219 protein-coding genes, 8 tRNA genes, 2 other RNA genes and 3 other annotated features are annotated in these 229,250 nt (G+C 38.3%); of the genes, 194 read left to right on the forward strand and 35 right to left on the reverse strand.

Annotation, left to right across the window (positions count from 1 at the left end; translation table 11 throughout):
* Nucleotides 1–4 precede the first annotated feature (4 nt).
* The 4 genes from AC6UDA_RS04835 to glnA all read left to right on the forward strand — a co-directional run bounded on the left by AC6UDA_RS04835 (nucleotide 5) and on the right by glnA (nucleotide 2,187).
* Nucleotides 5–77 (forward strand) — tRNA-Asn (locus tag AC6UDA_RS04835).
* Between the two features lie 56 nt (nucleotides 78–133).
* Nucleotides 134–206, forward strand: a tRNA-Thr gene (locus tag AC6UDA_RS04840).
* Nucleotides 207–451: 245 nt separating this feature from the next.
* Nucleotides 452–835 (forward strand): MerR family transcriptional regulator, encoded by a 384-nt coding sequence (locus tag AC6UDA_RS04845; RefSeq protein ID WP_500694500.1) that lies wholly within the window; start codon nucleotides 452–454, stop codon nucleotides 833–835.
* Nucleotides 836–846: 11 nt separating this feature from the next.
* Complete coding sequence (glnA, locus tag AC6UDA_RS04850) at nucleotides 847–2,187, forward strand: type I glutamate--ammonia ligase (RefSeq protein WP_500694499.1); 1,341 nt, start codon at nucleotides 847–849, stop codon at nucleotides 2,185–2,187.
* A gap of 35 nt (nucleotides 2,188–2,222) precedes the next feature.
* On the opposite strand, the gene mscL is transcribed toward glnA, so the two are convergent.
* A complete protein-coding gene (gene mscL, locus AC6UDA_RS04855; protein ID WP_500694498.1) occupies nucleotides 2,223–2,597 on the reverse strand; it encodes a large-conductance mechanosensitive channel protein MscL in 375 nt (124 codons plus the stop codon).
* A 130-nt stretch (nucleotides 2,598–2,727) separates the two neighbouring features.
* Between mscL and AC6UDA_RS04860 the strand changes: the two genes are divergently transcribed.
* The 4 genes from AC6UDA_RS04860 to AC6UDA_RS04875 all read left to right on the forward strand — a co-directional run bounded on the left by AC6UDA_RS04860 (nucleotide 2,728) and on the right by AC6UDA_RS04875 (nucleotide 5,274).
* Nucleotides 2,728–4,212, forward strand: coding sequence for a peptide MFS transporter (locus AC6UDA_RS04860; protein WP_500694497.1), 1,485 nt, complete (start codon nucleotides 2,728–2,730; stop codon nucleotides 4,210–4,212).
* 128 nt (nucleotides 4,213–4,340) lie between these two features.
* Nucleotides 4,341–4,423 (forward strand) — tRNA-Tyr (locus AC6UDA_RS04865).
* An 8-nt stretch (nucleotides 4,424–4,431) separates the two neighbouring features.
* Nucleotides 4,432–4,503, forward strand: a tRNA-Gln gene (locus tag AC6UDA_RS04870).
* A 69-nt stretch (nucleotides 4,504–4,572) separates the two neighbouring features.
* Entirely contained in the window at nucleotides 4,573–5,274 is a 702-nt protein-coding gene (locus tag AC6UDA_RS04875; RefSeq protein WP_500694496.1) for a GntR family transcriptional regulator, read from the forward strand.
* A 41-nt stretch (nucleotides 5,275–5,315) separates the two neighbouring features.
* Here AC6UDA_RS04875 and AC6UDA_RS04880 read toward each other — a convergent pair whose 3' ends face one another.
* Nucleotides 5,316–6,050 carry a WecB/TagA/CpsF family glycosyltransferase gene (locus tag AC6UDA_RS04880; RefSeq protein WP_500711142.1) on the reverse strand — a complete coding sequence of 245 codons (735 nt, stop codon included), beginning with the start codon at nucleotides 6,048–6,050 and terminating at the stop codon, nucleotides 5,316–5,318.
* A gap of 89 nt (nucleotides 6,051–6,139) precedes the next feature.
* On the opposite strand from AC6UDA_RS04880, the gene AC6UDA_RS04885 reads away from it, so the two are divergent.
* From AC6UDA_RS04885 to AC6UDA_RS04915, 7 genes are all read left to right on the forward strand, one after another.
* Complete coding sequence (locus tag AC6UDA_RS04885; protein ID WP_500701475.1) at nucleotides 6,140–7,606, forward strand: nicotinate phosphoribosyltransferase; 1,467 nt, start codon at nucleotides 6,140–6,142, stop codon at nucleotides 7,604–7,606.
* Between the two features lie 9 nt (nucleotides 7,607–7,615).
* Nucleotides 7,616–8,455 (forward strand): NAD(+) synthase, encoded by an 840-nt coding sequence (gene nadE / locus AC6UDA_RS04890; protein ID WP_500711144.1) that lies wholly within the window; start codon nucleotides 7,616–7,618, stop codon nucleotides 8,453–8,455.
* Between the two features lie 65 nt (nucleotides 8,456–8,520).
* Nucleotides 8,521–10,689: a Tex family protein gene (locus AC6UDA_RS04895; protein WP_500711322.1), complete on the forward strand. Its 2,169-nt coding sequence runs from the start codon at nucleotides 8,521–8,523 to the stop codon at nucleotides 10,687–10,689.
* A 12-nt stretch (nucleotides 10,690–10,701) separates the two neighbouring features.
* Nucleotides 10,702–11,151 carry a SprT family protein gene (locus tag AC6UDA_RS04900; protein WP_500701478.1) on the forward strand — a complete coding sequence of 150 codons (450 nt, stop codon included), beginning with the start codon at nucleotides 10,702–10,704 and terminating at the stop codon, nucleotides 11,149–11,151.
* 6 nt (nucleotides 11,152–11,157) lie between these two features.
* Nucleotides 11,158–12,045: a homoserine kinase gene (gene thrB / locus AC6UDA_RS04905; protein ID WP_500701479.1), complete on the forward strand. Its 888-nt coding sequence runs from the start codon at nucleotides 11,158–11,160 to the stop codon at nucleotides 12,043–12,045.
* A gap of 56 nt (nucleotides 12,046–12,101) precedes the next feature.
* Nucleotides 12,102–12,187, forward strand: a tRNA-Leu gene (locus AC6UDA_RS04910).
* A 135-nt stretch (nucleotides 12,188–12,322) separates the two neighbouring features.
* Nucleotides 12,323–13,765, forward strand: coding sequence for a catalase (locus tag AC6UDA_RS04915; protein WP_500696788.1), 1,443 nt, complete (start codon nucleotides 12,323–12,325; stop codon nucleotides 13,763–13,765).
* Nucleotides 13,766–13,829: 64 nt separating this feature from the next.
* On the opposite strand, the gene AC6UDA_RS04920 is transcribed toward AC6UDA_RS04915, so the two are convergent.
* Nucleotides 13,830–14,990, reverse strand: coding sequence for an LCP family protein (locus tag AC6UDA_RS04920; RefSeq protein WP_500711146.1), 1,161 nt, complete (start codon nucleotides 14,988–14,990; stop codon nucleotides 13,830–13,832).
* A 189-nt stretch (nucleotides 14,991–15,179) separates the two neighbouring features.
* On the opposite strand from AC6UDA_RS04920, the gene AC6UDA_RS04925 reads away from it, so the two are divergent.
* From AC6UDA_RS04925 to AC6UDA_RS04935, 3 genes are read left to right on the forward strand one after another with little or no spacing between them, the layout of a single operon-like run.
* On the forward strand, nucleotides 15,180–16,127 hold the full coding sequence (locus AC6UDA_RS04925; protein WP_500696790.1) for an AEC family transporter: 948 nt from the start codon (nucleotides 15,180–15,182) through the stop codon (nucleotides 16,125–16,127).
* A gap of 51 nt (nucleotides 16,128–16,178) precedes the next feature.
* Nucleotides 16,179–17,156: a DMT family transporter gene (locus AC6UDA_RS04930; protein WP_500711148.1), complete on the forward strand. Its 978-nt coding sequence runs from the start codon at nucleotides 16,179–16,181 to the stop codon at nucleotides 17,154–17,156.
* Nucleotides 17,157–17,179: 23 nt separating this feature from the next.
* Nucleotides 17,180–17,851: a 2,3-bisphosphoglycerate-dependent phosphoglycerate mutase gene (locus AC6UDA_RS04935; RefSeq protein WP_500701483.1), complete on the forward strand. Its 672-nt coding sequence runs from the start codon at nucleotides 17,180–17,182 to the stop codon at nucleotides 17,849–17,851.
* A gap of 91 nt (nucleotides 17,852–17,942) precedes the next feature.
* On the opposite strand, the gene rpiA is transcribed toward AC6UDA_RS04935, so the two are convergent.
* The gene (rpiA, locus tag AC6UDA_RS04940; protein ID WP_500711150.1) at nucleotides 17,943–18,632 is read right to left on the reverse strand and encodes a ribose-5-phosphate isomerase RpiA; all 690 of its coding nucleotides are present in this window, start codon (nucleotides 18,630–18,632) and stop codon (nucleotides 17,943–17,945) included.
* A gap of 157 nt (nucleotides 18,633–18,789) precedes the next feature.
* Between rpiA and AC6UDA_RS04945 the strand changes: the two genes are divergently transcribed.
* From AC6UDA_RS04945 to mprF, 14 genes are all read left to right on the forward strand, one after another.
* The gene (locus tag AC6UDA_RS04945) at nucleotides 18,790–19,326 is read left to right on the forward strand and encodes a dCTP deaminase/dUTPase family protein (RefSeq protein ID WP_500699879.1); all 537 of its coding nucleotides are present in this window, start codon (nucleotides 18,790–18,792) and stop codon (nucleotides 19,324–19,326) included.
* A 15-nt stretch (nucleotides 19,327–19,341) separates the two neighbouring features.
* Nucleotides 19,342–20,724: a DNA repair protein RadA gene (radA, locus tag AC6UDA_RS04950; protein ID WP_500696154.1), complete on the forward strand. Its 1,383-nt coding sequence runs from the start codon at nucleotides 19,342–19,344 to the stop codon at nucleotides 20,722–20,724.
* 75 nt (nucleotides 20,725–20,799) lie between these two features.
* Nucleotides 20,800–22,209: a cysteine--tRNA ligase gene (cysS, locus tag AC6UDA_RS04955; protein WP_500711152.1), complete on the forward strand. Its 1,410-nt coding sequence runs from the start codon at nucleotides 20,800–20,802 to the stop codon at nucleotides 22,207–22,209.
* A gap of 4 nt (nucleotides 22,210–22,213) precedes the next feature.
* Nucleotides 22,214–22,639, forward strand: a complete 426-nt coding sequence (locus tag AC6UDA_RS04960; protein ID WP_500711154.1) for a Mini-ribonuclease 3 — start codon at nucleotides 22,214–22,216, stop codon at nucleotides 22,637–22,639.
* Nucleotides 22,629–23,381 (forward strand): 23S rRNA (guanosine(2251)-2'-O)-methyltransferase RlmB, encoded by a 753-nt coding sequence (rlmB, locus tag AC6UDA_RS04965; protein ID WP_500711156.1) that lies wholly within the window; start codon nucleotides 22,629–22,631, stop codon nucleotides 23,379–23,381. Before AC6UDA_RS04960 ends, rlmB begins: the two co-directional genes overlap by 11 nt.
* A gap of 192 nt (nucleotides 23,382–23,573) precedes the next feature.
* On the forward strand, nucleotides 23,574–24,155 hold the full coding sequence (locus AC6UDA_RS04970) for a sigma-70 family RNA polymerase sigma factor (RefSeq protein WP_500711158.1): 582 nt from the start codon (nucleotides 23,574–23,576) through the stop codon (nucleotides 24,153–24,155).
* A 48-nt stretch (nucleotides 24,156–24,203) separates the two neighbouring features.
* The gene (gene rpmG, locus AC6UDA_RS04975; RefSeq protein WP_500694478.1) at nucleotides 24,204–24,353 is read left to right on the forward strand and encodes a 50S ribosomal protein L33; all 150 of its coding nucleotides are present in this window, start codon (nucleotides 24,204–24,206) and stop codon (nucleotides 24,351–24,353) included.
* 14 nt (nucleotides 24,354–24,367) lie between these two features.
* Complete coding sequence (gene secE, locus AC6UDA_RS04980; RefSeq protein ID WP_500694477.1) at nucleotides 24,368–24,547, forward strand: preprotein translocase subunit SecE; 180 nt, start codon at nucleotides 24,368–24,370, stop codon at nucleotides 24,545–24,547.
* 102 nt (nucleotides 24,548–24,649) lie between these two features.
* Complete coding sequence (nusG, locus tag AC6UDA_RS04985) at nucleotides 24,650–25,210, forward strand: transcription termination/antitermination protein NusG (RefSeq protein ID WP_500711160.1); 561 nt, start codon at nucleotides 24,650–24,652, stop codon at nucleotides 25,208–25,210.
* Between the two features lie 124 nt (nucleotides 25,211–25,334).
* The gene (gene rplK / locus AC6UDA_RS04990) at nucleotides 25,335–25,760 is read left to right on the forward strand and encodes a 50S ribosomal protein L11 (protein ID WP_010021774.1); all 426 of its coding nucleotides are present in this window, start codon (nucleotides 25,335–25,337) and stop codon (nucleotides 25,758–25,760) included.
* Nucleotides 25,761–25,851: 91 nt separating this feature from the next.
* On the forward strand, nucleotides 25,852–26,544 hold the full coding sequence (rplA, locus tag AC6UDA_RS04995; RefSeq protein WP_500696148.1) for a 50S ribosomal protein L1: 693 nt from the start codon (nucleotides 25,852–25,854) through the stop codon (nucleotides 26,542–26,544).
* Nucleotides 26,545–26,600: 56 nt separating this feature from the next.
* Nucleotides 26,601–26,717, forward strand: a sequence feature (ribosomal protein L10 leader region).
* Between the two features lie 26 nt (nucleotides 26,718–26,743).
* Nucleotides 26,744–27,262 (forward strand): 50S ribosomal protein L10, encoded by a 519-nt coding sequence (gene rplJ, locus AC6UDA_RS05000; protein WP_500694474.1) that lies wholly within the window; start codon nucleotides 26,744–26,746, stop codon nucleotides 27,260–27,262.
* A gap of 38 nt (nucleotides 27,263–27,300) precedes the next feature.
* A complete protein-coding gene (gene rplL / locus AC6UDA_RS05005) occupies nucleotides 27,301–27,666 on the forward strand; it encodes a 50S ribosomal protein L7/L12 (protein WP_500694473.1) in 366 nt (121 codons plus the stop codon).
* Between the two features lie 148 nt (nucleotides 27,667–27,814).
* Nucleotides 27,815–30,376 (forward strand): bifunctional lysylphosphatidylglycerol flippase/synthetase MprF, encoded by a 2,562-nt coding sequence (mprF, locus tag AC6UDA_RS05010; protein WP_500711324.1) that lies wholly within the window; start codon nucleotides 27,815–27,817, stop codon nucleotides 30,374–30,376.
* A gap of 48 nt (nucleotides 30,377–30,424) precedes the next feature.
* Here mprF and nrdF read toward each other — a convergent pair whose 3' ends face one another.
* The 3 genes from nrdF to nrdH form a co-directional block, all read right to left on the reverse strand.
* The gene (gene nrdF, locus AC6UDA_RS05015; RefSeq protein WP_500694471.1) at nucleotides 30,425–31,432 is read right to left on the reverse strand and encodes a class 1b ribonucleoside-diphosphate reductase subunit beta; all 1,008 of its coding nucleotides are present in this window, start codon (nucleotides 31,430–31,432) and stop codon (nucleotides 30,425–30,427) included.
* A gap of 17 nt (nucleotides 31,433–31,449) precedes the next feature.
* Entirely contained in the window at nucleotides 31,450–33,615 is a 2,166-nt protein-coding gene (gene nrdE / locus AC6UDA_RS05020; RefSeq protein WP_500711162.1) for a class 1b ribonucleoside-diphosphate reductase subunit alpha, read from the reverse strand.
* A 79-nt stretch (nucleotides 33,616–33,694) separates the two neighbouring features.
* Nucleotides 33,695–33,925, reverse strand: a complete 231-nt coding sequence (gene nrdH / locus AC6UDA_RS05025) for a glutaredoxin-like protein NrdH (RefSeq protein ID WP_500694469.1) — start codon at nucleotides 33,923–33,925, stop codon at nucleotides 33,695–33,697.
* A 159-nt stretch (nucleotides 33,926–34,084) separates the two neighbouring features.
* Between nrdH and AC6UDA_RS05030 the strand changes: the two genes are divergently transcribed.
* The 20 genes from AC6UDA_RS05030 to kimA all read left to right on the forward strand — a co-directional run bounded on the left by AC6UDA_RS05030 (nucleotide 34,085) and on the right by kimA (nucleotide 49,771).
* Entirely contained in the window at nucleotides 34,085–34,699 is a 615-nt protein-coding gene (locus tag AC6UDA_RS05030) for a class I SAM-dependent methyltransferase (protein WP_500696804.1), read from the forward strand.
* Nucleotides 34,692–35,153, forward strand: coding sequence for a tRNA adenosine(34) deaminase TadA (gene tadA / locus AC6UDA_RS05035; protein WP_500711164.1), 462 nt, complete (start codon nucleotides 34,692–34,694; stop codon nucleotides 35,151–35,153). The genes AC6UDA_RS05030 and tadA overlap by 8 nt, the downstream gene beginning before the upstream one ends.
* 50 nt (nucleotides 35,154–35,203) lie before the next feature.
* Nucleotides 35,204–35,290: signal recognition particle sRNA small type (gene ffs, locus AC6UDA_RS05040), an RNA gene on the forward strand.
* Nucleotides 35,291–35,422: 132 nt separating this feature from the next.
* Nucleotides 35,423–37,219: a DNA polymerase III subunit gamma/tau gene (gene dnaX, locus AC6UDA_RS05045; RefSeq protein WP_500711166.1), complete on the forward strand. Its 1,797-nt coding sequence runs from the start codon at nucleotides 35,423–35,425 to the stop codon at nucleotides 37,217–37,219.
* 14 nt (nucleotides 37,220–37,233) lie between these two features.
* Entirely contained in the window at nucleotides 37,234–37,551 is a 318-nt protein-coding gene (locus tag AC6UDA_RS05050) for a YbaB/EbfC family nucleoid-associated protein (RefSeq protein WP_500696169.1), read from the forward strand.
* Nucleotides 37,552–37,565: 14 nt separating this feature from the next.
* The gene (gene recR, locus AC6UDA_RS05055) at nucleotides 37,566–38,165 is read left to right on the forward strand and encodes a recombination mediator RecR (RefSeq protein ID WP_500694465.1); all 600 of its coding nucleotides are present in this window, start codon (nucleotides 37,566–37,568) and stop codon (nucleotides 38,163–38,165) included.
* Nucleotides 38,166–38,175: 10 nt separating this feature from the next.
* Entirely contained in the window at nucleotides 38,176–38,421 is a 246-nt protein-coding gene (locus AC6UDA_RS05060) for a YaaL family protein (protein WP_500696139.1), read from the forward strand.
* Nucleotides 38,422–38,518: 97 nt separating this feature from the next.
* On the forward strand, nucleotides 38,519–39,169 hold the full coding sequence (tmk, locus tag AC6UDA_RS05065; protein ID WP_500696138.1) for a dTMP kinase: 651 nt from the start codon (nucleotides 38,519–38,521) through the stop codon (nucleotides 39,167–39,169).
* Nucleotides 39,170–39,180: 11 nt separating this feature from the next.
* Nucleotides 39,181–39,507 (forward strand): cyclic di-AMP receptor DarA, encoded by a 327-nt coding sequence (darA, locus tag AC6UDA_RS05070; RefSeq protein WP_500696137.1) that lies wholly within the window; start codon nucleotides 39,181–39,183, stop codon nucleotides 39,505–39,507.
* Nucleotides 39,508–39,519: 12 nt separating this feature from the next.
* A complete protein-coding gene (gene holB / locus AC6UDA_RS05075; RefSeq protein WP_500696136.1) occupies nucleotides 39,520–40,560 on the forward strand; it encodes a DNA polymerase III subunit delta' in 1,041 nt (346 codons plus the stop codon).
* Nucleotides 40,557–40,883, forward strand: a complete 327-nt coding sequence (locus AC6UDA_RS05080; protein ID WP_500694460.1) for a DNA replication initiation control protein YabA — start codon at nucleotides 40,557–40,559, stop codon at nucleotides 40,881–40,883. Before holB ends, AC6UDA_RS05080 begins: the two co-directional genes overlap by 4 nt.
* A gap of 5 nt (nucleotides 40,884–40,888) precedes the next feature.
* The gene (rsmI, locus tag AC6UDA_RS05085; RefSeq protein WP_500696809.1) at nucleotides 40,889–41,770 is read left to right on the forward strand and encodes a 16S rRNA (cytidine(1402)-2'-O)-methyltransferase; all 882 of its coding nucleotides are present in this window, start codon (nucleotides 40,889–40,891) and stop codon (nucleotides 41,768–41,770) included.
* Between the two features lie 16 nt (nucleotides 41,771–41,786).
* On the forward strand, nucleotides 41,787–42,554 hold the full coding sequence (locus tag AC6UDA_RS05090) for an acyl-[acyl-carrier-protein] thioesterase (RefSeq protein WP_500696134.1): 768 nt from the start codon (nucleotides 41,787–41,789) through the stop codon (nucleotides 42,552–42,554).
* A 1-nt stretch (nucleotide 42,555) separates the two neighbouring features.
* Nucleotides 42,556–43,281, forward strand: a complete 726-nt coding sequence (gene tsaB / locus AC6UDA_RS05095) for a tRNA (adenosine(37)-N6)-threonylcarbamoyltransferase complex dimerization subunit type 1 TsaB (protein WP_500696810.1) — start codon at nucleotides 42,556–42,558, stop codon at nucleotides 43,279–43,281.
* Nucleotides 43,265–43,861: a ribosomal protein S18-alanine N-acetyltransferase gene (gene rimI, locus AC6UDA_RS05100; RefSeq protein WP_500696132.1), complete on the forward strand. Its 597-nt coding sequence runs from the start codon at nucleotides 43,265–43,267 to the stop codon at nucleotides 43,859–43,861. Before tsaB ends, rimI begins: the two co-directional genes overlap by 17 nt.
* Before the next feature lie 20 nt (nucleotides 43,862–43,881).
* Complete coding sequence (gene tsaD, locus AC6UDA_RS05105) at nucleotides 43,882–44,910, forward strand: tRNA (adenosine(37)-N6)-threonylcarbamoyltransferase complex transferase subunit TsaD (RefSeq protein ID WP_500711169.1); 1,029 nt, start codon at nucleotides 43,882–43,884, stop codon at nucleotides 44,908–44,910.
* 151 nt (nucleotides 44,911–45,061) lie between these two features.
* Complete coding sequence (locus AC6UDA_RS05110) at nucleotides 45,062–45,697, forward strand: redox-sensing transcriptional repressor Rex (protein WP_010021811.1); 636 nt, start codon at nucleotides 45,062–45,064, stop codon at nucleotides 45,695–45,697.
* Between the two features lie 144 nt (nucleotides 45,698–45,841).
* The gene (groES, locus tag AC6UDA_RS05115) at nucleotides 45,842–46,126 is read left to right on the forward strand and encodes a co-chaperone GroES (protein WP_500694454.1); all 285 of its coding nucleotides are present in this window, start codon (nucleotides 45,842–45,844) and stop codon (nucleotides 46,124–46,126) included.
* A gap of 34 nt (nucleotides 46,127–46,160) precedes the next feature.
* The gene (gene groL / locus AC6UDA_RS05120; protein ID WP_500696130.1) at nucleotides 46,161–47,786 is read left to right on the forward strand and encodes a chaperonin GroEL; all 1,626 of its coding nucleotides are present in this window, start codon (nucleotides 46,161–46,163) and stop codon (nucleotides 47,784–47,786) included.
* 149 nt (nucleotides 47,787–47,935) lie between these two features.
* Entirely contained in the window at nucleotides 47,936–49,771 is a 1,836-nt protein-coding gene (gene kimA / locus AC6UDA_RS05125; RefSeq protein WP_500696129.1) for a potassium transporter KimA, read from the forward strand.
* A gap of 53 nt (nucleotides 49,772–49,824) precedes the next feature.
* Here the strand turns inward: kimA and lrgB are convergent, their stop codons facing one another.
* Nucleotides 49,825–50,562 carry an antiholin-like protein LrgB gene (lrgB, locus tag AC6UDA_RS05130; protein WP_500711171.1) on the reverse strand — a complete coding sequence of 246 codons (738 nt, stop codon included), beginning with the start codon at nucleotides 50,560–50,562 and terminating at the stop codon, nucleotides 49,825–49,827.
* Nucleotides 50,563–50,568: 6 nt separating this feature from the next.
* Nucleotides 50,569–50,991 carry a CidA/LrgA family protein gene (locus AC6UDA_RS05135; protein WP_500711173.1) on the reverse strand — a complete coding sequence of 141 codons (423 nt, stop codon included), beginning with the start codon at nucleotides 50,989–50,991 and terminating at the stop codon, nucleotides 50,569–50,571.
* Between the two features lie 203 nt (nucleotides 50,992–51,194).
* Here AC6UDA_RS05135 and AC6UDA_RS05140 point away from each other — a divergent pair, with 203 nt between their 5' ends.
* Nucleotides 51,195–52,346, forward strand: a complete 1,152-nt coding sequence (locus AC6UDA_RS05140; protein ID WP_500696127.1) for a glycosyltransferase family 4 protein — start codon at nucleotides 51,195–51,197, stop codon at nucleotides 52,344–52,346.
* Between the two features lie 29 nt (nucleotides 52,347–52,375).
* Here the strand turns inward: AC6UDA_RS05140 and AC6UDA_RS05145 are convergent, their stop codons facing one another.
* Entirely contained in the window at nucleotides 52,376–53,008 is a 633-nt protein-coding gene (locus AC6UDA_RS05145) for a YigZ family protein (RefSeq protein WP_500694448.1), read from the reverse strand.
* 46 nt (nucleotides 53,009–53,054) lie between these two features.
* On the opposite strand from AC6UDA_RS05145, the gene AC6UDA_RS05150 reads away from it, so the two are divergent.
* From AC6UDA_RS05150 to AC6UDA_RS05230, 17 genes are all read left to right on the forward strand, one after another.
* Nucleotides 53,055–54,395, forward strand: a complete 1,341-nt coding sequence (locus tag AC6UDA_RS05150) for an ATP-dependent helicase ComFA (protein ID WP_500711175.1) — start codon at nucleotides 53,055–53,057, stop codon at nucleotides 54,393–54,395.
* Nucleotides 54,388–55,077, forward strand: coding sequence for a ComF family protein (locus AC6UDA_RS05155; RefSeq protein ID WP_500711177.1), 690 nt, complete (start codon nucleotides 54,388–54,390; stop codon nucleotides 55,075–55,077). Before AC6UDA_RS05150 ends, AC6UDA_RS05155 begins: the two co-directional genes overlap by 8 nt.
* A gap of 110 nt (nucleotides 55,078–55,187) precedes the next feature.
* Nucleotides 55,188–55,721 carry a ribosome hibernation-promoting factor, HPF/YfiA family gene (hpf, locus tag AC6UDA_RS05160; protein ID WP_500696817.1) on the forward strand — a complete coding sequence of 178 codons (534 nt, stop codon included), beginning with the start codon at nucleotides 55,188–55,190 and terminating at the stop codon, nucleotides 55,719–55,721.
* A gap of 133 nt (nucleotides 55,722–55,854) precedes the next feature.
* A complete protein-coding gene (gene secA, locus AC6UDA_RS05165; protein ID WP_500711179.1) occupies nucleotides 55,855–58,221 on the forward strand; it encodes a preprotein translocase subunit SecA in 2,367 nt (788 codons plus the stop codon).
* A gap of 52 nt (nucleotides 58,222–58,273) precedes the next feature.
* Nucleotides 58,274–59,390 (forward strand): peptide chain release factor 2 gene (prfB, locus tag AC6UDA_RS05170; protein ID WP_500711181.1). Its coding sequence is split into 2 segments (ribosomal slippage): nucleotides 58,274–58,345 and nucleotides 58,347–59,390, totalling 1,116 coding nucleotides; the frame shifts between segments, so codons are not numbered across the junction.
* A gap of 18 nt (nucleotides 59,391–59,408) precedes the next feature.
* Nucleotides 59,409–60,566, forward strand: a complete 1,158-nt coding sequence (locus AC6UDA_RS05175) for a PDZ domain-containing protein (protein ID WP_500711183.1) — start codon at nucleotides 59,409–59,411, stop codon at nucleotides 60,564–60,566.
* Nucleotides 60,567–60,682: 116 nt separating this feature from the next.
* Entirely contained in the window at nucleotides 60,683–61,699 is a 1,017-nt protein-coding gene (gene hprK / locus AC6UDA_RS05180; RefSeq protein ID WP_500694441.1) for an HPr(Ser) kinase/phosphatase, read from the forward strand.
* 2 nt (nucleotides 61,700–61,701) lie between these two features.
* Nucleotides 61,702–62,523, forward strand: a complete 822-nt coding sequence (lgt, locus tag AC6UDA_RS05185) for a prolipoprotein diacylglyceryl transferase (RefSeq protein ID WP_500711185.1) — start codon at nucleotides 61,702–61,704, stop codon at nucleotides 62,521–62,523.
* Nucleotides 62,524–62,549: 26 nt separating this feature from the next.
* Nucleotides 62,550–63,566, forward strand: coding sequence for an NAD(P)H-dependent glycerol-3-phosphate dehydrogenase (locus AC6UDA_RS05190; protein WP_500711187.1), 1,017 nt, complete (start codon nucleotides 62,550–62,552; stop codon nucleotides 63,564–63,566).
* A gap of 23 nt (nucleotides 63,567–63,589) precedes the next feature.
* Nucleotides 63,590–64,489: a UTP--glucose-1-phosphate uridylyltransferase GalU gene (gene galU / locus AC6UDA_RS05195; protein WP_500694438.1), complete on the forward strand. Its 900-nt coding sequence runs from the start codon at nucleotides 63,590–63,592 to the stop codon at nucleotides 64,487–64,489.
* A gap of 118 nt (nucleotides 64,490–64,607) precedes the next feature.
* Nucleotides 64,608–65,117, forward strand: coding sequence for a thiol peroxidase (locus AC6UDA_RS05200; RefSeq protein WP_500694437.1), 510 nt, complete (start codon nucleotides 64,608–64,610; stop codon nucleotides 65,115–65,117).
* A 16-nt stretch (nucleotides 65,118–65,133) separates the two neighbouring features.
* On the forward strand, nucleotides 65,134–66,066 hold the full coding sequence (trxB, locus tag AC6UDA_RS05205) for a thioredoxin-disulfide reductase (protein WP_500699851.1): 933 nt from the start codon (nucleotides 65,134–65,136) through the stop codon (nucleotides 66,064–66,066).
* Nucleotides 66,067–66,218: 152 nt separating this feature from the next.
* Nucleotides 66,219–68,234 (forward strand): excinuclease ABC subunit UvrB, encoded by a 2,016-nt coding sequence (gene uvrB / locus AC6UDA_RS05210; protein WP_500711189.1) that lies wholly within the window; start codon nucleotides 66,219–66,221, stop codon nucleotides 68,232–68,234.
* 9 nt (nucleotides 68,235–68,243) lie between these two features.
* The gene (uvrA, locus tag AC6UDA_RS05215) at nucleotides 68,244–71,111 is read left to right on the forward strand and encodes an excinuclease ABC subunit UvrA (RefSeq protein WP_500707321.1); all 2,868 of its coding nucleotides are present in this window, start codon (nucleotides 68,244–68,246) and stop codon (nucleotides 71,109–71,111) included.
* Between the two features lie 44 nt (nucleotides 71,112–71,155).
* Nucleotides 71,156–71,695, forward strand: a complete 540-nt coding sequence (locus AC6UDA_RS05220) for an HdeD family acid-resistance protein (RefSeq protein WP_500696117.1) — start codon at nucleotides 71,156–71,158, stop codon at nucleotides 71,693–71,695.
* Nucleotides 71,696–71,842: 147 nt separating this feature from the next.
* Nucleotides 71,843–72,112, forward strand: a complete 270-nt coding sequence (locus AC6UDA_RS05225; protein WP_500694432.1) for a CsbD family protein — start codon at nucleotides 71,843–71,845, stop codon at nucleotides 72,110–72,112.
* 773 nt (nucleotides 72,113–72,885) lie between these two features.
* Nucleotides 72,886–79,623: a mucin-binding protein gene (locus tag AC6UDA_RS05230; protein ID WP_500711191.1), complete on the forward strand. Its 6,738-nt coding sequence runs from the start codon at nucleotides 72,886–72,888 to the stop codon at nucleotides 79,621–79,623.
* Between the two features lie 326 nt (nucleotides 79,624–79,949).
* Here AC6UDA_RS05230 and AC6UDA_RS05235 read toward each other — a convergent pair whose 3' ends face one another.
* Entirely contained in the window at nucleotides 79,950–81,002 is a 1,053-nt protein-coding gene (locus tag AC6UDA_RS05235) for a lactonase family protein (protein ID WP_500707323.1), read from the reverse strand.
* Between the two features lie 240 nt (nucleotides 81,003–81,242).
* Here AC6UDA_RS05235 and AC6UDA_RS05240 point away from each other — a divergent pair, with 240 nt between their 5' ends.
* From AC6UDA_RS05240 to AC6UDA_RS05265, 6 genes are all read left to right on the forward strand, one after another.
* Nucleotides 81,243–82,586 carry a glutamate--cysteine ligase gene (locus tag AC6UDA_RS05240; protein ID WP_500707324.1) on the forward strand — a complete coding sequence of 448 codons (1,344 nt, stop codon included), beginning with the start codon at nucleotides 81,243–81,245 and terminating at the stop codon, nucleotides 82,584–82,586.
* 94 nt (nucleotides 82,587–82,680) lie between these two features.
* Nucleotides 82,681–83,562, forward strand: a complete 882-nt coding sequence (rapZ, locus tag AC6UDA_RS05245) for an RNase adapter RapZ (protein WP_500707325.1) — start codon at nucleotides 82,681–82,683, stop codon at nucleotides 83,560–83,562.
* Nucleotides 83,563–84,570, forward strand: coding sequence for a gluconeogenesis morphogenetic factor MgfK (gene mgfK / locus AC6UDA_RS05250; protein WP_500699770.1), 1,008 nt, complete (start codon nucleotides 83,563–83,565; stop codon nucleotides 84,568–84,570).
* Nucleotides 84,571–84,581: 11 nt separating this feature from the next.
* The gene (gene whiA, locus AC6UDA_RS05255) at nucleotides 84,582–85,514 is read left to right on the forward strand and encodes a DNA-binding protein WhiA (protein ID WP_500707326.1); all 933 of its coding nucleotides are present in this window, start codon (nucleotides 84,582–84,584) and stop codon (nucleotides 85,512–85,514) included.
* Nucleotides 85,515–85,650: 136 nt separating this feature from the next.
* Entirely contained in the window at nucleotides 85,651–90,042 is a 4,392-nt protein-coding gene (locus AC6UDA_RS05260) for an Eco57I restriction-modification methylase domain-containing protein (RefSeq protein ID WP_500711193.1), read from the forward strand.
* A gap of 8 nt (nucleotides 90,043–90,050) precedes the next feature.
* Nucleotides 90,051–90,764: an N-6 DNA methylase gene (locus tag AC6UDA_RS05265; RefSeq protein ID WP_500707328.1), complete on the forward strand. Its 714-nt coding sequence runs from the start codon at nucleotides 90,051–90,053 to the stop codon at nucleotides 90,762–90,764.
* Nucleotides 90,765–90,830: 66 nt separating this feature from the next.
* Here the strand turns inward: AC6UDA_RS05265 and clpP are convergent, their stop codons facing one another.
* From clpP to AC6UDA_RS05285, 4 genes are all read right to left on the reverse strand, one after another.
* Nucleotides 90,831–91,424: an ATP-dependent Clp endopeptidase proteolytic subunit ClpP gene (gene clpP / locus AC6UDA_RS05270; RefSeq protein WP_500711195.1), complete on the reverse strand. Its 594-nt coding sequence runs from the start codon at nucleotides 91,422–91,424 to the stop codon at nucleotides 90,831–90,833.
* A 98-nt stretch (nucleotides 91,425–91,522) separates the two neighbouring features.
* Nucleotides 91,523–93,439: an asparagine synthase (glutamine-hydrolyzing) gene (gene asnB / locus AC6UDA_RS05275; protein WP_500707329.1), complete on the reverse strand. Its 1,917-nt coding sequence runs from the start codon at nucleotides 93,437–93,439 to the stop codon at nucleotides 91,523–91,525.
* 201 nt (nucleotides 93,440–93,640) lie between these two features.
* Nucleotides 93,641–94,297 (reverse strand): helix-turn-helix domain-containing protein, encoded by a 657-nt coding sequence (locus tag AC6UDA_RS05280; protein WP_500707330.1) that lies wholly within the window; start codon nucleotides 94,295–94,297, stop codon nucleotides 93,641–93,643.
* Nucleotides 94,298–94,393: 96 nt separating this feature from the next.
* A tRNA-Arg gene (locus AC6UDA_RS05285) sits at nucleotides 94,394–94,465 on the reverse strand.
* A 236-nt stretch (nucleotides 94,466–94,701) separates the two neighbouring features.
* On the opposite strand from AC6UDA_RS05285, the gene gap reads away from it, so the two are divergent.
* The 12 genes from gap to AC6UDA_RS05345 all read left to right on the forward strand — a co-directional run bounded on the left by gap (nucleotide 94,702) and on the right by AC6UDA_RS05345 (nucleotide 106,352).
* Nucleotides 94,702–95,706, forward strand: a complete 1,005-nt coding sequence (gap, locus tag AC6UDA_RS05290; protein ID WP_500696018.1) for a type I glyceraldehyde-3-phosphate dehydrogenase — start codon at nucleotides 94,702–94,704, stop codon at nucleotides 95,704–95,706.
* Between the two features lie 89 nt (nucleotides 95,707–95,795).
* Nucleotides 95,796–97,013, forward strand: a complete 1,218-nt coding sequence (locus AC6UDA_RS05295) for a phosphoglycerate kinase (RefSeq protein ID WP_500694296.1) — start codon at nucleotides 95,796–95,798, stop codon at nucleotides 97,011–97,013.
* A 114-nt stretch (nucleotides 97,014–97,127) separates the two neighbouring features.
* Nucleotides 97,128–97,895, forward strand: a complete 768-nt coding sequence (tpiA, locus tag AC6UDA_RS05300; protein WP_500694419.1) for a triose-phosphate isomerase — start codon at nucleotides 97,128–97,130, stop codon at nucleotides 97,893–97,895.
* A gap of 86 nt (nucleotides 97,896–97,981) precedes the next feature.
* Nucleotides 97,982–99,301: a phosphopyruvate hydratase gene (gene eno / locus AC6UDA_RS05305; RefSeq protein ID WP_500694297.1), complete on the forward strand. Its 1,320-nt coding sequence runs from the start codon at nucleotides 97,982–97,984 to the stop codon at nucleotides 99,299–99,301.
* A gap of 102 nt (nucleotides 99,302–99,403) precedes the next feature.
* Entirely contained in the window at nucleotides 99,404–100,357 is a 954-nt protein-coding gene (locus tag AC6UDA_RS05310; RefSeq protein ID WP_500707331.1) for an LPXTG cell wall anchor domain-containing protein, read from the forward strand.
* A gap of 86 nt (nucleotides 100,358–100,443) precedes the next feature.
* Entirely contained in the window at nucleotides 100,444–100,680 is a 237-nt protein-coding gene (gene secG, locus AC6UDA_RS05315) for a preprotein translocase subunit SecG (protein ID WP_500694299.1), read from the forward strand.
* Nucleotides 100,681–100,796: 116 nt separating this feature from the next.
* The gene (rnr, locus tag AC6UDA_RS05320; RefSeq protein ID WP_500694300.1) at nucleotides 100,797–103,136 is read left to right on the forward strand and encodes a ribonuclease R; all 2,340 of its coding nucleotides are present in this window, start codon (nucleotides 100,797–100,799) and stop codon (nucleotides 103,134–103,136) included.
* An 11-nt stretch (nucleotides 103,137–103,147) separates the two neighbouring features.
* The gene (gene smpB / locus AC6UDA_RS05325) at nucleotides 103,148–103,621 is read left to right on the forward strand and encodes an SsrA-binding protein SmpB (protein ID WP_500694301.1); all 474 of its coding nucleotides are present in this window, start codon (nucleotides 103,148–103,150) and stop codon (nucleotides 103,619–103,621) included.
* An 82-nt stretch (nucleotides 103,622–103,703) separates the two neighbouring features.
* Nucleotides 103,704–104,405, forward strand: a complete 702-nt coding sequence (locus tag AC6UDA_RS05330; RefSeq protein WP_500694302.1) for a uracil-DNA glycosylase — start codon at nucleotides 103,704–103,706, stop codon at nucleotides 104,403–104,405.
* Nucleotides 104,406–104,407: 2 nt separating this feature from the next.
* The gene (gene pta / locus AC6UDA_RS05335) at nucleotides 104,408–105,382 is read left to right on the forward strand and encodes a phosphate acetyltransferase (RefSeq protein WP_500711197.1); all 975 of its coding nucleotides are present in this window, start codon (nucleotides 104,408–104,410) and stop codon (nucleotides 105,380–105,382) included.
* 15 nt (nucleotides 105,383–105,397) lie between these two features.
* A complete protein-coding gene (tsaE, locus tag AC6UDA_RS05340) occupies nucleotides 105,398–105,877 on the forward strand; it encodes a tRNA (adenosine(37)-N6)-threonylcarbamoyltransferase complex ATPase subunit type 1 TsaE (RefSeq protein WP_500694304.1) in 480 nt (159 codons plus the stop codon).
* On the forward strand, nucleotides 105,864–106,352 hold the full coding sequence (locus tag AC6UDA_RS05345; RefSeq protein ID WP_500711199.1) for a GNAT family N-acetyltransferase: 489 nt from the start codon (nucleotides 105,864–105,866) through the stop codon (nucleotides 106,350–106,352). The genes tsaE and AC6UDA_RS05345 overlap by 14 nt, the downstream gene beginning before the upstream one ends.
* A gap of 19 nt (nucleotides 106,353–106,371) precedes the next feature.
* Here AC6UDA_RS05345 and AC6UDA_RS05350 read toward each other — a convergent pair whose 3' ends face one another.
* Both AC6UDA_RS05350 and AC6UDA_RS05355 read right to left on the reverse strand, forming a co-directional pair.
* Nucleotides 106,372–106,905, reverse strand: coding sequence for a 3'-5' exonuclease (locus tag AC6UDA_RS05350; RefSeq protein ID WP_500694306.1), 534 nt, complete (start codon nucleotides 106,903–106,905; stop codon nucleotides 106,372–106,374).
* Between the two features lie 14 nt (nucleotides 106,906–106,919).
* Entirely contained in the window at nucleotides 106,920–107,690 is a 771-nt protein-coding gene (locus AC6UDA_RS05355) for an exodeoxyribonuclease III (RefSeq protein ID WP_500711201.1), read from the reverse strand.
* A gap of 100 nt (nucleotides 107,691–107,790) precedes the next feature.
* On the opposite strand from AC6UDA_RS05355, the gene murB reads away from it, so the two are divergent.
* Nucleotides 107,791–108,690 (forward strand): UDP-N-acetylmuramate dehydrogenase, encoded by a 900-nt coding sequence (murB, locus tag AC6UDA_RS05360; RefSeq protein ID WP_500711203.1) that lies wholly within the window; start codon nucleotides 107,791–107,793, stop codon nucleotides 108,688–108,690.
* A gap of 15 nt (nucleotides 108,691–108,705) precedes the next feature.
* The gene (locus tag AC6UDA_RS05365) at nucleotides 108,706–110,817 is read left to right on the forward strand and encodes a cation:proton antiporter (protein ID WP_500699778.1); all 2,112 of its coding nucleotides are present in this window, start codon (nucleotides 108,706–108,708) and stop codon (nucleotides 110,815–110,817) included.
* A gap of 37 nt (nucleotides 110,818–110,854) precedes the next feature.
* Here the strand turns inward: AC6UDA_RS05365 and AC6UDA_RS05370 are convergent, their stop codons facing one another.
* A complete protein-coding gene (locus AC6UDA_RS05370) occupies nucleotides 110,855–111,505 on the reverse strand; it encodes a DUF1361 domain-containing protein (RefSeq protein ID WP_500694310.1) in 651 nt (216 codons plus the stop codon).
* 167 nt (nucleotides 111,506–111,672) lie between these two features.
* Here AC6UDA_RS05370 and cdaA point away from each other — a divergent pair, with 167 nt between their 5' ends.
* The 12 genes from cdaA (at nucleotide 111,673) to AC6UDA_RS05430 (ending at nucleotide 123,337) form a co-directional block, all read left to right on the forward strand.
* Nucleotides 111,673–112,521: a diadenylate cyclase CdaA gene (gene cdaA / locus AC6UDA_RS05375; RefSeq protein WP_500694311.1), complete on the forward strand. Its 849-nt coding sequence runs from the start codon at nucleotides 111,673–111,675 to the stop codon at nucleotides 112,519–112,521.
* Nucleotides 112,522–112,523: 2 nt separating this feature from the next.
* On the forward strand, nucleotides 112,524–113,495 hold the full coding sequence (locus tag AC6UDA_RS05380) for a CdaR family protein (RefSeq protein WP_500694312.1): 972 nt from the start codon (nucleotides 112,524–112,526) through the stop codon (nucleotides 113,493–113,495).
* A gap of 17 nt (nucleotides 113,496–113,512) precedes the next feature.
* Nucleotides 113,513–114,865, forward strand: a complete 1,353-nt coding sequence (glmM, locus tag AC6UDA_RS05385; protein ID WP_500694313.1) for a phosphoglucosamine mutase — start codon at nucleotides 113,513–113,515, stop codon at nucleotides 114,863–114,865.
* A 201-nt stretch (nucleotides 114,866–115,066) separates the two neighbouring features.
* On the forward strand, nucleotides 115,067–116,884 hold the full coding sequence (glmS, locus tag AC6UDA_RS05390; RefSeq protein ID WP_500711205.1) for a glutamine--fructose-6-phosphate transaminase (isomerizing): 1,818 nt from the start codon (nucleotides 115,067–115,069) through the stop codon (nucleotides 116,882–116,884).
* Nucleotides 116,885–117,029: 145 nt separating this feature from the next.
* Entirely contained in the window at nucleotides 117,030–118,175 is a 1,146-nt protein-coding gene (locus AC6UDA_RS05395; protein WP_500711207.1) for an ABC transporter ATP-binding protein, read from the forward strand.
* Between the two features lie 57 nt (nucleotides 118,176–118,232).
* A complete protein-coding gene (locus tag AC6UDA_RS05400) occupies nucleotides 118,233–118,547 on the forward strand; it encodes a hypothetical protein (RefSeq protein ID WP_500696028.1) in 315 nt (104 codons plus the stop codon).
* A gap of 102 nt (nucleotides 118,548–118,649) precedes the next feature.
* On the forward strand, nucleotides 118,650–119,693 hold the full coding sequence (locus tag AC6UDA_RS05405) for a lactonase family protein (RefSeq protein WP_500711209.1): 1,044 nt from the start codon (nucleotides 118,650–118,652) through the stop codon (nucleotides 119,691–119,693).
* A gap of 95 nt (nucleotides 119,694–119,788) precedes the next feature.
* On the forward strand, nucleotides 119,789–120,616 hold the full coding sequence (locus AC6UDA_RS05410; RefSeq protein WP_500711211.1) for an HAD-IIB family hydrolase: 828 nt from the start codon (nucleotides 119,789–119,791) through the stop codon (nucleotides 120,614–120,616).
* A gap of 50 nt (nucleotides 120,617–120,666) precedes the next feature.
* Nucleotides 120,667–120,915, forward strand: a complete 249-nt coding sequence (locus AC6UDA_RS05415; RefSeq protein WP_500694319.1) for a hypothetical protein — start codon at nucleotides 120,667–120,669, stop codon at nucleotides 120,913–120,915.
* Between the two features lie 87 nt (nucleotides 120,916–121,002).
* A complete protein-coding gene (locus AC6UDA_RS05420; RefSeq protein WP_500711213.1) occupies nucleotides 121,003–121,323 on the forward strand; it encodes an ArsR/SmtB family transcription factor in 321 nt (106 codons plus the stop codon).
* Complete coding sequence (locus AC6UDA_RS05425; protein ID WP_500696844.1) at nucleotides 121,313–121,915, forward strand: cation efflux transmembrane domain-containing protein; 603 nt, start codon at nucleotides 121,313–121,315, stop codon at nucleotides 121,913–121,915. Before AC6UDA_RS05420 ends, AC6UDA_RS05425 begins: the two co-directional genes overlap by 11 nt.
* A gap of 81 nt (nucleotides 121,916–121,996) precedes the next feature.
* Nucleotides 121,997–123,337, forward strand: coding sequence for a dihydrolipoyl dehydrogenase family protein (locus AC6UDA_RS05430; protein ID WP_500706784.1), 1,341 nt, complete (start codon nucleotides 121,997–121,999; stop codon nucleotides 123,335–123,337).
* A 59-nt stretch (nucleotides 123,338–123,396) separates the two neighbouring features.
* Here AC6UDA_RS05430 and AC6UDA_RS05435 read toward each other — a convergent pair whose 3' ends face one another.
* A complete protein-coding gene (locus tag AC6UDA_RS05435) occupies nucleotides 123,397–124,278 on the reverse strand; it encodes a 3-hydroxyacyl-CoA dehydrogenase (protein ID WP_500711215.1) in 882 nt (293 codons plus the stop codon).
* Nucleotides 124,279–124,435: 157 nt separating this feature from the next.
* On the opposite strand from AC6UDA_RS05435, the gene AC6UDA_RS05440 reads away from it, so the two are divergent.
* From AC6UDA_RS05440 to AC6UDA_RS05475, 8 genes are all read left to right on the forward strand, one after another.
* Nucleotides 124,436–124,963: a GNAT family N-acetyltransferase gene (locus AC6UDA_RS05440; protein WP_500711217.1), complete on the forward strand. Its 528-nt coding sequence runs from the start codon at nucleotides 124,436–124,438 to the stop codon at nucleotides 124,961–124,963.
* Nucleotides 124,964–124,980: 17 nt separating this feature from the next.
* Nucleotides 124,981–125,754 (forward strand): sulfite exporter TauE/SafE family protein, encoded by a 774-nt coding sequence (locus AC6UDA_RS05445; protein WP_500711219.1) that lies wholly within the window; start codon nucleotides 124,981–124,983, stop codon nucleotides 125,752–125,754.
* 25 nt (nucleotides 125,755–125,779) lie between these two features.
* A complete protein-coding gene (locus AC6UDA_RS05450) occupies nucleotides 125,780–126,526 on the forward strand; it encodes a sulfite exporter TauE/SafE family protein (RefSeq protein WP_500696847.1) in 747 nt (248 codons plus the stop codon).
* A 23-nt stretch (nucleotides 126,527–126,549) separates the two neighbouring features.
* Entirely contained in the window at nucleotides 126,550–127,299 is a 750-nt protein-coding gene (locus AC6UDA_RS05455) for a sulfite exporter TauE/SafE family protein (RefSeq protein ID WP_500711221.1), read from the forward strand.
* A 46-nt stretch (nucleotides 127,300–127,345) separates the two neighbouring features.
* Nucleotides 127,346–127,554: a binding site (T-box leader), on the forward strand.
* A 43-nt stretch (nucleotides 127,555–127,597) separates the two neighbouring features.
* Nucleotides 127,598–128,995, forward strand: a complete 1,398-nt coding sequence (gene asnS / locus AC6UDA_RS05460) for an asparagine--tRNA ligase (RefSeq protein WP_500711223.1) — start codon at nucleotides 127,598–127,600, stop codon at nucleotides 128,993–128,995.
* Between the two features lie 120 nt (nucleotides 128,996–129,115).
* Nucleotides 129,116–130,516, forward strand: a complete 1,401-nt coding sequence (locus AC6UDA_RS05465; RefSeq protein WP_500701357.1) for a DHA2 family efflux MFS transporter permease subunit — start codon at nucleotides 129,116–129,118, stop codon at nucleotides 130,514–130,516.
* Nucleotides 130,517–130,720: 204 nt separating this feature from the next.
* Nucleotides 130,721–131,224, forward strand: a complete 504-nt coding sequence (locus tag AC6UDA_RS05470; protein ID WP_500711225.1) for a C40 family peptidase — start codon at nucleotides 130,721–130,723, stop codon at nucleotides 131,222–131,224.
* A 77-nt stretch (nucleotides 131,225–131,301) separates the two neighbouring features.
* The gene (locus tag AC6UDA_RS05475) at nucleotides 131,302–131,886 is read left to right on the forward strand and encodes a YdeI/OmpD-associated family protein (RefSeq protein WP_500711227.1); all 585 of its coding nucleotides are present in this window, start codon (nucleotides 131,302–131,304) and stop codon (nucleotides 131,884–131,886) included.
* 4 nt (nucleotides 131,887–131,890) lie between these two features.
* On the opposite strand, the gene AC6UDA_RS05480 is transcribed toward AC6UDA_RS05475, so the two are convergent.
* The gene (locus AC6UDA_RS05480) at nucleotides 131,891–132,367 is read right to left on the reverse strand and encodes an isochorismatase family protein (protein WP_500711229.1); all 477 of its coding nucleotides are present in this window, start codon (nucleotides 132,365–132,367) and stop codon (nucleotides 131,891–131,893) included.
* 136 nt (nucleotides 132,368–132,503) lie between these two features.
* Here AC6UDA_RS05480 and AC6UDA_RS05485 point away from each other — a divergent pair, with 136 nt between their 5' ends.
* Nucleotides 132,504–133,163, forward strand: a complete 660-nt coding sequence (locus tag AC6UDA_RS05485; protein ID WP_500694332.1) for a hypothetical protein — start codon at nucleotides 132,504–132,506, stop codon at nucleotides 133,161–133,163.
* Nucleotides 133,164–133,218: 55 nt separating this feature from the next.
* Here AC6UDA_RS05485 and ssrA read toward each other — a convergent pair.
* Together ssrA and AC6UDA_RS05495 are read right to left on the reverse strand one after the other, a co-directional pair.
* Nucleotides 133,219–133,585: a transfer-messenger RNA gene (gene ssrA / locus AC6UDA_RS05490) on the reverse strand.
* A 49-nt stretch (nucleotides 133,586–133,634) separates the two neighbouring features.
* Complete coding sequence (locus AC6UDA_RS05495; RefSeq protein WP_500711231.1) at nucleotides 133,635–134,408, reverse strand: Cof-type HAD-IIB family hydrolase; 774 nt, start codon at nucleotides 134,406–134,408, stop codon at nucleotides 133,635–133,637.
* 117 nt (nucleotides 134,409–134,525) lie between these two features.
* Here AC6UDA_RS05495 and AC6UDA_RS05500 point away from each other — a divergent pair, with 117 nt between their 5' ends.
* Together AC6UDA_RS05500 and AC6UDA_RS05505 are read left to right on the forward strand one after the other, a co-directional pair.
* The gene (locus tag AC6UDA_RS05500; RefSeq protein WP_500711233.1) at nucleotides 134,526–135,695 is read left to right on the forward strand and encodes a class I SAM-dependent methyltransferase; all 1,170 of its coding nucleotides are present in this window, start codon (nucleotides 134,526–134,528) and stop codon (nucleotides 135,693–135,695) included.
* 97 nt (nucleotides 135,696–135,792) lie between these two features.
* Nucleotides 135,793–137,157 carry a glucose-6-phosphate isomerase gene (locus tag AC6UDA_RS05505; RefSeq protein ID WP_500694335.1) on the forward strand — a complete coding sequence of 455 codons (1,365 nt, stop codon included), beginning with the start codon at nucleotides 135,793–135,795 and terminating at the stop codon, nucleotides 137,155–137,157.
* Between the two features lie 72 nt (nucleotides 137,158–137,229).
* Here AC6UDA_RS05505 and AC6UDA_RS05510 read toward each other — a convergent pair whose 3' ends face one another.
* A complete protein-coding gene (locus AC6UDA_RS05510) occupies nucleotides 137,230–137,544 on the reverse strand; it encodes a hypothetical protein (RefSeq protein ID WP_500694336.1) in 315 nt (104 codons plus the stop codon).
* Nucleotides 137,545–137,659: 115 nt separating this feature from the next.
* A complete protein-coding gene (locus AC6UDA_RS05515; protein WP_500711235.1) occupies nucleotides 137,660–139,714 on the reverse strand; it encodes an NlpC/P60 family protein in 2,055 nt (684 codons plus the stop codon).
* Between the two features lie 318 nt (nucleotides 139,715–140,032).
* Between AC6UDA_RS05515 and AC6UDA_RS05520 the strand changes: the two genes are divergently transcribed.
* The 3 genes from AC6UDA_RS05520 (at nucleotide 140,033) to AC6UDA_RS05530 (ending at nucleotide 141,608) form a co-directional block, all read left to right on the forward strand.
* Nucleotides 140,033–140,230: a MerR family transcriptional regulator gene (locus AC6UDA_RS05520; protein ID WP_500711237.1), complete on the forward strand. Its 198-nt coding sequence runs from the start codon at nucleotides 140,033–140,035 to the stop codon at nucleotides 140,228–140,230.
* A gap of 283 nt (nucleotides 140,231–140,513) precedes the next feature.
* Entirely contained in the window at nucleotides 140,514–141,008 is a 495-nt protein-coding gene (locus AC6UDA_RS05525; RefSeq protein WP_500711239.1) for a DnaJ domain-containing protein, read from the forward strand.
* 132 nt (nucleotides 141,009–141,140) lie between these two features.
* Nucleotides 141,141–141,608, forward strand: coding sequence for a DUF2798 domain-containing protein (locus AC6UDA_RS05530; RefSeq protein WP_500711241.1), 468 nt, complete (start codon nucleotides 141,141–141,143; stop codon nucleotides 141,606–141,608).
* 63 nt (nucleotides 141,609–141,671) lie between these two features.
* Here AC6UDA_RS05530 and AC6UDA_RS05535 read toward each other — a convergent pair.
* Nucleotides 141,672–141,744 (reverse strand) — tRNA-Gln (locus tag AC6UDA_RS05535).
* Between the two features lie 117 nt (nucleotides 141,745–141,861).
* Between AC6UDA_RS05535 and AC6UDA_RS05540 the strand changes: the two genes are divergently transcribed.
* The 3 genes from AC6UDA_RS05540 to AC6UDA_RS05550 all read left to right on the forward strand — a co-directional run bounded on the left by AC6UDA_RS05540 (nucleotide 141,862) and on the right by AC6UDA_RS05550 (nucleotide 144,105).
* A tRNA-Glu gene (locus AC6UDA_RS05540) sits at nucleotides 141,862–141,935 on the forward strand.
* 122 nt (nucleotides 141,936–142,057) lie between these two features.
* Complete coding sequence (locus tag AC6UDA_RS05545; RefSeq protein ID WP_500711243.1) at nucleotides 142,058–143,026, forward strand: linear amide C-N hydrolase; 969 nt, start codon at nucleotides 142,058–142,060, stop codon at nucleotides 143,024–143,026.
* A 74-nt stretch (nucleotides 143,027–143,100) separates the two neighbouring features.
* Nucleotides 143,101–144,105 (forward strand): serine hydrolase domain-containing protein, encoded by a 1,005-nt coding sequence (locus tag AC6UDA_RS05550; protein ID WP_500711245.1) that lies wholly within the window; start codon nucleotides 143,101–143,103, stop codon nucleotides 144,103–144,105.
* 43 nt (nucleotides 144,106–144,148) lie between these two features.
* Here the strand turns inward: AC6UDA_RS05550 and AC6UDA_RS05555 are convergent, their stop codons facing one another.
* On the reverse strand, nucleotides 144,149–146,539 hold the full coding sequence (locus AC6UDA_RS05555) for a Xaa-Pro dipeptidyl-peptidase (protein ID WP_500711247.1): 2,391 nt from the start codon (nucleotides 146,537–146,539) through the stop codon (nucleotides 144,149–144,151).
* A 123-nt stretch (nucleotides 146,540–146,662) separates the two neighbouring features.
* On the opposite strand from AC6UDA_RS05555, the gene AC6UDA_RS05560 reads away from it, so the two are divergent.
* Entirely contained in the window at nucleotides 146,663–147,019 is a 357-nt protein-coding gene (locus AC6UDA_RS05560) for a DUF1516 family protein (protein WP_500694343.1), read from the forward strand.
* Nucleotides 147,020–147,059: 40 nt separating this feature from the next.
* On the opposite strand, the gene AC6UDA_RS05565 is transcribed toward AC6UDA_RS05560, so the two are convergent.
* Complete coding sequence (locus AC6UDA_RS05565) at nucleotides 147,060–147,764, reverse strand: type 1 glutamine amidotransferase (RefSeq protein ID WP_500709431.1); 705 nt, start codon at nucleotides 147,762–147,764, stop codon at nucleotides 147,060–147,062.
* Nucleotides 147,764–149,116, reverse strand: a complete 1,353-nt coding sequence (locus tag AC6UDA_RS05570; protein WP_500706831.1) for a MurT ligase domain-containing protein — start codon at nucleotides 149,114–149,116, stop codon at nucleotides 147,764–147,766. Before AC6UDA_RS05570 ends, AC6UDA_RS05565 begins: the two co-directional genes overlap by 1 nt.
* 230 nt (nucleotides 149,117–149,346) lie before the next feature.
* Between AC6UDA_RS05570 and AC6UDA_RS05575 the strand changes: the two genes are divergently transcribed.
* From AC6UDA_RS05575 to AC6UDA_RS05685, 23 genes are all read left to right on the forward strand, one after another.
* Nucleotides 149,347–149,919: a thymidine kinase gene (locus AC6UDA_RS05575; RefSeq protein WP_500701383.1), complete on the forward strand. Its 573-nt coding sequence runs from the start codon at nucleotides 149,347–149,349 to the stop codon at nucleotides 149,917–149,919.
* A gap of 20 nt (nucleotides 149,920–149,939) precedes the next feature.
* Nucleotides 149,940–151,028 carry a peptide chain release factor 1 gene (gene prfA, locus AC6UDA_RS05580; protein WP_500694425.1) on the forward strand — a complete coding sequence of 363 codons (1,089 nt, stop codon included), beginning with the start codon at nucleotides 149,940–149,942 and terminating at the stop codon, nucleotides 151,026–151,028.
* A complete protein-coding gene (prmC, locus tag AC6UDA_RS05585; protein ID WP_500711249.1) occupies nucleotides 151,012–151,863 on the forward strand; it encodes a peptide chain release factor N(5)-glutamine methyltransferase in 852 nt (283 codons plus the stop codon). The genes prfA and prmC overlap by 17 nt, the downstream gene beginning before the upstream one ends.
* A 15-nt stretch (nucleotides 151,864–151,878) precedes the next feature.
* Complete coding sequence (locus AC6UDA_RS05590) at nucleotides 151,879–152,892, forward strand: L-threonylcarbamoyladenylate synthase (protein ID WP_500711251.1); 1,014 nt, start codon at nucleotides 151,879–151,881, stop codon at nucleotides 152,890–152,892.
* 36 nt (nucleotides 152,893–152,928) lie between these two features.
* Nucleotides 152,929–154,173: a serine hydroxymethyltransferase gene (gene glyA, locus AC6UDA_RS05595; RefSeq protein ID WP_500711253.1), complete on the forward strand. Its 1,245-nt coding sequence runs from the start codon at nucleotides 152,929–152,931 to the stop codon at nucleotides 154,171–154,173.
* A 71-nt stretch (nucleotides 154,174–154,244) separates the two neighbouring features.
* On the forward strand, nucleotides 154,245–154,877 hold the full coding sequence (gene upp / locus AC6UDA_RS05600; RefSeq protein WP_500694349.1) for a uracil phosphoribosyltransferase: 633 nt from the start codon (nucleotides 154,245–154,247) through the stop codon (nucleotides 154,875–154,877).
* Nucleotides 154,878–155,175: 298 nt separating this feature from the next.
* Nucleotides 155,176–155,886 carry a F0F1 ATP synthase subunit A gene (atpB, locus tag AC6UDA_RS05605; protein ID WP_500694350.1) on the forward strand — a complete coding sequence of 237 codons (711 nt, stop codon included), beginning with the start codon at nucleotides 155,176–155,178 and terminating at the stop codon, nucleotides 155,884–155,886.
* Nucleotides 155,887–155,906: 20 nt separating this feature from the next.
* Nucleotides 155,907–156,119, forward strand: coding sequence for a F0F1 ATP synthase subunit C (atpE, locus tag AC6UDA_RS05610; RefSeq protein ID WP_010021947.1), 213 nt, complete (start codon nucleotides 155,907–155,909; stop codon nucleotides 156,117–156,119).
* Nucleotides 156,120–156,160: 41 nt separating this feature from the next.
* Nucleotides 156,161–156,679: a F0F1 ATP synthase subunit B gene (atpF, locus tag AC6UDA_RS05615; RefSeq protein ID WP_500694351.1), complete on the forward strand. Its 519-nt coding sequence runs from the start codon at nucleotides 156,161–156,163 to the stop codon at nucleotides 156,677–156,679.
* A complete protein-coding gene (gene atpH, locus AC6UDA_RS05620; RefSeq protein ID WP_500694352.1) occupies nucleotides 156,666–157,208 on the forward strand; it encodes an ATP synthase F1 subunit delta in 543 nt (180 codons plus the stop codon). The genes atpF and atpH overlap by 14 nt, the downstream gene beginning before the upstream one ends.
* Before the next feature lie 36 nt (nucleotides 157,209–157,244).
* The gene (gene atpA / locus AC6UDA_RS05625) at nucleotides 157,245–158,780 is read left to right on the forward strand and encodes a F0F1 ATP synthase subunit alpha (RefSeq protein WP_500694353.1); all 1,536 of its coding nucleotides are present in this window, start codon (nucleotides 157,245–157,247) and stop codon (nucleotides 158,778–158,780) included.
* 22 nt (nucleotides 158,781–158,802) lie between these two features.
* Nucleotides 158,803–159,729, forward strand: a complete 927-nt coding sequence (locus tag AC6UDA_RS05630; RefSeq protein ID WP_500711255.1) for a F0F1 ATP synthase subunit gamma — start codon at nucleotides 158,803–158,805, stop codon at nucleotides 159,727–159,729.
* 23 nt (nucleotides 159,730–159,752) lie between these two features.
* On the forward strand, nucleotides 159,753–161,177 hold the full coding sequence (gene atpD, locus AC6UDA_RS05635) for a F0F1 ATP synthase subunit beta (RefSeq protein WP_500694355.1): 1,425 nt from the start codon (nucleotides 159,753–159,755) through the stop codon (nucleotides 161,175–161,177).
* A gap of 13 nt (nucleotides 161,178–161,190) precedes the next feature.
* Nucleotides 161,191–161,619, forward strand: a complete 429-nt coding sequence (locus AC6UDA_RS05640; protein ID WP_500694356.1) for a F0F1 ATP synthase subunit epsilon — start codon at nucleotides 161,191–161,193, stop codon at nucleotides 161,617–161,619.
* Nucleotides 161,620–161,744: 125 nt separating this feature from the next.
* Complete coding sequence (locus tag AC6UDA_RS05645; protein WP_500694357.1) at nucleotides 161,745–161,975, forward strand: DUF1146 family protein; 231 nt, start codon at nucleotides 161,745–161,747, stop codon at nucleotides 161,973–161,975.
* A gap of 21 nt (nucleotides 161,976–161,996) precedes the next feature.
* Entirely contained in the window at nucleotides 161,997–163,289 is a 1,293-nt protein-coding gene (gene murA, locus AC6UDA_RS05650) for a UDP-N-acetylglucosamine 1-carboxyvinyltransferase (RefSeq protein WP_500709436.1), read from the forward strand.
* Nucleotides 163,290–163,395: 106 nt separating this feature from the next.
* Nucleotides 163,396–164,409 (forward strand): rod shape-determining protein, encoded by a 1,014-nt coding sequence (locus AC6UDA_RS05655; protein ID WP_500694359.1) that lies wholly within the window; start codon nucleotides 163,396–163,398, stop codon nucleotides 164,407–164,409.
* Nucleotides 164,410–164,422: 13 nt separating this feature from the next.
* Complete coding sequence (gene yidD, locus AC6UDA_RS05660) at nucleotides 164,423–164,698, forward strand: membrane protein insertion efficiency factor YidD (RefSeq protein WP_500711257.1); 276 nt, start codon at nucleotides 164,423–164,425, stop codon at nucleotides 164,696–164,698.
* Between the two features lie 42 nt (nucleotides 164,699–164,740).
* Nucleotides 164,741–164,956 carry a DUF2969 family protein gene (locus AC6UDA_RS05665; protein WP_500711259.1) on the forward strand — a complete coding sequence of 72 codons (216 nt, stop codon included), beginning with the start codon at nucleotides 164,741–164,743 and terminating at the stop codon, nucleotides 164,954–164,956.
* A gap of 31 nt (nucleotides 164,957–164,987) precedes the next feature.
* Complete coding sequence (locus AC6UDA_RS05670) at nucleotides 164,988–166,184, forward strand: FtsW/RodA/SpoVE family cell cycle protein (RefSeq protein WP_500694362.1); 1,197 nt, start codon at nucleotides 164,988–164,990, stop codon at nucleotides 166,182–166,184.
* Nucleotides 166,185–166,278: 94 nt separating this feature from the next.
* Nucleotides 166,279–167,415: a D-alanine--D-alanine ligase family protein gene (locus AC6UDA_RS05675; protein ID WP_500711261.1), complete on the forward strand. Its 1,137-nt coding sequence runs from the start codon at nucleotides 166,279–166,281 to the stop codon at nucleotides 167,413–167,415.
* An 80-nt stretch (nucleotides 167,416–167,495) separates the two neighbouring features.
* A complete protein-coding gene (locus AC6UDA_RS05680; protein WP_500711263.1) occupies nucleotides 167,496–168,074 on the forward strand; it encodes a DNA-3-methyladenine glycosylase I in 579 nt (192 codons plus the stop codon).
* 37 nt (nucleotides 168,075–168,111) lie between these two features.
* The gene (locus AC6UDA_RS05685) at nucleotides 168,112–168,981 is read left to right on the forward strand and encodes a helix-turn-helix domain-containing protein (RefSeq protein WP_500711264.1); all 870 of its coding nucleotides are present in this window, start codon (nucleotides 168,112–168,114) and stop codon (nucleotides 168,979–168,981) included.
* Nucleotides 168,982–169,001: 20 nt separating this feature from the next.
* Here the strand turns inward: AC6UDA_RS05685 and AC6UDA_RS05690 are convergent, their stop codons facing one another.
* The 4 genes from AC6UDA_RS05690 to rpsD form a co-directional block, all read right to left on the reverse strand.
* Nucleotides 169,002–169,493: a universal stress protein gene (locus AC6UDA_RS05690; protein WP_500694366.1), complete on the reverse strand. Its 492-nt coding sequence runs from the start codon at nucleotides 169,491–169,493 to the stop codon at nucleotides 169,002–169,004.
* A 359-nt stretch (nucleotides 169,494–169,852) separates the two neighbouring features.
* Nucleotides 169,853–171,136 carry a replication-associated recombination protein A gene (locus AC6UDA_RS05695; RefSeq protein WP_500711266.1) on the reverse strand — a complete coding sequence of 428 codons (1,284 nt, stop codon included), beginning with the start codon at nucleotides 171,134–171,136 and terminating at the stop codon, nucleotides 169,853–169,855.
* 14 nt (nucleotides 171,137–171,150) lie between these two features.
* Entirely contained in the window at nucleotides 171,151–171,609 is a 459-nt protein-coding gene (locus tag AC6UDA_RS05700) for a YueI family protein (protein ID WP_500711268.1), read from the reverse strand.
* Between the two features lie 108 nt (nucleotides 171,610–171,717).
* Nucleotides 171,718–172,323 carry a 30S ribosomal protein S4 gene (rpsD, locus tag AC6UDA_RS05705; protein ID WP_039144319.1) on the reverse strand — a complete coding sequence of 202 codons (606 nt, stop codon included), beginning with the start codon at nucleotides 172,321–172,323 and terminating at the stop codon, nucleotides 171,718–171,720.
* 329 nt (nucleotides 172,324–172,652) lie between these two features.
* Between rpsD and ezrA the strand changes: the two genes are divergently transcribed.
* From ezrA to trxA, 33 genes are all read left to right on the forward strand, one after another.
* Nucleotides 172,653–174,371, forward strand: coding sequence for a septation ring formation regulator EzrA (gene ezrA, locus AC6UDA_RS05710; RefSeq protein ID WP_500711270.1), 1,719 nt, complete (start codon nucleotides 172,653–172,655; stop codon nucleotides 174,369–174,371).
* Between the two features lie 113 nt (nucleotides 174,372–174,484).
* A complete protein-coding gene (locus AC6UDA_RS05715; RefSeq protein ID WP_500694370.1) occupies nucleotides 174,485–175,630 on the forward strand; it encodes a cysteine desulfurase family protein in 1,146 nt (381 codons plus the stop codon).
* 33 nt (nucleotides 175,631–175,663) lie between these two features.
* Nucleotides 175,664–176,887, forward strand: a complete 1,224-nt coding sequence (gene thiI, locus AC6UDA_RS05720; protein ID WP_500711272.1) for a tRNA uracil 4-sulfurtransferase ThiI — start codon at nucleotides 175,664–175,666, stop codon at nucleotides 176,885–176,887.
* A 42-nt stretch (nucleotides 176,888–176,929) separates the two neighbouring features.
* Nucleotides 176,930–177,133, forward strand: a binding site (T-box leader).
* 38 nt (nucleotides 177,134–177,171) lie between these two features.
* Entirely contained in the window at nucleotides 177,172–179,838 is a 2,667-nt protein-coding gene (locus tag AC6UDA_RS05725; RefSeq protein WP_500711274.1) for a valine--tRNA ligase, read from the forward strand.
* Between the two features lie 48 nt (nucleotides 179,839–179,886).
* A complete protein-coding gene (locus AC6UDA_RS05730) occupies nucleotides 179,887–181,230 on the forward strand; it encodes a bifunctional folylpolyglutamate synthase/dihydrofolate synthase (protein ID WP_500711276.1) in 1,344 nt (447 codons plus the stop codon).
* 107 nt (nucleotides 181,231–181,337) lie between these two features.
* Entirely contained in the window at nucleotides 181,338–182,342 is a 1,005-nt protein-coding gene (locus tag AC6UDA_RS05735; RefSeq protein WP_500694426.1) for a rod shape-determining protein, read from the forward strand.
* Nucleotides 182,343–182,401: 59 nt separating this feature from the next.
* On the forward strand, nucleotides 182,402–183,250 hold the full coding sequence (gene mreC / locus AC6UDA_RS05740; protein WP_500694374.1) for a rod shape-determining protein MreC: 849 nt from the start codon (nucleotides 182,402–182,404) through the stop codon (nucleotides 183,248–183,250).
* A complete protein-coding gene (mreD, locus tag AC6UDA_RS05745; RefSeq protein WP_500701328.1) occupies nucleotides 183,234–183,782 on the forward strand; it encodes a rod shape-determining protein MreD in 549 nt (182 codons plus the stop codon). The genes mreC and mreD overlap by 17 nt, the downstream gene beginning before the upstream one ends.
* A gap of 18 nt (nucleotides 183,783–183,800) precedes the next feature.
* Nucleotides 183,801–184,481: a septum site-determining protein MinC gene (locus AC6UDA_RS05750; RefSeq protein WP_500694376.1), complete on the forward strand. Its 681-nt coding sequence runs from the start codon at nucleotides 183,801–183,803 to the stop codon at nucleotides 184,479–184,481.
* Nucleotides 184,481–185,284, forward strand: a complete 804-nt coding sequence (gene minD / locus AC6UDA_RS05755; protein ID WP_500711278.1) for a septum site-determining protein MinD — start codon at nucleotides 184,481–184,483, stop codon at nucleotides 185,282–185,284. Before AC6UDA_RS05750 ends, minD begins: the two co-directional genes overlap by 1 nt.
* Before the next feature lie 67 nt (nucleotides 185,285–185,351).
* Nucleotides 185,352–186,614 (forward strand): EF-P 5-aminopentanol modification-associated protein YfmF, encoded by a 1,263-nt coding sequence (gene yfmF, locus AC6UDA_RS05760; RefSeq protein ID WP_500711280.1) that lies wholly within the window; start codon nucleotides 185,352–185,354, stop codon nucleotides 186,612–186,614.
* Complete coding sequence (yfmH, locus tag AC6UDA_RS05765) at nucleotides 186,607–187,893, forward strand: EF-P 5-aminopentanol modification-associated protein YfmH (protein WP_500711282.1); 1,287 nt, start codon at nucleotides 186,607–186,609, stop codon at nucleotides 187,891–187,893. Before yfmF ends, yfmH begins: the two co-directional genes overlap by 8 nt.
* Before the next feature lie 71 nt (nucleotides 187,894–187,964).
* Nucleotides 187,965–188,930 carry a helix-turn-helix domain-containing protein gene (locus AC6UDA_RS05770; RefSeq protein WP_500694380.1) on the forward strand — a complete coding sequence of 322 codons (966 nt, stop codon included), beginning with the start codon at nucleotides 187,965–187,967 and terminating at the stop codon, nucleotides 188,928–188,930.
* A 73-nt stretch (nucleotides 188,931–189,003) separates the two neighbouring features.
* Nucleotides 189,004–189,585: a CDP-diacylglycerol--glycerol-3-phosphate 3-phosphatidyltransferase gene (gene pgsA, locus AC6UDA_RS05775; RefSeq protein ID WP_500694381.1), complete on the forward strand. Its 582-nt coding sequence runs from the start codon at nucleotides 189,004–189,006 to the stop codon at nucleotides 189,583–189,585.
* A gap of 23 nt (nucleotides 189,586–189,608) precedes the next feature.
* The gene (locus AC6UDA_RS05780) at nucleotides 189,609–190,847 is read left to right on the forward strand and encodes a competence/damage-inducible protein A (RefSeq protein ID WP_500711284.1); all 1,239 of its coding nucleotides are present in this window, start codon (nucleotides 189,609–189,611) and stop codon (nucleotides 190,845–190,847) included.
* Between the two features lie 139 nt (nucleotides 190,848–190,986).
* Nucleotides 190,987–192,543, forward strand: a complete 1,557-nt coding sequence (rny, locus tag AC6UDA_RS05785) for a ribonuclease Y (RefSeq protein ID WP_500696083.1) — start codon at nucleotides 190,987–190,989, stop codon at nucleotides 192,541–192,543.
* Nucleotides 192,544–192,626: 83 nt separating this feature from the next.
* Nucleotides 192,627–193,436, forward strand: coding sequence for a TIGR00282 family metallophosphoesterase (locus AC6UDA_RS05790; protein ID WP_500694384.1), 810 nt, complete (start codon nucleotides 192,627–192,629; stop codon nucleotides 193,434–193,436).
* A gap of 15 nt (nucleotides 193,437–193,451) precedes the next feature.
* Nucleotides 193,452–196,100 (forward strand): DNA mismatch repair protein MutS, encoded by a 2,649-nt coding sequence (mutS, locus tag AC6UDA_RS05795; RefSeq protein WP_500711286.1) that lies wholly within the window; start codon nucleotides 193,452–193,454, stop codon nucleotides 196,098–196,100.
* 12 nt (nucleotides 196,101–196,112) lie between these two features.
* Nucleotides 196,113–198,029, forward strand: a complete 1,917-nt coding sequence (mutL, locus tag AC6UDA_RS05800) for a DNA mismatch repair endonuclease MutL (RefSeq protein WP_500711288.1) — start codon at nucleotides 196,113–196,115, stop codon at nucleotides 198,027–198,029.
* 24 nt (nucleotides 198,030–198,053) lie between these two features.
* On the forward strand, nucleotides 198,054–198,650 hold the full coding sequence (gene ruvA, locus AC6UDA_RS05805) for a Holliday junction branch migration protein RuvA (RefSeq protein WP_500711290.1): 597 nt from the start codon (nucleotides 198,054–198,056) through the stop codon (nucleotides 198,648–198,650).
* A gap of 15 nt (nucleotides 198,651–198,665) precedes the next feature.
* Nucleotides 198,666–199,679 (forward strand): Holliday junction branch migration DNA helicase RuvB, encoded by a 1,014-nt coding sequence (gene ruvB, locus AC6UDA_RS05810; protein WP_500711292.1) that lies wholly within the window; start codon nucleotides 198,666–198,668, stop codon nucleotides 199,677–199,679.
* A gap of 63 nt (nucleotides 199,680–199,742) precedes the next feature.
* Nucleotides 199,743–200,120 (forward strand): preprotein translocase subunit YajC, encoded by a 378-nt coding sequence (gene yajC, locus AC6UDA_RS05815; protein WP_500706850.1) that lies wholly within the window; start codon nucleotides 199,743–199,745, stop codon nucleotides 200,118–200,120.
* A gap of 73 nt (nucleotides 200,121–200,193) precedes the next feature.
* Nucleotides 200,194–201,315, forward strand: coding sequence for a DNA polymerase IV (gene dinB, locus AC6UDA_RS05820; protein WP_500711326.1), 1,122 nt, complete (start codon nucleotides 200,194–200,196; stop codon nucleotides 201,313–201,315).
* A 55-nt stretch (nucleotides 201,316–201,370) separates the two neighbouring features.
* A complete protein-coding gene (locus AC6UDA_RS05825) occupies nucleotides 201,371–202,327 on the forward strand; it encodes a DHH family phosphoesterase (protein ID WP_500711294.1) in 957 nt (318 codons plus the stop codon).
* On the forward strand, nucleotides 202,327–203,688 hold the full coding sequence (locus tag AC6UDA_RS05830; RefSeq protein ID WP_500711296.1) for a DEAD/DEAH box helicase: 1,362 nt from the start codon (nucleotides 202,327–202,329) through the stop codon (nucleotides 203,686–203,688). The genes AC6UDA_RS05825 and AC6UDA_RS05830 overlap by 1 nt, the downstream gene beginning before the upstream one ends.
* 260 nt (nucleotides 203,689–203,948) lie before the next feature.
* On the forward strand, nucleotides 203,949–206,600 hold the full coding sequence (alaS, locus tag AC6UDA_RS05835; RefSeq protein ID WP_500711298.1) for an alanine--tRNA ligase: 2,652 nt from the start codon (nucleotides 203,949–203,951) through the stop codon (nucleotides 206,598–206,600).
* A 54-nt stretch (nucleotides 206,601–206,654) separates the two neighbouring features.
* On the forward strand, nucleotides 206,655–206,936 hold the full coding sequence (locus AC6UDA_RS05840; protein ID WP_500711300.1) for an IreB family regulatory phosphoprotein: 282 nt from the start codon (nucleotides 206,655–206,657) through the stop codon (nucleotides 206,934–206,936).
* A gap of 8 nt (nucleotides 206,937–206,944) precedes the next feature.
* Nucleotides 206,945–207,370: a Holliday junction resolvase RuvX gene (gene ruvX / locus AC6UDA_RS05845; RefSeq protein ID WP_500696091.1), complete on the forward strand. Its 426-nt coding sequence runs from the start codon at nucleotides 206,945–206,947 to the stop codon at nucleotides 207,368–207,370.
* 19 nt (nucleotides 207,371–207,389) lie between these two features.
* Nucleotides 207,390–207,698, forward strand: coding sequence for a DUF1292 domain-containing protein (locus AC6UDA_RS05850; RefSeq protein ID WP_500694395.1), 309 nt, complete (start codon nucleotides 207,390–207,392; stop codon nucleotides 207,696–207,698).
* Between the two features lie 96 nt (nucleotides 207,699–207,794).
* Nucleotides 207,795–208,049 (forward strand): cell division protein ZapA, encoded by a 255-nt coding sequence (locus AC6UDA_RS05855; protein ID WP_500694396.1) that lies wholly within the window; start codon nucleotides 207,795–207,797, stop codon nucleotides 208,047–208,049.
* A complete protein-coding gene (locus AC6UDA_RS05860; RefSeq protein WP_500696092.1) occupies nucleotides 208,049–208,543 on the forward strand; it encodes a CvpA family protein in 495 nt (164 codons plus the stop codon). The genes AC6UDA_RS05855 and AC6UDA_RS05860 overlap by 1 nt, the downstream gene beginning before the upstream one ends.
* A 14-nt stretch (nucleotides 208,544–208,557) precedes the next feature.
* Nucleotides 208,558–210,918, forward strand: a complete 2,361-nt coding sequence (locus AC6UDA_RS05865) for an endonuclease MutS2 (protein ID WP_500694398.1) — start codon at nucleotides 208,558–208,560, stop codon at nucleotides 210,916–210,918.
* A gap of 78 nt (nucleotides 210,919–210,996) precedes the next feature.
* The gene (gene trxA / locus AC6UDA_RS05870) at nucleotides 210,997–211,317 is read left to right on the forward strand and encodes a thioredoxin (protein WP_500694399.1); all 321 of its coding nucleotides are present in this window, start codon (nucleotides 210,997–210,999) and stop codon (nucleotides 211,315–211,317) included.
* Nucleotides 211,318–211,340: 23 nt separating this feature from the next.
* On the opposite strand, the gene AC6UDA_RS05875 is transcribed toward trxA, so the two are convergent.
* Nucleotides 211,341–211,811, reverse strand: a complete 471-nt coding sequence (locus tag AC6UDA_RS05875) for a YslB family protein (protein ID WP_500694400.1) — start codon at nucleotides 211,809–211,811, stop codon at nucleotides 211,341–211,343.
* Nucleotides 211,812–211,947: 136 nt separating this feature from the next.
* Here AC6UDA_RS05875 and murI point away from each other — a divergent pair, with 136 nt between their 5' ends.
* Together murI and AC6UDA_RS05885 are read left to right on the forward strand one after the other, a co-directional pair.
* Nucleotides 211,948–212,757 carry a glutamate racemase gene (gene murI, locus AC6UDA_RS05880; protein WP_500708176.1) on the forward strand — a complete coding sequence of 270 codons (810 nt, stop codon included), beginning with the start codon at nucleotides 211,948–211,950 and terminating at the stop codon, nucleotides 212,755–212,757.
* Nucleotides 212,757–213,347 carry an XTP/dITP diphosphatase gene (locus AC6UDA_RS05885; RefSeq protein WP_500696095.1) on the forward strand — a complete coding sequence of 197 codons (591 nt, stop codon included), beginning with the start codon at nucleotides 212,757–212,759 and terminating at the stop codon, nucleotides 213,345–213,347. The genes murI and AC6UDA_RS05885 overlap by 1 nt, the downstream gene beginning before the upstream one ends.
* Before the next feature lie 35 nt (nucleotides 213,348–213,382).
* Here AC6UDA_RS05885 and AC6UDA_RS05890 read toward each other — a convergent pair whose 3' ends face one another.
* Entirely contained in the window at nucleotides 213,383–214,366 is a 984-nt protein-coding gene (locus AC6UDA_RS05890) for a mechanosensitive ion channel family protein (RefSeq protein ID WP_500711302.1), read from the reverse strand.
* Between the two features lie 139 nt (nucleotides 214,367–214,505).
* Here AC6UDA_RS05890 and AC6UDA_RS05895 point away from each other — a divergent pair, with 139 nt between their 5' ends.
* The 16 genes from AC6UDA_RS05895 to AC6UDA_RS05970 all read left to right on the forward strand — a co-directional run bounded on the left by AC6UDA_RS05895 (nucleotide 214,506) and on the right by AC6UDA_RS05970 (nucleotide 228,159).
* Nucleotides 214,506–214,922: a DUF948 domain-containing protein gene (locus AC6UDA_RS05895; protein WP_500711304.1), complete on the forward strand. Its 417-nt coding sequence runs from the start codon at nucleotides 214,506–214,508 to the stop codon at nucleotides 214,920–214,922.
* 14 nt (nucleotides 214,923–214,936) lie between these two features.
* Complete coding sequence (locus AC6UDA_RS05900) at nucleotides 214,937–215,389, forward strand: YtxH domain-containing protein (RefSeq protein ID WP_500711306.1); 453 nt, start codon at nucleotides 214,937–214,939, stop codon at nucleotides 215,387–215,389.
* A gap of 136 nt (nucleotides 215,390–215,525) precedes the next feature.
* A complete protein-coding gene (ccpA, locus tag AC6UDA_RS05905; RefSeq protein ID WP_500694406.1) occupies nucleotides 215,526–216,527 on the forward strand; it encodes a catabolite control protein A in 1,002 nt (333 codons plus the stop codon).
* Nucleotides 216,528–216,603: 76 nt separating this feature from the next.
* On the forward strand, nucleotides 216,604–217,338 hold the full coding sequence (locus tag AC6UDA_RS05910; protein ID WP_500711308.1) for a YebC/PmpR family DNA-binding transcriptional regulator: 735 nt from the start codon (nucleotides 216,604–216,606) through the stop codon (nucleotides 217,336–217,338).
* A gap of 62 nt (nucleotides 217,339–217,400) precedes the next feature.
* On the forward strand, nucleotides 217,401–218,390 hold the full coding sequence (gene comGA / locus AC6UDA_RS05915) for a competence type IV pilus ATPase ComGA (protein ID WP_500711310.1): 990 nt from the start codon (nucleotides 217,401–217,403) through the stop codon (nucleotides 218,388–218,390).
* The gene (comGB, locus tag AC6UDA_RS05920) at nucleotides 218,371–219,378 is read left to right on the forward strand and encodes a competence type IV pilus assembly protein ComGB (RefSeq protein ID WP_500711328.1); all 1,008 of its coding nucleotides are present in this window, start codon (nucleotides 218,371–218,373) and stop codon (nucleotides 219,376–219,378) included. Before comGA ends, comGB begins: the two co-directional genes overlap by 20 nt.
* On the forward strand, nucleotides 219,378–219,674 hold the full coding sequence (gene comGC, locus AC6UDA_RS05925; RefSeq protein WP_500696102.1) for a competence type IV pilus major pilin ComGC: 297 nt from the start codon (nucleotides 219,378–219,380) through the stop codon (nucleotides 219,672–219,674). The genes comGB and comGC overlap by 1 nt, the downstream gene beginning before the upstream one ends.
* Nucleotides 219,658–220,104, forward strand: a complete 447-nt coding sequence (locus AC6UDA_RS05930) for a prepilin-type N-terminal cleavage/methylation domain-containing protein (RefSeq protein WP_500711312.1) — start codon at nucleotides 219,658–219,660, stop codon at nucleotides 220,102–220,104. Before comGC ends, AC6UDA_RS05930 begins: the two co-directional genes overlap by 17 nt.
* A 146-nt stretch (nucleotides 220,105–220,250) precedes the next feature.
* Nucleotides 220,251–220,679 carry a competence type IV pilus minor pilin ComGF gene (locus AC6UDA_RS05935; protein ID WP_500696895.1) on the forward strand — a complete coding sequence of 143 codons (429 nt, stop codon included), beginning with the start codon at nucleotides 220,251–220,253 and terminating at the stop codon, nucleotides 220,677–220,679.
* Between the two features lie 261 nt (nucleotides 220,680–220,940).
* Nucleotides 220,941–221,933 carry a class I SAM-dependent methyltransferase gene (locus AC6UDA_RS05940; protein ID WP_500711330.1) on the forward strand — a complete coding sequence of 331 codons (993 nt, stop codon included), beginning with the start codon at nucleotides 220,941–220,943 and terminating at the stop codon, nucleotides 221,931–221,933.
* Between the two features lie 21 nt (nucleotides 221,934–221,954).
* Nucleotides 221,955–223,163, forward strand: a complete 1,209-nt coding sequence (locus AC6UDA_RS05945) for an acetate/propionate family kinase (RefSeq protein WP_500696104.1) — start codon at nucleotides 221,955–221,957, stop codon at nucleotides 223,161–223,163.
* Between the two features lie 164 nt (nucleotides 223,164–223,327).
* Nucleotides 223,328–224,725 (forward strand): amino acid permease, encoded by a 1,398-nt coding sequence (locus AC6UDA_RS05950; protein WP_500696105.1) that lies wholly within the window; start codon nucleotides 223,328–223,330, stop codon nucleotides 224,723–224,725.
* Between the two features lie 88 nt (nucleotides 224,726–224,813).
* The gene (locus tag AC6UDA_RS05955) at nucleotides 224,814–226,202 is read left to right on the forward strand and encodes a bifunctional metallophosphatase/5'-nucleotidase (RefSeq protein ID WP_500711314.1); all 1,389 of its coding nucleotides are present in this window, start codon (nucleotides 224,814–224,816) and stop codon (nucleotides 226,200–226,202) included.
* A 1-nt stretch (nucleotide 226,203) separates the two neighbouring features.
* Complete coding sequence (locus tag AC6UDA_RS05960) at nucleotides 226,204–226,734, forward strand: YutD family protein (protein ID WP_500711316.1); 531 nt, start codon at nucleotides 226,204–226,206, stop codon at nucleotides 226,732–226,734.
* An 11-nt stretch (nucleotides 226,735–226,745) separates the two neighbouring features.
* Nucleotides 226,746–227,531, forward strand: coding sequence for a TIGR01457 family HAD-type hydrolase (locus AC6UDA_RS05965; RefSeq protein WP_500711318.1), 786 nt, complete (start codon nucleotides 226,746–226,748; stop codon nucleotides 227,529–227,531).
* A gap of 1 nt (nucleotide 227,532) precedes the next feature.
* Nucleotides 227,533–228,159 (forward strand): TIGR01906 family membrane protein, encoded by a 627-nt coding sequence (locus AC6UDA_RS05970; protein WP_500711320.1) that lies wholly within the window; start codon nucleotides 227,533–227,535, stop codon nucleotides 228,157–228,159.
* A gap of 40 nt (nucleotides 228,160–228,199) precedes the next feature.
* Here AC6UDA_RS05970 and AC6UDA_RS05975 read toward each other — a convergent pair whose 3' ends face one another.
* Nucleotides 228,200–228,853 (reverse strand): VTT domain-containing protein, encoded by a 654-nt coding sequence (locus AC6UDA_RS05975; RefSeq protein WP_500694417.1) that lies wholly within the window; start codon nucleotides 228,851–228,853, stop codon nucleotides 228,200–228,202.
* Nucleotides 228,854–229,250 lie beyond the last annotated feature (397 nt).

Below are 229,250 nucleotides of genomic sequence, written 5' to 3' on the forward strand. Positions count from 1 at the left end.
TTATTCCGGCATAGCTCAGTTGGTAGAGCACCTGACTGTTAATCAGGTTGTCGACGGTTCGAGCCCGCCTGCCGGAGCTATGTCTGAGTGCTAACAACAATTGCCGTTAGCACTTTTAATTTATCGTCATTTTGCCGGCTTAGCTCAGCTGGTAGAGCATCGGTATCGTAAACCGAGGGTCACAGGTTCAAGTCCTGCAGCCGGCATAAATTTTTTATTCATTCTTAATGATGATTAAATTTTTGGCATAGCAAATAACGGGTGAATAGAATCTAATGGTGTGCTTGAATATGCACATACATACATGAAGACACAAGAATTTATTTCTTGTGTCTTTTTTTATATTGCAAGTTTTATGTTAAACTTGGATCAGTGTTACATTTCATAACATAGGTTATTGACGCTTATATCAATAACGAATAGAATGGTGTCATATCAAGGAGATATGCGTATGAGTGAAAAAGTACTGAGGAAATCTTTAGCGGTTCTGCCAATGGGAACGGTTATGAAGCTTACTTCCTTATCATCCAGACAAATAAGGTATTACGATGATCATGGTCTTGTTCATTCTAAACGAACATCAGGAAACCGACGTTTGTATTCATTAGATAATGTGGACCAAATTCTTGAGATTCACAACTATCTTATTGAAGGAATGACAATTGCTCAGGTTAAAAGAGTATTTGAGAAACAACGTCGTCGAAAACTTTTACATAGTGGTGATAAATCACTTAGTGATGAAGATGTCCGCGAATACTTGAAAGACGATATTTTAAAAGCTGGACGCTTGTATGATGATTCTGATTTAAAGCAACAGGGTAAGTATTTAAAATAAGGAGACTACTTATGGTACATGATTATACAAAAGACGACATTCGCCAAATGGTAAAAGATGAAGACGTCCGATTTATTCGACTAATGTTTACTGACTTGATGGGCAGCATCAAAAATGTTGAGGTACCCGTTAACCAACTAAACAAGGTTTTAGATGGTAAGATTATGTTTGATGGATCTTCAATTGATGGTTTCGTACGCATTGAGGAAAGTGATATGTACCTGATCCCTGATCTTTCAACGTGGATGGTCTTCCCATGGGGTGACGAACACGGTAAGGTTGCTCGTCTGACATGTAGTGTTCATACATCAGATGGCGAGGTGTTCGTTGGTGATCCAAGAAATAATTTAATGCGTGTTCTGGATGAAATGAAAGAAATGGGCTTTTCTAACTTTAACATTGGCCCAGAACCTGAATTCTTCTTGTTCAAAATGGACGATAAGGGTAATCCAACCACTGAATTGAATGATCACGGAAGTTACTTTGATTTGGCACCAATGGATTTGGCAGCCAATATTCGTCGTGATATGGTTCTTGAATTAGAAAATATGGGCTTTCGAGTTGAGGCTTCTCACCATGAAGTAGCATCTGGACAACATGAAATTGATTTTCAGTACGACAACGCCGTGGTTACGGCAGATCATATTCAAACCTTTAAGTTAGTTGTAAAAACAGTTGCTAGAAAGTACGGATTATACGCCACTTTCATGCCAAAGCCACTGAATGGTATCAATGGATCTGGGATGCACATCAACATGTCATTGTTTGATAAAGATGGTGACAACGTCTTTTATGATAAAGATGGTGACCTGGAATTATCACAAACGGCATACTACTTCTTAGGTGGACTTTTGAAGCACGCTAAAGCATTAACTGCTGTATGTAACCCAATCGTTAACTCCTACAAGCGACTAGTTCCTGGCTTTGAGGCACCGGTCTATGTGGCATGGTCGGCATCTAACCGTTCACCATTAGTTAGAGTTCCAGCTAGTCGTGGTCTTAGCACTCGCCTTGAACTTCGAAGTGTTGATCCTTCAGCTAACCCATACTTAGCAATTGCATCAATTCTTGAAGCTGGTTTAGATGGTATTAAAAACAAAATCGAACCAGGTGAACCAATTGACCGTAATATCTATCATATGGATGGCAAGGAACGAAAATTAGATCATATTGAAAACTTACCTTCCACTCTTCATAATGCGCTTAAAGCATATGAAGCTGATCCACTTATGAAGAAAGCCATGGGACCTCACATGTATCAAAATTACTTGGATGCAAAGAACATGGAATGGAATGCTTACAGACAAAACGTTTCTCAATGGGAACGCGACAGATACCTAGATATGCTATAAAAAAACACCAACAGAGCGTTAGTGTGATTAAGGAATTACTTTTTAAGCAGTTTAACAATTTCAGCTAGATATTGATCAGTAAGGCTCGGTTCTTGAGCCTTCTTTTCTTGCTTTTTTTGATTTTTATTAGTTAATTTGTTGATAAATTTGACCAATAAAAAGACGATGAAAGCAATCAGCAGGAAATTGATGACTGAGTTTAGAAATAAGCCATATTTTATCTTTGCTTTTCCAACGGTGATGGCAAGTGATGAAAGATCGATTTTTCCTAAAAACAGTCCAATAAACGGGTTGAAAATGTTATTAACCAATGAAGTCACGATCGAAGTGAATGCAGACCCGATGATAATTCCAACGGCCATGTCAACCACATTCCCTCGTGATATAAATTCTTTAAATTCCTTGAACAATGTATTATTCACTTCCTTTTCCTTGATAATCACTATTCTAACAAATTTTTTGTCGAGATATGATTGTAAATGAAAATCAAGAATGGTATTATTTCTGATAATTGTTAAAAGATTGACAGGAGGAGATTTTATGAACGGACAAGGCGAGAAGAGTCTCGACCATGCGTTCTTTGGGCAGCCAAAAGGGTTGCAAACACTGTTCTTCACTGAAATGTGGGAACGATTCAGTTACTACGGGATGCGTGCAATTCTTTTATACTACATGTATTTCTCAGTCGCCAAGGGTGGATTAGGATTTTCTCCAACCACAGCAGCTTCAGTTATGGCAATTTACGGTTCACTGGTATTTCTAACTTCAGTGTTAGGTGGTTATTTAAGTGACCGAGTTTGGGGGAGTCGAAAGACCGTTCTGTATGGTGGAATTTTAATTATGTTTGGGCACGTGGTACTTTCATTACCATTTGGTGCCGGAGCGTTGTTTATTTCCATTGTCTTAATCACCGTTGGTACTGGACTGTTAAAACCAAATGTTTCAGAAATGGTTGGTGCCTTATATGGTGAAAATGATCCAAGACGTGATACTGGATTTACTATTTTTGTTTTTGGGATTAACTTAGGGTCCTTCATTGCTCCAATCTTAGTTGGGACCGTCGGAATGGACTTTAATTTCCATGCTGGATTCTCACTTGCTGCGATCGGAATGTTCTTTGCTTTAATTTACTACTACTTTAGCGGTAAAAAGACTTTGAGTATCGATGGCTTATATCCAAGTGATCCCTTAGAACCAGATGATTTGAATCGTTTAGTTCTTGAAATTATTGGTGGCTTAGCTGTATTTGCCGTTATTATCGCGGGGATGTGGTACTTTAAAGTTTTGAGTATTGATAACTTTGTTTTGTTATTGAGTATCATTGCAATTTTAACCCCAATTATTTACTTCGTTGTTATTTTGAGAAGTAAGAAAGTTACTAAGACAGAACATTCACGGGTTCTTGCCTATATTCCATTATTTATCGCTGCTGCGGTATTCTGGGCCATTGAGGAACAGGGCTCCGTTGTTTTGGCTTTGTTTGCTGAAAATCAAACTAACAATAACCTTGGATTTTTGCACATTAATGCTACTTGGTATCAGTCACTTAACCCGTTGTTCATTATGCTGTACACACCACTGTTCGCATTCTTATGGACATATCTGGCTAAAAGAAAAGAAGAGCCCAGCTCTCCAGTTAAGTTTACGTGGGGAATGTTTTTCGCTGGATTTTCGTACTTATTTATGATGATTCCAATTTTCCTATTTGGTTCATCAGCTAAAGTTAGCCCACTATGGCTAATTGGTAGTTGGGCCATTGTTGAAATTGCCGAAATGTTGATTTCACCAATTGGGCTTTCCGTTACTACCAAACTTGCTCCGAAAGCATTTGAATCACAGATGATGAGTATGTGGTTCTTAGCGGATGCTGCTGGTCAGGCGGTTAACTCACAAATCGTTAAGTTCTACACCCCGGGACACGAAATCGCGTACTTTGGAATCGTTGGACTTGTAGCCATCTTGTTTGGAATTGTCTTATTATTGATGATCAAACCAGTTAAAAAACTGATGGATGGAGTAAATTAAAATCACTATAATGAAAGGCGCTGTAAAGTTAGCGCCTTTTATTTTTTGAAAAAAAGTATTGACTAACATCATGATCCCGTGTAATATAATAAACGTTGATTCGTTACTACGAATTACTTATTTATTATGGAGGGGTAGCGAAGTCTGGCTAAACGCGGCGGACTGTAAATCCGCTCCTTCGGGTTCGGTGGTTCGAATCCACTCCCCTCCATTGATTCTTGGGCTATAGCCAAGTGGTAAGGCAACAGGTTTTGATCCTGTGATGCGCTGGTTCGAACCCAGCTAGCCCAATACTAATTATTGGTGTAAAATCGACTAACAAATGTTAGTCGATTTTTTTATGCCAAGGTAGGAGTAATTATGACAGTACCTGTTTATATTAAAATTCATGATGATATTAAAAGTAAGATCGAAGACGGAAGCTGGAAAGTGGGAACCCGGATTCCATCTGAAAGAAAACTATCCGAACAGTACGGAGTAAGTCGGATGACGTTCAGGCAAGCTGTTCAAGCGCTCGTTGAGGATGGAATATTAAAACGGATTGCCGGCTCAGGAACGTACGTTACTAACCAAAAGGTTCAAGAAAAGATGTCCGGAGTAACCAGCTTTACTAACATTATGCTGGCTCAAGGAAAAAAGCCATCCACCAAAACCTTGTCATATAAGATTGTTGAGCCCACCTTTAAGGAAGCCTCTGTCTTGGGGCTGAGTCAGGATGATCGGGTTTTGCGGATGAATCGGATTCGCTATGGGGACGACATTCCGATTTGCTATGAAGTGGCAGCTGTTAATGCATCGATGGTCGAAGGGTTAAGTGAAGAAGACGTTTCTAGCTCCCTGTATCGTTCTTTAGAGGACAAGAAGGGACTTCGTCCAAGAAGCGCGAAGCAATTTATTTCGGCGATTTTAGCGACTGATCGGATTGCTGATTTACTGGATATTGAGGTTAAGGCACCCATTCTTAAGCTAAAACAGATATCTTATCTTCAAAATCAGCAACCATTTGAGTTTGTTCAGGCTCAGTACGCTGCTGAGCGATTTGAGTTTTACCTAAATAAATAAAAAAGAGCCCTACTAACGAGGGCTCGTAAAGTTGGATGAGATCACTTCTCATCCTTTTTTTGTTTTCTAACTAAATTTAAAAATTCAGGAATGGCTAGCATTCGTTTAAAACGGGTGGGTTCTTTAAAAAGGCGATAGAGCCATTCGATGTGATGATTAATCCAGAACTTAGGAGCTCTCTTGACGTGTCCAGCTAAAACGTCAAAGCTGCCTCCAACCCCAATCCACAGCCCGTTATTTTTGGCTCGATATTTTGCTATGAATTCTTCTTGGCTAGGGAAACCGGTCGCAACAAAAATCATGTCAATGTCGTTGTTTTCGATGTTGTTAATGATGGGAGAGTCGTTTTTAAAATAGCCGTCCTGCATCCCCACAATTTTTAAATGTGGATAGTTAACGGTTAAGACTTTTCGTAAATCAAATACGACATCGGGTTTGGCTCCCAGAAAATAAGCTGACTTGTTATTTTGGTTTCCCCAAGCTAATAGTGTTTTAAAAATGTCATAGCCGGTAATTCGTTCTGGCATCGAGTCATTTAACATTTTGGCGCCCTTGATAATACCAATCCCATCCGGAACGACGTAAGTAGCCGTTTTTAAAATTTTTTGGTAGTGAGGGTGACGATTAGCATAAACGACGATTTCTGGATTTGCGGTTACCACGAACGTGTTTTGGTGGCCGTCTATTTGGGATTCAATTACTTGCATAAATTCGGTGAAAGTCGTGTTAACAAAGGGGATGGAAGCGATGTCGGTGGTCGGAAATTTGTGCGTCATTTGTTAGCCTTCTTTTTGGTTATTATGTGATATAATGTGCAACGAGTAACAACAATAGTTTAGCCTGAAAGGGCTAGAGGAGATTAAAGATGTCAACATTACAAAGTCCTGATAATTTAACTTTACACACTGACTATTATGAAATCAATATGATGGCAACTTATTTTGAAAAACATATGCAAAATCGTCATGCTGTATTTGAAGTTTTTTTTAGAGACATGCCCTTTGGAAATGGATATGCCGTCTTTGCAGGATTAAAACACATTATTGAATATATCAACAACCTTCACTTCACTGATGAGGACATTAAGTATTTAAAGTCAATTAGCGATTATTCCGATGAATTTTTAGATTATCTTCGTAACTTCAAGTTTACTGGAACAATTCGTTCTGCTGTTGAGGGTGATTTAGTTTATAACAACGAGCCCATTGTTCAAGTTGAAGGAACGATTGCGGAATGTCAATTAGTTGAGACCGCTATTTTGAACATGGTGAACTATCAGACTTTAATCGCTACTAAAGCGGCTCGAATTCGAATGGTAGCTGGAAATAATCCTTTAATGGAGTTTGGTAGTCGTCGAGCCCAAGAAGTTGATGCAGCACTGTGGGGAACCAGAGCGGCATACATTGGTGGGTTTAACGCGACTTCCAATGTGTTAGCTGGTAAGGAATTTGGCATTCCTGTCAGCGGAACGATGGCGCACTCTTTGATTGAATCATTTGGAAATGACTATGATGCATTTATGGCGTATGCCCAAACCCATAAGAACTGTACTTTTCTGTTAGATACCTTTGATACCATTAAAAGTGGGGTCCCAAATGCAATTCGAGTTGCAAAAGAAATGGGCGACAAGATTAACTTTCAAGGTGTCAGAATTGATTCCGGTGATATGGCGTACTTATCAAAAAGAGTTAGAGAAATGCTGGATGAAGCTGGCTTTAAGGATGTTCAAATTGTGGCTTCCAACGACCTTGATGAATACACCATTAGTAGTTTGAAGATGCAAAATGCCAAAATCGACTCTTGGGGAGTTGGGACCAAGCTAATTACGGCTTTTGACCAACCCGCACTTGGTGCGGTTTACAAGTTGGTCTCAGTTGAAGATGAACAGGGGCACATGGTCGATACCATTAAACTTTCCAATAATGCTGAGAAGGTTTCCACTCCAGGTAAGAAGCAAGTTTGGCGGATTACTGAAAAAGACGACGGTAAGTCTGAGGGAGATTACATCACACTTGATGGTGAAGATCCACGTGAACAGTCTTCCGTGTACATGTTCCATCCGCATTTCACGTACATTAACAAGACTATTACCAACTTTAATGCTCAACCGCTCTTACAGGATATCTTTAAAGATGGAAAGCAGGTATATCAAATGCCGACGTTAGAGGCTACTAAGCAGCATGCGACTGACTCTTTGAAGGCACTCTGGCCAGAGTACAAGCGTCAGTTAAATCCACAAGATTACCCAGTTGATCTTTCTAAGAAATTATGGGACCACAAGATGAGTTTGATTAATGAAATTCATAATGGGGTTGAGCAAAAATTAGAGTAGGTGATAGTAATGGATGAGAAACAAAAACGACTGCAAAAACAGATTATTAATGCTTTAAGGGTTCAGCCAAAGATCGATCCTGAAACAGAAATTAGACGTAGTGTTGATTTTATTAAGGATTACGTTAAAAAGAATTCGTTCATTAAATCAGTAGTACTGGGAATTTCTGGTGGTCAAGATTCCACTTTGACGGGAAAATTGGCATCGATGGCAATGAATGAATTAAGGGAAGAAACGGGTGATACTGAATATCAGTTTATTGCGGTTCGCCTTCCTTATGGTGAACAAGCTGATGAATCGGATGCTATGGAAGCTATTGATTTTATGGATGCTGATCGGGTTGAACGCGTCAATATCAAGGATTCAGTCGATGCGATGGTAAAAGCGGTTGAAGCTAACGGTGATGCTGTCTCTGATTTTAATAAGGGCAACGTTAAAGCTCGGACGCGGATGATCGCACAGTTCACCATTGCTGGTGCCAATCAAGGGATTGTACTTGGCACTGATCATGCCGCCGAGGCGGTGACTGGTTTTTACACTAAATTTGGTGACGGTGCCTCTGATATTGTTCCAATTTGGCGACTGGATAAACGACAAGGTCGTGCGCTTCTTGAGTACATTGACGCACCTAAAAACCTTTACGAGAAAACCCCAACGGCGGATCTTGAAGATGATCGTCCAGCTCTTCCAGATGAAAAAGCACTTGGGGTTAGTTATAAAAATATTGATGACTTTTTAGAAGGCCAGGACATTAGTTCTAGTGCAGCTAATGTGATTGAAAATTGGTATTTGAAAACTCAACATAAGCGACACCTTCCCATTAATGTTTATGATACGTTTTGGAAATAAATTTGATTACAATAACTCCGTTAATTATTTAATGGAGTTTTTATTTGAAAGATTATGGTGAAAAAATGGAAAAAACTTTAATTGATCAAACTGCAAAAGCGTTACCACACATTTCGAAACGACAAATTCAACAAACCTTAGAAATGCTTGAGGATGGTAATACCGTTCCGTTTATTGCACGATACCGCAAAGAGAGAACCGGTAATTTGGATGAGGTTTCCATTCGGGAACTTGAGGATACTTACCAGCGTCTAGCAAAGCTGAGCCACCGAAAGGAAGAAGTGGTAAAAAAGATTGACGAAGAAGGCCAATTAACCAAGCAGTTAAAACAAGACATCTTAAATGCTGACAGTATTCAGATTGTGGAAGACTTGTATTTGCCATATAAGCAAAAACGAAAAACAAAGGCGATGGTTGCAAGGGAACAGGGATTAGAGCCACTTGCAACTGCAATTTTAAAGTTTCAAAATGAGCCATTAAAACAACTGGCAAAGTCCTTTATAGATGATGATCACGACGTTAGTTCCGTTAATGACGCTTTAGATGGAGCCCGTGAAATCATTACGGATGCCATTGGAAACAACGCTAAGTTTCGGGAATGGATTCGAAACTATACCTTAAAAAACGCTATGCTGGCGGCAAAGGTTAAACCTAAAGGAAAGGTCAATGACGAAGGTGGCGTTTATGATGATTACTACGATTTTAGTGAGCGAGCCAAAACGGTTCCGAGTTATCGGGTTTTAGCAATCAATCGTGGTGAAAAAGCAAAGGTATTGACCGTGAAACTAGATGTTGATGTTAATGCCATTATGCATTACATTGATTTTCATGTGGTTAGTAATCATAATGGTCCCGCAGTTGACTTTGTTAAAGACGCTTCAAAAGATGCTTATAAGCGCTTCATCGGTCCTGCCATCGAACGTGAAATTCGTTCCACTATGACTGAAGCCGCAGAAAATCATGCCATTGAAGTGTTTGGAAGAAATCTGTATCACCTGTTAATGCAGGCGCCAATCAAGGGTAAGGTGGTTCTTGGTTTTGACCCAGCGTACCGAACGGGATGCAAACTAGCGGTCATTGATGCAAACGGTAAATTCTTGGCAAAGGAAATTATTAAAGCCACTAAACCGGCAACGGAATCACAACAAGCGCGTGCTAAAGAACAGTTGATTGACCTGATTAAGAAGTATCACGTTCAAATGATTGCAATTGGTAACGGAACGGCGTCACGCGAATCGGAACAATTTGTCGCTGATGCAATTAAATCCATTGATTATCTGGTTCATTACGTAATTGTTAGTGAAGCTGGGGCATCGGTATATTCTGCTAGTAACAATGCGCGAAAAGAGTTTCCTAACCTTCACGTTGAGGAACGTTCAGCCATTAGTATTGGAAGACGACTACAGGATCCACTTTCTGAGTTGATTAAGATTGACCCCAAAGCGGTTGGGGTTGGTCAGTACCAGCATGATGTCTCTGAAAGTAACCTTGATGCACAGTTGGATCGGGTGATTGAGACCGCCGTTAACCAAGTCGGGGTCAACTTGAACACCGCTAGTCCAAATCTACTTGAACACATCTCGGGATTAACTAAATCCACTTCACAAAATATTGTTGAATATCGAGATGAAAACGGTGCTTTTTCTAACCGTAATCAATTAAAAAAAGTTAAACGATTAGGACCAAAGGCTTTTGAACAATCAGTTGGATTTTTACGTATCATTAATGGCAAGAATCCATTGGACAATACTGATATTCACCCAGAAAGTTATCGGCAAGCTAAACAAATCTTGTCAGCAATGGGACTTACAATTGATAATTTTAGTTCTGATGAAGGTCGAAAAAAGCTTGAAAAAGCAAATGAAGTTGATTTATCACAATCACTATCAATTGATCAGCAGTTGGTCAAAGATATTTTAGCTAGTTTGAAAAATCCCGGACGTGACCAACGTGATACGATGCCGAAGCCGTTGCTTAAATCGGATGTCATGAAGATTGAAAACTTGAAATTGGGAATGAAATTACAGGGAACCGTTCGCAATGTTACTGATTTTGGTGCGTTTGTCGACATTGGAGTAAAACAGGATGGTCTCGTTCATATTTCAAAAATGAGTGATCGGTTTATATCGGATCCAGCAAAGCTTGTTTCTGTTGGTGACATTGTCGACGTGTGGGTGTTAAGTGTTGATTTAGATCGAAAACGAATTAAACTTTCCATGGTTGGTCCAGAATAGGAGCGAACTTATTTGCATGACGATGAACTACAGAAACTTGTGGAACAAATCTCGTTAGAGTCATTTGGGAAACCATTTAAGCACCGCGCATATTTTAATGGTCGATTGAAAACCACGGGTGGTAGATACCACCTTAAAGACCATAATATTGATATTAATCAGACGATGGCGAAGAGGATCTCTAGAGAAGAATTAGTGGGAATCATTAAACATGAACTCGTTCATTATCATCTTCATTTAGCAGGGTATTCCGCTAATCATCGTTCAAAAGAATTTAAGCAGTTGTTAAGAGCTGTAGGTGGTAGTCGTTATGCTCCAATTTTGAAAGCACAATCAGCTTATCATTATCTTTATGAGTGTACTAAGTGTGGCCAATTATATCGACGAAAGCGACGGGTTAATATCTCACGTTTTGTATGTAGTAAGTGTCGTGGTAAGCTAAAACTAGTTAAGAAGGAGTGAAGTATCATGGAAAAAATTATTGTGAGGGTCCCAGCAACTTCTGGTAATGTTGGTAATGGCTATAATTCGGTTGGGCTCGCTCTTCACATGTATTACACGGTGATCGTTGAAGAAGAAACTGAGAAGTGGCGGGTCAATCATGCGTTTGGCGATTCAGTTCCTCACGATGACAAAAATTTGGTGGTTCAAACGATTTTAAAGGTTAACCCTAAAATCATGCCCCATCAACTAACGGTAATGTCAGATGTTCCACTGGAAAAAGGACTTGGATCTAGTACCACAGCGATTGCTGCGGGAATTAAAATTGCTAACAAGCTTGAAAATATGAATTTATCAGTTAATGACCAAATTAATATTGGGAGTCGAATGGAGGGACATCCCGACAACATTGCATCAGCCATTCTGGGAGACATAACAATTTCTCACTATGAGGATGGAAAGACGGACGTTGTCAAAGCTCATATGCCCGATGAGATGCAAGCCTTGGTTTTCATTCGAAATGAAAAGATTACCCAACAGAAGGGAATGGAACGTTTCCCAAAGGAAATTACGTTTGGTCAAGAGGTACAGACTAGTAGCGCTTCGAACGTTTTTGTCGCTGCATTAATGCAAAATGATTGGAATAAAGCGGCCCGAATGATTGAAGCTGATAGTTTGGTTCGCACTGGACAGGGTAATGATTTTAAAGACTTCAAAGTAATTAAACAGACTGCTCATGAACTAGGAATCTACGGAACTTACATTAGTGGAGTGGGTTCATCGATTATTACGCTAGGAGATTATGACCAACTCACCAAGTTACAACAGAAGATTGAAAGTAACGATCAATTGGATGGAGTATGTAAGTTAGTTGACCTTGATAGGGATGGTGCCACGATTCGTGGTGAAGAATAATTAAAAAATTCATTGCGCTATCTCGTTAAATTTGCTATGATGTTTATTGTAGCAATGCGGCCATGGCGGAATTGGCAGACGCGCAAGATTAAGGATCTTGTCGGGATTTATCCCGGTGGAAGTTCGAGTCTTCTTGGCCGCATCATTTAATTCAAGAACACCATATCATTTTAAGATATGGTGTTCTTTTTAATTCTAAGTCTCTTTTGTTGACATTAAGTTGTGCACGATTAATCTAAGAAGTGAACGATTAATTAACAAGGATGGTGTGATAATTATGTCAGATAAATTAACAACCGAAGCTGGTCAACCGTGGGCTAATAACGAACATTCTCAAACAGCTGGTGTTCGTGGTCCTGTTTTGATGCAGGATTATCAATTACTAGAAAAGTTAGCTCATTTTAATCGTGAGAGGATTCCAGAGCGAGTCGTTCATGCTAAAGGTGCTGGCGCCAAGGGCGTTTTTAAACTTACACATGACATGAGTAAGTACACTAAAGCTGATTTATTCAATGGTGTGGGCAAAGAAACCCCAATGACCATTAGAATCTCGCAGGTTGCGGGTGAAGCTGGTTATCCTGACACCGTTCGTGATGTTCGTGGATTTGCGTTGAAATTCTACACGCAAGAAGGCAATTACGACATTGTTGGTAATAATACTCCGGTGTTCTTTGTTAACGATCCACTTAAGTTTCCTGACTTTATTCATTCCCAGAAGCGTGATCCTAAGACTCATTTACGTTCACAAGAGATGCAGTGGGATTTCTGGTCTCACTCACCAGAATCAGTTCACCAGGTCACCTACCTGATGGGTGATCGTGGTAATCCGGCTAGTTATCGAACAATGAATGGTTATGGAAGTCACACGTATAAGTGGGTTAATAAAGAAGGGACTCCATTTTGGGTTAAGTATCACTTCATTAGTCAACAAGGGGTTAAGAACATGACTAATGAACAAGCTTCAAAAGCAGCAACTGAAGATACCGATTATTTAATTCATGATTTATACGATGCAATTGAACAAAAGAACTATCCAACATGGAAAGTTTACGTTCAGATTATCCCTTATCAAGCAGGAATTGATTACAAACCAGATATTTTTGATGTAACTAAGGTGGTTTCTCATAAGGATTACCCACTACAAGAAGTTGGGGAATTTACCTTAAACCAAAATCCAACTAACTATTTTGACGATGTGGAAGAATTAGCTTTCTCACCCGCTAACCTAGTCCCTGGGATTGAAGCAAGTCCTGATAAGTTACTTCAAGGACGGTTGTTTGCGTATAAGGACGCGGAAAGATATCGTTTAGGCGCTAATTATGAACAATTAAAGGTCAACCGTCCATTAGACAAGGTTGAAAATTACGAACGTGATGGTCAAATGGCACAAGGACAAGACGGATCGGTCAACTATGAACCAAACGGTAAGGGTGGTCCAGTTGAAGATTTGAGTGCTTCAATCAGTCCCGATAAAGTGGAAGGTGAAACCGGAGCCTTTAAACCCTATGACACTGACTACTATAGTGCCGCCGGAAAGTTGTATCATGTAATGAAACCAGAGGAACGTGATCGCCTGATTAATACGATCAAAGAAACGCTTGGTTCCGTTGATAATCATGAGATCCAAATCCTAGAAACCAGACAATTTTATAAGGCTGACCCAGAGTATGGGACTCGAGTAACAAAGGCTCTTGGTCTTGATTTAAATGAAATTAGATAAAAGATCCCATAAATAAAAATAGACTTGCAAGATAGGTTATTAGCCCTATTCTTACAAGTCTATTTTAATATGCTGGTGCCGTTGAGTTTTGATCGGTGATACTCCCTGATGAATCATTGGTAGCAGTATTGTTGTTGAATGGATCACCATTACTAGGGGAATTGGTTTCTTGTTGTTTAGGAGTTAAACCCTTAGCTTGCGGTAAATTCAAGGTGGTTCGAATATGGTTTGAGACGTTCATCAATTCGTCTGGTTGGGCGACTTGATAACTGACTCCGTTAATCATTGCTTCATTCCCCTGAAGGGTCTCAGACTTGATGTGATGAGTGGCTGGACCATACTTAGATCTAATGGCAATCATGTCATCAAAGGATAAATCGGTTTTGAGGTTTCCATTTAATGATTCAAGAATTTGTTGGTACCTGGGAATGGAAGAAATTCCCATTCCTTTCATCACTAATTTTTCTAAGACTTGCCGTTGTCGCTGTTGGCGACCGTAGTCACCTTTCGGGTCATCATCCCTCATTCGAGAATAATCAAGGGCTTGATCACCATCTAGATGGGTCATTTTGCCCTTAACTACATTGGCATTCCCATACTTAAACGTCAATGGTGGCTTCACTTCGACACCCCCAACGGAGTCAACCATCTGTTTTAAACCACCCATGTTAACGATCGCAAAGTAGTCGATGGGAACGTTTAAGAGATGCTGGACAGTTGAAATGGCAGTCTTTGGACCACCGATGGTGTAAGCAGCGTTGATTTTTTCGTATGGCTGTGAGTCACCGTCGACCACGACCTTGGTATCGCGGGGGATACTGGTTAAGTAAGTGGTCTGCTTTTGCGGGTTAACGGTAGCAACGATAATGGTGTCGGTGCGGCCAACGTCGTGTCTACCAAGGGCGCCCGTGTCGGTTCCCATTAGTAAGATTGAAAACGGCTTTCGTTTCTTTAGAAGGTTTGAGACGTTTCTTGATTTTCCAATTCCATCGTCTTGAAACGTTCCTCCAAAGGAATGACGAGCCTGGGTGTAAGCACGGAAACCAAAAGCAAGGGCAATGATGACAATCAATAAGATGATACCCATAAAAGTCCAGGCAACTGGATGGTGCGGTTCGTTATCATAGTCGACGGCTGGCTCTGATTTTGGTTCGGAAAAATGTGGATTACCAGCTCTCCGGTTATATTCGCGATTGTCGTCATTATTATTATCGTAGTTTGACATTATTATTCCCCGCTTATTTATTAATACTGCCCCAAATTATATAGCAGTTATGGCAGCTAACGCTAGTTATTTCTCAACTTTTTAGTAGATTTTAATATAACCGTATTATTCTTATTGGGGCAATTTCTAGTGGTGTAAAATCGTGTGGTACAATAACTTAAGTAAAACTTACAAGAATAGGATGATCAAATGGGTATTTTTTTTAAGAGTATATCAGGGATATTAATTGTACTGATCATGATCGTGCTCGGTTTTGTTTTGGCTAAACGGCACTGGTTTAATGATGATTCAACTAACTTAATTGTTAAACTGGTTATTGACGTAGCCTTGCCGTGTTACATGATCTATACGATTGGTCGCGATTTTACGACCGACACGTTACTTTCAACGTTGCCAGACTTAAGATTTCCGGTCGTTAGTATGTTAATCATGTTTGGGATTTCGGTGGCAATTGCGCGGGTGATTCGAATTAAAAAGTATCATCGGGGGGTGTTTGAATCGATGTTTTTAAATTCAAACACCGTCTTTGTCGGATTGCCGGTTAATATGGCTCTGTTTGGGGCCAAAAGTTTACCGTACGTGTTAGTTTACTACATGGCTAATACGACCTTTTTTTGGACCATTGGTGTTTACTTAATCCAACGTGATGGGGACGCTAATTCCAAGTTTGACTGGAAAAAGACCGTGAGTAAAATTTTGTCACCACCACTGCTGGGATTTATCTTTGGGGTGATTTTGGTTTTACTGCGAATTAAAATTCCTGATTTTTTAATGAGTGATTTTCAATATATTGGTGGGTTAACCATCCCACTTTCAATGATGTTCATTGGAATTTCGATGGCAAATATCAACTTTAACAAATTTGACTTTAGTGCCTCTAATTGGGGAATTTTACTGGGTCGATTCATTATTTCACCAATTTTAATGGCACTGTTGGTTATTCCAACCGGGATGCCAGTTTTGATGAAACAGGTCTTCATTATGCAGGCTGCCATGCCGGTTATGACTAACGCACCGGTGGTAGCCAGAAAGTATGGTGCGGACGCAGATTATGCTTCACTGATGGTCGCTGAAACCACGATCATCAGTTTAGTTGTTTTGCCCATTTTAATGGTGATTGTGCAACAAATCCATTAAGACGAGTCAATTGAAAAATAGACAAGTAAAGAATGGGAGTAGTAGCTTAAAGTGAAAAAATCAGTGATTTATGTGTTAATTTCGACGTTAATGTTTAGTTCAATGGAGATTGCCCTAAAGGTGGCAGGAAGTGAGTTTAATCCAATTCAATTGAATTTACTTCGTTTCTTCATTGGTGGGATTGTTTTATTGCCGTTCGCTTTCTATGAATTACATAAACGACGACGCAAAATCAACTTAAAGGATTGGAAGACGTTTGCGTTTACCGGTTTTGCGTGCGTGGTAATTAGTATGACCCTGTACCAGTTAGCGATTGTGTACGATAAGCCAGCTATTGTGGCCGTCCTGTTTAGTTGTAATCCGGTCTTTGCCGTAATCTTTGCGTACTTCATTTTGCATGAACGAATTGGACGGGCCAACTTAATCTCATTAATCATTTCGGTCATTGGCTTAATTGTGATTGTTAATCCATTTAACTTAACTAATCCAGTTGGAATTATTCTGTCACTCTTATCGGCTGTTACTTTTGGCTTTTACAGTATTTTGTCGCAGTATTGCTCGGTCAAAAGAGAATTAGATGGAGTTACCATCACTTGTTTCACTTTTATTGCTGGTTCTTTGGAGTTATTTGTTTTATCATTGATTACCAATATCCCGTTTGTTTCAAGTGGGATGAAATCGGTGGGATGGTTGAGTCAATTTGCATCCATTCCGATCTTAAAGGACGTTAATTTACAAAATTTCTGGATTTTATTCTTTATCGGAGTCTGTGTAACCGGCGGCGGTTTTGCGTTTTATTTTTTAGCAATGCAAGAATCAGGGGTCTCAATTGCGTCCTTGGTATTCTTTATTAAACCTGGTTTAGCTCCAGTCTTAGCAATGATTTTTGTGGGTGAGAAGATTAATCTGCCTACCATTGTAGGAATTGTGATTATCCTGATTGGTTCGGTGGTTACGTTTGTAGGTGAGCGTTATAAAGAGACCGATTCAACCATGTTAGACGATCAGACGATTGAAGAAGGTAAATAAATTTAGTTTATTGAGGCGGTTGTATGAGTAAGTTAGTAATTATGAGACATGGTGAAAGTGTCGCAAATCACACTAATACCTTTACTGGATGGAGTGATGTTCCACTGACTAAGAAGGGCGTAGAAGAGGCAATTAAGGCCGGCAAACGCTTAGGTCAGACCGGGATTCAGTTTGGTGATGTTCATACATCAGTCTTAAAACGGGCGATTGTCACCGCTGACATTGTTTTGGACGTGATCAACCAGGATTTTATTCCTGAACATAAGACGTGGCGCTTAAATGAGCGACACTATGGTGCTCTTAGGGGCCAAAATAAAGAGGAAGTTAGAAAGCGGGTCGGAGACGAACAGTTTATGAAGTGGCGCAGGAGTTTTTACGCTGTTCCCCCTAAATTAGATCAGGTGTCCCCGATTCGAAAATATCGGCGCTTAGGTGTAATTGAGCCACCAGCTGAAAGCCTTAAAATGGCTTATGACCGGATGATTCCGTACTGGCAGGATTCGATTGCCCCCAAATTGCTGGATGGTAAAAATCAACTGATAGTTGCTCACGGAAGCACACTGCGAGCTTTAATTAAATATTTAGAAAATATCAGTGATAAAGGAATTGATGGCGTGGAAGTTAAAAACGGGAAGCCGATCATTTATACCTTTGACCCAGATTTAGATATTTTAGATAAGACCTACCTTAAATAACAAAAGGACGAAAACTCAATCAAAGTTTTCGTCCTTTTGTTATTTAGATTTTGATGATAGTTGCGTAGTTATTTTTGGGTCGGTTAAATCATTAGCGAGCTTTAATTGTTTCCGGTCCGTCGGGATGTTCTACGATAATGGTATTTACGATGTTCAAGAACAGCCCATGTTCCACAATTCCTGTCATACTATCAAGTTTTTTGCCCAGTTGAACGGGAGTCGTGATTTCAGGTAAGCCTAAGTCAATAATGTAGTCACCAGAATCGGTTGTTAATTTCCCTCCATTCGTGCTTTGACGAAATTTCGGATGAAGTCCCATCCGATTGAGACGACGATATAGTTGTCCACTGCCATAAGGGATTACTTCAAGCGGAAGTGGAAAATTGAGTTTTTTAACCATCTTACTTTCGTCAACAATCCACATGTTACGATCAGAATTAATGGCAACGATTTTTTCCATCAGGTGAGCGGCTCCACCGCCTTTAATTCCCTGAAAATTTTTGTCAATTTGATCGGCCCCATCAATGGTTAAATCAATGTGGTCGACTTCGTCAACATCCTTAGTAGTGATGCCTAAGCTTTCCGCGTGACGCTTAGTTTTACTGGAAGTGGGCACACCGATAATACCTAGATGTTCATTTTTGATGCGCTCTCCCAGTGCGTCTACCATGTACTTGATGGTGGTACCAGATCCAAGACCCAGTACCATCCCATCCTTAACGTGCTTAACAGCTTCTTTTCCAACGTGTTTCTTTAATTCTCGCTGATCTGCTGAATTCATTTGATTGTTCCCCTTCAAATTAAGTCGTTACTTTTAGTAACTTGACCACTATTATTAATTTTCAATGGTCTTTATGATTTTGTCAAGCAATGTCAAAATTTAAGAAATACTGGTAAAATAATAGTAGGAATTTTTGAGAATAAAGGGGTATTAGAAGATGCAAAGAGGCTTTGAGATTGTTTCAAAATATCAGAATGACGGCTTGACTTTGCCAAAACGAGCAACTGAAAAGGCTGCCGGATATGACTTTGCCAGTGCCGTTGACATGGTTATTCCGTCAATCTGGAAAACTGGTTTAATTCGGTCATTTGGTATCATTAAGGCTAGAAGAAAGTTAGATCAACAAGACATCATGGATTCAGAGAATGCTTTAAAGCCCTTTTTGGTTCCAACGGGAATTAAGGCTTACATGCAGCCAAATGAAGTGTTGATAATCGCGAATCGCTCAAGTAATCCTTTGAAACGAAACTTAGTAATTCCGAATGGGATCGGTGTTATTGACGCTGATTATTACAATAATGAAAGTAATGAGGGTGAAATTTTTGTCCAGATTCTAAACTTTGGAATCGTCGACCGTAAGATTAAAAAAGGTGATCGAATTGGACAAGGAATCTTTATGCCTTATTTACTTGCGGATCAAGATGAGGGACCAAAGCTGACTCGAAATGGGGGATTTGGTTCTTCTGGCAAATAGTTAGGAAATGATTTAATGGCTAAAGCAAAAACGCAATATGTTTGTTCCAACTGTGGATATATATCACCACGATATCTAGGTCGTTGTCCTAACTGTGGTGAATGGAACACGATGGTTGAACAAACGGTCCAAAAAAATGATACCAAAAAGGCGAACGTGAGTCGGGTTTCACTGAGCGGGACTAAGTCGCAACCCCAGCTAATTAGACAAGTTAGCGCTGAAAGTGCCCCGAGGATTCAGGTTGATTCAAATGAATTGAATCGGGTGCTTGGCGGAGGTGTGGTTCCAGGTTCACTGGTCCTAATCGGTGGTGATCCGGGGATTGGTAAGTCAACGTTACTTCTCCAAGTCTCCGGTCAATTAGCAGCCTCAGGACAAAAGGTACTGTATGTCTCAGGAGAAGAGAGTGCCGATCAAATTAAGATGAGAGCGGATCGCCTCAATGTTTCTGAAAAAGGAAACTTATACCTTTATCCAGAAACGGATATGACTTCAATCAGGAAGGCAATTGAAGAAGTGAAGCCGGACACCGTTATCATTGACTCCGTTCAAACCATGCAAGAAGATGAGATCCCGTCTGCGATTGGTTCCGTTACGCAGGTTCGAGGTGTTACCTCGGATTTAATGAACATCGCAAAAACCAACGGTATCACCATTTTCTTGGTGGGACACGTTACTAAGGGTGGTACGCTTGCCGGCCCGAAGACTTTAGAGCATATGGTTGACACCGTTCTTTATTTTGAGGGAGACAAGCATCATTCTTATCGGTTACTACGCGCCGTTAAAAACCGATTTGGATCTACGAATGAGCTCGGAATTTTTCAAATGGATGAAGATGGGCTAAAAGAAGTCAAGAATCCATCTGAGATTTTTTTAGAGGAGCGTTTGAAGAACGCTACCGGATCAGCAATTGTGGTAGCAATGGAAGGAACTCGTCCGATTCTGGTTGAACTTCAAGCCTTAATTGTTCCCTCGGTTTTTGGGAATGCGCAAAGAACTGCGTCTGGACTGGATCGAAATCGTGTTTCACTGATTATGGCGGTTCTTGAAAAGCGAGCCGGAATGATGTTACAAAACCAGGATGCTTATTTAAAAGCTGCTGGTGGGGTCAAACTTAATGAACCAGCCATTGATTTGGCAATGGCAATTAGCATTGCGTCAAGTTATGAGAATATTGGAACCGATCCAAAAGAGTGTTACATTGGTGAACTTGGTTTGACTGGTGAGATTAGAAGGGTCAATCGAATTGAGCAACGCGTTATTGAGGCCCAGAAACTAGGCTTTAAGCGCGTATTGGTTCCTAAATATAATCTAAAGGGATGGACTCCACCTAAAAATATTCAGGTCATAGGAGTTTCAACCATTACCGAAGCTCTTAAAACAGCATTAAAAAAGTAAAATATTTTCATTTCAATTGGTCTAGTTCATAATGAACTGAAGGGTTAATATTGAACAATCATTAGGAGGTTGGACATGTTAAAAGTTTATAATTCACTTACAAATGAAAAAGAAAAGTTTGAACCAATCACACCCGGTGTGGTTAACATGTATGTCTGTGGTCCAACTGTTTATAACTATATTCACATTGGCAATGCGCGAAGTGTGGTGGCATTTGATACCATTCGTCGTTATCTTGAATATTGTGGTTATAAGGTGAATTACGTGTCTAATTTTACCGATGTTGATGATAAAATGATTAACGAAGCCAAAAAAGAGGGAACCACGGTTTCTAAATTAGCCGATAAATACATTAAGGCTTTTATGGAAGATACGAAGGCGTTAAACGTGCAACCTGCGACCGTTAATCCTCGTGCCACGGATAACATTAAGGAAATTATTGCCTTTGTTTCTGACTTAATTGAAAAAGGGTATGCTTATAATGTTGACGGGACGGTTTACTATCGGGCTCGTAGGTTTAAATCTTATGGCTTACTAGGACACGAAAACATCGATGACCTTGAGAGTGGTGCAAGTGAGCACGTTTCAAGTGAAGAATTAGCCCAAAAAGAAGACCCGATTGATTTTGCACTTTGGAAAAAAGCTAAACCAGACGAAATTTCCTGGGATTCTCCGTGGGGAAAAGGCCGTCCCGGTTGGCACATTGAGTGCTCGGTAATGTCAACTAAGTACCTTGGTAACACCTTTGACATTCACGGTGGTGGGATTGATTTAGAGTTCCCTCATCATGAAAATGAACGGGCACAGAGCGAGGCCAAAACGGGTCAAAAGTTTGTTAATTACTGGCTTCACAATGGTTTTGTGACCGTCGGTGATGAAGACGAGAAGATGAGCAAATCTAAAGGGAACTTTGTTACGGTTCATGATTTGCTTAAGAAAGATAATCCTCAAGCCCTGCGTTTTCTCATTTCGACCACTCAGTATCGCCGTCCAATTCGTTTTAGCCAGCAGGGAGTTGATGAAGCTGCTACTAATCTGCAAAAAATACAGACGGCTTACGATAATTTGAACTATCGGTTAAAAGACGCTGATCCTTATAACGATCCGAAATTAGATCAAGAGATTCGTCAAATTCAGGCTGATTTTCAAGATGCCATGGATGATGACTTTAACGTTCAAAATGGGATTGCCAAGGTCTATGAGTTGGCTAAGCTTGGAAACGTTTATGCGGAACGACCAGTGGTTTTTAAGGATTCGATCAAGTTACTTATGAAACGGTTAGAACAGTTATCTGCTATCTTTGGGATTAAACTACAAAGTAGTGAGTTAAATGACGACAAAGTTAAGAAATTAATTAAGCAAAGAAACGATGCGCGAGCTAACAAGCAGTTTGCTAGAAGTGATGAAATTCGGGATGAATTAAAAAATAAGGGCATTATTTTAGAAGACACACCACAGGGAACCCGATTCAGAAGGGAAAATTAGTTTAATGAGTGAAGCGGACGATAATATCCAATATCGACAGTTAAATGGTATTGTACTAGCTTATTTAGGTGATGCGGTTTATGAGGTATACGTAAGACGGCATTTGATTGATGAGGGTATCGCTAGGCCAAATCAATTGCAGCATTTTGCTACTAAGTATGTGTCAGCCAAGGCTCAGGCTGGATTGATCGCTTTGATGAGTCAGGATGCAATCTTAAGTGATGAAGAAGAGTACTTTTTTAAACGGGGACGTAACGCCAAGAGCTACACTCACGCTAAGAATACGAGTGTTGTTACTTATCGGATTTCCACTGGCTTTGAAGCCCTCTTTGGTTTCCTGTCTCTTAGTGGCCAAAGTAAAAGACTTGATGAATTGGCGCAGTGGTGCATTGATCAAGTTGATTCTGGGAGGGTTAAGTATGAGAGATAATGAAGATTTTATTATTGGAAGACACCCAGCAGTCTCAGCACTGCGAAGTGAAAATCAAGAAATTAACAAGGTGTTTTTACAAAATGGAGTCAGTCAAGAAGATGACACCATTAAGGCGGTTATTCGTTTGGCCAAGGGTCGTCATTTAGTAATTTCTAAGGTACCAAAGCAAAAGTTAGACTTGATGTCAGACCACCAGAATCATCAGGGAGTCATGTTATCAATTGCATCCTTTAATTATGCATCGATTGATGATTTATTTAAAAATGCTGAATCAAAGGGTGAACCACCATACTTCATTGTTCTGGATAACATTGCCGATCCTCATAATTTGGGGTCAATTATTAGAACCGCAGATGCTGCCGGCGTCCATGGGGTGATCATTCCCAAGCGTCGTGCTGTTGGATTAACATCAACGGTAGCGAAAACCTCTGCGGGGGCAATTGAACGTGTTCCGGTCGCCAGAGTAACTAACTTGGTCAACACCGTTAAAGAATTAAAAGAACGTGGGTTGTGGGTCTTTGGTACTGATATGAAAGGAACTGATTATCGGCGCTGGGATGCTAAAAGTCCGAGTGCTCTTATCGTTGGCAGTGAAGGCAAGGGGATTTCGCCTTTACTTAAAAAACAGGTTGATGAAACACTTACCATTCCAATGGTGGGGGATATTCAGAGCTTGAATGCTTCGGTTGCTGCCGGATTAGTTATGTATCAAGGTTTTAACTCGCGCCATCCTTTATAATGAAATGACTGAACTAAAGAACAATGCCAGCACATTGTTCTTTTTTATTGGGCCGTTTAATATCGTAAATTCGATATTAAAAATTGGTTAGCAGATAATATCACATATCGAACGTTTGTTCGCTTGTTTGAGCTCAACTCGTTTCGATACGATACTAAGTGTTAATTAATTGATTAAGAGGAGGGCCAATTGATGAATAAAGAAGAGAAACGGGCTAAAGAATTAGAAATGGTTGAGGATGCAAAAAAGAACGACGTCGGTTTCATCAAATTGTTTAAAAAATATGCGCCAATTTATCTAAAGTTGTGGAACGATTTCTACTTATCAGGTATGGAACTCTCAGATTGGAAACAGGAAGCGGCCATTGTGCTTAGTCGAACAATTATTAGGTATGATGCCAGTCGTAAGGTTACCTTTGGCAGTTACTATAAAGTTAACTTAAAAAACCGCTTATATGATATTTTAAGAAAAAAGCGAGCTCAAAAGCGCGTGCCCGATTCTAAAAAAGCTTCTCTTAGTGCGTATTTTCAATTTTATTCTGATACCATTGCCGATATTCATGCTGCCAGTCCAGAACGAGTTCTTTCAACGTATGAGAATTTACAAGGCTTAATGAAAAGGAGTTCGGTAGTGGAGAGAATGGTGATTATTCGTTCGCTTGAGAATTATTCGTTTGAAAAAATGGCCCAGGTTTCTGATATGAATGTTGTGAAGTTGAAAAATGCGATCGCACGTTGTCGGCAGAAGTACTATAGATTTAATAAAATTGACTAACGTTGAAATTGATGATACGATTAGTTAGTTATTAAGGAGGTGCAGCTTATGGCACAGAAAAAGGTAGCATTAGCTTGTTCTGTATGTGGTTCAAGAAACTACACCATTTCCAGCAATCCGAATCGCGTCAAACGATTGGAAGTAAAGAAATTTTGTAAGCATTGTGGAAAATATACGTTGCACCGAGAAACTCGTTAAGAGGGGAATTTTACATGAAACGATTATGGAACTTTTTTAAGAGCGTTATTGCAGAGATGAAGGTGGTTGTTTGGCCGAACGCTAAGCAAACGAGAACCGATACTTCAATCGTTATCTGGACGACCATCTTTTTTGCAATCTTTCTTGGTGTAATTGATTGGGCAATTCAAACCATTTTGAAGTTACTAGCCTAAACTAGATTAGTGTGATAATTTCTGTTATAGTTAACTTGATGATAAGAACTTCGTTTACGCGAGGTTTTTTTATTTTGCTTTAAGTTAAAGGAGATAATCATTGTGGTAGAGACTGCAGAAAAGCAATGGTATGTACTACATACGTACTCTGGCTATGAAAACAAAGTTAAAATGAATCTTGAATCTAGAAAAGAATCCATGGGAATGGAAGACTATATTTTTGACATCGTTGTTCCAGAAACTGAAGAACACGAAGTTAAAAACGGTAAAGAAAAAGTGGTTATGAACAAGACTTTTCCAGGATACGTGCTGGTTCAAATGGTAATGACTGATAGAGCTTGGTACGTCGTTAGAAATACTCCCGGAGTGACCGGATTTATTGGTTCTCACGGTCAAGGTTCAAAGCCGAACCCGTTATTACCTGAAGAGGTTGAAAATGTTATGTCAACAATTGGAGTAAAGAAGCGAGTTAAGCCATTGAATAGCCACGTTGGTGATACGGTAACCATCGTTGAAGGGGCCTTTAAGGGACTTTCTGGCAAGATCACTGAGATTGACAACACTAAGGGTAAACTCAAGGTTAATATTGACATGTTTGGTAGAGAGACTAGTACTGAACTGGAATTTGACCAAGTTAAGCCCCTAGAAGCCGATTCTGAGTAAAATATTCATTGTCACGTTTCAATAAACGTGGTATATTTAACTAGTATGCGTATTGCATAAATTAACGTGGGAGAAGAAATTTTGATCTTCATTTACCACACACGGACTTAAGGAGGTATGTCTCGTGGCTAAAAAAGTAGCTAATGTAGTTAAACTACAAATACCTGCGGGTAAAGCAACACCCGCTCCTCCAGTTGGACCTGCTTTAGGTCAAGCTGGAATTAATATTATGGGATTCACTAAGGAATTTAATGCACGTACTGCTGATCAAGCAGGAATGCTGATTCCAGTTGTGATTACTGTTTACGAAGATCGTTCATTTGACTTTGTAACCAAGACCCCTCCAGCTGCTGTCCTATTAAAGAAAGCCGCTGGTGTTGAACACGGTTCCGGTGAACCTAACACTAACAAGGTCGCAAAAGTTACCAAAGACCAAGTTAAGCAAATTGCCGAAACTAAAATGCAAGATCTAAACGCAGCTGATGTAGAAGCAGCTATGCGCATGGTTGAAGGTACGGCACGTAGTATGGGATTCACTGTTGAAGGTTAATTTCACTATGCCCGGACAGCACAATGTCGAAAGATAATGTGCTAGTGGGAGGAAATTCCGTTATAACCACAATTGCAAGGAGGAAGACACAATGGCTCGTAAGAGAGGTAAGAAGTACGAAGATGCTTCAAAGCAAATTGACAAGAGTAAAAAATACGCTGCTCAAGATGCTGTAGAATTAGTTCAAAAATTAGATTCAGTAAACTTTGATGACACTATCAGAGTTGTTTATAAATTAAACGTTGATACTAAACAAGCTGATCAACAATTACGTGGTGCCGTGGTTTTACCTAATGGTACTGGTAAGGATCAGACAGTTGTAGTATTTGCCAAGGGTGAAAAGGCTCAAGACGCTAAGAACGCTGGTGCCGATTTTGTCGGTGATGACGACTTAGCTCAAAAAATTCAAGACGGATGGCTCGACTTTGATGTCGCAATTGCTACTCCTGACATGATGGCTCAAGTTGGTCGTTTAGGTCGTGTTCTTGGACCTAAGGGATTAATGCCAAACCCTAAGACTGGAACTGTTACCATGGATGTTTCAAAAGCGGTTTCTGATGCTAAGGCCGGTAAGGTTACTTACAGAACTGATCGTGATGGAAATGTCGCAGTTTCAATCGGTAAAGATTCATTTGACGCAGACAAGTTGGCCGAAAACCTTAACACCATCAACGATGTGATTGTTAAGAATCGTCCAGCATCTGTTCGTGGAACTTACATTAGTAACATTTCAGTTTCATCAACAATGGGACCTGGTGTCTCAGTTGATCCTGAATCATTTTAGTTACTGACTAATTAAATAATCCCTGATTGACTAATTTTTATCATTATGATAGATTATTAGTTGAATATGATTCGCCTAAGACTCAGGTGGTTTTTGACCTTAATGATGCCTGCCGAGGAGTAATACACTCTTTCTCTATGTTTTGGCGAACATAGGGATTTTTTATTAAGTCCCAAAATACATTGGGAGGTGAAATAATATGCCAAAAAAAGAAGTTATTGATACTAAAGCCAAAAAGGTTGATGAAGTTGCTGACCAATTTCAAAAAGCTGTATCAGCAATTGTTGTTGATTACCGAGGCTTAAGTGTTGCTCAAGATACTGATTTACGTAAACAATTGCGTGATAATGATGTCTCAATGAGTGTTATTAAAAATAAAATTTTAGAGCGTGCTGCTGATAAAGCAGACGTTAAGGATTTGAAAGATACTTTTGTTGGACCTACTGCTATTGCATTTTCTGATGAAGACCCAGTTGCTCCAGCCAAGATTTTGAAGAACTTCGCTGATGATAATCCTGAACTTGAAATCAAGGGTGGAATTATCGAAGGGAAGATCGCTTCACTTGATGAAATCAATGAATTTGCTGCTCTACCAAGCCGTGAAGAATTGCTTTCAACTCTTGCTAACATCTTGAAAGATCCTATCCGTAAGGTTGCTTATGCTGTTAATGCCGTTGTTGATAAAGATGACAATGGTGACGATAGTGATGCAGCTTAATAAAAATAGATTAAATGTCCTAATAGGAGGAAATTAAAATGGCTTTTGATAAAGATAATATTATTGCTCAATTAAAAGAAGCTTCAATCACTGATTTAAACGACTTGGTTAAGTCAATCGAAGATGAATTTGATGTTTCTGCTGCTGCTCCAGTTGCAGCTGCAGGTGCTGCTGGTGGTGAAGGTGCTGCTAAGGATTCATACGACGTTGAACTTACTGAAGCAGGTCAAGAAAAGATTAAGGTTATCAAGGCAGTTAGAGATATCACTGGTCTTGGTTTGAAAGACGCTAAGGACTTAGTTGATGGCGCTCCTAAAGCTATTAAAGAAGGCGCTTCAGAATCAGATGCTAACGACATCAAGGACAAGCTTGAAGCCGTTGGTGCTACTGTAACTCTTAAGTAGTCGATGACTAAAAAGAACGTGCAAAAGCACGTTCTTTTTTTTGCCTTAATATTGTTTAAATAAAGTTGTTTTATGTCATAAAAATTGAGAGAATGAAGTTAGCCGATTTTTTGGGGGTTAACAATTGAAAAAAGCGTTTAATAAAGTTATGGATTTCTATAACAAATATTCTGCCTGGATTAAGGGGATTTTTGTCACCCTGGTCCTTGTGTTTGTTGTTTACGAGGCGACCCACGTGCTTTCTGAGATTAATGGAAAGGAAATGCGAGCGAGCCTTGCCTCACAGTCACCAACGACGTTAATTATTTTAACGATTTTAGGATTTGTGGCTGTGTTACCAATGTTAATATATGATTTTACCATTACGGAGTTTCTGCCAGGCAAGTTTAAACCGTCCTACATCGTCAAGAGCGGGTGGATTGTTAACACATTTACCAATATTGCTGGGTTTGGTGGCTTTCTTGGGGCCAGTTTGAGAGCGATGTTTTACAGTAAAAATGCTAGTAAGAAACAGGTATTATATGCCATTTCTAAGATTGCCTTGTTCTTACTGGCAGGACTTTCCACCTATTGTTTGGTTTCGTTAGTTTTGATCTTTGGATTTGGAATTGGATCTCAGTACGCAAAGGATTGGATTTGGTTAGTAGGTGGGGGAGTTTATTTTCCAGTGATTTTCCTATTTACCAGATTCAGTAATTCTGAGTTTTTTAGTGATTTAACCTTAAAACGGGAGTTTCAACTGATCCTCGGTTCCTGCCTCGAATGGGGGAGCTGTGCCATGTTGTTTTTAATTATTGGATACTTCATGAAGATTAATGTTAATCTTTGGGACGTTTTTCCCATTTTTATTATTGCCAACGTATTTGGGGTTGTCTCAATGCTGCCAGGTGGTCTTGGGTCATTTGATACGATGATGATTGGTAGCCTGAGTTTACTTGGGGTGTCACCGACAATTGCTGCCGTATGGGTGCTGTTGTACCGAATTTTCTACTATTTTCTCCCGTTTTTCGTGGGGGCCTTTCTCTTTTTCCACGAAATGGGAGCACGAATTAACAATTTTCTGGATGATATTCCGAAAACGATTGTTCATAGGTCGGCCCAGCTGATCATTACGATTTTTATGTACTTTTCGGGAATCATGATGATTTTGTATGCGACTATTCCTAATTTGGCTCTTGTTAATCCACTCTATTTATCACTGGCACCATACACGCTGTTCTTTTTAGGACAGTTGTCGAACGTGATTATTGGGATTTTATTGATTGGATTAGCACGTGGGGTAGGATCAAGAGTCCACAAAGCTTTTTGGCCGACCGTTATCATTTTGTTGTTTGCCATTGCTAACACCCTGTGGAAAGAGGACTTTCCACTAAAATTAACGTTACTGTTAGGATTTATCATTATTTGTTTGTGGTTATCAAGAAAGGGCATGTATCGGCAAAAACTCACGTACTCGTGGGGAAATGCAATTTTTGACGGCATCATTTTCATTGGTACTTTCTTAATGTATTCCATCATCGGAATCTACATGAGTAATCATAACTTGTCTAGTAGTCACGCTCCCGTCAAAATGATGAATGTGTATCTTTTGCCATCTGAACAGGTCTGGTTAACCGGATTTGTGGGCATTATCATTGCCTTTATTATCCTGTTTATGTTGTACAAGTACTTAACATACGCTCGCATCCCATGGTTGAATCAATCCTTTGATGAAGTTAGAATTCGCAATGTTATTCGCAAATTTGGTGGAAACGAAGTTAGTCACTTAGTCTTCTTGCGTGATAAAAAGGTTTACTTCTATGCTGAAGATAGTGAAGACGAAGTCATTTTCATGTATAAACAGAAGGCAAATAAGTTAATTGTGATGGGTGAACCAATTGGAAATCAGGATAAATTAGATCCAGCGATTGACCAATTCATGAGTGATGCTGACAAAGCTGATTTCTCACTGGTATTTTACGAAGTTGGAGAATCACTAACAATGTTACTTCACGAAAAAGGCTTTGATTTTATTAAAGCTGGAGAGGAAGGTCACGTTGATTTAACGGACTTTTCCCTTACCGGTAAGCGACATCGAGGTGAACGGGCGTTAATGCACAAGTTCGATCGGGAAGGCTATCGTTTTGAGGTTTTAGATCCACCATTTTCTAAAGAACAGATGGGTGAATTTAAACGAATTTCTGATGAGTGGCTCAATGGACGTGATGAAAAGGGCTTCTCTCTGGGCTTCTTTGATCCATATTACTTAAACCAGGCTCCAATTGCGGTCATTCGCGATAAAAATGATGCGATTGTAGCTTTTGCTAACATCATGCCAACGGGTGATCGAGTGATGACTTCGGTTGACTTAATGCGGTCGGGAAATGATGCTCCGTCTGGAATTATGGATGGAATCTTCATTCATCTCTTCAGGTATTCAAAGGATGAGGGTTACAAGTGGTTTAACTTAGGAATGGCACCCCTAGCTAATGTGGGTGAATCAAAATTTAGTTTTATTAACGAAAAAATTGCTCACTTAATTTATCAGTATGGTGATGCGTTCTATAGCTTTCAAGGATTGCGGTCTTATAAGCAGAAATACGTCGATAACTGGGTGTCTAAGTACTTCGTATACCGTAAGGATAATTCATTGGTATTCACGATGCTACAGCTCTTATCGGTGGTTAGTGAACGTCCCACGATTGAAAATGTTGAAGAAAATATGCCATAAAAAAGAGGTTTCAGAATTAATTCTGAAACCTCTTTTTTAGTTGAACAATTATTTTGGGTTCTTTTTATTACCAATATCGTAGTCGGAATCGCTCATTGCTTCAACGTTACCAAGTCGATAACCGTTACCGACTTGGGAGAAGAAGTCATGATTGACCGTAGCGGTGGAGATTCCGTTCATAACGATTGGGTTAACGTCTGCTTCAGTATCAGGGAACATTGGATCTTGTCCTAGATTCATGAGGGCCTTATTGGCGTTATATCTAATGAAAGTTAAAACATCTTCAGACCATCCCACTTGGTCGTAAAGCAAATGGGTGTACTTTTCCTCATTTTGATAAAGGTCGTACAAGAAGTTATACATCCAATCCTTTAAATCATTTTGTTCATTTTCACCTAATTGGTTGAACTGAACTTGGAATTTATAGCCAATGTATGTTCCGTGGACCGATTCGTCACGAATAATTAATTTAATGATTTCAGCAACGTTTGGAAGCTCGTTATGACCGAGGTACCAGATGGGAGTATAGAATCCAGAGTAAAAAAGAAAAGTTTCAAGGAACACACTAGAAATTTTCTTTTTTAATGGATGACCATCGTCATGGTATAACGAATAGATCTTTTTCGTTTTGTTTTGGAGGAATTCTTCTGTATCACTCCAATGAAAGATTTCATCAATTTCATCAGGGGTGTTTAAAGTTGAAAAAATGGATGAATAGCTTTTGGCGTGAACGGATTCCATAAACTGAATGTTATTTAAAACCGCAATTTCATGTTGGGTAACAGCATCATTTCTAAGGGCGGCCATTCCGTCTTGAGACTGTAAGGTATCCAGTAAAGTTAAGCCACCAAAAACGTGACCAACAATCCATTTATGATCATCGTCAAGCGAACGCCAATCCTTTAAATCATTTGACAAAGGAATTCTGGTATCAAGCCAGAACTGTTCGGTTAGTTTTTCCCAGGTGGCTTTATCAATCTCGTCGCCAATGGAATTCCAATTAATGGCCTTGTAGTTTCCCTGTAACTTTCCGGTTAAAACTTTATTAATGTCCATAAATTCCCTCCTAAAGATTAAATTACACAGCTTTCACACTCGTTAGCACCAACTTCAGTGTTGTCGTCGGTAAATGTCCGAACATAATAGAGCGATTTAATTCCCTTTTTGTAGGCGTAATTACGAAGGATCGTTAAATCTCTGGTGGACATTTTGTTACTTCGACCGTCTTTCCATTCGTATAGCCTTTCAGGAATGGTTGAGCGCATGAAGAGAGTCAAACTCATTCCCTGATCGACGTGTTTTTGAGCGGCGGCGTAAACGTCAATCACCCTTCGCATGTCCGTGTCGTAAGCTGACTCGTAGTAAGGAATGGTGTCATTAGAAAGGTAGGGGGCCGGATAGTAAATTGTCCCGATTTTGGACTCTTGTCTGGCTTCAATTTTTTGAACAATCGGATGCAGACTAGCGGTAGCATCACCGATGTAAGCAGTGGAACCGTTTGGAGCAACTGCCATTCGGTTTTGATGGTACAAACCATATTCCATGATTGACTTCTTTAAATCTTCCCAATCTTTTTCAGTTGGAATAAAGACGCCATCAAACAATGACTTGACTTTTTTGGAAGTTGGCGCCCAACTTTTATTTACGTATTGATCAAAATAAGAACCGTCAGCGTACTTACTCTTGTCGAAGTTATGAAAGACCTTACCGCGATCCTTGGCCATTTGATTTGAGGCCTTTAAGGTCCAGTAATTTAATAACATGAAATAGGTGCTGGTAAATTCAATGGATTCTTTTGAACCATAATACATATGATTTTTAGCAAAATAAGAGTGAAGACCCATAGCTCCTAAACCAATTGAGTGACTTAATTCATTGCCACGTCTGACTGATGGAACAACGTTAATTGATGAATGATCGGTCACAAAAGTTAGAGCTTTGACCATGGCTTCGACTGATTTACCGAAGTCAGGAGAAGCCATCAAATTGACAACGTTCGTTGACCCTAAATTACAAGAAACATCGGTTCCAAGCTGTTCGTAATTTTGTTCATCATCAACAATTGATGGGGTTTGGACTTGCATAATTTCAGTACATAAGTTACTCATGACGATTTTGCCATCAACTGGATTGTCACGATTGGCGGTGTCGATATTGATAATGTATGGGTAGCCGGACTCTTGTTGTAACTTACCAATTTCTGTCTCTAGTTCACGTGCCCTGATCTTCTTTTTGCGAATATTCTTGTTGTTGACCATGTTGTCGTATTCTTTAGTGATATCGACGTAAGAAAAGGGAACGCCATACTCACGTTCAACGTCGTACGGACTAAATAAGTACATATCTTCATTGTTTTTAGCTAGTTCATAGAATTTATCTGGGACAACTACTCCCAGGGAAAGAGTGTTAACCCGAATTTTTTCGTCGGCATTTTCCTTTTTAACCCCTAAGAACTCGATGATGTCGGGATGGAAGACACTTAAATAAACAACCCCAGCACCGTTTCTTTGGCCTAATTGATTAGAATAGGTAAAACTATCCTCTAGTAACTTCATTACTGGAAGAACGCCGCTGGCTGCTCCTTGAATGTGTTTAATAGGGTCGCCGGCCGCTCTAAGGTTAGAAAGGTTGATCCCAACTCCACCACCGATTTTGGATAATTGAAGGGCCGAATTAATGGTACGACCGATGGTATTCATGTTATCGGTGGTTTGAAGTAGAAAACACGAAATCAACTCACCCCTGCGTTTCTTTCCAGCATTTAAAAAAGTTGGAGTGGCTGGTTGAAAGCGTTGATGAATTAATTCATCAGCAAGATCCATGGCAAGCTTTTGATCGCCATCAGCAAGAAACAAGGCGTTCATTGCGGTTCTGTCTATGTAGCTTTCTAAGTACATGGAATTGTCATCAGTTTTCATGGCGTATTGAGCATAAAACTTGTATGCAGCCATAAATGATTTGAAGTGAAAATCTTGTTTTTCCAAATACTTGTATAATTTTTCAATGAATGAAAAGGGATATTTATTTACAAAATCCTCTTCAATGTAATTATGCTTAATTAGATAATCAAAACGATCTTTTAAAGAATCAAACTTAACGGTATTTGGATTAACGTTTTCTTTGAAAAAGGCTTTTAAAGCCTCCTGATCTTTTTCCAATTGGATTCTGCCATCGACAGGGATATTAATTTCATTATTTAGTTCGTAATACGTAACATCGTGCAAATCTTTTAAAGACATATTGGATTACTCTCCCTTAATCGTGTCGTACGAAATATCTGAAACGTTGGTTTTGTATTATACTATAAATATGAAAAATTTAACCAACTAGTTTCTTTAATTGGTCAGGTTGAAACCCACTAAATGCTTCAAGTGCTTGACTCTCAACAACTGGAACAGCTTGAAAGCCTTCACCCTTCAGGTAAGCGACGTATTCCGGATTTTCGGATGTGTTTTTTTCAACGAAGTCAACGTTGTGTTCGCTAAGGAAACGTTTTGTCATCTTGCATTGGATACAATTGTTCTTGGTAAATACAGTAATTTTTTTCATTTTGTTTCATCTCCTTGATATCTTTCACTTGATGAGTTTACTCTCAAAAAGTGAAATTTTCAACAGAAAAAAACACCATATATAGTGAAATTGATAGGAATTAGACGCTATATATAGTGTTTATGGTTTAAATATTATTTTTTTAGGATGTGATTAATTTTGAACGACTTTTATTATACCGCAAATCCTGATGTTAAACATGAGGAAAAACATTGGAACTTTTCTTTACTTAAAACCACGCTAAGTTTTGTGACAGACAACGGTGTGTTTTCTAAAAATACCGTGGATTATGGTTCGCGGGTTTTGATTAATAATGTCGATGTTAATGAAATGCCTCAGGGAGCAATCTTAGACATGGGATGTGGTTACGGCCCGATTGGTCTGTTTTTGGCCAAGACAAATCCAGAACGGCATTTTACTATGGTAGACGTCAATAATTTAGCATTAAAACTGGCTAAACAGAATGCAGATCTCAATCAGATTGATAACGTAGATATTTTTGCTTCTGATGGGTACCAGAATATTTCCCAAAAGTATGCGGGCATTATAACTAATCCGCCCGTTCGTGCCGGAAAAAAAGTTGTCGATGAAATGATTACAGGTTCTTACAATCACTTAATTAATGATGGAACATTAACGGTTGTTTTACAAAAGAAACAGGGAGCGCCTTCGGCTAAAAAGTTAATGAATAAGGTTTTTGGTAACGTGCAAATCGTTAAACGGGATAAGGGATATTACATTTTAAAGAGCAGAAAGGAAGTCGTAAATGAATGAAAATGATGCGTATTTTATGGACCAAGCTTTAAATGAAGCTAATCATGCTTACGTCATTGGGGAGGTGCCGATTGGAGCAGTGATCGTTAAGGACGGTCAAATTGTTGGAAGGGGACATAATCTGCGTGAACACACGGAGATTGGAACCGAGCATGCTGAAATCATTGCGATTGAAGAAGCGTGTATCAATTTAAAAAGTTGGCGTTTAAATGATTGTGAGATGTACGTGACGGTTGAACCCTGTTTAATGTGTGCTGGTGCGATTATTAATACTAGGATTAAAAGATTAGTATATGGAGCAAAAAATGAAAAAGCAGGAGCCGTTGAAAGTCTTTATCATACCCTGAATGATTCAAGACAAAACCATCAGGTTCAAGTGACAAGTGGATTGAAAGCCACCCAATCTGGTAATATGATGAAGAAATTCTTTAAAGATAAACGCAAATCACGGTAATATTCCTAGACATTTGTGGATTTTTCGGTTATGATAATTAATGCCGTAAGGCCCTGAAGCAAGGGCAGACTTACGAACCGTGTCAGGTCCGGAAGGAAGCAGCACTAAGTATCTTTTGCCTTGTGCTTCTCGTTTTTAGAAATTAAACTCCTAGTCGTTTGACTGGGAGATTTTTTTTGGACAAATTGTCGTTTAAAGTTATTAGCATTTCGTCAATTTTCAAGATATAATAATTAATGGTACCAATTTTTGGCGAAAGGGAGCATTTCATGAGTTATCAAGCATTGTATCGGACCTGGCGTCCACAAAGATTTGATGAAATTGTTGGGCAGCCGGTCATTACTCAGACTTTAAAAAACGCATTGATAACTAACCAGATTAGTCATGCGTATTTATTTACGGGTCCCCGTGGAACGGGAAAAACTTCCGCCGCTAAAATTTTGGCTAAGGCGGTTAACTGTCCTAATTTAAAGGATGGCGAGCCCTGTAATGAGTGTGCAACGTGTCTAGCGATTAATAAGGGTGCGTTTAATGATGTCATTGAAATTGATGCTGCTTCTAATAATGGGGTCGAAGAGATCAGAAATATTCGCGATAAGGCGAAGTATTCCCCAACGGAAGGTAAATATAAAGTTTATATCATTGATGAAGTGCATATGTTGTCGACGGGGGCCTTTAATGCCTTGCTCAAAACGCTAGAAGAGCCGCCAGAACACGTCATTTTCATATTGGCTACCACTGAACCCCAAAAGATTCCTGCTACCATCATTTCACGAACACAACGTTTTGATTTCAAACGAATCAAGGCTAGTGATATCCTGCAACGAATGGAATACATCCTTTCAAAAAAGGGCATTGAGTACGATGACAAGGCATTAAAGGTAATCGCTAAAAGTGCTGAGGGTGGGATGCGTGATGCACTTAGTATCCTTGACCAAGCTCTTTCCTACAGTAATGATAAGGTAACATGTGAAAGTGCCTTGTCAGTCACTGGCAGTGTCACCAGGGATCGAATTCAGTCGTACTTTGAGGCTGTTTTTAATTCAGACGTTTCGATGGGGTTAAAAATGGTTCAAGAAATTCTTGATGACGGCAAAGACGCTAATCAGTTTATTGAGGACTTAATTGATTATTGTCAGAACGTTTTGTTATATCATCAGGATCCAGAAATGGTCCAAAAGAGCGAACTTGGACTTTTAGGCGACAATTTTAAAACGATTGCTGATAAGGTAGATAGTAATCTAATATATCATTACGTTGAAATTATGAGTGACGTTCAAAGTCAGATGCGTTATTCGTCTCATCCCGATGTTTATTTGGATATTTTAACGGTTAAACTGGCAAATCAAAAAGAAAGTAACCCAGATAACGAATCAAAAAGCGATGATAAGGATACGAAAGTTCTTAAAAAGCAACTGTCTGAGCTGCAAAATCAAGTTAGTGAGTTAAAGTCGGAGCTGGGCAATGGGTCAACGTCAACTGATGATAAGCAACCTAAATCAACTAAATCTAAGCCAATCGCTGATTCCCCTCATTATGATTCCACCAAACAGGTCCGAGTTAATTTGACGAAAGTTTACGATATCCTAAAAAAGGCCACTAGAAAAGATCTGACTACCTATCAGGATATCTGGCAGGAATTACTTCAGTCGTTGTCGGTCACGCAACGAGCCGTGATGCATGTCTCAAACCCCGTTGCTGCGAGTGATAAGGGAGTTGTTGTTGCCTTTGATTATGGCTTTTTGTATCAGAAGGCTGGAACCGATGGTGATTTGATGGATGCACTTCAAAATGGCCTTGATCGTATTTTAGGATTTGTTCCAATGGTGGTGTTTGTACCAAATGATGAATGGCCACAACTTAGAAGTAACTATCTTAAAAATCACCGGTCTCATAATGAAAAGACTAAGTCAACCCCCAAGTCAGAAAAAGCGGCTTCTAATACGAATAAAGCTTACGAAAAGCAAGAACAAACTGAAACGACCAAAGATAAAGATAACAATGATTCGGTTAATACTGCCAAGCAGATGTTTGGTGATGATATAATTGATGTTAAAGATGATTAATTAAAAGGAGAATAATTATGAACGGAATGAACATGGGAAAGATGATGCAAAAAGCTCGTAAGATGCAACAACAAATGCAAAATGAACAAGAAGAAATTGAGAAGAGTGAATTCACTGGAAAAGCTCCAGAAGATATGGTGACCGTTACCTTTACTGGTGACCGCAAGATGAAGGACATGAACGTCAAACCAGAGGCCATTGATCCAGACGATCCAGACATGCTCTCAGATCTAGTGATCAGTGCGGTTAACGATGCACTTTCACAGATTGAAAAGACCACTCAAGATAAGATGGGAAAGTATACCAAGGGAATGAATATTCCAGGTATGTAGAAGAAGGGATTTAAATGCAATACCCAGAACCAATTGCTAAGCTAATCGATAGTTACATGCATTTGCCAGGAATTGGCAGAAAGACAGCCACTAGATTGGCATTTTATACGGTTGATATGAATAAAACCGATGTAAAAAACTTTGCGGATGCCTTAACTTCAACTAAGAATGATTTGCGTTTTTGTTCAATTTGCGGCAATATCACCGAGACCGATCCCTGTGAGATCTGTACCGATGAAAGTCGTGATCAAAGTAAGATTATGGTAGTGGAACAGTCTAAAGATGTGATGACGATGGAAAAAATGAAGGATTATAATGGTCTTTATCACGTTTTACACGGAGTGCTTTCCCCAATCGAGGGGAAGGGTCCTGAAGACATCAATATCAGCTCTTTAATCAAACGACTGCAAAAAAACGAAGAAGTTAAAGAAGTCATCATTGCTACTAATGCCACTCCTGAGGGAGAAGCAACGGCAATGTATTTGGCAAAGTTAATTAAGCCAGCAGGCATTAAAGTTACCAGATTGTCTCATGGATTGTCAGTTGGAAGTGATATTGAATATGCAGATGAGATGACCCTTTCAAAGGCAGTTTCTGGACGCACCGAAATGTGAGGGATGAACGATGTTTTCGTTATTTAGATATAGTTCTATGAAGCAAAATTATGATGACCAATTGCTTGATACCATCAATTTTTTAAAAAATGATTGGGATCAGGCCGTGCAAACTGAACAAGCCGTTTCCGAAACGGACAGTCACTTATTTGCACAAACGATGCTTACAAAGCAAAAATACATGTTTATGTATCGGCAAGCACGAAAACGAAACATTAAAAATGATCGGATTCAACCGTCAGTATATGAAAACTAAACGTAAGCCAGCTAGATCCTAGCTGGCTTTTTAAATAGACAATAAATATAACTTAAAGTACAATGAAAATAGCAAAAATGCTGGGACTGAATCTAATATGACTGGACAATTTATTACATTTGAAGGCACCGATGGTGCTGGAAAAACCACCGTTTTAAATCAGGTGGTTGATAAAATTAAACCAATGCTTAAAGACCAATTGCTAACTACTCGTGAACCAGGTGGAAACCAAGTCTCCGAGCAAATTCGTCAGATAATTTTGAATAAAAACGAGTCAGATATGGATGACCGTTGTGAGGCGCTTTTGTTTGCGGCGGCCAGAAGAGAGCATTTAGTTAAGACCATTTTGCCAGCTTTAAAGGCCGGTCAATTAGTTTTGTGCGACCGCTATCTTGACAGTTCAATTGCGTATCAAGGAGCGGGACGAGAACTTGGTGAAAACGCCGTTTTATCAATGAATCAGTTTGCTACTGAGGGTTTAATGCCTGATACCACCATTTATTTTGACGTCCCAGTCGACGTTGGATTAGACCGCATTGCTGAACATCGGAGTGGGGAAGTTAATCGTTTGGATCTTCAAGAACACGATTTTTACGTTCGGGTTCATGAAGCTTATGATGAAATTGCCAAACAGAACCCCAAGCGGGTTATTAAGGTTGATGCTACTAAGCCAATTGAACAAGTAGTAGATCAGGTCATTTCCGTGTTGTATAAGAGAGCAGCTAGATATTTTAATGAAAGTAAATAGGAGGATCAGTTATGAAGTTAATTATTGCAATTATCCAAGATAAGGATGCAGCCAAATTACAATCTGAATTCATCAAACATAAGATCCAGGCAACCCAATTATCCACTAAGGGTGGATTCTTGAAGGCTAAAAACGTCACTTATTTGATTGGAGCTAAAGATGATAAGGTCGACGAGATTTTGGATATCATTAAAACAACCTGTGAAACTAGAAAACAATACATGACGCCACCGGTTAGTTTAGCTGGAAGCATTAGTGAGACGTCTTATCCGGTTGAAGTTCAGGTTGGAGGAGCAACGGTTATGATTTTGCCAATGGAATCATTAAATCGCTTCTAGTTAGTTAATATAATGGTAGAAGAAACTTTAGCTCAGACCATAATTAAACAGGCTACCCAAAAACAAGCTACTTTAACACAACACTTTATGGGCGTTATTTCGGCTCAAGATCTCAGTCACTCGTATCTTTTTTCGGGTTCGGATGGTTTGGGAAAATTAGCGGTTGCAAAGACGATTGCAATGCGTTTGTTTTGTAATAACGTTCAAAATGGCATGCCATGTGGCATCTGTAATGAGTGTGTCCGGATCGCAGAAGACGAACATCCTGATGTGGTGATGATCAAACCCGATGGCAGAAGTATCAAAGTTGATTCAATTCGACATTTAAAACATGAATTTTCTAAAAGTGCGGTTGAAGGAAACAAGAAGGTTTTCATTATTGACGGGGCCGATACGATGACTACTAGTGCTGCTAATAGTCTTTTGAAGTTTATTGAAGAGCCAAATGGGCAAGTTAATTCCTTTTTACTTACCAATGACTATCGAAAGATATTACCAACCATCATATCTAGAACGCAGTTAGTAGAATTTCCAAAAATTAACGAAGATAACTTGATTAAGTACGTAACTGATAGAGGGTTATCGAAAACGTCTAGTAATCTTATTTTAGAATTAACTGAGGACTTATCTTCAATTGATAAAATGCTTGAAGACGGTTGGTTTAACAAGGTTAAAGAGATAGTTGAGCACTGGTTTAATGAATTAGTTAATGATGATTATCGCGCTTTTACGAGCGTTCAAATTAGCTTTATACCTAATATAACGGGTCAGTTTGAACAACAGATGACTTTAAAAATGATTTATCAAATTTTTAAGGATGTCTTTGATGTCAAGTTTAGGGAATTAAAGCCTGATAGTTTAGGGTTTGGTGATCAGTATTCCCTTTTGAAACAGATGGCTAACCAGTTATCAGATGATCAATTAATTGAAATCATCACAACGGTCTTGAACAGTGCCAAAAAACAAGATCTAAACGTTAGCTTCCAAAATATTTTGGAGGTTATTACCCTGAAATGTTTAGCAGTCATTGAAGGAGGAGCAAAAGTCGATTGAAAGAATCAGATGTTAACGAAGAATTTAATAATTTGGAATCACAATCGGAATTAATGAGTGAAAAAATTGGTGATCTTCGGGATGAAATTGATAAAGTCATCGAGGAAAATTCAGAACTGAAGATTGAAAATGAACATCTTCGAGAGTTAATTTCGGGAAAAGATGGGAAAAACAAAAAGAAGCAGCAACTTTCGATGTCCAAGAAAAACTTGGAAAAATTGTATAACGAAGGATTTCATGTTTGCACACAGTTTTATGGAAAACGGCGTAACAGTAATAGTAGTTGTATGTTTTGTACCGATATCATTTACGGAGAAAGGTAATTCCATTGGATTTATCAGTTCAAAAAAGTTTTGCAGATCATAACAAGGGCAGTTTATATCTGGTTCCTACACCAATTGGTAATCTTGATGATATGACGATTAGAGCCATCAATATTTTAAAAGATGTTGATTTGATTGCCGCTGAAGATACGAGGAATACCCAGAAACTTTTAAATCATTTTGATATTACGACCAAACAAATTAGTTTTCATGAGCATAATACTGAACAACGAGCACCTGAATTAGTCGAAAAATTAATCAATGGGATTTCAATTGCACAAGTCAGTGATGCAGGAATGCCTTCAATTAGTGATCCTGGACGTGAATTAGTAAAGCAGTGCATTGAACATGATATTTCCGTGATAAGCATTCCGGGACCAAACGCTGGCCTTACTAGTTTAATTGCTTCAGGACTTAAACCTCAACCGTTTTTGTTTTATGGATTTTTAAAACGGAAACCCAAAGAGCAGGTTGATGAACTAAAGATTTTAGCACAAGAATATCCGACCTTGATTTTTTATGAAGCGCCTCATCGACTTAAAAAGACGCTCTTAAACATGCAAAAGGTTTTTGGCAATCGGCAGGCAGTGCTTGCAAGAGAGCTCACTAAAAAGTTTGAAGAATACGTTCGTGGTGGTCTTGACGATTTAGTGGAATGGTCCAAACAAAATGAAATTAGAGGAGAGTTTGTCATTCTAGTTTCTGGGAATCCAGCCGGGTTTAAACTTCATGAAGAGAAGCAAAATGAAGCTCAATTGTCGGTTTACGAGCAGGTTGATCAATTAATTAGTAACGGTGAAAAGCCAAATGGCGCGATTAAGCAAGTCGCTAAGCAAAATGGGTTAGTCCGTCAGGATGTTTATAATCAATACCACCACATAGAATAAGATAAGAGGAATTAAGATGACTGGAGATATTTTTTCTGAAGACCATGTAGTTGAGTACTATGAAACCAATTTACTGGGTAACATTACTCTTTCAATGTTAATTGACGTGATCATTATGATTTCACAGGACCAAGCAAAAGCACTCGGTGTAAGTACCAGACATGTGATTGAACATGGCGTAACTTGGGTTGTTGTTCAAACCGACATGGATATTACGCGTCTTCCTAAAGTTCATGAAAAGATTCAGGTTCAAACGAGGGGAACTTCGTACACTAAGTACTTTGCGTACCGTGAATTCTGGGTTAGAGACGTTGACGGCAATGAATTAGTTCATGTTGGCAGTTTGTGGGTTATGATGGACATTAAATCTAGGAAAATGGTTCGATTAGAGGAAGATATGATTACTCCTTATCACTGTGATCGAGTAAGAAGGATTCAACGGTTAAGAAAGATTCCTCAAATTCATGATGAACAAAATCTTATGAAGACTGAGTATCACGTTCGTTTTACTGACATTGATTGGAATTCTCATGTCAATAATGCCAAATACATTGGATGGATGGTTGATGATTTATCCTATGATTTTTTGGCAACTCACGTTCCAAAGCAAGTAAGTATTAAGTATGAAGATGAAGTTACATATGGTGATCCGGTCGTAAGTCGAAGCAAACTCATTAAGACCGGTGATCAAATTCAATCGATCCACGATATTTCGGTCAACGATGATACTAAATCGATTGCCGAAATTAAATGGAAGAAGCTGAATAAAGAAGGAAGTAAATGATATGCACGTTTTAGCAGTTGATACCTCTAATCAACCATTAACTGTGGCAGTTTTAAAAGACGAACAGGTGCTAGCAACAACCACGATGACAACGCATAGAAAACATGCTGAATACTTAATGCCGGTGGTTGAAAAGTTGGTTAAGTATGCCAATTTAACTCCACAAGATCTGGATCGGGTAGTCGTAAGTAATGGTCCTGGTTCATACACTGGGATTAGAATTGCCACCACGGTTGGAAAAGTTTTGGCCGATACATTGAATATTGATTTGGTTGGCATTTCAAGTCTCATGGCGCTTGTTTTAAACGTGCAAAAACACGACCAGTTGGTAGTGCCCTTATTTGATGGTAGAAACGATAATTTGTTTACTGGTCTGTACCGGACTTCCGATCGTGGTCCCGAGTCGGTAATTAAAGATCAACACGTTAATTTTGATAAGTGGATGACCGAACTGGACAAGTTTGATGAGCCCATCGTATTCGTTGGAAGTGATGTTGATCATTTTTCCGAGCGCTTAAAACAACATTTCGGGAAAGATTTCAAATATATGACTGGAATTGATAACCTGCCACAGGCAGCTAAAATTGGTATCTATGGGGAAAAGCAAGAACCAGTTGCTGATGTTAACAATTTTAATCCCAATTATCTTCGTTTAACCAAAGCACAAGCAGACTGGCAAAAGTTAAACCCGGGGAGGGAAAACGAGTCTTATGTTGAAGAAAATTGAGGCATGGTTAAAAAAGAACGTTAAAAAAAAGGAAGAAGCTAAGATTCAGCGTGGACTTCAGATTAAAAATCACATTGTTGATGTGAATGGAGTCGATTACTATTTTGGCAAGGGTTCTATTACTGACATCCCTGACATTGTGAATGTTGAAGAAGAGGTTTACGACAAAAAGGCAGCTTGGGATCGAGAACGTTTCCTAAATGATCTAAAAAAGCACAAAAACAGTTTATACTTGGTAATTAGGAAAGCCGACGAATTGATTGCTTTTGTCGGTTGTTCGATTTCTCGTGATAGTAAGAATTGTCACGTTGAAAATATTGCGGTGTTACCCAAATTCCAAAATCGCGGATTGGGATATTTTTTGCTTACCATGGTTATCAGAAGAGCCCGACTGATGAGACTTAAAAGTGTTTCAATCGAAATTCGATTAGGAAATATTAAAGCTCAAGATTTGAATCGGGATCTTGGGTTTGTTCAGGTTGGAATTGATCCAGATTACTATAATGATGGTGAAGATGCTGTGGTAATGAAACTGGATTTATCCAAGCAAAAAGTGGCACCAAATAATTTTGGAAGATAGTTAGAGACGGGTGAGTATTAATGCAAGATAATAGTGTGATCTTGGCGTTTGAGAGTAGTTGTGATGAAACAAGTGTTGCTGTTATCAAGGATGGTAAAGAAATTTTATCAAACGTCGTTGCAACTCAGATTAAAAGTCATCAGCGATTTGGTGGTGTGGTACCAGAAGTGGCTAGTCGTCATCATATTGAAGAGATTACCATTTGTATAAATGATGCTTTGAAACGTGCAAACGTCACATACGATGATTTAACGGCGGTAGCTGTGACCTATGGCCCAGGATTGGTTGGGGCACTTTTGATTGGAGTCACCGCTGCCAAAGTGGTAGCTTGGGCTCATCATCTACCCCTCATTCCAATTAATCACATTGCAGGACATATTTATGCTACTAACTTTATTAAGCCAATTGAGTTTCCGGCAATGGCACTTGTGGTATCTGGTGGTCATACGGAGCTTGTTTTTATGCCTGCAGAAGGTAAGTTTGAGATCATCGGTGAGACTAGAGACGATGCCGCAGGTGAAGCGTTTGACAAAATTGGGAGAGTTTTAGGAATTAATTATCCAGCTGGTCCAACCGTTGACAAAATGGCTCAAAAGGGAAGGGATACTTTTAATTTTCCACGCGCGATGGAATCAGATGGTAATTATGATTTTAGTTTTAGCGGACTTAAAAGTGCTTTTATCAATACCGTTCACCATGCCGATCAGATTGGAAAGACTCTAAATAAGAACGATTTAGCTGCTAGTTTTGAAGCTGCCGTAGTGGACGTTTTGGCAAAAAAATCACAAAGTGCGCTTGAAAATTATCCTGTAAAAGAGTTTATTTTAGCTGGCGGAGTTGCCGCGAATAAGGGCATTAGAAATCGACTAGATGCGATTGCCAGTAAGGAAAATGTGGAATTTGTCAAGGCTCCGCTTAAGTTGTGTGGAGATAATGCAGCCATGATAGGAGCTGCTGCAGCGGCAATGCAGCACCATCAGGAAAAAGGAAAAGCTTCACTAAATGCTGATCCAGGATTAGAATTTGAGTGGGCTCAAAATGAAAAATAAATCGTTAACAACAAATTATTAAATTAATTTATCCTGCCCTGTGGGGCTTTTCAGCTGATTTCATTTTTATATTATTTCACAAACAATTTCTTTATGTTAGAATTAATTTTGTGACTTATTAATCTCGACAATAATAATAGGAGATTTGAAAATGGCTGAGACAAAAATTCCACGTGCAACCGCGAAACGATTGCCGCTTTACTATCGTTATTTAAATATTTTACATGACGGTGGAAAGAAACGAATATCATCAAATGAATTGGCCGACGCAATTCAAGTGGATTCTGCTACAATTCGTCGTGACTTTTCATATTTTGGTGCCCTTGGTAAGCGAGGTTATGGATATGACGTAGACAGTTTACTAGAATTTTTCAAGAAGATCTTGAACCAAGATCAATTAACCAATGTAGCATTGATTGGTGTTGGTAACTTGGGTCATGCCCTTTTGAATTTTAACTTCCACATGGATAGTAATATTAGAATTTCCGCTGCTTTTGACGTTAATCCTAAAAATGTTAATACCATTCAAGGTGGGGTTCCAATTTACCCAATGGATCAATTGGTAAAACAGCTTAAAGATCAACAAATCAGCGTTGTGATTCTCACAGTTCCTGGTAAAGTTGCTCAACAAGTTGCTGATCAAGTTGCCAAAGCGGGTGTAAAAGGAATTTTAAACTTCACATCAGTCCGATTATCGGTTCCAAAGGAAATTAGAGTTCATAATGTTGATTTAACTAATGAACTGCAAACATTGATCTATTTTATTGATCATTATGATAAAGATTAAGCATCCAATTTTGGATGCTTTTTTATTTTTATCGGGCAAAGTTCTTGCATTAGTTGTGAAAAAATAATATATTAAGAATGTAAGTTAGCACTTGATAAGTGCAAGTGCTAAAATTTAATAAAGATATTTATTGGAGGGATTAACGTGTTAGAACCATTAGGAGATCGCGTAATTGTCGAAGTGCAAGAACCAGAAGAAAAAAACGTCGGTGGAATTGTTTTAGCAAATAACGCTAAAGAAAAACCACAGATGGGTAAAGTTGTCGCTGTAGGCGAGGGTCGAGTTCTTGATAACGGACAAAAAGTTGCCCCTTCTGTTAAAGAAGACGACATGGTCATGTTTGATAAGTATGCAGGGACAAAGGTTGAATATGATGGTACTCCATACCTTGTAATGCACGAAAAAGATTTGCTTGCAATCGTTAAATAATAAAAAATAAATTAATTAATATGAGGTGATAATATTGGCTAAAGAAATTAAGTTTTCTGAAAATGCTAGAAATTCAATGTTAAATGGTGTTGACAAGTTAGCTGACACTGTAAAAACAACTATGGGTCCAAAGGGACGTAACGTTGTTCTAGAAGAAAAAGCTGGAGATCCAACAATCACAAATGATGGTGTTACCATTGCTAAAGCAATTGACCTTCCAGATCACTTTGAAAATATGGGTGCTAAGTTAGTATCTGAAGTTGCTTCTAAAACCAATGACGTTGCCGGTGATGGTACTACTACTGCTACTGTTCTTGCCCAAGCAATCGTTAAAGAGGGTATGAAGAACGTTACCGCTGGTGCTAATCCCGTTGGAGTTCGTCAAGGAATCGAAAAGGCTACTAGAACAGCCGTTGACAGTCTTCACAAGATGAGTCACCAAGTAACTAGCAAGGAAGATATCGCTCAAATTGCTTCAATCTCATCAGCTAACGAAAAGGTTGGTAATTTGATTGCCGACGCAATGGAAAAAGTTGGCAATGATGGTGTTATTACGATTGAAGAATCACGTGGTGTTGACACTAGTTTAGACGTTGTTGAAGGTATGGAATTTGATCGTGGATACATGTCACAATACATGGTTACCGACCAAGAAAAAATGGAAGCTAACCTAGATAATCCCTACATTTTAATTACTGACAAGAAAATCACTAATATCCAAGACATTTTGCCATTACTTCAATCAGTCGTACAACAAGGTCGTTCACTCTTGATCATTGCTGATGATATTGGTGGAGAAGCTCTTCCAACCTTAGTTTTGAACAAGATGCGTGGAACCTTTAATGTTGTAGCTGTTAAGGCTCCCGGCTTTGGTGATCGTCGTAAAGAACAACTCCAAGACATCGCTACTTTGACTGGTGGTACTGTAATTACTTCTGATCTTGGATTAGATCTAAAAGACACTACCATTGATCAATTAGGTCAAGCTAATAAGGTTAACGTTACTAAAGACAGCACAACTATCGTTGAAGGTAAGGGTAGCAAAGAAGCTATCGACAAACGAATTGATGAAATCAAACAACAAATTGATGCCACTGATTCTGACTTTGACCGTGATAAGTTGAAGGAACGTTTAGCTAAGTTGGCTGGTGGAGTTGCTGTTATCAAAGTTGGTGCAGCCACTGAAACTGAACTTAAAGAACGTAAGTACCGAATTGAAGATGCTTTGAATGCTACTAGAGCCGCTGTTGAAGAGGGATTTGTGCCCGGTGGTGGTACAGCCTTTATCAACATCTTGAATGACGTTGCTAAAATCCCCGCTGAAGGTGATGAAGCAACTGGAGTTAACATTGTTGTTAAAGCCCTAGAAGCACCAGTAAGACAAATTGCTGAAAATGCTGGGATTGACGGTTCAGTTATTGTTGATCATTTGAAAGACGAAAAACCAGGCATTGGTTACAATGCATTGACTGGCAAGTACGAAGACATGATCAAAGCTGGTGTCGTTGACCCAACTAAGGTAAGCCGTTCAGCACTTCAAAACGCTGCATCTGTTTCAGCTCTTCTATTAACTACTGAAGCTGTTGTTGCCGAACAACCAAAAAATGATAATGATCAACCAGCTGCTCCACAACAACCTGGAATGGGTGGAATGATGTAATTTAAGTTTTAATAAAAAAGAGTCCGAATGGACTCTTTTTTATTTCCAATTATGATGAATTATCTAGTTTAATGTAGTACAATTGCATTTGACTTTAAAATTACGGTTTTACTAGGTTAAATATGACATATTAAAGGAGTATGGATTAAATGTGGCGGTATTTAAAAAGATTAATTATTGGACGTCCGCTTAAGACAACGGAAGGCTCTGGTCAATCTCTCACTAAGTTCAAAGGTTTAGCTTTGCTATCATCTGATGCCTTATCATCAGTTGCTTATGGTACTGAACAGATTACTGCCGTTTTGATTACCTTATCGACCGCGGCATTAATGTATCAAATGTGGGTCGCACTACTAGTGTTGGTTCTGTTAGCCGCAATCACATTATCTTATCGACAGATTATTTATGCTTATCCATCTGGTGGAGGTGCCTACGTTGTTGCTCGAACCAATTGGGGTGACACTGCTGGTTTAGTTGCTGGTGGGTCCCTATTAGTTGATTATATGTTAACGGTTGCCGTTTCAACGACTTCTGGGACTGAAGCGATTACTTCTGCCATCCCTGCGCTATATAATTATCAGGTTCCGATTGCAATCTTAATTGTAATATTTATCATGATTTTGAATCTTCGTGGAATGCATGATTCAGCTTCATTCCTGGTTATTCCAGTGTACCTATTTATTGTGATGATTATCATTTTAATCATTGTTGGTGCTTATAATATTTTAACTAATAAAATTACTTATCATGCGTATGCTCCACTGAATACCTCAGTTAAGGGAATGACCTTGGTATTATTCTTTAAGGCATTCTCATCTGGTTCAGCATCGTTAACTGGAGTTGAAGCCATTAGTAATGCGGTTCCAAACTTTAAACAACCAAAACGAAAGAACGCTGCCAATACATTAGGTATCATGGCCATTATTTTAGGAATCTTCTTTGCTGGGATTACCTTTCTAAGTTACTACATGGGAGTTATTCCTAACGCTAAGGATACCGTCTTATCACAGATTGGTACCAATGTCTTTGGTCACGGAATCATGTACTACTTGCTTCAGCTTGCAACTGCCTTGATTTTAGCTGTTGCTGCTAACACTGGTTTCTCTGCCTTTCCAATTTTGGCCTACAACATGGCTAAAGATAAATATTTGCCACATGCCTACCTGGATAAGGGTGACCGACTAGGTTATTCAAATGGAATTATTTCGTTAGCTTTAGGTGCGATTGTTTTAATTGTCCTCTTTAAAGGTAAAACTAATCTCTTAATTCCACTCTATGCTGTTGGTGTGTTTGTTCCATTTACGTTGTCTCAATCTGGAATGATTGTTCACTGGTTCAGAAATAAAGATGGCTTGTGGCCGGTGAAGGCTGTCATTAATTTTATTGGAGCGTTCATCTCAGTGATGTTAGTCTTCTTCCTGTTTGCACTTCATTTTGCAAACGTTTGGCCATATCTCATTATCATGCCGTTGCTCCTTTTGATGTTTTATAAAATTCATCTTCACTATCAGCGAATTGCTGAGCAGCTTCGTATTTCAACTGATCCGAATTATGAGAATCATACCTATGCTGGTTCAACGGTAATCGTGTTAGTGGGAAATGTTACCCAAGTTACTAGACAAGCAATTAACTATGCGAGATCGATTGGTGACAATGTCATTGCCATGCACGTTTCGTTTGCCGATAATCCGCAAAAAGAAGAGAAAATTTCAACGAAGTTTAAGGAAGAGTATCCAGACATTCGATTTGTCGATATTCATACTTCGTATCGTTCGGTTGTCGATCCAGTGCTTCGTTTCTGTGATGTTATTGCGAAACAGGATGAGGATCGCAATTATACTACGACGGTTTTGGTTCCTCAGTTTGTACCAAAACACTACTGGCAACAAGTCCTTCATAATCAGACCGCTGTTCGATTAAGAAGTGCCTTGAATTCACGTCAGGACATCATTGTATCGACGTATAACTATCATTTAAGTGAATAATAGAACAAAAAGCTAGGCTATGTTAAACATAGCCTAGCTTTTTTGATTTGGATTTAAAGGTGCACAATATGAGCAAATAGTGGGACGATGATATCAACGACCACCGAAATAATGACCACCGCAATCGCAGCCATGGAGCCCTGAACTTCACCAAGTTCAAGGGCTTTATCTGATCCAAGGGTGTGTCCTGCCGTTCCAAGCCCCAATCCAATTCCGATGGGGTTCTTCAATCTGAATATTTTAATGATCCAGTCGCCAAGTGCGTAAATAATAACAGCGTTTAAAATACATGCCATAGCGGTAATTGCTGGCACACCGTTAATGCCTTGGGCGATTGGCATTGCAACTGCGGTAGTGGCAGCTTGCGGAAGCATGGAAGCAATTTCCGACTTGTTTAATCCAATTAACTTGGAGACAAAGTACATGATGATTACCGAAATGGTTAAACCGATTATTAGTGATAACAAAATTTCAAACCAGTACTTTTTCACGATGTCGTTTCGCTTGAAGAGTGGGACTGCGAAAGCAATCGTGGTAGGGAAGAGGAACCAAAAAATAATATCACCACCTGGCTTATACAGATGAGTGTAAATCCAGGTAATGTTAATCCCCGTTGCTTTGCTCATTAACCAGAGAACAAAGATCCCGAGCACCATCCCAACAAATAATGGTTGAAAAAGAAAAAAACCGTTAAATTTTTTAAATAGAAATGATCCAACCAGATAGACCACCAATGATAAAGCAATTCCAAACATTGGATTGCCTAAAAATTTTAATAGTTCCGTTTGCATATTTGGTTACTCCTTATCAATGTCTTGTTTTTTGCCAAAAATTTTATTGCGGGCCCATATCAAAAAAGTAGCAACTAAAGCCACCGACACCAACATGACGACTGTCGAAATAATGATCATAATCACTAGTTTGACGCCAGAATGTTTCATAATGTCGAGGGAGGCCGCTAATTGAATTCCAGAAGGGACGAAAAGGAATCCTAGGATTCCAATAAAAAATGATCCGACCCTTTCGACCTGTTCTGGTTTAATGACTTTAAAGGTCAATAACAAATATAATATCACCAAACCAATTACTGGGGTTGGAACTGGAAAGTTGGCGGGAAAGAGTGCTGAGATTAGACTTGAGACGAATAAAATGACCCCAAAGATACCGAGTTGAGTTAACAATGGAGCATCTTTTTGGGGCTTTTCTTCTTTATTTTGCATGTTTTGCTCCTTTCAAAAGTATGTGATTTATTTAGCTATTTCTATATTTAATATAATATATGAAATGAACTAAAAAACAAACCAAAATTTTAATTGTTATCATTAGATTTAATTATCATTAAATTAAATAAAGGGAAGCTTGTGTTTGTTATTTTCCGTTTGTATAATTGAATATAAACTTAATCGTGGAAGGCCATACTTAATTGAAATTTGAAATATTCGTCTATTTGTTTGCAACGATGATAATGTCGGCGGTTTTAACCCCTTTTATCAGAATTTTAGCATTCAAAATTGGCGCCATTGATAAACCGAATAAAAGACGTGTAAATAAAATTCCAATGCCAACGTTGGGTGGTCTGGCAATTTTTATTGCTTATACCATTACGACTTGCGTTTTTTTGCGGAACCAAATTCCATCTAGTAAGTTGTGGGGAATTCTGGGCGGAGAAATTATTATCATTATGACGGGGGTCATTGATGATATTTTTGAATTGAAGCCACGGCAAAAGGTGATTGGGATCTCGCTAGCAGCACTATGGGTGTACATTTTTGCGGGCATTCAGATGAGCTCCATTACGCTCCCATTCTTTGGTGATGTTAGTCTGGGATGGTTAAGTCTACCAATTACCTGGATATGGATTCTCGGGATTACGAACTCAATTAATTTAATCGATGGACTGGATGGACTAGCGACGGGGATTGCCATTATTGCTCTGACTACGATGGGAATCATCGGCTTATTCTTTTTAAACGTCGGTAACGTTTACGTGTCAATCATGATTTTTACCTTTGCCGCTTCCTGTTTGGGCTTTTTACCGTATAATTTTTTCCCAGCTCGAATCTATCTAGGGGATACGGGATCCTTATTAATTGGCTTTATGATTTCGGTCTTTTCTTTACAAGGTCTTAAAAACGCCACCTTCATATCGGTCATTATTCCCGTTGTGATTTTGGGAGTCCCAATCTCGGACACCGCTTATGCAATTTTACGGCGGATTTTGAACAAGCAACCCATCTCTCACGCTGATAAGCACCATTTGCATCATCGATTGATGCAGATTGGTTTGACCCACCGACAAACGGTTTTGGTGATTTACGGGATTGCGTTAATTTTCGCTTTCATCTCTTTACTCTATCCATTGTCCAGTTTCTGGGGATCAGTCTTGTTGACGGTTGCCACTTTGATTGGGATTGAGCTTTTTGTGGAAGCCATTGGATTAGTCGGAAAGAACCGGCAACCCTTGCTTAATTTGATTAAACGCGTTGTGACAGGAACAACCAGTAAGGCTAATCACGAAACCGAAATCACTAAAACCAAGGCAAAGCATAAAACCAAATCAAACAAAAAAGAGTAGTTCATTGAAGGTGAACTACTCTTTTTAGACTAAACTGGACTCTCAAAATAAGCTTCCTTACCAATCTTGAATTGAACGTCTCCTGCAAGCAAATTGTTGATTTTTGTTTTGAAGTCATCAATCACATGATTTGAAATGGCGGTGCTTACCCGAACACTGGTGTCATATTCAACGTTAGTAATTGGTAGATTATTTTGTTTAAGAAAATATTGGAGTTTATCATTTAACTTATAGGATACTGAAATAGTAAGTGCAGTTTTAAGCGTCATTTTGCTGATTCCAACCCTTTCAATCACATCCGATGCCGAGTTACTATATGCTCGAATTAGGCCACCAGCACCTAGTTTGATGCCACCAAAGTACCTTGTTACTACGATTACTGTGTCGTGAAGTTCCATATTTTTAATGGCATCCAGGATTGGAATCCCGGCAGTCCCACTGGGTTCGCCGTTGTCACTTTCTCGCTGAACATCATCATTTGGGCCAATAACATAGGCAAAACAATTGTGGTTGGCCTTTTTATTTTGGTTTTTGATACTGGCGATGAATGCTTGAGCACTCGCTTCGTCCGTGACACGAGATACGGAAGCAATAAACTTTGATTTTTTGATAATAATTTCATTTTGACCAGCTTGTTTAATGGTTAAAAAAGAATTTTGCATTAAATTATTCCTGTTCTTCGTATTTAAAAATGGAGGCGGATAGTCAATGATCAAAGAGCAAAAAGAACTAATGGGAAGACTTACGCCAAGCACTTTGATTGATCCGATACTTTTAAGTGATCCACTTCTTAATTTTGAATTAGCGGTAACGGTTAATCAAACTACTATTCATTGTAACCGATGTGGATTCAATTGTGAAAAATCAAAATGTGAACTTCCCAATCATATTTTTTACTGCCCCAATTGCATCGAAATGGGGCGAATTGATTCGTCGATGAAACTGGTTAGTGTCCTAGAAACAAATCGTTTTGTGGTTCCAAGTAATGTTTTGACTTGGGATGGGACGCTAACTGTAAATCAAAAAGACTGTGCGTTAAGGATGATTGAATCAGTAAAACATCACCGTGATCATCTACTGTGGGCGGTTACTGGGGCTGGTAAGACCGAGATGCTTTTTCCGGTATTAACATGGGCAATTAAACGTAAATTTCGAATTGCCATTGCTTCTCCCAGAGTTGACGTGTGTTCGGAACTTTATCCGCGTCTTAAAGCGGCTTTTTCTAACCTTGATATGGTTTTATTACATGGTAAAAGTAAGGATGATTACCGATATTGTCAACTAACTGTCTGTACCACCCACCAACTCATGCGTTTCTTTCATGCTTTTGATTTATTGATTATTGATGAAGTTGATGCGTTTCCATTCGTTAACAACGTTAACCTGGAGTTTGCCGTAAAGCATGCCTTAAAGACTACGGGACAAAGAATCATGTTAAGTGCCACTCCAAGTAAAGGACTGAGAACCCAAATCACGCGTGGAAATGGAGATATGAGTTATTTGCCAATCAGGTTTCATGGTCATTTATTGCCCGTGATTAAAGTTCACTTGTCAAGAAAATGGCGGATGCAATTATCAAAGGGAAGGTTACCCCATCAATTAATTAAAATATGTCAGCGTAACGTTGCAATTAGAAGAAGATTTTTATTGTTTGTTCCTAAGATTAAAGATTTACCGGTGGTTGATCGGATTTTAAGCAAACAAATCCGTGGTCCAAAGGTATGGGAATGTGTTTATTCTGCTGACAAGAAACGAATGGAAAAGGTTCAAGCCATGCGTAACCAGCAAGTGTTATTTTTAGTGACTACGACCATCTTAGAACGAGGAGTGACGTTTCCAGATATTGATGTAATGGTACTGGGGGCTGACGATGAGGTCTTTTCTACGTCGTCATTAGTTCAGATGGCAGGAAGAGTGGGTCGAAAAAGGACCAGACCGACCGGTAACATTGATTTTTTTGTGGGCAGTTTTTCAAGACGAATTACTAGCGCCCAAAATGAGATTAAGGCTATGAATCGCAGAGGGATGAAATTAAAAAGTCATGAATAAATGTGTATGGTGTAATCAAATTATTAGAAGTGATGTGAGCATTTCCTTTATTTTAAGTTTTCGTTCCTTTGTCCCGCCAATTATGTGTGATGAATGTCAAAAACTTTTTTGTCCCATTGATTTAAAAACGGCGTGTCCAGATTGTGGCAAGCAGCAAGCAAAATTAGAGTTGTGTGATGATTGTAAGATTTGGGAAGATCAATCTGGTCCCAAATTAATTAACCACGCGTTGTTTCCATACGATGAAGTGAATGATTACATGGCTCGGTACAAGTTTCAGGGCGATTATCGGTTAAGGCGACTATTTCAAAGTCAGTTTCAGTCTTTTATATTTGCCCATAACGACGGCGGTATGATTGTTCCCATCCCAATTAGTAAGAAAACGTTTGAAGTGCGAAAGTTTAATCAGGTTGAGGGCTGGTTAACTGGTATAAAATATCAAAGGGTCTTAGGAGCGGTGTCAAAAAAGGGCTTACCCCAGTCTAAAAAAGATAAATTTGATAGGATGCACTTAAAACAACCATTTTACGTTGAGCCGGAGTGGTCAACTAATAACCTACGTGGGAGAAAGGCTTGTTTGATTGATGATGTGTATACGACTGGAACCACCCTGCACTTAGCGGCCAAACTGTTATATTCGTATGGGGTTAAGAAAGTCTCAAGTATTACCCTTGCACGTTAGTATTGATTGTTATTTAATCGATTAGAATTTATAATAGTTATAAGAGATTCGTTTGAAGACAATGATACTAAGCTTTGAAGACAATGATACTAAGCATAGGAGAGATTAAAATGCTTGAAACTAAATTAAGAGGTGATGATGTTGAAATCACCAGTGATCTCCGTGATTACATTAATCATCACGTCAAAACAATTGATAAACGTTTTGATGCAAACGTGAAAGGGACTGCTCATGTTGATCTCATGAACTATTCTAACGAACGAATCAAAGCTGAAATCACTATTATCCTACCGAACTTCTTACTGCGAGGTGAGGGCAACTCTGATGACATTCACGAAAGCATTGATATCGCGATTCACGATATCCAGCAACAGATCGATAAATATGGCTCAAAGGTAAATGAAGAATTAACTGAGCATAAGTTATCCCACGTTTTTAATGATCCCGATAAACGATTAGCTGAATCTAAGATCGTTAGGAAAAAGCGGATTCCTTTACAGAAGATGACTTCGGAAGATGCCATTATTCAGATGAATTTGATTGGGCATGATTTTTTTGTCTATGTTGATGTCACCGATGGCACCACTGATATTGTTTATCGAAGACATGATGGGGACTATGGGTTAATTAAAACCGATCGTTAGAAAAAACAGAAATATCATATTTCTGTTTTTTTGTGATGAATTTTTAATTGATTTGATAAAATGTTAGAATAAGAAAATAGACTGAGAATTCGAGAAACAAAAACGGTTTAGACACTAGAGGAGAAATCAATCAATGGCAACAAACCTTTTAAAGAAATGGGTTGAAAGCGACAAAAGCGAACTGAAACGATTAGGAAAGCTCGCCGATAAGGTCAGCTCATACTCAGAACAATATCGAAAATTAAGTGATAAGGAATTACAAGCTAAAACTCCAGAATTTCAAAAGCGTTATCAAAATGGTGAAAGCTTAGATGACATGTTACCTGAGGCTTTTGCGGTTGCCCGTGAAGGTGCCAGACGAGTGCTCGGACTAAATCCATTTCGAGTCCAGATTATGGGTGGAATTGTCCTTCATGAGGGTAATATTGCTGAGATGAAGACTGGTGAAGGGAAAACGTTAACGGCTACAATGCCCGTATACCTGAATGCTTTATCAGGAAAAGGTGTTCATGTCGTTACGGTTAATGAATACCTATCACAACGTGATGCCACTCAAATGGGCCAGTTATACAATTGGCTGGGCTTAACGGTCGGGGTGAACTCGGCTGATAAGAATCCGGAAGAAAAACGAGCTGCCTATGATAGCGACATCACTTATTCAACTAATAGTGAGATTGGATTTGATTATTTAAGGGATAACATGGTGGTTTATAAAGAAGATCGGGTTCAACGCCCACTTAATTTTGCCATCGTCGACGAAGTTGATTCGATCTTAATCGATGAAGCCAGAACCCCATTGATCATTTCTGGTGAAGCTCGTGGGTCAAACAAGCTTTACATGCAGGCCGATAAATTTGCTAAGACACTAAATCCTAAAACGGATTTTAAAGTTGATTTAGAGACTAAAACGGTCTCTTTGAAGGATGTTGGAATTGAAAAAGCTGAAAAGTACTTCAATTTAAATAACCTTTACGATACGGAAAACACTGCTTTAACCCACCATTTGGATCAGGCTTTACGTGCCAATTACGTGATGGAAAAGGATAAAGATTACGTTGTCTCAAAAGACGAGGTTTTAATCGTTGATTCCTTTACCGGAAGAATCATGGAAGGTCGTCGTTTTTCAGATGGGCTTCACCAAGCACTTGAGGCTAAAGAGGGTGTTACCATCCAAGAAGAAAGCAAGACGATGGCTAACATCACCTATCAAAACCTATTTAGACAGTACAGTAAGTTAGCTGGAATGACTGGTACCGCTAAGACAGAACAGGATGAGTTTCGAGAAATTTACAACATGGATGTCATTGCGGTTCCAACCAATAAACCGGTTGTTAGAATTGATGAGCCAGATGTTTTGTATCCAAGTTTGGAATCAAAATTTGACGCCGTTATTGCCAAAATTAAAGATTTACACAAACGGGGACAACCAATCCTGATTGGTACGGTTGCGGTTGAAACTTCTGAATATCTTTCAGAGCGACTTGATGAAGAAAAAATTCCTCACGTAGTTTTGAATGCAAAAAATCATGCCAAAGAAGCTGACATTGTTGCTAACGCCGGTCAAAAGGGAGCTGTTACCATTGCAACCAACATGGCCGGTCGTGGAACTGATATTAAGCTTGGACCTGGAGTGGTCAAATTAGGTGGATTAGCGGTTATCGGGACCGAACGACACGAGTCACGAAGAATTGATAATCAATTACGTGGACGTTCTGGAAGACAGGGTGATCCTGGTTATTCTCAATTCTATCTTTCACTTGAAGATGATTTGATGCGTCGATTTGGGTCTGATAAGGTTAAAAGTATTCTTGACTCAATGAAAGTTGAGGGCGATGATGCGGTTATCCGGAGTCACGTGATTACTAAGCAGGTTGAATCGGCTCAAAAGCGAGTTGAAGGTAATAACTATGATTCACGTAAAAACGTGTTAAAGTACGATGATGTGATGCGTCAACAACGTGACGTGATTTACGGTGAGCGTAGTAAGGTGATTGACGAAAATAAGTCACTTAAGTGGGTTATTATGCCAATGATCAAACGAACGGTTAATCGAATTGTCAACTTGCACACTCAGGGCGATCAAAAGAAATGGGATCTCCAAACCATCCTTGATTTTGCGATTAATTCATTAGTTAGTCCCGATCAAATTAGCATTGATGACTTGAAGGGAAAATCAAGTGATGAAATTAAGGCATACTTGATGGGACTCGTTGATACTGAGTATGATAAGAAAGAAAAAGAGCTCCAGGATCCAGAACAGATGCTTGAATTTGAAAAAGTGGTTGTGCTTAGGGTGGTTGATTCACACTGGACTGACCACATCGATTCAATGGACCAATTACGAGAGTCAATCGGTCTTCGTGGTTATGGTCAATTAAACCCGTTAGTTGAGTATCAACGTGAAGGATTTAGAATGTTTGAAGAAATGGTCTCTGATATTGACTACGATGTCACTAGGTTGTTTATGAAAGCTGAGATCAGACAAAATATGGAAAGATAGTTTAAGAACGGAGGACTTTTGGTCTCCGTTTTTTCATCTTCAGGAGTATGAAATGGAATTAAGTGAAGCACGTGGACAGGTCGAAAAGATTAAAAAAGCCGTAGCTGGCTTTAGGGGGTCACTTTGACCTGGATCAACTAAGTGAAAATATTTCGGTTAATGAGGCTAAAATGGCTGAACCGGGATTTTGGGATGACCAAAGAAAAGCCCAGAAATTAATTGATGAGAACAATCGATTAAAATTAAAATATGATAATTTTAATTCACTGGCTAAAAAGGTGGAAGATTTAAAGGTTAATCTAGAGCTTCTTGAAGAAGATAATGACACTGATTTAAAAAAAGAGTTTGATGATGAACTAACCAATACCCAAAAGGAACTTAGTAGTTATCAGCTGAGTTTACTTTTGAATGGGAAATACGATGAAAATAATGCAATTGTTGAGATCCATCCTGGAGCTGGTGGAACTGAATCACAAGACTGGGGGTCCATGTTATTTCGGATGTATCAACGATGGGCCGAACAAAACGGCTTTTCGGTTTCAGTCGAAGACTATCAACCGGGTGACGTTGCTGGGATCAACAGTGTGACATTTTTAGTGTCTGGAACCAACGCCTATGGTTACCTGAAGTCAGAAAAAGGCGTTCACCGGTTAGTGCGGATCTCACCTTTCGATTCAGCAGGGCGGCGTCATACGTCGTTTGCCTCCGTTGATGTTATGCCAGAGCTTGATGAAACCGTGAACGTTGACATTAACCCAGAAGATCTCCGGATTGATGTTTTTCGATCAAGCGGTGCTGGTGGACAGCATATTAACAAAACCTCTTCAGCGGTTCGAATTACCCACTTACCAACTGGAATTGTCACCTCAAGTCAGGCCCAACGTTCACAATTACAGAATAGAGTTACAGCGATGAATATGTTAAAATCAAAGTTGTACGAACGTGAACAAGAGAAAAAAGAAGAAGAGGAAGCCAAGATTGAGGGTAAGCAGCTTGATATTGGTTGGGGTTCACAAATTCGTTCTTATGTTTTTCATCCCTATACAATGGTTAAGGATCATCGGACCAATTATGAGACTGGTAATGGTCAAGCAGTGATGGATGGTGATTTGAATCCATTCATTAACGCGTATTTGCAGTGGAATTTAAAACAGAAGAACCCAAAATAACGAAAAAGGAAGTTCATTATGTCAGTTGCGACTAATATTTTGTTTTTTGTCTTTATGCCAGCTTTTTGGTTTGCACTTATTCGCGTTTTCTTCGTTTACAATCGAAGAGTAAATCGAGAACGACGCTTATTTGAAAGTGCTGTTAACCCTAAATTTCACGAAGGATGGGTCTTTTTTAAATCATTAATTGTGCTGGGAATTGTTGGATCAATTTTAACTGCTTTGGTTGGGATTGAAGTGTCCTTAAATTGGATTTTATTATATGAATTATTGATCGCCATTAGTTTACTGATCCCAGGAATCTTAGTGCCGACATTGATTTTATTTGGATCAATTTTTGTTGGGGTCTTCTTCAATGATTATTCAATCCCGATGATTAAGGGTGGTGACTTTATTGGTGCCGTGAATATGAACGCATCAAGATCGGCCAATTACTTAGCCTTAATCACAATCATGCTGGTTCTAATGTTTATCTTTTTGAAGATGAATGGTAGGACAATTAACTCACCGCAGGTTTCAAAGAATCGGCGCGGAAACCGAGTGGCATCTTATGGATACAATGAGTTAGCTGTGATTCCGCTGGTACTGATGATTCCTGGTAAATTAATCGAAACGATCGTACCAATGTGGCCAGTTTTTAATATTTTTGGTGCACATGTAACCTTCTTGGTTGTTCCGTTTTTGATTGGTTTTCGCTTCAAGTTTGTTAATCATTTGCCAAATGAATTAATGCCACGGATTTCAAACGCGATTGGAGAACTGTCATTGTTAGCCATTTTACTAACGGCGGGCGCTTACTTTATGAGAAATAGTTACTACGCTATCATCGCGATTGCTTTATTGGCAGTGGTTTATGTAATCATCATGTATCACTTCCATCGTGTTGACCGAAAGACTGGAAATCAGATTAGTCAAGCGGTTGACGGAATCCGAATCATTGGGATTAAACCCCGCACTCCAGCCGATAAGATGGGACTTAAAACGGGTGACTTAATTGTTGAAGTTAACAACGTTCCGGTAAATTCGGAAAGTCAATTGTATTCTGCTTTACAAGATGATCCGACCTTTGTTCACATGAAGGTTAAAAATCGTAAGAATCAATTAGAGATTAAAGAAACGGCAATTTACGATGGTTCACCGCATGAGATCGGAATTGAAATGTTTCAAAATAATTAGTTAGAAGCACCCAGTTAATGGGCGCTTCTTTTATTTTGCATAAAATTAAGAACCGCCTAAATTAGGTCTGATTGTGTTAGAATTAAGTAAATTAATTTTATTTGGAGGTAGGTCCAATGGCTCAGAGTGTAACGGTAGCTGATTTAGTAAAGAACACTCATCTTAGTGTCTTTTGGGGTCGTGAATATTTAGACCGTCCCATTACCACTAGTGACATTTCACGCCCGGGACTGGAATTGACTGGATATTTTAACTACTACCCAGCCAAGCGAATTCAGATCTTTGGGATAACTGAAACCTCATTTGCAAAGGGAATGAGTGATGAAAAATTAAAAGAAGTAATGACCAAAATGTGTCAACCAGAAACGCCTGCATTTGTTATTTCTACTCAACTAGAACCACCTGAGCAGTTAGTGGCAGCCGCCAAAAAGGCTCACATTCCAATCTTAGGTTCAAAGTTAACCACCTCTAGAATTCTAAGTAATATGACGACGTATCTTGAAGCTAAGTTAGCCGAACGAAAGTCCATTCATGGTGTTTTGGTTGAAGTTTATGGACTTGGTGTTTTAATTACCGGTGATTCTGGAATTGGGAAGAGTGAAACGGCGCTAGAACTTGTTAAGCGTGGTCATCGTTTAATTGCTGATGATCGAGTTGAGGTTTATCAACAAGATGAGCAAACCTTGATTGGTCAAGCTCCCAAGATTCTTAATCACTTACTAGAAATTCGTGGGATTGGCATTATTGATGTAATGAACCTGTTTGGTGCCGGTGCCGTTCGTTCCCAATCAAAAGTGGACTTAATCGTTCATTTGGACCAGTGGAACAAGGATACTAAGTATGATCGGCTTGGGACCGACCGTGAAACAACTCGAATCTTTGACGTTGATTTGAAGAAATTGACGATTCCAGTCAAGCCCGGACGAAACTTAGCCATTATTATTGAAACCGCTGCGATGAACTTTAGGGCTCGTTCAATGGGATACGATGCGACTAAGGTCTTTGATAACAACTTAAATGAGTTGATCAAAGAAAATGCTTCTAAAAACAACCAGGAGCAGAAGCACGAAGAACAAGCAGTTGAACAAAATAAGAAAGATATTAGCCAAGATGCTAATAAGGATCCTGAATAGGAGTGGAAGTTGTGTTTAGCATATTGGCATTAAATCCGGTTGCGATTCATCTCGGACCAATTGCGGTCCACTGGTATGGTATTTTTATCGCTGCCGCTGTCTTGATTGCAGTTTACCTTTCAATGAAAGAAGCTAAGCGACAACACTTAAATGAAGATGTTTTATATGATTTGATTTTGTGGGCGATTCCAATTGCGATTATTTCGGCTCGAATCTATTATGTGGTTTTTCAATGGGGTTATTATCGCCATCATCTAGATGAGATTATTCAAATTTGGGATGGTGGAATTGCCATTTATGGAGCTTTAATCGGGGCTGGCTTATTTATTTGGTGGTTTTGTTTTAAACATCATTTGTCAGTCTGGCAGATTTTAGATATTGCCGCTCCAACCGTCATTATGGCTCAAGGAATTGGCCGTTGGGGTAATTTCATGAATCAGGAAGCATTTGGAGCGGTAACATCACTTCAATTTTTACAGCATTTACATTTACCTGACGTTATCATCAATCAAATGTTTATTAGCGGGGCGTACCGCCAACCAACGTTTTTATATGAGTCACTTTGGGATTTAGCAGGATTTGCTGTCTTGATGATTATGAGACATGCTCCGCAGTTCTTTAAACGTGGGGAAGTCTTTTTAAGTTACGTGATGTGGTATTCGTTTGGACGTTTTTTCACCGAAGGCATGCGGACCGATAGTTTAATGTTATTCGGCGTAATCCGGGTATCACAGTTGCTTTCCATTGTATTATTCGTAGTAGCACTATTTGTTTTAATTTATCGTAGACGAAACGACCAGTTAGTCTGGTACTACGGTAGTTAAGTGATTTGTAGGAGATAATTTAAATAATGACAGAAAAAATTGCAGTACTCGGTGCAGGATCATGGGGCAGCATGCTCGCCGATATTTTAGTTGAAAATGGGCATGAAGTTAAAATTTGGTCGAAAAGCAAGGAACAGGTGGATGAGTTAAATAATCAGCACACTAACTCCCATTACATCAAGAACTTTACCTTTCCAAAAGAGATGAAAGCTTATGCTGACATGGAAGAGGCACTTAAAGGAGTCGATGATGTTTTATTCATTGTTCCATCACAGGCAACTCGTTCGGTTGCAAATCAAGCTAACAAAATTTTGGGCAAGTTAGAAATGAACCCGTATATCATCCATGGAAGTAAGGGCATTGAAAAGGGTACCTATGATCGAATGTCTCAGGTATTGCAAGAAGAAATTGATCCTCAAAAGCGTAAGTCGATTTCAGCCCTTTCTGGACCTAGTCAAGCTGAAGATGTTGCTAGACGTGATATTACCTTAGTTACAGTCGCCAGTGATGATATGTCATCTGCTGAGCATTTTCAAAAATTATTCATGAATGATTATTTCAGAATTTATACTAATAACGATATTATTGGGGTTGAACTTGGTGGAGCTTTGAAAAATATTATTGCATTAGGAGCTGGAGCCTTGGTAGGTTTGGGTTACGGTGATAATGCAAAAGCAGCCCTCATGACCCGTGGTATTGCGGAAATATCACGTTTAGGTGTATCATTTGGTGCGGACCCATTAACTTTTAGCGGATTGTCTGGTGTAGGTGACGTGATTGTCACCGCAACTAGTTCTGATTCTCGCAATTGGCGGGCTGGTTATCAGCTCGGCAAGGGTAAGAAATTGGATGACGTTGTTAAAGACATGGGCATGGTGATCGAGGGAATCGACACCAATCAAGCTGCATTTGAATTATCAAAACAACGTGGGGTAGAAATGCCCATTACATCCGCAATTCATGCAGTAATTAATAATGAAGAAACCGTTTCTGACGCGATTTCTAATTTAATGTCTAGAGAAGGACGTTCAGAACAAGGTTAATTCTAAAAGGGGTATATAAGAAGATGAAAAAAGTAACTAAAGCTGTTATTCCTGCCGCTGGTTTAGGAACAAGATTTTTACCTGAAACGAAAGCACTTCCAAAGGAAATGTTACCAATTGTTGATATTCCAACCATTCAATACATTGTTGAAGAAGCTAAGGCTTCTGGAATCAAAGACATTGTCATTGTGATTGGTAAGGGCAAGCGTGCCATTGAAGATCATTTTGATTCAAACGTAATGCTTGAAGAAAACCTTGAAAAAAAGGGTAAAGAAAAGATGCTCAAGTCAATTCAGAAGACTAATGATATGAACATTTACTTTATTAGACAATCTTATCCACGTGGACTTGGCGACGCTGTTTTAACGGCCAAAAGTTTCATTGGAAATGATCCATTTGTGGTTATGCTTGGAGACGACTTGATGGAAGATACGACTCCGCTCACCAAACAATTGATGAATAGTTACGAAAAGACGGGAGCTTCAACCCTTGCCGTTATGAAAGTCCCTCATAAGGAGACTTCTAAATACGGAGTAATTGAACCAGTTAGCGAGGTTTCAAAGGGACTTTATAATGTGAGAAACTTCGTTGAAAAGCCAGATCCTAAGGACGCTCCTAGTGATTTAGCAATTATTGGACGTTACTTGTTAACTCCACAGATCTTTGACGTTTTGGAACACACTAAGCCAGGTAAGGGGAATGAAGTTCAGCTAACCGATGCCATCAATACCTTAAATCAAACTCAAAGAGTGTTTGCTCATGAGTTTAAGGGTGATCGTTACGATACCGGCAATAAGCTTAGCTGGCTTGAAACTAACATTACCTTTGGTTTAAAACACCCTGAAATTGAGCAAGAATTACGTGAATACATTAAGAACCTTGGTCAAAAGCTGACTAAGGAAGACGAACAACAGAAAAATTAGATTAAAATGCCGACTTTTGCCGGCATTTTTTATTTTGAAGTATAATGATTAAACATTTAATTCAGTTTATGATAATATAATTTTGTACAATTGATATTAGTCAAGGAGGTTTTTGGTTATGAAAATTAAATTAGGTGGACTACCAGTATCATGGTTAATGGGTGATGATCAACCAAAGGTTGGCGATTATCTACCAAAATTTACCGTAAAAAATGCTGAAGGGAAAGATGTTACGACTGATGATTTAAAGGGTCAGACAACGTTGATTAGTGTGGTTCCTAACTTAAAGACAAAGGTATGTAGTTTAGAAACTGCTCGTTTTAACCAGGAAGCATCAAAGTTTAAGGGAATTAAATTTGTTACCATTTCAAATAACCCAATTGAATACCAAAAAAATTGGTGTGCCGCTCACGGTGTCAACAACATGGAAATTCTTTCTGATTTTAATGGTTCATTTGGAAAAGCCATGCACTTATACATCCCGGCTTTTGGTCACTTAGCTCGGGTGGTTTACTTGGTAAATGCTGAAGGCAAAATTTTGTATTGCCAAGCAGTTCCAGAAATTACTCATCAACCAAACTACGAACCAGTTCTTGATGAGTTAAAGAAAGTAACAAACAATAAATAATGATTGAGGCGATATAATGGCAAAAAAGTATGATGTAATTGTAATCGGTGCTGGTCCAGCCGGAATGACGGCAGCATTGTATGCATCACGAGCCGAACTATCTGTATTAATGCTTGATCGTGGGATCTATGGTGGACAGATGAACAACACCGCCGAAATTGAGAATTATCCTGGATTTAAATCAGTCTTAGGACCAGATCTATCTAAAAAAATGTACGATGGGAGTACTCAGTTTGGTGCTGAGTATGGCTATGGAACCGTTACTGGCATTGACATTGATGGCGATAAGCGGATTGTTAAGACTGAAGACGGTGACTATGAGGCTCCTTCTGTAATTATTGGTGCTGGTTCTGAGTACAAGAAACTCGGAGTTCCCGGTGAGCAAGACTACAGTGGAAAAGGTGTTTCTTACTGTGCGGTTTGTGATGGCGCCTTCTTTAAAGGCGAAGACGTTGTTGTCGTTGGTGGCGGTGACTCTGCGATTGAGGAAGCTACTTATCTATCCAATATCGTAAAGCACGTTACGGTCATTCACAGACGTGATCAACTTCGGGCCCAGAAGATTCTGCAGAAGCGGGCCTTTGATAAGGACAATATCGATTTTGTTTGGAACAGTAACGTTACTGATATTGAAGGTGACGGTCAAAAAGTAACCGGGGTTGCGGTTAAAAACAACCAGACTGGTGAAACCACTAATATTAAAGCTTCTGGTGTCTTTATTTACGTTGGTATTTTACCAATGACAGCTGCCTTTAAAAACCTTGGAATCACTGATGAACAGGGTTGGATTGACACCGATGATGAAATGAAGACTAAGATTCCCGGTGTCTTCGCAGTTGGTGACGTACGAAAGAAACATCTACGTCAAATCACGACTGCGGTCGGCGATGGCGGAACTGCAGGTCAGGGCGTCTTCAATTACGTCGAAGAGCTGAAAACTAAAGATTAAACGAAAAGGAGCAGAGTCGATCTGCTCTTTTTGTATGGAAGCTTTGGTCTAATTGCTTTGCGAAAGTATGTTCGTATGCTAGAATTATTATAAGTAACGGGAGAAAGTTAATGCTTTCTCCTTTTTTTCCGAGTTTAAGAAGAGGTGCCAATATGATTAAAAAAACGAATAATAATTTTGACCTAGTTTCGAAATTTACTCCAACTGGTGATCAGCCTGAAGCCATTAAGGAATTGACTCAAGGAATCAAAAATGGGGATCGTGATCAGGTCCTTTTGGGTGCTACTGGAACTGGTAAAACCTACACCATGGCAAATGTAATTAAGAACATTAACAAGCCAACGCTGGTTTTATCTCACAATAAAACTTTAGCTGGGCAACTTTATAGTGAGCTCAAGCAGTTGTTTCCTAATAATGCGGTCGAGTATTTTGTGAGTTATTATGATTTTTATCAGCCTGAGGCCTATGTTCCTTCTAGTGATACCTATATTGAAAAGGATGCTTCGATTAATGACGAGATTGATCAACTGCGTCATGCCGCTACCAGTGCGTTACTAGAACGAAATGATGTGATTGTCGTTGCTTCGGTTTCTTCAATCTTTGGTTTAGGAAGTCCAAAAGAATATCAGGACCATACGGTTTCGTTACACGTTGGGCAACAGTTAGAGCGTGATGTCTTTTTGCGTCAACTAGTTAACATTCAGTTTGATAGAAATGATATTGATTTTCAACGTGGTCGCTTTCGTGTACATGGTGATGTAGTAGAAGTCTTTCCGGCTTCTAGAAATGAACATGCCTATCGGATCGAATTTTTCGGTGACGAGATTGACCGAATTACTGAAGTTGACACGTTGACTGGTGAAGTTATCGGTGAACGAAAACAGATTACAATTTTTCCTGCCACTCACTTCTTGACTAACAAGGAAACGATGGATGTGGCTTTACCTGAAATCAAGGATGAAATGGTAAAACAGGTTGCTAACTTTGAGAAAAAGGGCAAACTACTTGAAGCTCAAAGATTGAAGCAACGGACCACCTATGACATTGAAATGATGCGTGAAATGGGATATACAACTGGGATTGAGAATTATTCTCGTTATATGGACCGCAGAAAACCTGGCGAAGCTCCATACACATTATTGGACTTTTTCCCCAAAGATTATTTGATGTTCATTGATGAATCACATCGAACGGTTCCGCAAATCGGTGGAATGTTTAACGGTGATAAGGCTAGAAAGCAGCAATTAATTGATTATGGCTTTAGACTTCCCAGCGCGCTTGATAATCGACCATTAAAATTACCTGAGTTTGAAAAACGGGTTAATCAAGTGGTTTATATGTCAGCCACTCCGGGTCCATATGAAGAGGGCAAGACTAATCACGTTGTCCAACAAATTATTCGTCCAACTGGATTACTTGATCCAACCGTTGAAGTTCGTCCCACGAAAGATCAAATGGATGATTTGGTTGGTGAAATCAATAAACGAGTTCAAAATAACGAGCGTACCTTCGTTACGACCTTAACCAAGAAGATGGCAGAAGATTTAACCGATTATCTAAAAGATTTGGGAATTAAAGTAAAATACTTGCACAGTGATATTAAAACCCTCGAAAGAACCCAAATTTTACGTGATTTGCGTTTGGGTAAGTTTGATGTTTTAGTTGGAATTAACTTGTTGCGTGAAGGGATTGACGTTCCCGAAACATCATTGATTGCAATCTTGGATGCTGATAAGGAAGGCTTTTTGCGTGACAAACGTTCTCTTGTACAAACAATTGGAAGAGCAGCTCGTAATTCACACGGACATGTTATTATGTACGCGGACAACGTTACCGATTCGATGAAGTACGCGATGGATGAAACTGCCCGTCGTCGTTCCATTCAGATGAAGTATAATCAGGAACACAACATTACCCCTAAGACCATTATCAAACCAATTCCTAAGGCCATTTCTGCGTATAAACAGGGCGAGAAAAACAACGATGATAATACTAATGGAAGCTTTGTTGAATCCAATTTTGACCAAATGAGTGCTAAGGATCAAAAGGAAATGATTGATAATTTAGAAGACGAAATGAGAGCGGCAGCCAAAAAACTTGATTTTGAGCAAGCTGCTAACTTAAGGGATACCGTGATGCAGCTTAAGGGTGAGAAAAAGAAAAAGTGAGGTGGTTAGATGGCAAATGACGTCATTAAAATTAAAGGCGCCCGTGAACATAATCTAAAAGACGTAAACGTTGATGTCCCCAAGAATAAAATGGTGGTAATGACCGGTTTATCTGGTTCAGGTAAGAGTTCTTTAGCTTTTGATACTCTTTACGCTGAAGGTCAACGCCGTTATGTCCAAAGTCTTTCCTCTTATGCTAGACAATTTTTGGGTCAAATGGATAAACCTGACGTTGATTCAATTGAGGGACTTAGTCCAGCCATTTCAATTGATCAGAAAACAACTTCAAAAAATCCTCGTTCAACCGTTGGAACTGTCACTGAGATTAATGATTATTTGCGTTTATTGTGGGCAAGAGTTGGGACGCCAATTTGTCCAAATGATGGAACGGTCATTACTAGTCAATCCGTTGATCAAATGATTGACGAAATCATGGCCCTCCCTGAACGTACTAAGTTGCAGATTATGTCACCAGTTGTCCGTGATAAAAAGGGACAACATAAAAAAGTTTTTGAAAAAATTAAACGCGAAGGTTTCGTCAGAGTCCGAGTAGATGGTGAAATCCATGATGCGACCGAAGATTTTGATTTAGATAAAAATAAGCGTCATAACATTGACGTGGTAGTTGACCGAATTGTCGTTAGAGACGGCATTAATTCACGATTGTCAGATTCACTTGAGACAGCTTTACGTCTAAGTGACGGATATGCCATTGCCGACTTTCTTGGTAAGCGAGAGCCGATGGTGTTTTCGGAACATTACTCTTGTCCGATTTGTGGTTTTACGGTTGGAAAACTTGAACCACGTCTTTTCTCATTTAATGCCCCATATGGAGCATGTCCTGAATGTGATGGATTAGGAGTTAAGTTGGAAGTCGATAACGATTTAGTGGTCCCAGATCAAGATAAGACGCTTAATGAGGGAGCAATTGAACCATGGAATCCAATTAGCTCAAAATACTATCCAGCAATGTTAGAGCAGGCTTGTAAAGCCTTTAATATTGATATGGATACTCCATACCGTAAATTACCAAAGAAACAGCGTGATCTATTGATGAATGGTTCCAAGGGGAAAACGTTCCATTTTCACTACAAGAGTGATTTTGGTGGAGTTCGTGATGTTGATGCTCCCTTTGAAGGAGTCCTTAACAACGTTAAACGCCGTTATCATGAAACCAACAGTAATTTCACTCGAGAACAAATGGAAAAGTACATGACAGAATTAACTTGTCAGACTTGTCATGGGTACCGATTAAACGAAAAGGCTTTGGCAGTTAAGATTAATGGCAAACACATTGGAGAAGTTTCTGATATGAATATTGCCGATGAACGCCAATTCTTTAGTAAACTTACTTTTGGTGAACAAGATACGGTTGTGGCTCATCCAATTATTAAGGAAATCTGTGATCGACTGGAATTTTTGGAAAACGTTGGATTGAACTATTTGACTCTGTCTAGATCAGCCCGAACGCTTTCTGGTGGTGAAGCACAGAGAATTCGACTTGCAACCCAGATTGGTTCAAATCTCTCAGGAATTTTGTATGTACTTGATGAACCATCCATTGGTCTTCATCAGCGTGATAATGATCGCTTAATTAAGTCCCTGAAAAAGATGCGTGATCTAGGAAATACGTTGGTTATCGTTGAACATGATTCAGATACGATGCGTTCGGCCGATTATTTAATCGATGTTGGTCCAGGAGCTGGAGAGAAGGGTGGTAAGATTGTTGCCACCGGGACTCCAGAACAAGTGGCTCAAAATCCGAAATCATTAACTGGTAAATATCTCTCTGGAAAGAAGTTTATTCCCGTTCCTTTAAAACGACGAAAGGGGAACGGCAAAAACGTTACCCTAAAGGGTGCTTTAGAAAATAATCTCAAAGACATTACCGTTAAATTTCCACTTGGTAAGTTTGACGTGGTGACGGGAGTTTCTGGTTCCGGAAAGTCTACGTTGGTTAATGATATCTTAAAACGAGCCTTGGCCCAGAAGCTGAATCATAATTCGGAAAAACCAGGCAAGTATAAATCAATCACTGGATGGAAGAACATTGAAAAACTAGTAAGTATTGATCAAAGTCCGATTGGCCGAACCCCTCGAAGTAATCCAGCTACATACACTGGAGTCTTTGATGATATTCGGGGCTTGTTTGCCCAAACTAACGAGGCCAAGCTTCGCGGTTATAAAAAGGGACGGTTTAGTTTTAACATCAAGGGTGGTCGTTGTGAGACTTGTCATGGTGATGGAATCTTGAAGATTGAGATGAACTTTCTACCCGATGTTTACGTTCCGTGTGAAGTTTGTCATGGAAAACGGTATAATTCTGAAACGCTTGAGATTCAATACAAGGGAAAAAATATCGCTGAAGTTCTTGACATGACCGTGAATGAGTCGTTAGAGTTTTTTAAAGCCATCCCAAAGATTACGCGAAAGTTGCAGACCATTTCTGACGTGGGACTTGGTTACGTGAAATTAGGTCAACCAGCTAATACCTTGTCAGGTGGAGAAGCACAACGAATGAAGTTAGCTTCTGAACTCCATAAGCGTTCAACTGGAAATAACTTTTATATTCTTGACGAACCCACTACGGGACTTCATACTGACGACATCAAACGATTAATTGGGGTCCTTTCTAAACTTGTTGATAAGGGAAATACCGTTCTGATCATTGAACACAATTTAAACGTTATTAAAGAGGCTGACCACGTGATCGACCTCGGTCCAGAAGGTGGAGCAGCTGGTGGATACGTAGTTGGAACTGGAACACCCGAACAGATTGTTAAACTGAAAAATAGTTATACCGGCGAGTATTTAAAACCAGTCTTAGAGCGTGATACTAAGCGAACCATTGAAGCTCAACAGCATCAGCAAAAGTAGATGTGGTAAAATATGGTTGAAACAAACTATTGGAGGTCATATTTATGATGTACGAAGATAAAAAATGGGGATTTGATTGGTTTGAATGTCTATTTGGCGTTGTCTTATTATTAGCCGCTGTTTTGATGTTCTTCCACCCAACTACAAGTGCTGCTGTTTTGGCGATCATATTCGCCGTCGTTGCATTAGTTGCCGGGGTAAAATCAATTTGGGTCTATCGAAAGTTAAGTCAAGAAATTGGCTATCGAAGTTTTACGATGTTAATTGGTGGTGCGATTGAAATCTTGTTAGCACTATTGTTCCTGTTTAACGTTCATGCTGGGACCTTTACCCTAGGGATCCTATTTGCAGTTTGGATTCTGGTTTACTCAATCTGTCAGTTGATTGTAGTTGATCACATTCGTAAGTTTAACGGTGGGGTCTTCTGGACGTCACTTGTTTTTGATCTTATTACACTATTTTTAGGAATTTTCTTACTGTTAGACCCAAGTCTAGCTGCTAAGGTTTTAGCTATAATTGTGGGAATTGTCCTGTTAGTGGCAGGAATTAACATGATTATGCTGGCATTTGCTCATAAACTATAAAATTAATTAAGACACCTTAAATTAATGAGATGTCTTTTTTGGATTAATTCTTAATTAATATCTTAATGGGGGAAGTCTTTACTAGTTATTATTTTACAGGCATGATACTATTATATTGAATTATTAATCAATATTAGGAGGGTCATTATGAAGAATTTACTTTTAGGTTTTAGTTTGGGTGCAAACATCGTGTTAGGTTACTTAGTACTTGAAGATCGTTATGATTTAGACGATATTGCTGACCGCATCGATAACTTGAGTGACGTTGCCCAAGGTAAGGCACAGCAAATTAAGGGTGCTATCTCTGGTGACACCATGGATAAGATCAAAGGTGACCTACAAAGCAGTAAGGGGAACTTTATGAACAAAGCCCAAGATGTTAAAGATGACATCGACAGTGACCTTGATAACGAATAATTAGATAGGAAAAAAGCGATTTGCAATAATAAAGCGTCGTATAATATTTAGATTTTTTATATAAATCTATACTTCTAAGGATTCATACCGATTTAAATTGGTATGAATCCTTTTTTTTAGAAATTCGTTTATCATCAAACCCTTTGAAGAGAGTTATTCACTAGCGAGAGTTGTTCTAACTCTTTCGGATAACTAAGGCTTTTTACACATTAAGAGAATAATGAATGTGAATTTAATTATAATTAATATAATGTGATTTCTTTTATAATTTTATTCACAAGCGACCATGTAACCCACTAAGAACCAATGTTGGTAAACATCACAAGAAATGATTTTATGTTTTGCTAATGATTTATTAGCAAATTAATTTTCACGGTAATTCTCACATAGTGCGAGTAAACGGGGCTTGCGGAGTATCTTGTTGCTATACTTGGCGTTGAATTTGGCTGTCATTTTCATTATGTACAATCATTAATTAACACTTAAAATTATTATTAGGAAAAAGTTAGAATTACGTTGCTATCATTGGACTTACGCAGCTAATGTTACAAAACCATTACGATTTTTCGTTTTATTTACACACAATGAGAAACAATTACCTCCATGCATTGGTTAATCGTGGAAAACACTGCTATGTATGCCTTTGTTTTACTCATATTGTATAAAATACGATTGTGTTCAATTTAATTTCAGATTGTGCAATAATTACTTAAGGCTAAGTAGGCCGGTAAGTATAGATTAATTTGAAATTAGAAGGGCAGGTTTTTATTTATATGTTTAATCGTGATAGCAAAACACATTATAAGATGTATAAAGCTGGTAAACGATGGCTGTTCAGTGCCATTACAGTCACCATGTTTTCAGCCGGGATTTCAGGCGGAATCCTTATGTCTAACCAACATAATGTGAAAGCGGACGTTACTAACAACGCTCAGATGAATTCACAAAATAGTGATTCGTCTGATAAACAAGTAACAGTACCGCAAAATCAGACTACCAATGATCCGGCAACTGAACAGAACGTCACCAAGAGTGATGAGGCAGCAAATACACAGGCTAATTCATCACAAAACGACACAACTGATCAAAATGTTACCAAGAATGATGACGCTTCAGCTAAGCAGACCGACTCATCACAAAATAAGTCTTCTGATCAAAACATAGCCAAAAATAATGACACCACATCAGATAAGCAAGCTGACGCTGATGCCACTAAAAATGACAACACTACCAATCAAAAGGCCGATTCAGCAAAAGACCAAGCAACTGACCAAGACGCCAATAAGAGTGACGATGCTTCAAGTCAGAAGAATGATGCATCACAGGACCAGTCTTCTGATAAAAAAGCTGACTCTGATGCCACTAAACAAGACGAAACTAAGAATGATGACACTACTAATAAAGTAGCCGATGCATTAAAAGATCAATCAGCAAATCAAAATTCCGATCAGAAAGCAACTACAAGTGATAACGCAGTAAACAAACAAGACGCTGCGGTAGCTGCCAACCAAAAGACTGATGATCAAGCAGCAGTCAAAAACCAAACGGCGGCAGCTTTAGCCACCGATGATGGTCAAGCTAAAGTTGCAACTACCAATCTTGCCGAAAGACAACCATTCAACGTTGACATGCAAGATCCAGATTATAAGACACTAGGAGTTCCTTGGGTCGATCCTGATGAAGAGCACTATACTTACGGATATGTAAGTGTTAATGCCCCAGAAGGCACAACCAAAGTTAAGTGGTTAGTTTGGTCAACTGATCGTAATGGTGATGGAACTGTTTATGTAAACGAAATTGATGCTGATGGTAATGTAATTGGAACTTATCTATTAAAGGATAATGGTACAACTTTGTCTTCCACTAACGTTGATGGATTGCATTACTACAAGTGGGATGATCATAATACTGGAGTTGGTTTCAATGCCGACCAACCAGATGGTTATTCACTTATTAAAGAGTGGTTCTATAACAATTCTAGTGATAGTGCTGTTCCACTTGGTCAGATGTCAATTATAACTCCAGAGGTTGTTGATCAAGTAGTTACATGGACTAACCGTGATACCGGGCAAGTAATGGTTACTAAAACTTACAAGGGAATTGCTGGTCAACATTATACGATAAGTGGATTACCACCAGAAATCCCAACCACTTATTATATTTCTACACAACCTACTAACGCGTCTGGCTCTGTTTCAAACTTTGGTGTTCCTGGTACTGTGTGGACTGAATATTATAGAGAGGGTTATCGTCTTGTTTATACTGAGACTGATGATCATGGTGGTATGAAAGTTCAACTCTTTGATAAAGATGGTAATTTAATTCAAGGTAGTGATGGTCAAGATACTTATTACATTGATGCAAATTATATGTATGATCCTGCTAACAAGCAGTATTCTTGGAGTATTGATGGATACGGTAGAATTATCCTTTTGTCAATTTATGTGCCACAATCACGGAAAATTGACTTTGGAGTTGCTCAACTGGGAAAATTAGTTCCAGTTGATTCCAATGGCAATCCAATTGACAATGGATCCCATGATGTTCCATACGAAACGCAACCAGACGATCCTACTAAAGCACAACAACCTCAATTACCCAATATTCCTGGCATGATTCCAATGGATCCCCATGATCCAAGTCAACCATTAAAACCAGGTCCAGATGGAACTTATCCATACCCAATTACGGATCCCGGTTCAGATACCAAGGTCCCTTATGGTCCCGCTACCAGTCAAGTGACTGATAATAGTGGTAAGGGAACCATTACCGTTCACTACAAGGACGCTAACGGCAACACCGTTGCACCTGATAAGACGATGACCGTGCCGTTTACGAGAACTGGGACTAGAGATAATGAGACTGGTAACATTACTTGGGGCGATTGGGAGCCAGCAGGAGATGCTCATCCAGTAATCACTTCACCAACCGTTACCAATATGACTCCTGATCAGCCAACGGTTACTGGAAATGCCACTGAAGGTAAGGATGATGTTCATACCGTTATCTACAGTGACACCATGAGTACAGTTACTGATGACAGTGGTAAAGGAACCGTGACCGTTCACTATGTTGATGCTAACGGCAAGACCATGGCAAAAGACCAGGTTGTTACCGTTCCATTTACTAGAACGGGGACTAAGAATGAAAAGACTGGTTCAATTACTTGGGGTGACTGGAAGCCAGCCGATAACGCTAACCCAGTCATTAATTCTCCCAAAATTACTGGTTACACACCAAGTCAAGCTAGTGTAACGGGTGATGCTGCTGAAGGAAAAGACGATGTTCATACCGTTGTCTACACCGCCAATGAAGAACAAGCTCACGTCGAATACATTGACCAAGATAATGGCAATAAAGTTCTAGTAACTGATAACTTAAACGGGAAGTTCGGTAGTCAATCTGATTACAGTACTGCGGATCGGATTGCTAGTTACGAAGCTCAAGGCTACGAGTTGGTATCCGACGGATACCCAAGTGGTTACAAATTTGGTGACAATAATCCCACATTCCAAGTTGTCTTAAAGCACAAGACCAAAGAAGTTACGCCAGATAACCCCGGAAACCCAGGTCAACCAGTGGATCCTAACAACCCAACGGGACCGAAGTATCCTGACGGCACTAGTAAGGACAACTTGACTAAGTCCATTACGAGAACCATCCACTACGTTTACGCCGATGGCAGTAAAGCCGCAGATGACAAAGTAGAAACGGTTACGTTCAACAGAACCGCCACCTTTGATGAAGTAACTGGTGAGATAACTTATGGTGCTTGGACATCTGACAATGATGTCTTTAGTTCGGTTGATTCACCAGCCATTACCGGTTATACCCCTGATCAGGCGACCGTTGGTTCCGAAACTGCCACCGCTGATACACCTGACGGAAGTGTTACCGTTACGTACAATGCAAACGAACAAAAAGCCGTAGTTAACTATGTTGACGAAGATAACGGTGATGCCGTTCTTCATACTGATGACTTAACTGGTAAGTTTGGTAGTAAATCTGGTTACTCAACCAAAAATGAAATTGCCACTTTAGAAGCTAAGGGCTACGAGTTGGTATCCGACGGATACCCTGCTGATGGCTTTACTTTCAACACTGACAATCCAACCTTTACCGTTGTTTTGAAACACAAGATGAAGACGGTTACACCAGACAATCCAGGACAACCAGGACAACCAGTTGATCCAAATAACCCAACTGGACCAAAGTATCCTGATGGAACTGGCGTAAATGATCTGACTAAGAACATTACGAGAACCGTTCACTATGTTTATGCCGATGGCAGTAAAGCCGCTGACGATCAAGTTGAGACCGTTACCTACACTCGAACGGCAACCTTTGATCAGGTTACTGGTAAGTTAACATACAGTGCCTGGACTTCAACTAACGCTGTCTTTGGTGAAATCAATTCACCTGAAATTACTGGTTACACCCCAGATAAGGCAACCGTTGGTGCTTTAACTACTACTGCAGACTCAACCGATTCAACCGATACGGTTACCTACACTGCCAATGAAGAACAAGCTCATGTTCAGTACATTGACCAAGATGATGGTAACCGGGTTATTAAAACTGACAATTTAAACGGTAAGTTCGGTTCTAAGTCGGACTACAGTACAAAGAACGAAATTGCCAGCTTAGAGGCCCAAGGTTACGAACTAGTCACTGACGGTTATCCAAATGGGTACGAATTTAATACCGACAACCCAACTTTCAAAGTTATCTTTAAACACAAGACTAAGACGGTTACACCAGATAATCCGGGTCAACCAGGTCAACCAGTGGATCCAAATAATCCAGATGGACCTCATTATCCTAATGGAACTGGTGTAAATGACCTGACTAAGACCATTACCAGAACGGTGCACTACGTTTACGCTGACGGTAGTAAAGCTTCCGATGACAAAGTTGAAACGGTTACGTTTACAAGAACGGCAACCTTCGACCAAGTTACCGGCAAGATTATTAGTTACGGTGACTGGACTTCAACGAACGCTGTCTTTGGTGAAATCAATTCGCCTGAAATTACTGGTTACACTCCAGATAAAGCTAGTGTTAGTTCTGAAACTGCCACCGCTGATACACCTGACGGAAGTGTTACCGTTACGTATAATGCTAACGAACAAAAAGCAGTGGTTAACTATGTTGACGAAGATAACGGCAATGCCGTTCTTCACAGTGATGACTTAACTGGTAAGTTTGGTAGTAAGTCTGGTTACTCAACCAAAAATGAAATTGCCACTTTAGAAGCTCGGGGCTACGAGTTGGTATCCGACGGATACCCTGCTGATGGCTTTACTTTCAACACTGACAATCCAACCTTTACCGTTGTTTTGAAACATAAAACTAAGACGGTTACACCGGACAATCCGGGTCAACCAGGACAACCAGTTGATCCAAATAATCCAACGGGACCGAAATATCCAGATGGGACCGGCGTAAATGATCTGACTAAGAACATTACGAGAACGGTTCACTACGTTTATGCTGATGGTAGTAAAGCTTCAGAAGATCGCATTGAAACAGTTACGTTTAACAGAACCGCAACCTTCGATGAGGTTACTGGCAAGGTAACTTACAGTAACTGGACTTCAACGAATGCCGTCTTTGGACAAATTGATTCACCTAAAATCACTGGTTACACACCAGATAAGGCAAACGTTGGTTCAGAAACAATTGGACCTGACGCAACGAATTCTAGTGTCACCGTTACCTACAACGCCAACGATGAAAAGGCTCAAGTTGAGTACATCGACCAAGACGATGGTAACAAGGTTATTCATACTGATGGCTTGAACGGAAAGTTCGGTTCTAAGTCGGACTACAGTACGAAAGATGAAATCGCTAAACTTGAAGCTCAAGGATACGAATTAGTATCCGATGGCTTCCCAGGTAATGGTTACACCTTCAATACTGATAACCCAACCTTCAAGGTTGTGCTCAAACACAAGACCAAGGAAGTTACGCCAGACAATCCAGGAAACCCAGGTCAACCAGTTGATCCAAACAACCCAACTGGACCAAAATATCCAGATGGTACTAGCAAGAATGACTTGACCAAGACCATTACGAGAACGGTGCACTACGTTTACGCTGATGGTAGTAAAGCTTCAGAAGACCGCATTGAAACGGTTACGTTCAACAGAACGGCCACCTTTGATGAAGTTACTGGTAAGGTAACTTACAGTAACTGGACTTCAACGAACGCCGTCTTCGGTTCAATTGTTTCCCCAACCATTACGGGATACACTCCAGATAAGGCAAGTGTTGGTTCACAAACTGCCACAGCCGACACACCAGATTCAAGTGTCACGGTTACCTACAACGCTAACGATGAAGTCGTTCACATTAATTACGTGGATCAGGATAAAGGTAATGCCCTTATCACTAGTGATACCGTTAACGGTAAGTTTGGTAGCAAGGCTGACTACAGTACGAAAGATGAAATTGCTAAGTTAGAAGCTCAAGGTTACGAATTAGTATCCGACGGATACCCTGCGGATGGCTTTACTTTCAACACTGATGGTCCAACCTTCACGGTTGTGCTCAAACACAAGAGTAAAGAAGTTACGCCAGACAATCCAGGAACTCCAGGACAACCAGTGGATCCAAACAACCCAACGGGACCGAAGTATCCTGACGGAACCAGCAAGTCCGACCTAACTAAGAACGTTACTAGAACCATTCACTACGTTGATAAGAATGGGAACAAGTTAGCTGATGATGTGGTTCAATCAACGACCTTTACTAGAACCGCAACGTTTGATCAAGTTACTGGTCAGGTAACTTACAGTGCATGGACGACTAAGAGTGACGTCTTGAGTGGGGTTAACTCGCCAGTTATCAATGGTTACTATACCAACACTGCTTCAGTTGGACAAGCAACGGTTAACGCTGATTCCAACGACTCCGAAGTAACGGTCGTTTACTACGCCTTAGGTCACTTAGTTCCTGATGTTCCGGGCAGTAACCCGATCGTTTATCCAAATGATCCCAACAACCCAAGTGATGCCGGTAACCCACTTATCCCTGACATTCCTGGATACACTCCGGTTGATAAGAACGGGAACAAATTGGTCCCTGGCACACCATATCCGATCGATCACAATGATTTAGGGAAAGATACCCCAATTCATTATGTGAAGAATGCTGAACCAGAAACTCCGGTAACTCCAAACAAACCAGAGAAACCTTCAGCACAACCGGAACAACCAGAACCAACTAAGCCAAGTGCACCAAAGGAAGTTCCGGCCGCACAACCGGAAACTCCGAAGGCAAAGCAGGCCCCACAAACTCCTGCTAAAGCACCGGCTCAACCAGCTAAGCCCAAAGCAAAGCAAGTTCCAGCAGCTAAGCCAGCTAAAAAGTCTGAAAAGAAGACGACGTTACCACAAACTGGTCAAAGTTCTGATAGCTTCTTAAGCTTGATCGGAACCATGCTTCTGTCACTTCTCAGCTTCTTTGGCTTAGGAAAATGGTTTAAAGACCGAAAAGAAACCAAGTAAGTCAGTTTGTGATTTAAAGATTAAGCGAGATTAATAAGTTTAAAGGCTAACATCCATTTTGGGTGTTAGCCTTTTTATAAATTCATACTTTCAAGGACTCATACCGATATTTAATCTGTGTGAGTCTTTTTTTCTTACCGGAAATGTGTTTGGTATTAAACCATTTACCATATTTCTGAAATGTTTGCTTTAATGTTAAAAGAATATTTAGTCATAATAAAAGGCTCCAAATCAGTTAGTTTTTACCTAACCTTTTTGGAGCCCATTAATATCTAACAATTATGGAACACTTCATAAATTAATAAATTGTTTTTTAATACAATTTATTAGTCAACGTTTTCACGTCGAACCACACAGGTACCTTCAGGAACTTCGAAATCTTTTTGAATCAAAGTTAATTTTCCGGTATCGGCGTCTCGTGAGTAAAGAGTAGCATTGTCACTGTTTTGGTTAGCAACGATAAACAGTGATTCATCGGCACTAAAGTTAAAGTCGCGAGGAAATTCACCTTCACTTGAAATCAATTGAATTCGTTTTAAATCACCATTTGGCTTAATCTTAAATACCGCAATTGAATCGTTACCACGGTTTGAGACATAGACAAAGCGATTGTCCTTTGAAACTTTGATTCCAGCAGCACCGTTGTGACTTTCCCAATCGTCAGGAATGGTTGAAACAATTTGTTGAACCGTGAATAATCCAGCCTCTTCGTTGTAGTCAATCACAGCAACTTTACTGCTTAGTTCACCAACAAGGTAACCCTTTCCAGTTCCTGGAACAAAAGTAATGTTTCGTGGTCCAAAGCCAGGGTGAGCGTTGACTTCGCTGACTAAGTTTAATTTACCTTGATCAGAAACATCATAGAGGTAGACGCGGTCAAGACCAAGGTCACACACTACCAGTCGATTATCAGGAGTTAGATTGGCATAATGAGGGTGTGGTCCGTCGGCCTGCTCAGGAAGTGGCCCAGGAATTCCATTATCTTGGGCACGATCGGTAAGCTTTAAAGTGCCATCTTCTTGGATTTTGTAAACGCTGGCGTGTCCCATGTGGTAGTTGGCGGTAAAGACAAATTGGCGTCTTTCGTCAATGGAAACAAAGGCGGCTGAAGTACCTTTTTCGATGCATTCCTGCATTTCTTTAGCTGGGATGGTTTTACCATCGAAAGTTGCTACTCCACCACGGAGTTCTGGTTCGTCCATATTACGATCAACGGAGTAGATCTTGTGGGCTTTTGACTCGGCAAGATATGTAGGACTCCCAATCTCGGCTACTAATTGAGTGTTTTGTAATCTTTTTTTGTCGGTATCTAACTCGATTTGGTAGATACCCTGGCTAGCATTAATGGTGTAAGTTCCAATTAAATATTTTTCAATCATGATCTCAATTCCCTCCTAATATATACAGTTTCATTTTGCCACAAAAGTGATCCTTTTGCAGTCGAAATGTATTTTTATTTATTCAAGTTTCAAATTTTATGGATGGCAAAAGTAGTAATCGTGACGGAAATGAAATTAGTTTAGTAAATCCTATTGACGTGTCACGTGAGCGGTGTAAACTATTGGAAATTTCACCTATCAACTACTCGTGAAATTATCAACAGGTTTGGAGGGATGAAAATGGGAAGCAAAGCAAAATTTGTTAACTCACCAAACGAACTTTTTGCTGGTTCGTTTGGCATCGAGATCGAGGAGGAACGGGTTGATCTGAATCGTGACAGTCTCTCTCGCTATGCTCACAGACGTGAACTAGGTGATCGACGAGGGAAAACACACTTTCAGACTGACTTTGCTGAGTGTATGGAAGAATTAGTTACGGATAAACACACGACCACCAAAGGAGTGCTCCTACAAATGCGATCACTTCAGTCTATTCTTCATGGAACACTAGAACCAAGTGAGATTATTTGGCCGATGTCGATGCCACCCAAACTTGATGAAGATGATGTTAATTTTGTAAGAAAGACGTTTAAGCGTTTTTGGATGGATGATTATCGCAAATGGCTCGTGAGACGCTACGGAATTTTTCGTCAAATCATGTGTGGCATTCATTTTAACTATTCACCCAGTGCTCAAATTATTGAGATTTTTCAACGAAATTATTCCATTGATAGTCAGAAAAGGGCACAGTCAGAGCTGTTGTTTCAAATTGCTCAACAATTGGTAGGATATCGTTGGCTTTTAACGTACCTTTTTGGGGCAAGCCCGTTATCAGAAAATCCAGAAGATCACTTATTCGGTGCTGAAAAAAAGATTGTCCCAGTCCGTTCTTTACGTTCCAGTCAATACGGATACGAAAACTTGGATAATATCCATGTTTCTTACGCTAGTTTGAGTCAATACGTAAACAACTTGCAGCATGAGGTTAATTCCCACAAATTATTTTCCGAGAGCGAGTTTTATGGTCCGGTGCGCTTGAAGGCTAAAGATGGGGTTAATTCTGTTAAGGAAGAGGGATTCGACTATCTTGAACTTCGGACCCTTGATCTTGATCCATTTGACTTTTTAGAGATTAATTTAAAAACTTTAAATTTCATCCATCTTATAATAGTTGACGGGATCATTAATCCTCAGAAATGGACTGACGAAAGTTTAAATGAAGCAAAAAATCAAAATAATCGGGTCGCTTTACAGCATCCAACTGCTCCGTTACCACCATCTTTACAGAGTAAGACTTATCGGGTCTTAGATCAGATTGATGAATTAATTGAACATGCTCCTAATGATTTAAAACCAGAGCTAGTTCAAGCTAATGAGGCCGCTAGAAATAAAGTTGATAATCCAAACTTGACACCATCCGCAAAACTAATGAAATATGCTGAGAATCGCTCATTAATGAATTTTGGAATTCAGCGCGGTAAGCAACTAAAAAAAGAGTATGAAAATCAGAGCCTTGAGGATGCTTTTCCTGGGGTTCAACCAGATACAGTTAATCAATACATTGAGAAACAAAAGGGAGTTTAATGAGTATTCATTAACTCTCTTTTTTGAATCATCCTGAGACTATATAAATGACACACCCGGTATGTTATACTTATAAGAGTTTGGAGGCATCAAAATGGCAGATAACGAACAATTTGTGATTATCACGGGCATGAGTGGAGCAGGTAAGACACTGGCCATGCAAACATGTGAAGATTTAGGGTACTTTTGCGTTGATAATATCCCACCTTCTTTAATTCCGAAGTTCATGGAATTGGTTCACACTTCTAGTGAAATTAAGAAGGTTGCTTTAGTAATTGATTTAAGGGCTCCAGCCTCATACCGCGAAATTGTTGATACTTTGGTTAATATGTCTAACGACAAAGACACTGAGGATCAGGTGATTTTTCTCGATGCCTCTGACGAAAAATTAGTGTCTCGATATAAAGAAAGCCGGAGAACCCATCCCTTAGCACGAAAAGGGCGGGTAGTTGATGGAATTGAAAAAGAACGAAAATTAATGAAAAGGGTCAAAGACTCTGCTGATCTTGTTATTAATACAAGTGATTTGACCCCACAGGAATTACGTGAGGAAATCATTCATAAGTTTAAGCTCTCTCATTCAGAGCCATTTCACGTTGAATTAATGTCGTTTGGATTTAAATATGGGCTTCCAATCGATGCTGACATTATTTTGGATGTGCGTTTTTTAAAGAATCCATTTTATGTGGTTAAGTTAAGAAGTAAGACTGGAAAAGATCAAGATGTTTATGACTACGTTATGAACCAAGATGAAGCTAATGAATTTTATGAAAAAGTCTTTGACCTCGTTAAATTTACGTTACCTAAATTTAAAAAAGAAGGAAAATCGACTGTCACCATGGCAATCGGTTGTACTGGCGGTCAACATCGTTCGGTTGCAATGGTTGAACGATTGGCTAAGGATATCAAGGATCAACTTGGATATCCAGTTAATGTTACCCATAGAGACATTAACCGTCACAAAGGGGTTAAATAAATGATTGATAAAGTAGGTAAAAGAATCGGACGTCCTAAAATGGTTGTAATTGGAGGAGGAACCGGTTTACCTGTAATTTTAAAAAGTTTGAAAAAGCGTGATGTTGATATTACCGCTGTTGTCACGGTGGCTGATGATGGGGGGTCATCAGGGATCCTTAGAAACTACATTAATGTTTTGCCACCGGGAGATATTCGCAATGTTATAGTGGCACTTTCGACGTTGCCTCAGATTGATTTGGATATCTTTCAGTATCGCTTTGAATCTTCCGACAAGTTTCTTGCTGGGCATGCCATTGGCAATTTAGTAATTGCGGCGCTTTCTGAAATGAGTGGCGGCTTTTTTGATGCCATCCAAAAGTTGACCGACATTATGAAGGTCGACGGGCATGTGTATCCGGTGTGTGATGAAAGTTTAGAGCTACATGCTGAGTTTTCCGACGGGACGACCATGTCTGGAGAATCTGAAATTACCAATTCTGACAAAATGATTAAAAAAGTGTGGGTTGAATCTACTGATGGCAATAAGAAGCCAGAGGCAGTTCCAAGTGTGATCAATGCGATCATGAACGCTGACCAAATTGTTTTGGGACCGGGAAGCTTGTTTACCAGTATCTTACCCAACCTGATGGTTGATAATGTTGGCAAAGCGGTTACTGAGACCGACGCGGAAGTTGTTTATATTTGTAATATCATGACTCAGAAGGGTGAAACCGATAATTTCACTGATGCTGATCATGTCCGGGTTTTAAATCGTCATTTGAAAACTAATTTTATCGATACCGTTTTGGTTAACAATAAAAAAGTTCCAGCAAGTTATATTGATCATCAACGCTGGGGTGATGAAGCTCAACCAGTGAAATCTGATTTTAAGGGTTTAAAGAAACAAGGTTGTCGGGTAATCTCTTCTGATTTTCTTGAATTAAGAGACCATGGAGCTTTTCATAATGGACTATTAGTGTCCGACGAACTGATTCGTTTATTAGGGCAACCTAAAATTCGCCATTAGGGGATGATTAGATGTCATATGCTAGTGACGTCAAAAAAGAATTAACTAACCTAGAAGTCCATCGAGCTAACGCAAAAGCAGAACTGATGGCGTTGATTCGAATGAATGGAACACTTAAAATATCCGAAAAACACCTGGTGTTAGATGTTCAGTCCGAAAATCCAGCAATTGCTAGACGACTGTATCAACTTTTACTTCAGTTTTATCACGTTGAAGGAGAAGTTCTGGTTCGAAAAAAGATGAAACTAAAAAAGAACAATCTATACGTGGTGCGTTTGAATCATCATGTAAGAGCAATCTTGGATGATTTGGGCATTTTGGATGGAAACAAGATTATTGAACGGGTGCCATTAGAGTTACTTAAAGATGATGGGCAGGTTCGTTCTTACTTACGTGGTGCATTCCTAGCGGGGGGATCCGTTAATAATCCAGAAACATCTCGGTATCACCTTGAAATTTATTCAACGTATGAGAATCATAACGAAATGATTGCGGAGATGATGAATCGTTATCATTTGGGCGCTAAAACTACCACGAGACGAAGCGGGTGTATTGCGTACCTGAAAGAAGCTGAAAAGATTGCGGATTTTCTGCAATTAATTGGGGCCACTAATTCTATGTTAAAATTTGAGGACATTCGAATTGTCAGAGACATGCGGAATTCCGTTAACCGACTTGTAAACTGTGAAAATGCCAATATGAATAAGGTAGCCAATGCATCAACTAGGCAAATTGAAAACATTCAGTTTATAAAGGAAACCGTGGGGCTTAAAAAGTTGCCACCAAAGCTTCGAGACGTTGCCGAGGTTCGCATGAAGCATCAAGAAGTGAGTTTAAAGGAGTTAGGTGATTTGGTTCCAGGAGGACCGATTTCTAAGTCCGGCGTGAATCATCGATTACGTAAGATTAATGAGTTTGCGGCTGGATTACGATCTGACGAGTAAAAAAAGACTGGTATATTTATCAGTCTTTTTTAATTAGGATAATAATACTTAAATGATTTTTGTGAAGTAAGGACCCAAATGGTAAAATTATTTTAAATAAGTTACGTATTAATTGGTATGTTATGGGGTATATAGTTTGAGTAATTTTGAATTTTTAAAAGAAGACTTAGATACTAAAGATTATTTTTTACCTGCTAAAAAAGCGGAGGATTTCTATACTCAAAATCATTATGATGATGAATTTGTTAATATTCGAAAGATTGTTGAGGATATAGCGTCTAAAGTTTTAGATTTTGCATATATAAATGTTGGTAATAGGGATACATTGGCAACTAAATTATACGAAATAAAAAGACAAAATCTTATTTCTGATGATGCAGTAATTGAAGATCTTTATAAATTAAAAAAGATAGGTAATAGCAGTGCACATGAATTGGAAGAAACTATTACTAAAAGTGATGCGTTAGATGGATTAAAAAAACTTCAGAGTGTATTAGTGTGGTTTAGTAATAAATATACAAATAATTTGAATAACAATATTTCTTTTGTAACTCCTAAAATGGTAATTTCTTATAATACTATGGAAAAAAGAGTTATTTATGCTCAAACAGCCAACAATTCAAATGGACAGTTCCCAGCTTATGATGGATTAGAAAAAATTGGAGAATCATCATTACCAAATGACGAAATGGAATTGGATACAACACCAGATAGTGTGGATTTGCGAAATTCAGCGGGAAAAAGAATTAATCAATATATGGAGACATCTGGTGTCCCACATATTTTGCAATGGGCTGAATTAGCCTGGAATAAAAAAACAAAAACTTTCTTTCATGATTATGATGTCCATAATGTTTTAAGCAGATCAGGGATTAAGAAGGATAACGGAACAGCTGGTCAAGAATGGTTTCGTACCGATTTAAATACAGTTAAAAAAGCGATTAAAGCAGTAAAAGACGGTAAGAGTGCTATTGGAACAGTGAAACCAAAAGCTCCCATAATTAAGTTGCGTCCTGAACAGAATGATGCAGTTAAGAAGACAAAAAGAGTTTTTGAAAAAAACAGCAAAAGTAATAATAAAATGCTTTGGAATGCCAAAATGCGATTTGGAAAAACTTTAACTGCTTTGGAACTTGTTAAAGAAGAAGAATATAAAAAGGTTTTAATAATGACTCACCGTCCTGTTGTATCAGATAGTTGGTTTGAAGATTTTAACAAATCAGGTTTAAGTAATGATGGATATCAATTTGGATCTAAGAAGAAGGGTGAATCTATTACCAACTTATTAAATTCAAAAGATCCATTTATTTATTTTGCTAGTATACAAGATCTACGTGGATCATTTTATGTAGGTGGAAAATCTAGTGATAAAAATAAGGAGCTTTTTAATACTGATTGGGATTTAGTAATTATTGATGAAGCACATGAAGGTACACAAACAGAACTAGCAGAAAGAGTATTAAATGCTGTTAAAAAAGAAAATACTAAAGTATTAGAATTATCAGGGACTCCATTTAATATCGTTGATCAATATAAGGATGATCAAGTCTATACATGGGATTATGTAGATGAACAGAAAGCTAAAGAAAATTGGTCTCAAAAATGTCCTAATGATGATAATCCTTATGAAGGTCTACCTAAGGTTTCAATGTATACATTTGAAATGAAGAATAAAGATAAATTTGAAACGTTGGATAAGTCTTTTGATTTTAAAGAATTTTTTAAGGTAAATAATGATGGTAAATTTATTTATGAAAAACGGATAGAAAAATTTCTTGATAACATTACTAGTACAAATAAAAATACCAAGTATCCATTTTCAACTGAAAATTTTAGAAATAAATTGAGACATACACTCTGGCTTCTTCCAGGAGTTAAAGAAGCTGATGCATTAGAAAAGTTAATGAAGAAACATCCTATTTTTAAAAATTATAATATTATAAACGTTGTAAAAGATGGCCATGAGGATAATGCTACTGATGGTGATTTACAACGTGTCCATGATGCCATCGGAAAGCATCCATCTGAAACAAAAACAATTACATTAACTGTTAGAAAGTTAACTACAGGTATAAATGTAAAAGAATGGACAGGAGTTGTATTTTTATCAAATACTAATAGTCCTACTCAATACTTGCAAGCAGCCTTTAGATCACAAACTCCGTTTTCTGATGAAAAAATGGGAATGAAAACAAATGCTTATATATTTGATTTTGCACCAGATAGAGCACTTACGATGGCATCTAGTATTACAAATTTACATTCAAATGCGGGTCAAGTAAACGATAAAAAACATACAGAGAAGATGGAAAATCTTCTTAACTTTTTCCCAGTAATTGGTGAATCAGGAAATGGAATGAAAAATTATAATATTGATGATTTAATGGGGCAGGTAAAGAAGGTTTATGCAGAAAAAGCTGTAAGGACTGGATTTGATGATGACTCGATTTATAGTGATCAATTACTGTTTAGTTTAGATGAAAATGACATTAAAAAAATTAATGGAATTAAAAAAATTATTGGAACTACTAAGAAAGAAAAAGCCCCTATAAAAATTACAGTAAATTCTACTGGGTTAGATCAGGAAGAGTATGAAAAATCTCTTGATTTTGAAAAAAAGTCTGCAAAATCACGTTCTCAAGCTGAACAAGAAATTATTAATAAAAAGAAAAATGCAAAGAAGCAAAGAGAAGCATTGATTTCTGTATTGAGAGGTATTTCAATTCGAATTCCCTTAATGATTTATGGTATGAATGTTGATATTTCTGAGGATGTTGATATTGATACATTTATAAATAAAGTAGATGATAAATCATGGATTGAATTTATGCCAAAAGGCATAACAAAGGGTAAATTCAGGGAAATAGTAAAATATTATGATCCTGATATTTTTGTTGGCGCAGGAAGAATAATTAGGCAGAAAGTTAAGGATTTAGATTTATTAGATCCGGTTGAAAGAGCCGAGCAATTAGCTCAAATCTTTGGTACTTTTAAGAATCCAGATAAAGAAACGGTATTGACTCCATGGCGTGTTGTAAATATGCAATTAGGAATGACTATTGGCGGATATTCGTTTTTTGATGAGGAGTATAATGACACTATGAAGGGTGGTATCCCAGCAAATCATTGGATTCAAACTAATAAAACTGATGATATATTTTATGATGATACTAGTATATTAGAAATAAATTCTAAAACTGGATTGTATCCTTTATATGCTGCTATATCTTTGTATAAACAACGCATTGATAAATTAAATAATAGAATGGCTGGCAAGTTTACGTCAAAACAAGAAGACGATATTTGGGAAAATATTTTATGTCAAAATATTTTTGTTATTGCAAAGACACCAATGGCAAAAACTATTTCCGAACGTACATTAACGGGATTTAAGACTATTAAAACAAATATTAAATATATTGATGGTATCGTAGAAAATTCTCGTAATGATATTAATGGTGAAGTAAAAGAAATTAGGGAGGATTTTAATAAAATGAAGTTTGATGTTGTAGTTGGTAATCCTCCATATCAAAAACCAGAAACTAGAGAAGGAGGGCGCATGGAACAGTTATATCCTCAGTTTATGGATTTATCGTATAAATTGGCGGATGTAAGTATTCTTATCACTCCGGCAAGATTTCTGGCTGGTAAAAATCAATGGTCGCAAAAATTACTTTCTGACAAACATTTTAAAATAGTCAAGTATTTTAAGGATGGTAAGCAAATATTTCCCAATACAGAAATTAAGGGTGGAGTTGTAATTACATCATATGATATTAATGAAAATAATGAACCCATTAATGTATTTCTTCCTAATGACAAATTAAAGGACATATTTAATAAAGTTTGGAAGTCTGATTCTAATAAAAAGTCAATAACAGAAATAGTTACACCAAGACCAGCATATAGATTTTCAGAAAAATTCTTTGTAGAAAACGTCGATGCTTACGCAAAACTAGGTAAGACCAAACATGATGGGATAAACTCAAATGCTTTTAAGCAATTTCCAAATATATTTTTAAGCCCAGACCAAATTGGCAACAAAGTAAATCAGAATAATTTCTATAGAGTTTTAGGACTAGATAATAATAAAAGAGTATGGAAATTTATTAGAAAAGATTATGTTAAAAATAATGATTTTACTCATAAATACAAAGTTATTATTCCAAAGTCAAACGGAAATGGGTTAATTGGTGAAGCACTTAGTCATCCTATGATTTGTGATCCTGATTTTATTGCAACAGATACATTTTTAAATATTGGTCAATTTGAAAGTAATATTGAAGCTAAGGCACTTCTTAAATATTTAAAAACTAAGTTTGCTAGAATTATGTTAGGAGTTTTGAAAGTAACTCAGGATAATCCGAAAAGTGTTTGGAAATATGTTCCTATGCAAGACTTTACTCAAAATTCGGATATTAATTGGAGTGAGTCTGTGGATTCTATTGATGCTCAATTATTTAAAAAGTATAAACTTTCTGACTCTGACATCAACTTTATTGAAAATCAAGCTTCTAGAATGGAGTAATTTAATAAATGTCAAAAAAAAAATTAGTAGGATCTGTTGACAGAGTTAAAAACAATGGTGAAGTTTTCACTCCACAAAAGATTGTAAAATTTATGCTAAATCAACCTGAACTAAAAAAAGCCTTTAACATACTAAATTCGACTTTTTTAGAACATTCAGCTGGACAAGGAGCATTTTTAATAGAGATTCTAAAGAAAAAAATGAAATTAGCAGAGAAGTTAAGCTCATCCAAAAAAGAATATGATGAAAAAGTTTTAATAGGGCTATCTTCAATTTATGGAATTGAGTTACTTGAAGATAATGTTGAAATGTTGGTTATGAATATGATTTTAGAATTTGATGAGGTTTATAAAAATGTGGTAAAAACGCATTTTGCTGACAAAACCAGTAGAGATGTTATTAAAAGTGCAAAAACAATAATTCAGGCTAATATGGTTCAAGGGGATGCATTAACAAAAGAAACTAGTACTGGTGATCCAATAATCTTTAGTGAATGGAAATTATTGCCTAAAAAGTATGGGGTAATAAAAGTAAAAAGAGAAGAAATTACGTTTGCATCTATATTTGATGAGAGTAAAAATAACGATTTGGCTTCTTCTCATGGTGTGGAAGAATATGATTTGTTTCAAAATGATTTTGAAACAAAAGAAAGAGAAGTAGAATTGATTAATTATTCCCCAGTTAAGATTACTAAAGTTTATCGTGAACTTCGAGATTCTTGATTAAACAAAAAAGCAGCAATTAGAATAATAATTCTAATTGCTGCTTTTGTTATAAACAGAAACTAATTATTTTTTGTCAGAACTGTTTTTCATGATACCATCAATCAAACCGTAATCGACTGCTTCGTCAGCAGTAAGATAATTGTCTCGTTCAGTATCACGGTTAACTCTTTCAAGGGGTTGACCGGAATTGTCGGCAAGTAATTCATTAATCATCTTACGAGCACGCAAAATTTCTTTTGCGGCGATTTCGATTTCAGTTTGTTGACCTTGAGCACCACCAGATGGTTGGTGAATCATGATTTGAGCATGTGGCAATGCAAAGCGCTTTCCTTTGGCACCAGATGAAGCCAAGACACTGGCCATTGATGCTGCCATCCCCATTACGATGGTTTGAACATCGGCGTGGATGAAGTTCATCGTATCGTAGATTGCCATTCCAGAAGTGATAACACCACCTGGTGAGTTGATGTACAAGTAGATATCTTTGTCAGAGTCTTGAGCATCCAAGAACAATAGTTGAGCAATAATTGCGTTAGCCATATCATCCTGGATTTCACCGGATAACATAATGATTCGGTCTTTTAGAAGACGTGAGTAAATGTCATATGCACGTTCACCTTGTGGTGAGTTTTCGATGACAGTTGGAACTAAATTCATATCCATACTCCTCCTTTGATAATTTCAAATTATATCAAGTTATAAAAGTCATTCTACATTAAAGGTCAATAAAGGTCAAAAACTTTGCTTGATGATAATTATGCGATTGATTCACGTGAGTATTTGTGTAAATCAACTTCTTTATTGTAGTTCATCTTGGTGTCTTCTGGGAAGTAGACGCCATACCAAAGAATGAAAGTGTAGATGGTAAAGATCTTTTGCATGCTGGATTTACCTTCCATGTGTTCTTTCAGGATGCGGTCTAATTCGTCCACATTAAAGAACTTTTGGGCAATATCGGAATGAAATGCTGTTTCGATTTTATCATGGTATTTGGGTTCTTTGATCCATTGTGCGATTGGGGATGGGAAACCTAGTTTTTCTTTGTCGGCAACGACCTTTGGTACTTGCGAGGAAGCCGCTTTTCGAAAGGCCACCTTAGTGATTGGATTGCCGTCTTTATCAAATGAAATTCGAGTTTTAGTTGGCATCGTTTTGGCGAATTCTGCTACGTCTTTGTCAACTAGTGGAGTTCGAACTTCAAGACTGTTAGCCATGCTCATCCGGTCAGCCTTTTGCAGGATATCAAAGGGTAACCAGGTGTTAATGTCAAAGTACTGTTCCTGCGTTACTTCGTCCCTGCCAGCCACTTCATCAAAGATATGCTTAGTGTACTGACCAGTATCGAAGTTAAGTGATTTATCTTTTAAGACGCGCTCACGATCGTGTTCGTCAAACACGTAGTTAACCCGATAGTATCGTTCATACAACGGTTGAGCACCACGGATTAAGAAACGACGACCGTGAAAACGTGGGAGTGATGAGGCGATTTTACCGAGAGCGGTTCTAACAAACTTTGGTACCATCTTTTGGTACTTCTCAAAGGTAAAAGCTTCAAGGTACGTATTGTATCCGCCAAAGAATTCATCAGCACCTTCACCGGATAATGAAACAATTAGGTCTTTTCTAGCACTATGTGACAGGTAGTAAAGTTGTGGAGCAGAAGGATTAGACAGTGGTTCGTCCATGTAGTACATCATAGTAGGAAGGAAATCGAAGTAATCCTCACCATCAATTGTGGTGGCCGTGTTCTTTTGTCCAATTTCTTTTGCAAACTTAGTTGACCATTTTAATTCACTGTACTTAGAACCGTTAAACCCAAGTGAAAATGATTGCATGGGTTTAATCTTAGCGGCTTCATTGAGCACATAACTGGAATCGACACCGCTTGAGAGAAAACTACCCAAAGGAACGTCAGACGCCATGTGCGCCTTAACACTGTCATCAACTAATCCTTCGATCTTTTTAGCGTCCCCATCAATGGTTTGCGAATTATCAATGTGATCGTAGTTGTACTTGTAGTATGTGTCAGTGGTAGTTTTACCATCTTTATAGATGAAATACTGTCCTGGCATCACCTTATAAACGTTTTTAAACATTGTTTCTGATGATGGGATGAATTCAAAACTTAAGTGAACTGGTAATAATTTGGTATTCAGTTCCTTTTTAAAATTAGGGTTTGCCAAAAAGGCTTTGATTTCGGATCCCCACATGAAGTTCGTTCCATCATCATAGTAGTAGAGTGGTTTGATACCAAAGTGGTCTCGAGCTCCGAAGACTTGGTGTTTCTTTGAATCGTAGATTGTAAATGCAAACATTCCGCGAAGCTTTGAAAGTAATTTTTTCGGACCCCATGCTTCGTATCCGCGAATTAAAACTTCTGAATCACAGTCAGTATCAAATTTTTGACCTACTGCAATTAATTCTTTTTGTAAATCTTTATAATTATAAATCTCACCATTAAAGGTTAAAACGTCGGTATCATTATCACCAAACATTGGTTGATGACCATTGGCTAAGTCAATGATTGATAAACGACGAAAACCCATTGAGATTTCATCATTTTGGAAGAAACCATCATCATCTGGTCCACGGTGTTTAATTCTTTTAGCCATGCTTTTGATAGTATCCTTCGGGATATTATTTTGGTTAATATAACCAGTAAATCCACACATAGTATCCTCTCCTTTTCAATTGCTTATTAAATTGATTATTTCTGCTAACCAAACTCCATTAACTATCTTAAGTTGTTCGCACACAAAAGGCTAGCTATGTATGGCTAGTCTCAATAAAATATTAATAAATTTGTCTATTTAACGGTTACATTATGGGTTACATTGCTTACAGAACAGCCCTTGTTAGCCGGAACTGTCTAATTAATTTTTAGACGAACGCTTAACCGTCATCCGCTTTAACGGAAACAAGATTCCAAGAATCAAGCCAATACTTAATGTAAATGAAAACATAATTATACCAATAATGGTTCCGACTTTCATCATTAAATCATGACTAAGCATGGCATCAAGATTGATAACACAACCAATTATAAAGATTACTACCCATAATATCGGAGATAAAATCTCGACCTTTTTCATTAAAGGTTTGTCTTGTGTAATGGTTTTCCAGTTCTTCTCATAGAGAATAATGATGCAAATGTCAATCACGAAGAGGGGGAGTAACCAAAGGTCACGTAAATTAAAGGGCAAAATAAATAATATTATCCCAATTACGAGTAAGACCAGCTCAAAAAAGTAAGCATACTTTGAGATATAACCATACCGTTTTATACGGATCATCTTTTGTCTAAAACTTAATTTTGGTTTGTGGTTATTTTCAGGGTTGTGACCGGTCAGGTTACTGACTGGAACTTGATAAAGGGTAGCAAGGTTGCTTATCGCATTTTGATCAGGTTTACTTCTACCATTTTCCCACGCTGAAATGGTTTTTCTTGAAACGTTAATTTTATTGGCAACTTCTGCTTGAGTTAATTGATTTTGTTTTCGATATTTTTTAAGGTTTGCGTTTAATTTCATATATAAGTTCCTACAGTTCGACTTAACCTCTATTATAACGGTAATGGTCAATTGAAAGAAATTAAAAGCAGTGAGCGAGACTCTCTCACTGCTTTATGCGCATGGACGGAATCGAACCGTCATCTCAAGAACCGGAATCTTACGTGCTATCCATTACACTACACGCGCAACACAATATTAAATATAGTAGATTAGAGGAAAAAACTCAAGATAATAATGGTTTTTAATTACAAATGGGGTTTGTTTTTGCTATACTATTTCTGGTAATGAATTTCGAATTCATTGTCACAATTTTATCGCTTGTAGCTTGTCATTTGGTGTTTTTAATCACTGACATGATTTGGCAAAAGTGTTAAGATGTGAATGTATTAAAATTTGATTATTCCAAAAGGAGGAAGCATATTATGACTACAAAAATTGGTCTTAATGGTTTCGGAAGAATTGGTCGTCTAGCATTCAGACGTATCCTTGAATTGAATTCAAGTGATATCGAAGTTGTAGCAATTAATGATTTAACTACCCCTTCAATGTTAGCTTACCTACTAAAATATGACTCAGTTCATGGTCGCTTTGACGGTGACGTTTCAGCTACTGAAGATGCAATTATCGTTAACGGTACTCGTATCCCAGTTTATGCAGAACGTGACGCAAAGAACATTCCTTGGGTTAAAAATGATGGTGTTGACTTCGTACTTGAATGTACCGGCTTCTACACATCAAAAGAAAAAGCACAAGCTCACCTTGACGCTGGTGCAAAGCGTGTCTTGATTTCAGCACCTGCTGGTCAAATGACTACTGTTGTTCCTGGTGTTAACATGGATGATTTGACTTCAGAAGACAAGATCGTTTCTGCTGGTTCATGTACCACTAGTTGTTTAGCACCTATGGCTTACTGGTTGAACAAAGACTTTGGCGTTAAGTTAGGTACTATGACTACTGTCCATGCTTACACTGCTTCACAAGCACTTCAAGATGGTCCACGTAGCGCTAAGTTACAAAACAACCGTGCCGCAGCTATTAACACTGTACCTCACTCAAGTGGTGCTGCTAAAGCTATCGGTTTGGTTATTCCAGAACTTGATGGTGTCCTTAAAGGTCACGCACAACGTGTTGCCGTAGCTGATGGTTCATTAACTGAATTAGTAGCTGTCTTAGACAAGAACGTCACTGCTGAAGAAGTTAACGATGCTATGAAGAGTCATGCAAACGATGCCTTTGGTTATGCTGATGACTACATGGTTTCAACCGACGTTATCGATGACTCACACGGATCAGTATTTGATCCAGGTCAAACTGAAATCACCCAAAGTGGTGACACTCAATTAGTTAAAACTGTTGCTTGGTACGATAACGAATGGGGCTTCACTTGCAACATGGTTCGTACCTTGTTGAAATTTGCTACTCTATAATTTTAGATTGCAACTTTGAAAAGGCGGAGGAGGGAAATCTCTTCCGTCTTTTCCTTTATAAAATATAACTAACACTGGAGGCAATCACGATGGCAAAAGTAATCGTTGATGATTTAGATGTTCAAGGTAAAAAAGTTCTGATGCGTGTTGATTTTAACGTTCCAATTAAGGACGGTAAAATTGGTGATGACAACAGAATCGTTGCTGCTCTTCCAACAATCAAGTATGTAATTGATCATGGTGGTAAAGCAATCTTATTCTCTCATTTAGGCAGAATTAAAACAGAAGATGATAAACCCGGTTTATCACTTCGCCCAGTTGCAGAAAAATTAGCTGAATTGCTTGGCAAACCAGTTACATTTGTTCCTGTTACTGAAGGTCCGCAGCTTGAAGAGGCAATTGACAACATGTCTGACGGCCAAGTCCTTTTGGTACAAAATACCCGTTATGAAGATGTTGTTAATGGTAAGAATGTTAAACGTGAATCTGGTAATGATCCTAAGTTAGGGGAATACTGGGCTTCACTTGGTGATGAATTCATTAATGATGCGTTTGGAACTGCTCATAGAGAACATGCTTCAAACGTTGGGATCGCTAAAGCAATGGAAAAGGCTGGTAAGCCAGTTGCTGCCGGATACTTGATGGAAAAAGAAATTAAGTTTTTAGGTAACGCTGTTGATAATCCAAAGCATCCATTTATCGCAATTCTTGGTGGTGCTAAAGTTTCCGACAAAATTGGTGTGATCGATCACTTGTTGGACAAGGCTGATAAGATTATTATCGGTGGTGGAATGACCTATACATTCTATGCCGCTAAGGGAATCCCAGTTGGTAATTCACTTGTTGAAAAAGATAAGATTGATGTTGCTAAAGATATCCTCAAAAAAGGTGGAGACAAGATCGTCTTACCTGTTGACTCAGTGGTAGCCGACAAGTTTTCAAATGATGCAAAGGCTGAAGTCGTTGATGGTGGAATTCCAGACGGCATGATGGGTCTTGACATTGGTCCTAAGAGTATTAAATTATTCGAAGACGTTTTAAAGGACGCCAAGACCGTTGTTTGGAACGGACCAATGGGTGTTTTTGAATTTCCTAAGTTTGCTAAGGGAACCTTGGCAATTGGTAAATTCTTGGGTACATTAACTGATGCTACTACCATCGTTGGTGGTGGAGACTCAACTGCTGCTGTTAAGGAATTAGGTGTGGCTGATAAGCTTACCCATATCTCAACTGGTGGGGGAGCTTCGCTTGAATATCTTGAAGGTAAAACCCTTCCAGGGATTGCATCAATTTCTGATAAAAAGTAATTTAAAAGTCATCGATTTTAATCGGTGACTTTTTTGTTTGTATCAATTTTCTAGCTTATTGCTTCTCTTTCGGCTAAAATATAGGTAAAGATGAATTATGAGAGGAGAAGTATCATGCGTATTCCCTTTATTGGTGGGAACTGGAAAATGAACTTGTCTTTAGATGAAGCAGTTCAATTTGTGATTGATATCAAAGATAAAATACCAGATCCTAAAAACGTTGAAACAGCTCTTGCAGCTTCACCGTTATTTCTTGAATCAATGCTTAAAGCCAATGGATCGAGTCCATTGCACGTAACAGCTGAAAATTGCTTTTACAAAAATGAGGGTGCTTATACTGGAGAAGTTAGTCCTAAAGCTCTCAGTCAGATGGGAATCCCGTACGTGATCGTTGGTCATTCTGAAAGACGTCGTTACTTTAACGAGACTAATGACATCATTAATAAGAAGGTTCATGCGGTTTTAAATAACAATATGAAGCCGATATTATGTTGTGATGAAACGATGGGACGACTTGAGACTGGTGATCGAATCCACTGGGTAGTTAACCAGGTTACCGCTGGTTTGAAGGGCGTTTCCGAAAAAGACGCTTTAAAGGTCGTTATTGCCTATGAACCAAGTTGGGCAATCGGGACCGGTCATAGTGCTTCAACTACCGAAGCGGAAGAGGGATGTTACCTAATTAGACAAACTTTAGCTGACATTTACTCGGATGATATTGCTAACCAGATTCGAATCTTATATGGTGGAAGTGTGGACCCAAATAACATCATCTCGCTTATGAAACAAATTGATATTGACGGGATTTTAGCCGGTAAAAGTAGTCTTGAACCAAAGGAATTTTTGGAGCTTGCGAATTACCAAGATTTGCAAAATAATTAGTTATTATGATTGCAAGTTAAAGCCTAAACTAATAGAATTAAGTTGACCTTTAAATATAGGTAACAAATTCACTAAGGAGAGATAACATGTCAATTATTTCTGATATTTATGCTCGCGAAGTATTGGATTCACGTGGAAATCCAACTGTTGAAGCTGAAGTTTACACAGAAGACGGTGCAATGGGCCGTGGAATCGTCCCATCTGGTGCCTCAACTGGTGAACACGAAGCCGTAGAACTTCGTGACGGAGACAAAAATAGATATATGGGCAAAGGTGTTACTAAGGCTGTTAGCAACGTTAACAACATTATTGCCAAACAAATCGTTGGTTTCGATGTAACTGATCAATTAGGTATTGACCAAGCTATGATCAAACTTGATGGCACTCCAAATAAGGCTAAGTTAGGTGCTAACGCAATCTTAGCCGTTTCAATTGCTGCTGCTAGAGCTGCAGCTGATGAACTTGGCGTTCCATTATATAACTACTTAGGTGGTTTCGATGCACATGTTCTTCCAACTCCAATGATGAACGTTATCAATGGTGGTAAGCATGCTAACAACAAGGTTGATTTCCAAGAATTCATGATTATGCCAATTGGTGCAAAATCATTTAGAGAAGCTGTTCGAATGGGATCAGAAACATTCCATAACTTGAAAGCAATCTTAGCAGAACGTGGATACTCAACTGCTGTTGGTGATGAAGGTGGATTTGCACCTGATTTGAAGAATAACGAAGAGCCATTTGAAATCTTAGTTGAAGCAATCAAGCGTGCTGGATACAAGCCAGGTAAGGACATTTCAATTGCCTTTGACTGTGCCGCTTCAGAATTCTACAATGCTGACACTAAGAAGTACAACTTGGTTGGTGACGGTAAATCATACAATGCTGATGAATTCATCACTTTGCTTGACAGCATCGTTGAAAAATACCCAATCATTTCAATCGAAGACCCACTAGATGAAAACGAATGGGAAGATTGGCAAATGGCAACTAAGCGCTTAGGTAAGAAAGTTCAAATCGTTGGTGATGATTTGTTCGTTACTAACACTGAGTACTTATCAAAGGGTATTAAGATGAACGTTGCTAACTCAATCTTGATTAAGCTTAACCAAATCGGTACTTTAACTGAAACTGTTAATGCCGTTAACATGGCTAAGGAAGCTAGTTACACTGCAATTATTTCTCACCGTTCTGGTGAAACTGAAGATACCACTATTTCAGACTTAGTTGTTGCTTTAAACACTGGTCAAATCAAGACTGGTTCAATGAGTCGTGGTGAAAGAATTGCTAAGTACAATCAATTGATGAGAATTGAAGATCAATTAGGATCAGTTGCTGTGTACAAGGGAATTAACTCATTCTACAACTTGAGTCCAGAAGCAAAAGAAGCAATCATCAAAAAATAATTGATTTAAAAACACCTTCGTTATGAAGGTGTTTTTTTATACATAAATTTCGTGAGTTCGTAAACCTTCCTCGTATTTAATCACAGAAAGAGGAGGAGAAACATGAATATTACAAAACAATTTTCATTATTTTTAGCATTAATTGCAATTACAGTTGGATTATCATTGAGGATTTTTACTCCAAATGTGAGGGCAAGCGAATACACCATTACTGCTCATAAACATTGGGTAAATAAGGACGGAGAAAAGGATTCATCGTATGCCTTTGACATTGCCAGAGTGAACGTCAAAAATCGAGCTGATATCAAGGCGCCACTAATTCCTGGGTTTCATTTAGATAAAAGTATTCCACCAATCTATGTGGGAAGTGACGTGGTCGTTTTTAACTACAATAAAGACGAAGATTTGCCGATTCCGTCACCTCACATTCCGATTAAACCAATTCCAAGTAACGATCATCCAGATTCTGGTGGAACAGTTCCATCCAATGATCATAAGCACGATCGTCCAGTTGAACCGGCTGATAATCGTAAACCAATCGTACCAGCTGAACCGACCAAAAAACCCGCTCATTCTCAAGATCTGCCAGATAAACGACCTCATGAATCAGGTAGAATCGCCCCAGATAAAAAAATAGTTGGTAATCACAGTGAGCCAATGGCAAAACGTATCAGTCAGAGTAGTAAGAAGCAGAAAGATCAGTATGAACCCACGAAGAAGGTACTTGAAAATGGGATGAATCCAATGTTATTACGTGGTAAAAAAAGATCTGGGCGTCATCCTGTTCAAATGCCAAATGAAAACGGAATGAGCAAGTATAATCGACGTAATTTCACTCATCACGCTCCGTACCTAGATGCGAACCACGATTCAATTGCAACGGTTCACGTGAGAAGAAGTAAACATGGGGTAAACAGAACCCATACGAATCGCCAACCTACTAAAAGGTTACCTCAAACCGGGGAACGCACCAGCGAACTTCTTTCACTGATTGGAATGGTAATTTTGCTGTTCAGTTCGATTTTGTTTATTAGGACCAATCGAACTGAGAAATAATGATGGACTGGAAATAACTCCTAGTTTATGCTAAACTAATTAAAGTATTGATAAGCCTGTTTAGCTGATGGGTAGGAGGCATTTTTTTGAATAATCTTTTGATGATATTATTATGGATCGTTAGTATTCTCATTATTGGTGCAGTTTTAATGCAACCTTCTAAAAATAATGATGCAATGTCATCACTCTCTGGTGGTGCAAACGATTCTTCCTCTGAGTCCAAGCCGAGGGGCTTTGAGGCATTTATGCAAAAAGTGACTGTGGTACTAGGAATCTTTTTCTTTGGTATCGCATTAATTCTAATGTGGATTTCATCACATTAATAAAAAACCTCCTGTTAAACAGGGGGTTTTTGCATTTAAAGCGGATTACTAGCGTTTATTAAAGAATGAGATTTATAATTGACGTATAAGTCAATTGGATTGTAGAGGAAAATATATTGCAAGATAATAAGTTAAAAAATGAAATTGAGCAGGAGTTACAATCACATCCTGATCAAAGTTATAGTGTCGAAAAATTAGCTGATGATTTGAATTATCATGGATCATCAGCTTTCAAATTAATCGTTTCAGAGCTCGCTTCACTGGAACGAGACCGTGCCGTTGTGGTTACTGAAAACGGTGATTTTAAGGTTAATCCAAGTGAGTTGAAGCTAGAGGGGATTTTCCACTCTAATCCAAAGGGATTTGGCTTTGTTAGATATGATGATGAATTACCGGATGCCTTTATCGCACCTGATGAAACGATGCATGCGATGAACCTGGATAAGGTTGAGATTCAGATTACTAAGCCAGGTGAAAAAGATTCTGATCGGGGTCCACAAGCTAAAGTGGTTAGTATTTTAGAACATCATTACACTCATGTGGTTGGTGAATTTCGTAAGACTGATGATGATCATGGTTATCTTGGTCAGGTTGTTTTAAAAGACAAAAAATTAGCAGGATTCAAGTTCTACGTGGTAGATGCTGGTCTTCATCCTACTCCAGGAGAAGTGGTTACTGCTGATATTACGGAATATCCAAGTAACGAGCATCCAGATTACATGGTTGGAATTGTGAAACAAGTAATTGGAAGTGTTGATGACCCTGGAATTGATATTTTACAGGTTGTCTATGCTCATGATGTTCCTTCCCAATTTCCAGAAGATGTTCTAGAAGAAGCAGATGCTATTCCGGACCATGTTTTGCCTGAAGAAACCAAAGGACGAGAAGATATTACCGATCAGACGTTAGTTACCATTGATGGAGAATCATCCAAAGATTTGGATGATGCCGTCACGGCATGGAAGTTACCAAATGGCAATTATCATTTAGGGGTCCACATCGCTGACGTTAGTCACTACGTTAAACAAGGAACACTACTTGATCGTGAGGCGTATAAACGTGGAACCTCAGTTTATTTAACCGACCGAGTTATTCCAATGCTGCCTCGCCGTCTATCAAACGGGATTTGTTCGTTAAACGAGGGACAATTACGGTTATGTTTAAGCTGTGATATGGAAATTAATCCCCAAGGGAAAGTTGTCAAAAAGCGGATTCATCCGAGTGTTATGAAGTCGAAAGCTCGAATGACATATACAGCTGTCAATAATATTCTTGAATCACATGATAAGAAGACGAGAGAAGAATACCATGATTTAGTACCAATGTTTGAAACCATGGCTGAGTTACACCGAATTTTATACAAGCAAAGAAAGCGTCGTGGGGCGATCGACTTTGATGATGACGAAGCAGAAATTATCATGAACAAAGAAGGTAAACCCGTTGATATTAAACTTAGAACGAGAGGTTTAGCCGAACGAATGATTGAATCATTCATGTTGGCTGCAAACGAAACTGTTGCTGAAACTTACTATCGACTTAAAGTTCCGTTCATTTATCGTGTCCATGAGACGCCAGATCCAACGCGAGTTAAGGACTTCTTTGAATTCCTAACTGCCTTTGGAATTGAAGTAAAAGCTGACCCCGATCATTTAACTCCCAAGACTTTACAGAACATTTTAAGTAAAGTACACGGACTTCCTGAAGAAACAATGGTATCAGTAATGATGCTTAGAAGTTTACAACAGGCCAAATATAGTGATAAGTGTGTGGGACACTTTGGATTAGGTGCCAAATACTACACCCATTTCACTTCACCAATTCGACGTTATCCTGATTTGTTTGTCCATCGTTTAGTTCATTATTATGAAGATAATGGGATTAATGATGTTACCAAGCAAACCTATGCTGACCAGGTTGGAGAAGTTGCGGTTCACTGTTCAGAAACTGAGCGTCGCGGTGTTGACACCGAAAGAGACGTTGATTCGATGATGAAGGCTGAGTACATGACTCAACATATTGGTGAGGAATACGATGCAGTTGTATCTTCAGTGATGAAGTTCGGAATGTTCGTTGAACTTCCAAACACCGTTGAAGGTCTTATTCATATCAGCAAGATGAATGATGATTACTATGAGTACGTTGAAAAGTACTTGGCGCTTGTTGGTAGAAATACCAGAAGAACTTATAAGATTGGACAAACGTTACGGGTTAAATGTGTTGCGGCCGACGTTGATCAGATGACCGTTGACTTTGAGATCGTTAAACCAGAAGATGCTCCATTGAGTGAACTTCTCCCAAAACAGGAACATAAAAATGATAAGCACCATCACAGTGGCAAACATTCTGATGGGAAAAATCGTCGTCAGAGTTATAAGAATCAAGATCGTAGAAAGAACGGTAAAAAAGGTCATTCGTTTAAAATCAGAACCAAACCATCTAATAGTCGCAAAAAATAGGGGATGGGAACATGGCTAGAAAAAAGCATCAACCAACTGAAAAGAACGTAATGGCAACTAACCGAAAGGCCCGACATGATTACTTTATTTCTGATACTTATGAAGCTGGCATCTCACTAACGGGAACTGAGATTAAATCAGTTAGAGAACGCCGTATGAATCTAAAGGACGGATTCGTGCAGGTGAGAAACGGACAAGCTTATTTGATGAATGTCCACATCAGTGAGTATGCGCAAGGAAACCAGTTTAATCATGATCCATTGCGTAATCGAAAGTTGTTGTTGCATAAAAAAGAGATCAAAAAACTTGGTGAAGCGACTTTGACTAAGGGAATTACCATTGTTCCCTTAAAAGTTTATTTAAAACATGGCTACGCTAAGGTGCTGATTGGGGTTGCTAAGGGGAAGCGTGAATATGATAAACGTGAAACCATAAAGCAACGTGATACCCAACGGCAAATTGATCGCGTTATGAAACATTATTAATTAAAAGAGAGTGCAATAGCACTCTCTTTTTGCTTGCCTAAAAATTCACATTTTATGGTAGAATAAATTGGAGGTGTTAATAGTGAAACCGTTTATTCATAACGACTGGTGGCCGATTCTGGAGCCAGAATTTGAGAAACCATATTATCAAAAGTTAAGGCGTTTTTTGGTTGAAGAGTATAATAACAAGACGATTTATCCAGAAATGCACCATATTTTTCAGGCATTTGAATGGACCCCATTTAGTAAGGTGAAAGTCGTTATTCTGGGACAAGATCCATATCATGGTCCTAATCAAGCCAATGGTCTTAGCTTTTCGGTAATGCCAGGCGTAGCTGTTCCACCATCTTTAAAGAATATTTATAAGGAATTACAAAGTGATTTGGGCATTAAACCAGTTAATCACGGTTATCTAAAGAGTTGGGCTGAACAAGGGGTATTGTTGTTAAACTCCGTTTTGACCGTTCAAGATGGAGTGGCTTTTTCTCATCGTGGTAAAGGATGGGAAAGACTCACTGATTATGCTATTGAACAATTGTCAAAGCGTCCTGAACCGGTTGTCTTTATCTTATGGGGAAGGGCTGCTAGGGATAAGATTAAGTTGATTAATACTGACGCTAATATTGTGATTCAGTCGGCTCATCCCAGTCCCCTTTCTGCGAATCGAGGTTTTTTTGGCTCAAAACCGTTTTCAAAGACGAATGAAGCACTAAAAGCCATGGGTGAGACGCCGATTAACTGGAAATTACCGGAACACGTCACTGCCACTAATAAGGAGAGTTAATTATGGACCTTTTTGATAGTTTGAAAGCAAAGATTAACGATAAAAACATTAAGTTAGTATTCCCTGAAGGGGAAGATCCAAGAATCATTGAAGCAACTAGTCGGCTTAAAAAAGATAATTTGGTTGAACCAACGTTATTGGGTGATCCCCAAAAAATCAAACAAGTTGCTAAAGAAAACGGAAATGATTTAGACGGAATTACCATCATTGATATCCAAAACGTTGATTCTGACACGTTCAACGAGATGGTTAGATCACTTGTTGCACGGCGTAATGGCAAAACGGATGAAAAAACAGCTCAGCAATGGTTGAAAGATCCGAATTATTTTGGCACGATGATGGTATACATGGGAACCGTTGATGGAATGGTGTCCGGTGCAGCTCACCCAACTGGTGATACGGTTCGTCCAGCACTTCAGATTATTAAAACTAAACCAGGTGTGAAGTTGATTAGTGGTGCTTTTGTCATGCAAAAGGGTGATACTCGTTACTTGTTTGCAGATTGTGCCATTAACATTGAACTTGATGATCAACAACTTGGTGAAGTTGCCGTTGAAAGTGCACATACCGCCCGGTTGTTTGATATCGATCCCAAAGTTGCCTTACTTAGTTTTTCAACCAAGGGTTCAGCTAAGGGACCAGAAGTCGATAAAGTTCAAAGTGCAACCAAGATTGCCCAAAAGTTAGATCCAGATACTCCAATTGATGGGGAACTCCAATTTGATGCTGCGATTGTTCCCGCGGTTGCAAAGAGTAAGGCACCTGGTTCAAACGTTGCTGGTCAGGCAACTGTTTTTGTCTTTCCAGAGCTTCAGTCAGGAAACATTGGTTACAAGATTGCCCAACGTTTAGGTGGATTTGAAGCCATTGGTCCAATTCTTCAGGGATTGAATCAACCAGTTTCTGATTTGTCGAGGGGATGCAATGCTGAAGATGTTTACAAGGTAGCCATTATCACGGCTACTCAAGCACTTTAATTTGAGGCGATTGAATTGATTAAATTTAAGGTTGATAGTCCCGATCAAACCGAAAAATTAGGCGAAGAACTCGCCCCGGATTTAAAAGCTGGAGACGTTATTTTACTCGATGGCGACCTTGGCGCGGGAAAAACCACCTTCACAAAGGGACTTGGGAAAGGTCTCGGAATTAAGCGAAACATCAAAAGTCCGACTTTTACCATTATTCGGGAATACAAAAATGGACGGTTGCCCCTTTATCACATGGACGTTTATCGTCTTGAAGAGGGAGGAGCCGGCGAATTAGGTCTGAATGAATATTTTAACGGTGATGGAGTCAGCGTCGTTGAATGGTCCAAATTTGCGGAGGACGAACTTCCCGACCAGTACTTGAGAATCAGATTTACTAGAAATGATGATCTGGGGGATAACGATCGGACAATTGAAATGACTGCTAAGGGACAGCATTTTGATTCGATTTTAAAGTCAGGAGACTTAGTGCTTGGCAAAGGATAATGAAGAAATTACGATTCGTGCTGCTAAATCGGACGATTCCGAAGCACTAATCGAGTTAATGAAACGATTAAGTCAAGAATCTAGTAACTTTACGACGGATGTTCAGATTGATCAATTGACCGCTGAAACCGAAGCAGATGCCATTGACGCGGTGAATGCCACTGGGACTAACATCATTTTAGTGGCAGTTGCTGGGACGAAATTAATTGGAGTCTTGAGCGTTAGTCAAGTTGACGAGACTGCCGGGGAACTTGGTGTCGCCGTTTTAGCTGATTATCAGGACATTGGACTTGGGACCAATCTGATTCGGGAAGCAATTGACTGGGTGGGCACTTTTAGTCACCTTAATGAATTGCGATTGACGGTCTTAAAGTCCAATTTAGGGGCGTTTCGATTGTACAAAAAATTAGGATTTATCACTAGTGAACATGACGATCATGTAATTGAAATGAAAATGAACGTAAAAAAAGACTGAGAAAAAATTCTCAGCCTTTTTATATTAACTTGACGAACGGTTTAACGGCGTTTTTACCAAACTGCTGGTATTCATAAATTAAGATGTTAGCACACGCTAAGCTGTCATCTAGCGCATTATGATGGTGTTTTAATTCGATCCCTAAGTTCTCGCTAACCGTGTTCAACTTATGGTTAACAAATCCAGGGTAAAACTTTTTGGAAGTCTTAACGGTATCAAGAGTCTGATAGTGTGGTTTTGATAAACCATACCTTTCCAGACTCTTTTTTAATACACTATTATCAAAATTATTGTTATGGGCAATCACCAGCTTATTTCTATCAAAGAGGGGGCTAATTTGATCCCACACCTCTGGAAAGGTTGGTGAGTCAATTACATCTTTTTCATGAATACCATGAACATTGATATTGCGCCAGTTAAACTCACATTCGGGGTTAATTAATGAGTAAAACTCATCAACGACTTCGTTATTTCTTACTACCGTTAATGCGACCGAACAAGCACTGGCTCGTTGACCCGCAGCAGTTTCAAAGTCAATTGCCGCAAAATTCATTTAACGATTCTCCTCTAATCAATCTTAAGTCCATCAGTAATTAATTGGATCGGAGCATGATCTGAGCCGGTTACCTCACCAAGAATGTTTGACTCGGCAACGTCATCTTGAATTGAGTTAGAAACCAAGAAATAATCCATTCTCCAACCACGATTTTGGGCTCGCTCGTCGTAACGGTAACTCCACCAAGTATAGGCACCACTTTGGTAAGGGTGAAGTGCTCTAAAGGTATCTACAAATCCGGAAGCTAATAATCGACCAAAATCGTCACGTTCCTGTTGGGTGTATCCAGCCTTGTGGTGATCTTCTTCTGGGTCATCAATGTCAATTGGTTGATAAGCAACGCTCATATCGCCGCCAATCACGACCGGCTTTCTTTCAGCAAGTTTACTTACAAGGGTAATAAATTTTTGGTCCCAATCAAGACGGTAGTCGAGTCTTTGCAGCTCTTCGCCTGAATTGGGTACGTAGGTATTAATTAAATAAAAGTCAGGATATTCGAGTGTCAAACAACGGCCCTCGGTGTCAGTATCGCTTCCATCAACACCATAAAACACGTTATCAGCTTTATGCTTTGTGAAAGTAGTTACGCCTGAGTAGCCGGGGCGTTCCGCTGAGTCCCAGTATTGGTAATAGTCACCTGGTACTTCTAAAGCAATATCATTTTCGTGAACTCGAGTTTCTTGAACATTAAAAAAGTCAGCATCAGTTTCATTAAAAAATTCGTAAAAATTCTTTTTAACTGCTGAACGTAAACCATTTACGTTCCATGAGATAAAATTCATTGTATCCCCTCCTTTAATGCCAGTATAGCACGATCAGAAGTGTTTAAATAATGATAACGTGCTAGAATGTAATATGGATAATTAGAAAGGAAAATGACGAATGACTGAAGATTTAACAAAAAAATTCAAGGATATTAAAATTTTAAAAGATGAACCACTTTCCAAGTATTCTTGGACTAAAACTGGTGGGAAAGCTGATTTTCTTGCATTTCCTTCATCATTTAAAGAAACCGAAGAATTATTAAATTATACAAATGAAATTAAAATGCCGCTTACTGTGCTGGGAAATGCCAGTAATCTAATCGTACGAGATGGTGGAATTCGTGGGTTAACCATGATTTTGACCCAAATGAATAACATTAGAACTGAAGATCATCGGGTAATTGCCGAGGCTGGGGCTGCTTACATTGATGCAACTAAGGCTGCTCAAAAAGCCGGTTTGACTGGATTAGAATTTGCTGCTGGGATTCCTGGCAGTGTCGGTGGCGGAGTGTTTATGAATGCCGGTGCTTATGGGGGAGAGACCCAGTATGCACTTGAATCAGCCACGGTTTTGACGCGTAAGGGTGAGATTATTGTTTTAAACAACGACCAGTTAGACTTTGGTTATCGTCATAGTAGTATTCAGGACTATGGGGACGTTGTTTTGGAAGCGACCTTTAAACTTGAACCCGGGAATAAACGTGAGATTCAAAACGAGATGGATCATTTGAACTACCTGAGAAGGTCAAAGCAACCTTTAGAATGGCCTTCATGTGGGAGTGTTTTCAAGCGTCCTAAAGGATACTTTGCTGGAAAGTTGATCCACGATGCTGGACTACAGGGATATCGCTCTGGCGGAGCTGAAGTGTCCAAAAAACACGCCGGATTTATCATTAACGTTGGTGGTGCCACCGCTACTGATTATTTGAATGTGATTAAGCACGTTCAGGAAACTGTGTATAAAGATAATGGGGTTCACCTTGAGACTGAGGTTCGAATTATTGGTAAGCCGAAATAGGAGGAAACATAGCTTATGGTAATAGTTGAGGCAGTCATCACATTAATAGTTTTAGTCCTGCTTTCTAGCATTATCTCTCACTATGTCACTAAGATTCCAGTTAGTTTGATTCAAATTTTGCTTGGTTTAGGATTAGCATTATTCTTTAAATTCAAAATTGATTTAAACACGGACTGGTTTTTATTGCTGTTCATCGCACCATTGCTATTTAATGATGGTCGTGATTTTCCAAAACGAGAACTTTGGGAATTACGTGGTCCCATTTTTGAAAATGCCATCTGGTTGGTGTTCATTACAACCATTATTGGCGGTTATTTCGTTAATTTGCTGGTACCATCAATGCCACTGGCAGCCTGTTTTGCTCTAATTGCGATTTTGTCTCCAACCGATCCAATTGCCGTTCAGTCCATCTCAAAGCGTGTTCATCTTCCAAGTAATATTTTGCATCTAGTATCAGGTGAGAGCTTGATTAACGATGCCAGTGGGCTAATTGCGTTTAAATATGCGATTGCTGCAGTTGTCACCGGTTACTTTTCTTTGGAACACGCTGCGGTTGATTTTGTTTATACCGCACTAGTGGGTTTGATCATTGGAATTGTTGGAATGTCTTTAATTATTGTTCTTCGTAATTTGTTATTAAAGGTACACTTCAATGACGTGATTTTTAACGTCGTCCTGCACATCTTGACACCGTTTATTATTTATGTAATTGCTGAAGATCTTCTTCATGCTTCGGGAGTTATTGCGGTGGTTGCCGCTGGGATTATTGATCACTTACAGACTAACGTTACCAATACCAAGTCACCAGAAGTCAACTTGTTGACTAATCGTACTTGGGATGTCATTGTTTACTGTTTAAACGGGATTGTGTTTTTAATCTTAGGTATTGAATTACCGGTTGCTACTAGGGTGGTCATCAATGGATCGGAATATCGAACTTTAGCTTCGTTTGGGATTGCTTTTGCCGTTTGGGTGGCTCTTTTGGTAATTCGAGTGGTCTGGATTTTAGGATACGAATTCTTTTCGTACTACATTACTAAACGGTCCAATAAGAAGCCCAGTTTGTCGGTTGCGCTATTGGCTGGAATTTCCGGGGTTCGTGGTGCCATTACCATGGCAGGAATTCTTTCGGTTCCCGCATTTTTATCGAATGGAAAGGAGTTTCCCGACCGTTCTTTGATGCTTTTTATTGCCGCAATGGTTATCGTGATCAGTTTAGTTGCGGCTACCATTATCTTGCCAATCATTTCCCCAGATGCTAGTTCACTTCAGACCCGAGCCTCATTGATTGATAAGGATGAAGATGATGATGAGACGGAAGATGAAGAAGATGAGCAGGAGGGCTATATTTCGGAAGATGCTGCTCGGATTTACATCGTAAAGAGTGCCATTGTCAGTCTTGAAAATAATAAGACCAATGATAATGAACGAGCGGTATATGATATTGTTTTGGATTATCAGGTTGAGTTACGAAAACTTTTAAGAAAGACGAGAGACGATAGTGCAGAAAGTACGTCTCTCAATGAAGAACTTAGTTTGAGACGAGTTGCTTTAAAAGGAAAACGTGACGCGGTTAAAGATTTGTATCGTGAACAACAAATCTCAAAAGATACTTACTGGATTGCAAATCGAAGGATTAATCGTGAGGAACGTCGAATGTTTGCAAATGGTTACGACGGCTATCGCAAAAATCACTGGTACTATCCGGGATGGTTTTCATCGATTCTTCATTCCATTAAAACCTGGCAGGTAAGTGAATCAGAAAGTAAAAAGACCAAGAGTGAATTACGCCTTGTTACGATTGTTGGTGATCAGGCCGCCATTGATGCTATTTCAGACTTTTTAAGTCGAAGCGATATTAATGGTCAGGACTTTGACTCACAAATTGTTCACTTTATTGTCACTTTCTATCAGAGTCAGATTGAACGGGCCAATTCATACGATGATCCCGACGAAGATGATGAAGTCTTTGAGTATCAGTTATTAAGATTGCGGTCGGTTGCACTGGAAGCAGAACGTCGCGCTGTGGAACAATTGATTAATAATAAAAAAGTTAGTCACGCGATGGGGCTTCACTTGCGTCAGGACATTAATTATAAGGAAACGCTAATGTTGAATGATAACTAAAAAATCCTCCACTTATTGATAAGTGGGGGATTTTATATTATTCCTTATTATTACTGATAATGGAATAAATCCAGTAGATCATTAACTGTAGAACGGTCATCAAAAATACGAATACGACCATGTGCATATTCCACATGTTTAAAAATGGTCGAATGTACATCCTAGGTGAAAGGATGAGGTAAATTGTGTGGACTCGCATAAACCGTCCAATGAATAGTCCGATGGAACTTGCAACCGTTAGAATCACAATTGTAACGAAGTTAGAAAAATTACCGGATAAATGAATTTTAACGTCAATGGCCTTAGCAACGTGGACTAAACTCCAGAAACCGATAAAGGCACAGCTTAATGCACTGATCATCAGGCATGTGTATAAAAACCAGACGTGCGGATCAAGTCGAAGTAACCCATTGGCTTCATCAGGATGTAGCCAAGCGAGATGAAGTAGGTCGGTCAGAATGTAGGGTGAATTGGGATAGAACAATAACCACAGAAGTGATAGGATCCAGAACACGAAACTATTTTGGTGTGGTTTGTTACCGATGTGGAAACTAAGTTCAATTGGGATGTATCCTAAAAGGGTGTTGAGCGCTAAAAAACCGAAACGTGTATCACGTAGAAACATGAATAAAAGCACGATCCACCCAATGAAAAATATTCTAACTTGCCATCTTTTATTTTGTGACATTATAATTTGACCCCTTTTCTTCTATATATAAATTAAACCCCAAATTAGCAAAAAAAACTAGAAATTTAACCATAGAATTTAATTTTTTTAACATTTGGAATTAGTTAACTGCCTTTATTTCAGCAATAATTCAGTGATATAATAATATACAAATTGGAGGTCGTTCTATGGGGATTGATTGGAGTAGCTTATTTACATTACATAACCTAAGCAACTTAATTGATATATTGGTTGTCTGGCTCGTGATATACGAGTTAATCATGCTTCTTCGTGGCACTCGGGCAGTGCAACTTTTTCGCGGCATTATTGTAATTATTATCGCTAAAATTGCCAGTTGGTATTTAGGACTGACGATGGTATCTTGGATTCTGGATCAAATTATCAATTGGGGAGTTATTGGATGCATTATCATCTTCCAACCTGAAATTAGACGCGGACTTGAAAAATTAGGACGCGGCTCACTCTTTAGAGCAACCCAGAATCAGGATGAAAAAGCCAAAAAGATGATTAATGCTTTAGATGGAGCAATTCAATACATGTCTAAGCGTCGAATTGGAGCGTTAATCACCATTCAAATGCATACCGGGCTAGAAGAATACATTGAGACCGGGATTAAGCTTGATGCTGACATTTCAAGTCAGTTATTAATTAACATTTTTATTCCCAATACGCCTCTTCATGACGGAGCGGTCATCATTAAGGATGATAAGATTGCTGCAGCGGCTGCCTACTTACCGTTATCGCAGAGTAATTTGATCCCTAAGGAATTGGGAACTCGTCATCGTGCTGCCGTTGGAATCTCGGAAGTTTCCGATGCTTTAACGATTGTTATCTCAGAAGAAACGGGAGAAGTTTCAATCACTAGAAACAATGAGCTTCTTCGTGGGATGACTCAGGAGGATTACCTGAAATACCTGAGAAGTCAGTTGATTCCTCGTGATCGACAGGAGCAACATCCAACGATTGTGACTCGTGCGATTAGTTTCTTTCAGAAGCATTTCGGAGGTGACAAGTAGCCATGAAAAAATCTTTTCGGAGTAAATTATTCTATGCTATCTTGGCACTAGTCTTTACAATTGCACTGTTTTTCTATGTTCATGATGGCAAAAATGATATGGGTCTCACTAACAGTACCAGTAATTCGACTAAAAGCACCCAGATGGCAGCTAATAAAACCAAGACACTGTCAGTTCCATTACAGCTCAACGTAAACTCAGACAAGTATTTTGTAATTGGTTATCCAGAAAAAGTTAACGTCCAGTTGTCAGGACCATCGGCGTTAGTCACTACAACCGCTAATACCCAGAACTTTAAGGTGTACGCTAACCTTAGTAATTTGGGGCCCGGAGAACACATCGTTAAATTACAACAGCAGGGGCTAAATTCTGACATTAAGAGTAAGATTAAACCTGCTCGCATTAAAGTTAACATTCAACCACGCCGGACCGTTAAGTTCCCCGTAAAAGCTGTCTACGACAAGAAAAACATTGCTTCTGGTTATAAGGCCGGAAAGCCGTCGTTAGACGTCAGTTCTGCAAAAGTGACTGGACCGAGTGATCAAATTAATCGAATTGATTCAGTAGTTGCTAAAACTAACTTGAAGCCTAACACCAAGCGTGATATAAAACAGGATGCGGTGATTGAGGCTTTAGACAAAAAAGGAAAGACCATCAACGTTATTATTACCCCATCAACAAGTTCGGTTGATTTACCGGTTTCAGCGGGTGATAATAAGAGAGTACCAGTCAAGGTTAATTTAGTTAATAAGCAGGCAAGTAAGACCTATGACGTTAAGTGTGATCCATCTGATGTGTTATTGTTAGGTGATAAAGACACGATTGATGGGATTAATTCGGTTAATGCCGACGTTGATGTCGAAAACATGTCTGGTGATAATACTAAGACGGTTTCACTTGATGCGGGTAACTCCAAAGTAAGTGGCTTGGATCCGGAAACGGTTAAAGTACAGATTAACGCAAAGAATAAGTAATAAAGTGAGGACTATATATGAAATATTTTGGAACAGACGGAATTAGAGGAGTTGCGAATAAAGACTTAACCCCAGAATTGGCTTTTCGGGCTGGTCGTGCAGGTGGTTATGCTCTGACTAAGCACAGTGTTCAAGATCATCAGCCACGTGTCTTGGTATCAAGAGATACACGAATTTCTGGACAGATGTTGGAAGATGCTTTGGTAGCTGGAATGTTGTCCGTTGGAATTGAGGTGGTTCAACTCGGAGTTGTCACTACCCCCGGAGTAGCATACTTGGTTAGAGATCAAAGTGCTGATGCCGGAGTTATGATTACGGCTTCACATAATCCCGCTGAGTTCAATGGAATTAAATTCTTTGGCGGTGACGGATATAAATTGTCCGATGACATCGAGGCTGACATCGAGAAGATTCTTGAAAGTGATACTGATGACTTACCACGTCCCTCAGCAAAGGGATTAGGCACTTCAGCAGAGTACACCGAAGCATCGCAAAAGTATCTTCACTTTCTGTCCCAAACGATTCCAGATGAATTAAGTGGGATTAAGGTGTCAGTTGATGCCGCAAATGGGGCTACCAGCAACTTGGTTCCCCGTCTTTACGCTGACCTTGGCCTTGACTTTAAAACAATGGCGACCTCACCTAATGGACTAAACATTAATGATAACGTCGGTTCCACTCACCCAGAACAGTTGCAAAAAATGGTTGTTGAAAATGGTTCCCAGTTAGGAATTGCCTTTGATGGTGATGGTGATCGTTGCATTGCTGTCGATGAAAAGGGAAACATCGTTGATGGTGATAAGATTATGTACATCTGTGGTAAGTATATGGATGCTAATGGTCGATTAAAGCATGACACCATTGTTACGACAGTGATGAGTAACCTCGGAATGTACAAAGCCATGGAAGCCAACGGCTTAAATAGTGTGAAAACTAAAGTTGGAGATCGATACGTGGTTGAGTCAATGAAAGCCAATGGTTACAATCTAGGTGGCGAACAATCTGGTCACATTGTGTTTTTGGATTTTAATACCACTGGAGATGGGATGCTAACCAGTCTGCAATTAATGCATATTATGAAAGAAACCGGTAAACCTCTTTCCGAATTAGCAGACGAAGTGAAAAAATATCCTCAAAGTCTTGTTAACGTGAAGGTTTCTGACAAAAAGCACGCGATGGATCATGATAATGTTAAAAAGGCCATTGATGATGTTGAAGATGAAATGAATGGGAATGGTCGTGTCTTGGTTCGACCAAGTGGGACTGAGCCGCTGCTAAGAGTTATGGTGGAAGCTCCGACTCAAAAAGAAAGTGATAAGTATGCGAACAAAATTGCCGACGTTGTTAGAGACGACATGGGAATTGAATAAAGCAATCACGAATTAATAAAAGAGTTAACGTTTGTTAACTCTTTTATTATGCTTAAATTTTTATTAAATTTCGTTCATCGGTGCTATACCAATTCTAACTTATATTTGACAAACACTTGTGAAACCATTATTATCAAAGATGTTAAGTATATAAATAAAATTTAAATACATCTATACCAATTTTAAAGAGAGGTCATTCCCATGTGTGGAATCGTTGGAGTTACAGGCAATAAGAATGCGACATCCATTTTAGTTAATGGATTAGAAAAATTACAATATCGAGGATATGATTCAGCCGGAATCTTTGTGGAAGGAAAAGACCACAAAGATTATTTAGTGAAAACGACCGGAAGTATCGACGATTTAAAGAAAAAGATTGGGCCAGAAGTACAGGGAACTGCCGGAATTGGACACACTCGTTGGGCTACTCACGGTGGGGTAAACATTGAGAATGCTCATCCACAATTCTCAGATGACAACCGGTTCTATCTGGTTCACAATGGTGTGATTGAAAACTATGAACAATTGAAGAAAGAATACTTATCAGACGTTAAGTTTCATAGTCAAACTGATACCGAAGTGGCGGTTCAATTGGTTGATAAGTTTGTGACTGAAGACAAAATGAGTACAAAGGATGCCTTCATTAAGATGCTTTCACTCCTTAAGAATTCTTCATATGCTTTCATTTTAATGGATAAAGAAGATCCAGATACTTTATATGCAGCCAAAAACAAAAGCCCCATGTTGATTGGATTATGTGACGGTTTCAACGTAGTATGTTCTGATTCAATTGCTATGTTAGACGTTACTGATACTTTTCTTGAGGTGGTTGATGGTGACGTTGCGATTGTAAAGCCTGATAAGGTAACCATCCTTGATGAAAACCGTAAGCCAGTAGAGCGTCATCAGTTCAAGGTAACCATTGATCCAAGTGCGTCTGATAAGGGGACTTATCCTTACTACATGCTTAAAGAGATTGATGAACAACCCAATGTCATGAGAAAATTAGTTAAAGAGTACTTTGATGCAGACGGAAACATGAACGTTGGTTGTGGCGTAATGGATACCATCCTTGATTCAGATCGAATCTATATCGTGGGTGCTGGTACCAGTTATCATGCTGGATTAGTCGGTAAAGATTTGATGGAGAAGTACACTGGAATTCCAACTGAAGTGCATGTCTCATCCGAGTTTGCTTACGAAGATCCATTGCTTTCTAAGAAACCATTTTTTATCTTTTTGACTCAAAGTGGGGAGACCGCTGACAGTCGGGAAGTTTTAGTGAACGTTAACAAGCATCATTTTCCTAGTTTAACCATTACTAATGTTGCTAATTCGACATTGTCGCGCGAAGCAACTTACACGATGTTGCTTAATGCTGGTCCAGAAATTTCAGTTGCTTCAACTAAAGCATATACTGCTCAAATTGCAATCCAAGCCATTTTGGCAAAGGCCGTTGGTATGCGGGGTAATCGTCAGGTCGCAAAAGATTTTGATTTAGCACGACAATTGGGTTTGGTTGCGACTGGGATGCAGTCAATTGTTGAAGAAAAAGATAAGATTGATGAAATTGCTAAGAAATATTTCGTTGATGCTAAACAGGCCTTTTACATCGGCCGTGGGGTTGATTACACTGTTTCCCTTGAAGCAGCGTTGAAGTTAAAAGAAATTTCTTATGTCCATGCGGAAGGCTTTGCTTCTGGTGAACTTAAGCACGGAACAATTGCATTGATTGAAAAGGGCACTCCAGTGATTGGTATTATCACCCAAAAGAAGACCGCTGGATTAACTCGTAGTAATCTGGAAGAAACTGCAGCTCGTGGTGCCAGTGCTTTGACGATCGTGCGACAAAGTCTAGCTCAAGATGGTGATACGTTTGTGATCCCGGACGTTAATGAGTTGTTAACGCCGCTGCTTAGTGTCATTCCAGCTCAACTAATTGCTTATTACACTAGTTTGAACAAGGGATTGAACGTTGATCGTCCAAGAAACCTTGCTAAAAGTGTTACAGTTGAATAATATTTTTAAGGGCTACCATTCTTGGTAGCTCTTTTATTATGTTGTTGAAGCATCGTTGAGTACTGAACTTTCTTTACATTTTAGTAATTTTCTCGTATTATTTTATTATCGTGTCAGTTGTAATTTTGAATTTAGGAAGTAAACCATGACTGAAAAAAATTATAAAATTAAAGTACAAGATGTCACCAAAGAGTATGACATGTTCAAGACTCAATCTGACAAATTAAAGTCGTTTTTCTCATTATCAAAGAAAAATAAAACCCCACATTTTTGGTCTTTGATGGGAATTTCATTTACCGTTCAGCCTGGTGAAGCATTGGGAATTATTGGTGTAAATGGTTCGGGAAAGTCGACCATTTCTAACATTATTTCCGGCATTATTCCGCAAACGACCGGCCAAGTTGATGTGCGCGGAGACACTTCGATTGTTGCGATTAACGCTGGATTGAGAAAGAATTTAACTGGCCGTGAAAACATCCGCATGAAGTCATTGATGCAGGGACTTACAAACCGCCAAATTGACGATATGATGGACGACATCATTGCCTTCGCGGATATTGGTGATTTTGTTGACCAACCAGTAAAAGACTACTCTAGTGGTATGAGGTCCCGACTTGGCTTTTCCATTGCCGTTCACATTAAGCCAGACATTTTGATTATTGATGAAGCCTTATCCGTTGGTGACGATACTTTCTACCAAAAATGTGTTGATAAGATTGATGAATTCAAAGAAGAAGGTAAGACCATTATCTTTGTATCTCATTCACTAAAGCAGGTTCGTTTGTTGTGTGATCGAGTTGCTTGGATTAACTACGGGAAGCTACGGAAAATTGGTCCGATGGAAGAAGTCGTCTCCGAATATCAGAAGTTCATCAAGTGGTTTAAATCGTTAAGCAAAAAAGAGAAAAAACAGTTCCAGAAAAAAGAAAAGACCATTCAGAAGAATTTTGATATTGATAAGTATCAAAAGGAAATTACTAATGAGTATGCTGAGGATCACCCGAATGATCCTAATCCAGCACGAACCATCCATAAGCGGTTCTATAGTGAAGTTATTCAAGAAAAGATGCCATTGACCACTAAGATTATGACGTGGGCGGTTTTCTTTGCCATGATTTTCTTTTGCTTGGTAAATGTATCTGGTCATCCAACGATGGCGGTTGTTAGACATCCAAGTTATATCATTCACCCAAGTAAGAAGATGAGGTACCAGAAGAAGAATGGTAAATCAGTAATGGTCACCAAGCATGAATACAAACAACTTGAGAAACATGCCTGGGGACAACGATAAAAATTTTGCTATTATTCAAAGTGAATAATAGCATTTTTGTTTAGGAGGAAGATTTAGATGGCAATGAAGAGTCATGAAACATTTACATTGATTGAGGAAATTACGCGATTAGATGGTTCTAAGTACCTTGAAATCAGCAACATGGTGCAGAACGGACGAGCTGAGCTTGCTGCAGAACGAAAAATGATTAAACAGGTTCGGATCCTTCAACTAAACATTCCTCACTCCGTTCATGTCATTAATTACGAGAACTATGTTAACCAGAATTATGTGATGCCAAAGGAAAACTTTGACCACTTTGAGGAGTGGAAACGAACCCCAGCAATGGATCATGAAGTCCAGATGATTTTAAAAGAGAACCATATTGGTTAAATCAATTGGCTAATCATTTTGTGAATTAAATCATTAATATTTGTTATCACCAACCATCAAATATGGCATAATGAGTATGAATAATATTTGGAGGTGTTGATGATGACTGAAAAATTTTTAATTGGAACTTATACCCAAAAAACTAGTAAGGGCGTTTACCAAATTGAATTAGACAAAGACAAAAAACAGCTGGAAAATGCTCAGTTAATTGCGCAAATTAGCTGTCCAACTTACGTTGTGGAATCTAGTGACCATAAAATCTATGCGATTGATCGTAATCAAGATGAAGCGGAAACACGTGGTGGGATTGCTGTTTTTGATAGCAGTACCATGCCAGCTAAATTAATGCAAGAAGACATTGAAGTTGGTCCCTCACCAGCCTACATTACTGTAGACGAAGGACGCCAGATGGTCTATACAGCAAATTATCATACTGGTAATGTCATTGCGTATCACATTGAAAGTGACGGGACTGTCAAAGAATCACAGCGAATCCATGACGATGGAATGACCGGTCCACTACCAGAACAACAAAGTGGTCCTCATCCACACTATGCCGATCTAACTCCTGATGATCGCTTAGTGATTTGTGACCTGGGATTGGATCGAGTTTATTTGTATGATGTTTCTGACGCGGGTGAGATTACTCCTGTTAGTGAGATTCAGTTGTCACCTGGATTTGGTCCAAGACACATTGCTTTTGCTGAATCGACGGGAAAGGCTTACTTAATTGGTGAACTAAGTAGTAAGATTGCAGTTCTTGATTATAATGAAGAAGCTGGCATCTTTACCGTCCAACAGGTTGTTAAAACTATTCCCAATGACTATAAAGATGCCAATGGTGGAGCTGCAATTCGAATAACTAACGATGAGAAGTTTGTGTATGTTTCTAATCGTGGCAATGATTCGATTGCTGTTTTTAAGGTCCTAGGTGATGGTGACTTAGAGCGAATTCAAGTAATTTCAACTGAAGGGGAATTCCCACGTGATTTTAACTTTAATTCAGATCAATCCTTCCTAATTGCTGTAAATCAAAACACTAATAACGCAACCTTGTACGAGCGAAATCATGAGAATGGTAAGTTGTCTGTCATTCAAAAGGATTTTGCGGTACCAGAGGGAACCTGTGTTGCTCCTCGAAAATAGTTAATTTAATTAAAAGTTAATGCTTTTATAGCGTTAACTTTTTTCATTCCCTTAACAAATTGATATAATTAATTTAAACAGGTGGGGTGGAGATTTTGATTAAATTAATTGTGACAGATATGAACAAAACCTTTTTAAATGAAGCTAATCGATATGATGAGATTAAGTTTTTAAAAACGTTTCAAAAAATGAAACACCAAAACGTTAATTTTGCCGTAGCTAGTGGCGGACCGAATGATAAATTACAAAGCCTGTTTATTGATTATCGGGACCAAATGGATTTTATTTCTCAAAATGGTTCAGTAATTTATCGTGGGAATGATTTAGTTCATGCCGAATCGCTGAATGATGATCAGATTAAACAGACTTTAAAGATGCTTTATGATGATTTTGGCCCTGACATTGTCGGGGTTAACGTATCTGGGCTTAAGCGTACTTATGTAGATAAAAGGCTACCCGAAAAAATGTATCAGTTAATGAAACAATACTATAGTAATACGGTCCGTTTGAATGATTTGGCTAACATCACAAGTGAGAACACTGATGATCAATTAGTAAAAGTTGGTGTGACGTTTAAGCAAGGTGCAAACGTGATGCGAAAAGTTCATGAAATGCGACAGATGCTTCCAGATAATCTTGAGAGTTTAAACTCTGGCTTTAATACCGACCTAATTGGTGTAAAGGGGGTTGACAAAGCAACTGGCGTGCGCTATTTGATGAAAAAATATGATGCCAATCCTGAAGAGGTTGTCACATTTGGGGATAATGAGAATGATTTAGGAATGTTGGATTTAACCCCGAATAGTTATGCTATGAAGAATGGCATTCGGGAGGCAAAGGACGCCGCTGGTCACGTTACCGAGTTTGATAATAACGATGATGGGGTTCTAAGGACAATTGATACCATTTTAGATAATCAGTAGTTTCATTTAGTAAGGTAATGACAGTACAAATATACGTGAGGCGATTAAAAATGAATAACGAAGAATTAAATAACATTGTTGAAGGACGTTTGGATAAGTACTTTGAAAAATATCCAAGTACTCCTGATGTTGAGATGTACAAGATTGAGTTGAAACGTTCAATCGTAAAAGATGCATTAGCTAAGATTTCAGATGAAGTTACGATTAACGATGCAATTAACCAGGCTTTTTCTGACTTTGGTGACATTGATCACGCTATTAATCAGATTGTTTTTAAAAGTCATGGAATCAAGGATTAAAATGAATTAGCCGTTGTGGCTTTTTTTATTAGGATACATATGATAATGTATTCATATGAAATAAATTACATATATAAGGAGAAAATCATGGATTCTAAGATTAATCCCAAAAAATTAGAAGAAGCTCATGAGTTATTTAAAATTTTGAGTAATCCGGTTCGGATTCAAATGTTAGTGTTGTTAGAAAATCACTTACTCAACGTTGGTGAGATTAGTGAGGAACTTGGGCTTGAACAATCAGCTACTTCTCATCAATTGGCAATGCTTAAAAAGCATCAATTGGTAAGTAGAGAACGGAAGGGCAAGTCAAATTATTATCGCCTGGATGATCCTCATATTATGGACATTGTAAATGAAGGACTAGCTCATTCGGATCATGTGGTAAGGGGTGTCAAACATGGAAACTAAAAACGTGGTTGGATATGGAATCATAGTTGAGTTGGTTGCGATTGCTTGGATGATAGTAGAATTTTCGGTTGGCTTAAAGGCCGGGATCGATGCCCACTCAATTGTATTAATTGCGTTTGGTCTTGATAGTTTGATGGAGATTATTGCTGGATTTGTTTTACTATTTCGTTTGGAAATTGAGTTTAAAGGGAGTTCAAAAATTGACATTAATCGAGTGGATAAGGTTGCCACGAAGATCGTTAGCATCATTTTGCTCCTTCTGTGTGTCTATATTCTAGTTACTTCTGGATATAATTTGTTTCAGCATGAAGGTGCTGATGGCAGTCTGATGGGGATCATCATTTCTATTTTGTCTCTTATTATCATGCCAATGATCGCCTATGCTAAGTATTGGATTGGGAAAGTAATTGGTTCTAACGCTTTAATTCAGGATGCCATGTGTAGTGTTACTTGTGCTTATCTTGCTGGGACGGTGCTTATCGGAGTTTTGCTTAATTATTTTTTCCATATTTGGTGGATCGATTCAGCAGCAGCAATTCTAATTGTTTTCCTTATTGGTAAGGAAGCATTAGAATGTCTTGTGGAGAGCTAATCTTGACAAGTGCAATTATAGAACTATAATAATAATTGTATAAAGTTTAGTTGTACAAAACTAAAAGGTGAGGTGTTAAGTATGAGTGAAAACAATTATCAATTTGATGTATTGTATTTAGGAAGTGGACATGGTGCTTTTAACGGTGCTATTCCATTGGCCCTAAAGGGTAAAAAAGCTGGCATTATTGAAGTTGGCAAGATTGGTGGAACTTGTCCTAACCGTGGATGTAACGCTAAGATTGCTTTAGATTTCCCAGTTAAGATGAAAAAAGACGTTGATAACTTCCAAGGACACGGCTTAGATGGAACTACTAAGATCAATTGGGCCGATAACGTTAAGCATGAAAAAGAAGTTATCAGTCAATTACCTGGTGGAATCGAACAAGGTCTAAAGAGTGTTGGCATCGATGTGATCCATGGGTATGGAAAGATCGTTGATGCGCACACCATCGACGTTGACGGTACCAAGTACACCGCTGATAAACTTGTTGTAGCAACTGGAGCTCATTATCACAAGATTGATATTCCCGGTGCTGACTTGGCATACGATGGAACTGATTTCTTGAACTTAGAAAAGCAACCAGAACACATGACCGTTATCGGTGGTGGATACATTGCCATTGAATTTGCTACAATCGCAGCAAATGCTGGAACTAAGGTTACCATCCTATTGCACCATGACAAGGCTTTAAGAAAGTTTTATCAACCATTTGTTGAGTCATTACTTAAAGATCTTGAATCTCAAGGAGTTCAAATCATTCGAAACGTTGATCCTGAATCAATCGAAAAATCAGGTGATGGTTTTGTAGTCAAGACTAACAAAGACGACATTGACTCTGATTGGGTTCTTGACGCAACTGGCCGTGATCCGAACGTTGAAGGATTCGGTCTTAAAGAAGTTGGCGTTGATTACGATAAGAACGGAATCAAAGTTGATGATCATCTTCAAACTTCAGTTGACAGCATTTACGCTGCTGGCGATGTTCTTGATAAACAAGTTGGTAAGTTAACTCCAACTGCCATTTTTGAGTCAATGTACCTTACCAAGTTATTTACTGGTGCTACTACTGATCCAATTAAGTATCCAGCTGTTCCAAGTGCAGTTTTCTCATCACCACGAATTGCTGAGATCGGTGTTAGTGTTGACGAAGCTAAGGCCAACCCTGATAAGTATGATGTTAAAGAATCAGACCTTGCCACTGATTGGTTCAGATTTGCAATGCAGGAGAACAAAGGTAAGACCATTTCAATCACCGACAAACAAGGTTACCTAGTAGGTGCTACTGAAATCAGTTCTGAAGCTGATAACGTTATTAGTACTTTGGCACCATTTGTTGAGTATCACATCTCACCAGAAAAGATGAGCGAATTGATCCCATTGTTCCCAACCCTTGGTTCTGAGACTTTGAATCATCTATAAAATTAAAAATCTATAAAATAAAAAGTTCGTCAAATGGCGAACTTTTTTTGTATCTAATTCTATTTAAGAAATTCCGGTTTTCTGAAATCAGGATCTGGATAAGTGTAAAAGCCCTTACCAGATTCAAGACCAATGTTACCTTGGTCAATCATATCCTTGAATTTTTCGGAAGCTTTTTTAACTTCTGGGTTAGTTGACATCTTAGTGATATCATACATGGTTTTCATCCCAATAATGTCCATAATAGCGAAAGGACCAAGTGGTGCACCAGTTCCAATCATCCATGCCTTATCGATCGTTTCAGGATCAGAAACGCCATTGTTCCAGAGGACTAAAGCATCTGATAGAAATGGTACTAACAGTGAGTTTAATAGGTAACCCGGTTGTTCCTTGTTAACTAGGATTGGAACCATTCCAATTTCACGTGAAAACCGTTCCATCTCTTTTGGAAGATCCTTATTAGTTTTAGATTGTGACATGATTTCAGCGGTATTGTTTTTCCAAATTGAGTTAGCGAAGTGGTAACCCAAATACTTGTCAGGACGACCAGTAGCATCAGCAAACTGTGATGGTAGTAAAGTCGAAGTGTTAGTAACGATAACAGTATCTGGATCAGCTAAATCGTTGAACTTTTTGTAAAAGTCATTTTTAACATCTGGATCCTCAGAAAGAGCCTCGATAACTAAGTCAGCACCCTTAAGAGCGGCCTTTAAATCAGTGGTGTAATGGAGATGTTCCTCTGCGTTCTTGACCTGTTCATCGGTAGCTCCAATGTCTTTTTTTACTGCTTTTTCCCAACGAGCTACTCGCGCCTTAGCACGATCGAGTGAGCCGTCTGAACGGCCCCAAATAGTAGTGTTTTTTCCGTGAAAAGCCGACATGAAAGCAATTTGTGAGCCTAAGGTGCCTCCACCGACAATGACAACGTTATTGAATGTCATGGTGATTTCCTCCTATATATTTACTTATTATCCACTTCTATTCTATGCTAGTGAAAGCGCTTAAGCAACCTTCTTTATCTGTTATAAATGACAATGGTTGCAAGCCAGAGTAAATTAGTTAAAATATTAACTAAATTGTTAATGGAGGTTCAAAATGATGAGTGAGATTAGAAGGGTAACGATTGATGATATTAGTGCTTTACGAGCCATTAGTCGGGAAACGTTTGCCGAGACGTTTGGAACCGAAAATAAACCTGAAAATTTAAATCAATACTTGGATAATGCCTACGATCCGGAAAAATTAAAGAATGAAATTTCTGATCCTAATTCTCAATTTTATTTTGCCTACGTTGATGGAAAATTAGCTGGTTATCTAAAGTTAAACGTTGATGATGCTCAATCTGAAGAAATGGGTCCGCATCTCTTAGAAGTGGAACGAATTTATTTGAAAAAAGAATTTAAACGTCACGGTCTAGGAACCGAATTGATTGATTTGGCTGTTAATGAGGCGCAGAAAAAAGGGAAAGGAAAGGTTTGGCTTGGCGTGTGGGAACATAATAATGCTGGACTGAAGTTCTATCAAAAAATGGGATTTAAGCAAGTTGGGGATCATGTTTTTCAATTGGGCAAGAGTGCTCAGCGTGATTTGATAATGGAAAAACCAATTAGTGGTAACATTAAGTAAGTAGTTAATAATCTTAATTGGGAAAGTTGGTTCTTTCGTTGTTATTTAATGGTATTTTTCTTTTAATTGCTAGCATCATTGCCGGAACGTTGAGTAGTGTCGTTGGCATGGCAAGTGTGATTCTTTATCCGGCACTTTTGTTTGTTGGATTACCACCAATTATGGCAAACGTCACGATTACGGTGGGAATTATTTTTAGCGGAACGAGTGCCGTCTTGTCATCGAGACGAGAGCTCAAAGGACAGGGTTCGGTCACTCTTCACGTTATGCTATTTGCGGTCATTGGTGCGGTTATTGGATCAATTATCCTGTTACATAGTTCCAATAAAAGCTTTCAAGATGTTGCTCCTTTTGTCATCTTACTGTCTGGAGTTTTAATGTTAATTCCAAAACGACAGTCAACGTTTGCTTCTGAAAGTATTTCAAAAACAGCGAGTGCAATTGCCGCGATTGCCATTGTGATTGTCGGGATTTACGTTGGCTACTTCGGTGCCAGCGGCGGAGTGCTAATGGCTGCCATCCTGATTCGAATTATCGATGCACCATACGCTATTTGTAATGCGGTCCGAAACGTGACGACTTTAACCATGAACGCAGTATCAGCTGTCATCTTTATTTTTACGACACCAATTAGTTGGAGTGCTTTAGTGGTGCTTGCCATTGGGCTGTTTATTGGTGGGTACATTGGTCCCATTATTGTCAGAGTGATTCCATCAGCTGTAATGAAATACACGGTTGCGATCGGTGCGATTATCCTGGCTGCTTTCTTAGCATATCAGGCATATTTTTAAAAAAGATGAATGTAGGGAAAATATTATGTGGAATTTAATTTTTTTAGTAGTGGCAGGAGTTGTTAGTGGGGTGCTTGAAAGTACGGTTGGACTGGCCAGTTTGGTTGCTTATCCAGCGATGCTTCTGGCAGGATTTGCACCGATCGTTGCAAACGTTACCAACACGGTTGGCTTTGCCTTTAGTGATTCAAGTGCCATTTTAGCGTCCCAAAAAGAACTTAAGGGACAAAGCAAAGTCATCTTTAAGGTTACCATCTGTGCTGGAATTGGGACCATTATTGGTTCTTTAATTTTACTTAACAGTTCGAATAAAAGTTTTGAAAACGTTGCCCCAATCATCATTATGATTTCGGGAGTTTTGATGTTGCTGCCAAAGAGTCAAAAACAATTATCTGAGACGCATATGACCGTGTGGGGGAAAATAATTACCGCCATTGCACTTCTTTTTGTTGGGATGTATTTAGGTTACTTTGGTGCTGGCGGAGGAGTCATGTTGATTGCGATTTTACTTCGAGCCGTTAATCAACCCTATGCTGTTTGTAATGCAATCCGAAATTTTGTTTCTTTAATTTTGAACTGGATTTCGGCCATCATATTTATGTTTACGATGCCAATTAATTGGGTGGCTTTGATTGCCATCACAGTTGGGTTACTAGTAGGTGGATATATTGGGCCGTCAGTCGTACGTCATATTCCATCCAATGTTATGAAGTATGGGGTTGGGATCGGTGCCATTGTATTAGCGATTTGTTTGGGAATTAAGACTTATTAATAAAACAAGGAGAAAGTGGAAGTTTGATTTTAAAGTATTTCTTATTGATTTTTGCTGGGATTTTAAGCGGAATTATGGGAACCGCTGTGGGACTTGCTAGCGTTGTTTCATATCCAGCAATGTTGGCTTCCGGACTATCACCAATCGTTTCTAGTGTGACTAACATCGTTGGTTTTGCGTTTAGTAACATGAGCGCAGTGGCTTCATCTCAAAGAGAATTAAAGGGTCAAAGTAAAACCATTCTAAAAGTGGTTATTTTTGCCGGAATCGGATCCGCACTTGGTTCTTTAATCCTTCTTCATAGTTCCAACAAGAGCTTTGCGGATATCGCACCAGTTGTCATCATGTTGTCTGGGATTTTGATCATGCTACCAAAGAGTCAAAAGCAGTTAATGAAAACCCATTTGGGATTATGGGGTAAGACCATTACCGCCATCGCACTGACGTTGGTTGGAATGTACTTAGGTTATTTTGGTGCTGGTGGTGGAATTTTGATCATGGCGATTTTAATGCGAGCCTTAAATGAGTCATATGCCGTGGATAATGCCATTCGAAATGTGATATCACTAGTTATGAATTGGATCTCGGCTTTGATCTTTATTTTTACAATTCAGATTAACTGGCCAGTTCTGATTACGTTAACGATTGGATTGATGATTGGCGGATACATTGGACCAGCCATCGTACGTCTCATCCCATCCAATATCATGAAGTACGGGGTCGGAATCTTGGCAATTTTATTGGCCATTTATTTAGGAATTAAAACTTACTAATCCTGTTGCAACCAGCCTATGATTATGGTATTTTTAAATCAAATAAGATATGACAATAAAGAGGACGAGTACCATTAATTTCTTTTATAGCGAGTCGAAGTTGGTGAGAGTTCGATAAAGAGTTAATGGGAAAAACACCTTGAGTTTTAAAGCTTGAACGAAGTAGGGCTAACGGTCGCAATCCGTTATCATTGTGTGAGTTGGTTTATGTTACATAAACAATATGGGTGGTACCGCGATGACCTCGTCCCTTTTTGAGATGAGGTCTTTTTTATTGTCTAAAAAGGAGTTGTTAAGTATGAAAGAACAAAACGTTTTAGCAAAAGATTTGTACACTAAGAAACACGATTTTGGTAATGAATCAGTAGTTCTAGAAGGATGGATTCGAACCATTCGTAATTCTAAAAAAATTGCCTTTATCGAAATCAACGACGGTTCATACATTAAGAATGTTCAGGTAATTGTCAAGAGTGATCTAGATAACTTTGATGACATCATCAAACTGCCGATTAGTTCAACTCTGAAAGTAATTGGAAAACTCGTGGACACCCCAGACGCCCCACAGCCATTTGAAATTCATGCGGAGCAAGTTAAGATTGAGGGTGTTTCTGATCTAGACTATCCACTGCAAAAGAAGAAGCAATCACTTGAGTACCTTCGTTCTATTGCACATTTACGTCCTCGAACCAATACTTTTTACGCTGTTTTCAAGATTCGTTCGATGGCAGCCTTTGCGATTCATGAATACATGCAAAAACACGGCTTTATCTATGTAAACACTCCCATTGTTACTAGTAGTGACACGGAGGGTGCTGGTGAGATGTTTCAGATCACTAGCTTAGATCAAAATGACCTTCCAAAGGATAAAAATGGTAAAGTCGATTACTCAAAGGATTTCTTTGGTCAAGAGACGAACTTAACCGTTAGTGGACAATTACCAGTCGAGGCCTTTGCTTTGGCATTTAGAAACGTATATACCTTTGGTCCAACTTTTAGAGCTGAAAATTCGCATACTAAACGCCACGCTGCCGAATTTTGGATGATTGAACCAGAGATGGCCTTTGCTGATCTTGATGACATTATTAAGACGTCTGAGGACATGTTAAAGTATGTTATTAATTATTTACTTGAAAATGCTGCAGAGGACCTCCAGTTCTTAAATGATAACGTCGACGGCAACTTACTTAAGTTGCTTCAAACTACTGTGAACGAGAAGTTTGCGCGGATCACGTATACTGAAGCCATTGACTTGCTTGAAAAAGCCGACGTTGAGTTTAAATATCCGGTTAAGTGGGGGATTGATTTAAAGGCTGAACACGAACGTTATCTATCCGAAAAAGTGTTTAGCAAACCCGTGTTTGTCACCGATTATCCACGCAATATCAAAGCCTTCTATATGCGTGATAACGACGATGGTAAGACCGTTGCTGCTTCAGACCTTCTGGTTCCAAGAATTGGTGAACTAGTTGGAGGAAGCCAACGAGAAGAGCGTGAGCAAGAATTGGCTGACAAAATGGATGAATTTCATTTATCAAAGGATGAGTACGAGTGGTACCTCGAATTACGTAAATACGGTGGTACTAAGCACTCTGGCTTTGGAATTGGCTTCGAACGATTACTGATGTATGTCACTGGGATGGATAATATTCGTGATGTTATCCCTTATCCAAGAACCCAAGGTAGTATTAAATTTTAGACTAAAATGAGCCCATGAGAAATCATGAGCTTTTTGTTATCTTTTGTAACAATTCAAATGAAAAAATGATAGTCTATAAATAGCTATTAAATTAGTACAAATCGAAAAGGAGCGCTTTATATGGCAAAAAGTAATGGACTTAGTAGATTAGAAAGATTTTGGTTTATTACCATCATGTTAATCGGTACTTTCACCATGTCGATTAGTCAGTCATCACTATCGACGGCTTATCCCACGTTGATGAAGTACTTTGATATCTCAGCATCAACCGTTCAATGGTTAACGACTGGTTTTATGATCATCATGTGTATCATGATGCCGATCAGTCCTTGGTTGTTGAACAACATGAGTTTTAAGAAACTCTTTATGGGAGTTTTACTGATGTTTGATCTCGGGACGTTAATCATTTTAATCAGCAATAGTTTTACGTGGGTGCTGATTGGGAGAGCCTTAGAGGCAATTGCCGTTGGAATTTTGTTTCCATCGTATCAAACGGTTTTACTAAATATCACACCGGAAGATGATCGAGGAACAATCATGGGAGTTGCCGGACTGGTTATGGGTTCAGCTCTGGCGTGTGGACCAATCATTTCGGGAATCGTTTTGAAGTTTACCACTTGGCGTGGTTTGTTTGATGTCTTCATTGTGATTATCACTGCTGTATTCCTGATTTCATTCTTTGTGATGAAAGACGTTATGCCACGAATTAAATCAAAGTTAGATTGGCTTTCAATCATCTATTCATTTGGTTTGATTGGGATTTTGTATGTAATTAGTGAAATTGCTAAACCAAACAATAACTATGGAATGCTTTTACTCATCCTGATTATTAGTATCGTTTTGATTGCGTTGTTTGTTTTCCGTCAGTTTAGAATCAGCAATCCACTATTGAACTTAAACGTTTTAAAGACGTTTAACTATGATTTGGCGGTACTCTTAACCGGATTCTCATACATTTCATTGATTGTGGTTACCATTATCTTCCCGTTGTATTATCAACAGGTATTGGGAGTATCACCATTCATTTCCGGGATGGCACTAGTTCCTGGAGCTGTTTTCTTAAGTATCTTGAACCCAATCACGGGTACGATTGTTGATAAAATTGGATTTAAGCCAGTTATGTTAACAGGAATGTTGATGATTGTGCTGGGATGGGCCATTTTAGCATTTTTCCCAATTTACAATATTTGGGGCATGATGGTTCTGGCAATGCTCATTGAAGGTGGAAACGCTTTTGTCATGATGCCTGCGGTTACGCTTGGGGCCGATTCACTGCCGGAAGATTTGATTTCTTATGGAACGGCTTTAATTACGACGGTCAGACAGGTACTTGGGTCAACCGGAGTTGCGGTTGCTACGATTGTATTAGTGAGAGCAACTGGATTCTTCAAACTCAGCATGCCGGCGATGCCAGCTCAGGTTAATGGATTCCACATGGTTTACTGGGTCTTCTTGGTAATTGCGGTTATCGGGCTACTGTTTGCGGTTATGATTAGAACGCCAAAAAAAGATCAAAAATAATTAAAAACGTATTTTAGGTGGAAATCAAATGATTTCCATCTTTTTTTGCTGAAATAAGCTTATTTCACAAAGTATTGCTTTAATTACTTAAATTAATGGATTTGCAATCGTGATGTAATCATTTGGTATTAATCCTAACCTATCATAGAAAGTGTAGGATGATTGTAAAATAATGCACAATAAATTAATAAAGGAGCTGGTAAGATGTTCAAAGGATTAATCAGAGGTGTAACAGTAGCGATTGCGGCGTTAGGTTTATTTGATGTCGTAAACATCGCCACTAACCAAAATCAAGTATCCGCAAGTAGAGCCCATTTTTCAAACGTTAAGCGGGTTGCGACTAGTGAGCTTGGTAAATCATATTCGTACGGTGCAGTCGGACCCAACAGTTTTGATTGCTCTGGCTTTACTCAATATGTCATGAAAAATGGTGCTAATCGTAATATTGTAAGAACAGCACAGGCTCAATACGATGCTTATAAGCATGTTAGAAAGAGTAAAATCAAAAAAGGTGACTTAGTCTTCTTTGGTTCAAGTAAAAGTGACATTTACCACGTTGGGATTGCTTTAAACAAACATCAAATGATTGATGCACAAAATCGCGGAGTGGTGGTTGAGCCAATTCACGCCCCGTGGTGGCATTTAGTGGGTGTTTCGCGTCCAGTTTCATTTACTAAGAAAACAGTTCAAAATTCCGTCCGGTTTTAATTAGCCTGACGGCTTTTTTGACTTCTCCAACTTTGCTGATTACTATGTAGGCAAATGTTGAAGGGAGTGCATTTCAAGTGCTAAGAAAAGACGAGCCATTTTTACCGATTACATCAAGAAAGGAACTTCGGGACTGGTTTACCGAAAACTGCAAGAGAGAAGATTGTCTGTGGATCCCGGTCAGTATGAGTAAAACGACTGAAGAAAAGATGTTTTATTTGGATATCGTCGAAGAAGCACTGTGCTTTGGCTGGGTCGATGGTCTGCACAAAAGTTCAGATGAGACTGGACTAGCTCAACGTCTTACTCCTCGAAAGGAAAACAGTAATTGGACCGAGCTCAACAAGGAGCGGGCTCGAAGACTAATTAAATTAGGTTTAATGACTGATGAAGGTCAAAAAGTGTTACCAGATTTGTCGCCTAAATCGTTTAAGATTATCCAGCCAGTTAAACGGGCTTTAAAACGTGACCCGAATGTATGGAATAATTTTAACCAGTTTCCTGATTTGTACCAACGAGTTCGTGTTGATGGCGTTCAATCACGCTTGAAATTTAGTAAACCTCAATCATATAAACATCGGTTGCATAAATTGGTAAAGAAGACGAGAGCCAATGAGATGTATGGTGGTTGGTGTGATGATGGAAGGTTGTTGCATTATTAATTTCTTAATTATTAATAATAAATGAATCTTTCCATACTTTTGAATATTGCTGATTAATTTGTTTTGCTGTAAGAATATTGTTATCAAAGGTAGAAAATGAATTATCCGGAACAGTTATCTTAAATCCCAAATGAAATCCTACTTTGATGGTAGTATCAACACAATACTCAGTTTGTGCACCACATGTTTCAATGGTATCCACTGATTGACTGTTTAAAAATGATTCTAAACCAGTTTCATAAAATGAATCAGGAACATACTTATTAAAGTATCTGTCCTGAGGTAGGTTATTAATATTGTGATTAAGCTGCCATTCTTCACTGTTAATGTGCATTGATTCACTGATATGTTGCATAAAAATGATTGGTGAATTATGTTTTCGGTAGTAGTTTATTCTTTTGTTTATATTGTTTATAATTGAGTCCATCTTATATATTTTTTTTAGACCTTCTTGCATATCAATTATTAATAGTGCTTTCATAATTTCATCTCTCAAACAAATAATTTACATCATTGTACAACGATTATTTGAAATAGGTATATTGTAGAATTCTTTTTGTTTGTGTAATATATAAATATGTAAGTAGATATTTAAACAAGATGATAAAGGAATTCAAATGCCTAAAAAATATTTAACCAGTGGGACACGTACCAGTCATACGTATCAGTTTTATAAGGAACGCAGAAATGATCCAAGTTGGCGGGAAGATTACTTAGAGGTTAAATCAAAACGAAGACGTAATTTTCTGATGAAATTAGTTTCAGGGGTTGTGATTGTATTGATTGGGTTCTTTCTGTTTAACCATTATGCTGGTGCTTTAATAAGTAGAATACAAAATGAGTTTAGACGGAATCCTTCATCAATAATTTCAAATCGAACTTCCAATCAACATAATTCAGCACAAATAACTCCTAATTCTTCTCAAGCAGAAACAGGAGCAACTCCAGCAAATAGTAACAATAATCAGGCTGAAAATGATGTTAAGCAAACAAGCACTTTGACAGAACCAATTGCTAAACAAATATTAGAGAAAGAAACACCTTATTTCCAAAATACGACTACTAATAAAATTAGTTATTGGAATTATGGTGGTAAACTATCTGGAGATCAGACGGGATATTGGTTTATAACTCAAAACGCTACTAGTGATATTGGATTAGAGGGGACCGTTAAAGATAATGGGGACGGAACTGCTCACATATCAGAAAACGTTGTTTCAAAAGCAACCGGTCCACATTCTTCAAATTTAGAAAAAGATGTGACAATTCCACGTTAAGCTTATAAAACACAAAAAAGCGAACCAATCAATTTAATGACTGGTTCGCTTTTAATTATGGAGGCGGCGGGATTTGAACCCGCGTCCGAGCATATTGCCTCCTGAACGTCTACATTCGTAGGCTAATCATTTGAAGTTCACTGTACAATCCGCAATTAGTCAATGCTAGCATGCACAGCTAATCTGATTAATCTCTTCATACTACTTCAGATGGGAGCAGTAAGCGTATCCTATTAAAGGTAGGACCTAGGACTGATCCATAGGAAAAATCAGCTAGATCTACGTCAAGCGCTTATTAGGCAGCTACGGCGTAAGAATTGTTATTATTTTTTGCAGTTATAATTAAACTGAGCGATTTGACGCATCGTCGTACGGAATGCAATTCAGGCTCAAACTATACCCGTCGAATCCATAACGCCCCCGACAGACACATTATTACTATACCATGATATCTGCCTAATTTACAGTAATTTAGATCAGGTTAAAATGCTTCAGTCCGTTGACAATTCCGTGGTCGGTATTTTTGGTGGTAATGAATTCACCATGTGGTTTGACGTTTGGAAGTCCATTACCCATTACGACCGGATGATCAACGTAGTCTAACATTGGGATGTCGTTATTACCGTCTCCAAACGCGTATGTTGGGATTCCAGTTAGTCCAGCAGTGTTTATTAATTGCTTGATTCCAGTAGCCTTAGAAACGTCATGAACGACCACATCAATTGAATAGGGCGAGTTACGGTAAAAGGTTAGGACATCTCCAAAGTTTTCTACGTAGTCAGTATCCAGATCAGTGTTGGTAACCACCATCATGTTAATAGGATTTTCGTGCCAATACTTTTTTGTGACAATGGTTGGAAGTGGAGCATGGACGTGTTCAAAGGCTTTAACTGCCAATTCATCGTGATTGGTAATGGCACCACGTTTTTGGTTCAGTAAAACTAATGTATTATCGTGTTTTTTAACAAAGCTATACAAACGATCAATGATTTTGGGGTTGATTGTATTAGAAAAGACTTCTTGGTTTCTTAACATTCCAAAATCACCGTTTGCGGCTACCACGGAATCAATCTTGGTTTTCTCTAACGTATCTCTGATTTCAAAAAGATTCCTTCCGGTTGAGATTACCGGAAGGCCACCGTGTTTTCTGATTTCATCCATTGCGTTTGCAACTTCATCGTTCACCTTTGAATTTTCATCAAACAAGGTTCTATCTAAGTCAAAAAATACTAAATATTTATACATAATCGAATCTCCTTTGCTTATTATTTTAACATATGACCTACTTTGCAATCCTACTAATTAATCGTGATTACATGTACAATGAGATAGGAAGCGATTTTTAGAGGAGAATAAAATAATATGAAAAAAGTTGAAATAACCGGTAAAGCCGTCAAAAAATTTGAGGGCGGTTATCCACAAATTAGTGAAAAAGATTTAGTTAGCGAAGCGGATTTTAGCAACGGCGAGGTCGTGGCTTTAATTAAGGGAGATCATTTCGTTGCCAGTGCTTACTTTGGCAAACAAGCTGGGGGAATCGGTTGGATTTTGGATCGCAGGAAAAATCAATCTATTGACGATCGTTTCTTTGGTCATTTATTTAGTCAGGCTTTCAGTAAACGCATTTTACTTCAAGATGAAGGCATTGATATTCATCGCCTGTTTAACGGACAGGGAGACGGTTTGGCCGGAATTACGATTGACAGCTACGATGGTCAAGACGTGATTACTTGGGAAAATGCTGGAATTTACCAATTGCGAAATCAGTTGATTCCAATCATTGTTAATCAATTGGGGAGTTACCAGAATTTATACGAGTATCAGCAGTTTGAACATGGTTCTGAAATCAAGTCAGTTGAAAACGCTAGTCCCGATCCTGTAGGCTCGGCTAATGTCTTGGAGGGTGAAGTAACGTATCCAATTAGTTTACAGAACGCCAAAACGACAGGATTAGACATTATTTATCGCGATGTAAGACAGGACGTTTTTGATCAATCACAAGATAAAGTTGGTCTAAATTTATTTTATGAGGGAACCGGAGTTGCTAGTGCCATGATTGGTGGTGGTAGCGTTAAGACCGTTAATGTTGACGATAGTAATCGTGCTAAATCTCAATTGATTAATGAAATTGATGCTAATGGATACATGATCGGTGCCCAAGAGGTCAGAAAAATGAGTGTCTTTGGGTACTTAGATTATGCGCAAAAACATGATTTGAAGTTTGACTTAATCACCGTTAACGTGCCTGTCTTTGTTAGAGATAAAAAGAATCGGTTTGAGATTAAGCGTGACTTACAAGCTCTCGTTAGTGCGGTAAGTCAAGTTGCTAGTAAGGATGCGTCCGTCTTCTTTACCACAGATACCAATAAAATGAATTCGAAAAGGTTTCGGTCTGAAATCTCGGATGCATTTGCCGCAAACGGTGTTAACGTTAATTTTGGAAAAACTTACTCTAACCCAAATGATTTTCCGATTGACCATGATTATGAACGTGAGGGATCGTTTAAAGGGATCAATGTGCGGATTAAATAAGAACTAATATAATAAAATTAACAGAGCAAAAACATCATTATGTAATTAATTTTTGTTGTATAATGTAAGCGATATTATAGAAAGTGGGGATAGTGTAATGGCTTATTTGAAATTTGATGATTCTAAGTTAAGCAAGTTTGTACATCCGGATGAGTTGCCTGAGATTCAAGCGATGGTGACTGCAGCGGATAAAGAGTTAAGGGATGGCACTGGTGCTGGAAATGATTTCCGGGATTGGTTAGATCTTCCAGAAAATTATGACAAAGATGAGTTCGCAAGAATTCAAAAAGCGGCTGACAAAATCAAGTCTGATTCAAAGGTTTTAGTTGTAATTGGAATTGGTGGTTCATATTTAGGTGCCAAGATGGCCGTTGATTTTCTAAATGGAACCTTTTATAACTCTGAACCTGACGACAAGCGTCGTGGTGTCAAAGTTGTCTTTGCGGGTAATTCACTTAGTGCTCCATACATTCATGATTTGTTGAACTACATTGGTGACGATGACTTTTCAATTAACATCATTTCTAAATCTGGGACAACCACTGAGCCAGCAATTGCTTTCCGAATTTTCAAGGAAAAGTTAGTTAAAAAGTATGGTGAAGATGAAGCTAACAAACGAATTTATGCTACTACTGATGCTCATCGAGGTGCTTTGAAACAAGAAGCCGACGCTAACGGCTACGAAACCTTCGTAATTCCAGATGGTGTTGGTGGACGTTACTCAGTTCTTACCCCAGTTGGTTTATTACCAATTGCTGCTACCGGTGCTGACATTAGTCAATTAATGAAGGGTGCACTTGATTCTTCCAAAGAATACACCAATCCAGATGTTAATAAAAACGATGCCTATCGTTACGCTGCGTTGAGAAATATCCTTTACAGAAAGGGTTATACCACTGAATTACTCGAAAACTACGAACCAAACATGAGAATGTTCTCAGAATGGTGGAAGCAGTTAATGGGTGAGTCAGAAGGAAAAGACCAAAAGGGAATTTATCCATCATCAGCTAACTTTACAACTGATCTTCATTCATTAGGTCAATACATTCAAGAGGGGTTACGTGATCTGATTGAAACGGTTGTTAAATTAGATAAGCCTGATGACGATATTGCGATTCCAAAGGAAGAGTCAAACCTTGATGGTCTTAAATACCTTCAAGATGACACGGTTAACGAAGTTAATACCAAAGCCTATGAAGGGGTTGTTTTAGCTCATACCGATGGTGGGGTTCCAGTTATGACCGTTCATATTCCTGATCAATCAGAATATTCACTAGGTTACTTGATTTACTTCTTTGAAGTTGCGGTTGCTATTTCTGGTTACCTAAATGGCATTAATCCATTCAATCAACCAGGCGTTGAAGCATACAAGAATAATATGTACGCACTATTAGGTAAACCTGGTTACGAAGAATTAACCAAGAAACTGGATGCAGAATTAAAAAAGGAAAACAATAACTAAATAGACAAAAAGAACGGATTCAGTTGAATCCGTTCTTTTTGTATGGTCAATGATTTGATTGTAATAAGAGGGTTATTCCCATTTTCCTTCAAGAGTACGTAGCTTCTTAATTAAGCGTTGTTGTGCTCTTTCAAGATCATTCATTTGATCATCAACGTGACGGTTTTTGTCCATTCCACGTTTATCATCTCGAGTCGGCTTAGCAACCTTAGTATCACGTAAGTTATTGGTCTGATTTTCGTTTTCAATCAACTCTTTCACAACGTCCATTCGTTCGTTGTAATTAGATAATAAATCAGCGTTGAATTTATCTGAGTTTTCTTTTTGGAACTTTTCTTGATCCTTGATTAATTTTTTAAGTTCTTTTTCTTTTGAGTGTGCGTCCATATTGTCATACCTCCAATATAAAAAGAATAGCACTAATGCTGTTTCAATAGCAATCTAATTTTATAAATAAAAATGGTCTTCCGATTAATCGGAAGACCATTTATTAGTTTAGATATTATTTGTCAGTATCTTTACGTCTGAAACCAAGTACTGCGGCAAGAGCAACCATGATAGAACCAATGGCACTCATAAGTAGTGTACTTGCTTGACCAGTTTGTGGCAAGATGTGACCATTCTTTTGGTCATTGTTTTTAACTGCAGAAGCTTGACCGTTATCCTTAGTAGCAATGTGTGAAGTTGTCTTATCATCATTGTTTACCTTAGCGGCAGTTTCTTTGTTTGAAGCATTCTTGTCAGAAACTTCTTTGTTTGAAACAACCTTAGCAGAAGTCTTCTTGTTAAGAGCTGCCTTTTGGTCAGTTGACTTCTTTGAAGCGTTCAAATCAATCGTGTTCTTCTTAGCAGTAGTGTCATTTGACAAGTTACTTACTTGTTCTTTAGGTGCTGCTGGAGTTTGTTGAACATTTTGTTGAACGTTAGGAGTCGTCTTTGAAGTTTGAACAGTCTCGTTAGTGTTGGCACTAGTATTTGATGATGCCTTTGTTGGTTGAACATTCAAGTTAACAGTCTTAGTGTTATTTTGTGATACAACACTAGTAGTTTGTTGTTTGCCATTTGAAGCAGTTGAAGTTGGTGTAACACTAGCTGATCTATTAACAGTGTTCAATTGAGTAGTAGGGACATTAGCTCTTAAGTTGTAAGTGTATGCTCTGTTATTAGCAGGTCTTGCAGCTGGAGTACTTACGTTTTGTTGAACGTAGTTAACTCTTGGAGTATATGAATTGTTGTTAGTGTTTTGACTTGGTGCGTAAGTACTTGCGCTTCCACCGTTAAATCCGTTAACACGTCCGAATAATACGGCACCAGGGAAATAACTAAGTGAATCGTTGTAAATAACACCACGGTTTTGAGCATCAAGCATTAAACCGTTACCTAAGTAGATTCCAACGTGGTAAAGATCGCCACCTTGAGAGAAGAATACTAAGTCACCCTTTTGAGCTTGACTACGTGAAATGTGTTGTGTAGCAGGGTATTGACTGTAAGTAGTTCTTGGAAGACTGTATCCAGCCTTGCCAAATACGTATTGAACGAATCCAGAGCAATCAAATCCAGCTGGTGTACTGCCACCCCAAACGTACGGAGTTCCAACATATTGTCTACCAATGTTAACTACTTGATCGGCATTAGTGTTTTGAGCTCTAAAGCTGACATTTTGAACTCTAAAGTTAGTTGCGGCTGCACGAGCGGCACTCAATTGAACGTTTGAGTAAGAATGAGCGGCTGGGGTAACATTGTTGGTTTGAGTGTTAGTCTTAACAGTTTCAGTCTTAGCTGATTGTGCGGGAGTAGTAGTTTTAGCATCAGCTTGTTTTGCATCATCGTTTGAAACTGGTGCTTGCTTAGCAGGTGTTTGTTGAGTAGTTTTAGTAGCTGGGGTTACATTATTTTCAGCTTTTTCAGTATTTACTGATTGTGCTTGTGTAGTAGCTTCGGCTTTAACTGAATCGTTGTTAGTAGTCTTTTGGTCAGCGTTGTTGTTTTGCTTGTTATCTGCTTTAGCAGAAACAGCGTTGTCTAAATTATTAACGTTAACATCAGTTTTAGCTGATTGTGCAGGAGTAACAGCTTCTGCAACCTTGTTTTCAATCTTGTTTGGTGTAACAGTTGATGTTTGGTTATCGTTTTTAACGGCATCATTGTTAGCATCATTTTGATTGTTTTGGTTGTTTTCAGCTACTTGATTATTATCAGTAGTTGCTGATTGATCGTTAGTAGTTGTAGCTTTTGTTGCATCATTAGTAGTGTTGTTTACATCATTGTTTGAAGCAACATTAGTTTGAGTAGTGGCATCTTTAGTAGCATTAGCATCGTTTGTTTGATTATCAACGTTAGTGTTAACTTTGGCTGCGCTCTTAGATGAGTCATTTTTAATAGTGCCGTTATCTTTCTTGGCACTTTGAGTAGCTTGTGCGTTATTTCCTAAGGCGTCAGCGTTAACAACGCTACTGGTAGTTAGAAGGCCACCGGCAACCATCGTAGTTGCAAGGGCAGCAAACATCCATCTCTTACCAGCTTTGTACATTTTATAGTGTAATTTATCATTATTCATATATTTAATTTCCTCCTTTGGAATATATAAACAATAACATCAAAACTATGTGAAAAAAAGAGTTAAACTCAAGCGTAACTATAATGATATAGTGCGAAACATTCAGGAAATGGTTTGTTAAACTAGTAATGTTTCAGTAACATTGGTGTAATATAACTGTGCTACTTATAAAATGTGACTAAACGGCTTGACCACGACGTTACGTAACGGTTAACAATGATTTATAAAGATGCATCATTCATGCTTAAAATAAAAGAATTAGCCGACATGGCGGGCGTTATAGCTCGTTCCCTTCAATACTATGATTGAATATATTTATTGGTTCTCAGAAGAGATATTGATTCTGGTTATCGAAATTATAATTCTAACGATGTTTTGAAATTACAGGTGATTTTATTTTACAAAAGTTTTGGTTTTGACTTAAAAGAAATTAAAAAAATTATGAACAATCCAGATTTTAGTTTTCACAATAAAGTACTGATTCAAGAGATGTTTTGTCTGAAAAGATCCAATTAATGAAAAGTATTTAAAATTATTTGCTGTTAATTTATTAAAATAATCATTAAGGAATAAAAATACTTATTATAATGGAAGAAAAATTTACAAATTACACAAAAATCAGTTTTAAAAATATTATGATGGTAGGATTGGAACTGGTGCCACAGAAATTTTGGTTCAATCAATTCAAAAATATGCAAAGTAATGATCCTAACCCTAAAGACGTTTTATTAAACACTGATTAACCGAATTGTTCAATGTTTGGTAGAATTAGTGTAAATACATTTAAGGGGGGATTATGATGGCATATGGAAACTTAGACTATTATTATGCAATATTAGGATTACCCACAACAGCAGACAAACAAGAAGTTGATCGAGCTTATCGCAAATTAGCTAAGAAGTATCATCCCGATGTTAACCATTCCCCTGATGCTGCCTTCAAGTTCAAAGAAATTACCAGTGCGTATGAAATTATTAAAGAAAATAATTATAGTTCTGGATCATATGCAGGATCAAGTCAGTCTAGTTATGAATCACATTCTAATGAGTCTAACGCTAACAATGATTCTTATCAGCAAAACACTAATTATAATTATTCTAATTACCAGCGACAAAATCAAAGTCATGGACCTCATCATTTCACTGAAGCCGACATTGGTAAGGTAATTTTCTGGATTGCAATCGCAATTTCAATTGCGACGGTAGTGATTGTCATTAAGGTCTTACCTCTTAGTATTACTTATGCGGTTTTGATTGTGTGTGGAATTTTGTATTACTTCTATCAGAAAAAGTGATTAATTATAAAGATCGAGCATTAAAATGCTTGGTCCTTATTTTTATTAATTAAGTTTTTATTGTAATAAAAACTTACATGAAAAAATTCTTTATGGTAGATTAATCATTGCTGAAAAATTAGGAGGTTAAGTATGCCAAAGGATTTTAAGGAAGAATTATTGTTTACTGGATTAATGGCAGGTATGATGGTGATCGTGATGGAAGCCTATAACATTGCACTCGGGAGTGGGGTTGATTCCACTTTTGTTAAAAGTGTGTTAGTGGGTTATCCATTTGCGTTAGTTATTGCGGCTGTTTGTGATTTACTTTTTGTGGGACCACTTGCAAAAGGAATCTTTTTCAAATTTATTTTTACTGAAAAAATGGAAGAGAAGCCACTTTTGATTTCTTTAGGAATTTCAATTTTGATGGTTTTAGGGATGGTAACTTGCATGTCAATTTTCGGAATTGTAGTTGAAGGCGGATTTTTAAGTCTTAATCTAGCAACGTTTGGGATGACATGGATTAGAAACTTGATTTTGGCTCTGCCATTACAACTTCTGATCGTTGGACCAATTGCTAGAATGGTTTTGGGTAAAGTGCAAGAAATAAGAAGCTAAAATTTAATTCATTAAAAAACACCATTTCAATAATTATTGAAATGGTGTTTTTGATATTTATAGTTGAGTATACTGGGCTCGAACCAGTAAATTGCGGATTCAGAGTCCGCTGCCTTACCAATTTGGCGAATACTCAATAATTGAACACCTAATATACTACAATTCTTTATGGACAGTTGTCAACAGAAAATTTTGCATTACTTTGTTGACAGACCGGTTTAAATTGGGTAAACTATGTAATTGTTCAGTTTATTGCCCGTTGGTCAAACTGGTTTAAGACGTCGCCCTCTCAAGGCGGAGCTATGAGTTCAAGTCTCATACGGGTAATTCAAAGATGATGGTGCCTTCAAACATAGTTATGTTTGAGGGCATTTTTTTATAAATAAATCTGAGGAGGATTTGGATATGTGTACTTCAATTATTATTAAATCTACGGATGGTCATCCGTTTTGGGGCCGTACGATGGATTTTTTGGTTCACCTAACGAAAAAGCAGCTGTCTCAACTAAAATCGTAAATATTCCCGCAAATCAGACAATTCAGTCAGAATTAAAAAACTGGCGTAGCAAGTATGCAGTTATGGGGATTGGCCCTGACGAAGGAAGTCTTCTGTTTGATGGTATCAATGAAAAAGGAATCACCGGAGATCTTCAGGTTCTTCTGGAAACCACTCATGGAAGTGAAGCAGATTTAAAAGCTCGTAATCTAACACCAGTTTTTGGTGAGGAATTTGGGACATATGTTTTAACTCAATGTGCGACGCTTGATGACATCAGAAGACTCGCTAAGACCACTGGATTAATTGATAAAGCTTATGTTTTTCATGGAAAAGCTGGTAAGCTTCATCTTCATTACACCTTTTCTGATGAAAACGGTAATTCCATTGTGCTTGAAGCGACGGATAATGGTGGATTTAAAATATACGATAGTATTGGAGTGATGACCAATAGTCCACAATATTCATTTCATACTACTAATAACCTCAGAAATTACGTTTCGTTAAATGCTTATAATCAGAAGCCGACTAAGATTGGTGGAAAATTACCGGTTAATCCAATCGAAGGTGGTACTGGATATGGAATGTTTGGGCTTCCAGGAGATTATTCTTCACCATCGCGGTTTATTCGGGCAACTTTTATCTCGAAAAACATTGATGAATTTTCCGATGCTGAAGGAATAAGCACTTTATACAATTGTTTTAAGCCATTCACTGTTCCAAAGGGTATCAGTCGAAATCTTGATTTGCCGCAACAATGTGATTCTACTCAGTATTGGGTTGGTTATGATGTTAAAAACAGGACCTTGTATTTACAAACACCAAGCTGTCCGACGATGACCCGTGCTACTCTTGATCCCAACCGCACTGAAATTGAGAAATTTGACGTTGATCAAACTTGGAAAGTTAATGATCCTCAGTAAATTCAATCTGGAGGCAATTTGCTCTCTTAATTTTTAGAGAAATTGGTATAATTGAAGTTATTAGGAGAATAAAAATGAATTTTTCAAAGACAAAAGCTAAAATAAAAAAAATGATTGAAAAGCAGAGTATCCCGGGCGCGGCATTTTCGTTTATCACTGGGATGAACGTTGAAAGTGATGAGATGGGATTAAAGCAAGTGGAGCCAACGAAAGAAGCCGTTGGACCAAACGACGTTTACGACATTGCTTCTTTGACTAAAGTGGTTGGTACCCTACCGGTTATCATGCGATTACTTCAAGATGGGCGAATTCACTTAGATGATTCTGTTTCTGACTATTTACCAGAATGGAAGTATCCAGAGGTTACAATTCGTCACTTGTTGACTCATACTTCTGGGATTGAAGGGTACATTCCCAATCGAAATCTGATGAACATCAATCAGCTTCGTGAGGCTCTTTTAGGTCTTCATGTGGGCGATAATTTTAACAAGCAAATGAAATACGAAGACGTGAACTATATTTTCTTAGGATGGATTGCTGGGTTGGTAATGGGAATTCCTATTCAACCACTGATTACGCAAATGGTCCTAAAACCACTTGGTTTAAATGACACGACTTTTCACCCAGAAGTGCAACGTTCTGTTCCTACTACATACAATGAAGAAACCCGTACTAATTTGCAGGGTGAAGTTCATGACCCGAAGGCGCAAATCTTGGGCGATGATTGTGGTTCAGCTGGGATGTTTAGTACTTTAAATGACTTGTCTCGTTTTGCCCAGTGGATGCTTCAGGTTAATAGTCGTAGTAGCATCTTTAATAATGAGACGTTTGATGAATTGTATACCGATCAGACGCCGATGGAAGATGGCACCCGGTCATTTGGATGGGCTTTAGCTGATTACGAAGGTCATCCGTACATTTGGCAGTCCGGTTACACAGGGGTGGTAATCGTACTCAATCGGGACCAAAAGAGTGGCTTTGTCTTTTTGTCTAATCGGGTTCACCCTCACTTAAGTGATCATTTCATGGAAGATCGAAATGACTTAATTAACACCTATCTTGATGAATTATTTAATTAGATTAAAAACACGTTTGCTTTAATTTAAGACAAACGTGTTTTTCTTATTTATAAGGAACTTTAAGATAACTGTTTTCTAGATCAATCGTGTACTCAATATCTTGGTTTCCACGCTGAGTCATCTGAAAATCAGTTCCGTATAGTACTAGTCCAAGCTTTCTGCCAGCTGGAAGGTGATAGAAGGTTGGTTGTAAAGTTAAGTCAACATCATAAAATTGGTTTGGGACCAATTGATCGTTTTGATAAGCGGAATGGCGATTCTGAAGGTTCATATGTCCAAACGAGATCATTTTATTTGGTGTTGAATGCTTATTTAAGGTGAATTCCCGTAGATCATCCGTGTACCATCTGTGTCCTAGTAGAATTCCCTTGGGCTCAAGAATAGTAGGGGTAACATTCAATCTTTTAGCGTCCCCGTAATCGACCAATTGGGCTGACAAGAGTCCGACGTTCTTAGACGTGGCGATGCGTAGATGAAGGGTACTAAATCCCGAAATGATTTGCTCTTCACTAAGAGGTAAAGTCTTAAAGATCAAACGGTGTCCCTTTAACGGACTGTTTGGATCAAGTAAATCTTTTTCCCACCGTGTTGGATGAGAACAGTATGCCTTAAATCGCGACGAATCCAACTGGTCTTGGTATTTAAGTTGGCCTTTGTTTGGGGTTTTGCTTAGTTTTTCATCATTTAAATAGTATTTTTTACTATGATTATCAAGCCAGTTATTCTTTTTGTTCCACTTTTCCGGCTTGACGTTGTCTTGTACAATCATATTTGGAATTTTATTCATTACATCGTTTTCAATCCCATATAACTCATGTGAAATCCACATGTTGACGATATCGTTGAAATCAAACGAACGAAAGGCGTTGATATAGATATGTTGACCCTGGTGAAGGATAGTCTTTTGATTGATTGGAAGAGACTTGATTCCTTGCCATAGTTTAGCTGCATTGACTGGTTTAACATTCCAGTCGTTTAAGCCCTGCACAAGCAAGACATCGGCTTTAATGTTTTTAACATTGTTTCGATAGTTTCTTTCGTCCCAAAATTCGTTGTAATTTCCGGTAGTACGGTCCATCTGTTTTTGCATAATTGATAAGTAGCGATCAAAGAAGGGCCGGATCTGTAAATTATCACCAGGATTGAGACTTCTACTGAATGTCTCAGCCGCTAAAACGTCAGCGTCTTCTCCCTGAAATCCGCCGGGAGCCATTACAAGGCCATTTTCACGATAATAATCGTACCAAGAAGAGATGGCGGCTTCTGAAATAATGGTTTTAAGGCCGTTCACTCCAGTGGTTGCTGCAGCATTGGCAAGGGTTCCTAGGTAGGAACGTCCGGTCATTGCTACGTTACCATTGGACCAGTCAGCTTTGATCTCGATATTGTCCGTTCGGTTGGTGAATGCTCGCCGTTTATGATTAAGCCATTCAATTACTGCAACTGTTGAATCTGTTTGTTCGGGGGAACCACACGTCTGAATTCCGTCAGAATCTTTGGTTCCAATACCAGCTGAATAAACCACTGCATATCCCCGCATTAAGAAGTAGTCATTTAAGGTATAACCCGGCTTTGCAACGTGTCCCTCAATGGCTTCATCGGAAAAACCCTTTGGTGTTCTAGTACTAAATTTTTGGGGTTGTTCTTCATACATAATGTCAGAATAAATGGTATCATCTGGTTCCTTTCGAATAATTGGTTTGTTTACATCATGAGTGATTTGGTCTCCAAGCGCATCGTTTGTCCCTTGATCGTATGGACTAGCCGTGTAAAGGGTTCCTAGCTTAAAGCTAGTTTGGGGACGGGTGATCTCAGCTTTAACTAGATCAGCCCTCCCGTCTTTATCAGAATCAGTGTCGGTTTCAACGTAGACTGTTTCATAAATGAGGTCTTCTGGTTCAAAAATAGCCTGCGCTTTGCCATTAAAGAAGAGGGGCTTATCTTTTGGAAATCCCTTAAAGAATCCCTGGTTTGCTAAGTGATCAAGGTAGGTTTGACCAGTCTTGTTATGGGTGGTTAGCAGAAGGTACCAAGCTTGAAGTAAGTCGTCTATGTCCCACTGACCAGGTTTATTAAAGTACTTCAAATGAATTTCTTTCATCGCTTTTAGTTGTTCATCAACCTGAAAGTCGACGTTTGCTTGAAATTCAAGCAATTGGAGGGCCACTAGATAAAAAACCCGTTGGTTGACTTCACCATTATTTTGCAAATAATCGCCAAGTCGTTTATCTGGAGCCGCTAGTCGGTTATTCAATTGCTCCATTTGACCACTTTTATTGTTTACGTTAATAAGCGTTTTACTAAGTAATTTCAAAAATGCTTCTGAAACGGTTTTAGAATTTTCGATTTCGGTTGGATCAAAGCCAACTTGGGCTAACTCCCGTTTAGCGGTGTTAAGGTCAACTAGTACTTGTGCGAACTGATTATTTTTCATGTCATCCACCACTCCTTCTTTTCAGTAATTATGCCATAACCAGAGAAGGGTGTTAACGAATTATGACTAAAAGTCCTTATGGATTGTGTATAATGGAGTTAATCTAAATGGGGAAGTGTTATTATGCTAATTTGGATTCATTTATTAACGTGGTTGGTTCTTTTTATTGTGGTCTGTATCGCTCTTTTTTCGAACTGGCATTTTAAAGTTATGACGATGATTGCCAGACTCTGTTATGTGATTTTAATTATTTCGGGAATTTTTCTGATCCCATTTGCATGGGGACGTGATCCAGTCTTGACGATTATCAAGGTTGTTTGCGCGTTACTATTGATTGGTCTGATTGAGATGGCGTTTGCCTTTAAATCACAACAGAAACTTTCAGGATGGTTTTTGTGGATGACCGTGATTGCAATTATAGTGGTGGCAATTCTTGGATTGCTTCTAGCAGGTGGTCGACCGTTTATTCATTTTATGTAAAAAAAGAAGCACTACCAATTTAATCGGTAGTGCTTTAATTTTAGAATGATTCAACTTTTACTTTTTTCGTATCACCCGAAAAATCAGTATCGGGATACTTCTTTTCAAGGGCATTAAACATCATACGCTTAGCCAAGTTACCGTTTCGGGCTAAAATAGGGCCATGAAAGTAGGTACAGACGGTGTTTTTGTAAATGGCACCTTCTGTACCATCCTTGCCGTTGTTGCCATGTCCCTTAATGACTTTTCCCAGTGCTCGTTCACTTGGTCCTAAGTAGGTCACTCCAGCGTGGTTTTCAAAGCCATGGTATTTTTCCTTGGTTTGTTCGTTTTGAATTTCAATGTTTCCAATGAAACGATTGTCCTTCATTGCATCCGTGTAGTGATCAAGGGCACCAATGCCAGGAAGCTTTTCGCCATTAGCTGCAACGTAGTAGTTTCCAAGTAACTGGAAGCCACCACAAATTGCAATAACAGGCTTGCCTTGTTCAATGAAACGTTTAATTTCGTCCTTTTTGGTTTGAATGTCTTTTGAAACAATGGTTTGTTCAAAGTCTTGTCCACCACCGAAAACCATGAAATCATAATCGTCAGCGTTGAACCCTTCTTCTAAACTAACAACGTCAGAGGTGACCTCAACGCCAATCTGTTTAGCGTAATATCGTAACGACAAAATGTTACCGATATCACCGTAAGTATTCATTAAGTCACCATATAAGTGAGCCACTCGAATGGTTTTTGTCATTAGTCCATTCCTCCTTTAATGAATCCTTTTTGTGCTAGTAAATGTCTGAATTGAAGCATAGCCGTGTAAGTGGCCAGAACGTAAACCTTTTTAGTGGGCAGCTGCTTAATTTGTTCCAAGACTTTTTCAATGTTTGGTTCAATGATGTGATTGTCGTCATGAACCCCGGCAACCTTAAGGCGGAAGGTAATGTCTTTGTATCGTTCACCACCGGAAATGAATTTTTTAATGTTCATCTTTGGCAGACGTTCAAAGTCGCCATCCCAGATCCAACTCGTGTCAATTCCGTCAGCATAGTTAGCATTTTCAAGAAAGACAAATGAAAATGGTTCTTTTTCATGAGAAATCATATCAATGACTTGGTTAAGTCCCACTGGATTTTTAACTAACACAATGGTTACTTCCTTGTCACCAACTTTGATTTCTTCTTGTCTTCCAAAGAGTCGCTTGTTGGTTTCAAAAGCGTGTTTAATTTGATCAGGACGAACTCCCATTTGTCGACCCGCCGCATAAGCTGCGAGAGCATTGTAAATATTGTATGTTCCACCAACATCAATTGAATACTGGTTTCCATCAATGTCAAAGGTTGAACTAGTGGGGGTTTCGTCCACCACTTTAGTGACTTTGTAATCTAGTTCTGGACGATGGAAACCACAGTTAGGACAGAAGTAGTCACCTAAATTTCCGTAAGTGATGTAATGGTAGTGCATAATGTGCGAACAAACGGGACAAAGGACCCCATCCGTGTTGGGAGCTGCCTTGATATCTTTATCAGCTGGTTGATCTTGAAAGCCATAGAACACTTGTTGATTTGGCATTTTTTTAGAGTTAAAAATGGCGGAATCACCGTTTGCAACCACTAGGGCATTTGGAGCTAGTAAGATCCCATTTAAGATTTTTTGGTAGGTAGTGTAAATCTCACCATAACGATCCAGTTGGTCACGGAAAATATTGGTCAAAACAAACATCTTTGGTTTGATAGCCTGAACAATCGGTTTTACGTTGGCTTCGTCAACTTCTAAGACTGCAATTGGATTTTCACCATATTTGGGATGCTTTGCTTGTAAAAAGGTTGAGACAATTCCCTGAGTCATGTTAGATCCAGTTGGATTAGTCAGAATTTGATCATATTCTTCCTTTAAGACTTGAACGATCAGTGCGGTAGTCAAAGTTTTACCGTTCGTTCCTGACACAATAATCACATCGTAATTTTTACCCAGCGTCTTTAAAATATTGGGATCAATTGCAGTGGTTATTTTTCCTGGTAATGAGCTACCACGGTGCAAAAAATTATGCAGGAACCAGTAAGATGACTTACCAGCCATGGTGGCAATTCTACTCTGAAATGACATAATGAGTTCTCCCTTAGAAATGATTAGTTTTGCACAATTAAAATAATTCTATCATAAAACTACGCTTATAAGTAAGAATAGTAACTAATTTAAGAAAAAGCAATTATTCAAATGGTAGAACAAATTTTGAATTTGGATGCGAAAAAGTGGTAAATTCGATATAATGAAAAAGTTAGTGAAAATAGAGAAAAGGTGATAACTTGGCACAACTATTCTTTCGTTACGGAGCCATGAATAGCGGAAAATCAATCGAAATTATCAAAGTCGCTCATAACTATGAGGAACAGGGTAAATCAGTTATTTTGATGACAAGTGGCCTTGATACCAGGGAAAAGAAGGGAACCATCGCTTCTCGGATTGGGTTGACTCGTAAAGCCCTTTCAATTAATTCCGATTCAAACGCATTTAAAATGGTAAAAGATGAAATTGAAAAACGCGATGAACCCATTAGTTGTGTGTTAGTTGATGAAGCCCAGTTTTTAAATAAGCATCACATCTTCGAATTAACCGAAGTGGTTGATCAATTACATATTCCGGTCATGGCATTTGGACTTAAAAATGATTTTCAAAATAAATTGTTTGAGGGATCGAAGTATTTACTATTGTATGCGGATAAGATTGAAGAAATGAAAACGATTTGTTGGTTTTGTGAAAAGAAAGCAATTATGAACTTAAGAGTCCATGATGGAAAGCCCGTTTACGAGGGCGAGCAGATCTTTATGGGTGGTAACGAGTCATATTATCCTGTTTGTCGTTATCATTATTTCAATCCTCCGATTGAAGCACAAAAGAATAAGGAGTAATAAGAATGGCTGAAGCCGATATGGATAAAATTTTTGATAAATTACAATCCGTTTCTGACAGATATGATGAATTAAACGAACTAATCAGTGATCCAGAAGTGATTGCTGACACCCAAAAATTCATGAAACTCTCAAAAGAAGAGGGCAGTCTCAGAGAAACGGTTGAAACTTACAATAAGTATAAAAAGATTAGTAAACAATTAGATGATGATGAGACCATGTTAAGAGAAAAACTTGATAGCGAAATGGAAGACATGGTCAAATCCGAGATTAGTGATTTAAAGGATCAGAAAACACAACTTGAAGATCAAATGAAGTTGTTGTTGATTCCAAAGGATCCTAATGACGAGAAAAATATTATCATGGAAATTCGTGGAGCAGCTGGTGGAGATGAGGCCAGTTTGTTTGCAGCGGACTTGTATAACATGTACACCAAGTATGCTGAACGTCAGGGATGGAAGATTGAAGTGATCGATGAAACTGATACTGAAGTTGGTGGTTTTAAAGAGATTGTTTTAATGATCACTGGTGATAAAGTCTATTCCAAGTTAAAGTACGAAAATGGTGCTCACCGAGTACAACGAATTCCTTCGACAGAATCGGCTGGACGAGTTCACACTTCCACAGCTACCGTTGGTGTAATGCCTGAGGAAGAAGATGTGGACATTGACATTGATCCAGGCGATATTCGAACGGATGTCTATCGCTCCTCTGGTGCTGGTGGTCAACATATTAACAAAACTTCATCAGCCGTCCGAATGACCCACCTTCCAACTGGGATTGTGGTTGCAATGCAAGATGAACGTTCTCAACAACAGAACCGTGCTAAGGCAATGCGAGTTTTGAAAGCTCGTGTTTATGACTACTACAAACAAAAAGAACAGAATGAGTACGATGAGAAACGGAAAGATGCCATTGGAACGGGTGACCGTTCTGAACGAATTCGGACTTATAACTATCCCCAAAATCGAGTTACTGACCATCGAATTGGATTGACCTTGAACAAGTTAGATAAAATCATGGATGGTGACTTAGATGACATCATTGATGCATTAATTGTTTCTGATCAAGCTAAAAAGTTGGAGAAATTGAATGACTCAGAAGCTTAGAAATAATGCAACTGTTTTTGAAGCCCTTAAATGGGCTTCTTTGCGTCTGGAGCAAGAAAATTTGGATCCTGATCAAGGACGCCAGGTGATGAGGTCTTTGATGGGATGGAATTTGACGGATTTGCTGATGAATTATCGGTTTAATTTGTCTGATGATCAGGAAGCTAAGTTTATTGAAATGATAGAACGGGTTCTAAATCATGAGCCACTGCAATATGTAATTGGAACTGCTAATTTTTATGGATACACGTTTCAAGTTAATCCTAGTGTTTTGATTCCAAGGCCTGAAACGGAAGAATTAGTGGAATGGATCTTAAATGATTACGATGATCATCCTATTAACGTATTGGATGTTGGAACTGGTAGTGGTGCCATTGCGGTTTCATTAAAAAAGCAACGCCCAAGTTGGAAAGTAACTGGTTCTGATATTTCACTTAATGCATTAAAAATTGCTCAAAAAAATGCAACGTCAAATCACACCGAAATTAATTTTGTTCAGAGTGACCTATTTGGCGCTTTTAGTGAACAAAAATTTGACCTGATTGTCTCTAATCCACCATATGTGGGTCAAAATGAGATTAAGTATATGGATGAAAGTGTCTTAAAATATGAACCACGTCAGGCTTTGTTTGCTGATAATAATGGACTTTCAATCTATCAGATAATTTCGCGTGATGTTGATGCTCATTTAGAGAGGGATGGCTCTCTTTATTTAGAAATTGGCTTTAGACAGGGAGATCCGGTTCAAAAGATTTTGATGAATGATAATAAAAGGCGGTCGGTTCGTCTTAAAAAGGACATGGCAATGCGTGATCGAATGATTAAAATGAAATAAAGGAGAATTTTTAAAATGGATACAAAGATATTTACGCCGGATCAGATTGATGCGGCCGCAGAAGAACTTAAGAAGGGGAACCTCGTTTCTTTTCCCACCGAAACAGTTTACGGACTAGGGGCCGATGCTACTAATGTCTCAGCGGTTAAAAAGGTTTATAAAGCTAAGGGACGTCCAAGTGATAACCCATTAATCGTTCACGTTGCTGATGTTGAGACGGTTGAGAAGTATGCTCAACCGTTAGACGAAGAAGTAAAAAGATTAATGAAAACGTTTTGGCCAGGTCCATTGACAATCATCTTAAAGTTAAAAAGGGGTGCACTTGCTAAAGAAGTTACTGGTGGACTTGATACCGCTGCTTTTCGAAATCCTGATAAACAGTCAACTCTAAATTTGATTAAGGCCGCTGGTGTTCCATTAGTAGGTCCATCAGCAAATACGTCTGGCAAACCCAGTCCTACCCTTGCAAAGCACGTTTATCATGATTTAAATGGTAAAATTGCGGGGATTTTAGACGACGGTGCTACTGACTTTGGGGTTGAATCGACAGTTATTGATATGTCAACGGGGAAGCCAGCAATCTTGCGTCCTGGTGCAGTTACCGTTGACCAGATTGAAAAGGTCGTAGGCCCAGTTGACGATGCCGTTCACCATGTTAGTGCGGATCAGGTTCCAAAGGCTCCTGGAATGAAGTATCGTCATTATGCCCCAGATGCTCAGGTTCAAATTGTTGACCATAAAGATGACTGGAAGCGAGCGGCTGATTGGATTAAAAAACAAGATGGGACTGTGGGAGTTATGGCAACTGACGATGTAATTGATGCAGTTGACTGGCCAAGCAATGCAGAAATTTACAGTCTTGGAAGTGATATTAATACTGCCAGTCATTTACTATTTGCCGGACTTCGTCAATTTGATTTAGAAGATGGCGTTGATAATATCTTGGCACAAGGATTTACCCCAACTGAATTAGGGGAGGCTTACATGAACCGCTTAAACAAATCCGCAGGACAAAAGCACTTTGAATAGTATACTTAATTCAAATAGTGAAATGAGGTAGATATCATGTCAGACAAAGAGTATGAAAAGATGGATCCTGAACTTTGGGACGCCATTTACGGTGAAAAAAAGCGTCAAGAGGACACAATTGAGTTGATTGCATCCGAGAACATTGCCTCAAAGGGTGTCCGAGCCGCCCAGGGCTCCGTTTTAACCAATAAATATGCGGAAGGCTATCCTAGTCATCGTTATTACGGTGGCTGTGAGTATGTTGATAAAGTGGAGACGCTGGCCATTGAACGAGCAAAAAAGTTATTTGGTGCTGAGTATGTAAACGTGCAACCTCATTCCGGCTCTCAAGCTAATCAGGCTGCATATGCCGCTTTCTTAAATCCGGGAGATAAGATCCTTGGAATGGACCTAAATGCCGGTGGACACTTGTCACATGGTGCTAAGGTCAACTTTTCTGGTAAGATTTATCAGTCGTTTACTTATGGAGTTAATCCAGAGACTGAACAACTTGATTACGATCATATTCAAACAATTGCAGAGGAAGTAAAACCGCAAATTATCGTAGCTGGTGCATCTGCCTATAGTCGAATTATTGATTGGCAGAAATTTAGAGAGATTGCTGATAGTGTGGGAGCCTACTTAATGGTAGATATGGCTCACATTGCTGGTCTGGTTGCAACCGGATTACATCCTAGTCCAGTAGGAATTGCCGATGTAGTGACAACTACAACACATAAAACCTTGCGTGGTCCTCGTGGTGGAATGATTTTAAGCCAAGATAAGTACGCCAAAAAGATTAAATCAGCTGTTTTTCCTGGAACCCAAGGTGGTCCTTTAGAACAAGTAATTGCTGCTAAGGCGGTTGCCTTTCATGAAGATTTACAACCCGATTTTGTTACTTATTCCAAGCAAATTCTTAAAAATGCGAATGCCATGGCTGACGAGTTCAATAATTCCGAACATTTACGAGTAGTTTCTGGTGGAACTGATAATCATTTAATGACCGTTGATCTGACTGATACCGGTTTAAATGGTAAACAAGTTCAAGATATGTTGGATTCATTAATGATTACCACTAACAAGGAAGCAATTCCAAATGAAAAGTTGAAACCAACTTTAACTAGTGGACTACGAATTGGGACTCCCGCGATCACTTCAAGAGGGTTTGATGAGAATGATTCAAAGAAAGTTGCTGATTTAATTATTAAAGCCATTGACAATTACGATCAACCCGATGTTTTGGCTCAAATCAAGAGTGACGTATCCAAATTGTGTAAAGAAAACCTAATTACACGATAAGGAGCTAGAAATTTTTTGGTATTCCTTGTGTTATAATAGGCATAAATATAATACGAAGAGGAGAGTGCGTTATGGGCGAGTTTCACGTAATGGATCATCCGTTGATCCAACATAAATTAAGCATTATTAGAGATAAGAATTGTGGGACACGTGAGTTTAGAGAAGTCGTTAATGAAATTGCTAGTTTGATGGTTTTTGAAGTTGCTCGTGATATGCCACTTAAAGACGTCGAAGTTGAGACACCTGAAGGAACTGCGCACGCTAAGAAATTAGCTGGTAAAAAAGTTGCTGTTGTTCCGATTCTGAGGGCTGGAATTGGAATGGTTGATGGGGTACTTGATCTAATTCCGACAGCCAAAGTTGGTCATATCGGGATGTATCGTGATGAAAAAACCTTTCAGCCTCACGAATACTTTTTAAAGTTGCCAAGTGATATTGGTGAGAGGCAGATCTTCGTTGTTGATCCAATGCTTGCTACGGGTGGATCTGCAATCATGGCGCTCGATGCATTAAAGAAGCACGGCGCTAATCCCAAAAACATTAAGTTTGTTTGTCTAGTTGCCGCTCCTGAGGGGGTTAAAGCGGTTCAAAAGGCTGAACCAGAAGTTGACATTTATGCCGCTGCACTTGACGATCATCTTGATCATGGTTACATCGTTCCTGGGTTGGGAGATGCTGGTGACCGTTTGTTTGGAACAAAATAAAAATAATAATTTTAAGTGAGAGTTAATGAACTCCCACTTTTTTGTTAGATTGCTTTACGTAAAGGCCGGGTTTAAGTTTTGCCAATTTCGATTGTGAAGTAATTGTTATAAAGACTATAAAATTAGAATTTTTGGTGCTTTATAGCTTTGAAATTTGCCTGAAATGGTGGTATTATTTCATCAGATTTGAATAAGTGAGCTTTTGACTTGTTTGAATATAGAATCGCAATTATTCAACTACTTTTTATGGCACGTTTTTTATTGCGAGTGATAATAGTTGCGAAAAGAGGTGATATCTGTGGAGCCAACTCGTACTTTTCAATTTTTAGGTCTTACTTTCAACGTCAGCAATATGATTTCTGGTGTGATTGTGGCTGTTGTTTTGTTCGCTTTTATATTCGTCTGCTCGAGAAACCTGCAGTTGAAACCAAAGGGGAAACAGAATTTATTGGAGTACATGATTGATTTTACAAATGGAATTATAAAGTCAACGATTGGTAATGATGCGCCTAAGAATTATGGACTATGGGCATTTACGCTATTCTATTTCATCTTAATAGCTAACTTACTTGGTTTGTTCTTGCATATTCAGGTAGGTAATATTGTCTATGTCAAGAGTCCTACGGCCGATCCAATCGTCGCTTTGACGTTCTCATTAATGTCTCTGACATTTGCTATGTATTGTGGTGTTGAGAAACTAGGTTATAAGGGACACTTTAAGGGATTCTTACAACCTGTCTTCTTGTTCCTACCAATCAACCTACTTGAGGAGCTTACGAACTTCTTAACACTTGGAATTCGTGTTTATGGGAATATCTTTGCTGGTGAATTGTTGGCCGGGATAATTGCTAATTTAGCATTTTCAAATGGATTGTGGCTGATTCCAGTCGCTGCCCCACTTGAGTTAGCATGGCAAGGATTCTCAGTGTTTATTGGCTGTATTCAAGCCTATGTATTTGTAACATTATCATCTGTATATGTTTCTCAAAAATTATCAATTGAGGAATAAGAAAATAGGAGGATTATATTATGGGAGCTATTGCTGCTGGAATCGCAATGTGTGGTGCCGCTATTGGTGCCGGAATTGGTGACGGTTTAATTATTTCCAAGATGCTTGAAGGTATGGCACGCCAACCAGAATTATCAGGAACACTTAGAACTAATATGTTCATTGGTGTTGCCTTAGTTGAAGTTATGCCCATCTTGGCCTTTGTTGTTGCCTTCTTGGTTATGAACAAATAGAGAAAACATTTTCTTAGTTTAGAAAAAGGAGGTGTCAATAGATGTATACACATTTAGTTATTGCGGCTGGATTCAATGTTGGTGATATGCTGTTTTATGCCATCTTGTTCTTACTCTTGATGTGGATTGTTAAGATTTTCGCATGGAAACCCGTCACAAAGATGATGCAAGATCGTGCAACTAAAATTGCCAACGATATTGATTCTGCTGAACAATCACGTAACGATGCTGCTAAGTTAGCCAAAGAACGTGCCGATGCATTACAAAACTCGCATGACGAAGCAACTAAAATCGTTAGTGATGCTGAACAAGCTGGTCAAAAACGTCGCGACACAATTATTTCCGATGCTCAAGATGATGCTAAAACCTTAAAGGATAAAGCTCATAAAGATATCGAACAAGAACGTGAAGACGCTTTAGCAAGTACTAAAGATGATGTGGCAGATTTATCTATTGAGATTGCTTCCAAAATCATTAAAAAGAACTTAAATGCTGATGATCAAAAAGCATTAATCGATTCTTATATTGAAGGGCTAGGTAATCCAAATGAGTCTAGATAAGGTTACGCTTGCCAAAAGATATTCTAATGCGCTCTTTCAAGTACTAGAAGAACATGATGAGTTAGAAACTGGGAACGCTGATTTAATGGCGATTAAAGACATTTTTCAAAGTGACCCTGGTTTATCTATCGCATTAGCAGGGCCAGTACTTGATCTTAAGCAAAAAGATTCGATCATTAATTCTTTGATTGATGGCGCAACTTCTCAGTACGTCAAGAATTTTGTAAAGATGGTCTATGACTATGGGCGTATTAATGATATGGTCGCGATTATTGATGAATTTGGCAAATTATATGATAAGAAGCAAGGAATCGTGCGTGCTAGCGTAGTTACAGCAGTTCCAATGAATGACGAAGAGAAAGACAAGTTAACCAAGACATTTGCCAAAAGGGTTGGTGCTAAAACAGTTGACTTATCTGCGAAAGTAGACAGTAGTATTATTGGCGGTGCGATTTTGTCGTCAGATAACGTTGTTTACGACGGAAGTGTTCGTACTAAAATTAAAGAAGTACGGAATTTGCTCTCTTAGTCGATAAGATATCTATATTGAAGAGGTGAAACTTTTATGAGCATTAAGGCTGAAGAAATTAGTGCCCTAATTAAAAAACAATTAGATGGCTACAAAGACGAACTTAACGTCGACGAGACTGGTGTCGTTACCTATGTTGGTGACGGTGTTGCTCGTGCATATGGTCTAGATAATGCTTTATCCGGTGAATTACTGGAGTTCCAAAATGGTGTTTATGGAATGGTGCAAAACCTCGAAAGCAACGAAGTTGGTATCGTTGTTTTAGGTGACTTTACAGGTATTCGTGAAGGTGACAGTGTTAAAAGAACCGGAAGAATCATGGAAGTTCCTGTTGGAGACAATATGGTTGGACGAGTTGTGAACTCATTAGGCCAACCAATTGATGGTAAAGGTGAGATCAAGACCGATCAAACTGCTCCAATTGAGAAAAAAGCACCTGGAATCATGCAACGTCAAAGTGTTAAACAACCACTACAAACTGGGATCAAGTCAATTGATGCCTTGGTTCCAATTGGTAGAGGTCAACGTGAGTTGATCATTGGTGATCGAAAGACTGGTAAAACTTCAATTGCGATTGATACAATCTTGAACCAAAAAGATCAAGATATGATTTGTATCTACGTTTCAATTGGACAAAAAGATTCAACTGTTAGACAACAAGTAAACACCCTCCAAAAGTACGGTGCGATGGATTACACAATCGTCATGTCAGCTGGTCCATCTGAACCTGCTCCCTTGCTTTACATTGCACCATATGCTGGTGCAACCATGGGTGAGTACTTCATGGATAAGGGTAAAGATGTTTTGATTGTTTTCGATGACTTAACGAAACAAGCTAATGCTTATCGTGAACTTTCCTTAATTTTGAGACGTCCACCTGGTCGTGAAGCTTATCCTGGTGATATTTTCTACACCCACTCACGTTTACTTGAACGTGCTGCTAAGTTGAGTGACAAGATGGGTGGCGGTTCGATGACCGCTCTTCCAATTGTTGAGACGCAAGCAGGGGATGTCTCCGCTTATATTCCAACCAACGTAATTTCAATTACTGATGGTCAGATCTTCTTAAACTCTGACATGTTCTATTCTGGAGACCGTCCAGCCGTTGATGCTGGTACTTCAGTTTCTCGTGTTGGTGGAGATGCCCAAATTAAGGCAATGAAAAAGGTTGCTGGTACATTACGTTTGGATCTTGCTTCATATCATGAACTTGAATCGTTTGCTCAATTCGGTTCTGATCTTGATGAAGCTACTAAAGCTAAGCTGGATCGTGGATCTAGAACGGTGGAAGTCTTAAAGCAACCACTTCATTCGCCACTACCAGTTGAAAAACAAGTTTTGATCTTGTATTGCTTAACTCATGGCTACCTAGATAAAATTGCCGTTGATGATGTTTTAAGATTCCAGGATGAGATCTTCAAATTCTTTGATACAAATTATCCTGACCTACTTGAAAGCATCAAGAAAACTGGTGATCTTCCAGATGAAAAGAAGCTAAACAGTGCAATCCAAGAGTTTGCAAGCACCTTTAAGCCTTCAGCTAAGGGTGACAGTATAGTTAATAGTAATTAACTTGAAGGGAGGATAACAACTAATGGCTGAATCGATGAATGATGTAAAGCACAGAATCGCATCGACCAAGAGTACACGTCAGATTACCGAGGCGATGCAGATGGTTTCAACGGTTAAGTTGAACAGAATTCAGGCACATACAGAGAACTATAATCAGTATGTATCTAAGGTTAAGTCTGTAATCGCTCATCTGGCTCAGTCCGATTTGTTAGAGGATAATAAACCTTCAAGTCAAGATTCAAAAAATGCTAAGAAAAAGACCGCCTATATTGTAATTTCATCTGATCGTGGAATGGTGGGAAGCTACAATAGTAATGTAATCAGAGGTGCCAATGAGTTTATTGAAAAGCACACTCCAAATACTGATGATTATATGATTTTAGCAATTGGTGGTAATGGTGCAGACTTCTATAAGAAGCGTGGAGCAAACGTTGCATACGAAAATCGTACCGTTTCAGATGTTCCTACTTATACCGAAGTTCAAGGGATCGTTAAGGCCATCACCTCCATGTATAATGATGGAATTTATACTGATTTGTACATTTGTTATAATCACTTCGTTAACCGAATTTCCTCTGATTTTAGGGCTGAAAAGCTTCTTCCCATGGATAAGGAGTCAATTCAATCATCTATGGATGATAAGAATAGTGGTCAAGCTGGATCTGATGTCAAAGTTAAAAACTTGATTGAAGATTATGATATTGAGCCATCCGCTAAGGCTGTGCTTGGTGTTGTAATTCCTCAATATGCTGAAAGTTTAATGTATGGAGCGATCTTGGATGCCAAGACAGCTGAACATGCTTCCAGTTCAACCGCAATGAAATCAGCCACTGATAATGCCGATGATTTGATTTCATCACTTGAACTCAAATATAACCGGGCACGACAGGCAGCTATCACTACTGAAATTACAGAAATTACTGGTGGTCAAGAAGCATTGAACCATTAATAGATGGGAGGAATTAAAGCATAATGAATACTACTGGTAAAGTACAACAAGTTATCGGGCCAGTTGTTGATGTTAAATTTCCCCTAGACGGTGATTTACCAGAAATTAATACTGCTTTGAACGTTAAAAAGGGTGACAACAAGCAATTAGTTGTTGAAGTTGCTCTTGAGTTAGGTGACGGAGTGGTACGTACCATCGCTATGGACGGAACCGATGGTTTACGTCGTGGGATGGATGTTGAAAATACTGGTGCTCCAATTGAAGTGCCAGTAGGTAATGATACTCTAGGTCGAGTATTTAATGTTTTAGGTCAGCCAATTGATGGTGGACCAGAATTTGGTCCTGATCAAACGAGATGGGCCATTCACAGACAACCACCTAAGTACGATGAGTTAAACCCATCGACTGAAGTTCTTGAAACTGGAATTAAAGTTATTGATTTATTAGCTCCATATATTCGTGGAGGTAAAGTTGGATTATTCGGTGGTGCCGGTGTTGGTAAGACCGTTTTGATTCAAGAATTAATTCATAACATTGCTCAGGGTCATAACGGTATTTCCGTTTTCACTGGTGTTGGTGAAAGAACCCGTGAAGGTAATGATATGTACTTTGAAATGAAAGGATCGGGTGTGTTAAAGCATACTGCCATGGTGTATGGTCAGATGAATGAGCCACCTGGTGCTCGTATGCGTGTGGCATTGACGGGTCTTACACTTGCTGAGTACTTTAGAGATGCTGAAGGTGATGATGTTCTTTTATTCATTGATAACATCTTTAGATTTACCCAAGCTGGTACGGAAGTTTCAGCTCTGTTAGGACGTATCCCATCAGCCGTAGGTTATCAGCCTACTCTGGCTACTGAAATGGGACAACTTCAAGAACGAATCACATCAACTAAAAAGGGTGCGATCACTTCAATTCAAGCTGTTTACGTTCCAGCCGATGATTATACCGACCCTGCTCCTGCAACAACGTTTGCCCATTTGGATGCTACCACTAACCTTGAGCGTTCATTAACGCAACAAGGTATTTATCCTGCCGTTGATCCATTGGCATCAACATCATCTGCCCTTTCTCCAGAAATCGTTGGACAAGAACACTTTGACGTTGCAAGTCAAGTTCAACACGTTCTTCAGCGATATCGTGAATTACAAGATATCATTTCAATTCTAGGAATGGATGAATTATCCGACGAAGAAAAGACGATTGTTGGTCGTGCTCGTCGTATTCAATTTTTCTTATCACAAAGTTTCACCGTTGCCGAACAGTTTACGGGTCTTCCAGGTAAGTACGTATCCGTTAAGGATACTATCGCCGGCTTCAAGGGAATTCTTGAAGGTAAGTACGATGATATTCCTGAAGACTGTTTCAGAAACTGTGGTGGAATTGATGATGTCGTTGCAAACTACAACAAACTGAAAGAACAAAAAGCAAGTCAAAGCAAATAGGAGGCTGATCTAATTGGCTGATAATAAATCGTCAGTATTAACCGTTAGTATCGTTACTCCTGATGGCGAGGTTTATTCCAATGATCAAGTCACCATGGCTATCATTGAAACCATGATGGGTGACCTTGGAATTTTAGCTAACCATGTTCCAGTGATTGCTTCTTTAAAAATTGGTGAAACGAGGTTTAAGTTTAACGGAAATGACATGGATACCGTTGCGGTCAATGGTGGATTTGCCGAATTTTCCAATAATACTTTAACCATCGTTGCTGATAGTGCTGAACGTAAAGGTGACATTGATGTATCGAGAGCTACTCATGCCCGAGAGCGTGCAGAACAGAAGATTAAAGATGCTCAATCTAAGAACGATACGGATGCATTGAAACGTGCACAAGTTGCTTTACAAAGAGCTGTTAATAGAATTAATGTTGCACAACATTAATTAAAAAAGAGGAACTTTTTAGTTCCTCTTTTTTGTTACAATTTTTTACATGGACCTCCGATTTACGACAATTGAATGATTTTATGATAGTATATAGTAAGAATGAATATTAGGAGTATCGCGTAATGAATCCATTTGGAGTTGAATCTTTAATAACAATAATTAGCCAGCTATTCTTTATTGCATTAGCTTTTTGGTCTATACAAGGAATTCACTTTGAACGGTTTTTACCAATTCAAGAACGACAGGGGAAGGTCTTGATTGTCCTCCTTTCGATCGTAATTGGTTTTATATGCAGTTCGTTCTTTATGTCATTCATTGATAACTTAAAAAATTTAACAGTACTATTTAAATAATACGTAATAGGAGAGAGTACCATGGAAAAAATTGTTGTGCATGGCGGAAACAAACTTAATGGTCGAGTTCACATTGAGGGTGCAAAAAATGCCGTTTTACCGATTCTAGCTGCTACTATTCTTGCAAGTGATGGCGAGACTGTTTTAACCAACTGTCCCATGTTGTCCGATGTGTTTACTATGAATGAAGTTTTAAAACATTTGGGCATTCGAGTTGATTTTGATAAAAGTAAAAATAAAATTACAGTGGATGCTTCTGGGCAAATTTCACCAGAAGCTCCGTACGAATATGTTTCAAAAATGAGAGCCTCAATTGTTGTGATGGGTCCACTTTTAGCTCGCTTAGGTCAAGCAAAAGTTGCTTTACCAGGAGGATGTGCAATTGGAAGTCGTCCCATTGACTTACATTTGCGTGGCTTTGAAGCCTTAGGTGCTCACATTGAACAACATGATGGTTACGTAGAAGCATCTGCTCCTAACGGACTTACTGGAACCGATATTTATTTCGATTTTCCAAGTGTTGGTGCTACTCAAAATGTAATGATGGCCGCTACCCTTGCAAAGGGAACTACCAAGATTCAAAACGTTGCCCGTGAACCTGAGATTGTTGACTTACAAAAAGTATTGAACAAAATGGGAGCAAAAGTTTCTGGAGCAGGCACTGATACGATTACAATTACCGGAGTACCAAGTGTTCATGGTGCTAGTCATGAAGTGGTTCAAGATCGAATTGAAGCTGGGACTTTTATGGTTGCCGCAGCGCTTACTGAAGGAAATCTTTTAATTGAAAACGGGATTACCGAACATAACTTACCATTAATTTCCAAAATGAAACAGATGGGGGTTAAAGTTGAACAAGAACGCGATGGTGTTCGTGTCATTGGACCCGCAAAATTAAAACCAGTTAACGTTAAGACTGCCCCATATCCAGGCTTTCCTACTGACATGCAGCCTCAAATGACAGTATTGCAGTTAAGGGCCGATGGTGTCAGCAAGCTAACGGAAACTGTTTTTGAAAATCGGTTTATGCACATGGAAGAATTACGCAGAATGGGTGCTAAGTTCGACATTAATGGCGAAACGGTCACCATGTATGGACCAACCCATTTTGAGGGTGCTAAAGTTGCTGCGACTGATCTTAGAGCTGCAGCTGCATTGATTTTAGCTGGTCTAGTTGCTGATGGTTATACGGAAGTTACTAATCTGAAGTATCTTGATCGTGGCTACTACGAATTTCACAAGAAACTGCAAAAACTTGGCGCAGAAGTTGAACGAATCCCAATTAAAGAAAGCGACGCAATTGCTAATGACTAACTTGATCGTTAGAAAAATTTAGATAATTTCGTATGTGATAATTCTCTTTTGCTATTCTGGATATGCTATAATTTAGTTAAACGATGTTACGGAAGGAAGTATTTTTATGGCACAAGATATTGGGATTGACTTAGGAACTGCTAACGTTCTTATATACGTTACGGGGAAGGGTATTGTTCTTAATGAACCATCTGTAGTTGCCGTTGATACTAAAACAAATAAGGTATTGGCGGTCGGTTCTGAAGCTTACCAAATGGTAGGTAGAACTCCTGGAAACATTAAAGCCATTAGACCTTTAAAAGACGGAGTTATTTCTGATTTTGACATTACTCAAGAAATGCTTTCGTATTTTATCAGTAAATTAAGCGTTAAAGGCGTTGTTTCTAAACCACAGACGATGATCTGTGCTCCTACAAACATCACTAACATTGAACGAAAAGCAATTATCCAAGCAGCGGAACGCGCAGCTGGTGGCGAAGTTTTCATTGAAGAAGAGCCTAAAGTAGCTGCCGTAGGTGCTGGTATGGATATCTACCAGCCTCATGGTAGCATGGTAATCGATATGGGTGGTGGAACCTCAGACATTGCGGTTCTTTCACTCGGTGATATCGTAGCCAGTAAATCACTTAAAATTGCTGGAGATGTGATGAACGTTGATATCGTTAACTTCTTGAAACAAGAACATAACCTTATTATCGGTGAACACACCGCTGAACGAATTAAAATGCAGATTGGAACGGCAGACGTTTCCACCCAAGATGTTAAAGAGATGGAGGTTAGAGGTCGTGACTCAGTTAGTGGGATGCCTAAATCGGTAACCATTACTAGTCAGGAAGTTGCGAGAGCTATTAGTGGTTCAATTAACTCCATTGTGTCAGGTGCAAAGGCAGTCTTAGAGACAATTCCACCAGAAATTTCAGCTGATATTATTGATCGAGGAGTAATGTTAACCGGTGGTGGTGCACTTCTTAAAGACATTGATACTGTAATTTCAAATGCGTTAACGGTTCCGGTTTATATTTCTGAAGATCCTTTAGATAACGTTGCAAAGGGTGCTGGTGAAATGCTTGAGCACATGAGTAGCAATAAAAAGAGTCGTGGATTTTTCAGTAGAAAATAATTGAGAGAAAAAATTGAAACGAGTATTTATATCTTTAATTAAGTTTTACCAGCGCTTTATTTCACCATTGTTTCCGCCTAGTTGTCGGTACTCACCAACCTGTTCGCATTATATGCTCGAAGCGATCAATCGCTTTGGAGCATTGAAAGGGACACTGATGGGGTTTACACGAATTTTGAGGTGTAATCCACTGGTTAAGGGTGGATACGATCCAGTTCCCAAGAAGTTTTCATTGGGAAGAAATAAAAAAGCTGAGGAAGATTATCGTCGCTCAATGAAGCTAAAATAGTTGATTTTATCAACTATTTTTTATTCTAGGAGGTTTTTAAGCGTGACTCGAAAGGAAAAACGAATCGGTGTTAATATTATTGATGATCCAGAAGAAAACGCGTTGAAATTGGTGCAAATTGGCGGTCATACCGTGGGCACCATTGAAGAAAAGAACGGGAAGTCAATTTGTGTGGTTGGTGACAAAACTTTCCATGAAAACAGCGAAGAAGATGCTGTTGCTGAGGTAATAAGAGAGTATAATTTGCACCAAAGATAAGTATGATTTATGAAAAAAAGGAGTTCTAATCGTGTTTAATAGGTCGGAAAGTACAGACGAGAATCGAATCGATTGGGGAATCATTTTTTGTGTACTGATGCTTGCTTTGGTGGGCATAGGGTCGATCTTTGTAGCTGCCAGTCATGATACAAGTCAAACAAGTGTCGTAAAGGCGGTTGTTTCACAATTAGTGTGGTACGCAATTGGTGCAATTGCCATCGTTGTGATTATGCAATTTGATTCCGAACAGTTATGGAAATTAGCACCTTATGCGTATTGGTTTGGGATCTTTCTTTTAGTTGCTGTTTTGTTCTTGTATAGTCGTTCCTATGCGGCACAAACTGGTGCTAAAAGTTGGTTTCAGTTAGGGCCACTGACATTTCAACCATCTGAAATCATGAAACCTGCGTATATTTTGATGTTGGCTAAAGTCATTGCTTCTCACAATAATGAACATCCAATTCATGAAACTCGAAGTGATTGGGCGTTACTTGGTAAAATGATTCTATGGACGATTCCAATTGTGATTTTACTAAAGTTGCAAAATGACTTTGGAACTACCATTGTGTTCATTGCCATCCTGGCCGGGATGATGATTGTATCCGGTGTTACGTGGAAAATACTGGCGCCAATCTTTGGTGTTACAGGTGGTCTTGGTGCCATCGCACTGACACTTGCCATTACTAAAGAGGGTCGGATGTTACTTGGTCATTTTGGCTTTAAGTCTTATCAATTCGCTCGAATTGATACTTGGTTGCATCCTGAGTCAGATACGAGTAACCAAGGATTTCAACTATGGCAAAGTATGAAAGCAGTTGGATCAGGAGGTCTTACTGGAACGGGATTCAATGTTTCAAAAGTTTACGTTCCTGTTCGTGAGTCTGATATGATCTTTTCCGTGATGGGAGAGAACTTTGGATTCATTGGTGGGGTATTATTGATTCTTCTTTATTTCTTATTGATTTATGAAATGATCAAGGTTACTTTTGAGACTAAGAATGTTTTCTATGCCTATATTTCTAGTGGAGTTATTATGATGATTTTATTCCATGTTTTTGAAAACATTGGAATGAGCATTGGGTTGCTGCCAATGACTGGAATTCCGCTCCCATTTGTGAGCCAGGGAGGTTCTGCCTTAATTGGTAACATGATAGGGATTGGGTTGATAATGTCAATGCAATACCATAACAAGAGTTCAATGTTTAGTACAGATAAGAATTTCTCATAAAGCATGTTCATTCATGCTTTTTTATTTGTGATTATTTATCGGTTAATTTTTGTGTTATAATTAAGGTTCTATTATGAACGACAGAGGTGCGAATATGACTAAAAATAAGAAGCACGTCGCGTTATTATTTGGTGGTAATTCATCAGAACACGACGTCTCAAAAAGATCCGCGCATAATATTTATGATGCGATGGACAAGGATAAGTATGAAGTCAGCTTATTCCTAATTACTAAGGATGGAATCGTCTTGAGCGATGATGCTTCACATCGTGTATTTGATGGTGAAGATGAAACGGATGTGGAAAAAGATGAGATTTTAAATCTCGACATGAATAATCCGCTAGCTCCCATTATTAATTTCGATAGTGCTAAAAATATTGACGTTTTCTTTCCCATTATTCACGGAAACTTAGGGGAAGATGGAACCATACAGGGGCTATTACGTCTAATGAATAAGCCCTACGTTGGAAGTGGAATCTTAGCTTCTGCAATGGCTTATGATAAGGATATTACTAAGAAAATCCTGGATGAAGCAGGTATTAACAATACCAAATACGTCTTATTGACTCCGGATAATCGTAAAGATTGGAATTATGCTAAATTATCTAAAAAGCTCGGTTCATTAATGTTTATCAAACCAGCCAATCAAGGTTCTTCCATCGGTATTCATCAGGTGCATAATCAAGAGGAATTGGATAGCGGACTAGAAGATGCTTTTCGTTATGACAACAAAATTTTGATTGAGGAAGCAATTGAGGGACCAGAAGAAGTCGAAATTTCTATTTTAGGAAACGAAAATCCAAAGGCATCAAAATTAGGGGCAATTAAAGTTCCAGCAGATGACAAATTCTATACCTATGACAACAAGTTCGTGGATGCCAGTCAGGTCCAATTTACCATTCCAGTTGAATTGCCAGATGGTGTCGATGATCAAATCACGAACATGGCATTAGACGCTTATAAGGCACTTGGATTAAAGGGAATGGCACGAATTGATTTTCTTGTTTCAAAAGATTTTAAGCCATATTTGAGTGAAGTTAACACATTACCGGGCTTTACAAATATTTCTTTGTATCCGCAACTTTGGGAAGCTTCTGGAATTAGTTATACCGAATTAATCGATAAATTGATTGAACTAGCTTATGCTGAATTTGACCGTCAATCCAAAATTTTGCATGACTTTAAGCCGCTTCAAAAGGGCGATCAGAAAAAAGTATATAAGGATAAGTAATAAAAAAAGATTATGACATAGTCATAATCTTTTTTTATTTGAGGACAGTTCTTCGTATATACTTATAAGAGGTGATAATAATGGAAAGATATAGCTGGGCAACTAAGAGTCCACAATTGATGAATTATCATGATACGGTGTGGGGTGTTCCAGATTATGACGAAAAAGCATTATTTAGAGAACTGTCACTAGAAATAATGCAAGCAGGACTTCAGTGGAATTTAATTTTGAAGAAGTTAGATGGACTGGATAGCATTTATCATAATTTTGATTTTAACTATTTGTCTACTCACGCAGAAACCATCAAAGACACTGCAATGAGTGACAAAGGTGGAATTAGAAATCGATCGAAACTTGATGCCATTTTAACCAATGCCAAGATTGTTTTTGAGTTAGAGGGAAAGGGGATTCATTTTTTTGACCAATTATGGCAGCAGGTGAATTATACCCCCGTTGATCATTTAATTATTGATGATCAAATCGATATTTCGGAAATGAAACCAATGATTAAAAAATTTAATCAGGTTTTTCAAATGTATCATTTTAAAAGAGTTGGGCCCACAACACTCTATTCGTTTTTACAAGCTTCGGGGATCATTAATGATCATAACGTTAATTGTTTTAGACACGATGAAATTTTGAATCGTCAAGGGAGATGACGTGCAATTGGAAGTCATAATGCCCTCAAAAGCGCTATTGAAAAAGATTGGAGCGAGAATTAAAAAACGCCGAATTGATATTCATATGACGCAGTCGGAGCTTGCCAAAGGACTATGTACTCAGTCAACCATCAGTGCGCTTGAAAATGATGGGTGTTTTAATCAATGGGTGATTATTCCAGAAATTGTGTCCCGATTGGGATTGAACTTAGACGAAGTTTGTTCTGATGAAAAGTATTGCTATGCTAAAAAAATACTGAAGAAAGTTGAAAGCATTCTACTTCATTATCATTTCAAGAAAGCTAATACGATTATTGAAACAATTAAAGTTGAGAATATTGATTCAAGAGAAATCAAAGGAAGATATTATTGTGAACGTGGTTTTGCGGAACTATTTTGTGGTTTTTCTTTAGATGAAGTAATCCTATGCTTTCATACTATGATTGACTCGTGTTCCGTCAAAACAAATTTTATTTGTACTGCATGGAGTTATTTGGGCATTGCAATCTCATATCGGAGATTGGGATGCCAAAAATTGGCTCGTAAGTATTTGGATGATGCTTTGGTGAGGATGGGGCAATTGCTACATCGAAGAGAAATGAATACAATTGATCGATATGTTGTCATTAAGTTAGGACTTGCCATTGTCACTTTCGCATTTGTAGCTAACGATAATCAACTAGTGATTTCTGAATCCAATGTTATGATATCTTGCCTAAAACGCAAGTATTCCTTCTATTGTTTGAAATCATTTTATAGTTTGAAATATTTGAGTTATAAACGAGAAAAACTGTTTGAAAAGGCAGAAAGCACCCAAATTAAAATCAATCTTTTGAAAGGAGTAAGAGATAGCGGGCGGATTGATAAATTATTAAAAATTGCTAAAACAAAAAATCATTCGAAATAATCATCGAATGATTTTTTGTTTTACTTAGAAACTTTTTGTTTTCCTTTTTTAGGATCAACTTTTTGATTATTTAGATTTGTTCTTACAACTAATACATCACAGACCGCCATCCTAGTGACATATTCAGTTACTGAACCAATTAGTAACCGTTCAACACCATTTAACCCGGTTGCACCGATCATGATTAAATCAATATCGAGTTTGTCTGGAATTTCCTTTGAGATGATTGTTTTCGGTGCGCCATATTCGATTGAATAATCAACTTTGTTAACGCCATCATCCTTAGCTTCTCTGGCGTACTGTTCGAGTGTTTTTTTAGCGTTTTGAGTTACTTCTTCAACTACTGATGTATCAAAACTAGAGATATTTTGAAATGCTCGTGTGTCTACAACGTGGACAATGTGTAAATGAGCATCATTACGTTTGGCAACGGCAACGGCCTTTTTAAAAGCCAACTCGGATTCGTATGAACCATCAACGGGAACTAAAATATTATTGTATTCTTGTAGCATAAAAACCACCTCGATGTTTTATTTAACTTAATTCTAGTATTTTTTAATTGAAAAGTCAGATATAAAGGCTATTTATCCATGTATTGAATGATGAATAGTTCTGGAATCACAGCACACAAACACCCCGCACATAAGACTAGCAGAGTAAAAACAGTGTTATTGAAGAATATTGAAATAATTCCTAAAATTGCTACCACAATTAGAATGACACCACTAATGAGTAAGATGATGCTTAATGATGTAAACTTTTCGGGATGAAATAGTAGGAAACTTTTATGAGCATGGGTTAAAAAATAAATTCCGTTAATAATTAAAATTACGGAGAAAAATAACATTAAAACTTTGATGAGCATCGACAATTATTCCTTTCCGACATGCTTTTCAGCCTCGTTGATTTTTTCATATTGATCAGCTAGAGCTCTTTCGTATTTACCGTTCAGCTTTGGTTGGTAGTACTTGGCATTCTTAATTTTGTCAGGAAGATACTGCTGTTTAACCCAATCATTGGGATAATTATGTGGGTATTTATAACCGACGTGTCCTAGTTTTTTGGCACCCTTGAAATGGGCATCTTTTAAGTGATCAGGAATGTCTCCATAATTGCCAGTTTTTACGTCAGATAAAGCCTTATCAATCGCTGTAATTCCTGAATTTGATTTTGGTGAAAGACAAAGATCAATGATGGCATCAGATAGCGGAATCCGTCCTTCAGGGAGACCGAGTTTATCAGCAGCTTGCACTGCCGATACTGTTCTGGAAGCAGCAGCCGGATTAGCTAACCCAATGTCTTCATACGCAATTACCATTAATCTTCTTGTTAGGGAGTTTAAATCCCCTGATTCAATTAACCTCGAGGCATAGTGTAGGGCCGCGTTAACATCGGAGCCACGAATTGATTTTTGAAGTGCTGACATCACGTTGTAGTGAGCGTCGCCATTTTTATCTTGACTTAGTGCTTTCTTTTGTAAACAAGCTTCAATATCAGCCAGAGTAATGTGAATGACGCCATCTTGGTCAGGCGTAGTGGACTTAGCTGATAATTCTAGGGCGTTTAAAGCACTTCTCAAATCGCCGTTGGTACTGTGAACTAAAAAGCTCATGGCGTTATGGTCAAGTTTGATCTTTAGATTACCTAAGCCATTTTGCTTGTCCACTAGTGCTCGCTTAACAGCTTTGGTTATGTCATCACTGGTTAATGGATGAACTTGAAATATTTCTGTTCTAGAACGAATGGCCGGGCTGATATTGATGTAAGGATTTTCTGTCGTTGCCCCGATTAAAATAATTTGGCCACTTTCTAGTAGTGGTAACAAAAAATCCTGCTTGGTCTTATCTAACCGATGGATTTCATCTAGTAATAACACTACCGTTCCACTCATTTTAGCTTCTTCAGCTACCGCCTGAAGGTCTTTTTTGGTATCAGTTGCTGCATTTAACATCCGAAAAGCATATTTAGTCGAACCCGCAATTGCACTTGCAATGCTGGTTTTTCCGGTGCCAGGTGGCCCATATAAAATCATTGATGAAAGCATTTTAGCTTTTACCATGCGATCAATAATCTTGCCCTTGCCAACCAAATCCTGTTGGCCAACAATATCTTCAATTTTAGTGGGCCTCATTCTGTAGGCGAGGGGCTTTTGCATTTTATAGCTTCTTTCTACTTAAATAACCGTGAGAACCATGATTGATGTTTTTTAGGTTGATCGTCATCATGTTTGGCGTTAACCTTACTAGGATCAAAATCAATATGGTCTTTATTAATTGCGTCAGGTGCAACTAAGACCACAGCGTATTGATTAGGCATCGTACCATAAGCGCTGTTATTTTTTAAAGTGAACTTAGTGTTATTTTGGCTAGCCAACTTCATGTACGGTTGTTGCTGTTCTTCAGCTATATTGCCGTTAATGAAGAGTTGATAAGTGGGATGTTGTTTCATTTCTTTACTTAACTGATCGATTGCATTCTGGTTTTTATCTTCAGAAACCGTAATGGCGAAGTCGACCCGTTCTCGAAAAGTTCCCAAGTATTTTCGTTGCTCATCTGGGTTAATTTGAGGGGAGTTTCCACTCATTGCTTGATCAAGTCGATTTTGAACTGATCCTTTGTCATCTGTCATAATATTTGCTCCTTATTGAGTATTTACTACATTTTAACATTAAAGAAATTGGAGATACAAAAAGGCGGTCTCAATCGAGATCGCCTTTTATCTAACAAACACAATATTTTAACGGTTGTAGTATTCAACAACTAATGAAGTATCGATGTCTGCATTTAATTCATCTGGTTGTGGATATCTAGTCAATGAACCCTCAAGCTTATCAGCATCAAATGATACATAAGCAGGGCGGCTCACAACTGATTCGACAGCTTCTTTGATGATGCCCATGTCCTTATCCTTTTCACGAACGCCGATCACTTGACCAGGCTTTACTTCGTAAGAAGGGATGTCAACCCGCTTGCCATCAACGGTAATATGACCGTGGTTAACTAATTGTCTAGCTTGTCGTCTAGTGGTAGCTAAGCCTAAACGGTAAACCATATTATCTAAACGGCTTTCAAGCATAATTTCAAAGTTATCACCATGCTTACCCTCACGGATTTTACCAGAGCGGTTAAACAATGAGTAAAATTGACGTTCAGTTAAACCATACATGTAACGTAATTTTTGCTTTTCACGTAATTGAACACCATATTCTGAAAGTTTTTGACGACGACCTTGGCCGTGAACACCTGGAGCATATGGACGACGTTGTAATTCTTTACCAGTACCTGATAAAGAAACTCCAAGACGACGAGAAATTCTCCAACTTGGACCTGTATATCTTGACATAAATGAATCCTCCAATAAAATATTTGGAGTAAAATAACGATGTACGCTTAGTATTCGTGCATATCCCTCTGAACTTTCGCCTCAGCAGCCAGTGGGTTACTAATTAAACTACAAGTAGCAAGGACATGTTGACGAGCTTACCGCATACTGCTGCATTATTTTACACAAGCCCAATTATATGAAATTAGCACCTAAAAGTCAATGCAACGTTGCAATTGATGATCTTAAAACTCAGAATGCTATCATAAATTTTTCTCATTTATGATATAATTACTTTAATAACGAGGAAAAGTTTATACATAATTAATTTGTTGAAGGACGGGTATTTAATGGTTAACGTCATTATTGGAATTTTAGTTGTAGTAGCTGTAATTTATTGTGCCGTGGTCATGTATCAGCACCATTTATTAAAAATTGCTGAAACAATTGAAAAACGCGTTAAGCGCCTAAATGATTTGAATCTGCAAGATGAGATTAATAAGGTGAAAGATATTGGCCTCACTGGTGATTCATTAAGTAGCGTTAATAGTGCTCAAGCTGATTTTGATAACGTTACTAATCACTTACTTCCTTCCGTCAAAAATAACGTTGAAGCGGTAAAAAGTGACGCAAAGGGAATTAACTTTGTTAAGACACGGGAAGTTTGCTCAGATGCAGAACAACAAATTAAAACCTCAGAAGATGATGTAAAGGTAATTCGTCAGTTTTTAGCTAAAATGAATCAGCTGAATTCTGAACATAAGAAAGCCATTACTGATCTAGAGGGTCGTTATAAGGAACTTCGAAAAGAATTGCTTACTAAGAATGCTTCCTTTGGGCCCGCAATTGATGCGCTTGAAAATCAGTTGTCGACGATTGAAGGGACCTTTGATGATTTTTCTAATCTATCAAAAAATGGTGATCACGAAAGGGCTGATAAAATTCTTGGTGATTTAAATAAGTCAACTAATCAGTTAGAAGCTGATGTTCAACAAATTCCTCATTTATATGCTACTAATAATGTAGAATTTAAAAATCAAATTGATGAGATTAGCTCAACTCATTCTAAAATGAATGCAAGTGGGTATGAATTTGCTGATGATGAATTTGACGTCTCTTTAGAGGAATTAAGAACAGCCGTTTCCGATAACCTTGAAAATATTGCTCACCTTGATTTAAAATTGGCCAAGGATTCTGATAGTGAGATTGAGACCAAGATTGATCGTCTTTACGATTTAATGGAAAAGCAATTAATTGCTAAGAAAAAAGTTGATAAAGGATTTAAGATAACTGGAGAATATATCCAACACGCCAAAAAACAAAATCAGGTTTTAATCGATGAATTAGATCGACTCAGTCATAATTACTCACTAGAACATGGTGAGATTGATAAGGCCAATGCTTTAGGAAAACAAATTGATGAAATTGAAGCTACCTATAAAAAAGATCGTGAGGCAATTGACAACAAGAAAGCCATTTATACTCACATCCTTGACAACGTTACTAGTAGCGATAGTCAATTAACGGAGATTGAAAAGAAACAACGGGCCATTAATGATTCGGTTGCTGACTTTAAGGATGAAGAGCAGAAGGCCCATCAGGTCTTAGATGATCTTGATTTGGAACTTCATGGAATTCAGCGTAAGATTGATGAGTTGAATTTACCGGGCATATCACAGGATTACATTGACTACTTTGGCATTGTGGCTGACGAGATTAAAGATCTTAATCGGACGATGGATAAGGTCAAGATTAGTATGGATGATGTTCAAAAACAGTTAAGCGTGATTAAATCAGATCGGGATACTCTTGAAGAGAAGACTGATGATTTAATTGATAGCTCATCGCTTGCTGAGCAAGTGATGCAATATGCCAATCGTTATCGAAATTCTGATCCAGAGATTAACAGAGCACTGGTAAAAGCTAAGCATCTGTTTGACGATGAATATAAGTATCCTGAAAGCTTAGAAACGATTGCCACTGCGATTGATAAAGCCAATCCTGGATCCTACAAGCGAATTGAAAATACTTATTACAAAAATAAGCAAGATTCACAAAATCAAAAGTAAGCACGAACAAGCTGAATTAGAGTTGGAACAATTCAGCTTGTTTTTATTATGTTTCAATGCTGGTATAATAAATCTTGTTGTAATTTGGACGAATTAGAAAGAGAGGGTACCAAATGATTTACTTTGATAATAGTGCGACGACTAAAGTAGATAGTCAGGTTTTGGATACCTATAATCAGGTAAGTGAAAAGATCTGGGGAAATCCTTCCAGTCTTCATAACTTTGGTCAACAATCGTTTAATTTATTGAATCAATCAAGAAATCAAATTGCGAGAATTTTAGGAGTAGAACCTAACGAAATCTACTTTACTAGTGGAGGAACTGAAGGTGACAATTGGGTTATAAAGGGGACCGCCAAAGAGAAACATCAATTTGGTAAGCATATCATCACTTCTTCTGTTGAACATGCAGCGGTGAAAAATTCAATGCACGCTTTAGAAGATTTGGGATTTGACGTTACTTATTTACCAGTTGATAAAGAGGGACGAGTTTCAGCAAAAGATTTAGAATCCGCTATTAGACCGGATACTATCTTGGTGTCAATCATGGCGGTTAATAATGAGATGGGCGCTATTGAACCCATCAATGAAATTAGTGATGTCTTAAAACAATATCCCAAAATTCATTTTCATGTTGACGCCGTCCAGGCTGTTGGTAAAGGTCTACACGATTTGGTTTTCAATGATCGAGTTGATTTTGTCACATTTTCTGGGCATAAATTTCATGCTCCCAGAGGAATTGGTTTGATATATGGGAAAAACGGTCGTAAGATTGCTCCATTAATGGATGGTGGTGGCCAAGAACGAGGGCAACGGAGTGGGACTGAGAATCTGCCTGCAATAGTAGGGATGGCTAAAGCACTCAGAATCATTTCGGATCATGAATCTGAAAGCATTGCACGTGAACAAAAGATCAGAGAACGAATTTATGCTCATATTACTAAGTTCAACAAGGTTCATCCTTTCTCCGGTTTATCAGACCACTTTGCTCCACACATTCTTTGCTTTGCAATTGAAGGAGTGAAAGGTGAAACGATCGTGCATGCCTTTGAAGAACATGGGATTTACATTTCTACTACGAGCGCTTGTTCATCCAAAAAAGAGGAAACGGCAGGAACTTTAGATGCTATGGGAGTAGACCCAAGCATCGCTCGCAGTGCCGTTCGAATCTCCTTAGGAGACAAAAATACTTTAGATGAAGCTGATAAGTTTAATCAAGTATTTGATGAATTGTACGAAGAATTCAAAAAGTTAAGTTAGATAATCATTAAAGAATAGTAAAGGAGTGAGGGTGTGAAGTATAGTGAGATTATGGTTCGTTACGGCGAACTGTCCACAAAGGGAAAAAATCGCAGGGTCTTTATTGGGCAGCTGGGACATAACATTAGGCAAGTTTTAAAACAGTTTGATGGAGTCACCGTTGACGCCCAACGGGATCGGTTACATGTCAGTTTGCATGGTCAAGATGCAGCTCCAGTGATGGCAGCCTTAAAAAAAGTCTTTGGAATTGAGACTTTTTCACCAGTTGTTAAGTTGGAAAAAAATACCCCAATTGAAGACATTCAGAAAAAGGCACTCGCAATGATTTCGAATCAATTCCAGAGTGGTCAAACATTTAAGATTTCAACTAACCGTCAAAATAAAGATTATCCACTAAATACTTATCAAGTAAATGATGAGGTCGGCGGGTATGTCTTAGATCATTTGGATGGGATTAAAGCTCAAATGAAAAGACCTGACATTAACTTACAGATTGATGTCAGAATGTCTGGCATTTATTTATCAAGTGAGACGATTCAGGGAGCATTAGGACTACCAGTTGGAACTGGCGGACGTGGTACCATGATGCTTTCAGGAGGCATTGATTCACCCGTTGCGGCGTACATGGCCATGAAGCGTGGGGTAAAGTTAGATATGATTCATTTCTACAGTCCTCCATACACTAGTGAACAAGCGCTAGCAAAAGCTAAGGATTTGACGGCTAAACTTTCGGCATTAGGTGGAACCGTTGATTTTATCCAGGTCCCATTTGCTAAGATTCAAGAAGAGATTAAAGAAAAAGTTCCAGAGGGTTACTTGATGACGGTTCAGCGCCGGATGATGTTGAGAATTGCCGCAGCAATTACCATTGCACGTCATTGTGATGGAGTATTTACCGGTGAGTCGTTAGGACAAGTTGCTTCACAGACTTTAGAAAGTATGCGAGCTATTAATGATGTGACTAATTTGCCAGTTCTACGTCCGTTGCTTTCTTTGGATAAGACTGAGATTATTAAGATTGCTGAACAAATTGACACCTATGATTTATCAATTCTTCCTTATGAGGACTGCTGTACGATCTTTACCCCACCAGCACCGAAAACGAAGCCGGACGTGGAGAAAGCCAGAAAGTTTGAAAGAAACATTGACGTGGATGGTTTAATGAAAGAAGCCTTTGACGGTATTACGATCAGTAAGATTCACCCAAATGATGATTATTTGAACGCTAATGAAGATGTTTTTTCAGAATTACTTTAATGTGATTGACTAAAGATTATAAATTGAGTAATATTTATTATGTTAAATGCTTTGATCAAGAGGTTGGTTGTTATGACGCGCAGAGAGTGGACACGTGCTGGAAAGTCCATGCGTTAAAACTGTCATTGTTGCTTGTGAGCAGTTATGTTGAATGAATTAAGATGTAATCGGTACTAGCCGTTATCTAGTTAAGTTGGAATTAGCAATAATTCAATTTAGGTGGTACCGCGAGCATTCGTCCTATTCTGGACGGATGCTTTTTATTTTAAAAATGAGGTGAAGAAATGGCAAAAGAAGTAGATATGTCAACGAAATATGATCCCAACTCAGTTGAAGCAGGGATGTATAAGAAATGGCTTGATGAGGATGTTTTCAAGCCAAATGGGGATAAAAAGGCAAAACCATATTCAATTGTTTTACCTCCGCCAAATGTGACCGGTAAACTTCACTTGGGTCACGCCTGGAATACCACTCTTCAAGACATGTTAATTAGACAGAAACGGATGCAAGGTTATGATACAGTTTGGATTCCTGGGATGGATCATGCGGGAATTGCAACTCAAGCAAAAGTTGAAGCCATGCTTAACGAGAAGGGGATCTCGCGGTACGATTTGGGTCGTGAAAAATTTGTCGATAAGGTTTGGGAATGGAAAGACGACTTTGCTGATACGATCCATAAACAGTGGGCCAAACTGGGGTTATCACTTGATTACAGTCGTGAACGCTTTACGTTGGATGATGGTTTGTCAAAAGCCGTCAGGAAAGTATTTGTTGACTTGTATAATCAAGGGTTAATTTACCGTGGTGAATACATTATTAATTGGGATCCAAAGGCTCGGACTGCTTTATCTGATATTGAAGTTATTCACAAAGATGATAAAGGCGCTTTCTATCACGTTAAGTATCCGTTTGCTGATGATACGAAATTTAATGGAAAGAATTACATTGAAATCGCTACAACTCGTCCTGAGACTATGATGGGTGATACTGCTGTCGCAGTGAACCCAAGTGATGATCGTTATAAAGATTTAGTGGGTAAAAAAGTGGTTGTTCCACTCGTAAATCGGACCATTCCGATTATTACCGATCAGTACGTTGATCCTGAATTTGGGACTGGAATGGTTAAGATTACGCCAGCCCACGATCCTAATGATTTTAAAGTTGGGAACAGACATGATTTAAAACGGATTAATACCATGAATAAAGACGCTACGATGAACGAAAATGCTGGGAAGTATGAAGGCATGGATCGTTTTGATGCTCGAAAGGCAATGGTCAAGGACCTTGAAGATCAAGGCTTGATGATTAAAATTGATCCCATTGTTCACTCGGTTGGTCATTCTGAAAGAACCGGGGTTCAGGTTGAAGCTCGCCTTTCGACTCAATGGTTTGTAAAAATGAAACCATTGGCCAAAAAGGCAATGAAGAATCAAAAGACCAATGATGCGGTTAGTTTCATTCCAGAACGATTTGAGCATACCTTTATGCAATGGATGGAAAACGTTCATGATTGGGTTATTTCAAGGCAACTATGGTGGGGACATCGGATTCCTGCCTGGTACAATAATGAGACTGGCAAGATTTACGTTGACGAAAACGCTCCTAAGGATCCCGAAAACTGGACGCAAGATCCAGACGTGTTGGATACCTGGTTTTCATCAGCTTTATGGCCATTTACAACCCTTGGTTGGCCTGATACTGACTCAAAAGATTATCAACGCTATTTTCCTACCAACACGCTTGTAACTGGTTATGATCTGGTATTCTTCTGGATCTCAAGAATGATTTTTCAAAGTTTACATTTTACCGGTAAGCGTCCATTTAAAAACGTGCTGTTACATGGTTTAATTCGTGATGAACATGGGGTTAAGATGAGTAAGTCTTTAGGTAACGGGATTGATCCAATGGATGTTATTGATCAGTACGGAGCCGATGCCTTGAGATGGTGTCTTTCAACTGGAACAACGCCTGGACAGGACATGAAGTTTAGTTATAGTAAGGTTGAATCAGCCTGGAATTTTGTCAATAAGATTTGGAATGCCAGTCGTTATGTCATCATGAATTTAGGTGATATGTCTAAACCAGAGTTACCAGCTCAATCAGAATGGAACTTATCCGATCGATGGATTCTTTCGAAATTAAACTCTGTTGTTAATCGTGTTACCGAAGAATATGACAAGTTTAACTTTGGTGAAGCCAACCGTTCACTTTATGATTTTATTTGGAATGATTTTTGTGATTGGTACATTGAAATGAGTAAGGAAATTTTGACTGGCTCAGATGAAAAAGCCAAACAAAACACGCGAAATATCCTAGCTTACGTTTTGGATCAAATTTTGCGATTACTCCAACCAGTTATGCCATTTGTTACTGAAAAAATTTGGCTTTCAATGCCGCACGTTGGTGAATCATTGGTGGTAGCTGAGTATCCAGTAACTCATGATGAGTTTGATGATAAAAAAGCAGAATCAAATATGAATCATCTGATTGACGTTATTAAAGCAGTCAGAAATATCCGTTCGGAGGTTAATGCACCACTATCTAGTCCAGTTGACATTCTAGTTAAAACTAAGAATTCCGATTTGAAAAGGGTACTAGAAGATAACAGTGACTACATTGAACGATTTGGTCACCCTGATAAGTTAGAGATTGGTTCTGACATTAATATTCCTAAATTGGCTATGACATCGATAATTACTGATGCTGAGATCAGCATCCCACTGGATGAACTGGTTGACCTCAATGATGAAAAAGAACGGCTACAAAAAGAAGTCCAAAAATTTGAATCGGAAGTCAAACGAGCACAGAAAAAACTAGCTAATAAAAAGTTTGTAGACAATGCTCCGGAGGCAGTTGTCAACGAGCAAAAGGAAAAGCAAACCGACAATGAGGCTAAACTTAAAGCCGTTAAAATCCGACTTAAAGATGTAATCGATGCTTTAAATAAGTAAAAGACGAGGCTCAGCTAAACAGCTGAGCCTTCTTTTTAGAGGAGTGGAATGGTGATTGATAGTTACAGTGCAGCATTAAAGTATATCCATGGTAGACCACGAATTAAAAAAGAACCACCTACAAAGCGGATGGATCACTTTATGAAGAAATTGGATTTTCCAGAAAAAACGCTAAGCTGCATTCACGTAGCGGGAACTAATGGAAAGGGCTCATGTGTTGCTTATTTAAGTAACATGTTAATGGCTTCTGGACTCTCAGTTGGAACCTTTACTTCACCATTTATGATTAAGTTCAACGAGCGGATCAGTGTGAATAATCAACCAATTTCAGATGATGAAATTTTAGAGTTGGTGCGTGAAATTAAGCCGATTGTCGATGAAATTGATAAGAATGATCCTGATTTAGGTCCCTCTGAATTTGAAATCATTTGCGCTATGATGTTCATCTATTTCCGTGATCATCCCGTTGACGTTGTGATTGTAGAGGCCGGAATTGGAGGAAGATCCGATTCCACCAACGTGGTTAATTCCAAAATGTCAATTATTACTACCATTGGGATGGATCACATGGCACTGCTTGGTGATTCGGAAGAAAAAATTGCGGATAATAAGGCTGGAATTATTCGCAAAAACCGTCCATGTGTGATTGGAGGGATCAAAGCAGGTCCGAGAAAGGTGATTGAACGAGCAGCTATAAAATTAGATAGTCCGATTTGGGAATTAAAGCGTGATTATCAATTCGTGCCGATAAATCAAAATCATTTTAATTTTTCAAGTGATCATTTGAACATTGATAACATTTCAATGAGACAAATTGGAAGCTTTGAAATGGAAGATGCTGCGATTGCGATTGAAGCTTTCTTGGTTTATGCGTTCAATTATTTAAATATGACAGAACCATCCATGATTTCTTCGGTCAAAGCGGGAATTAGTTCAACAAAATGGATTGGAAGGATGGAAGTAATTAATAATGATCCCACGATTATGATTGATGGGGCACATAATGTCCCAGCAATTCAGAGCCTTTTGTCGTCGCTTCGTTTTAGAAGTAGTAAGTGGAGAAATTCTCATCTTACAATTGTGATGGGGGTTTTCGCTGACAAACAGTATCCAGAAATGCTAAAAATTGTTAAGTCTTTGTCTAATAGTGACGTTATTTTGACACGGTTTTCTGCGGGAGAAAAGCGGGCAAGTGCTGACTTTTCTAAACTTGATATCAATAACTTTCCTAATGTTTCATTAGTTAGCGATTGGCATAAAGCACTGAACAAATCGGTAAAAAAGGTCCGTGACAGTAAAAATGATAATCAGTTAATTTTGGTTACTGGATCGCTGTTATTTATCTCGGAAGTTAGAAAATATATTAAAGAAAATGAAGAAAAACTTAAGTAACTAATTTTGGCCTTATATTTCTGACTGATATAAATGCAGTATGATATACTAGTCTTATCAAAGTAATTACTTAAAAATTAAAACTTAAAATTGAAGGGATGAATAAATTGTTCGGATTAGGTACAAAAAACATCGGAATCGATTTAGGAACCGCTAATACCATTGTTTATGTTGATGGAAAAGGAATCGTTTTACGAGAACCCTCTGTGGTTGCTAAAAATACAAAAACTGGCGAGATTGTTGCTGTTGGTCAACAAGCCGAATCTATGATTGGTAGAACGCCTGCCAGCATTGAAGCTATTCGTCCAATGAAAGACGGTGTAATTGCTGATTATGATACTACTGTGACCATGATGAAATATTATATCGATAAAGCATTGGGAAGCCACGGTGGTAAGCCTTATGTAATGGTTTGTGTTCCAAGTGGTATCACTGCTGTGGAAAAGCGTGCCGTAATTGATGCTACTCGAGTTGCTGGAGCAAAGGATGCTTATGTAATCGAAGAACCATTTGCTGCTGCAATTGGTGCCGGTCTACCAGTTATGGATCCAACTGGAAGCATGGTTGTTGACATTGGTGGTGGAACTACCGACGTCGCTACTATTTCTCTTGGTGGAATCGTATCATCACGTTCGGTGAGAATGGCTGGTGATAAGTTGAACGAAGTGATCGTTACCTTTATCAGAAAAAATTATAATGTGCTAATTGGTGAACCAACTGCAGAGCATTTGAAATGCACCATTGGTTCTGCATCAATTGGTGCCGCAAAGGACATGAATGATGAAACCGTTCGTGGAAGAGACTTATTGACCGGCCTTCCTAAGTCAGTTGAAGTAACTGCGGAGGATGTGGCTTCTGCAATGCACGAAGACATTCTTGAGATCATCACTACGATTAAAGAAACTCTAGAAGAGACATCTCCTGAAATTTCTGCTGATGTGATTGATCATGGAATTGTTCTTACCGGTGGCGGTGCTCTACTCAAAAATCTCCCAGAAGTAGTATCAGATGCCACTCAAGTTCCTGTGACAATTGCCAAAGATCCGATGGATTGTGTAGCAATTGGAACCGGTGAATCGCTTAAAAGTATTGAGGCAATGAATAGAAAATAAATTGGATAAGCGGGGATGAATTCCCGCTTATTTATTTTAAGCACGTACGGAGGATTATTATGCACAAGTTTTTTTCAAGTCGAAAGCTAGTAATCATTGTCGTTTGCTTAATTATTGGCTTAGGTTTGATTAGTGGGTCAGTGGCAGTGCGAAAAAATCGTGCTACTCCTCCATTGATTCAACAAGTTGGAAATGATGTTGTTGGATTTGGCGATCGAATTGTTAGTATTCCTGCCAATGGCGTTGGCTCATTGTTTGGTGCCACTGATAATTTGTTAAATACTTATCAGGAAAATAATCATTTAAAGGGTCAGGTTGAACAATTAGCTCAAACTCAAGTTAAAAATCAAGCACTGGAAAATGAAAATGAAAAATTAAGACAACAGTTAAATATCAAGGGGACTCCCACGGACTACAAGGCGATTAATGCTAGCGTAATTACTCGGACGCCATCCTCATGGCAAAATCAACTGATCATTAATAAGGGATCGGCTGCAGGAGTTCAAAAGAACATGTCTGTAATTGTTAATTCTGGATTAGTTGGTCGGGTTGCTGAAGTTAATAAGACCAACAGTAAAGTCGAACTAATCACCGACAAAAGTGATACTGCTAGTCGTTTTGCGGTTCAGGTTCAAGGAGAAAAGAAAGTCGTTAATGGATTAATTGACGGTTATAATCGTGATACTAATGAGTTGGTAATGGGAAGTGTTACTAATCAAGACAAGATCAAGACTGGGACGAAAGTTATGACTAATGGTCTTGGTGGCGTGACTCCTAAGGGACTTTATGTCGGAAAAGTTGCTGGAACTAAACAAAATAGTGATGGTATTTCTGAAAAAGTCAACATTAAACCAGCTGCAAACATGGATGATATTGAGGCGGTGACCGTAATTGGCAAGAAGGATTAGAAGAGGAAGTCCAATGAGACGTCCTTCCCGGTTAAAGTTCTTATATCCAATTGGGTTGGTCATTTCATTTCTACTGGAAGGAACGATTTCTAAACTTTTTTCACCAGTACTTTTTGGCAAATTTTCAATGGTACCTTACTTAACCTTATTGTGGTTGGTAATGGCCACTCTTTTTGCGCGCCATGAGAAATTACACATGGGCTGGTGGGCCTTAGGAATTGGAATCGTTTATGATATTTATTACGTTGGAATTATTGGGATCTTTACGTTTGCATTTCCGCTGGTGGTTTATGTTAATCGAATGGTTTTAAAATTTGTGCGTGAAAACATGGTCACTTCATCTCTACTTTATGTTGGGGATGTTTTGGTGGTATTTATTTTGAGCTACTTAGGTGACCGAATTGCACATATTGCCTCTCTTAGTGGTGTACAGTTATTGATTTATACTTTAGGGCCAACGTTAGTGTTGAACCTGATCTTATTTGTAATTCTGTATCTCCCAATCAGGGCACTTTTCAATTATTTTAGTTAAACTAGGAGCATTGACTGTATGGAAAATGTAGTTTTAAAGGGTACTCAAAATGGTTATGAAATTAATATTTCTGATACCAGTAGTTTTGATAGTGACATTAATGAATTCAAGAACTTGATGGAACAACTTAGTAGTGGAAAAGAATTAGGGAATGCTAAACAATTTTCTTTTGATGTTTTTACCGGGAATCGGATTCTCACTGGAGCGCAAAAGCAAACGTTAAGGGAGATTGTTTCTAAATATCCAAGGATGAGTATCAGGCGATTTATGGCTGATGTAGTTACTACATCAGAAGCATACCGAATCCGGGACTTAAATAAGGTTTCCGTCATTGGGAGAACCATCAGAAATGGTGAAGAGATTACAGCCAAGGGCGACGTCCTTTTTTTTGGTGCCATTCATGAGGGAGGTAAATTACTTGCGGGCGGTAACGTTTATAATTTAGGATATGTGAGAGGAATTGTGCACGCTGGATTTCCGAACGATGAAGAGGCCATTGTAATTGGCAACTTAAACGATGCCCAGCAGGTTCGGATCGGAGAACAGTTTGATATCGTCAGCGATAATAAGAATAGAATTTCTGAAAACAGCCGTACTGTTATTTACATTAATGACTTACATACTATCGAGTATGGCAATTTAGATCAGATTAAAGACATTAGTCCGAAGTTTTATAATCGAATAGGAGGAACCGAATAATGGGAAAAGCAATCGTTATTACCTCTGGAAAGGGTGGAGTTGGTAAAACAACTACTTCAGCTAACATCGGGACTGCTTTAGCCTTAATGGGGAAGCGCGTCTGTTTGATGGATTTGGATATCGGCCTTAGAAACCTTGACGTGGTTCTTGGACTAGATAATCGAATTATGTATGACATCGTTGACGTTGCCAATGGACGGGTTCCACTGCAAAAAGCATTGGTAAAGGATAAACGCTTTGACGATAATTTATACTTATTACCAGCCGCTCAAAATACAGATAAATCGGCCTTAAAAGAGGACCAAGTTAAAGATATTGTTGATGAATTAAAGCCACAATTTGATTTCGTGTTGATTGATTGTCCGGCAGGAATTGAACAAGGGTTTCTCAATTCTGTTGCTGGGGCAGATAGTGCCATTGTGGTTACCACACCGGAAATTTCTGCAGTTCGAGATGCAGATCGAATTGTAGGGCTATTAGGGAAGCATCCTTTAAAAGAAGCTCCAAGGTTGGTTATTAATCGAGTTCGACCAAGTATGATGGACAATGGCGATGTAATGGATATTGACGAAATTACCCATCACCTGGGAATTAGTTTACTTGGAGTTGTAGTTGATGATGATAAGGTAATTACTACTTCAAATCATGGCGAACCAGTAGTTTTAGATACTGATGATCCTGCATCAACGGCTTATCGTAACATCGCACGACGCTTGCTTGGAGAAACCGTTCCATTGATGAAAATTAAGCCACAGAAAAAAGGTTTTTGGTCTAAATTCAAACACGTATTTACAAAGAATTAGTTATACTAATTGATAAAGTTCTCTTAGAATTCTTTCTATGGGAGCTTTTTATTTTGGAGGAATTAGTTTGAAAAAAACAATCACAGATGGGGTTCATTTAAATGTTCATGAGAGTAATAAATTCAAAACAACAGCGATCACAATTGACTTTGTTGCCCCGTTAAACTATGCAGATTATTCTGCTAGAACCATGATTTCTGAAATGATGGAAAATTATAGTCACAAGTACGATTCAAAATTAAAGTTGGCTAGAAGACTTTCCGAACTATTTGGTGCCAGTTTTGGCACGAATGTGTTTAAAGTTGGCAATCGCAGTGTGTTGAGAGTGGTTATGAGCTTTGTTAATGATGAATTTACGTTGGATAATTCTGATGTTTTTGACGATGCGTTAACTTTTCTTTCAGAAGTTATTTTTCATCCCAACCTTAATGGTGAGCATTACGTCAATGAACAATTTGAAATTCAACGAAAAAATTTAATTCAGTATCTAGATTCTCTTAATGATGACCATCGTTATTATGCAGCGAAGAGAGCTCGAGAGCTTTACTTTTCCGACCAACCCAATTATGCCAATTCAATCATTGGAAATCAGGAGCAAATTAAAAACTTAGAAAATGCAGCCGTTGTGAAAGAGTGGGGGAACCTTCTTAAAAACAACGAGATTTATATTTCGATTTTAGGCGATCTTTCGGAGAAACAAACTCAGATGATTGAGACGCATCTACCGTTTTTACCCAGAAGGGAATTTAATGAGTCAATGAATCGCAATTTTAGCCCCTTACCGATCAGGACTCAGGTTGAAAAAATTAATGGAGAACAATCCAAGTTTGATTTAGCTTTTGATTTTCCTATTTTCGTAAATGATGATGACTATTACGCAGCAATTGTTTTTAATGCTTTGCTTGGGGGAGCCCAACAATCATTAATGTTTCACAATATTCGTGAAAAACATAGCTTAGCATATTACATTTCGAGTAATTATAATTCTACTTTGGGGTATGTGTTAATTGAAAGTGGCATTAACGCGGTGGACGTGGATCAAGTTAGCCAGTTAATTGGTGAGCAAGTTAGTTTGATTCAGAAACAAGAGTATTTGGATCAGCGATTTTTAGACATTAAATCAGCATTGATTGATGGATATTATTCTAAATTTGATAGCCAACGCCGAACGCTTAATGGTGATTTTATTAATGAACTATATGGGATCGATTTGAGCCCCAGTCAATGGATTAATAGAGTTAGAGGGGTTACCAGTGACGATGTAAGTCAAGTAGCTTCGAAGTTTAAATTGCGGGCTAAATTTTTATTGGAAGGAATTAATAATGGTTGAAATTAAGTATGACAAGCTAAATGAAACGGTTTACCGCTATCAATTAGATAACGGAATGAAAGTATTTATTGACTCTAAGCCAGGCTTTCATTCAACCTACGGCATTTTAAACGTTCATTTTGGTGCAATTAATAATTTGATTTTGGAAAATAAACGATCCCGAAAGATGCCGCTCGGAATTGCTCATTTTTTGGAACATAAAATGTTTGATAAACAAAATTATGATTCAAGTGATCAGTTTGGCAAATTTGGATCGGATTCAAATGCGTTTACGAGTTTTGATCAAACCAGTTATCTTTTCAATACAACTAATCATGTTGGTGATAATTTAGATGTTTTAGTTGACTTGGTTCAGCATCCGTATTTTGACGAAAAAAAAGTTCAAAAAGAGCAGGGCATCATTGGACAGGAAATTATGATGTATCAAGATGATCCCGGTTCTAGAATTTATTTTGATACGATCGGAAATATGTATCATAACTCTCCACTTGATCATGATATTGCGGGCACAATTGATTCAATTGCCAAAATTACGACAGAAGACTTGTATGCAATGTATAACCAGTATTATGTTCCAAACAATATGGATTTAATGCTCGTTGGAAATGTCAACGAGAGTGATGCGATTGAAAGGATTGAAAGACTTGAAAGAACCATTCCCTCAATTAGTCAATCTGAGATTTTAACCTTGAAGCGGCAAACGAACGATGCCATTAAGAAAAGCTCGATTATATCAGATGAGCATACTACTATGAATTTGACAACAGGGAAAGTTGCGGTTGGATTTAGAGGACCTGACGAGATTAGTAGTGGGGTCCAATTCACTAAAAACGAATTATCACTGGGATTGTTTTTGTCGATGATTTTTTCTGAAGATGCTGAGCCATATCAAAAACTCTATTCCAAGGAGATCATAAATGATTCGTTTGGTTATGACTTTGATCTAGAAGATGGTTATCAATTTGTGATCTTTGTAGAGGATTCAAATCGTCCAGAAGAGTTTCGAAAAGCCGTTGAACGTGAAATTAAGAATGGATTAAATGACGACGCAAAATTGTCTAAGATTTTTAACTTAATTAAACGAGAAGAAATTGGACAGTATATTTCACTTATGAATTCCAACTCGGCTATTGCGAATCAAATGGGAGATCCACTAAATGGATATATCAATCTTTTTGATGAAGTTCAAATCTTAAACCAACTTTCCGTTCATGAGGTAATTGATTTTGCTAGTAAATTCTTTGACTTTAATAAAACAACTTTGAAGGTTATTTCCTAATGTATATCTTTTTTTAAGGTAACGCGTTGTGATATACTGACAATGAAATCTAAAATGATGGGGTTTTACATATGGATAAAGAAGAAAAAAATCAAAAAAGTGTAAACATTGGTCAATTATTGCGTAAGGCTAGAGTTGACTCAGGAATTTCAATTGATGACGTTCAAAAGAAAACTAAAATTCAAAAACGTTATTTAGAAGCAATTGAACAAGATGACTTTAAGGCACTGCCTGGTGATTTTTACGTTCGTGCTTTTGTTAAACAGTTTGCAGATGCAGTTGGTTTAAACGGAAGCGAGTTTATTCAAAAATATGACTCCGAGCTTCCTGGTGGAGAAAAGTTTGGCTCTTCTGAGGACGATAACGGTGAGGGTCAAAATAACATTAAGGAAAATCCTCAACCAGTTCAGTCTGAGATGCCCAAACAACGTTCTGTTAGACATCACTCAACGAGTCCAGAATCAGGCCCTTCAGGATCTGGTGTGAAGAAACTAATTCCGATTGTTGGAATTGTGGTCATTGTGATTATTATCATTGGCGTCATCTGGGTTGGAGCCGGAAAGTTAGCTCATCACAATTCAGATACTACTTCAAGTACAACGTCTGTTTCCGTATCTTCGGATAGTTCAAGTTCGATGGCCAGCTCGCGTTCGAAGAAGGCCGCTCAGGATAAGGCCAAAGAGGCCAAAACAAAGAATCAGAATAACCAAGGAACCCAGATTGCTAAGGGTGCTAATGAGAACGAGTACAATGTTAAAACCAATGAAAAAGAAACAAAGGTCACTTTAAAGGGAAATGCCAAGTCTTGGTCAGCTGTTTCGGTTAATGGATCACAGGTTTGGCAGGGAACTTTAAATCCCAACCAGACTCATGATGTCACCATTCCTGCTAACACGAAAGAATTTAATGTTAACCTCGGCAATGCCCCCGCTACTGACATCACGATTAACGGTCAAAAAGCTAATTTAGAGAAGCCCGCTAACAATGGGAATGCTCAAGTTAGAAATGTCACTTTTAAAATTACAAATAAACTTTAACCCAAACCTAAATAACGATCTGTTAAAGATAGCAGGTCGTTATTTTAGCGTTTAACCTCAGGAGGATAAACTTTTGAACTTACCAAATAAATTAACTTTATTTAGAATAATTTTAATACCAATATTTTTAATTTTACTGGTTGTGCCAATGGATCTTGGCAGCGTGATGATCGTGGGAACCATGATTCCAGTTACACAGGTTTTAGCTACCGTGGTATTCATTGTGGCAGCGTTAACGGACTTTTTGGATGGTCAAATTGCGAGAAGACAACACCTAGTGACTAATTTTGGGAAATTCGCTGACCCGTTAGCGGATAAGATGTTGGTAATGTGTGCCTTCATTGTCTTAGTTGGTCTTGGCAGTGTTGCTAGTTGGATTGCGGCTATCATTGTTTGTCGTGAATTAGCCGTGACTGGTTTACGTTTAATTGTTGTTGAAAATGATGGTGAAGTTGTTGCGGCTGCGTGGCCAGGCAAGATTAAAACCTTTTTCCAGATGATTGCGATTATTATTCTGTTATTAAATAATGCATTATTTAATAACATTAATCTTCCGATGGGCCAAATCTGTTTATACATCTGCTTATTCTTTACCATTTACTCTGGTATTGAGTACTTTTACAAGAACCGAAAAGTTTTTTCTGATTCATTTTAATTAATACAGTTAGGAGTGGTTTGATGAATGCTGAAATAATATCAGTTGGGACGGAAATTCTCCTTGGTGAAATTACTGACACCAGTGCGCCCTTTATTGCGCGTCATCTGGCAAATTTAGGAATTGATGTTTACTTTCAAGACACCGTTGGAGATAATTACAAACGGTTAGAAGCTGTTATAAAGCTTGCTGAAAGTCGAAGCAACTTAGTGGTTTTAACAGGTGGGTTAGGTCCTACCGAAGATGACATTACTAAGATTGTGCTAGCTAAGCATTTGGGTCTTGGGCTAGATACGGATCAAAAAGCACTGGAAAAAATTAATCATTTTCATAAAAATTATCCAATGGAAAAGCCTCAAAATGCTGATATTCAAGCTGAATATATCCACGGTGCGACTGTATTACCAAACGATAATGGCTTTGCCGTTGGTATGTTTTTAAGGACTAAAAACTGTGATTACTTGGTTTTACCGGGACCACCAGTTGAGATGCAACACATGTTTACTAAATATGCACTTCCAATTTTGACTAAATTAGCTAGTGGTAATCCCGTTATTGCTTCCAAAGTAATGCGTTTCTTTGGAATTGGTGAAACAGAACTTGAGGACCAATTAAAGCCCTTGATTTCTCATCAAACGAATCCAACTTTAGCAACGTACGCCAAGCGAAATGAAGTTACCCTAAGAATTACTGCGAGCGGAAAGAAAAAATCAGATGTCGATCATTTAATTGATGAAATGATCTTTAAAGTAAACTCAATTGTAGGGAAATATTTCTATGGTTTTGGTGATGACAACTCATTGGCTAAAGTAGCTGTTAATATCCTTAAAAAGAAAGCATTGTCGATCACTGCGGCAGAATCACTTACTGCTGGGATGTTTCAGAGTCGGCTTGGTGATGTCTCAGGTGTCTCTGAGGTTTTCCCAGGTGGATTTGTGACTTATTCGGTTAAAGTGAAAGAGGATGTCTTGCACATTCCAAGCGAAGTGATTGATAAGCATGGAGTGGTTTCATCTGAGACGGCTGTTTGGATGGCTAAAAATTCGAAAGCAATTCTCAATACTGACGTTTCGGTTTCTTTTACTGGAGTTGCTGGACCTGATGAATTGGAAGGACATCCTGCTGGGAATTTCTGGGTAGGAATTTCATTACCTGATGGTGAGGTTAAGACCCGTGAATTTAATTTTGGCAAGGATCGAAATGAAATTCGTGATTACGCTACAAAATGCGGTCTTAAAATGATTTATGATAATTTAAAGTGAAAATAGGAGGATATTGGTTCTCCTATTTTGTACATACTAGTTGACACTAATTTTTCTAAACTTTAGAATTAAGAAGTGAATAACGTTTATGCTAGTTATTTAAATAAATTTTTTATTAGTGATACGGAGGCATATGTAAATGATAGTTACAGTTGTTTCCGCTGTTATCGCTGTCGTTGTTGGTTTTTTGATTGGTCAGTTCACCTATAAGCAGGTATCTGAGAAGAAGTTAGATGCTGCTCATGAAAGCGCAAAAGATATCCTTTCTGATGCTGAAAAGCAAGCTGAGAACTCGCTTAAAGAAGCTAGTTTAGAGGCAAAAGAGAAGGGGAATGCTTATCGACTTCAAGTAGAAAAAGAGTTGAAAAAGCGTCGTCTTGAAGTTCAAAAACAAGAAGATCGTTTGTTGAAACGTGAAGAAACGCTTGATCGAAAGGATAGTGCGTTTGAGAAACGTGATAATTCTTTGGAACGGCAAGAAGAAAAACTTGAAAAAGAAAAGCAAGAACTGACAAAGAAACAACAAAAAGCAGATTCACTTATTGAAAAACGGCAACAGGAAGTTGCCAGAGTTTCTAATTTAACTAAAGAGGAAGCTCGTACGATGGTAATTGATGAGACTAAGCAAGAATTGGCTGATACCCGTGCTCAAATGATTAAAGAGAGTTACGATGCTGCTAAAGAAGCTTCTGCTAAGGATGCTAAAAACTTGATTGTTGAAGCACTTCAACAGAGTTCTGCTGATATTGTCTCAGAGACTACTGTGTCTGTAGTAACTTTACCCAATGATGATATGAAAGGTAGAATCATTGGACGTGAGGGTCGAAACATTAGAACCTTTGAATCATTGACTGGGATTGATCTAATTATTGATGATACTCCCAATGCGGTGGTTTTAAGTGGTTTTAATCCAGTTCGACGTGAAGTCGCCAAAATGGCACTTGAAAAGTTGATTAAAGACGGAAGGATTCATCCAGCACGTATTGAAGAAATGGTTGAGAAGAGTAAAAAAGAACTCGATGCTCAAATTCAAGAGACTGGGGAAAACGTTGTCTTTGATTTAGGGATTCATTCAATGAACCCTGATTTGATTAAATTAATTGGTCAATTGAAATATAAAATTTCATATGGACAAAATGTTTTATCACGCTCCATTCAAGTAGCAAAATTGGCGGGAGTGTTTGCTGCTGAGTTAGGTGAAGATGTTACATTAGCGAAAAGAGCGGGATTGTTGCGTGAGATTGGTCTGTCGTCAAATAGTGGAACTGATGTTTCATACGTTGATGCTGGGATTGATATTGCAAAGAAATATGGTGAGAGCCCAGAAGTAATTGATACAATTCAGTTAGGTGGTCAAAAAAGTGAGCCACATTATATGATTTCAGAATTAGTTGATGTTGCCGATAAGATTTCAATGGCACGACCTGGTGCAAAGAGTGATTCACTTGAAAGCTTCGTTCATCGTTTAGATAAACTTGAAAAAATTAGTAATAGTTTTGACGAGGTTTCCAAGAGTTACGCTGTTCAGGCGGGTCGCGAAATTAGAGTGATTGCCAAACCCGAAAAGATTTCTGACACAGAAGCAATTGTACTTGCCAGAGATATTAAAGATAAGATTGAAAAGGAAATGAATCATCCTGGTCATGTCAAGGTAGATGTGATTCGGGAAGTCCGCTCAGTTGAATATGCCAAGTAAAAGATCAGAGATTATCCTGGTCTTTTTTATTTTGATTTATCAGTGTAAAATAAGGGTATTACAGTAGAAGATGGAGAGCGGATATGCGATTTTTATTTTTAGGTGACACGGTTGGCAATATTGGGGTGGCAACGGTAGAAAAATATTTACCCTTGCTAAAACATGACTTAAAACCACAGGTAACCATTGTGAATGGCGAAAATGCAACAAAGGTTGGACGTGGGATTAATCATGACCTTTATTTAAAAATTATGCATGCTGGAGCAGACGTGATTACTTTGGGGAATCATGCCTGGAATAATCCAGAAATTTTTGATTTTATTAATCAAACTCAAAATTTAATTCGTCCCCTTAACTATCCTGGAAAAGATGTCCCAGGAAAGGGCTACATAGAAATGAACGTTAATGGTAGTAAGGTAGCTGTGATTAACCTTCAAGGTCGCGTGTTTATGGATGAAATTGATGATCCATTTAGTAAAGTGGATGCGCTTCTTGATAAGCTACATACCAATGGGTTTAATATCATCTTTGTGGATTTTCATGCCGAAACTACTAGTGAAAAGAAGGCCATGGCGCTTCATTTGGATGGGAAAATCTCCGCATTAGTGGGTACCCATACCCACGTGCAGACTAGTGATGGGCAAATCTTACCAAGTGGGACGGCCTTTTTAACTGATGCAGGGATGACTGGACCAGATGATGGAGTGATTGGAATGAAGTTTGAACCCGTTATTAATAAGTTTATGACGGCACGCCCTAATCGGTTTGAGGTTCAAGAGACTGGCGCAGCAGTGTTGTCAGGTTGCTACATTGATGTCGATAACCAGTCTGGCAAAGCTAAAAAAATTAAGAATATTTTAATCAACAAGGATCACCCATATCAAGAATTTTAAAGAGGAGCGATGTTAATGGCAAAATCAAAACAAGCTACGCCAATGATGCAACAATATCAAAAAGTTAAGGATCAATATCCTGATGCTTTTTTGTTTTATCGAATTGGCGATTTTTATGAATTGTTTAACGAGGATGCTATTAAGGGTGCGCAATTGTTGGAGTTAACTTTAACCAAACGAAGTAGGAAGTCAGATAATCCCATTCCGATGTGTGGCGTTCCTCATCAATCCGTTCAAAATTACATTGATACCTTAGTAGATAAGGGATACAAGGTAGCAATTTGTGAACAGATGGAAGACCCTCGGACTGCTAAGGGAATGGTAGATCGGGATGTTATTCAGCTAATTACGCCTGGAACTCAAACTGATGCCAATGCCGAAAATGCCAAGGTCAACAACTACTTAACCGCGGTTACTTATAATAAAGATGAGCATTCTTTTGGATTTTCTTACATTGATCTTTCTACAGGTGAGTTAAAGGTTAGCTTGTTAGCAAGCGATGAAGCTGTCTTAAACGAAGTGATTAATCTTAATTCAAAAGAGATTGTAGTTAACGACTCGATCGATGATAATTTGATTCATCAACTAAAGGAAATCGGTGTTCTTATTTCAAAAGAGAATCAAACTTCTGAGGTGGGGTCAAATGTCATTACTAATATTGATGATCCAACGCTAATTGACTCCCTTAAAATGTTATTAACTTATATTTCGGACACACAAAAGCGTAGTTTATCTCATATTCAACCAGCAGTTAGATATGAGCCAAGTTCTTTTTTGAAAATTGATCATAATTCGCGATATAATCTGGAACTAACTAAAAACATTAGGACCGGCAAAAAGAGTGGCACGTTGCTATGGATCGTTGACGATACTAAAACGGCAATGGGTGGTAGAAAACTTAAGCAATGGTTAGAGCGGCCGCTAATTAATCAAAAAGAGATTGAGCAACGCCAGAATCTAGTTGGGACGCTCTTAGATAATTATTATGAGCGGAGTGAGCTTTCCGACAATTTGATTAAAGTTTATGATTTAGAGCGACTTTCTGGACGAATTTCATTTGGCGGAGTAAACGGTAGAGACTTGATTCAGCTGGAGACTTCACTTGAACAAATTCCCAAAATTAAGCATGTTTTAAATGACCTAGATACTCCAGAGTTTGATGAAATTTATCAAAAACTCGATGATGTTAATGATGTGTATGAATTAATAAAAGACGCCATCGTTTCAGAACCCCCAATTTCTGTCACGGATGGTGGAGTCATTAGAAATGGTTATAATAAACAACTTGATCGGTATCGGGATGCCATGAAAAATGGTAAAAAATGGTTAGCTGATATGGAAGCTAAAGAGCGTCAGGAAACTGGGATCCATAACCTCAAGATTGGTTATAATCGAGTATTTGGCTACTATATTGAGGTATCGAAAGGTAATCTTGGTAAACTTGATGATAGTAGGTATGAACGTCTTCAGACACTTACCAATGCGGAACGTTTTTCAACACCAGAACTAAAAGAAAAAGAATCGATTATTTTAGAAGCAGAAGAGAAATCTAAAAGTTTAGAATATGAAATTTTTACACAGGTCAGAGATAAGATTAAAAAGCAGATTCCGCGAATTCAGAAGTTAGCGAGTGGGATTTCACGTTTAGACGTTTTGCAGAGCTTTGCGACTATTTCTGAGAAGTATCAATTTGTAAAGCCCAAGTTTAATAATGGTCATGATTTGAACATTAAAGCAGGACGTCATCCCGTTGTGGAGCGTGTGATGGGGGCTCAAAGTTATGTTCCAAATGATGTGATAATGAATCCAGATATTTCTGAATTATTAATTACTGGTCCGAACATGTCCGGTAAAAGCACATACATGAGACAGCTAGCTCTAATTGTAATCCTGGCACAAATGGGGTGTTTTGTTCCAGCTGATGCAGCCGAGATGCCCATATTCGATCAAATTTTCACTCGAATTGGTGCTGCCGATGACCTTATTTCGGGTAAAAGTACGTTTATGGTGGAGATGAGGGAAGCCAATGAAGCCTTGAAACATGCTTCCGCTAATTCATTGATTTTGTTTGACGAAATTGGACGAGGAACTTCCACATATGATGGCATGGCACTTGCACAATCTATCATTGAGTATATTCATGATAATATTGGTGCTAAAACACTATTTTCGACTCATTACCATGAATTAACCGAATTAGATCAAGAGTTAAAACATTTAAAGAACGTTCACGTTGGGGCAGTCGAAAAAGATGGCAACCTGGTTTTTCTTCATAAAATTATGAATGGACCAGCCGATCGTTCCTATGGGATTAATGTTGCTAAGTTAGCTGGCCTTCCTGATCAGTTGTTGAAGCGGGCTAGCACGGTTCTTTTAAAGCTAGAAGATGATGAGCAACAAAAAAGTAATGATAATCATGCTACTCAAGCTCAAAGTCCCGTTCATAAGGATAACCCAGCATCTACCACGCCATCTAGTTCAATTGATTTAAATGATTCAGAACAAATGGCATTGTTTAAAGTGGATGATCCCAAAAGTGATAAGTCATTAGATAAAAATAAAAGTAAGATTATTGAGGACATTGAGAATACTGATCTTATGAGTAAGACTCCAATTCAGATTATGAATTTGGTGTATAAATGGAAAACTAAGTTAGAAAATTAAGGTGGTGATATTGTGTCCGACATTCATCAATTACCGACAATTCTTTCCGATCAAATTTCGGCTGGAGAAGTTGTTGAGAGGCCAGCATCGGTAGTTAAAGAACTAGTTGAAAATTCAATTGATGCCAGTAGTAGTAAAATTGACATTGAAGTGGTTGATTATGGCCTTAAAAAGATTAAGGTGATTGATAATGGATCTGGAATTGCTCCTGATCAAGTTGAGTTGGCGTTTCGACGTTTTGCTACGAGTAAAATTAATAATAAACGTGATTTGTTTCGAGTTAAATCATTAGGATTTCGTGGCGAAGCTTTGCCTAGTATTGCCTCTGTCTCTGATGTGGAAATGAGGACTTCGGATGGTAGAGAACAGGGGTCTGAAATTAAAATTCATGGTGGCAAGGTTGTAAAGATAGAGCCATCACAGGCACGAAGAGGGACATCGGTCGTCGTTTCTGATCTATTCTTTAATACCCCTAACCGGCTAAAATATTTAAAGGCACCATCTACGGAACTATCTAAGATATCTGATATTGTCAATCGATTGGCTCTTAGCCATCCTGAAATTGCTTTTTCTTTGACTCATAATGGTCGCGAACTCCTACGGACTTCGGGTCGAAACAACATGCAACAAGTCATTGCTGGAATCTATGGCAATCGAAGTATGAAGCAAATGATTCCGATTAGTGCTGAAAATCCGGACTTTAAGTTAAGTGGGTACGTCAGCTTGCCAGAGTTAACTAGAGCAAGCCGTAAATATACATCTGTGATCGTTAATGGGCGATTTATTCGTGACTTTGGCATTGATCACGCGATTATTGATGGGTACGGATCAAAACTGATGGTTGGAAGATATCCGATTGTCGTTTTAAGTATCGAGATGGATCCAACTTTAGTTGATGTTAATGTACATCCTTCAAAAGAGGAAATCAGAATCTCCAAAAAGAAGGAATTAAGTTCATTCGTCTCACAAACAATTTATGATGCTTTAGCAAAACAAAATCTGATTCCGGATGCTATGAATAACCAGACTTTAAAAAATGGGGTTGCACGTCATAACTCTACGGAAATTTCACTTAATTTAAATCAACTCTATGAAGATCAAAATACACAAAAAAGTTCGATTCCACAGGTTAGTAAGTCAGACTCGATGAAGTCAGTGGCTAATCACAATGCTTATCCAGCTCATCATCAGCCGATTATGATTTATCGAAAAAATGATTTAGATTCGAATTCCGCTCGTAAATTTAAAGCAAAGTACGAAAATGAAGAGGTCGACTTACCGTTTGGTGACAATCAGCAAAGTCCAAATTCGTCTCATGATTTTCCACAATTACGGTATGTTGGTCAAGTTCATGGTACGTACCTAATTGCTGAAAGTTCAGATGGGATGTATGTTGTTGATCAGCACGCTGCTCAAGAACGGATTAATTATGAATACTATCGAAGACAAGTTGGCAATGTGAGTGAAGACGAGCAGAAATTATTGGTTCCAATTGTTCTTGATTACACTTACAGTGATGCTTTAATTATTTCCAATCATTTGGATCTTTTAGAGCAGAATGGAATCCGTTTAGAGTCATTTGGGAAAAATAGTTTTGTCATTAGGCAGCATCCGGTTTGGTTTAAAGCTGGTCAGGAAGAAGATACCATTAAAGAAATGATTGACTGGGTTTTGAGTAATCAACAGCTTTCGATTGCACAGTTTAGAGAAAAAGCTGCCATCATGATGAGTTGTAAACGAGCAATTAAAGCTAATCATCATCTGGATAAGCGCCAGGCTCAGGCCTTGTTAGATAAATTACCACAGTGTGAGAATCCTTTTAATTGTCCCCATGGCCGTCCTGTTTTAGTTCATTTTTCTAATTCAGATCTGGAGACCATGTTTAAGCGAATTCAGGACCCGCATCAAAGTAGAGATGTGAATTTTTAATCCAATAGGAAATGAGTTGATTGTATGTATGAATACTTGTATGGGATGATTACGGATGTGACCCCCAAGTACATTGTTTTAGACGTTGATAGGGTTGGTTACTTAGTTTATGTAGCTAATCCCTATCACTATAGTACTGACCAACAGGTGCGAGTTTATATCCACCAGTCGGTTTCAGACAATGGGATTGCATTATATGGATTTATTTCGTTAGCGGATAAACAACTTTTTGAACAATTACTGAATGTTTCAGGGATTGGATCAAAAAGTGCCTTGGCAATTATGGCTGGTAATGACAGTAATGGTTTAATTAGTGCCATTAATGCTGGAAACATTAAGTATTTAACTAAATTTCCCGGAATTGGGAAAAAGACTGCCCAACAAATTGTGTTGGACCTAAAGGATAAGATTACATCTAATGACGTATTTGTTGGTAGTGTTTCGGTAAATGACGTTGAAGACACTGGAAATAAGCAATTAGATGATGCACTGAGTGCATTACAAGCTCTTGGCTTTAAGCAACGCGAGGTTGATAAAGTTAAAACAAAACTACAGAAAATAGAAGCAGACTATACAACTGATCAATATATTAGTTCAGGTCTCAAACTATTGACTAAGTAGATTAGGAGGAAGTTAATGGCAGATGATCGAATAGTTTCTGGATCAAGTGATGATGAAAACGATGATTCTTTTGAAATGTCACTTCGGCCCCAAAGTTTTGATCAGTATATTGGTCAAGATGATTTAAAAAAGAAACTTAAGATTTACATTCAAGCCGCTAGGCAGCGAGAAGAATCGCTTGATCATGTCTTATTGTATGGACCACCTGGTCTTGGAAAGACCACACTAGCAAACGTGATTGCAAATGAGATGGGCGTTGATATGAAGACAACCACCGGTCCCGCCATTGAAAAAAAAGGTGACTTGGTGGCTCTTTTAAACGAATTAAAACCCGGTGATATTCTTTTTATTGATGAAATTCATCGTCTACCTAAAGAAGTTGAAGAGATGTTATATTCCGCGATGGAAGACTACTATGTTGATATTATCATTGGAAATGACGATTCAACCAAGCACCCCGTTCACTTTGAATTACCACCGTTTACGCTGATCGGAGCTACCACAAGGGCTGGATTGCTTGATTCACCATTTAGAGATCGGTTTGGTATTGTTGAACGGATGAATTATTATAATGATCGTGATTTAGAAAAGATTGTGAAACGTTCAGCTAAAATCTTTCATAGTAAGATTAAAGAAGATGGTGCTCACGAAATTGCGCTGCGCTCCAGAGGAACTCCTCGAGTTGCTAATCGATTGTTAAAACGGGTGAGAGATTTTGCACAGGTGGCCAATCATGATGAGATTGATGTTGATAGCGTTGATACTGCACTTAATGCCTTAGGCATTGATAAGAACGGATTAGATCGAACTGATCTCAATTTGCTTTCAACGATGATCGACTTTTACGATGGTGGTCCAGTTGGATTAAATACCTTAGCCGCCAATATTGGCGAAGAATCAGAAACAATTTCTGAGATGTATGAACCATATTTGTTACAGATTGGATATCTCAAGCGGACTGCTCGAGGACGGATGGTAACAAGAGCTGGTTATAAACACTTGGGCCGAAAATATCCTGAAGCTAATTAAATTAATTGGAAATTTTATCGACAATTTGGTAAGCTATTGTTAAATAAAGAATGAGGTGAAAACATGCAGAACATATCACAATATGCTGGAATTATTGTATTAATTCTTTTGTTCGTTTTAATGTATTTTATGATGATCAGACCACAAAAGAAGCAACAACAAAAGCATCAAAACACTTTGAAAAACTTGCGTAAGGGTGATCATGTGGTTACCATTGGCAGACTTCATGGAATTGTTGATCAAATTAATAATGAAAAGCGAACGGTTACTTTAGACTGTGATGGTCTTTATTTAGTATTTGACCTCAACGCGATTGCAAGTGCAAGTCGTCCAGGAGAAGATAGTGCTTCAGATGATTCAAAAAAGAAGGATACTTCCAAAAAAGACGAATCAGAAAAAGCATCTGATGTAAGTAATAATTCAAATGACGACAACGCTTAATAAGAGGGTCGGATGAGTCCGATCTTTTTTATTGGATGAACAAGAACGTACGTTTGGGACAGAAGGTGAACTTTTGGAAGAATCAATTCAAATCAATCATTCACGTCGGATTTTACATGTTGATATGGATGCTTTTTTTGCCTCAATTGAGCAACGTGAGCATCCTGAATTTGTTGATCAACCACTCATTATTTCTAAAGATCCAAGGACGACTGGTGGTCGTGGAGTAGTGACCACTGCTAATTACCCAGCGAGAAAGTTTGGCGTTCATTCAGCAATGCCTGCTAGTAAAGCACTTGAACTTTGTCCTAAGGGAATTTTTAAGGCACCCGAATTTGAATTGTATCGAAGCGTCTCGCATCAAATTCATGCGATTTTTCATGAATATACCGACCGAATTGAAACCGTTGCGCTTGATGAGGCTTACCTTGACATCTCAGATAACAAAAAGGGAATTGATAATCCGGTACTGATTGCTCATTTGATTCAAAGTGAAATATGGGAAAAGACTCATCTAACTTCTTCCACCGGGATTTCTTACAATAAGTTTTTGGCCAAGGAGGCTTCTGATTACCGGAAACCTGCTGGAGTTTCTGTGATCGATGTGGAAGATAGTCACGAATTTTTGATGAAACTTCCCATTGAACGTTATCGGGGTGTTGGAAAAAAGACGCTTCAAAAAATGCAACGATTAAACATCCAAAATGGTTATGATTTATACCAACAATCAGAGATGGATCTTATCAAGAATTTTGGTAAGTTTGGTTATTTTTTGTATCGTCGAGTTCGCGGATCCGATGATCGACCGGTTGAGTATCAAAGAGAGCGCAAATCAATTGGAAAAGAAAGAACTTATGGTCCTGATTTAAAAAGCCGACAGGAAGTGGAATCACAACTCCATAAGATTTCTGAGATGGTGGAGCAGTCATTAAATCAGCATGAGAAACATGGAAAAGTTTTAGTCTTAAAGGTCAGGTACAGTGACTTTACTACGTTAACCAAAAGAGTTTCGTGGAATGATTTTATGGAAAACTATGCCCGTCTTTTTTATGATTTGGCAATGGAGCTTTTTGATTTGCTTCCTGATGCCACTAATGGCATTAGATTGTTGGGAATAACACTTACTAGTCTCTCAGACTTAGGGTTTCAAAACGTTAAGCTTCCCTTGTATTCAGATCCTCACTTTGAATTATAGTGTTTGTGGGTTATACTTAACTGTTAAATAATTAAGATTATTAGAGGCTATTTTAATGAATACAAAGCAGCAAATTAACGAAAAAATCAAGGAATATCCGACGATTATTATTCACAGACATCAGAGTCCTGATCCAGATGCGGTTGGTTCTCAAATTGGGTTGGCTAGCATTATTAAGGCATCTTATCCGAATAAAAAGGTTTTGACCGTTGGAAAACAGTATCCAGGCTTTGATTGGTTAGGAAAAGTTACGAAAGCAAGTGACGATGATTACAAGAATGCTTTAGTGATTGTGGTTGATACTGCTAACCAGCTGCGAATTGATGATGATCGTTATACAAAGGGAAAATATTTAATTAAAATTGATCATCATCCAAATGACGATCAATTTGGGGATTTGATGTGGGTTGAACCAGAAGCATCAAGTACTTCCGAATTAATTTATGATTTATTTGCTGCTAATGATGATTTAAAGATGACAGATGATGCAGCTCGTTTATTGTATGCTGGAATCATCGGAGATACCGGTAGGTTTAAGTATTCATCGACTTCATCGCATACGTTTGAGGTGGCAGGCAAATTAGACCAGTACGATTTTTCGATTACCGACGTGGCCCAAATTGAAGATGAAATTGATACTGCCCAAGCTCGTTTGGCTGCTTATGTATACAATAATTTGAAAATTGACGACAATGGGGCTGCATATGTAGTTTTGACTAATGAAGTAATTAAGGACCTCAACTTAGGTGATGATAGTACGTCATCAGTGGTTCCGTTGCCCGGTAATATTGGCACTGTGGTTTCTTGGGCGATTTTTGTCCAACAAAAAGAAGGAAATTATCGCATTCGATTGCGTTCTAAAGGACCATCCATTAACGAATTGGCTAAAGAACACAACGGTGGTGGTCATGCGCTTGCAAGTGGAGCTAAAGCTGCTGATGAGGATGAGATTAAACAAGTTGTTAAGCAGCTAGGAGAAATTGTGAAACAGTACAAAAAGGAGAACAATTAATGGGAGCTTCATTTAAAGATTATCATTTTCAACCCTTCATTAGTGATGCCATTCAGGACCTGGGATTTCATAATCCTACTCCAATTCAAACTAAAGTAATTCCAACCATTAAACATGGAAAAAGTGTGATTGGTAAGTCTGCTACTGGTAGTGGAAAAACTCATGCCTTTCTTTTGCCCATTTTTGATGGTTTAGATCTTAATAAAGAAGATGTTCAGGTTGTCATTACAACCCCCAGTAGGGAATTAGCATATCAAATTTATGACAATGCAAAACAAATTGCTAAATTCTCTGATAAAACCATTCACATTGGAAATTATGTCGGAGGAACTGATAAGGAACGCCAAGTTTCAAAGCTTGAGCATGAACAACCTCAGGTAGTGATTGGCACTCCGGGTCGCATCTGGGATCTTGTTAAAAATGGTGATCTTGAAATCCATCGTGCTCGTCAACTAGTAATTGATGAAGCCGATATGACTCTAGACTTGGGTTTTTTAGATACAATTGACAAGATTGCTTCTAAAATGGCCGAGGATTTACAGATGATGGTGTTTTCTGCCACTGTTCCACCAAAGTTAAGGCCATTTCTAAAAAAGTACATGAAAAATCCGGTCATGGATGATATTCCCACCAAAACGGTTATCAATCAGGATGTTTCTAACTGGTTGATTTCGACTAAGGGAAAAGATAAAAATGATTTAATTTATCAGCTGATCACGATGGGTGAGCCGTATTTGGTACTTATTTTTGCGAATACGCGTGAGCGGGTAGATGAGATCTATGATTATCTAAAACAACGTGGATTAAAAGTTGCTGAAATCCATGGAGGAATGCAACCGCGAGTTAGGAAGCGGGTTATGAAGCAGATTCAAAACCTTGATTATCAATTCGTGGTGGCGTCTGATCTAGCGGCCCGTGGAATTGATATTTCAGGAGTTTCTCATGTTATTAATGATGATATTCCAACTGATCTAGAATATTTTATTCACCGAGTTGGAAGAACCGGTCGAAATGGAATGAAAGGGACTGCCATCACTCTATATGCACCAGGTGAAGAACAAAAGATCTCTGAATTGGAGAAAATGGGGATTAAATTTACTCCTAAAGAAATTAAACATGGAGAAGTAGTTGATACTTATGATAGAAGACGGCGAGCTAAACGTCGTGAGCCCCAAAATAAATTGGATCCTACTATGATTGGTTTGATTAAGAAAAAGAAGAAAAACGTTAAACCTGGATACAAAAAAAAGATTCGCCGTGCTATTAAGCAAAAAAGTGATGAAGATCGTAAAATTGAGATCAGAAATCAAATTCGAGCCCGCAAGAAGCAAAAAAAGCGTAGCTCGCAGCGTTATCAGTAAGAGTCTAATTGACAGTAGTTTATTTTCTGGATATAATTTAAATTAGTTGGATATGTCAAATTAGTGAAGTACTACAGGAAGGTTTGAAAAATGAAAACAGACCGTACTTAGTTATTTTGATGCTACCAAACAGTAGATCGTTTCCCACGTTATAGGGACTAAAGAGGTAATGACAACATCGTTGCAAGTAAAGTGGTACCGCGTCCCGGCGTCTTTGCTAGCAAGGGTGTTTTTTATTTTTTATTATTATGGAGGATATCATGAAAAAGCTCAGCAGTAGTCAAGTTCGTCAAATGTTTCTTGATTTTTTCAAAGAGAAGGGTCATACCGTGGAACCAAGTGCCTCACTAGTCCCAAAGGATGATCCCACTTTACTTTGGATTAATTCTGGGGTTGCCACCATGAAAAAGTATTTTGATGGTTCAGAAGTTCCAAGTAATCCACGATTAACTAGTTCGCAGAAGAGTATTAGAACTAATGATATTGAGAACGTTGGTAAAACGGCAAGACACCAAACTCTGTTTGAGATGCTTGGTAATTTTTCGGTTGGTGATTATTTTAAAAAAGAAGTCATTCCGTGGGCATACGAGTTATTGACTAGTCCGAAGTGGTTTGGATGGGATCCAAATAATTTATACGTCACCGTTTATCCTGATGACAAAGAAACAAAGGAATTATGGGAAAAGGTTGGGATTGCGCCTGATCATATTGTTGAAGCAAAGGACAATTTTTGGGACATTGGTCAAGGTCCCTCAGGTCCTGATTCGGAAATTTTTTATGATCGGGGTGAAAAGTACGATAACTTGGCACCTGATGATCCCGAAAATTATCCTGGCGGTGAAAACGAACGATATTTGGAAGTTTGGAATATTGTGTTTTCTCAGTTTAATCACACGCCTGAAGGAACCTATGAGCCACTTCCAAGAAAAAACATTGATACTGGAATGGGACTTGAACGGGTTGTATCAATTTTCCAAGATGCACCAACGAACTTTGAAACCGATTTATTTATGCCAATTATCAAGAAGACTGAGGAATTAAGTGATGGTAAGAAGTATGATGGTAATCGGAAAGATGACATCCCCTTTAAGGTCATTGCCGATCACATTCGGGCAATTACCTTTGCCATTGGTGATGGGGCCCTTCCCTCAAATGAAGGACGAGGTTATGTCATTAGACGCTTGATTAGACGGGCAACTGTTAATGGACACGAATTAGGTATTAATGATGCCTTTTTGTATAAACTAGTTCCCGTTGTTGGTCAAATCATGCAATCTTATTACCCCGATGTTCTTGAACAGAGTGATTATATTAAAAAGATTGTTAAAAATGAGGAAGAGCGTTTTAACACCACGCTAAGCGATGGCTTGCAACTGCTTAATAACCTTATTTCTGAGACTAAGACCAATTCTAAAAAAGAAATTTCTGGTAAAGATGCCTTTAAACTTTACGATACTTATGGTTTTCCCCTTGAACTTACCGAGGAATATGCTGGTAATGAAGGGGTTAAAGTGGATGAAACTGGTTTTGATGTTGAAATGCAAAAGCAACAAGACCGGGCTAGAAACGCTCGTGGGTCGAAGAAATCGATGAAAGTTCAACGAGATTTGTTACTTGATATTAAAACTCCTAGTGAATACGTGGGATACGATCGACTAACCGTTGACGCTGCTAAACTTAATGATATTATTTTTGATGAAAAGCTGACAAATCAGATCACGCCGGACCAAAAAGAAGCTGAATTAATTTTCGATAAAACACCATTCTATGCTGAGATGGGTGGTCAAGTAGCCGATAGTGGTAAGATTTATAACCAAAATGGTGACGAAGTGGCTGAAGTTGAGGATGTCCAAAAAGCTCCAAATGGTCAAAATCTTCATACTGTTAAAATTACCGGTGATATGAAGAAAGGTGAGAAGTACAAGTTAGTTGTTGACCGCAATTTCCATGATCGGGTTGAGAATAACCATACGGCAACTCATCTATTAGATCAGTCACTAAGAAATGTTCTTGGTGGTCATACGCAACAAGCTGGCTCACTAGTTCGTCCTGATTATCTTCGTTTTGACTTTACCCATTTTGGTCAAGTCACTGACGCTGAACTGCAAAAAGTTGAGAACATGGTTAATCAAAAGATTTTTGCTGCCATTCCCGTTCAAACCGTTGTGACCGACCAAAAAACCGGAAAAGAAATGGGCGCTATTGCACTTTTTGACGCAAAGTATGGCGATGAAGTTCGAGTAGTAAAGATTGATGATTTTTCAATTGAGTTTTGCGGTGGCGATCATGTTAAAAATACCAGTCAGTTGGGATTATTTAAGATTGTCTCTGAGACCGGAGTTGGATCTGGAGTCAGAAGAATTGAAGCTGTTACCTCTAAAGATGCTTTTAATCTTTTAAATGATGAGGAACGAATGTTAAAGGAAATTGGAAAGACAGTTAAGTCGCCAACAACCGAGGAAATTCCCGGCCGTGTTAAACAATTGCAAGGTCAAATTAAGGATTTGGAAAGTCGACAAGAATCACTTGAAACTAAGCTAGCTAACCAGGAAGCCGTAGACATTTTTGATGATGTTCAAGACGTTAACGGAGTCACTTTGATTGCAGGACACTTAAAAAATGCTAATATGAGTCAACTAAGAGAATTAGCTGATACCTGGAGAGATAAAAACGCTTCAGACGTTCTTGTTCTTGGGACTGGTACTGATGACAAAGCTAATTTATTAGTTGCAGTTAGTGAGGATCAAGTGAAGGCTGGAATTAAAGCTGGTGATTTAATTAAATCAATTTCTAAAAATATCAGCGGTGGTGGAGGGGGTCGTCCTAACATGGCCCAAGCTGGTGGTAAAAATCCAGCTGGTATTGATGATGCTTTAAAAGCTGCCAAGACTTGGATTAAGGAACATAAGTAATAGTTGTTATTTGAAAATTAGTCGTGTATTATCTTTTTTGTAGGGGAGGGATCTATGGTGGAGCACAAACAAGAAAACATTTCATTATTTAAAGACAAGTCGAATCTAGATATTCATAAGACGCTGGCGACTGTTTACCAAGCCTTAATTGAAAAGGGTTATGATCCTTATGTTCAATTAGTTGGTTATTTAACATCTGGCGATCCAGCATATCTTCCAAAATTGAATAATGCGCGGACGCTAATGTGTCATTACGATCGAGAAGAAATAATTGATGTGCTTTTACATTCATATTTGAAGGGTAGAACACCATCAATGGATGGGACGTCAGATTAGTGAGGTTAATGGGATTAGATGTTGGATCGAGAACCGTTGGTGTAGCCATGAGCGATGCTTTAGGGTGGACATCTCAAGGAATCGAAATCGTTAAAATCAACGAAGATGAAAAAGAGTTTGGGTTAAAACGAATGAAGGAATTAATCCAGAAATATGATGTCAACGGCGTTGTCATTGGACTACCTAAGAATATGAATAATACTTCTGGTCCAAGAGTAGAAGCTTCGAAAAATTATGGGGATTTGATAAAGAAAAATTTTAATCTGCCAGTTGATTTTGAAGATGAACGACTCACCACTGTTGAAGCTGAACGAATGCTGATTGAACAAGCTGATGTTTCAAGAGCAAAACGAAAAAAAGTTATTGATAAGGTTGCGGCTGAATTGATTTTACAGAGTTACCTTGATCGTAAGGGTAAGTTATGTAATTTCTAATTAGAAAAGAGGAACTAATATGAGTAAAGAAAACGAGAACAACCAACAAGAACAAGTTACGCTTGTCGATGAAGATGGAAAAGAAAGTTTGTATAATATTTTATTTACCTTCTCATCTGATGATTACAATCGTTCCTATATTTTTATTTATCCAGCAACAGATGATGATAACGATGAAGTAGATATTGAGGCTTATGCATTGCCAAAGGATGATGATCCTGCTAATCCAAGTGGTGGAGAATTAGAACCAATTGAAGATGACAATGAGTGGGAAATGGTTCAAGAAATGCTTGATACATTCCTGCAATCAGGACAAGATCAAAAATAATTAAATAATTAAGTGATGCTGGAAATCCAGCATCCTTTTTTTAATTAATTTAAAGGATTTTCATGATAAAATGGAAGCATTGCGGGAGGTTTTACTTTGGCTGGTAAAAATAGATTTAAAACTAAAATTGGTGGGAAGGAATATACTTTTATTGGGGATGCTTCAGATGAACACATGGAGACAACTGCGCGCATCTTAAACAATCAGTTGGCACAGTTAAAAAACATCTCCAAGGGTGTAAGTGATGAAGATGCTGCCATTTTAATTGCGTTTAATGCAATTTCTGATCAATTAAAAAAACAATTAGAACTTGATAAGATTAACAATAAAGCGGAGGATGACGAAGACTAATGTTATTTACAATTATCATCATAATTATACTAATCTTTTCGATTGTCCATGGTTATCATCGTGGCCTGGTAAATGAGTTATTCAGCTTTATTAGTTATTTGATTGCTGCAATAATTGCGTTTGTTTATGTGATTCCGGTTGCTGATTTTTTAAGAACCGTCTCTAATATGATTTTAGCGACCCATGCTTACAGCAATACTGGCTTCTGGCGGGGACTATCATTTTTGGTAACTTTTGTAGTAGTGGCGGTTATTTTAAGATGGGTTTCACATCTATTGAATCGAATTGTTTCTTTGCCAGTGTTAAGACAACTGAATTCACTCTTGGGTGCGGTTGTTGGCGTAATCATTAGTTTGTTAGTGATAATGTTAATACTTGATGGATTATTATTGACTAACAATAATTGGGTAAATACTGAATATCAAAATTCAACCGTCTCACAGATGATCACGATGGATTCTCCACACTTATTTAATCAAATGATAAATCGGTAAAATGGGATGAAAAAATGAACGAAAAAGTACTTGATACATTAGAATATAACAGAGTGAAGCAGTTGCTGGGTCAATTTCTAACCACTGAAAATGGATCAAGAGAATTAAAACAATTAAGGCCAAGTAGTGATTATGATGTAGTCTCTCACTCATTGGATGAGTCAGATGACGGCTCACATATTTATCGCCTAAACAAAATGATCCCAGTTCCTAGGTTAAATGACATTACTCCATACGTGAAACGATTAGCGGTTAATGCCGATTTAAACGGTACTGAGTTGGCTCAAGTTAGTGCGGTTTTACTTGCAAGTGTGCGGGTTAAAACTTTCTTTGATAATTTAGCGGATGATAAAATTGATTTGAACGTTTTGTACGATGAAGCCAAGAACTTTAATGATCTTCCGGAAGTTTCAAAACGACTTGAGACGTCAATTGACGAAGATGGACGAGTGTTAGATTCGGCATCTAATCAGTTGCGTTCCATTAGAAGAGAAATCGCGCGCTTAGAAGCTAATATCAAAACTACCATGAATAAGTTTATCCATGGCAAACAATCGAAATATTTGAGTGAGCCAATCATCACGGTTCGAGATGGTCGTTATGTTATTCCAGTTAAGGCAGAAGACAAACAAAAATTTGGTGGAATCGTTCATGATCAAAGTACAAGTGGATTGACTTTGTACATTGAACCTCAAAGTGTAGTCTCATCTAATAACGATCTGAGAAGATCACAACTAGATGAGCGCAAAGAGATTCATAAAATTTTGGGTGAATTATCCGACATGATTAGACCTTATCAAGAGGAACTCATGGAAAATGCTTCTAAATTAGGCCATTTTGACTTGATCAATGCTAAAGCCAAGTTTGCAGATCAGATGAATGCAACTAAGCCAAGTGTTTCAAGGGATAATCATGTTAATTTAAAAAATGTCAGGCATCCGTTAATTGACCAGCAAAAAGTTGTTGGAAATGATATTTCAATTGGATCTGATTTTCGACAAATTATTATTACTGGTCCGAACACGGGTGGTAAGACGATTACCATCAAAACGCTTGGGATAAATCAGTTAATGGCCCAATCTGGAATTTTTGTAATGGCAAATGAAGGTAGTCAAATTGGTGTTTTTGATAATGTGTTTGCTGACATTGGGGATGAACAGTCGATTGAGGCTAATCTTAGTACCTTCTCGTCTCATATGGATAATTTGATTGACATTTTAAAACACATTACTAAGAGAAGCTTAATTTTAATTGATGAACTAGGTGCTGGAACGGATCCTAAAGAAGGAGCGGCATTAGCTATGTCGATTCTAGATAAAATCAGTGAATCAGGTAGTGAAGTGTTGGCCACCACTCATTATCCAGAACTGAAAGTGTATGGCTACAATCGGCCCGAAACGATCAACGCCTCAATGGAATTTGATGAGAAGACCCTTGAGCCAACATATCGACTATTGATGGGAGTTCCAGGGCAAAGTAATGCTTTAAACATTGCTAAGCGTCTGGGATTGGATGAGTCGATCATTTCTGAAGCTAGTTCACTAATGGATTCTAATAGTCAAGATATCAATAAAATGATTAAGCAACTAACAAAACAGACTAAAGCTGCCGATGAACGTGCCCGTAAACTCAAGGTGGAACTGGCAGATAATGAACAATTGCACGCTAGGTTAGACGAGCAACTCACTAAGTTTAATAATAATAAAGATACGATGGTTAATGATGCCAAGCGTCAGGCCAATCAAATTGTTTCAAAAACAAGACGAGAAGCTAACGAAATTATTAATCATCTTCATCACCTTCAACGTCAAAGTAAACAATCAGTCAAAGAAAATGAATTAATTGATGCTAAGGGAAAGATCAATTCTCTTGAACAGCATCCAGAACTTAAACATAATCGTGTTTTGAAACGAGAAAAAGCAAAGCATAACTTTAAAGAGGGTGATGACGTACTGGTTAAGTCTTATGGGCAAAGGGGTGTTCTGCTTAATAAGATTGGTAGAGATAATTGGGAAGTGCAACTTGGAATTTTAAAGATGAAAGTTTCCGAGTCTGACCTTGAAAAGGTTCAAAAAGAGACTTCAAAGCCGAAAAAGCACACGCCTAGTGTGCGGCGAACGCGTTCAAGTGGGATTTCACCAACCCTTGATTTACGTGGTGAAAGATATGAATCAGCCATGCAACAACTAGATCGTTACATTGATTCCGCTCTTTTGGCTGGTTATCCGTCCGTTACCATTATTCATGGGAAGGGAACCGGGGCTCTACGTAAGGGAGTCATAAATTATCTAAAACGCAATCGCCGCGTTAAGGAATTTGGCTTTTCACCAGCAAATGCTGGTGGGGACGGCTCAACTGTCGTCAAGTTTAAGTAGATTGTATGCAACTTAGTTGCATTTGAATCAATACGTGTTTATACTTATTCATAGTAAGAAGTTAAGGAGGCAAATGTTATGGTTAATGAAACTAATGATGCAAACTTTAAAGAAGACACTGCCGATGGGATTTCAGTTGTTGATTTTTGGGCACCATGGTGTGGCCCATGTAAGATGCAATCACCAGTAGTTGAAGACTTGTCTGAGGATCCTGAGGTAGCAGATAAGGTTAAATTCTTTAAAATGAATGTTGATGATAATCCAAATACTTCACGTGAATTTGGAATTATGAGTATTCCAACTTTGATGGTGCTTAAGGATGGCAAGGTTATCGACCAAATTGTCGGCTTTCATTCAAAGGATCAGTTAAAGAAATTGTTGTCTGCATATACAGCATAAAAAAAGAGCCAAATGGCTCTTTTTTATTTTGCGATGATAATTGGTTTAAAATCACTAGGATTGTTGACCGGAGCATTGGGATCAGAAACAACTATAAAGTTCACACTGTTTAATTTAATGGTTGCTTCGCATTCGGTTGCGATTTGATCGATCTGCTGTTTCGTTTGTGCTAAAAATCCAGCTTCAAGCATAAAATCGGGATCCTTGTTCAGCTTTAATCTGGTTTCGACTTCTGGTCCAGCTAATTTCCAGTTGATTTTTTTGAGACTTTCCTTTTTAAGTTCTAGATTACCAAACTGACTTTGTTTAAAGAATACTTGAAGATCATCATTTGATGCTAGTGGGAACTTAGTGGCAAGATCCTTGCCAGCCCAGTATAAGATGTCGTGAATATCTTGATCCAACAAATCTGGTAAAAGACTATCTCTTAAAAGTTCGATTCCCCAAAAGGGTGAATCAGAATGTTCTTTGCGAAACTTTTCGTATTTATTCATATCAGAGTCCTCTTCCAAAAAGATACTTTACAAATAACATTTTATCATAGAACACCGTGAAATAAAGGAGAAAGGCAACTTGAACTAAATTTAAAAAAACGCCATAATTAGATTTGAAGTTAATAGGAGGGATAATATGAAATCATCACCAGTAGCTTATATGGATTCTGGAATTGGTGGAATGACAGTTGCAAAAGTGGCACTTTCAAAATTACCACATGAAAACATGATTTATCTTGGAGACGAAGCCCGACTTCCTTACGGCGAAAAAACCGCAGATGAGGTTCGCAAGTACTCAGCTGAGATCGGGAGTTTTTTTGTTGATCAAGGCGCTAAGATGATGGTGATTGCTTGTAATACTGCCACGGCAGCAGCTCTTTCGTATTTAAGAAAGATCCTTCCAATTCCCGTGATTGGAGTTATTGAACCGGGAAGCTTAGCTGCAGTTAAGAAAACTAAAAATCAAAAAATTGGTGTAATTGCGACCAAAGGTACGGTTGCTAGTCACTCTTATCAAGATACAATTAAAGGCATTGATCCTAATATCACTGTGAAAGAAGTGGCGTGTCCGGATTTTATTCCGCTTGTTGAAAGTGGTGATTATCAAAGTTTGACCGCTAAAAAGACGATTATTGAAGGTTTGAAACCGTTTAAGGATAGTGGGATTGATACGTTAGTATTAGGTTGTACTCATTTTCCAATTATTGCGAGTTTAATTGCGGATGTAATGGGCCCCGATGTTACTTTGGTTAATCCTGGATACGAAACGGTTAATGCTGTTAAAAATGAATTAAAGCAAAAGGGTGAACTAGCAAACGTGAAATCGCCTAGTGATCGTTTTTACACCACTGCCGATGTTGAAAGATTTGATAAAGTGGGTAAAAACTGGTTGCATACTGATATTGATGCTAAGTTGATTCCTGTTAAACAATTGGAGAAATACTGATGAAAAATAATCAAATTGTTCTTGCCTCAAAAAATCCTGGTAAAATCAATGAGTTTTCGGAGATGCTTTCAAAATTAGGCTTAACCGTGAAGTCAATTAATGATTTTGAAGATGTTCCACCGATTGATGAGAATGGTTCAACCTTTGAAGAGAATGCAAGTATTAAAGCCAGGGTCGTCTCTGACTACTTAAATTTGCCGGTGTTAGCTGATGATTCAGGTTTGGTGGTTAATGCTTTAGGTGGAGCGCCCGGAGTTCACTCAGCGCGTTATGCTGGCGATCATAATGATGAGGCTAATAAAGCTAAATTGTTAAAGAACATGGCGGGTCAAAAGGATCGTTCCGCCCATTTTAATACAACACTGATTGTGAGAAGACCGGATGGTAAACAACTAGTGGTTGTGGGAAGAGTTAACGGTCAGATTGTAGAAACTCCAAAAGGGACAAATGGATTTGGTTATGATCCTCTCTTTTATCTTCCTGACGTTGGTAAAACTTTGGCGGAGTTAACGGACGCCCAAAAGAATCACTACAGTGCTCGTGGCAATGCTTTGCGTAAGTTAACTAGTGTAATTGAAGATTGGTGGTAAAAAAGAGCCTATCACGATTAGTGATAGGCTCTTTTTTAGTTTGTGCTTTGTGGTGGTTCTGGCACCACTAAAGGTGAAAGTGGAAGATTAATTCCGGCCTTATTAATAGCAGTCAGATATGCTCCTAGATATTCAGCGTTAACGTCGAATTCACGTTCATTCTTAGTGTGTAAGAAAACGGAGATTGCAAGCGAGCCATCTTGTAAGAAGTTAGTCCCGAAGATGACTGGTTTACCAACAATGTCAGGGTCATTGGGACACTTTTCTTCGTTAACTTGAGCAAGGATATCTTCGACCTTGTGGATTGGGGTTTCAGGAGTAATTCGAATATTGATGATGGTCATCATTTCTCCACGGGAAAGGTTGGAAACGGTGGTGATGCTACGATTAGGGATGAAATTTAAAGTTCCATTGATACTTGTGATTTGAGTCGTGCGAAGTCCAACGGCTTTAACGTACCCCTCAATATTGTTAATAATAACGCGTTCCCCCACATCGATTTGATGTTCAGCTAGGATAAAAAAGCCACTAACAATATCACTGACGAATCCTTGTGCTCCAAGTCCAATTGCTAAACTGAAGATTCCGGCTCCTGCGAGTAACGTTCCAACTGGGATTCCAATCATTGACAATAGGGAATATAACCAGAAGAAAACGACGGTGTAGTAGTAAATGTTGGTGGTAAGGGTGTACATCGTTTTATTTCGTCTGGCAGCAATGGGTTCTGACGTTCCGGTTATTTTGGGCAATTTATCCTGTTTTTGCGAGATATCATTTTGACGTTTGTTAAAATAGTGTTTAATAAATCTTCTTCCAACTCTTATTATAATTAAGAATAAAATTGAAACTAAGATAATGCTGATAATCTTGGTAGTAAGATTAGAGAATATTTTAGCCCAGTCAAAACTTCTAAAATACTTAGTTAAAAACGATGGATTTGCTACGTTTTCAACGGATCCTGATTTAAGGGCTGATGAAGCGTTAGCTCCGTTAGCCACTAATTGGATAAATATGTTCATAATGTCCTCCGCTCCTAATTCTTCGATTATCAACATTTTAACAGAGACGAGACCCAAATAAAATTAAGCTTTTTAAATTGTCATATGGGTTAGATAATGCTATTCTAAATGGAGAAGAAGCCATTAGGAGGATAATTAAATGGGGATTGGTGAGTTAGCAGCGCTAATTGCTGCAATTGCTTTTTTAGTATTAGTTGTATTTTTATGCTTGTTTTTGGTCCGTTTATCAAAAACGGTTAAAGACTTAAGTAAAAATGTTGATAGTCTTACTAATGATGCAAATCATATTAGCAAAGAGTGTGAGCAGATTATGGTGATTTCAAATACATTGTTAAATAATGTTAACTCAAAGTTGGATCAAGTTGATCCAGTTTTTCAGGCTGCCGCTGATTTAGGTGTTAGTGTTTCAGATTTAAATGAAGCAACTAGAACTGCAACTGAAAAAGTTAGATCGAAGAGTGGTTTGTTAGCTAAGACTTCGGCTTTAACTTTTGCTGGTAAAATAATTGGTAGATTGTTCTCCAAACGCAACAAAAATTCTGAAGGAACAAATTAAGGGGTTGATTGGTTATGAATTTTAAAAAGGGAATGCTTTTAGGATCAGTAATCGGTGGAACTGCTGCATTCGTAGCATACAAATTATTAGATGAATCGAGAAAGCGTGAGATCAAAGACTTTCTTCTTGATACCACTGAAGATGTTAAAGATCGTGCGCTAGATTACGTCTATTACGCAAATGATACTGCTGAAGACCTTAAGGATCTTGCTTCAGATAAGATGGATGATGCTAAAGACTCAGTGCAAAAAGTAAATGAATCACTGGGGGATAAGTTATCTGATTTGAAAGAGGCTGTTAATTCATTAAGGGCGAACGTTGAGGAACATCCTGCTCCTAGAAATGAATTAGATAATCTTGCTAAAGAAAAAGAATCTGATGACATTGTGATTGATCCTGATGATGCCTTTAGTGATCAAGATCGAGCAGAAACAATTTATCCAATTCACGAACATCACGAAAAGTAATTTATTTACCCAAATCGGACGGTAGTCCGGTTTTTTTTGCCTCAAAATGTAACCGATTTCACTTGAATGAGTTCTTTTACTTTGATATATTTATAATAATTAATGGTCTAGTAGTACATAATAGGAGAAACCAAATTTGAAAAAACAAAATGTGACAATTTATGATGTAGCTCGTGAAGCCAATGTTTCAATGGCAACTGTCTCAAGGGTAGTAAATGGGAATCAGAATGTGAAAGATGCTACCAAACAAAAGGTTTTGAGTGTCATTGATAAACTTGACTATCGACCTAACGCAGTTGCTAGGGGACTAGCAAGTAAAAAGTCAACGACGGTTGGAGTTATTATCCCCAACGTTACCAATACCTATTTTGCTTCGCTTGCACGCGGGATTGACGATATAGCAACGATGTATAAGTACAATATTATCTTGACTAATTCGGATGGGAACAATCAGCGTGAACTTACTTCAATGAATACATTGCAAGCCAAGCAAGTTGATGGAATTGTATTTATGGGAAATGAAATTTCTGATGAACTTCGGACTGAATTTAAAAAGTCACACGCCCCAGTTGTTTTGGCAGGTTCAGTTGATGCTAGTGGTAAGATTCCTAGTGTGAACATTGATTATCGCCAAGCCGTGTATTCCGAGGTTACCCATTTGATTAGTAACGGGAACGATCGTATTGCTTTTATCTCCGGACCCTTAAACCGATCGATTAATAAAGATTTCAGGTTAAAAGGGTATAAAGACGCGCTTTCAGATGCTGGAATTCCGTTTGAGAAAGCATTATTATTTGAGACCGATGTAAGCTATTCTGGTGGATATGCTTTAAGAGAGCAACTAAAAAAGAATGAAGTAACTGCGGCAATTGTTACCGATGATGATATGGCTGCTGGGGTGATGAACTCAATGACCGATGACGGTGTCAGTGTCCCCGGGGAATTTGAACTGGCCACTAGTAATGATACTAAACTGACTGAGATGACTAGACCAACTATGTCAACTATTACTCAGCCGCTTTATGATGTTGGAGCTGTTGCCATGCGACTCTTAACCAAGTTGATGAATAATGAAGAAATTGATGAAAACAAGGTCTTTTTACCCTTTGGATTAAAGAAGCGTGAATCGACCAAATAGAACTATGCTTGATACTAGGGCCACTAATTGATATAATTGTAGAGTTAATATGTTTAAAGAGAGAGGAGTTGTGATCATGTCAGGACATTCAAAGTGGCATAACATTCAAGGACGAAAGAACGCCCAAGATGCTAAGCGTGGAAAGATTTTCCAGAAGATCTCACGTAACTTATATCAAGCTGCAAAAGCTGGTGGAAGTGATCCCGAAGGAAATCCTCAATTAAGACTAGAAATGGAAAAAGCTCGTGAAGCAAACATGCCAAAAGATAACGTTCAACGAGCAATTGACAAGGCTTCAGGAGTTGGTGGAGCTAAATTTGAAGAAGTAACATATGAAGGTTATGGACCTGGTGGGACTGCCGTTATGGTTTCTGCTCTAACCGATAATAAAAACCGAACCGCTGCTGCTATTCGTTCAGCCTTCACTCACCATGGTGGTTCCCTTGGAACTGACGGATCGGTCTCATATATGTTTGACCGAAAGGGTCTTATTACGATTTCAAAGTCAGATACTGATGACGACGATGATAGTATGTTGATGGCAGCGTTGGATGCTGGTGCTGATGATATGAAATCAACGGATGATGAGTATCAAATTCTTACTGATCCTGCTAGCATGGCTAGTGTTCGTGATGCATTACAGGATGCAGGATACAAATTGGATGCCGAAGTTAAGTTGATTCCACAGAATACGACAGAAGTTCCTTCAGATAAAGTTGAACAGTACAGTGGTCTAATTGATGAATTAGAAGATAACGATGATGTTCAAGATGTTTATGAGGCTGCTGTATTACCTAATCAAGCTAAATAATTAAATTAGTTTATAAAAGATGCAATCTTTAATTAGATTGCATCTTTTTTTCGTATTTAGTTATGAAGGATGTGATTAAAGTGAAAGTGACACAATGGTTGAACAATATTATGGAATTTGCAGTTCAACGACAAGCTTCGGATGTTTTTATTTTACCTAAGGAAAAAGACTATTGTATCAAAGTTCATACGGCCGTTCGGACGATTCAAATTACGGATTTGAGCAAAGACATGGCTAAAAAAGTCATTTCATATTGTAAATATCAAAGTGGGATGTCGGTTACGGATAATCGGAGGCCCCAATTAGGATCGATGGACTATGTAATCAAAGGTCAAAAATTACGTTTACGATTGTCATCGGTGGGTAATTTCAGTCAAGATGAATCAATGGTAATTAGGATTATCTATGACAGTAATCATGTCGATAGTGGCTTTTTTTATGCTGATCAAATTCAAAAGATCGAGTCCTCCTGTAAAAAACGTGGTTTACTTTTGTTTGCTGGTCCTACTGGTTCTGGTAAGACGACCACGATTTATCGAATCGTTAGAAGCATTAGTAAAAATCAGATCGTGATGACAATTGAAGATCCAGTTGAAATTTATGAAGAAAATTTTTTACAACTTGAGGTTAACGATCGGGCCCAAATGACTTACGCTGATTTACTTAAAGTGGGACTAAGACAACGTCCTGATGTTTTTATAATTGGTGAGATTCGTGATCCTCAAACGGCCGAAGTGGCAATCTCAGCGGCTCTATCGGGACATTTAGTGCTAAGCACAGTTCATGCAAGGTCTCCTGAAGGAACAATTCAAAGATTGCTAGAGCTCGGGGTTGATTATGAAAGAATCAAATCAGCTTTGAATTTAGTGGTGTATCAACGATTAATACCAACCGTTTCAAAGAAGACTAAGACTCTTATGACTATTAAAGATAAATTTGGTGATCATGCGCTGTTAAAAGACGATATGAGTGATTGGAAGAATCGAATTGATGAGCTTTCGAGGAAAGGAATAATTAGTGAAAAAGTTAAAGATGAATACTATTACGGGTAAATGTGTTTCCCTTAAACAACAGTCATTCTTGTTCTCAACCTTGGGAGACCTTTTATCGATGGGATTTTCTATCCAACAAAGCTTGAAGTTTATTAAAGTGGTGTCAACAAAAAATCAGAAAATAGTTACTAGGATCATGCAAAGTTTGGCGGACGGGAATTCGCTGCCAGAATCGATGAGATTCTTTTTGAGTGAATCAATTTATTACCAATTAGAAATTGCCGATAAACATGGAGATTTGATTAATGAGATGAAAGAGGTCGGGGAGTTCTTAAAGTTAAGAATTGCTCAAAATGAAAAGATTAAGGGAGTTGTAATTTATCCAGCATTTTTGTTTGTGGTCTTGTTTAGTATTATTTTTGCAGTTAGGTTTGTGATCATGCCCCAAACTGCTGATTTAACCGGTAAATCAGCTTCTAATGGAAGTCATTTTATTCAATATGTCGTTTATGGATTAATATTCATGGCGCTTGTGGCGGGAATTTTTGGTTATCAAAGTTTTAAAAATAAAAAGTGTATTGATCGAATTAATTTGTTGGTAAAGATCCCATTACTTGGTTCATTGTTTAAGTCATATTACCAATATTTTGTGACCTCCAACTTTGCGCTAATGATCAAAGGAGGATTGGACTTAAAACAAGTTGTTTTTAGTTTATTAAAATTTGATCATCAGAGTCTTCTATATGATGTTGGGAAGACCATGCAAGATGGTTTTAACAATGGACTTAGTTTTGGAGCAAGTTTAGCTCATTATTCCTTTGTTTCTGAGGAAATGATTGTGTTTCTATCAAATGGAAGTACTCAGTCTGAATTAGCCCAAAATTTAAAAGCTTTAAGTCAGCTCAGCTTTAAAGACATGATCAAAAAGTCGAATTTACTGATTAAGTTAATCCAGCCGATTTCATTTGCGGTGATCGGCATCCTAATTGTGGGTGCTTACTTGCAGATGTTACTGCCAATGTATAACTCAATGAAAGGAATTTACTAATGAAGAGAAAAGGATTCACACTAATTGAAATGACAATTGTCTTATTCATTATCTCGCTACTGGTTCTAATTATTATTCCGAACTTAAGCAATCAAAAGGATCACGCCAAAAAAATTCATGGATCGGCGATGGTGTCGGTTATTCAAACTCAAATCGATGCTTATGAAGACGAAAAGCATGACGGAAATGTAACCATTAACAAGTTAGTTAGAAGCCATTATTTAACGAGTAAGCAGGCTAAACAAGCTCAAGTGGAAAGAGTGGTCGTAGTAAAAAATCATGCCGTTCAAAGATAATCAAGAGGGTTTTACGTTAGTGGAAAGTCTCCTCGTTTTGTTTTTAACATCCCTTATTTTAGGGATCACCTTGGTTGCCGGAAACTATTTGGGATTTTTTGAGGGTAAAGAGGAACGCTTTTTTCAAACTTTAGATTCAGGGTGGAACGACGCGTTACTAGAGTCACAGAATAGTCATCATTCAACGGACGTATTGTTTTATCCAGATGATGAAGTGGTGTTTGCTAAGTGCGGCAAATCGAAACAAAAAGATAAGATAATTAGGATGCCAAAGGGATTAAGCGTTAAAAGTTATCATGATATTGAGATCAAAAGTGATGGATACGTTAAACCGCAAACAATTCGATGGTATTCGCAAAACCAAAAGAAAACGATTTTACAAAAAATTCAACTTGGATGGGGTGCATATCATCTTGAGACTATTAAATAAAATTAGACTTGGATTTACGTTGATTGACTCTTTAGTTGGTCTAATTCTGATTTGTAGTGGTGTGATCTTTTATTTAAACGTTAATGATTTTGAATATCATTGCTTAAGAAAAAGTCAGTATGAAACACATCAGGTTAGGATGAATTATGAACGTGCATTACTTAAAAAATATAAATGATCGAGCCGGCTTTTCGTTGATTGAGTCCATTTGTTCACTTTTGTTGGTCTCGTTAGCATTTAGCTTGATTATGATTACTAGTCAATTAATTCAAAAGGAAAAGTGGAGTGATAATCAGGGAACCTTTTATCGTTATCTTGATGTGATTGAGTCACCTGATTATCAGTTTAAGATGATTAAGGTCACTAAAGATGCCATTAAATTAAAGAGTAAGAAGGAAAATAAGGAATATATAATGGAACATTATCATGACATGGTTCGATTGCGTGGAGTAAATGGTGGACATATTCCAATCATATTAAACGTTAGTAAGGCATCTTGGTCATTACATCATCATATATTAACTAGTCAAATTAGAATTAATGGGGTCAATTATGAAGCCAAAAGTCACCTGTAAGAGAAGCGGGAGTTTAACGTTAGTTGCAATTTTGTTTTTAACTTTTTTGTCTGGAATAGTTGTTTATCGTTACCAAAAGATTAATTTTCAAATTCAAAATAATCATATTCGAACCGCAAAATATCAAAGACTAACGAAAGAATTGAATAATTCTAATAGATAAATGAGAAATCTTGAATAATATGCGTGAATTCTGGTAATATTAACCCTAGATATATAAGAAGAGGGGTTGATATTCTGTCTGAGAAAGAATCAATATCATTGTTTCAAGTTTTTGATCAATCCAGTAAAGTCTTGAGTCAGGCGTTAGGTACTTCGTATCTAGACGCTTTCATCGAAACCGCCGATAATATGATTGATAACAATACCGTTCGGGTCGAGGATGGTATTCCGAAATCCAACGTTGTTGATGAACTGACTAAGTTGTATCAAACGGTTGACTATAAAAAGATGGATAATGAATCGATTAGACGTGCTATTCAAATGGTTATGATCAAAGCTACTAAAGAAGATAAGATTCAGGCAAATCATCAAATAACTCCTGATACAATCGCTTACATCATGGGATACATAGTTACGCGGATTTATGAACACAAGTCTAGCGTGAGCATCCTTGATCCAGCAGTTGGAACTGGGAATTTACTTACAGCGGTCATGAATCAGCTACACGATTCACTTCATGATACTGTTAAGGGATATGGAATCGATAATGATGATTCAATGATTTCAATTGCTAGTATTAGTTCTGAAATGCAAGATTTGGATGTTGAACTAATTCAGCAGGATAGTATTGAACATCTGTTGGTTCCTAAGGTTGATTTAGTTGTCTCTGATCTCCCAGTTGGTTATTATCCAATTGATGAAAAGACAAAAGGTTATGCGACGCGGTCACAATCTGGTCATTCATATGTTCATCATTTATTGATTGAGCAGTCAATGAATTACTTAAAGCCTGCTGGATTTGGAGTGTTCCTAGTTCCAAGCAATCTTTTTGAAACGAGTGAAGCAAAGGGACTTTTGAAGTGGTTTCAAGATTCGGTTTATTTACAGGGAGTACTGAATTTACCCCAAGAGTTGTTTGGGGATAAAAGTGCTCAAAAAGCCATTTTAATTTTGCAGAATTGTGGTGGAGATAGTCACCAAGTTCAAAAAGTGATGTTAGGAGAGTTTCCTTCGTTTAAGGATACGACTGCCTTTCAAAAGTTCATGGCGGAGATTGTTGATTGGGAAGAAAACGATTTATTGAAGAAATAGTTGAAATTAAGGAGATTACTCATGGGTAAGATTATTGCAATTAATGCTGGTAGTTCGACTTTAAAGTTTAAGTTGTTTAAAATGCCAGAAGAAGAAGTTCTTGGAGAAGGTTTAATTGAAAGGATTGGCTTACCAAAATCACATGTTGAAATTAAATATGATGATGGGAAGAAATTTGAGGAAACATTAGATGTTAAGGATCATGAACAAGCAATCCAAATTTTGTTAGATCAATTACTCGATCTTGATATTATCAACGACTATAACGAAATTACCGGAGTTGGACATCGAGTCGTTGCTGGTGGAGAATATTTCGATCAATCGGTAATCATTACTCCTGAAGTTCTCAAAAAGATCGAAAGTTTGGATGAATTGGCACCCTTGCATGAGCCAGCCAATGTTTTAGGAATTAAGGCATTTGAAAAGGTGCTTCCAAACGTGACTAGCGTTGCCGTCTTTGATACATCATTTCATCAAACCATCCCCGAGAAAAATTATCTGTACAGTCTTCCTTATGAGTACTACGAAAAATATACGGCTCGTAAATATGGATTCCACGGGATTAGTTATCGCTATGTCTCTCAAAGAGCAGCTGAGTTAATGGGTAAACCCGTAGAAGATTTAAAGATGATTATCATGCATTTAGGTGCGGGGGCTTCAATTTGTGCCGTTAAGAACGGTAAGTCCTATGACACATCGATGGGATTTACCCCAGTTACTGGTTTAACCATGGCTACGCGTTCAGGTGATGTTGATCCTTCTCTTTTGGCCTACGTTATGGAAAAAGAAGGAATGACAGATATCAACGATATGATTAAAGTCTTAAACACTAAGTCTGGATTACTTGGTATTTCGGGTGTCTCTGCTGATATGCGTGAGGTTGAGGCTGCTCAAAAGACTAATCATCGTGCTAGAATTGCCCGTCAAATCTATGTTAATCGAATTGTTAGATACATTGGATCCTACCTAGCTGAACTTGGTGGTGCTGATGCAATTGTGTTCACTGCTGGAGTTGGTGAAAATAGTATTACCGTTAGACAAGAAGTTACTGATCAATTGTCATACTTCGGGATTGGCGTTGATAAAGAAAAGAACAATGTGCGTGGGGTGGTTAGAGATTTGAGTGCTGATGGCTCAAAGATTAAGACCCTTTTGGTACCAACCAACGAAGAATTGATGATTGCCCTTGATGTTCAGCGACTTGAAAAGGAAAAGAAAGCAAGTAAATAACCTAAAAGAAATCTTGATAAATCCAAGATTTCTTTTTTATGTCATTGATTTAACCTTTTTTGAAATTTTGGTAGTTTTTCTTACAAAATATCTGTATAATTTCCATAAAAAGTAGCAAACAGCTTCACGTATCCGTGTATAATGTAGGCATACGTAAAGAAAGGATGTTTTTGTTGGAAAAAAATACAAATAATGAAAACCAAATGTCACGTGGACTTAAAAGTCGTCACGTTCAATTAATGGCACTAGGCGGGACCATTGGAACCGGATTGTTTTTAGGAGCTGGTCAATCAATTCATTTGGCTGGTCCATCCATTATCATTGCATATATAATTGCTGGAGTTGCTTGCTTTTTCTTAATGAGAGCACTTGGTGAATTACTACTTTCAAATACGAATAGTGTTTCGTTCATTGAATTTATTAATAAGTACCTAGGAGAAAGAACTGGTTTTGTGGCAGGCTGGACCTACTGGTTTTGCTGGATTGCCATTGCAATGGCAGAAGTAACCGCTGCTGGTCTATACATGAAGTTTTGGTTTCCTGACCTGCCACAGTGGGTAACTGCTGCCTTCTTAATTTTGATTTTATTCTTGTTGAACTCAATCACCGTGTCTGCTTTTGGTGAAACCGAATTCTGGTTTGCATTGATTAAAGTGGTGGCCATTGTGGCGTTAATCATTATTGGAATTGTTTTGGTTTTAATGCATTACAAGACAAGTGTTGGTTATGCACAGGTGTCTAATTTGTATTCTGATGGCTTTTTTGCCCATGGTGCATCGGGATTTGTCCTTTCTTTTCAAATGGTTCTTTTTAGTTTTGCAGGAATTGAAATGATTGGGATGACTGCTTCAGAGACCCAAGATCCTCAGAGAATCATTCCTAAATGTATTAATGAAGTCCCAACTAGAATCATTATTTTTTATGTTGGTTCGTTATTGGCTCTAATGTGTATTTTTCCTTGGCAGTACATTTCAGCAAATTCGAGTCCTTTTGTCCAAGTGTTTTCAAACATTGGAGTTAAGTCAGCAGCTGCTATTATTAATTTTGTGGTCTTGACCGCTGCAGCCTCTTCTTGTAATAGTGCTATTTTTACTACCGGTAGAATGTTATTTTCTCTAACCGACAAGAGCCAAAATAAATTTGCAAAGAAGCTTGGAACGCTTTCAAAAAGGCACATTCCTGCAAATGCAATTTTGTTTTCAACGATTGTGATTGCTATTTCAGTGTTGTTAAACATTTTGATGCCAGACGGTGTTTTTGAATTAGTTTCAAGTATCGCTACTACTTGTTTCTTGTTTGTTTGGTCTTTAATTGTTATTACACACTATGAATATCGCAAGTCACTTAACCAAGAACAGACAAACAAACTTACCTTCAAGATGCCATTTTTCCCATATTCTGACTTTTTCGTTGTTGGATTTATGGTCTTCGTTGCTTTTGTTTTAATTTTCAAAATGCAAACATTGATCGCATTAATTGGATCGGTTGTTTGGCTTCTTGTTCTATATGGATTTAAAGTTTTAAATGATAAAAGAAGAGAAAACAAAGAAGTCGATGATTAAAGTCATCGACTTTTTGATTATAGTTATTGATGGATGTTAAAATAGAAATTAGCGATAGTTACAGAAAACATTTTGAGGAAGTAATTTTATGGATGATAAAGTAGCAATTCTGCATACCAATGATCTTCATTCTCATTTTGAAAATTGGCCCAAGATCAGAAGATTTATGAAACTAAGAACAAAACAATTGGAAAAGCAGGGTTATCGAGTGTTTAAAGTTGATGACGGTGACGCCATTGACCGATCAAACGCGCTGACTGATGCTACTTCTGGTAAGGCCAACATTGAATTGATGAATTCAGTTGGTTATGATGCTGCCACAATTGGAAATAATGAAGCACTAACAATGTCACATGACGAACTGGCGCATCTTTATGATGATGCCAATTTTCCCGTTGTTTTGGATAATGTGATTGATGAAAGAACTGGTCAACTTCCAAAATGGGCGATCCCGTATCGTGATTTTAAGCTAAAAAATGATGTTCGGGTCCGTTTTATGGGCTTAACGGCACCTTATCCCACGTACCAATACATGGATTGGAATTCACTTCCAATTAAAAGTACCATTGAGCGTTGTTTGAATGATTGGAAGGGGCAATATGACGTTCTGATTTTGCTTTCCCACTTAGGGATTAGCAATGATCGAAGAATTGCGAAAGCATTTCCTGACATCAATATTATTGTTGGGGGCCACACTCATCATTTGTTAGTTCATGGTGAAATGGTTAATCAAACCATGTTAACCGCGGCTGAGAAATGGGGCCACTACGTCGGTGAAATTACTTTTGACGTTAACGCTGAAAAAAGAGTAGAGAACGTTAAGGCACGTGTATATAAAACGTCTGAAATGGAAACCGATGTGCAAGATGCAGAGGAGATTGAGCGTCTTGAAGATCGCGGTGAGAGAATTTTAGCAAGTAGTAAGGTTGCTGACATTCCTCATACAATGACAACGTCACTAACTGATGATAATGAACTGGTTGACTTGGGACTAAAGGCCATTGAAGCTAAAGCTGGGACGACTGCTGCCGTTTTGAACACGGGTTTGTTTTTGGGTGATTTAAAAAAGGGAATTGTTGACAAAAACGAACTCCATAAATTATTACCACATTCAATTCACGTTATGAAAAGTCAATTTTATGGTTATAACTTGTGGGAAATGATTATGGAAATGGAAAAGAACAAGGACTTTTTAGTTCGTTTTGAGCAAAAAGGAATGGGTTTTCGGGGAAAATATTTTGGAAGACTCATTTATGATGGGATTCGATACGACACTAATAAAAAGCAGTTATTCTATCATAATCAACTAGTAGAACCCGATAAAAGATACACGATTGCTTTGATTGATCATTATAGTTTTATTCCGTTTTTCCCGGCGATTAGTATTGTGGGTAAAAATAACATTTTTTATGGTGAAACTTTGCGGGATGTTTTTGGTGATTATCTAGCAAAGAAGTTTCCGATCGAGGGGAAGTAAAATGGATCACAACGAAATTGAGAGTTTGATTGAAACAAGGAATGATGAGAGAGATTCCTTGGCTACTATTAAGCAGGTTGATGAAACAACTTTAAGCATTAATGGCCACGTGTACGTTCTTGAAGCTAATATTAGAAATGCTTTTGATTTAGGTGAATTTGCCAATAAATTTAATCCCATTTTGACACGTTTTGATTACATTGTTGGTGACTGGGGATATAATCAGTTACGGCTAAAGGGTTTTTATGCTGACTTTAGAAATGTTAGTAAGGGTTTACGTCATGCGGCAATTCCAGATTATATTATTGAGGATGCCAATTTTGGTTCTAATTACTTTGTCTTACACAATTTGGAAGCCGAAAAGGAAAAGAATCAAAGCCATAAAACTAGTAGAAAAAGACAACATGCTGGTGGAAAAAATAGAAAAGCAGGAACTGCAAGCAAGCATAATGCTAATCAGACGTCAAATAATAATTTTAAATCAAAACATTTTAGAGATGGCAAGCGTAGCTTTACCATTAGACAGAAATAGGTGAAATCTTGATGAAGAGTTACAAGGGATATTTAATTGATTTGGATGGAACCGTTTATCAAGGGAAGAAGCGAATCCCAGCGGCTAAGCGTTTTATTGAGAGACTCCAGAAAAATCACATTCCTTTTTTATTTGTTACGAATAATTCAACCAAGACTCCAAGTGAGGTGGTCCATAATTTGGCACTTAATCACGATATTCATGTTACAAATGACAACGTTTATACTTCTGGGATGGCTACAGCTGCTTTTGTTAGTGAGGATGCGAAGTCGCATGAAAATAAAGCCAGAACGGCGTACGTTATTGGAGAAAATGGATTAAAGGAATCCATGGAGAAAATGGGTTTCAGTGTTTTTACTGATAATCCAGAGTACGTAGTGGTTGGTCTTGATCGTGACTTGACGTATGAAAAATTAGCACGAGCAGTGCTGGGGATTGCCCATGGTGCTAAATTTGTTGGAACTAATCCAGATGCGAGAATTCCAAGCGAATATGGGATGCTGCCAAGTGCTGGTTCAATTATCGACTCAGTTCGGTATGCTTCAGGGGTTGAGCCGGTGATGATTGGTAAACCCAAGACCTTAATTGTTAGAAAAGCTTTAGATCAATTGAATTTAAGCAAAGCAGACGTAATCATGGTAGGCGATAATTATGACACTGATATTATGGCCGGCATTAACGATGGAGTAGATACTTTGCTGACTTATACTGGTGTGTCTACCAGGGAACAGGTAAAAAAGAAAGAAGTTCAACCTACTTATGAGGTAAATAGCTTAGATGAATGGAATACTTTATAGTTTGAAAGATTTAGTAGTATTTGTTTTAATACTACTTTTTTTAATAACATTTGCCGTTTTTTTTGTTATCAATGCTAGTTGGCTTTATTATGTTGCATTTTCCGTGTTGAATTTAACTAATCAATTTCATGTTTCAAGTGGATTATTAATGAGTAATTTTTATAAAATGATTGGTTTCATTCAGAATCCATTTGCGTCTAAATTAAGCTTGGACCAGTTTCCAATTTCGGCAAATGGGATGGTACATTTTAACAATGTAAGAGCGTTGGTATTAGCTAATAATTTGGCATTGTTAATTGTATCCATGGTTTTACTTGTCATTATGATTCGTTTCCTTTACTTTAAGAAGTTATGGAAGTTTCAGTTGCTTTCAGAGATGACGATTTTATTTATAATTTTTTTTGGAGTCTTTTGTGTTTTGGATTTTCAAGATGTTTTTATTTATTTCCATGATGTTCTTTTTAGAAATCAGGATTGGGTTTTTACGCCAAAGAAAGATCCAATCATTAACGTATTGCCGAATCAGTATTTTTTAATGTGCTTTTTGTTGTTTTTTTTAATTATTCTTTTGGGATTATCTTTTATAATTTGGATTGGTAAAAGACAACTAAAAAAAGAGTCTGTCTAGAAGATTAAGATCTAATAGACAGGCTCTTTTTGTTTGAAACCTATTTCGATGTAGAAATCTTGCTTTTTAGATATCCAATTAAAGCTGGAATTAGTGAAATTACGATAATCAAAATGATTACTAGTGAAAAGTGTTCTTGAACGAACGGAATATTTCCGAAGAAATACCCGGCTCCACAACAAATCAGTACCCAACTGATACAAGCAATGAGGTTGTATTTAAGGAATTTTTTATAGCTGAAATCTGTGCCAGCGGCTACAAATGGGGCAAAGGTTCTGATAATTGGCATGAATCTAGCCAAAAAGATGGCAATTGCACCGTATTTATCGAAGAATTCACGTGCACGAGTTAGATCTTCTTCCTTGATAAATTTACCAAAAAAGTGGTGTTCAGTTAGTGCGTTTCCAACTTTTCTTCCAATAAAGAAGTTAAGGGAGTCTCCACCGGCAGATGCTAAGAAGAAGATAATGATGAATATCCAGATACTAAGATGATAATTGGAGTTAGCAGATAGGGCAGCGGCTGCAAATAAAAGTGAATCTCCAGGAAGGAAAGGTAAAATGACCGCCCCAGTTTCAATAAATATGATTGCAAATAAGATTAAGTATGTCCAATCGCCAAACATGTTTACGATCGTGATTAAGTGATGATCAATGTGTAATATAAAGTCAATTAAAAATTTAAAAAAATCCATGTTTTTCCTCTTTTTATATAAGTCATTAACTATTTAAGTGTATCAATAAAATGAGGATTTTTGAATTTAATTTTTTCTTATTTAAATTAATTTGGGTTTATTTAAAAAAAGTATTGACGTTAACTGTGATAGATAGTATAGTATTAGTTGTCGTCAAGTGCGGCATATCAATTTGGTTAAAATTAGTCAAACTTTTCTATTGACAATAAATTAACCACATGGTATATTATTGTATGCGGCGTTGAGGTATAATAAGGCGACGTTGCGTCAGAGTAGATCTTTGAAAACTGAACAAGATTTTGATTACAAGTGTAAGGTAGTTTTAAGTTGTAGAACTTAAAATTAAACATTTGCGAAGTCAATTCGCTTTTTAATTCTTTTGAAAAAGAATAACAAC

Source organism: Fructilactobacillus sp. X8R4C1 (genome assembly GCF_059900905.1).

What these genes read in the sequence shown, in the direction of transcription:
- AC6UDA_RS05470 (WP_500711225.1), top strand. Translation starts at nt 130,721, where the DNA reads ATGTTCAAAGGATTAATCAGAGGTGTAACAGTAGCGATTGCGGCGTTA.
- AC6UDA_RS05565 (WP_500709431.1), bottom strand. Translation starts at nt 147,764, where the DNA reads ATGACAAAAACCATTCGAGTGGCTCACTTATATGGTGACTTAATGAAT.
- tmk (WP_500696138.1), top strand. Translation starts at nt 38,519, where the DNA reads ATGACTGGACAATTTATTACATTTGAAGGCACCGATGGTGCTGGAAAA.
- yajC (WP_500706850.1), top strand. Translation starts at nt 199,743, where the DNA reads ATGCAGAACATATCACAATATGCTGGAATTATTGTATTAATTCTTTTG.
- tsaB (WP_500696810.1), top strand. Translation starts at nt 42,556, where the DNA reads ATGCACGTTTTAGCAGTTGATACCTCTAATCAACCATTAACTGTGGCA.
- mprF (WP_500711324.1), top strand. Translation starts at nt 27,815, where the DNA reads ATGGATTTCTATAACAAATATTCTGCCTGGATTAAGGGGATTTTTGTC.
- ruvA (WP_500711290.1), top strand. Translation starts at nt 198,054, where the DNA reads ATGTATGAATACTTGTATGGGATGATTACGGATGTGACCCCCAAGTAC.
- AC6UDA_RS05280 (WP_500707330.1), bottom strand. Translation starts at nt 94,297, where the DNA reads ATGAAATTAAACGCAAACCTTAAAAAATATCGAAAACAAAATCAATTA.
- AC6UDA_RS05230 (WP_500711191.1), top strand. Translation starts at nt 72,886, where the DNA reads ATGTTTAATCGTGATAGCAAAACACATTATAAGATGTATAAAGCTGGT.
- AC6UDA_RS05150 (WP_500711175.1), top strand. Translation starts at nt 53,055, where the DNA reads ATGATCAAAGAGCAAAAAGAACTAATGGGAAGACTTACGCCAAGCACT.
- AC6UDA_RS05240 (WP_500707324.1), top strand. Translation starts at nt 81,243, where the DNA reads ATGGGAAGCAAAGCAAAATTTGTTAACTCACCAAACGAACTTTTTGCT.
- rplJ (WP_500694474.1), top strand. Translation starts at nt 26,744, where the DNA reads ATGCCAAAAAAAGAAGTTATTGATACTAAAGCCAAAAAGGTTGATGAA.
- AC6UDA_RS05945 (WP_500696104.1), top strand. Translation starts at nt 221,955, where the DNA reads ATGGGTAAGATTATTGCAATTAATGCTGGTAGTTCGACTTTAAAGTTT.
- AC6UDA_RS05405 (WP_500711209.1), top strand. Translation starts at nt 118,650, where the DNA reads ATGACTGAAAAATTTTTAATTGGAACTTATACCCAAAAAACTAGTAAG.
- AC6UDA_RS05515 (WP_500711235.1), bottom strand. Translation starts at nt 139,714, where the DNA reads ATGAATAATGATAAATTACACTATAAAATGTACAAAGCTGGTAAGAGA.
- glyA (WP_500711253.1), top strand. Translation starts at nt 152,929, where the DNA reads ATGTCAGACAAAGAGTATGAAAAGATGGATCCTGAACTTTGGGACGCC.
- AC6UDA_RS05875 (WP_500694400.1), bottom strand. Translation starts at nt 211,811, where the DNA reads ATGAATAAATACGAAAAGTTTCGCAAAGAACATTCTGATTCACCCTTT.
- AC6UDA_RS05220 (WP_500696117.1), top strand. Translation starts at nt 71,156, where the DNA reads ATGATGTACGAAGATAAAAAATGGGGATTTGATTGGTTTGAATGTCTA.
- AC6UDA_RS04860 (WP_500694497.1), top strand. Translation starts at nt 2,728, where the DNA reads ATGAACGGACAAGGCGAGAAGAGTCTCGACCATGCGTTCTTTGGGCAG.
- AC6UDA_RS04920 (WP_500711146.1), bottom strand. Translation starts at nt 14,990, where the DNA reads ATGTCAAACTACGATAATAATAATGACGACAATCGCGAATATAACCGG.
- tpiA (WP_500694419.1), top strand. Translation starts at nt 97,128, where the DNA reads ATGCGTATTCCCTTTATTGGTGGGAACTGGAAAATGAACTTGTCTTTA.
- AC6UDA_RS05465 (WP_500701357.1), top strand. Translation starts at nt 129,116, where the DNA reads ATGGCAAAAAGTAATGGACTTAGTAGATTAGAAAGATTTTGGTTTATT.
- AC6UDA_RS04895 (WP_500711322.1), top strand. Translation starts at nt 8,521, where the DNA reads ATGGAAAAAACTTTAATTGATCAAACTGCAAAAGCGTTACCACACATT.
- nrdF (WP_500694471.1), bottom strand. Translation starts at nt 31,432, where the DNA reads ATGGACATTAATAAAGTTTTAACCGGAAAGTTACAGGGAAACTACAAG.
- tsaD (WP_500711169.1), top strand. Translation starts at nt 43,882, where the DNA reads ATGCAAGATAATAGTGTGATCTTGGCGTTTGAGAGTAGTTGTGATGAA.
- AC6UDA_RS05890 (WP_500711302.1), bottom strand. Translation starts at nt 214,366, where the DNA reads ATGAACATATTTATCCAATTAGTGGCTAACGGAGCTAACGCTTCATCA.
- comGA (WP_500711310.1), top strand. Translation starts at nt 217,401, where the DNA reads ATGAAGGATGTGATTAAAGTGAAAGTGACACAATGGTTGAACAATATT.
- AC6UDA_RS05680 (WP_500711263.1), top strand. Translation starts at nt 167,496, where the DNA reads ATGGAAAGATATAGCTGGGCAACTAAGAGTCCACAATTGATGAATTAT.
- AC6UDA_RS05695 (WP_500711266.1), bottom strand. Translation starts at nt 171,136, where the DNA reads ATGCAAAAGCCCCTCGCCTACAGAATGAGGCCCACTAAAATTGAAGAT.
- rapZ (WP_500707325.1), top strand. Translation starts at nt 82,681, where the DNA reads ATGGCAGATAACGAACAATTTGTGATTATCACGGGCATGAGTGGAGCA.
- gap (WP_500696018.1), top strand. Translation starts at nt 94,702, where the DNA reads ATGACTACAAAAATTGGTCTTAATGGTTTCGGAAGAATTGGTCGTCTA.
- AC6UDA_RS05505 (WP_500694335.1), top strand. Translation starts at nt 135,793, where the DNA reads ATGGCTTATTTGAAATTTGATGATTCTAAGTTAAGCAAGTTTGTACAT.
- glnA (WP_500694499.1), top strand. Translation starts at nt 847, where the DNA reads ATGGTACATGATTATACAAAAGACGACATTCGCCAAATGGTAAAAGAT.
- AC6UDA_RS05910 (WP_500711308.1), top strand. Translation starts at nt 216,604, where the DNA reads ATGTCAGGACATTCAAAGTGGCATAACATTCAAGGACGAAAGAACGCC.
- AC6UDA_RS05265 (WP_500707328.1), top strand. Translation starts at nt 90,051, where the DNA reads ATGTCAAAAAAAAAATTAGTAGGATCTGTTGACAGAGTTAAAAACAAT.
- ruvB (WP_500711292.1), top strand. Translation starts at nt 198,666, where the DNA reads ATGGCAGATGATCGAATAGTTTCTGGATCAAGTGATGATGAAAACGAT.
- AC6UDA_RS05550 (WP_500711245.1), top strand. Translation starts at nt 143,101, where the DNA reads ATGAATTTTTCAAAGACAAAAGCTAAAATAAAAAAAATGATTGAAAAG.
- lrgB (WP_500711171.1), bottom strand. Translation starts at nt 50,562, where the DNA reads ATGCAAACGGAACTATTAAAATTTTTAGGCAATCCAATGTTTGGAATT.
- trxB (WP_500699851.1), top strand. Translation starts at nt 65,134, where the DNA reads ATGGCAAAAAAGTATGATGTAATTGTAATCGGTGCTGGTCCAGCCGGA.
- prfA (WP_500694425.1), top strand. Translation starts at nt 149,940, where the DNA reads ATGGATAAAATTTTTGATAAATTACAATCCGTTTCTGACAGATATGAT.
- rplA (WP_500696148.1), top strand. Translation starts at nt 25,852, where the DNA reads ATGGCTCGTAAGAGAGGTAAGAAGTACGAAGATGCTTCAAAGCAAATT.
- AC6UDA_RS05570 (WP_500706831.1), bottom strand. Translation starts at nt 149,116, where the DNA reads ATGTCATTTCAGAGTAGAATTGCCACCATGGCTGGTAAGTCATCTTAC.
- darA (WP_500696137.1), top strand. Translation starts at nt 39,181, where the DNA reads ATGAAGTTAATTATTGCAATTATCCAAGATAAGGATGCAGCCAAATTA.
- ruvX (WP_500696091.1), top strand. Translation starts at nt 206,945, where the DNA reads ATGGGATTAGATGTTGGATCGAGAACCGTTGGTGTAGCCATGAGCGAT.
- eno (WP_500694297.1), top strand. Translation starts at nt 97,982, where the DNA reads ATGTCAATTATTTCTGATATTTATGCTCGCGAAGTATTGGATTCACGT.
- nrdH (WP_500694469.1), bottom strand. Translation starts at nt 33,925, where the DNA reads ATGAAAAAAATTACTGTATTTACCAAGAACAATTGTATCCAATGCAAG.
- AC6UDA_RS05400 (WP_500696028.1), top strand. Translation starts at nt 118,233, where the DNA reads ATGGCAATGAAGAGTCATGAAACATTTACATTGATTGAGGAAATTACG.
- AC6UDA_RS04915 (WP_500696788.1), top strand. Translation starts at nt 12,323, where the DNA reads ATGTCAGATAAATTAACAACCGAAGCTGGTCAACCGTGGGCTAATAAC.
- AC6UDA_RS05715 (WP_500694370.1), top strand. Translation starts at nt 174,485, where the DNA reads ATGATTTACTTTGATAATAGTGCGACGACTAAAGTAGATAGTCAGGTT.
- rpiA (WP_500711150.1), bottom strand. Translation starts at nt 18,632, where the DNA reads ATGAATTCAGCAGATCAGCGAGAATTAAAGAAACACGTTGGAAAAGAA.
- AC6UDA_RS05525 (WP_500711239.1), top strand. Translation starts at nt 140,514, where the DNA reads ATGGCATATGGAAACTTAGACTATTATTATGCAATATTAGGATTACCC.
- AC6UDA_RS05825 (WP_500711294.1), top strand. Translation starts at nt 201,371, where the DNA reads ATGAATACAAAGCAGCAAATTAACGAAAAAATCAAGGAATATCCGACG.
- secE (WP_500694477.1), top strand. Translation starts at nt 24,368, where the DNA reads ATGAAACGATTATGGAACTTTTTTAAGAGCGTTATTGCAGAGATGAAG.
- comGC (WP_500696102.1), top strand. Translation starts at nt 219,378, where the DNA reads ATGAAGAGAAAAGGATTCACACTAATTGAAATGACAATTGTCTTATTC.
- AC6UDA_RS05190 (WP_500711187.1), top strand. Translation starts at nt 62,550, where the DNA reads ATGACAGAAAAAATTGCAGTACTCGGTGCAGGATCATGGGGCAGCATG.
- AC6UDA_RS05830 (WP_500711296.1), top strand. Translation starts at nt 202,327, where the DNA reads ATGGGAGCTTCATTTAAAGATTATCATTTTCAACCCTTCATTAGTGAT.
- AC6UDA_RS05485 (WP_500694332.1), top strand. Translation starts at nt 132,504, where the DNA reads ATGCCTAAAAAATATTTAACCAGTGGGACACGTACCAGTCATACGTAT.
- AC6UDA_RS05850 (WP_500694395.1), top strand. Translation starts at nt 207,390, where the DNA reads ATGAGTAAAGAAAACGAGAACAACCAACAAGAACAAGTTACGCTTGTC.
- AC6UDA_RS05500 (WP_500711233.1), top strand. Translation starts at nt 134,526, where the DNA reads ATGAAAAAAGTTGAAATAACCGGTAAAGCCGTCAAAAAATTTGAGGGC.
- kimA (WP_500696129.1), top strand. Translation starts at nt 47,936, where the DNA reads ATGTGGCGGTATTTAAAAAGATTAATTATTGGACGTCCGCTTAAGACA.
- AC6UDA_RS05350 (WP_500694306.1), bottom strand. Translation starts at nt 106,905, where the DNA reads ATGAATTTTGCGGCAATTGACTTTGAAACTGCTGCGGGTCAACGAGCC.
- pta (WP_500711197.1), top strand. Translation starts at nt 104,408, where the DNA reads ATGGACCTTTTTGATAGTTTGAAAGCAAAGATTAACGATAAAAACATT.
- AC6UDA_RS05860 (WP_500696092.1), top strand. Translation starts at nt 208,049, where the DNA reads ATGTTATTTACAATTATCATCATAATTATACTAATCTTTTCGATTGTC.
- AC6UDA_RS05555 (WP_500711247.1), bottom strand. Translation starts at nt 146,539, where the DNA reads ATGAAAAATAATCAGTTCGCACAAGTACTAGTTGACCTTAACACCGCT.
- AC6UDA_RS05355 (WP_500711201.1), bottom strand. Translation starts at nt 107,690, where the DNA reads ATGAATTTTATCTCATGGAACGTAAATGGTTTACGTTCAGCAGTTAAA.
- rplL (WP_500694473.1), top strand. Translation starts at nt 27,301, where the DNA reads ATGGCTTTTGATAAAGATAATATTATTGCTCAATTAAAAGAAGCTTCA.
- AC6UDA_RS05885 (WP_500696095.1), top strand. Translation starts at nt 212,757, where the DNA reads ATGAAAAATAATCAAATTGTTCTTGCCTCAAAAAATCCTGGTAAAATC.
- yfmH (WP_500711282.1), top strand. Translation starts at nt 186,607, where the DNA reads ATGGTTGAAATTAAGTATGACAAGCTAAATGAAACGGTTTACCGCTAT.
- AC6UDA_RS04880 (WP_500711142.1), bottom strand. Translation starts at nt 6,050, where the DNA reads ATGACGCACAAATTTCCGACCACCGACATCGCTTCCATCCCCTTTGTT.
- recR (WP_500694465.1), top strand. Translation starts at nt 37,566, where the DNA reads ATGCAATACCCAGAACCAATTGCTAAGCTAATCGATAGTTACATGCAT.
- AC6UDA_RS05435 (WP_500711215.1), bottom strand. Translation starts at nt 124,278, where the DNA reads ATGACATTCAATAACGTTGTCATTGTCGGTGGAGGCACCTTAGGCTCA.
- atpD (WP_500694355.1), top strand. Translation starts at nt 159,753, where the DNA reads ATGAATACTACTGGTAAAGTACAACAAGTTATCGGGCCAGTTGTTGAT.
- nadE (WP_500711144.1), top strand. Translation starts at nt 7,616, where the DNA reads ATGGATGAGAAACAAAAACGACTGCAAAAACAGATTATTAATGCTTTA.
- rpmG (WP_500694478.1), top strand. Translation starts at nt 24,204, where the DNA reads ATGGCACAGAAAAAGGTAGCATTAGCTTGTTCTGTATGTGGTTCAAGA.
- AC6UDA_RS05310 (WP_500707331.1), top strand. Translation starts at nt 99,404, where the DNA reads ATGAATATTACAAAACAATTTTCATTATTTTTAGCATTAATTGCAATT.
- AC6UDA_RS04935 (WP_500701483.1), top strand. Translation starts at nt 17,180, where the DNA reads ATGAGTAAGTTAGTAATTATGAGACATGGTGAAAGTGTCGCAAATCAC.
- glmS (WP_500711205.1), top strand. Translation starts at nt 115,067, where the DNA reads ATGTGTGGAATCGTTGGAGTTACAGGCAATAAGAATGCGACATCCATT.
- AC6UDA_RS05790 (WP_500694384.1), top strand. Translation starts at nt 192,627, where the DNA reads ATGCGATTTTTATTTTTAGGTGACACGGTTGGCAATATTGGGGTGGCA.
- AC6UDA_RS05590 (WP_500711251.1), top strand. Translation starts at nt 151,879, where the DNA reads ATGGATACAAAGATATTTACGCCGGATCAGATTGATGCGGCCGCAGAA.
- AC6UDA_RS04875 (WP_500694496.1), top strand. Translation starts at nt 4,573, where the DNA reads ATGACAGTACCTGTTTATATTAAAATTCATGATGATATTAAAAGTAAG.
- AC6UDA_RS05175 (WP_500711183.1), top strand. Translation starts at nt 59,409, where the DNA reads ATGTCAGTTGCGACTAATATTTTGTTTTTTGTCTTTATGCCAGCTTTT.
- AC6UDA_RS05730 (WP_500711276.1), top strand. Translation starts at nt 179,887, where the DNA reads ATGGTGATTGATAGTTACAGTGCAGCATTAAAGTATATCCATGGTAGA.
- AC6UDA_RS05935 (WP_500696895.1), top strand. Translation starts at nt 220,251, where the DNA reads ATGAACGTGCATTACTTAAAAAATATAAATGATCGAGCCGGCTTTTCG.
- AC6UDA_RS05495 (WP_500711231.1), bottom strand. Translation starts at nt 134,408, where the DNA reads ATGTATAAATATTTAGTATTTTTTGACTTAGATAGAACCTTGTTTGAT.
- AC6UDA_RS05395 (WP_500711207.1), top strand. Translation starts at nt 117,030, where the DNA reads ATGACTGAAAAAAATTATAAAATTAAAGTACAAGATGTCACCAAAGAG.
- nrdE (WP_500711162.1), bottom strand. Translation starts at nt 33,615, where the DNA reads ATGTCTTTAAAAGATTTGCACGATGTTACGTATTACGAACTAAATAAT.
- AC6UDA_RS05420 (WP_500711213.1), top strand. Translation starts at nt 121,003, where the DNA reads ATGGATTCTAAGATTAATCCCAAAAAATTAGAAGAAGCTCATGAGTTA.
- AC6UDA_RS05930 (WP_500711312.1), top strand. Translation starts at nt 219,658, where the DNA reads ATGCCGTTCAAAGATAATCAAGAGGGTTTTACGTTAGTGGAAAGTCTC.
- AC6UDA_RS05750 (WP_500694376.1), top strand. Translation starts at nt 183,801, where the DNA reads ATGGAAAATGTAGTTTTAAAGGGTACTCAAAATGGTTATGAAATTAAT.
- AC6UDA_RS05645 (WP_500694357.1), top strand. Translation starts at nt 161,745, where the DNA reads ATGAATCCATTTGGAGTTGAATCTTTAATAACAATAATTAGCCAGCTA.
- AC6UDA_RS05060 (WP_500696139.1), top strand. Translation starts at nt 38,176, where the DNA reads ATGTTTTCGTTATTTAGATATAGTTCTATGAAGCAAAATTATGATGAC.
- tadA (WP_500711164.1), top strand. Translation starts at nt 34,692, where the DNA reads ATGAATGAAAATGATGCGTATTTTATGGACCAAGCTTTAAATGAAGCT.
- whiA (WP_500707326.1), top strand. Translation starts at nt 84,582, where the DNA reads ATGTCATATGCTAGTGACGTCAAAAAAGAATTAACTAACCTAGAAGTC.
- AC6UDA_RS04925 (WP_500696790.1), top strand. Translation starts at nt 15,180, where the DNA reads ATGGGTATTTTTTTTAAGAGTATATCAGGGATATTAATTGTACTGATC.
- murB (WP_500711203.1), top strand. Translation starts at nt 107,791, where the DNA reads ATGACTGAAGATTTAACAAAAAAATTCAAGGATATTAAAATTTTAAAA.
- AC6UDA_RS05440 (WP_500711217.1), top strand. Translation starts at nt 124,436, where the DNA reads ATGAGTGAGATTAGAAGGGTAACGATTGATGATATTAGTGCTTTACGA.
- AC6UDA_RS04945 (WP_500699879.1), top strand. Translation starts at nt 18,790, where the DNA reads ATGCAAAGAGGCTTTGAGATTGTTTCAAAATATCAGAATGACGGCTTG.
- trxA (WP_500694399.1), top strand. Translation starts at nt 210,997, where the DNA reads ATGGTTAATGAAACTAATGATGCAAACTTTAAAGAAGACACTGCCGAT.
- rimI (WP_500696132.1), top strand. Translation starts at nt 43,265, where the DNA reads ATGTTGAAGAAAATTGAGGCATGGTTAAAAAAGAACGTTAAAAAAAAG.
- AC6UDA_RS05135 (WP_500711173.1), bottom strand. Translation starts at nt 50,991, where the DNA reads ATGCAAAATAAAGAAGAAAAGCCCCAAAAAGATGCTCCATTGTTAACT.
- mgfK (WP_500699770.1), top strand. Translation starts at nt 83,563, where the DNA reads ATGATTGATAAAGTAGGTAAAAGAATCGGACGTCCTAAAATGGTTGTA.
- AC6UDA_RS05200 (WP_500694437.1), top strand. Translation starts at nt 64,608, where the DNA reads ATGAAAATTAAATTAGGTGGACTACCAGTATCATGGTTAATGGGTGAT.
- rlmB (WP_500711156.1), top strand. Translation starts at nt 22,629, where the DNA reads ATGAGAGATAATGAAGATTTTATTATTGGAAGACACCCAGCAGTCTCA.
- murI (WP_500708176.1), top strand. Translation starts at nt 211,948, where the DNA reads ATGAAATCATCACCAGTAGCTTATATGGATTCTGGAATTGGTGGAATG.
- AC6UDA_RS05575 (WP_500701383.1), top strand. Translation starts at nt 149,347, where the DNA reads ATGAATAGCGGAAAATCAATCGAAATTATCAAAGTCGCTCATAACTAT.
- uvrB (WP_500711189.1), top strand. Translation starts at nt 66,219, where the DNA reads ATGATTAAAAAAACGAATAATAATTTTGACCTAGTTTCGAAATTTACT.
- murA (WP_500709436.1), top strand. Translation starts at nt 161,997, where the DNA reads ATGGAAAAAATTGTTGTGCATGGCGGAAACAAACTTAATGGTCGAGTT.
- AC6UDA_RS05370 (WP_500694310.1), bottom strand. Translation starts at nt 111,505, where the DNA reads ATGTCACAAAATAAAAGATGGCAAGTTAGAATATTTTTCATTGGGTGG.
- AC6UDA_RS05770 (WP_500694380.1), top strand. Translation starts at nt 187,965, where the DNA reads ATGGATAAAGAAGAAAAAAATCAAAAAAGTGTAAACATTGGTCAATTA.
- AC6UDA_RS05780 (WP_500711284.1), top strand. Translation starts at nt 189,609, where the DNA reads ATGAATGCTGAAATAATATCAGTTGGGACGGAAATTCTCCTTGGTGAA.
- comGB (WP_500711328.1), top strand. Translation starts at nt 218,371, where the DNA reads ATGAATACTATTACGGGTAAATGTGTTTCCCTTAAACAACAGTCATTC.
- atpF (WP_500694351.1), top strand. Translation starts at nt 156,161, where the DNA reads ATGTATACACATTTAGTTATTGCGGCTGGATTCAATGTTGGTGATATG.
- thrB (WP_500701479.1), top strand. Translation starts at nt 11,158, where the DNA reads ATGGAAAAAATTATTGTGAGGGTCCCAGCAACTTCTGGTAATGTTGGT.
- cysS (WP_500711152.1), top strand. Translation starts at nt 20,800, where the DNA reads ATGTTAAAAGTTTATAATTCACTTACAAATGAAAAAGAAAAGTTTGAA.
- AC6UDA_RS05655 (WP_500694359.1), top strand. Translation starts at nt 163,396, where the DNA reads ATGGCACAAGATATTGGGATTGACTTAGGAACTGCTAACGTTCTTATA.
- atpE (WP_010021947.1), top strand. Translation starts at nt 155,907, where the DNA reads ATGGGAGCTATTGCTGCTGGAATCGCAATGTGTGGTGCCGCTATTGGT.
- mutS (WP_500711286.1), top strand. Translation starts at nt 193,452, where the DNA reads ATGGCAAAATCAAAACAAGCTACGCCAATGATGCAACAATATCAAAAA.
- upp (WP_500694349.1), top strand. Translation starts at nt 154,245, where the DNA reads ATGGGCGAGTTTCACGTAATGGATCATCCGTTGATCCAACATAAATTA.
- holB (WP_500696136.1), top strand. Translation starts at nt 39,520, where the DNA reads ATGGTAGAAGAAACTTTAGCTCAGACCATAATTAAACAGGCTACCCAA.
- AC6UDA_RS05955 (WP_500711314.1), top strand. Translation starts at nt 224,814, where the DNA reads ATGGATGATAAAGTAGCAATTCTGCATACCAATGATCTTCATTCTCAT.
- AC6UDA_RS05480 (WP_500711229.1), bottom strand. Translation starts at nt 132,367, where the DNA reads ATGAAAGCACTATTAATAATTGATATGCAAGAAGGTCTAAAAAAAATA.
- hprK (WP_500694441.1), top strand. Translation starts at nt 60,683, where the DNA reads ATGGCTCAGAGTGTAACGGTAGCTGATTTAGTAAAGAACACTCATCTT.
- AC6UDA_RS05840 (WP_500711300.1), top strand. Translation starts at nt 206,655, where the DNA reads ATGGTGGAGCACAAACAAGAAAACATTTCATTATTTAAAGACAAGTCG.
- clpP (WP_500711195.1), bottom strand. Translation starts at nt 91,424, where the DNA reads ATGAATTTAGTTCCAACTGTCATCGAAAACTCACCACAAGGTGAACGT.
- radA (WP_500696154.1), top strand. Translation starts at nt 19,342, where the DNA reads ATGGCTAAAGCAAAAACGCAATATGTTTGTTCCAACTGTGGATATATA.
- AC6UDA_RS05700 (WP_500711268.1), bottom strand. Translation starts at nt 171,609, where the DNA reads ATGACAGATGACAAAGGATCAGTTCAAAATCGACTTGATCAAGCAATG.
- dnaX (WP_500711166.1), top strand. Translation starts at nt 35,423, where the DNA reads ATGAGTTATCAAGCATTGTATCGGACCTGGCGTCCACAAAGATTTGAT.
- AC6UDA_RS05110 (WP_010021811.1), top strand. Translation starts at nt 45,062, where the DNA reads ATGGCTGAGACAAAAATTCCACGTGCAACCGCGAAACGATTGCCGCTT.
- AC6UDA_RS04960 (WP_500711154.1), top strand. Translation starts at nt 22,214, where the DNA reads ATGAGTGAAGCGGACGATAATATCCAATATCGACAGTTAAATGGTATT.
- AC6UDA_RS05675 (WP_500711261.1), top strand. Translation starts at nt 166,279, where the DNA reads ATGACTAAAAATAAGAAGCACGTCGCGTTATTATTTGGTGGTAATTCA.
- AC6UDA_RS05145 (WP_500694448.1), bottom strand. Translation starts at nt 53,008, where the DNA reads ATGCAAAATTCTTTTTTAACCATTAAACAAGCTGGTCAAAATGAAATT.
- uvrA (WP_500707321.1), top strand. Translation starts at nt 68,244, where the DNA reads ATGGCAAATGACGTCATTAAAATTAAAGGCGCCCGTGAACATAATCTA.
- asnS (WP_500711223.1), top strand. Translation starts at nt 127,598, where the DNA reads ATGAAAGAACAAAACGTTTTAGCAAAAGATTTGTACACTAAGAAACAC.
- AC6UDA_RS05415 (WP_500694319.1), top strand. Translation starts at nt 120,667, where the DNA reads ATGAATAACGAAGAATTAAATAACATTGTTGAAGGACGTTTGGATAAG.
- glmM (WP_500694313.1), top strand. Translation starts at nt 113,513, where the DNA reads ATGAAATATTTTGGAACAGACGGAATTAGAGGAGTTGCGAATAAAGAC.
- AC6UDA_RS05865 (WP_500694398.1), top strand. Translation starts at nt 208,558, where the DNA reads ATGAACGAAAAAGTACTTGATACATTAGAATATAACAGAGTGAAGCAG.
- AC6UDA_RS05090 (WP_500696134.1), top strand. Translation starts at nt 41,787, where the DNA reads ATGACTGGAGATATTTTTTCTGAAGACCATGTAGTTGAGTACTATGAA.
- atpH (WP_500694352.1), top strand. Translation starts at nt 156,666, where the DNA reads ATGAGTCTAGATAAGGTTACGCTTGCCAAAAGATATTCTAATGCGCTC.
- AC6UDA_RS05155 (WP_500711177.1), top strand. Translation starts at nt 54,388, where the DNA reads ATGAATAAATGTGTATGGTGTAATCAAATTATTAGAAGTGATGTGAGC.
- cdaA (WP_500694311.1), top strand. Translation starts at nt 111,673, where the DNA reads ATGGGGATTGATTGGAGTAGCTTATTTACATTACATAACCTAAGCAAC.
- AC6UDA_RS04885 (WP_500701475.1), top strand. Translation starts at nt 6,140, where the DNA reads ATGTCAACATTACAAAGTCCTGATAATTTAACTTTACACACTGACTAT.
- asnB (WP_500707329.1), bottom strand. Translation starts at nt 93,439, where the DNA reads ATGTGTGGATTTACTGGTTATATTAACCAAAATAATATCCCGAAGGAT.
- AC6UDA_RS05630 (WP_500711255.1), top strand. Translation starts at nt 158,803, where the DNA reads ATGGCTGAATCGATGAATGATGTAAAGCACAGAATCGCATCGACCAAG.
- smpB (WP_500694301.1), top strand. Translation starts at nt 103,148, where the DNA reads ATGGCTAGAAAAAAGCATCAACCAACTGAAAAGAACGTAATGGCAACT.
- mreC (WP_500694374.1), top strand. Translation starts at nt 182,402, where the DNA reads ATGCACAAGTTTTTTTCAAGTCGAAAGCTAGTAATCATTGTCGTTTGC.
- hpf (WP_500696817.1), top strand. Translation starts at nt 55,188, where the DNA reads ATGCTTGAAACTAAATTAAGAGGTGATGATGTTGAAATCACCAGTGAT.
- AC6UDA_RS05560 (WP_500694343.1), top strand. Translation starts at nt 146,663, where the DNA reads ATGCTAATTTGGATTCATTTATTAACGTGGTTGGTTCTTTTTATTGTG.
- AC6UDA_RS05895 (WP_500711304.1), top strand. Translation starts at nt 214,506, where the DNA reads ATGGGGATTGGTGAGTTAGCAGCGCTAATTGCTGCAATTGCTTTTTTA.
- AC6UDA_RS05510 (WP_500694336.1), bottom strand. Translation starts at nt 137,544, where the DNA reads ATGGACGCACACTCAAAAGAAAAAGAACTTAAAAAATTAATCAAGGAT.
- AC6UDA_RS04845 (WP_500694500.1), top strand. Translation starts at nt 452, where the DNA reads ATGAGTGAAAAAGTACTGAGGAAATCTTTAGCGGTTCTGCCAATGGGA.
- alaS (WP_500711298.1), top strand. Translation starts at nt 203,949, where the DNA reads ATGAAAAAGCTCAGCAGTAGTCAAGTTCGTCAAATGTTTCTTGATTTT.
- AC6UDA_RS05425 (WP_500696844.1), top strand. Translation starts at nt 121,313, where the DNA reads ATGGAAACTAAAAACGTGGTTGGATATGGAATCATAGTTGAGTTGGTT.
- AC6UDA_RS05365 (WP_500699778.1), top strand. Translation starts at nt 108,706, where the DNA reads ATGGTAATAGTTGAGGCAGTCATCACATTAATAGTTTTAGTCCTGCTT.
- AC6UDA_RS05295 (WP_500694296.1), top strand. Translation starts at nt 95,796, where the DNA reads ATGGCAAAAGTAATCGTTGATGATTTAGATGTTCAAGGTAAAAAAGTT.
- AC6UDA_RS05965 (WP_500711318.1), top strand. Translation starts at nt 226,746, where the DNA reads ATGAAGAGTTACAAGGGATATTTAATTGATTTGGATGGAACCGTTTAT.
- AC6UDA_RS05530 (WP_500711241.1), top strand. Translation starts at nt 141,141, where the DNA reads ATGCCAAAGGATTTTAAGGAAGAATTATTGTTTACTGGATTAATGGCA.
- AC6UDA_RS05950 (WP_500696105.1), top strand. Translation starts at nt 223,328, where the DNA reads ATGTTTTTGTTGGAAAAAAATACAAATAATGAAAACCAAATGTCACGT.
- minD (WP_500711278.1), top strand. Translation starts at nt 184,481, where the DNA reads ATGGGAAAAGCAATCGTTATTACCTCTGGAAAGGGTGGAGTTGGTAAA.
- ezrA (WP_500711270.1), top strand. Translation starts at nt 172,653, where the DNA reads ATGGTTAACGTCATTATTGGAATTTTAGTTGTAGTAGCTGTAATTTAT.
- AC6UDA_RS05960 (WP_500711316.1), top strand. Translation starts at nt 226,204, where the DNA reads ATGGATCACAACGAAATTGAGAGTTTGATTGAAACAAGGAATGATGAG.
- AC6UDA_RS05690 (WP_500694366.1), bottom strand. Translation starts at nt 169,493, where the DNA reads ATGCTACAAGAATACAATAATATTTTAGTTCCCGTTGATGGTTCATAC.
- atpA (WP_500694353.1), top strand. Translation starts at nt 157,245, where the DNA reads ATGAGCATTAAGGCTGAAGAAATTAGTGCCCTAATTAAAAAACAATTA.
- prmC (WP_500711249.1), top strand. Translation starts at nt 151,012, where the DNA reads ATGACTCAGAAGCTTAGAAATAATGCAACTGTTTTTGAAGCCCTTAAA.
- AC6UDA_RS05975 (WP_500694417.1), bottom strand. Translation starts at nt 228,853, where the DNA reads ATGGATTTTTTTAAATTTTTAATTGACTTTATATTACACATTGATCAT.
- galU (WP_500694438.1), top strand. Translation starts at nt 63,590, where the DNA reads ATGAAAAAAGTAACTAAAGCTGTTATTCCTGCCGCTGGTTTAGGAACA.
- AC6UDA_RS05450 (WP_500696847.1), top strand. Translation starts at nt 125,780, where the DNA reads ATGTGGAATTTAATTTTTTTAGTAGTGGCAGGAGTTGTTAGTGGGGTG.
- AC6UDA_RS05900 (WP_500711306.1), top strand. Translation starts at nt 214,937, where the DNA reads ATGAATTTTAAAAAGGGAATGCTTTTAGGATCAGTAATCGGTGGAACT.
- AC6UDA_RS05725 (WP_500711274.1), top strand. Translation starts at nt 177,172, where the DNA reads ATGGCAAAAGAAGTAGATATGTCAACGAAATATGATCCCAACTCAGTT.
- rpsD (WP_039144319.1), bottom strand. Translation starts at nt 172,323, where the DNA reads ATGTCAAGATATACAGGTCCAAGTTGGAGAATTTCTCGTCGTCTTGGA.
- AC6UDA_RS05380 (WP_500694312.1), top strand. Translation starts at nt 112,524, where the DNA reads ATGAAAAAATCTTTTCGGAGTAAATTATTCTATGCTATCTTGGCACTA.
- rny (WP_500696083.1), top strand. Translation starts at nt 190,987, where the DNA reads ATGATAGTTACAGTTGTTTCCGCTGTTATCGCTGTCGTTGTTGGTTTT.
- AC6UDA_RS04970 (WP_500711158.1), top strand. Translation starts at nt 23,574, where the DNA reads ATGAATAAAGAAGAGAAACGGGCTAAAGAATTAGAAATGGTTGAGGAT.
- AC6UDA_RS05225 (WP_500694432.1), top strand. Translation starts at nt 71,843, where the DNA reads ATGAAGAATTTACTTTTAGGTTTTAGTTTGGGTGCAAACATCGTGTTA.
- AC6UDA_RS05430 (WP_500706784.1), top strand. Translation starts at nt 121,997, where the DNA reads ATGAGTGAAAACAATTATCAATTTGATGTATTGTATTTAGGAAGTGGA.
- AC6UDA_RS05235 (WP_500707323.1), bottom strand. Translation starts at nt 81,002, where the DNA reads ATGATTGAAAAATATTTAATTGGAACTTACACCATTAATGCTAGCCAG.
- secA (WP_500711179.1), top strand. Translation starts at nt 55,855, where the DNA reads ATGGCAACAAACCTTTTAAAGAAATGGGTTGAAAGCGACAAAAGCGAA.